Origin of the sequence: Herbaspirillum sp. C7C8 (assembly GCF_022627875.1) — a bacterium.
In the GTDB taxonomy this organism is placed as follows: domain Bacteria; phylum Pseudomonadota; class Gammaproteobacteria; order Burkholderiales; family Burkholderiaceae_D; genus Herbaspirillum.
On the sequence record NZ_JABXGG010000007.1, the window covers coordinates 1 to 207,627 of the forward strand.

Here is a 207,627-nt window from a genome sequence, read left to right on the forward strand (position 1 = left end):
CCATCATCGCGTCTAGGTGTTTCTGGTATCAGCGGCTCCAGAATCGCCCATTGTTCGTCTGTTAGTTCTTCTCTTCGCGCCATACGAAGAAGTTAACACGCACGACAAAAAGTTAACAGACCCTATTTATGAAATGAGTTCTAGAAACAGCCCGAGACAGCCAGCAATAAATTCGGAATCGGTTGTGAGCTTATCCAACGCTACCACTCCTGCAACAGAGATAGGTAACGCAAGCAACTTACCACCTATATCGCCAAAAGCATTCGTCAGCTTGGATGCGTACTCGAGCTCAGAATCCACAATCTTTTTACGCACATCGTCGAAAGCAAAATTTTGAATGTACGCTTGAAAGTTAGTCTGATACTTTCGGCGAATTTCAGGCCATTTTTCACATAAGTAGGTCAAGTCGTTCGAGGAACTATCCCCTTCCGCTAACGTATCAGCGATAGCACTACGCATTATCAACTGACGCTCTTGGACATGCAGCTTGTCAGCGCTGTCCTCAGCTACTAGCACTTCAAGCAAGCTGAGACGATTCAATTCAAACTGCAGCGCACTATCTTCGACCTTTATCTCGGCAAGCGCGGTCTTACGCACCTTAGTGGCGTCAGTAGGAAGAATGAATAGAAGTCTATTTACGGTGCTACTTACATCGACTTTGTCATCTGCGAGCTTAGTCAGCAACCTGATGAACTGAACAACCTTTTCAAGCCGAATTATTTCCGCTGGCTTATCTCCGTCTTCAGAAGAATAGTTGAGCCCTGCAATGTAATAATTTTGCGGGAGGACTCCGAAAGAAACCGTCGGAGAATTCTCGAGAAAATCACTGATACTGTGAAATACGCGCCCCCGGTCATTTGTTGGCAGTTGCACTTCAATTCGGAACGTGCCGTCGCCGCGATTAAGTACGTCAACAGTGCCAAACACAGGCCCAAGCCGCTCGCACCGCTCCACTAACTCTTGTGTCGCAGCGGATATCTTGCCATCGTAGACATACGAATATCCCTCCCCCAATTCTGGGCGATTTAGAGCGCGGTAGAGTGCAACGACATCAGCGAACATTTTCAATCGCCGGCCAGTGTATTGCGTAATTTTTGCATCATCTCGTCGTCCAGATTCTGAATGGTTAGCTTCCGACCATTCTCATCGAAATAAAGCTCCGACTGCTGTTGCTGGCCGAGCATTGCCCTATCAAATTTCAGCGAAATTCGTCCGTTATCCAATGTCACCTTACTGTGGCTCTTTACGACACTCTCTTTCACATGAAAAGACTCTGGCACTTTGAATCGTTCGCCATTCAACACCTGTGCAATATCTTGCACATGCTGCGCCAGGTCATGTGGAACGACACGGTCCAACACTCCCTGGACACCTTCCATCGTTACTTGAGCATTTGCGAGAAGCTGTTGTCGCAAATATTCAGTAAGACTCTCTTTCGCTCTTCGCCTATAACCTCTAAGCGCTTCACTTTCCGAGAACACGCTGTCAACGCCGGCATAGAGTCTGTTGGTTGCAGCTCCAGATGAAACTCCCACAGCACAACCGAGCGCACTTCTGAAGTATTCAGACAAGCCGTCGGTCGCTTTGGCAACGAATGATAAATAATCGATAGCCTCGGGCTCGTCCTGATGCCCTGTCGCTTCAATCTCCAGGAACTGGTCCACACAAATCAGAGCAGCCTGATGAAGCTTGGACATGTCAATTTCGGTGACATTTTGAGGTACGAAATCATTATTCAATTGCAAGCCACTGCGTTCCTTAATCATGGCCACAATGAAACGTGGTTGTTCTGCCTCAGTCTCATAGTGGGCGCAAAGAATGTGGCCGCCGGTTGCTGCTTGTTGAAGGCTAGCCATACGAGCAATCTCATCAACCACAACGCCTGAAAGCGTGAGGAACTCAGCTGCTTCCGACTCACCTGCTGCATATCCTGAAAACTGAAGTGGAAATGGCCCTTCTCGATGGTCATGTGCGAAACGGCCCCATACTTGCCGACTTTCGCGCTTTCCAAAGAGATTGACCATCCCCTCTACAAGAGAAAAAACCGCTGGCAGATTGTTATCCAACAACCGCTCTTTCTTTATGGGAAACGCTTCTCGCTGCCCCGCTTCTTTGTTGAAGCCGTGAATGACGCTGTGCTTAAGCTCAATAGCCATGTGAGTTTTCCCCGCCGAGACCCGCGCCGACAAATATGCTCCGCTGCGCTCCCGCCCCGCCTTATTAGGTTTTAGATAGTTGTAATGACCAATTTGATAACTGGTTAAGCTTACAAGTCTATCTCAAGTTGCTAACCGTATAAGCACAGGGTTCAGTTTGGACGAGGGTTGACTTTCTGTATAGTGCCATGAGTAAGTGCTTACCACTGTATATAAAAACAGTATATCTCGTTTTTCAAAAATCAAGGCTTGGAATGCAAAATGGCCGCCTAAGCGACCATTTCGTTGCGGGCATCAACACATCATTCCTCGGCATCAGGCTTGAATTCTGCCCTCATCTTGGCAATCTTTTTTCGCATCACTTCCCACTTCGCTGCTGCATCACGAGATTTAGCCTGGATGCCTTCACGACCTCTGGATAGCCAGGCTCCAAGTACAAGCCCATCAGGGTGGACAGAAACGCCACTGTCGGGTCAAGTTGCTCAACTGCCTTTTTCGCTGCTACTTTCGTTGCCACTAATAATTCCCCCCAAGCAATTTTTCCATTGTGCCAATTTCTCAAGGAGAATATTTACAACAGTCAATTTAATCCAGCGCCGCCTTGATTGAGGACCTTCTGGATGTCACGCATGCGCCATGCTACGCAACGGCGTCCAAGCCGTACAGGCTCAGGATAGCGTCCATCATTAATGCCGGCGTACCAGGTGGAACGGCCAACTGGGATGAGATTAAGAACGGCCGGGAGCCGGAGGAGAGCGTCTTCGTCGTGTTGTGTGCGAGCAGCCATGCGGATTCAAAGTGAGTTACTACCCGCCTCTCAATGTACGCATCTGGGCGGGAAAAGATGATGAGAGAAACTATATAACCACTCCACAATTCGCGCTAGATACCTAAATTTAGCTCCCTTTTACCCGAAAATGAGAAATGTCTCTTATTTTTGGTGCACTTTTTTGAATGTCGGACGGATTTTAGTTGCAGAAAATAAATAGACTTTATTCGCATATAAAACAAGCTTATTTATTACTTTAATGCGTTTATCGATTTCCGAAATTAAAAGCAGCAATACCTGATTCACTCCGGCAACGTCCATATTCGTCCACCCAAATCCGATGCCATTCGCCCTAAAACTGGCAATATTCTGGCAATGGTCGACGCAAAAGAAAAAGGCTTTCAGCGAAAATATCGCTGAAAGCCTTTCAGGTACTGGTGGCCCCCCCGTGAGTCGAACACGGCACCAACGGATTATGAGACTGGGCAGCAACAAATAGACCAGAAAAGAAAGTGCAGTCAATTCAACGACTTGCAGCGGAAGCCATCCCCTAGACCGGCTGCACTTTCGCCTCTATTTTGCCCGATTCAGTCCTAGTTTGGGCAGGTTTTGGTCATAGCGCGCAACACCGAAGCGATGATCTTCTTTACCTCCCGAAACGCCGATGTCAATCTTCGGATGACGACGATAAATTACGGGAGAAAGTGTATGCGAAAAATTTCGCTAGTGATCATCACTGCTGCCGTCGCAGGGTGCGCCACATGGGGTCAGCTTGATGACGGGCTGAAGGGCTTGCTGGGGCAGCCCATTGACGTGGCCATCAACAAGATCGGGTACCCGAACAGCGAGCAAACCATCGCCGGCCGCAAGCTATACCGTTGGGGATCGTCAAGCCAGCAAATGGCATACATGCCGACAACCACCACAACGAATGGCTATGCTGGTGTGGGCAGCGGGTTCACGCCCTATTCCAGCACCACCACGGGTGGCACGTTCGTTCCGCTGAACTACAACTGCCAGATCACCTTGGAAGTGGATGCAAAGCAGATCATCCAGCGCTACCAGGCCGACGGCAACCTGGGGGGCTGCGAGCCTTACATCAAAGCTCTGAAAAAGTGACCATTGGCGGGAATGTCATGACGAAAGTGAAGGTCTACCAGTTCGAACTCTACGACACTGCATCAAATCAATATCTATCAAATCAAGATATCAGCCTGCGGCGCTGGGGAACGCTTGAAGCTATCTCTACTCTTCGAAGCGCCCGCCCTATCTACTCTTCGGAAATCGAGGTAGACGAAAGCGACTTGAAGAGCGATATTGATGGCATGACAGAGCCCGGTTTCAGCCCTCCGACAGAGGGAGAGCTTCTGCGCGAAGCGAAGGAGTAAAGTCACGATGTTTCTCACTGAGGAAGAGCTTTTGGAGCTAACAGGAAAGCAGCGCCCTCGATCTCAACAGAAAGCACTAAATCAAATGGGTATCCCGTTTCGCGTGCGGGCTGACGGCAAGACGTTGGTACACAGGGAAACGATTCTCCAGCTTTTTTCCGTAAAGCAAACTAGCCGCCCAACCAGGGAGTTCACCATGAATCTGGAGAAGGCAAAGTAATTCGGCGGAAAAATCGCGCATCAGGAGCGGCTTAGCGCAGCGAAATCTGGCTCCGTCCGATGTGTTTCGCTGGCAATCAGACTCCCCCCAAACATCCGAGCATCGTGATATTTTCTCCACACCTGCGGAAAGCCACGGATATTCTCTACGTAGGGCCATTCATTTTTCGTGAGCCACCGCCTCATGCAAGCAAGGCTGTTCGGCCGGCAGCCGATGAGGGCCGATAACTCTTGGGCGGAAAGGTAGTCGCTGCCCATTTCTCAATTCGCTAATGGCTGACCGCGCGTCACAAAATGCACCACCTCGGCGCGAACCCACAGCCTATGCTTCGGCCGACTTGTAGGCGCTTCAGGAGGAAATCCTGGAAGCTTGACGATGACATCTCGCGCATGTCGACGCTCACATTTGTGCATCTCTGCAATGTCATCTAGGGTCATCAGCTCATCGCTCATCCTCTGAATCCTTATTCTTTAGCGGATCATATTGATCCGCTTCGGCCTGATGCCCATCGTTCGGCTAGCTTAGCGCTTGGCTCGGACCAGAGCAGCTCGTATAGCTCGGAGCGACTTATACGCTGGCCTGGCATCTGCAAAGCCCTCTAATTTTGCCACAGCCACAGCCATCCTCAGCCCAAGCAATACATGGTACGGCCCGCTGCGCAGGTGGCATCAATACACATGAAATTGCAATTATGACAATATGCGACATATTGTTGGGAGATAAATTATCCTGCTGTAAAGTACGGAGAAGAACTAGATAAAGATTACTTTGGCCGGGGGGCTAAAATTAAAGCACTTTCCTACGAGACGAAAATATACCTTGATAGACGTTCGAGGCTGCGTCGGCCAGCCCGCCGCAAACGCTATCTGCCCAAAATGAACGGCCAGGATGCACAGCTATCTAGTGATGAGGCAGTGGACGATATTTGGGCTGCTCCTTCGACTTTTACACTCGGCATAGAACCAGAGCGGTCGGAGTTTCTCAAAGCGATGAGTCTATTAAGACACAAGGTCGGAAAACTTGCTGAGAATATAACTCTTGATTTCTCGCATACAGAAAAGCTGTATGCCGATGGCATGTTACTCTTTTGGGCAGAACTAAAACGCCTTATCAAACACGTCCAAGGCAAGGTTGATATTTCGCTAGTTCTGCCCAATAACAGAAAAGTGGCCCAAGTTCTGAAGCAGATTGGAATTCTGGATCTGCTAGGGGTTAAGGCGAACGTTATCCCGGAGGATCATGATGTGATCAACTGGCGTGCTGCCACGGGAAATCTCGTGCAAGGTGACCAATACGAGGTCATTCTCAAAGAATACGATGGCGAAATCGCTGAGTATCTTCAGGACAACTTGTATACTGGGATCACTGAGGCGATGACAAACGTGAGTAACCACGCATATGACCTCCCGCGTGAAGATGGGCTCGGAATTTGCCACCAGAAGACCTGGTGGATGTTTTCCCATCAGAAAGACGGTTATCTATCGGTAGCGTTTTGCGATCTAGGAGCCGGCATTCCTCGGACACTTCCTGTAAAAAGGAAGAGCGTGTGGAACAGAATTATGCGGAAAGGTATTAAGTACGATTCAGACATCATTAAATTTGCCGTAAAAGATAGTGTGTCGCGCACCAGAAAGAAACATCGAGGCAAAGGACTCCGGCAAATTATGGACGTGATACGTGGCCTCCCTGATGCTGAAGCCGTCGTTTATAGCAATAAGGGAAGGTACGGAACGAGCTGGGGTGGCCGTCCTCACCAGCGAGACTATCGTGATAGCATTCTGGGAACTTTAATATTTTGGAAAATTCCCTTGCCCCGCAAGGAGGATGTATGAATAAAACCATCAAAATCGCACAGGAATTTTCCCGTTATCCAGCGGGAAGGTTCCAGAAAGATGGCCCGTATAGCGGTGAGCTCTTTCGTCAGAAATTTCTAGAGCCAGCTCTCAGTGGGGAAAAAACGTCCAAAATTATTATCGAGATGGACGGCGCACGAGGTTATGGATCGTCTTTTTTGGAAGAAGCATTTGGTGGACTAGTTCGCAGAGGTTTTGAAAAAGAGCAACTGAAGAATAGGTTGGAAATTCATGCAACAAACTCAAGTTTGAAGCTTGAAATACTGGACTATATCGACAAAGCGCTCCCTGTTCCTAATTGATTGCCACACAAGACAAGTAATGGACAAGTCGTTCTGGGATGCGATTCCGTGGATCGTTGCGATAATCGGTTGGGCTTGTACTCATTTGTTTAGCGAAGCTAGGGAACGTCGGAAAGAAACTCGTTCCCAGCTCGATAAGGCATATGAACAATTACAAAAATTAGAGCAAGAGAGTAGGACGTTTCATTGCTCGACAAGCTTCGATGACTCTAAATCGGTAGAGCTAATATCTAAAGTCTCCACGCTCGAAAGGACTTTTAGACGCATCAGATTGGTCGATCAGACGACCCTAGATCCGCTTATCGTAGAGCTTCGAAGGAGTATAACTTTAGACAACTTCGAAAAGTCCAGCTTCCACTCCCAGCCAGCGTCCAGCCGCATTCTGATGGATATTTCTTTCGCAGCGCAACAGATCGAAGAATGCTTGGAGACCAAATACGCTGCCAAGTACCCAAATAGTTTTCCGTATTTTGACCTCTCATGACGGAGTTGCCTGCTACTTAGACGCCTTCGGCTGCCAGCCGCACAGCCGCTGCCCGGTCATGTTGTGAGCCAGGATCTGGTCGACAGTGCCCTGGCTCAGCTTGTCGGCCTTGTCGATGAAGATGGGACGGGTCCAGTTGCAGCCATTATCCACGATGGCCGGGCCGCCAGCCACCGGATTAGTTACGCGTCCAGTCATCTCGCAGCCGCTGCTCACGATCAGCAGCAGGCATAGCAGCAATTTCGTTTTCCACATTTCCGCGTTCTCCTGTGGCCTGAGCCGCCTTCTGGGCGGCCGCAGCGTTTCGGTCGGCAACCTCTTGCTTCGTTTCCGCAACTTCTTGCGCGGCCTCGGCTTTGGTGGCCTTGGCCTGCTGGCGCATGAACAGGCCGGCGACGATACCGACCAGGCCGGCCAGCCATGGGCCGATCTTCAGCAGCAGCGCAATCATTGGACCTCCCGGATTTCAATGGTGATCGGCTCGGTGGTCAGGCGAAGTTTGGTGAATAGGCGGTCGAACGCTACCTTGCTCTGGCCCAGCCAGTCCGGCGCTGGTGCATCGCCCACCAGAATGCAGCCGTCGGTGTCCTCGGCCTTGTTGCCGGGATGGATGCGGATACCTTCGAAGCCAGGCACATTCAGCAGCAGCGGCAGCACGCGCTTGAACCGAGGCGACTGCGTGAGCAGCACCTGATAGGTGCCAGCCGGGATAGCCGTCTGGCCGTAGACCTTCACGCCCCGTGCGCGCACGACGTCTTCCAGGGTGTAGCACTCGAACTGGCCATCGATGAAGAGCTTGCCCGCCGTGCTCTTCTTGGTGCTGGGCTCACGCTGCAGGAGGAGTTTCATTGTCCTGTCCTTTCTCAGCCGGCTCCGGCTGCTTGAGGTAGGCGGCGCCGCAGATGCACACCAGGATGAGACCTGCCACCGCCTGAGCCACCCAGATAGGCAACGTGCTGCCCAGGCCGGCCGAGGTGAGTGCGGCCCAGCCCGCCATGACAGCGGCGCCGATCTTGGCCAGGCGCACGCTCCACCGGCGATGAATCACGCCCTTGTCGTCTACCAGTCGAATCTTCATTTGGTCCACTTTCCCAGGCTCTGCGGCGGCTGAATCCGCACGGCCTTCTCCAGGTTCTCGATACGGATATCCTGCCGAGCATCGTTGAGCCTGACCTCGGATACGGCGGTGAGCTGGGCGGCCTTGAACGCCTCATCACGCTGATCGCGCGCCACCATCTGGGCCTTCATCTCGCGCTGCGTCTCCAGTAGCGCATTGATGGTGCTGGCCTGCTGGGATGCCATCCAGACCAAGGTAACCAGGCCACCCACTATCGTGACGCCCAGCGGCGCCAGCCATGCCAGTGCCAGCTTCGTGTCGATGACTTTGGTATCGCTCATTCGCTGCCTTCCGCCGGTGCCACCCAGTAGCCGCCGTCAGCATCGTGGCCATCGAACTGCCAGTCGTCATAGGTCGGGCGGTCCGGGTTGGGCGACCAGGTGTAAGTAGCCTCCGGACGGCGCGGCACCGCCATGTCCTTCCAGTGCATGTGGTCGCCTTCGTAGTACATACCGCGTGGCGGAAATTCTTGCGCTCCGAAAGCAATGTAATAGCCAGACATACGATCCCCCTTATTTCTGAATGCCCCAGCGGCGTTTGACGCGGATGCGATAACTCCAGTTGGCCTGGGTGAAGCCAACAAAACCGGCTGTGGACTTGTTCTGGGTGCTCAAGCCGCCGGCCGTACCAACTGCGAACCCGAGCGCTGAGCGCGTGCGCCAGAATGAAATCGGGGCTTGGTTCGCCTGGCCGATGTTGGTAACGATGTCCCCGACCGAATAGCCGATGTCAGCGGTTTCGCATCGTGCTTCCAGCAAGATGTCAACGTCAGCGCTTCTGACCGCGTTCGATCGCAACAGAACGGTTGACCCAGCAGGAAGTGGCGCCACGAACAATGGCACGTCTTCACCGCTGTAGGCGCGCAGGCGGATGCTGGTGACGGCGCTGCCGCTGGTATCGACCTCGGCTACGATCAGGCGATTGACCTGGCTCGCCGTGGCGCCGTTGCCCAGGTACATCTTCATGCCGACGGTATCGAAGGTATGCTGGTTGTTCGTCACTGGAATGGCGCCGCCCGGTTGGTCGACATCAGCCACCGCGACAAAGCCCGCCGTGCGTGCGACGGTATCCACCCAGATGTAATTTGTGGAACTTGCTGCGAGGTTCGGCACAGGGATATCGGCAGAGGCGAGCCAGTTCAGGTTTTCTGGCGAGCCGTCCGACCGGTTGCCATTCGCCACTGAGAACAGCGTGGCCGCAGTACCGCACTTGAGCGTCACGCCAGTGGCAAGCGTATTGCCGATCTGGCTCTGCGGAATCAGATCGGGCTGCGCAGGCTGGCCGGATGCGGGCGCGGTCATCGGCCCATACTGCACAGCCTGGCGCACCTTGATCGTCGCGCGCGGCACAGCATCGGCCAAGGCATCGGCAACGAATTTGGTGTTGGCCCCTTTGGTGGACGAGTCGCCCAGCGAGGCATTCGGCAGCAGGGGCGATTGGCCGAAGGTCTTCACGCCGGTGATGGTCTCGGCGCCCGCGATGTGCACGATATTGGACGGATCGACCGATGCGGCGGCCGCTTCAGCAGCTGCCGCCGCTTCCTGTGCAGCAATGACATTCTGCGCATCGGTGGTGCTGGTGGTCAGGTTGCCAGCTGCATCGAAGCCGATGAGCGTATTGGCGCGCTGTGCTGCTGATAGCTGCAGGGTCTGATCACCGGCAGTATCGAACGGCAGTTTGACGGACGATTTGATGGACTGCTCCATCTGCTGCAGCGCCAGCCAGGGCCGGTCGAAATCCTTGTTCACGACATCAGCAGGGAATTCCCCATTTTGCTGATAGTCAGTGCTGCGCTCGAATACGATATTCGAGCGCAAGAGAACCTTTTCACCGCCGACCATGGCGGAAGTGAAGGCGACATCACCGCCATCATCGTCGCCAATGCCCGAAATCGAATAATCAATGCCAAGTGTCTTGGTCACACCGTCCACGCTGACCAGTAGATCGCTGTCGCGCAGCACCTTGAATTGATAGGCAAACAGCGTGGCGCCAGGCGCTGCGGTGTAGGTGTTGAAGGGAGTTTGAATGCTGACAGTCACGGCGGCCTCATGGTCTGGCGCGCCGCTGCCGGCGCTCAGGGTTCGAGCGTCACCTCATAGACGCCCGTGGATTGGCGCCAATCTTCACGCCTATCCGGGGTCGGTTTCCCGACTAATTTATTAATTCGCACCGGGGCCTGCTCCACTGCGCCCGCGCCGCTGTCCAGGAAGTCGTCCGGCTGCTCCTTCACCTCTGGCTTCCAATCCTTCATCTGGTCCCACAGCGGGCCGTTGAGGACATCGATATGCGCCCAGAGCACGCCAGACTTCATCGGGCCTTCCAGTGCGCCAAGGATTCGCTCGTTCTTGTTGGTGCCCTCTTGGATCTCGGTCACGCCCACGGCAAGCCCTCGCTGCTTCAGGGCTCGCTGCAGCAGCTTTCCGGCGAAGCTGCCCACGCCGTTGGTTTCCACATAGACATGCAGGATGTTTGCCTTGGCGATGATGTCGCAGGCCTGCAGCACCTGGCCTGACTCGATGACGGTATTGCGGGAATCGTTGAACACAGCAAAGTCACCAGTCAATTCCTGGCAAACATGCCAATAGTGATTGCCCAGGCTATCGTCGTAGACCACCGAGAAGGCCGAGGCATCGCTCTTCTTCTTGCCCAGTGACGGGTCCCAGTAAGCCCTTCCGCTGACGACGTGCGTCTTGCCCAGCATCATGCGTACCGCCCGGTTCGCATGCTCCAAGCGCGGCTGCACGTCGTAGGCCTTGATCAGCTCCGGATCAAGGCGGCTCTCATTGATCGGCTTGGCTTCCAGCATATATTGGCTGTCCCAGTAGTTGATCGTCCGTGTCTTCTTCCGGCGGCGCTCCACGTCGTCCCGGGTGAAACGCTCCGGCCAGGCGCAATGCGCATAGATATCCAGCAGCTTGCCGGGCGGCTTGGTGAAGATGATGTCCTGCCCGTCAACCGAATAATCCTGGTCCTGCACCAGCAGGCGGGCATGCTTATGAATGCCGACGAACACGTAGAGACCGTCGTCACCGGGCTTGAACGGGAAGCGGTAGCGCAGGCGTGAACCGGTATCCTCGTACCGGATGGCCGATTCAAACAGGGGGATTTTCAGCGATGCCGCGCCGTTCTCAATCAGCTCGGGATAGATGGAATTGTGCGTGTGCGGCGTGCCGATGTAGGTTTCCTGGCCGCCGGGCACCAAAATGAAGGTGGCTTCCTGGATCTTGTCGCGCAGGTTCTCGCGGGCCTCTGCCGTCTTGATGTTCTTGGGCACCTCGACGTCGTCATAGTCGATGCTCTTGGCGCGGGCAGAGGTCACGTTCTGATTTACGCCCGTCGCAGTCATGCTAGCGTTTCGGGCATCTTCCGAGTCTTTCACCCAGAACATCTGGGCCCCAGGCTTGGTCGGCAGCATGCCACCACACAATGGGTGCCGACGCAGTACATTGATGGTGTCGCGCGTCAGCTTCGTGGCCAGCTTGCCATCGGCTGCCCAGATCAGCGATACCCAAGTGCGGTCGCGGTACAGCTGCCACGCCTTGTATACCGCGAAGATGGACGACTTGGCCGCGCCACGGAAGACCTGCAGCACGCGCACAGGGTCGTCCGTGAACTCCAGCCAGTGGCAAACCCGGACGTGTAGCGTCGGAACCTTCCATTTCATCACCTTGGCCCACAGCAAGAAGAAGGCTAGGAAGCTGATTGGCTTATTGTCCATGTACCTTCTTGCTAGACGTCTTTCTCACAGTGATCTGGATCTTCTCCAGCATCTTTTGCGCCTCCTTTTCGGCAGATGCTATGTCGCCATCGAGACTAGCATCTTCCTTTCCATCGGGGTCGACAACATCATTCCCAACTGAAGGCGGCTTGATCACTCCAAGCAGATTTGCAGTCTTCATCATCACGGTCAGGGTGGCTGCCGCATTCTTTTTGCACCAGTAGCGATCCCCGCGCGTCTGCTGATCCATGGCCGCCACCTCCATGCCAGCGCCTGGCCACTTGTCGGGATCGGCCTCCTGAATGAAGGCATCGGTCAGTTTCTCGGTGAGCTCCTGCAGTCGCAGGTATTGGTCTTGCCGCATTATCGTCCTCCGATCATCGAAAAGTCAGGCGCACGGTCCGGCGCGCCGGTACCAGGCTTCCACCAATAATCCTGACCCCAGTCCTTGTGCGCGCGCTGCTGCATGCGTGACAGGTAGCCTGGCGACAGATTCTCTTGCAGGGCATGCAGCCCAGCATGATCCAGCGCAGCCTTTGCGTACCAGAGATTAACGTATGGCATGTGATATCTGGCTAACGTCAGGGCCTCCGCACCAGCGTGCGTCTCCTTGCCGGCCGCTGCCTTGTCGATGTTCCCCTTAATGACTTTCAGGCTCAGGTCTGCGGCTGCACCAATGGTCGGGCCGGCCAGGCCGCTGATGGTCTTGGAGGCGTACTGACCAGCCTCCTCGGTGGAATCGGCCAGCAGGATATCGCCCATGATCGAGAGGACGCCGCCCTGCGCAATGGCCTTGACCCAAAACTTGGCGGTGGTCATGTCAGCAGGATCTTTCCCGGAGACGATCTGCTTGGTCTGGTAAGCAATAGCGCCCAACACGCCGAGCGATGCAAAGAGCGCGCCGGCATAGGCCACCCGGTTGGCGGCAACAGGGGCGCCCTCCAGGCCCTGGGGCGTCTCCATCATGCGCCGCCAGTGGCGCGAGACCATGGCGATTGGGAAGGACTTGAACTGCATGACCGACCTGGCCAGCTCGCCGCGCATCGTCCCACGCTGTTCCCCGCCGCCACTGGACAGCGTGCGGGTGGCCAGATCAGGGTTGAGCACTGCAAATTCCGACTCGTCCGTGATCATGCCCAGTACCTTGGCCACCACCTGGTCGGCCTCGGGCGACCCGCTGGCGCGGATTGCCTCAGGCGTCAGGAACTCGGCGCCGCGGTGCGTGGTGAGCTGGGCCTGCTGGATCACCGCCCAGTCGGCATCCGTGATGCCCTTGCTGGTCATGCGCCAGCGGTCATACTCGGATAGCTTGGCCCAGTCAGTTTTGCTCAGCTTGGCCAGGCCGTTCATCATGGTCATGGAGAAGCTGCGGCGCAGGGTATCGGTCCAGGCATTCATGAGCGAAAGCTTCATGGTGCTGTTGGCGATGCGACCGGACCAGTTGTTTTTGATGTTGTCGCCGCTCCAGCGATTCAGATCAGAAACCATGGTCTCCGCGATGATGCCGTGCATGGTCAGGAAGTCGCGGGTCTCGCTGCTGGCCTGCGCTGCGATGTTCTTCAGCGCATCCCAATAGGAAAGCTTGTTGAAGCCCGTGGTCACGAAGTGCGTGCCCAGGTCGGTGATGCTGGTGAGCACGGCGCCCTGCAACTTGCCGAAGGTCTGGATGTTGCGCAGGTCCTGGCCGATCTGGGCGATGTTGCCATTTTCAGCCATGCCGGTCTTGCCGCTGACCACATCCCAATAGCTCTGTGGTTTCAGGCCGAAAGAGCGCTTGATGCCATTGTCAGCCTTCTCGGCCATGTCGAACTGCAGGCGCATCTGCTGCTCAGGGTTAGGGCCGTAGCGCTCCACCAGCCCGATATCGCGCGACATTCCGCCCACGTGCCCGAGCATCGCATCGTACATGCTGCCGCCGCCGTACTGGCTCAGGTAGGTGAGATAGGCATCGGCGTCGCGGAAGTGGATCTGCCGACTTTCTGCACCCGAGTTGGCGCGGGAGCCGGACCCTTTGAATTTCCCCGGCTCAATCTTGTTGATGCCGCCGCTGGCCAGCGTTTCCCACGCGCGAGACAGCAGCGCGGTGACCTGAGCATCGTTCATCAGACTGCCGTCCTCCAGAACATACTGGCGGCGATCGAGCAGCGGCATCGTCTTCTGCACCCAGTCTGCCTGAGCGGCGGTATCGCCCTTCCCGCGCACGCGGCCTTGGTCATGCGGCTGCGGCAGGTAGCCATAATCCAGCTTGCCGACATCACCGCCGGCGGCGTTGAAGCGCTGGCGCATGCTCTCAATAGCATCCAGCCAGGCCCGCGCGCCCTGCTGCGCCAGCTTGTTGCCGGTGGTGCCAGCGGCATTGCCGAAGATTTCTCGGGCCAGGTCACGGCTCATGGTGGGATTCTCGGCATCGAACAGCAGCATGAGGCCCTGACGCCCGATGCCGGCCCCGTCCTTGCTGGTCGCGGCTTCCATCAGATCAACCAGCCGGGCCATGTTCTCGCGCTTGATGCCTTCGATATACAGGCTGGTTTGGTCGAGCTCCTGAACCAGGGCACGGCTGCGGCCGGTGGCATACGTGGCCATCAGGTCGCCCACGCGCGTCTCCATGGCGGCCGTGTGCAGGATCTGCAGCTGGGCGCGCTGCACCTTGAGCGCAGCGGCGGCTTGGATGTCCTGCATGCCGGCAGCGGCAGCCTCCAGCACCCGCTGGTCGGCTGACTTGGCAGCCCAGCCGCTGGGGTCCTGCCGCGCCAGCCGGCGCATGTTGGCGCTCATCGCGTCGTCAATCTTCTGGATTTCGCTGTCGGTCAATGCGCGGCCGGCGGCCTGCTGTACTGCTTGTCTGCATTTCGGGTGCATGGTTTCCTCTTATCAAGAATTGCGCAGGAAGCATTCGGCTGCCACCTGGAGTAGGCCGGCGTCCTTAGCCTCGGCGGCGGCCTCTTCCTTGACCTTGGCCAGCGCCTCGGCCAGCGGCAGCGGTGCATCCATCCCTTCCAGCTGCACCACCATGTCGGGAGAAAGGCGGGCAATCTCGGCGGTCTGGCTATCGAGCACGGCGGCGGCTGTACCGGCCTGGCCGCCAGATGTTCCGGTTTCTGCGGTGGATGTTCCACCCGGAGCCCTTTCTGTTGCAGTTTTCGGGGCTGGTGGTGCAGCTTCTGGGGCTTTTGTTGCAGCAGATGCACCAGGCTCGGCGGTGCCAGATTTGGCACCTTTCGCCGGCGGCTCGGCCAGTGCCTGCTGCACGGCCAATGCCCCACGCTTCGGGGTCGGCGCGTCAATAGCTGCCCGCTGTTGGCGCACCTGCGCAATCTGTTGATCGAGCTGCGCAATCTGCTCATTCGCCCGAGTTGCCAGGGCATTGCGGTCGATTTGCTGCTGCAGGGAGTCGATGCGCTGATTGATTTCGGCGGCCCGGCCATTGAGTTCCTTGGTGGCCGTGGCCAGGGCTTGCTTGTAGCTGCCGCCCTCGGCCTGTATCTCTTTGGCGCGGGCACGCAGCGCAGCGTCATTGGTAGCCGGAATGGACTGCTGCAGGCTGGTGATTTCGTCGCGCATGGCGCGGATGGCACCGGGCTCGGCCACATTGCCAGCGTCCTCCAGCAGCGTTGCACGCACAGCTTCCATCCTGGTGCCGAAGTCATCCAGCATGCGCGCCTGGGCCAGATTGTCCAAGTTCAGGGTATCGCTGACCGCCACCCGCTCGCCCGCGCCCAATTGGTCCGCCGCGCGGCTGAAGGCGGCGAGGTGCTGCTCGGCGCCTGCGATATCGGCCTGATCCTTCAGATTCCAGGAATTGACGGTCTCGCGAATCAAGTTGACGCGTGCGGCGGCCACGGCTTCAGGATCTGCTGCGGCTGCCCGGCCCGCCTCGGTTCCCTGGCGCTCGGCAATGAACTTGTCCGTGCGTTCCAGATAGGCGCGTGTCTCGGCGGCTGGCGGCACCTTCCCGGCCTGCACAGCCTTGCCCGCCAGGGTGCCGCCGTTATAGTGCGCCAGCGCGGCCCGCCAGTCGCCGCCGTACTGCTTGCCCAGGTCGGCCAGATACGCGGCACCGGCGTCGATCGAGGCCACCGGGTCGCGCACGTTGCCCTTGCCGTACTGCTGCCAGGTGGCATCCATGAACTGCATGATGCCCTTGGCGCCCACCGGCGAGGTGGCAGCGCTGCTGCTGGAGCGCTCGCCTGCATTCTTCGCCGCGAGCAGCACCTCGGGCGGCACGCCTACACGCTGGGCAGCGGTCACGGCATAGGCATCCAGTCGAGCATCGTCATAGCGCAGGGCCTGGCGCTCGTTCATGCCCATCTGCACCAGCTCGCGGGAAGCAGCTGCATCCATCGGCGCGGCCACCGGCCGGGCATTGCGCATGCCGCGCGAGGCATAGGCACCGAAGCCTGCAGGTATCAGGGTGGCGACGGCCAGGCCTACCGGGTCGAACGGGTCATACTGCTCCGCGATCTTGTCATACCCGGCGTTCTGGAGGATGGCACGGCTGGCCGCCTGCTGGGCGATGAATGTACCCGGACCACCGGCCGCCACCAAGCCTACCGTCTGGCCGATAGTCTTTCCGGCCACCGGCAGAGCAGTAGCAGCTGCCGCCGCACCGCCGGCAGCAATGGCCGCCTTCGTCCGCGTTTCGAAGTCCACGCCCAGCTCCTGCAGGCGCTGGGCCTCCACGAATGCCTCATCGGTACCGGTGAAGACTGCCCCCGGGATTGGAGTGCCCAGCACTGAATAGGCCACTGCCTTGACGCCGAAGCGGCCCAAGCCAAAGAGGATGTTCTCTGCTGCATTGCTGGTGGTGGGATCCGGCATCATGGTGCGCGCAGTCGCCCGCAGACCAGTGCCGCTCTGGCTGGTGAAGGCGGCGCCAGACTGAACATCCTCGCGGGCCTTCTGGCCTTCGGCACCCGCCACGCGCTGCTGCATGTCACTGTCGAAGAGCATGGCCGGATCGGCCTGCACGCCATAGCCAGCCTGTACAGCACCGAAGGCGCCGAGCATATCGGAGCCGAATGCGGCAGACTCGGTGGCGCCGGTGGCCACACCCTTGGGCAGCGACTTGGTGGTATTCCACAGGCTCAGGCCAAAGGACGGGCGCACTGGCGGCTCTGCTACTGGGCGCGCGACTCGGTCATCAAGAACCTTGTCGGTGCCGTCTTGGAACATGTTCTCAATCATGGGGCGATCCTGATGGTGATGCGCTGGCCCTGGCTGTTCGTCACCAGCGTGCCGCCGGCCTTGACGTTGTATCGGCCCTGGCCAGCGCTGATGAGGGCGGCATTCGGGAGCTGCTTGACGAAATCGGCAACGGGGATGGATTGAGTACCGACATAGACCTTATCTGTGGTCTGGGCGGCGATATCCGCTGGCGTGATGGCCTTCAGGCGCTTGTCGAAATCTCCTTCCTCCATCCCCCGCGGCAACGGTACCTTTACCCCGTTGCGCTCTACGATACTGCCCACGGTCAGGCGCAGGGCCCGTGCTGGATCGGAACTACCGCCGCCAGCAACGATGCCGGCATTGATCAGGTATGCAGAGTCGATCACCTGCTGGCGCACCTCCTGATTCGGGAAGGCATCGCCCACCAGATTGGCGATGCTGCCGCGCCATCCGGTTTCCTTTGCCGTATCCATCATGATGGCCTTGTCCTTGATCGCCCTGTCGCCGCGCAGCAGCAGCTCGCTGCTGTATCGACCCTCCGTGGTACGTTCGCCCGCCAGCATCATGGCCAGGCCCAGCGTGTTGTCCTTGTCGTGCATCTGCTTGGCCAGGGCGGCCAGGCGGTCGCTGTCCGGAACAATCGTCCCGATGCTGGCCAGCGCACTGGATTGCTGGTCCGGCAGCAGCATGCGGACCACGCGGGCAATCTGCTCGGCCTCCTGTGGCTGAAGCGGTGAGACCTTGCGGCCAGCGGCAATCTCTACCTGTCCGATCTGCTGCATGCGCTGCGTAAGTACCTGCTGCGCATCCTGGATGCTGTTCATCTGGATGGTCGGCGCATCCTTGATCACACCGCGTTCCTGGGCGGCCTGCCAGGGGTTGTCCGCATAGGCCTTTTCGCTGGACGACAGGATGCTCTTGAACTGCTCGGTAACCTTTTGGTCTTGCGGCGTCACACCGATGGACGGATCAGACCCTGCCGCATTCATGCGCTCCACCGTGGCGCGCATCTGGGGTAGTGGCAGCGCGGCGAAGCCGGCCACCTTGCCTTGCGACTTCACCAGCTCTTGCATCTGGGAGGCCATCTTGGTGCCGGCCGTCGCGGCAGCGCCCTCGGCGATAGCCTCTGTGGAGAGATACCGCCCCTTTGCCACCAGATCGAACATGCTGTTGTAGACGTCAACGGCGTGGTTCTCGCGCGCATCCTGCTCGCGCTGCGCACGGTCTGCTTCGCGCTGGGTGGCGGCGTCGATGCCGTTGAGGTAGCCGTATGCCTTGGTCACCAGGGCGGTGCGCTTGTTGGGGTCGATCACCTCGCCGTCCGGCCCCTGGATCTTGTCTAGTGCAGCCTGCACCAGGGACTTATCACCCGTCTGCACAGCGCCTTCCAGCGTGGCGTTGGCGAAGTTGAAAGACGCACTTTCCTTGAATCCCTGCTTGGCCTTGGCGATCTGAATTGAGTTCCAGCCGGCTTTCGGCCCCATGGTCTCGGCCAGCGCGTCGTACTGCGCAATGGCAGTGGGCAGGTCGCGCATGGCCTGGCGCTGCAAGGACTCGCCCGTATCAAGGATCTGCGCGCCGATGTCCGATTCGGTCTTCTTGATGGCCACGCTCTGCAAATTGCGGGTGAGGCTGCCCACGGCGGTCGTGATGTGGGAATCAATCGTTTCCTGCTGGAATGGATTCAGGCCATCCGTGCGCGCCTTGCGGGCATCGGCCGCACGCGCATTGAAGGCGTCGAGCGCGTTCTCCGGCTTGATGACGCCGCCGGCCACATCCCGCGCAATGGAATCGTGGATATCGTGAAGATCGTTGTTCAGGTTGGCCAGCGAGGAAACAGCCTGCATGCGCTGCTTCTGCTCATCGATCGCCTGGAAGGTGGTCGCCAGTTGCTGGCCCGCCTGCGCTACATTGGCCAGCCCCTGATTCGCCGCCTGCTGTGGGACAACCTGGGCGGCTTGCTGCGGCTGGGCGATAGCGTTGCCGAAATTGCCGAGTTGGATTTGCATGCTGCCCCCTTATCCGCCAATGCGCAGAGCGCTGGACGGAGCGGAAATGCCAGTGCCGAGGCTGCTAGAAACGCCGCTCGGATTCGTCGTCCAGCCCTTCCCGATCCGTGCCGCGCTGCTCAGTACAGTGGCCCCGGCGGTGAGATACCCTCCCGTCAGCGCATCACCTGCAGCGCTGCTGTAGGACGCCGCAGTGTCGTTGAGCGAGTTGGCCCGACGGCTACCGGTGAGCAATGCAGTCTGCGCATCGTTCTCGGCGTTCAGGTCGATGGTGTCATTGATCTTGACGGCAGTGCCCTCGCCCACGGCCACGCCCGACCCGGCGAGCTGGGCGCGCGCGGCGGACTGCTGCTGGGCAGCCGCCTTGCGGATCTTCTCGGCTTGGGCCACAGCAGCGTCCTTTTCATAGGCGGCCTGGTTGGACTGCTGCTGAGCCTGCGCCTTCAGCTGGCGAGACTGGGCTTGGCCGGACTGAATGGCGGAGTATGCGCCGACTGCCGCGGTAGCGGCCAGGGCAACAGTGGTTGCGGAAATTCCTCCGGACATAGGTCACTCTCCTGTGATGATGGTGGTGTTGAATTCGGGCTCGCGGTGCGACATCAACATGTCGGTGTCGTCGGTGAATTCGGCCTCGGCCTCTTCAACCGTTCTGGCCTGTGTGGGGAAGCACATCACCACGGTGGTGTCGGCGTGCGCGATAAATGCCTGCTTGCGGCCGGCGCTGGCCGGCATGACCGCCGTGCCACGGATACGGACCACATCGCCGGGGCCTCGGAAGACCTCCACATCGCCGCTGATGGTGAGCATGGTGGCGATCTTGATCAACGCGCCGGTCAGCACCACTTCAGCCGGGATAGTGATCATGCGGGTGTAGAGGCCGGCATGCAGGATGTGCACGGTGCGAATTGGAACCTGTGGGAGCGCGAGGGTATGCCGCTCAATCTCTGTCACGGCAGCGATGGCCTGCGGCGACATGGCAGGGATACCGTCCTGGCGGGCGCGGATGTTGTTCATGCCAGTCCCTTGAAGAAGACGTGCGAGGCATCGTGATAGCCCATGCCGGGCAGCACCTGCGCCAACTGACCGCCGTTCGGCGCGCTGACCATGATGCCGACTGCACCAGCGTCCCGCGCCAGGCATTCCGCCGCGCGCAACAGCCGTAGACCAGCGCCAGTACTGCGGTGAGCGGTCGCCACGAAGAAGGATTCGCTCACTGCAACGCGGCGGCCGAAGTGCGGCAGAACCGGAGTCAGCACAAGCATGAAGCCCACCAGTTGGCCGTTTTCCAGGCGCGCGGACAGAGCATGCAGCATGCCGGCCGTCTCCATGGCCAGGTAGGTATCGAACTGCGGATTGACCGGACCGATACCTTCATTGCCGGATTCCGCACCGTATTCGGCCAGCAAGGCCGGCAACTCCGGTGCTGCAACGATGTCAGCGATAGCGCAGCGCTTGATCTCAATTCCCAAAATATGCCTCCAGTCCTACCGCGCAGCGGGTGAAGCCGAAGCCCTCGTACAGCTTCGCGACACGTTCATCATCAACACCGGTAGACGCACCGGCATATGCCCAGGACGCGCCCTGCAGGCGAGCCCACTCCTTGAAGCTATTCACCAGGCGCGCGGCGGCCAGGCTGCCGCGATGTTCGGGGAGCATGTAGAAGCTGACTTCTTCGGCCACCAGGTCGGTGGCGCACCAGGCACGCTGCACCACGGCGGCAATGGCCCCGATGGCCTGGCCGTCACGCTCAGCGATCAGCACCAGGCCCTGCGGCGACTCAATCAGCCCGATGAGCATGGTCTCTACCTGGTGCTCGGAATACTTCAGCCGGCGCCAGCGCGGGCTTTCCGCGTGCATCGCACGGCCCATGGCCAGCAGCACACCCATGTCTCCGATGGTGGCGGGCCTGATCATGGATTCACCGTGAATTTGCGGATGACGGACAGGACATGGAACGGCAGCGGCTCGGACTGCTCCAGCACGATGGGCGAATCACCGTTGTGCCAGTCCGTGATGCCCACGTAATCCAGGCCGGAATAGACTTGCAGCTCCTGATCCAGCAACTCCGATCCGAATGCACGCTGTGTCAGCCTCTGCCCGTTGATCGTGCCGCCGATGCTTTCGTGCAGCAGCACGCTCACCTTGCTGGTGTTCATCTTGTTGGCCTGGGCAGTGCCGGCGCCGGTCTGGATCTCGGGGCGCAGCGGGATGATGCGGGCGGTGTACGGCAGGCCAATCTGGACGGCCTTAGCGCTGCGCGGCAGGGTGATCTTGCCGCCGGCCACCGTGAAGGTGCCGGCAAAGGTGCCGTCGGCACGCACATGCACCTGCTTACCCTCCAGGTGGTCCAAGCCAGTCCATTCGGTCATTCCGGTGGCATCCGCGCCAGTGATCGCGCTATCGGTCAGCAGCGAGTCATCGAAGCGTTCGATGTAGCGGTAGTCCACGCCACCGATGGTGCGCTTGACGCTCACCCACACCTCATCGATGCCACCATTGGGGATGCAGGCCACTGATTCGTAGATGCCATCCGTGGACTGCGGCGACCAGGCCGTGACGCCCTCTTCCCGGTCGATAGTCAGCACGGCCAGTTTGCCATCAGCGCGCACGCACCACAGGCGGCCGTCAGGCTCTTGCTGGTATGCCATGTCAACGATGCCGGGGCTGGTGATGTGCTCGGCCAGCGTGGTGACGTTGGGCGAAGGGAAGCTGTCCGAGGTGTACGAGTAGGACATCGCCCTGACCTTCTTGCCGGTGCGCGTCACGTAGAACAGTTCCTCGCCCACCTGCAGCGGCTTGACCGAGTTGCAGCCGTAGCGTGTGCGCGGCTTCAGCTGGGGGTTGGTGGGCGTCAGCGGCTTCTCCACGCCACCGGTGGCCGTATATTCGCCGCCATAGGTCAGCATGATGAGCACACTGACCGACGACATACGGGTGATCGGATTGATCTTGCCGGTCGATGGCAGCGTGAACGCATAGGCATCATCATCATCGGTGCCCATGGTGAAATCGAAGAATGCGCCAGTCTTGCTGCCCCACAGTGTTTGCGGGTAGCCGGTGGAGCCGGCCACATTGAGCCGCTGCTCGTAGAACTCACCGGTACGCGGGTAGCCATCGAATTCATTCCAGGCTGGCCCGAGCAGCTTCCACGCGCCTGGCGGCGCACCCACCGCAGAGTCCAGCTCTTGAATGATCTTGCAGACGATGGCCTGAGCGTTCGTGACGCCATCGATTTCCAACAGACCGCCGTTGATTTCGATGAACTTGCCCACGTCATTGGCCCGGAAGGTGTCCACTGCGGAGGTGACGTTGATGCCGATGCCGACTGGGCTCTTGTCACCTGGAACGATGGTCGTTTGCGGCGAGTCGTCCAGCACCCACTGATTGGCCGCGATGACCGTGCTGCTGAACTCGGACGTGATCTTTATGGTGACCTGCGTACCGGAGTTCACAGCCGTGATCAGGCCAGCGCCGCCCTCGAAGGTAATGCGCCGGCCAGCATCGCCAGCGATGAATGAGGCGATTGTGGAAGTCGCGGTGCGTCCCGTGCCAATGGTGGTCGCGCTCAGGGTCAGCGTGCCGTTGTAGCGATGACCCACCTCATCAAATGGCAGCGTGGTGAACGGCGCTGCCCCAATCGACCAAGCGCCGCCCGACAGTCGGCGCAGCGTCTGCGGGTACACCGACTGATGAAAAAGCAGCATCGTGTCGGCGCCCTGCGTGAAGTCCATATCCCGCAGCATGTCTTCGCTGTAGGGGGTGACCAGCTCATAAGGCACACCGCCGTTCATCACCTGGCCGCCGCCCTGGTTGTAGATCCGTAGATACAGGTGGCCGAACTCCAGAATGTAGGCCTGGGTGGTGCTGAAGACGAACGGCACCAGGCGCACGAAGCGGCCCAGTGTCTTGGCCGTGGCCTGGTAGCCGCTGGCATACCGGCGGTATGCGCCGCCATGGATCGTGACAAAGCAGTTTTCCAGCGAGGCAGCACCGTTCTGGTACCGGGCAATGTCGACACGCCCATAGCAGCGGGGCGTAATCTCGCCGGAGGTGAAATTGGTCTGATTGAGGTCTACGCGGGGCATTTCGACTCCCTATCAGCTGAAACGGGATTCAACGAAAGAACCCTCTTCGAATTCCTCGGGCGGGTCATCCTGGCCATCCACCGCCTTGGCGATCTTCAGCTTCTGCTGTAGCTCCGCATTCATGCTGTCGCGCAGCGTGGTCGAGGTCATCACTGCATAGCAGACGCGTGCGGCCATGGCGAACTCCATCAGCTCAATCAGGTTCGTGCTCCAGGTTGCCGGCTGATCGTTGCGGAAGATGTAGACCAGCGGCAGCGCGGCAGCATCGGCCAGCAGTACGCGGCCTTCCGACCGGAACGGGATCGAGTTGCCCTTCAATCCCACCTGCACGGTGCGCAACCAATCGCCAGGCAGCGCGAACTGGGCGGTGAAGTCGAAGGCCGGCGCATCCACCAGAGGGGACAGCAGCACGCGCTTGGTGGCGCACTTCCATGGATGCGCGCGCAAAATCGAATCGCGCACAGTGGGGAATAGGTTGCTGCACAGCGTCACGTGGTCGCGGTTCTCGGAGAAGTCGGAAAACGGCTTGGCGCCGAGGCTCAGGAGTGCGTTGGAGCAGATCGAAACAGCAGTGGCCATAGATCACCATGAAAAAAACCGGGAGCAGATGCCCCCGGTTTGTGGAACCCGCACGGGGCGGGTGATGCGCACGACAAGGAAATCAGTCGTTGACGTACTCGATTTCGAACTTCAGCGCCTGGTTGGCGGCCAGCACCGCGCCGGTAACGGTGGCATAGACATCCACCTCTTCCGTGGTGACATACTCGGCGCCGCTGGCGATCAGGGCACCGGTATTGGCGTCCTTCTGGCCAGCGGCATTGGTATTCACCGAGGCGGCCAGGCCATCCGCGTCGATGACGGTGCCGCTGGAGGTAGAGCGGATGCCGATATCGAGGGTCGAGCTGGCAGTACCAGCGGCGCAGCTCACCTTGCTGTTCAGGGTGAAGCGGCTGCCCGCCGGGACACGACCGATGAAGATCGTGTCATTGATCGCCAGCTGGGCGTAGGTTGCCGGCATCTTCGATGCCAGGATGCGCTTGCGGCCGAACGACTCATGCGGCAGCAGCTTCGGGGTGCGGTTCACGATCTTCGCGCCCTGGGTGGTGTTGACTTCAGCCATGGAAGGCTCCTTTCAGATGATCAATGAGGTTGGGCCAGGGCCGAATTACACGAAGTCGAGGGCGACCACGCCGTATTCCCAGACGCGCACGGCGCCCACGGAACCGGCTGCCGACAGCTGCAGCGTGTCCTTCTTGTCACCACGGCGCTGCGCACGGCCTTCGAAGAAGCCGGTACCGAAGTGGATCGAGGACTTGCACCATGCCATGGTGCGCAGCACGCCGGCGGTGTTGAGCACACGCTCGTAGGGCACCCAGCTGAAGCCCATCCACTTGCCCGACACATCGCCGGACTGCAGCATCTTCACGGCCATGTAATCCGCCGAAGTCAGCGTGGTGTCCGAGAGGATGTCCTCCAGCATGTCCGAGGTGTACGCGATGAACAGCTCTTCGGGGATGTCGGCCTGTTCGTCGGCCTCGTTGGCGCGAAACAGCTTCTTGGCGGTGATCAGCTTGGCCTTGGTGAAGCCGGTACCGCCGTTCAGGATGATCTGGCTGGAGGGCAGCGGGACCAGCGTGCCGTCCTTGGTCTGGGCGTTGCCGATACCAGCCGAGAAGATGATCTGGTCCTTGCGACGGTTCCAGGCTGCATTGAGCGAGTCCATGTAGGAACCGCTCGGGTTGGCCAGCACCTTGGGTTCGTCGGCGCGGTCCACCGGCAGAGCCTGGTAGAAGTCGCGCATCAGGGCCACGCGGGTGGTGTGGTTGGCATCCGACCAGACGGTATCACCGTGGCGGGTGGTGTTCTCCGGGGTGTCGGCAATGGCATCCAGGCGGTTCGCAGTGAACGATTCGCCAGTGATGTTGCCGCGATCGGTGACGCGGGGTTCGAAGCGGGCGCGCTTCTGTTGGGCCTGCATGCGGATCGAGGTATCGAACTGCTGCACGAAGGCCTGGGTAATCGACTGGGGCATGTGAATCTCCAAAAAGGTGACTGGGAATTCGCCTTTCAGGGTGTCCGGTCATCCGGGCCTGCCAAACGGTCGCCTTGCGTGCACCGGCTACCGTGCGCAAGGAGGGTATCTGCAGGGTGTCCGCGCACCACCACGGGCCTGTATCTGCCCGCAATGGTCGCGCTGGGTGGGGGTCGGTTTCCCGACTAAATGGAGGGGGTGTTACGCGGCGGCTTCGGTACCGAATTTCTTGGCGAAGTAGTTGCGGACCTTCTCGCTGACGCGGGCGTGGTCTTTGTGGCTGGGGTTGGAATAGGCCTCGGATGCCATGAGGTTCTCGACTTCATCGCCCGAGGTGATATTGCCGCCCTCGTTATTCGGGTTCTTGTCCTCGGCCAGCTCCGGGCCCAGCGCAGCCATGAGCTGCAGGAACTGGGGATTGTTGCCCAGCGGGCCATTCATGATCTGCTGGACATCGATGCCGGCCTTGCTGGACAGCGCGGTAGCCGCCGAGAACGCCAGGCCGACATTCCGATTGAACGTCGCGGGCGTGGCCCAGGCCTTCTCCAGCTCCGCCTTGCAGGTGTTGGCATCGAGAACGCCGGCAGCGGCTACCAGCTGCGGCGCCATTTCGAAGTAGCGATCCATCACCAGGTCCAGCTGCTTCTGGGTCATGCCCGCTTCGAATGCCTTGGTGCGGAAGTCTTGGAAGCCTTGGTCTTCTTCGGGCTTGAATGCGTCCTTGAATGCTTCCGGGACCGTGACCGTATATTCTTCCGCAGCCTTCGGGCGCACATCGCCAGAGCCGATGCGCTTTTCGGCATGGCCATAGGCTTCTGCCAGCTTGCGGCTGGATGCTTCCAGATCCAGGGAGCCATCCTCTTTCTTGACCTGGTATTTCTCGGGGATGAAGGGCTGATCGGCTTCGCCGCCTGCAGCTGCAGCGCCAGCGGCGAGAACGCTGGTCGCTCCTGCACCCGCATCACCTGCAGCGCCAGCCCCTGCGCCCTGGCCTGCACCAGCATCTGCGCCACCTGCTTCGCCGCCCGTGGCCCCGCCGGCACCGCCACCACCATCACCTGCTTCTTGCATGAAGACATACCAGTTTCTCCGGGTGAGTTGCATTTCTTTCTCCTATTCCAAGTAAATTAACTGTTTCCAAAAAGTGCCAGTGCAACCGGCTTTAAGACTGCCTCGTACTGCTGGCAGGCGAACTGCGTTTCGTGGAGATAGTCAGCCGAATATTCACGGCAGTTCAGGTAGACGACTACGCCGCTGACCGCAGTCGCGCAATTCACGGCCAGGCCCGTGACCGCATCAACCAGCGCAATGGTCGACGCGTCCACATACTGAATTCTTGCGATGAGTGCGGCCGCCGATGTGCCGGCACCTGTCACATATGCCGTCTTTCCCGCCATCTCCGCCGTCGCTACTGCCGCACCAAGCGCAACCGAGTTCGAGCCGACAGTCATCGTGCCCGTCGTTGCAACTCCGTTGGCCTTGAACTTTCCGGTCGCGGCATCCGAGACGACTGCCGCATAATCCAGAACTCCGCCCGTATAGATGTCTGCACTCTTCCGCCAGGCGTTCAGGTTCAGGCGTCGCGTATCACCGACAGAAGGCGTCTGCCCGGCAAGGTCGATCATCTGGTTGCTACTCGTTCCCTTGGGCGGCAGCGTGACGCCCCACAGCCGTTTCCCGGCCACATACTTCAGCGATGCGAAGGCAGTGTCCAGCGCCTGCAGGGCTGCATCGCTGGCCGCGCCGTCGATGTCGTTGGTGCCATAGCCGTTGACGATATCCGTGCAGAACTTCATGAACTGATGGCGGCGCGATCCACCCGAAACGGTGAAGTTACCGAGCGAGTCGCCAGATGCCGCCAGATTGATCCATGGTGCGCACTCGCCAAACACCCGTTCGCCCGCGCATTGCTTGAGCGAAGCATCGGACACGTAATCGAAGTTGTACGGTGATGCCGAGTTTTGGCCAGCAAAGCGGGAGTCGCCACAGATCGCAAGCGCTTTGTTCGTCGTGTTGCTCAGGATGCACATCGGCACCACCTGCACGTTGCTTGTGATAGTGCCGTTGTTCGCAAGCGCGGCACGCTGCGCCGAGGTGGTTTGGTTGAATAAATAATTCAGCGCGGTAGTAGCAGAACCCGATTGAATCGCCAAACCGTAGGTGCTGGCGCCGTTCACAAAAGGCTGCGGGCCAGAGTAGCAGCCAGGGATACCGCTGGCAGAGCTATAAATAAAGGGGAACAGCTTGTAGTCCGAGCCTTTGGGGATAACTCGATCAAAGGTCAGCCAGTCGGTGATGGTTTCGCCGCCAGGGCCAGCGGCCCCAAACTCGCTGCCATCCGTGGTGAAAATCTGAAGGTCATCGCGGCCAATCGGATATTCGAGTGCCCAGGCAATCTGAATTGTCCCCGCCCCCTGAACTTCCTGTTGCCCGTAATAATTGACGTAGCCGATGCGAGCCCCGTACATATCTGCGCCGGCCTTATGAATGGACATGCCGAAAAACTGACGTAGGCCAAATAGGATGTTGGGATACCGGCAGTTATTGGATACCTGCCGCAACATCGAAACATCAATCTTCCTGGGGTCCACGATGGGCGCGACGGTCCATCCGTCCGGACCCAATACCGCATTAATGGCCATTCAGCCCTCCTCGTTTTCATGTACGCCGTTGGCGCGGTTGATCTGGGCGACGATGTACTCAAGCACGCGGCGCGAGCCGTCGCGGTGATAGGTCTGCAGCACAGCATCGATGCCACCCTGCACCACGGCTGGCCGCGCGAAGACTTGTGTCAGCTTCTCCAGGATGGCGGCGCCCACCTTGTGGTCCTCGAAAATCAGCTTGAAATCCGCCGGGGTCGGCTCGTAGGGTTCGCGGTCGCTCATCGGGTGGCCTGCTGCATGGCAATGGGTACGGTCTTCTGGGCCAGCTCATGCTGCTGTTGCTGCTGCTGGGCCTGCTGTTGCGCCTGGGCGCGCTGCTCGCGCAGCTGGGTCACGGCCTCGGGCGGGCGAGATATCGAGGCTGGTGCGCCCCGGCCTTCCATGATCTGGCGGGCGGCCTCGTCCATATCCACGGTGTCCAGCACAGTCGGATCCACGGCGGCAATGGCGTTGATCGATGCCAGGGACGACTCAATGGCGGTGACCTCCTCCAGCTTCTGGCTCTTGGCCATGGGCGAGTTGAACACCACGGTGATGGTGCGCTGGGCCAGCGACTGCGGCGGGCGCCCCAGAACACCGGCACGCAAGGCCAGGCCGAAGCAGCGGGCCACCATCGGGCCGTACCACTCCGGCTGCAGGCGGCCGAAGATCGGGCCCAGCACCTGGCGGATCTGCTGCACGCGGAGCTGGAACTCGGTGGCCGAGCGCACCGGGCTATCGATGGGCGGCAGCTGGTCGGCCATCAGGATCTTGCGGATCGAGGCCTGCAGCGCTTCCTTCTTGGTGAACGACAGATTGAAGTTCGCGCCCGAGGACAGCGGCTTGATGCTATCTACAGAGTTCGCGATGATGATCTTGCGAGGACCAAGTTTGACCGTGCGGGGATTAAGCACGCCATCATCCTCGGCAACGAACATCCCGCAGATGGCGATATCGGCGTTCATGTCCTCCAGGTACACCAGGCGGTTGAGCTGCTTCACGTCGGGCATGGCGCGGTACATCGGGCCGACCGGATAGACCGTGCCCGGCAGCTTGGAATAGCGCGGCGCCCAGAACGGGCACTCATGAAAGCCGGACTCCTTGACCACGGCCTTGCTGTCCATCTCTACATGGATAGAGGCGAAGGGCAGATTCTTGGCAGTGATGCCGGCCTGGTCGGCGCTGCTGCGCGGGTAGATCGACCACACAAACTTGAATTTCTCGTCCGGGTTGCCGTTGTCCTCCATGCACTTGCGGATCTTCTCGCTGACGTTGGACTCTCCGAACTTGTTGACCGCCTGTTCAGCGGTCAGGCAGTACTCATGCACCAGGATGTCGGGCGCGCCGCCGGGCTTGGATGCGGCGATGTAGCTGGTAGCCATGGGCAGCAGTTGGAAGTGGTAACCGCCCTCTTCCGGCGAGTCGCAGAACATCACAAACCAGCCGGCCGCGACCAGGTCCAGGCATGCGTCGATGCCCTCGGAATCGTAGTTGGATGCGTGGATGTTGTGCCAGATCAGCTGCGCAGCAGCGTCCAGCCAGCGCTTTTCCTCGTCGGTATCATTGCCGGTGGACAGGCCGACCCAGCGGGAATTGCTGGGCGTGCCACCGGTCATGATCGAGGCGGCGAGGATCTGGCCCGAGTCGGTGGCCGTGGAATCGAACAGGCGGGCGCGCTTGGCGGCCAGGGCGGCGCCGCCACTCTGCTCCCCGTAGAAGCCGTCACCGCGCTCCGGGAACGAATAGTCGTAACCATCCTTCCAGTTCTGCTCATAGATGGAGCGCGCCGACCGCATCGACTCCCGGCGCCGGATGATGGCTGAAGCTCGATCCATGGCTTAGAACGCTCCCAGTTTGCCCTGGCCCGAGGCAAGCACGGACATGGCCGCGCCGCTGCCGGTACTGGCTGCGCCGCTGGTGGTATTGCCGGCACCGCTGGCCAGAACGGTCTGCGCCTGCCGGGCTTTGTAGTTGGCCGCCAGCTTGGCATTGCTGGCCTGGCGCGCCGCATCGGTCGCTGCCTGGCGCTCTGCTGCTGGATCGACCGTTGGTGCCGGGCTGCCGCCCCCTCCGCCGCACATGACTCAGCCCTTGTCGTTCTGGGTGATCTTCTCGGGGACCAGCCAGCCTTCGCGGACCTGGACCGGACGCTTCAGGGTCGCAACGTCGATCTGGCTGGCGCTCACGTGGGTGAAGTCGCTGCGGCCACCGGGGCCAGGACGCAACGGGCCAGGCTTCTTGGCTGCATCGGACTGGGCACCGGACTTGGCCAGCGCTGCCTTGAGCTCGGCCAGCTCGGCATCCTTGGCATCCAGTTGGGCCTGCAGCGCATCGGCGTCAACCACGCCGGCGCGCTCGCTGTTGCCAGCCGCCGGATCGTCAGCCGCCTGGATCTGCTCGCCATCCTGGCCAGCATCATCGCCAGCAGCACCCTGCTCCAGCGCGGTGGATTGGTCATCTGCGGGCGCAGCGGCCTCGCCGGGAACTTGGACTTTGGTGACGTTGGTCTTGGCCATACTGGGCTCCTTGAACGTTGATCGGTGGTGATAACGTCCGGAGTATCCGGCGGCCTGGGGGTCGGAATCCCGACTATCGGCGGGACTGGAATGCAGAGGGCATGCGCCGCTCCACGGGCAGCTGCTCCCGCTTCTGGCCGGTGACATCTGTCCAGAGCTGGATGAGGCGCTCACCGTCGAAGTGCTTGGGCTCGGCGCCATCCTTCCAGCCCAGCAGCGTGGTCTTGGGGATGTGCAGCTGGCTTTCGATGCGGTACATGCTCCAGGCGGCACGCTTCAGGTCAGCGAAAACGTTGAACCAATTGATGCGGACCTCGGGGGCGGGATAGGCTGGCAGCACTCGCTTCGGTCTCGCCAGCCTTGGCGCAGGCGTGGGAATAGCGTCACTGCTGGCCCCGGGGAAATCGAGTGGCAGCTGTGTGATGGGCTTAGGTGGGAGGGGTGCTGTCATGTCCTTTCGTTGTTGAGGTTACAATCGCCAAACGCGCGCGTGCGCGAGGGAATGTGGCTGTTCGAAACGTATTTCAAAGGAGTGACATGAAACGAAATCCGGATCTTCTGGACAAAATCATCATTGCAATGGTCGATTCGCCCAAATACACGCTGGCGACAAACGATATCGCCAAACTGCTTCCCTCCGAACAAATAAAAACGGTCACTTACCATTTACACTTGCTTATGGACATGGGCCACATTGCGTTGCTCGGACCAGACTACCGGGTGACTTCCGCCGGGCAGGACCATTACGACAAGGTGACGAACGGATACGCCTGGTCTTCCAAGTAGCTTCATGCGTGCGCCCTCCTCGGCTCCACGGCCATCGCATCAAGGGTGTTCAGGTCAAAGCCAGACGCGAACGGATCGCCCAGGCGCTGCTCCAAGCACCAGGCCTGCAGGCGGATGAAACCGTTGGCCGCGCACTGTTCGTAGCCAGCACGATGGGCCGCGGCCAGGACCGTGAAGAAATGGACCATTTCCGGGCAGTCGGTGAAGGCGGCGCGCACCTCGGCCTTGTCCTCGGCGTTCCATTCGTAGCGCTTGGCCAAGTACTGCAGGTCGGCGGATAGGCTGGCGGGATAGAGCATGGTCAGAACTCCACCTCAGCGCCCGTGATGCCGGGCTCGATACGATAGGCCTTGGGCCGATCATGGCGCGATTCCAGGTATTGCATGGAGCCAGGATGGAACCATAGGCGATAGGAACCCTCGGTCTCACCGTGCCGTTGTTTCTCCAGTTTCAACAGGCAATCAGGGTCATCAGCGTGCTCGTGATTTCCTTCCCGGAATTCTTCCTCCTTGGCCTTGTTGCGCCAGACGATCCAGACGTTGTCGACCAGGTCCGCAATGGCACCCGAGCCCTTGATGTCGAACTTGCCGGGCACCGCGTGTTCGGATTGGCCTTTCTTCACGTGCAGCACCAGGTGGACATGCACGCCGGTATCCTTGGCCACAGTGCATAGGCTGTTGACGAAGCTTTTTTGAGCGTTGTAATCGTCTTCCCTCTCGACCACCTTGGCCAGGTTGTCGACCACGAAGTGCTGCACACCGAACTTCTCGACCGCGTAGCGGATAACCGCGAGGATCGTGCGCGGATCGGTGGTGCCCACATGGTCGTAGATCCACAGCCGGTTGTCGGTCCAGCGGTGGAAGGTCTTCAGGAAAGGGATGGTCACATCGAGGCGGCCACCGGCCTGCCGCGCCATGCGGGCCATCACCTTAGGCGGCGCCATCTCCAGCGAGGCGACGCAGACGCGCTGATCTTGGTCCATCAGGTCTAGGCTGACCTGCCCCACCACCTGGCTCTTGCCATGGCCGTTGATGCCCGCCCACAGGCTCACCTCGGCAGGCCGGAACTCGAAATCACCATGCGTCTTGCGCCAACCCATCTGGACCTTCGGCGCATCGGCTGGCTTGAAAAAGTGATCGATGACGGCATCCAGCATCGAGCTGGCCGGTACCACGCGGTGCTCCGCCGGCGGCTCGTCCATGTAGGCCGAAAAATCAATGCTGTCGGGGATCAAGTGCATCAGGGGCTCCATGCAAAATTGTCGTTATCGAAATCCGACCATGGTTCAAACTCCATGGACCAACGCCAGCTTGCGCGGGGTTTCTCGATGTCAGCGGGGTTCGGCAGCACGACGACGCGCGCGCCCTTGAACTGGTCCACGTTCCAGGCGTGGAGTTGCGCCGGCGAGTCCTTGCCGATGGCCAGCAGCATGTCGCGCGCCGCCTGGCGCGTCTGCGCGTTGACCATGAGGCACAGTTGCAGCCCGATCACCCAGCGCCAATCGTAGGCACCGTTGGGGTTCACGAACACGGTGTGATTGGCCTCGGCGATGGGGCCGATGAGCGACACGAGGACCAGCTCATCAGGCTTCATGCCGCGCTTGCGAGCATCGATGATGGGCTGTGCCCCCTTGGGGATCGGCGTCATTTCGCACCCCTGAATCGCTGGTCTCCTTGGCTGGCAAGCTGACCCGGGCCCGTGCCATCACCCGCAGCCGCCATGTCGGCAACGTCGTCCAGCCAGCGGCTCTGGTTCAGGAAAACCAGCGGCGACGGCTCGTAGCCGTCCTGCCATTTTTTCGTCATCATTTGGGCCTTGACCGCATTCACGATCACGGCAGCATGCGGCTCCAGGACCTTGGCCTTCCATCGCTTGAGACACTCGGCCTTGGCGACCTTGCGCTCACTCCTCGGCCAGGTCTTCCAAAACTCGGCGAAGCCGGGAGGCATCTCGTCCGGGTCACCGGACAAGGGTTTTAGGTTCTTTGTTTTTACTGAAGATGAAGATGAAGATGAAGGCAAATCACTTTTGGGGGGCATTGGTGCTGCACCCGACAATTCACCCAAGGGGGGCATTGGTGAAGTGTTTTCCTCATCACCAATGGGGGGCATTGGTGAGTAGTTAGGTGAATCTTTGTACAACTCACGGTTAGCTTTTTTCTGACGGATATACTCGTCCCGAACCATGCGCGACGAGAACCAAATCGGCCCTTGGGTGATGGGAATCAGTGTGACTGTCGGGCCGGCCTGGCGACCAGAGCGCGGGGTATATTCGAGTGCTGCGCACTCGCCCTTGTCCGTGCCTTTCAGTACCTTCTTCTCAACGAGCTCTTTCAGCAGCGTCACCGGGCAGCCAATTGCCTGGGCAATTTCCTTCAGGGGCCACCGAAGTATTCCGTACTCGTCCGAATCATGGAGCAGACACATGACGTCGGCCCAGGCGCCACGGGCGGCCCAGGAACAACGACGGAGCTTGGCATTATTACGCCAGTCGGCGGGATAGAACTGGAAGGCCGGGCGCGTCATGCTACCTTCTCGCAGCTATGCGAAGAATTGGCCAGCACCATCGATTTTGCCTTCTGCAATCGACGGCACAGCGCGTCGATATGGCGCGGATCGAGAACGATGATTTCGTCCCGCATGTTGGATGGATTGCCTTGGCGAATCACGATTCCGCCGCAAGTTGTTTTGACCAACAATCGATTATTTTTCAGTTTCATTTGATTCCTCTGCTTGCGGTGGGCTCGTATCACCACATCGCGGCTGCGCAGCCGCTGCCTCGTTTGAAGGGCGGAGCCCACGCCATGGCAGAATTGAGCTTCCACGCGTCAATTTCTTTCATAGGGGGACTCCAATGGACTTAAATGCGCTGTTCGGCGCCGTAGGCGCTGCGAAATCGGCAGTAGATCTGCTCAAGACGTCGGTTGCTGCACGCGACCAGGCCAAAGCAGATGAAGCAATCGCGGATGCGAAAAAGAACCTTGCCATCGCCTATGACAGCCTCCTTTCGGTTTCTCAGCAATCTTTGGAGCTCTATAAGCAGGTGGCTTCTGCGGAACAACGCATCAACGAGTTGCGCCAAGAGAACCAGCGCCTTGCAGCGGAGATCGAGGACCGCAAAAGATACGTACTGACGGACATCGGCGGGGGCATAAAGGCTTACGCGTTCCAGCCCGTTGATGGCGAAGCCGACGCCGCGCATTACCTGTGTCAGCCCTGCATGGCGAAAGGCCATAAATCGGTGCTCCAACCGCACGGACCGCGCCGCAACTTCAAGTGCCATGCTTGCGATTCGGTCTACATTTCCGAGCCGCTTACCATCCCGTCCTCTCCACTGCCGAGAACAACCAATTTTTGGGAATCTTGAGGTCATGGGCCCTCCTCGGCACCGCCGGCCAGTTCAATCTCGGAAAGGTAGTCAGTGACCGGCCGCAATGTTTCAGGCCGCATCCGCAGCAGGCGGTCGCGCTCAATCGCGGCCACCCTCTTCTCTTGATCTTCATTCAAACGCGCTGCCTCTTCTTGGGCACGCTGCTTCGTCATTCCCGTCGATACGACGGTCAGCACTGAGCAACCAGGTGTGGGGTAGCCGACCGCGTAGGATCTGTCCGGCATGGGGCCAATTGGGAGGTGGGGCAGCATTGTCACCTCACGCTTGAGGGAGCCAGATATCAGGCCTGAGCTCATGTAACGTGAGCCGCGGTTCTTCTTCGACTAGGCGTTTCGCCAGGCTGGGCCCGACATTACGCTTTCCCCGCGCTGCCAGATAGAGATAGTTGGCACTGGTCTCGCATCGAGCCGCGAGGGCATCGCGCTCGGCAGGCTTCGTAATTTGGAAGTAGGTTTTGAGGTCCATGCCCAAATATAGCAAATTGATCTATTTAAATCAATCATTTTGCTAGTATATCATTTTGATCTTAACGCCTATTCTTCAAAAAATGAAAACTACCGCCGAAATCCGTTTAATTAATGCCCGCAACCTTGCTTCCCTTTTTGGGACAAGGGCTGACTTCGCCCGCGCGCTTGAAATGAGTGACGCATATATGTGGCAAATCTTGGGCGACAGCCCGAAGCGAAACATCGGAAATTCAATTGCCAGGAGAATGGAAGTAGCGTGCGGAAAGCCAGAGGGATGGTTAGATGTCCCTCACGGGTCCGAAGTCGATGAAAAATCGGAAGCAGCAGAAATTTCAGAAAGAGAATTTTCTCTAGACGCTATGAAGGTGGCTAGGGCCTTTGACGCTCTGACCGAAAAACCGCAGAGGGACGCGATCATGGCGCAATTGCGTGCGTTTGGTGTGTTGCCTGTGAGCAGTAAGTGACCTCGATTTACTAATTTTCGTGTAGAGGAATCCCTTGGGAAAGCTTTTCAATCTCAAAGAATGGCTGACGATACCGGAGGCAGCCAAGCATCTTTCAAATATCTGCGCCGAGGAGGTGAGCGATGCAGACGTTTTAAGGTTGGGTTTAGATGGGCACTTGAAACTATCAGTAAACTTCGTGAATCACGCAAGAGCCAGGCGGGGACGTCCCATTCCGTTCACGATTGCAGATTGCTTTAAAGCTATTTCAAGTGGCGAGTACCCTAAAGACTTGAAATGGCATTTCGGCGACGGCACCTTGGTTAAGGCATTAAATCCGCAACTAAACTTGAGCGACGAAGATGCCAAAAAAGCAGATGTTTATCCACTTTCTCTAAACCTGGACGGAAAACGATTTCTTACACTTGAAGACTCGATAATTATCTTAAAGGGCATCTGGGACTTACCCATGATTGGCGGAGAGCGATTAGATATCGAGCATGAGTATCAATATCTAACAGGGGGGCCCAGAGTCACTCTTTGCCAGTTTGACGGCGGCGCACTCGTTGAGAGCGAGGATGGAACTTATATTTGTCAGCTGCAAGAAAGCTTTGACGACAATGAGTACGAGGCTGGATCCCTTGCCAGACTCGAAATCATTAAAGGCAAAATAGCCAATAAAGATGTGACGAAAGAAGAAGGAAATAAGTTGCTTGATGAACACAAAGAACGACGAAAAGTGTTTCTCGACCGCCAAAAAGAAAATAACGAAGCCGGCAACCAAATCAATAATTATTATCCTGCAGCCGGTCTCCCAAGTGATGGCGTTTTAGTTGTCCGCACGAAGGAAATCAGGGCCTTCGAACGCCGTCTACTTGGTGAAAAAGACGCTGAAAAACCCCTCACAACAAGAGAGCGTAACAACTTACTCACGGTTATCGCAGCGCTGTGCAACTACTCTGATATCAAGCCGCAGGGTCATGGAGCCGCCGCTCAAATTTCCCGACTCACGGACGACATAGGTGCGTCGCTGGGTGCTGCAGCCATCAAAAAATACCTTGACGACATTCCGCAAGCTTTAGAAAGCAAGAAAAAATAATCCCGAAATCGTAATTGCGATTTGAAAATCGTAATTCGAGCACGCCACACATCATTTTGATCATGATTGCTTCCGTTCACTAATCGGAAGAGCCTTTAGCTACATCCGTGGCGAGGCAAACATCTCTCTGACAAAAGAACTAGCAAAATGATTTACTTTATTAGATCATTTTGCTACATTAGTTCTTAATCTCACATCGGCCAGAGGACAATCATGTCTCATCAGGAAAAAGACCACATCATTTCGACAGGCATTGCCGCAGTTTCCGATCTCGGGAACATCCTGCGAGCGATCAGCCGTCTGGCAAAAGCGACCGGTGATTCTGTCATTTCCAACTTGGCCGACATCGGCGTCCGCTCTGCCAACGAAGCTCACAACACCCTCGAAACCGCTGCAGACAGCAGCAAATAGAAAAGCCGCCGAGTGCGTCAACACTTGGCGGCTTGATGAAACTCACCCTGTCAGGAGTTAATTTCATGAGCAGAAATAGTAGCACAGGCGCGCCTAGCGTCAAGGGCGTGGAGTCCGCATCCACGCGCCCCATCCCCAAAGATGCCAGCTATCTGGCCCACCAGGCAGAGCAGCTCCTCGCGCAGCTGGAAATCCTGCATGTCTTCGCAACGCAGAATCCCGAAGCCTGCAAGCCGGCGGTCGCCGGTGCCATCGGCGCCGCATTCGACGCTGCCGCCAATCTGAGCCGCGAGCTCGATGTACTGGAGGCTGCAGAATGAGCGCCGCCATCATTCTCAAGCATCCGTCTTTCAATGGTCCAGAGGTCAGCAATCCAGTATTCCGTGGCAAGAAAAAGGGCTGCGTCAGCCTGGGCACCGTTCGCCGTAGAAAAATTGCTGAAACAACTAACCAGACGCGCTCACAAACCTTGATCGCGGCGGCCAAAAACATCGGCGCCTTCAACCAAAAGCTTCAAAAGTTGAAAAGTCTCTATGAGGCAGCATCGGATGTCGAATGGCTAGAACTCATGATTGATGTCGCAATTCAGGGCGAAATCGAAAATCGAGTGAAAGGTGGTGCCAAATGACCGCTGCCAAAAATTCCCGAGACGCTGCGCTCAAGCAAGTAGGGCAAACCGTCATTGATGCCAGCGACTGCGCAGTAGTGATGCTGAACTCGTTGGGCAGCCTCTTCGCCGGTATCCAATCGCTGGCGGACAGCAACCGTAACGTCCAGCAGTTGGCCATGCTGGGACAGGAACTGATCGACGGTTATGTGGAGACCATGCGCTCCTACAAGGACAATCTGCCCGAGATTGCTGAAGGAGGGGCAAAATGAAAAAAGAAAATCGCCCAAGCGTCACGTCCGGCTCACTCCCGCCGGTGGCTGAACTCACCTCAAACGAAGCCGCCCTGCTGCGGAATTTCCGCAAGGTCGGGGCTGATGATAAGCGTATGATTTTTGCGCTTGTAGAGTGTCGAGCCGAGAGAGCCGCTTCAGAAGAGGCCATCAGGTCCCACTCCCATTTGAGGCTCGTCAAATGAAAAAGACACCTCAAAAAGCCGGCGCTGCCAAGCGCATGCGCGTGGACACGTACCAGGTGCAGAAGACGATGTATGCCTTCGTCGACGGCGAACTCAAGAAGACCATGACGCTGGGTCTCTCTTCGCTCTTCGGCAGCCGCTTCGCGGCGGTGAAGGCACTACGAAAAATTCGTCGTGCACATCCCACGGCGACACTGGTGCATGTGCGTTCTGAGTTCACCGAACAGGAGAAGTGGGCGCGTTTTTGTCTACTTTCGATGGTGATCCGCGCAGGACAGCAAGGGGAGCGACCATGAACGATACGACCCAATTGCGCCAGGCGGTCAAACTGATGCTGGACGTCATGCCGAACTCGCCCATTTTCAGCGCAGTCCAGGTTGATGCTTTGATCTGCGATCTGGATCGCCTTGCTGATAAACCTCAAGCTTCGGAATCCTCCATCGCCGGCCTCGTCGCTGGCGTCGTGCTGACCCAAGAGCAGGTCGACTCAATCCGCCGCCTGGTTGACTCAGCCGCCAACGATGGCGGCCACGAGGGGCGCAACCTGGCGCCGGGAGTTCTTCACTGCGCCAAGTGCGGCTTGCACGCGACTCTCATCGGGAAGGCTTACCAGCAGGCCAAGGAAGAGGGTTGCCCGAACGGCTGCGGCCCGCTCTGGCCGCTCACCTGGGAGCAGCATACCCAGAAGCTGGGGGCGCAAATCAGCGAGTTGGAAGCGAAGCTGGTGGCCTCGACCAAGGGCTGTGGAGACTCATAGGATCGACATGACTCGTCTACCCTGCTGCATCAGATCTGTTGCCGTCATGCTGCCGTACTACTATTCCAGAAGAAATGCGCGCGACAACTTCGGCATATGCTTCACACAGGGCATCATCGCGTGTCGGCTGATAGCTCTCGCAGAGAAGGTCAAGTGGTCTCAAGGAACCCTCATAACCCGGAATTCCAATAAAGATCATATGGCCCCGATAACCATCCTCCCACTGCTCGGCAGCCAGCCGAAAAGTGTAGCCAGCAAATTCGAAATCGGATTGCGGATCTTTGATGGAGGCAAGAAGATTCTCGGCGTCTTGCAAAGCATCGGCTTTACAGGTGCACGATCGTTGGCACGGGACGATTTGTTGAATTACCAGGCCCTCTCCCCTGAAGAGAAGCTGGCCTCGCCACTCTCCGCCGACTTCATAGGCGCTGCTGACGACGTCCCCAACAAACTTGAACCTGATCATGACACTCTCCTTTCGTCTGTTCGAACGATACTAGCACGCCGCCATAAGCGCCAGCGGGAAGCGCGGGTAGTTGAATATCAGGGCTTGGCTCGCACATGAATTCAAACGAAGAAGCCCTGACCTTGCAGGAGGTCGCCGCCCGCCTGAAACTGTCTTACAGCACGGTCTTCGCCATGCGCGAGCAGATCGGATTCCGCCTACCGGGGTCGCGCGTGTGGCGCGTCTGGCCCTCCCGCCTTGCAGAACTCAGCGAGAAACGCAACAATGTGACCCGGCTACCGCTGCGGGTTGCAGGAGAAAACAATTGCCAATCCGCAAAAATCCCTCTTCCGGTATCTGGTGGATTGATATCCGCGCGCCAGGCGTCCCGCGAATTAGACGCTCTTCTGGCACGACGGACAAACAAGCCGCGCAAGAACTCCACGACCGAGTAAAGGCCGACCTGTGGCGTTCCACCAAGCTGGGCGAGGAACCTGATCACACCTTTGACGAAGCCGCTTTGGGCATGCTGAAGCTAGCGGAAGGCCAGAGCGACTATGAATCAAAGGTGAGGCACGTGCAGTATTGGCGTGCCGCGCTAGGGGCATCGACCCCAATCCGCTCTTTAACCGCCGGCAACATCCTTCAGAAGCTGCCAACGCACACCACGCACAAGCATCGCAAGGCTAAACCCGTATCTGCTGCCACGAAGAATAGATACCTGGCCACCATCAAGCGCATCCTGACTCTTGCCACAGAGTGGGGCTGGATCAGCCGGCCGCCGAAACTGAGCAAGTTCCAGGAGCCAGACAAGCGGGTACGCTTCGAATCCAAGCCAGTCATCAAGGCTCTGATCGATGCGATTTCCATTGAATGGATGCGCGACATTGCGCTTGTGGCGGCGACCACCGGCATGCGCGCGGACGAACTACTTTCTTTGGAACCAAAGAGCGTGGATCTGCCGAACCGCAATGCCTGGGTGATCGCTGAAGAGGCCAAGTCCGGATATGCCCGGGCCGTGCCGCTCAATGCCGACGCACTTGCAGTGATTGCGCGCCGGCTGAAAACGGCACAGCAGTATGTTTTCGAGCGGGCAACGAAGGACGGCAAACCCGCCAAAATCAGCCAGATCGATGACAGGTGTTTCAAGCGGGCCTGCTCCGCGGTGCAGATCACGGACTTTCGGTTTCACGATCTTCGCCACACCTGGGCATCGTGGCACGTCCAGGCCGGGACGCCCCTGCTGGCGCTCAAAGAGCTGGGCGGATGGGAGACGTTGGACATGGTGCAGCGCTATGCCCACCTGGCTCCTTCCCACCTGGCGCACCACGCGGAAACGGTCACGTTTTGGTCACAGCAGGAGGCAGAAACAAAAACACCACTCCGAAGAGTGGTGTAAATGCCTGATTTCTCAGTGTTTTTTGGTGGCCCCCCCGTGAGTCGAACACGGCACCAACGGATTATGAGTCCGCTGCTCTAACCAAGCATGAGCTAGGGGGCCAAAAAATCAGCCGGCGATTTTAACATCTCGCCGGCCAATCCTGACTCACCCTTAAGATCAATTCCCTTCAAGGAAGCTCTTGAGCTTGTCCGAACGCGAAGGATGGCGCAGCTTGCGCAATGCCTTGGCTTCGATCTGGCGAATACGCTCACGGGTCACGTCGAACTGCTTGCCCACTTCTTCCAGCGTATGGTCGGTCGACATCTCGATACCGAAACGCATGCGCAGCACCTTCGCTTCGCGCGGGGTCAGGGAATCCAGGATGTCCTTGACCACGTTGCGCATCGACGCGTGCAGCGCCGCATCAGCCGGTGCCAGCGTGTTGTTGTCTTCGATGAAGTCGCCCAGATGCGAATCGTCGTCGTCACCGATCGGCGTTTCCATGGAGATCGGTTCCTTGGCGATCTTCATGATCTTGCGGATCTTGTCTTCCGGCATTTCCATCTTGATCGCCAGGGTCGCGGGATCAGGCTCGGCACCGGTCTCCTGCAAGATCTGACGCGAGATGCGGTTCATCTTGTTGATCGTTTCGATCATGTGCACCGGAATACGGATAGTGCGCGCCTGGTCAGCAATGGAGCGAGTGATGGCCTGACGGATCCACCAGGTCGCATAGGTCGAGAACTTGTAGCCGCGACGATATTCGAACTTGTCCACCGCCTTCATCAGACCGATGTTGCCTTCCTGGATCAGGTCCAGGAACTGCAGGCCACGGTTGGTGTACTTCTTGGCGATCGAGATCACCAGACGCAGGTTGGCCTCGGTCATTTCACGCTTGGCCATGCGCGCCTTCTTCTCGCCGGCGCCCATCTTCTTGTTGATCGCACGCAGATCCGGCAGCGGCAGTACCACGCGCGCCTGCAGGTCGATCAGCTTCTGCTGCAGTTCCTTGATGGCCGGCACGTTGCGGCTCAGCACGGCGCTGTAGTCATGGTTGGCAGCGACTTCGCCATCCACCCAGTCCAGGTTCACTTCATTGCCCGGGAACACCTTGATGAAGTGCGCGCGCGGCATGTTGCACTTGTTGACGGCGACGTCCAGGATCTGGCGTTCCACGGTACGCACTTCGTCCACCTGCGCACGCAAGGTGTCGCACAGCTTCTCGACGATCTTGGCGGTGAAGCGGATGCCCAGCAGCTCATTGGAAATGATTTCCTGCGCCTTGACGTAAGGCTTGGAGTTGTAGCCTTCCTTCTCGAAAGCCTTGCGCATGTTCTCGAACTGGGTGCCGATGACGGCGAACTTGCCCAGCGCGTCGCGCTTCAACTGCTCCAGCTGTTCAGCGGAGAAACCGGCAGCACCCGAGCCGCTGCTCTCGTTTTCTTCTTCCTCTTCGTCTTCTTCCTCTTCTTCCTCTTCCTCGTCGTCCTCATCGGAGTCGGAAGAGGCAGCCTCGACCTGCTGTTCGCTCTCATTCGGATCAACCAGACCATCGACGATTTCGTCGACCTTGATCTCGTCCTTGGAGATGCGGTCCGCCGCAGCCAGGATCTCGGCGATCGTGGTCGGGCAGGCGGAGATGGCCTGGATCATGTCCTTGAGGCCATCTTCGATGCGCTTGGCGATTTCGATTTCGCCTTCGCGGGTCAGCAGTTCGACCGAGCCCATTTCACGCATGTACATGCGCACCGGGTCGGTGGTACGACCGAAGTCGGAATCGACGGTCGACAGCGCGGCTTCGGCTGCGGCTTCGGCGTCGTCATCGCTGGCGACGTTGGCCACGTTGTCCGACAGCAGCAACGTTTCTGCATCAGGAGCGTGCTCGTAGACCGAGATGCCCATGTCGCTGAAGGTGCCGATGATGCCTTCGATGGCTTCCGGGTCGACGATGTTTTCCGGGAGGTGGTCGTTGATTTCCGAGAAGGTCAGGAAACCACGCTCCTTGCCCAGCTTGATCAGGGTCTTCAACTTCTGGCGACGGCGCTCCAGCTCTTCTTCGCTGGCTTCGGTGTCGGAAGAGAAGGCGTCCTTCAACAGGGCCTTTTCCTTGGCCTTGCGATCCTTGGCCTTGGCCTTGTCGGCAGCCTTCAGTTCGGTGCGCTCGATGGTGTTCAGTGCTGCGACTTCATCACTCTCGGGCTGGAATTCCTTGGGCTTGCGACCACGGCGGCCCGGCACCTTGACGCTCGGCAGCACATAGCCGGACGTGTCGATGGCTGCCAGAGCAGCGGCATCAGTGGTTTGGCTTACGCTCGACGCGGCGGTCGCGCTGACGTCTTTGCCTTCGACCTGTGCAGCTTTGGTGGTCTTGGCGGTCTTGGTTTCGGGTTTCTTGGTGGTCACGGAAGTCTTCGTCGCTTTCACAGAAACCGCTTGTTCGGCGGCTTGAGGTAACTTGTTGGCTGGCGTTGCAGTCGCCTTGGGCGCTGCGGCGCGGGCCGGCTTGGCGGCAGCTGTCTTGACTGCCGTCTTTTTCGGCGTCGCTGCTGCTGCAGTCTTTGCCGTGGGTTTTACGGTGGTGACCGCTGCCTTCGCCGTCCCCTTGACGGGCGATGTGGCGGCTACCGCCCTGGAGGTCTTGGCCACGGCGGTGGATTTCACCGCCGTGGCCGTCTTGCTGCTCTTTGCCGACGCTGCTGGAGTTTTCGCGGGTTTCTTCATTGCATTTGCCATAGAATCAACTGCCAATTGAGAATTCACTCATTGCGCCAATCAAGTCATGCTAATGATGCAACTCCGGTACCGGTTGCCCGGTAGACTCCGGCTGCACGCGCAACGTTCCTTTTACCGGCGGGCCATTGATCGCGTGCAGCAGGCAGTCATGCCGCTTGCGATCCGGCAGCGATACCGCTCTCTGCCGTCCTTCCTCCCGATGCGCCGGGCTGAAGGCATGTCGCCGCAGGGTGGGGATGCAAGAGCCATCCGGCGGAACTAAAGCCCTATAGTATAGCACAGATGGGGCCCTTTTCCCGGGGATCAAGGCGGGATATTCGGCCATCCGCCAGCGATCCGGTGCGTAAATCACGACAATTCGCAGCGCTTTACCGTGTTTTCCACATCCGGGCATCTACTGCTCCTGCACACCCGTCAGACCTGGCCCCGCTGAATCTTGCGGGAATCCCTGCCTGCCCATCTCCTTCTTTCCACCTGCCGGTGAAACTGCACTCAACCTGCCGCGACTGCGCCGCCGGTCTGGCGCTTGAGCCATTCCTTGCGCTGCATCAGCTCGCGATAACGATTGCGCTCTTCCTCGGTGCGCAGGTTGGAGGCCACCAGCATCTGCATCTCCTCATCAAGAGCGCGGATCCTGGCCTGGCGGATGGCGCCGGCCATCTCGGCCCGCACCACATCGAATTCGGATTCCGACTCGGCCGCGATTTCCGCGATCATCGAGTCGAACTCGGGACCACCCTCGCGCAGATGCTCGACCAGCGCGGCAAAGTTGGCCTGCTCGCCCATGCTCTGGGCCACGCCGACCAGATGCGCGAGCATCTCGGCCTGGTCCGGCGCGATGCGGGCGATGGCCTCCAGCGCAGCCGCATCCAGATCGGCGGAGAGTTGTGGATGCGCCACAAGCAGTCGCATGATCTGACGCTCCAGCCCGAGCGGAGCGCTGCGCTTGCTGCGCGGCGGGGCACTGCGTACGCGCGCCACCGGTTTCTCCAGCTCGAACAGCACTTCCAGCTCGGCCGGCGTGGTCTGGGTGGCCTGGGCCACGCTGCGCACGATCTGCAGCCGCAATCCGGATGCCGGCAGAGCCTGCAAGAGCGGCTTGGCGGCAAACTGCGCGTGGGCGCGGCCTTCGGGCGTACGCAGGTCGTTTTCGCCGATGATTTCCTTGAGCAGGAACTGCGACAGCGGCAACGCCTCGCGAATCTGCTCTTCAAAGGCGGGCGCGCCCATCTCGCGCACGTAGCTGTCGGGGTCGTGCTCCTTGGGCAGGAACAGGAACTTGATGGTCTTGTTGTCCGAGGCGTGCGGCAGACAGGCTTCCAGTGCGCGGCGGGCGGCGCGGCGGCCGGCATTGTCGCCATCGAAGCTGAAGATCACCTGATCGGTCTGGCGCACCAGCTTCTGCACGTGGATGGGCGTACACGCCGTACCCAGCGTGGCCACGGCCTGCGGGAAACCCAGCTGAGCCAACGCCACCACATCCATGTAGCCTTCGGTGACCAGCACGTAACCGGCTTCGCGGATCGCCTGACGCGCTTCGAACAGACCGTAGAGCTCGCTGCCCTTCTGGAACAGCGGCGTTTCGGGCGAGTTCAGGTACTTGGGTTCGCCACCATCCATCACGCGACCACCAAAGCCGATCACCTGGCCCTTGGTATTGCGGATGGGGAACATGATGCGACCACGGAAACGGTCATAGCGCTTGCGATGACCGCCCCCTTCTTCGCTCTTGTCGATCACCAGGCCGGACTCGACCAGCACCTCGTTCTCGTAATCAGGAAAGACCTGACGCAGGCTGTCCCACTCGTCGGGCGAATAGCCCAGACCGAAGCGAGCGGCGATCTCGCCGGTCAGACCGCGCCCCTTCAGGTAGCCAATGGCAGGCTGGGCGCTACGCAACTGGTGACGATAGAAATCATTGGCGCGCGTCATCACGTCCGACAGCGCCATGCTCCTGGCCTGTTTTTCCTGACGCTGGGCCAGGGGGATGCTGTCCTCGCGCTCAGGGACCACCATGCCGACGTTCTGAGCCAGATCCTTGACCGCTTCCACGAAACCCATGCCGGAATACTCGATCAGGAAACTGATCGCCGTCCCATGGGCACCGCAGCCGAAGCAGTGATAGAACTGCTTGGTCGGGCTGACGGTAAAGCTGGGGGATTTCTCGTTGTGGAAGGGGCACAGGCCCATGAAGTTGGCGCCGCCCTTCTTCAGTTGCACATAGCGACCGACCACGTCGACGATGTCGACGCGGTTCAACAGGTCCTGGATGAACGACTGAGGAATCACCTGGGCAGCAAGCTTGGCAACAACGCGACGAAGACGCTGCTCAAGAAGCCAGCGCGGCCTTGACCATCGCGGACACGGCGGTCATGTCAGCACGTCCGGCCAGCTTGGGCTTCAACACGCCCATGACCTTGCCCATGTCCTGCGGACCGGCAGCGCCGGTGGCGGCCACGGCGGCCTGGACTTCGGCCTTGATCTCGTCATCCGACAGGCTGGCCGGCATGTAGGTCGACAGCACGGCCAGCTCGGCCTTCTCGACGTCGGCCAGATCCTGGCGACCACCCGCTTCGAACTGCGAAATGGAATCCTTGCGCTGCTTGACCATCTTGTCGATGATGGCCAGCACGTGAGCGTCGGTCAGTTCGACGCGTTCATCGACTTCCTTCTGCTTCATCGCGGCGGTCAAGAGGCGGATGGTGCCCAGCTTGCCCATGTCCCTGGCGCGCATGGCGGCCTTCATGTCTTCCGTGATCTGCTCTTTCAAACCCATGGGGTACTCCGAAGATGAGGTGGATGAGTATTCTGCGATCTGGCGCCATCCCGCATCCAGTATGCCGGGCGGCAACAAGGCAGCCCCGGTCTTAGGATCGTAGAACATGGATGGGCTTATCGCCAGCCCGATTTGGTGCTTTTCCTTCCTATTTGGGGGTACCCATAGGAAAAACCAGGCCAGCCGGCCGCCCGGAGAAAACACCACGACAAATCGGGAATAAATGCGAAAACCCGCTGCGGACCAACACCGGAGCGGGTTTACACATCGGCCGCACGAGTGTGCGGCGAGAAATTCTTAGTACAGCTTCTTCGGCAGCTGTTGGCTGCGGATACGCTTGTAGTGACGCTTCACGGCAGCTGCCAGCTTGCGCTTGCGCTCAGCGGTCGGCTTTTCGTAGAACTCGCGTGCGCGCAGTTCGGTCAGCAGACCGGTCTTCTCGATGGTGCGCTTGAAGCGACGCATTGCAACTTCGAACGGCTCGTTCTCTTTAACGCGAATAGTGGTCATGTAAATTCAAACCAAAAAGGTTAGGTTGGATTAGCAAAGAAAGCGATTGTAGCAGGACTGGCACCCGATTGGAAGGCCAAACGTGGCATTTTTTCCACCACCGTGGTAAAAACCGGATAAGAATCAGGCACTTATCACAGTCAAGATGATCCTTCACCTGAAGTCAAGGGCAAATGAAGAAACAAGTCAGACATCGGCCTTCCAGGCCCGGCTCATACCGCCGAACCCGCCGCCACACCTGAGGCCCAGGCCCACTGGAAATTGTAGCCGCCGAGCCAGCCGGTGACGTCCATGGCCTCGCCGATGAAATGCAGTCCCGGCACCTTGCTGGCCATCATGGTCTGCTGCGAGAGTTCACGGGTATCCACCCCGCCCAGCGTGACCTCGGCCTTGCGGTAGCCTTCCGAGCCGCTGGGCAGGATGACCCAGTGGTTCAGCGAACTACCCAGCTTCCTCAGGGATTTGTCGGGCATGTCGGCAATGCGCGCCCCGGCATCGAAGCCGTTGATCTTGAGCCAGCCCTCGGCCAGGCGATGGGGCAGCCATTGCGCCAGCAGATTGCCGAGGTTCTTCTTGAGCGTGCCCTTGCCGTGGATCAGGAACTGGCCCACATCCAGCCCCGGCAAGAGGTTCAGCATCAGCGGCGTGCCGGGCTTCCAGTAACTGGAAATCTGCAGAATGGCCGGCCCCGACAAACCGCGATGGGTGAACAACAGGTCTTCCAGGAAATACCCGTTCTCCTTCTTCACGCCCGTCTCCACCGCCACTTCCAGCGCGATGCCGGCCAGTTCGACAAGCGACTGCCAGGCCTTGCCGTCGAAGGTCAGCGGCACCAGGCCCGGACGGGTCTCGACCAGCTTCAGATCGAACTGACGGGCGATGCGATAAGCGAAGTCGGTCGCACCGATCTTGGGGATGGACAGGCCACCCGTGGCAATGACGAGACTCGCGGCCTGGATCTCGCCGGCGCTGGTGGCCACGCGGAACAGTTCGCCGGTCTTGCCCACCTCCTGCACCGTGCAGGGCATGCGCCAGCTGACGTTGCCCGCGTCGCATTCGGCCTTGAGCATGGCGATGATGTCCTCGGCGGAGTCATCGCAGAAGAGCTGCCCCTTGTGCTTCTCATGAAAACCGATGCGATGGCGCTTGACCAGGCCGATGAAATCCTGCGGCGTATAACGCGACAAGGCGCTGCGACAGAAATGCGGATTCTGCGAGAGATAATGCTGCGGACCCGCGCCCACATTGGTGAAATTGCAGCGGCCACCGCCGGAGATACGGATCTTCTCGGCCAGCTTGGCGGCGTGGTCGATCAGTACCACGCGCCGACCGCGCTGGCCCGCCACGGCGGCACACATCATGCCGGCCGCACCGGCGCCGATGATGGCGACATCAAAATGATTGGGATTGTTCTTGCTCATGCTCGCTCCGGCACGCATCTCGGTGCAGCCCGAGGTCGCTTCAAAGCCGTGATTGTCCGCGATCCTGCCCCGAAAACACAAGCACCGGCACACAACGCCGTTTCCAGATGCCACAAAGACGAAGGACCGGCATCTTTCGATACCGGCCCTTCGCCTTCTTCCTCCCATCATTGCGCACGCTCTGCAAACACACGCAATGCCAGGTGCCTCAACTTTGATGCAATATTATCTTAAGCAATCGTTTATATCGTTTACTGGAAATACGGCGGCGGCTCTACGCCCATCCACAATTCCGAAGACAGGCGCATCATGTCATTGAGCGAACCGCGCTGGGCAAACATCTGGCGCAGCCAGCTGGCGTCGGACAGGCGATCATGTGCGATGCGGCGCAGGCGCGCGAGGGTCTGCTGCTCGGCCTCATTGGCCACATACGGCTCCAGCAGCTGCAACTGCTGCAGCAGATGCTCATAGATGGGCAGCTTGCGCGATTGCGATGGCGTGGCGCCATGCAGGGCGAGCTGGCCATTGAGCCCGAAGCGGCTGGCCTCGAAGCGGTTGTACTGATACAGCAGATAGAAATCATCGCCGATGACGAAGGGTCGCTCGCTCAGGATCCAGCGTGCCAGCAGTTGCGCATACGCGCCCAAATGCGCGGCATGCTCGATGGTCAGCGGGGTATCGCAGACGCGGATTTCCACGGTGCCGTACTCGGGCTTGGGACGGATATCCCAATAAAAGTCCTTCATGCTGGCGATGATGCCCATCTGCAGCAACTCATCGTAATACGTCTCGAACTCGGCCCAGGTGGTATGTACCGGTGCCGTGCCCGACAACGGGAACGCGCGCACCACGTTGCTGCGCGAGGAATCGAACTTGGTATCGGCGCCCTGGTAGAAGGGCGAGGCCGCCGACAGCGCAATGAAGTGCGGTACGTAACGCGAGAAGCCATGCGTGAGGTACAGCGCATCATCGCCGTTCTCCACACCGATGTGGATGTGCTGACCAAAGACGGTGAAGGTCTTGGCCAGGTAGCCGTATTTCTCGTGCAGGTGATGGAAGCGCTCGCTGGGCGTGATGCGCTGCTCGTTCCAGTGCTGGAAGGGATGCGCGCCGCCGCCGGAGACATCGATGTTGAGATACTGCGCGCCCCGGTTCAAGGCGGCACGCAAGCCCTTCAATTCCTCGATCAGTTCATCGACGCGGGTATGGATGCCGGAGTTCAGCTCGATCATCCCCTGCGTCATTTCCAGCTTGATCTGCTTTTGCAGGTCGCGCGGCTCGATCCAGTTGAGCAGGTCGACCGCATCGCTGGCGAGGTTGTAGTTGCGGCGGTTGACCAGTTGCAGTTCCAGCTCGATGCCCATGGTGAAGGGCGTGGAAGAACCGAACGGCAGGATGCCGGCGCTGCCCTGCGGTCCGGCCACGTGGGCGCGGTGGGCAGGGTCGTCGTGTTCGTTGCGGATCAGTGTGTCGGTATTCATTCGCGTCCACTCTCTCCCGATTTGATCAGGGCAAACTGGGTTGCCACCGGTCCCAGGAATTCCAGGACCACCATGCTGCCCGCCAGCAGCGGCAAGACATTGGCCGTGGTGTGCGGATACAGCGACGAGACCGTTTGCATCAGGCCCACGCCCACTTCCGTCATGGGCAAGGTACCCAGCGTGAGCAGGCCGGCCTGACGCCAGTTCATGCGCGCAAAGCGGGCGAACAGGAAGATGCCCAGGCCCATGGCCAGAAAGCGCGCCGCGATCAGGATCAGTACCGAGAAGCCCAACAGGCTCAGGTCCGACAACTTCATGGACGCACCCACGGTGACGAACAGCATCACCACGAACAGTTCATTGGCCACGCCAAACTCCAGCTCCATCAGATCGAACTGGCGATCCAGGTTCTTGGAGAGGATGGCGAAGATCAGCATGGACAGCATCACCGGCAGATGCAGTGCATGCGCCACGCCGATGGCCAGTGCGATCACCGAGATCACCAGCACGAACTGCGAACTGTTCTCGCGACCCAGCAGGCGCGCCAGCGGCATCATCAGCCAGTAGGTGAGATAGGCCAGAATGGCCGAGCCGATGAGGGAATACAGGGTGTGCTGGATCAAGGTCCAGACAGGTGTTCCCGCCTCATGCGCAATCACCGGCAGAAGCGCATAGGCGGCCAGCACGGCAACGAAATTGTTGAGCGCGGTCATGGCCGCCAGACGCCGCGTGACCTGGCCTTCGGCCTTGAGGTCGCGCAACACCACCAGCACCACGGCAGGTGCGGTGGCAATGGCCATCACGCCACCCAAGAGCGCCATCACCGAATCGGTCCCGAACCAGGTCAGGGCGATGCTGACGAAGCCGAAGCACAGCACGGCCGAGACGGCCACCGTGATCATCAGCCATTTTTCGCGACGCAGCCAGCCGATGTCGACATAGCGACCCAGCTGATAGACCACCAGGGCGACAGCGATGTCGGCAAAGATGTTGGTGACCTTGAGGACTTCACCGGAGAGCAGATTGAAACCGCCCTCTCCCAGCAGGAAGCCGACCAGCAAATAACCCGTGATGCGTGGCACCCATGGGGACTTGGAAACTACATAGCCCGCGATCAGCCCGAACAGCAGCAGGCCGCCGAATACCAGCAGGGCATTCCATTGCAGCGTCTGTGCGAGGGTGAACGACGGAAGAGCCCACTCCATATCTCCTCCTGTAACGATTAGGTGTTGAACCGCACTGGCAAGCCATCAGGTGACATGCTCGATGCGGATCGCGTGAGCAACATGCCTGGCATGCGCTTGTCGAACTGCCCGACGAGATCGGGCCCGAGTCCGGAGAGAGGATTTTCCCAAAAAAATCGCCCGCCGGAAAACTCGGAGCACAGAAGATATCACTCTTGCTCTACGCGATGATCTTTTTTTTACCTACAACGGAAATCTTGATTTCCTGATTTGATAGTTATTGAATTTCTGGAAGTTATCCGAAGCGCATTGAGAAGATGAATGTAGTTGGGGGAGCCTCAATGTTCCATCAGTGCGCCATCGGCGGTAATCAGCGCAGACCTGATTCGCTTGTCGGAAAAGACTGACATGAGCGCGCTGCGGTAACGGGCCAGCTGCGCGGCATAATCGGCGCGTTCGCTGTCGAGCAGGCGACGCTTGTAATCGAGCACCCAGACTTCGTCATCGAACATGACCACGCGGTCGAGCCGCATCACCCCCGCAGGCGCGACGATCTCCATCTCATTGCGTGCCCAGTGATGCAACGCCGGATTGAAGAAGCGCTCCAGCTGCGGCTGCGCCAGCACCACGCGCGCCTGCGCATGCACCACCTGTGCCATCTGCGCAGAGATGCCCAGCCAGCGCACCAGCGCGGACGGCGACGGCAGCTGCAGCGGCCATGCACTGCCATGCGTGAGCCGCTCCAGCAGCGCATGCAGGGCCACGCCTTCATCGATGGCCTCGGTGCTGACCAGCGTGCCATCGGCATCGACCTCGGGCAGCGCCTCTTCATCGTCCTGCGCTGCGCCAAACAGCGACATCGGCACCGGTTCGGGATCGAACAGCGCCAGCGAGAATTGCTCCTCGATGGCGGCGGCATCGGCGCCGTGAACGGCCTCCCCGCTGATCTCGCGCACCGGCGCATCGCTGGCGAAAAGACGCTGGTACCAGCTGCCTTCCACCACGCCACCTTCGCCCGCACCGCGCGTGCCGGCCACGCCTGAGACCAGCAGCAACTGCTTGGCGCGCGTGACGGCAACGTAGAGCAGATTCCAGTCTTCCTGTGTCTTCAGGCTTTCCTCTTCCTCAAACAGCGGGGCGCGCGCAGCGCCGCGCTCGCTGCGTCGGCCGAAGGCAGAGAAGTGGGTCGGTGCATCCCGGTCTTGCGGCCAGGCGCAGAGGATGCCGAGATTGTCTTCCATCCCGTCACTGTGATTGGCGTCGAGAATGGCCACCACCGGCGCTTCCAGCCCCTTGGCGCTGTGCACCGTGAGAATGCGCACCGCATCGGCGCTGGCGTCGACGCTGGCCTCGTCGGGCGCATCACCGCCCGAGCTGCGCTGCAGGAGCCGCAAGGCATCGATGAACTTGGGCAGGCTGGGATAGCGTCCGGCATCCATGTTCAGCGACAACTCGACGAAGGCCGCGATATTGCCCAGCGTCTGGTTGCGCGTGAGCGGCGAGGCATGCTGCGCATAGCGCGCCACCAGTTCGCCCTGATGCAGGATCATGTCCAGCAGGTCATGCACCGGCAGGTGCGGCGCTGCCTGCAGCCAGCGCCGCAGCAGGGTCACGGCGCGCACCAGGGCGGCCGGAGCCGCGCCTTCATCCTGCATCTCCTGCAGATGCTGCCACCAGTGGCCACCCTCGGAATGCGCCACCCGGCGGGCGATCTGCACCAGCTCATCGTCAGCGGCCCCGATGATCGGGCTCTTGAGAACATGGGCCAGCGCCCGCGTATCGTTGGGGGTGATGAGGAAGGTCAGCAGCGCAATCAGGTCGGCGATCTCCAGCGATTCGAGCAGGCCGCCGCGCTTGTCGGAAATGAAGGGAATCCCGGCGGCGCGCAAGGCGCTCTCATAGGCGGCCAGGTGCGTACGCTTGCGCACCAGCAGCATGATGTCGCCCCAGCGCATCGGCCGAGTACCCCGGCCGTCGGCCACCGGCACTTCGCGACAGGCTTTGAGCAAGGCCTGCGCCAGCGCCTGTCCTTCCAGCAGGCGGCGGGCATCGTCTTGCTCACCGCGTGGCGTGGTCAGCGGATTGCGCCAGGGGATGATGTCTTCAGCGTTTTCCGTGGCCTCGTGGGAAGCCGATTCGTCGGCGGTTTCAGGCGCATTGACGTTTTCTGCATCATCGTCCTGACGCGCCAGCGGAAGCCGCCACACCTCGCCCCCGGCAAGGCCCAGCGTGGTCTGCTGCGCAAACAGCGGATTGCCACCCATGACGAATGAACGATTCAGTACATCGACCACGGCCGAGGCATTGCGGCGCGTCTGGTTGGCGCGCAGGATGGCTGCGCCCTGCGCCCCCAGCATCTCGCGCGCGGCGACGAACACGCGCGGTTCGGCACGGCGGAAGCGGTAGATGGACTGCTTGGGATCGCCCACCACGAACACGCTGGGCTGAGCCGCATCATCGCCATAGGCATCCAGCCAGCTGCGCACGATGCACCATTGCAGCGGATTGGTATCCTGGAATTCATCCAGCAGGATGTGCTTGTAGCGCGCATCCAGCCGGGTCTGCAGATAGGCCGCGCTGGCCTCGTTGCGCAGCAGGCGGTAGGCCTGCCATTCGAGGTCGGCAAAGTCCAGCGCGCGCTGTTCGGACTTCACTTCCTGGTAGCAGGCCAGGTAGGCGCGGCCTGCCGTGAAGAGGGCGCGGTTGAGTTGCAGTACGGCCTTTTCCTTGCTGCGTCCCTGCAACTTGCACAGTTCGTTGCCAACTGCATTGAACTCCTCTTCAAAGGCCGTCAGCGCAGCCTCCTCGCCGGTGCCGAAGTGCTGCGCCAGTGCGGCCAGCAGGGACTTGGCCTTGCCGTTCTTGCGCGGCTTGTCCTTGTCGTCGACGAACTGGTTGCAGAGCGCATCGAAGTTGTCCAGCGCGGCACCCGCCGTCAAGGCCGATTCGATGGCCACCGCACGGTCCTTGTTGGGCTTGCCGCCCTGCCCCAGCAGGAGGGCGATCTGGCTGGCGCGCGCTACCAGCGCGGGATCATCCCACAGCGACAGGCGCGCATCACGCTGCGCATCGTCGCCGCACAGGGCTTCCAGCCAGCGCAGGGGGGCAGGTATCGCAGCGCCGTCCTCCCCCTCTTCACCGTCGTCCTGGGTAGCGGCCCACCATTCGGCACGCTTGTCGATGAAGGCATCGAGCAACTGGCGTGCATTGAAATCGCCGGCCAGTTCATAGAGTTCCAGCAACGCCGCCTTGATGGGGGCGCCCTCGGGATCGCGCAACTGCTGCATGAAGCGACGGTAGGCTTCGTCCAGCAGTTCGCCATTCTTTTCGGTCAGGGTATAGCCGTGGGGCACCCCCGAGGCCAAAGGTGCAATCTGCAACAAACGCGCGAACCAGCTGTGGAAGGTGTCGATGGACAGGCTCTGTTCTGAGGCGAGGATGCGCTCGTAGAGTCCACGCGCGATCGGCAGCAGCCGCGGCAGATCGGGTTCGGCCACGCCGCGCTCGCGCAACAGGGTAGCGGCCTGCGTGTCATCGGCCAGGGCCAGTTCATGGAGCAGTTCGAGCAGGCGCTCGCGCATTTCCTGGGCGGCCTTGCGGGTGAAGGTGATGGCCAGCAGTTCCGGCGCCTGCGCACCGGAGAGCAGCAAGCGCAACATGCGCGCCACCAGCAGCCAGGTCTTGCCGCTGCCGGCGCAGGCTTCCACCACGACCGAATGGCGCGGATCGCAGGCTGCGCGCGTGAAGACGGCAGCCTCCACCGCCTGACCATTGACCTCGTAGGCGGCGGCTTGCTTGTCGGCGGCGCTCACAGCCACGCTCCCTTGCGGCACAGGCCACGCATCTCGCAATACTGGCAGACCGATTCGATGCCGTTGGCCGGCAGGGCTGCGCCGTGGGCGACGGCGTGCATGGTGGTGGTGATCTGTTGCTGGAGCATCTTCTGTTGGCGTACGAAATCAGGGGCGGCGGCATCGCCGGTTTTCTTGTCGGGGCCGAGTTCAAGGGCGACGTAGTGTGCGTGTTCCACTCTGCCACCGGCGAGCAGGCCGTAGAAGGCCAGCTGATGGTCGTCCTCTTCCTTGACCTTCTGCCGGAGCTGGCCGACGGGACGGGTCTTGTAGTCGAGCACGGCGCGCTCGCCATCGGCATTGCGATCCACACGGTCGAGGCGCCCGACCAATTCGATACCGCCGTCTTCCCACTGCAGGGCGTGTGATTGCGCTTCTTCACCGAAGGCAAAATGCCAGCCCTCGGCTTCGCGCTCATTGGCCCACAGGAGATAGGCCGGCATCACCTTCTGCCAGCGCGCATGGAAGGCCAGCGCCGCCGGATGGCGTTGCATCTCGCGCTGAAACACCTCCTCGGAAAACTGCGCCAGCAGCGGCGCGCGGGCTGGCAGCGGGGTGGCGTTATCGCGCAGGTGGGCGTGATAACGATAAAGAATTTCGTGCAGCCAGCTGCCGTAGTCGCGCTTCTCGGGCATGTCCGACAACTCATCCATCACCGCCACGCGCAGCATGCGTTGCGCGAAGAATTGATAGGGGCACGCCAGAAAACTGCCGAAGCCGCTGGCCGACAAGGACGTCGGCAACAGATCCGGTGCGCTCGGCATGGGCATGGATGAGACTACGGCACGCAATGGCTTCACCGGTGGCGGCAGCGTCACGCGTTCCAGTGCCGCGGCACCCTGCTGCGCCAGCTTCAGTTCGAGGCGCTGGATCCACGGGCTGACCGGATTGGGTTCGCCCTCCTGATGAGTCTGCCAGCACAGCACCACCTCCGGATTCACGCACAGCAATTCGGTGAGATCGCGCAATTGCTGACGCTGGCGCGTGGCCCGCGTGGCCAAGTTCAGCTCGCGCCGTACGGCATTGGAGAAGAACAGGGTTTCCTGCGGAGGTGAAGGTAAATGCGCGGCATCGGCACCGATCACCAGTACCGCCTCGAAACGCCGCAGCCGCGCGCCGTTCAGCGGCAGCATCACGACGCGCCGGTCCTTGATCGGCGGCATGAAGGAAGTGGCATCCAGGCGCAGGTTGAGCAGCGCGCGCCATTCGGCGAAGCTGAACGTATCGCTCAGGCCACCTTGCTCGGCGGCGATCTCGTCGAGCATCAGCAGGCATTGCTCCCCCGCGCCATCGGCGCGCAGCGCGGCGTCCATGCCCAGCGCCTGGCACAGGCCGCGTTGCGTCTCGCACCATTGCGCCAGCGTCTTGCGACCACCGAAGCGCGCGGCCTGCCTGGCCAGCGTCATGATGCAGGCCAGCTCATCCTCACGCCCTGTCTCGGCGAAGGCCGATTGCAGCGCCTGCCAGTCACCGGCGATATTGGTACGGCGCAGGCGCGCCTCGATGCGCATGACGCGGTCGGTGCGGTCGGCATCGTCGGGGAAGACGAAGGGCGATTTCAGCAAGTCCAGCAGTGCATTGGTTTCGCCCCGGGCCGAGACCAGGTCGTTCCAGGCCGCCAGGGCGGCAGCGGCGCGGGTGGTGGAGAGTTTCCAGCCGGTCTCGTCGGCCACGGACACTTCGGCGCGCTCCAGCAGGGCGCGCAGGCGACGTGCGGTGACGCGATCCTGGGCCACGATGGCGATGTCGGTCTTGCCCTGCTGCAGCCAGCGCAACACGATCTGTGCGCTTTGCACGGCGGCGTTCTCCAGGTCCGCGGCGGGGCACAGTCGCGGTAGCGCGATGGACGGAGCAGTGGCCACGGCGGGCGCGCCGGGCTCCGGCGCGATGGTGTCATCGTCCTGCACCAGTTCTTCCCAGGCCGACAGATACAAGGGATGCCGTGGTGCGATGGCTGCGCGACGCCAGTCCAGCGTGACGATGCGCACCGGCTGGCGCTGCGCATAGGCTGCGAGGAAGGCCGCATCCAGCGGCTCCGGCTCGGTCGGGCTGACCCATACCAGTGGCAGGCTGGCCTGCTCGGCCAGGGCCAGCATCGCGTCGAAGCGCTGCACGATGCGGTCCTGGGCATCGAGCTGGGTCTTCCAGACCTGCCACACCAGCGCCGCTTCATCGGAGAGCATGCCGTGCGCCGAAGGCGCCAGCGGTTCCAGCAATTGCGCCAAGGCCTGGGTCCAGCGGCCCACGGCGGCATCTTCGCCATCGGCATTGGCGCGGATCTCCGGCAGCAATGCCAGGGTCAGCTCATCGGACAGGGACAGCAGCGTATGCGCCAGCGGCAGCAGATCGGCGTTGCGACGGGCGGAAAACATTTTCTTGAGCCAGCCATGCTCGCGCAATTGCGCGTAGAGCTGCATGAGTCGCTCGCTCTCGGAGGGCGGCGTACGCTCGCCCGGCGGCTGCATCGCCAACAGGCCCGAGAGCGTATTGATGCGCGGGGCGATATAGGGACGACGTAGTTCGCGGGCCAGGGCCGCCTTGAAATTCTGGGCGTGGGAAAACGCCGGCACCATCAACTGCACGCCCGAGAAATCCAGCGTTCCGGCTGTCTGGGCCTGCAACGCCTGGCCCAGCGGCTGGCCCTCGCGCAGCAGCGCACGCACGGCCTGTTGCCAGAAATCGGGAGTGGGCGGGATCGGTACGGTAGCAAGCAGCATGCGTTCTCTGTTCTCTGTTCTCTGGATTCGGTGAGGGCTGGTGAGGATAGCGCGGACGCCCTGCCAAGGCGCCACGAGAGGTGGCACAAGAGCAGGGATGGCCAGCACGGCCATTGTATTTTTCTCTTGCTCCAACAGATTTTTTCAATCGCCCGCGCGCAGCCGCTGTTGCGCATTGTATGCCAGCCAGCCCCGGAGCGGCCCTTGCGCCGGGCTCGGTGCCTGCGGGCAAAGCCGCGCCGGTACTCGGTTGGCGCCGAAGCAGTCGCAATGAGGACGGGTGACAACAAGCCCTGGCCTGCGCGTCTACACTTTCCCTGAAAATGGGTTATGATTGCCCCTGTACCCCGCCGCTTACCTCTGCCGCGCTTCAATTACAACTTGAATCGGCGCGCAACGACTCCACGTAGACCTAGCAACTCCGGAAGCGTTGATGGCTCACGCCAGGCCTGATGGTATGTGTCCACGGCGCTGATTGACTAATTACACCACTGCCTCATCTCGAGGAAATGCCATGAGCGAACATATCAAACATATTACTGACGCCTCCTTCGAAGCCGATGTGCTGAAGTCCGACAAGCCCGTGCTGGTTGATTTCTGGGCCGAATGGTGCGGTCCCTGCAAGGCCATCGCCCCGATCCTGGAAGAAGTCGCCAAGGAATACGACGGCAAGCTGCAGATCGCCAAGCTGGACGTGGATTCCAACCAGGCCATCCCGGCCAAGTTCGGCATTCGCGGCATCCCGACCCTGATCCTGTTCAAGAACGGCGCAGCCGCTGCCCAGAAGGTCGGCGCACTGGCCAAGGGTCAGCTGGTCTCGTTCATCGACAGCAACATCTGATTCTGATGTAACATCCGACGGCGGCGCGCTCGCGCTGCCGTCCGCCCGGCACAGGACGCCAGGCTTTATCCTAGATCCACACCACGCAATTCCCTCCCCCACCTTTACTTATCCCGTCCCGGGACACTCATATGCACTTATCAGAACTAAAAGCGATGCACGTCTCTGCCTTGCTGGAAATGGCCATCAGCCTGGACATCGAGAATGCTGCGCGCCTGCGCAAACAGGAGCTGATGTTTGCCATCCTGAAGAAGCGCGCAAAATCAGGAGAACAGATTTTTGGCGATGGCGCCCTCGAAGTGTTGCCTGACGGCTTCGGCTTCCTGCGCTCGCCCGACGCCAGCTACATGGCGTCCACCGACGACATCTACATCTCGCCTTCGCAGATCCGCCGTTTCAATCTGCACACCGGCGACTCCATCGAAGGTGAAGTGCGCACGCCCAAGGATGGCGAGCGCTATTTCGCCCTGGTCAAGGTCGACAAGGTCAACGGCGAACCGCCGGAAGCCTCCAAGCACCGCATCCTGTTTGAAAACCTCACGCCCCTGCACCCCAACAAGCTCTTGCAGCTGGAGCGCGACATGCGCGGCGAGGAAAACATCACCGGCCGCATCATCGACCTGATCGCCCCGGTCGGCCGCGGCCAGCGCGGCCTGCTGGTGGCCTCGCCCAAGTCGGGCAAGTCGGTGATGCTGCAACACATCGCCCACGCCATCACCACCAATCATCCGGACACCGTGATGATCGTGCTGTTGATCGACGAACGTCCGGAAGAAGTGACCGAAATGCAGCGCTCGGTGCGCGGCGAAGTGGTCGCCTCCACCTTCGACGAACCGGCCACGCGTCACGTGCAGGTCGCCGAAATGGTGCTGGAAAAGGCCAAGCGCCTGGTGGAAATGAAGAAGGACGTGGTCATCCTGCTGGACTCGATCACCCGTCTGGCACGCGCCTACAACACCGTGATCCCGGCCTCCGGCAAGGTGCTCACCGGCGGTGTGGATGCCAACGCGCTGCAACGCCCGAAGCGTTTCTTCGGCGCGGCCCGTAACGTCGAAGAAGGCGGCTCGCTGACCATCATCGCCACCGCCCTGATCGAAACCGGTTCGCGCATGGATGACGTGATCTACGAAGAATTCAAGGGCACCGGCAACATGGAAGTGCACCTGGAGCGTCGCCTGGCCGAGAAGCGTGTCTACCCCGCCATCAACCTCTCCAAGTCCGGTACCCGCCGCGAAGAGCTGTTGATCAAGCCGGACCAGCTGCAAAAGATCTGGGTGCTGCGCAAGCTCATGTACGACATGGATGAAATCGAGGCGATGGAATTCATCCTCGACAAGATGAAGTCCACCAAGAACAACGCCGAGTTCTTCGACATGATGCGCCGGGGCAACTAAGTTCATCAAAGCAACTAAGTCCCTGGCAGGTTCGGAAAACGGCATGTCCCTCACCGGACATGCCGTTTTTCATTGCCCGATGGGAAACAAGCGGGGCGCGTTTTCATCTGAAATACCACGCCGCACCGGCCCGAGCGCTTGCCCGCCTTGACCCAAGCCCCTGATTCCACTGTATAATTTCGGACTTTTCCAAACCGGCAAGTGATCATCAATCGGGTCAAGAAGCAGGGCGACCGACGAAGTGGCGATTGGCTACCAAACTACTCTTGAGGCAATCATGAAAGAAGGCATCCACCCGGATTACCGCGAAGTCCTGTTCCACGACATGTCGAACGACTTCAAGTTCATCACCCGCTCGACCATCGGCACCCGCGAAACCGCCGAGTTCGAAGGCAAGCAATATCCCCTGGTGAAGATCGAAGTGTCCTCCGAATCGCACCCGTTCTACACCGGCAAGCACAAGATCGTCGACACCGCTGGCCGCGTCGAGAAGTTCCGCCAGAAGTTCGGTTCCGTCGGTTCGAAGACTGCAGTCTCGAAGGCGTAATCTGTACTTCCCTCAAAAAAGGCAGCTCCGGCTGCCTTTTTTGTTTGGATCTTCCGTGGTGCCCAGGCCGCGCCTGCACCACGATGTAGCAGACAGAAACAACTTTTTACCGGGTTTTCCTGCACAATAGGGCCTGCTAAAAAAACACCAGCCGCCGAACACAACGGCGACCGCGCGGCCCAGGCCCTCCGGCCAGCGCATCACCCAACACGCAGCACAGAACAAGAGCAACAAGATCTTGATGAAGCCAGTCCGTCTTCCCGCCGCCGCGACCAATGCGCTTCCGCGCATGGTCCTGCTTGCGCTTGCCCTCCTCTACATCCTGCCCGGCCTGATCGGCCGCGATCCGTGGAAGAACGAGGACGCCACCAGCTTCGGCATCATGTGGACCATGGCCCACGGCACGCTGACCGACTGGCTCACCCCCAACGTGGCCGGCCTGCCGCTGCCGGCCGAAAGCCCGCTAGCCTACTGGTTTGGTGCAATCTGCATCAAACTCTTCGGCTGGCTGCTGGGCGACCCGCTGGCCGCACGCATCTCGGTGGTGGGCTGCTTCCTGGTCGGCTCCATGTCGATCTGGTACACCACCTACCTGCTGGGTCGCCGCGCCGAAGCACAGCCCTTGAAGCTGGCCTTCGGCGGCCAGCCCGAGCCCAAGGACTTCGGCCGTACCCTGGCCGATGGCGCCTTCCTGATCTATCTCGGTTTCCTCGGCCTGCTGCTGCACAGCCACGAGACCAGTCCCAAGACCCTGCAGATCGCGCTGGTGGCCTATGCCATGTTCGGCGCGGCGCGTGTGTTCGATGCCGGCAAGTGGCGTCACGGCATGTGGCTGGGCCTGGCGCTGGGCATGCTGGTGCTGACCTATGGCTGGCTGCTGCCGGCTGGGGTGCTCATCGCGCTGGTGCTGCTGGCGCTCCTGCGCAAGGACGGCCGCGCCATGAGCCGCTTGCTGTTGCTGGCACTGCCGCTGGCCCTGCTCATCAGCGCGGCATGGGTGGTGGCCTTGCAGCACCTTATCCCGGCCGAAGCGGCCAGCCAGTTCGAACTGTGGATGAGCTGGAACATCTACCAGCTCAATCGTCCGACGCTGTCCACCCTGGCCTTCCTCGGCAAGTACGGCGTCTGGTTCGCCTGGCCCGCCTGGCCTTTCGCCGGCTGGGCGCTGTACGCCTGGCGACGTCAGCTGGGTTCGCTGCACATCGCCTTGCCATTGGCCTTCCTGATCCCCATCACGCTGCTGGTGCTCATCAACGTGCATCGTGAAGAAGGCATGCTGCTGCCGCTGCTGCCGGCACTGGCGATCCTGGCCGCCTTCGGCCTGCCGACCATGAAGCGCGGCGCCATCAATGCGGTGGACTGGTTCTCGGTGATGACGCTGACCACCTCGGCCGCCTTCATCTGGATCGGCTGGATCGCCAAGGAAACCGGCTGGCCGGCGCAGATCGCCCGCAATGCCTACAAGCTGGCCCCCGGCTTCAAACCCGGCTTCACCTGGATTTCCCTGGCCATAGCCGTGGCCGCCACTATCGCCTGGATCGTCGTGGTGCACTGGCGCATCTCGCGCCGTCCTTCGGTACTGTGGCGCGCGGTCGTGCTGTCCTCGGGCGGCGTGATCCTGTGCTGGGTACTGCTGATGACGCTGTGGCTGCCCTGGGTCAACTATGGCAAGAGCTATGCAGGCGTGGCCGAACAGATCGAATCGAAACTGGGCTCGGTCAAGCAATGCGTACAGACCAATGTCGGTCCGGCCCAGCGCGCTTCCTTCGCCTACTTCGGCAACGTGCGCTTTGCCGACGAGCGCGACCAGAGCTGCGACTACCTGCTGCTGCAGGATGACATCAGCAACCAGGATGCCTCGCTCATGCTGCGCCAGTACCCTGGCAACTGGCGCATGCTCTGGGAAGGCCGCCGGCCCTCCGACCGCGACGAGCGCTTCCGCCTGTATCGCCGCGCCGGTCGCTGATCGGGGACCATCGCCGCGTGACCACTGAACTGCCCGCCCTCTCCTCCCGCCATCACGTCGGCCGCATCGCGCGGCTGGCCTGGCCACTGCTGATCGGGCAGCTGGCCATCATCGCCAATGGCGTCATCGATACCGCCATGGTCTCGCGCTTTTCGGCCCTGGACCTGGGCGCGCTGGCACTGGGCGTGTCGATCTACGTGAGCGTCTTCGTCGGCCTGTCGGGCGTATTGCAGGCGCTGCAGCCCACCATCGGCCAGCTCTTCGGCGCCGGTCGCACGGGCGAGATCGGCCACGAGGTCAAGCAGGGCCTGTGGCTGGCCGTACTGCTGTCCATCGTGGGCTCCCTGATCCTGATGTTCTCGCCGCTCTTCCTGGCGCTGGCCAAGGCTTCGCCGGAACTGGTGGAAAAGGCCACGCTGTACCTGCGCATCGAAGCGCTGGCGCTGCCGGCCACGCTGTTCTTCCGCGTCTATTCCTCGCTCAATACGGCACTGGCCCGGCCCAAGATGGTGATGGCCCTGCAACTGGGCGGACTGCTGCTGAAGCTCCCGCTCAATGCCCTGCTCATCTTCGGCGGCCTGGGACTGCCGGCCTTCGGCGGCCCAGGCTGCGCCATCGCCACCACCCTCATCGCCTGGCTGATGATGATCGCGGCCTGGATGCTGGTCGCCCGCCTGCCCCTGTATCGTCCGCTCAAGCTGTTTGGCAGCGGTTTCGTCGCGCCCTCCTGGAAAAGCCAGCGCACCCTGCTGCGACTGGGCATTCCGATCGGCATGTCCTATTTCATCGAGGTCACCGCCTTCACCTTGATGGCGGTGTTCATCGCGCGCCTCGGTGCAGTACCGGTGGCCGGACATCAGATCACGGCCAATGTCGGCACGGTGCTCTACATGCTGCCGCTGTCCATTGCCAGCGCCACCGGCACGCTGGTGGCGCAAGCCATCGGCGGCGGCAACATGCCTGAGGCCAGAAAGATCGGCCGTGCCGGCATACGCCTGGCGGTGTCGCTGTCGGTGGTCATCGGCGTGATCGTCTGGTTCCTGCGGGGGCATATCATTCGCGCCTATACGCCGGACCCGGTCATCGTCAGTGCAGCACTGCCGCTGTTCCTCTACATCGCCTTCTACCAGCTGTTCGACTCCATGCAGGTGACCACGGCCTTCGTGCTGCGTGCCTACAAGGTGGCGGTGGTGCCCACCGTCATCTACGCGGTCACGCTGTGGGGGGTGGGTCTGGGCGGCGGTTATCTGCTGGGACTCGATCCGCTGGGCGTGACACCGTCGGCCCTGCGCGGTCCGGCCGGATTCTGGCTGGCCAACAGTGTCAGTCTCGGCCTGGTGGGTGCAGGACTGCTGGCCTATCTGCGGGTCATACAGCGCCGCGCGCAACGCGGCGAACTCAGCGTTTGATCACGCTGCCGGCCGCAAACAGATCGTCATTGCTGGCATTGACCAGTCCGGGCACGCTCAAGGGCTCATCCGGTCGCCCCAGCAGGAAGCCCTGCACCTGATCACAATGCAGCAGCTGCAGTTCGCGCAACTGCCCTTCGGTCTCCACCCCTTCGGCCACCACTTCCATCTGCAGGGCATGTGCCAGCGCGATGATGGCGGCCACGATGGCGCGTCCGGAGTGGTCCTCCAGGTCCAGGCGCGAGGTAAAGAAACGGTCGATCTTGACCTGCCGGCAGTGGAACTGCGCCAGATAGGCCAGGCTGGAATAGCCGGTGCCGAAGTCATCGATGGCAATGTCGAAGCCCAGTGACTGCAGCTCGCGCACCACCCGCGTGGTGCGCTCCACATCCTTCATGGCGGCCGTTTCCGTGATCTCGAACATGAGCCGCTGCGGCGCGATGCCGGCTGCGCTGACCACCTCGACGATGCTGTCCACCAGATCGCTGCGCATCTGCAGCGGCGACAGGTTCATGGCCACCTTGACCGGCTTCATCCCGGCCGCATCCCAGCAGGCGATCTGCCTGCACACCGCCTGCAGCACCCAGTCGCCGATGCTGAGGATCTGGCCCGAACGCTCGGCGATGGGAATGAATTCGGACGGCGCCATCTCGCCCAGTTCAGGATGATGCCAGCGCAGCAGGGCTTCCAGCCCGGTCAGTTCCTTGCCGGCGCCACGATATTTGGGCTGGAAATGCAGGCGGAACTGCTGGCCGTCGATGGCCTGCTGCAGTGCCTGCCGCACCTGCAGATGGCGCATGGCACTGGCGTGCATGGCTGGTTCGAAGAAGCGATAGGTATTGCGACCGCTCTGCTTGGCCTCGTACATGGCGGCGTCAGCGTTCTTCATCAGGGTATCGACCGACTCCCCACTGTTGGGATAGACGGCAATGCCGATGCTGGAGGTCACGCGCAGGGTCGCGTCCTCGATCTGGAAATCCTGGCGCAATACGGCCAGGATGTTTTCCGACAATTGCTCCACCACCTCGGGCGTGGAGAGATTGCTCATCACCACCACGAACTCGTCGCCACCAATGCGCGCCACCATGTCCTCGCCCCGGATGCAGGCGCGGATACGTTGCGCCACGGCCACCAGCAGGCCATCCCCGACGGCATGGCCGAGCGAATCGTTGATGGCCTTGAAGCCATCGAGATCCATGAACAGCACCGCGAACGGCCTGCCATTGCGGCGCGCCACCTCTACCGCATGCTGGATGCGGTCCGCCAGCAAAGCCCGGTTGGGCAGGCCGGTGAGTACATCATGGGTGGCAAAGTGCAGCAGCTTGTCATTGGTGCGACCGACGATCTTCTTCAAGACCTGGTTGCGCTGCACGCCGCTGACCACCAGCGCCAGCGCCATGGCCAGGAAGGCCAGGAACACCAGGCCATTGACCAGATGCTCACGCGTGATGCCTTCTCCGGCCAGGCTCTGCGTCTGCGGGTCGATGCGCAGTGCACGCAGCCCGGCCACCGCCGCCGACACCACTCCGGCACCCACCAGCAGGGCGGCCAGCACGCGACGAGCCTGCTGCGAGTTGAGTGAACCGGTCATGGGCTTGCGTCCGTTGCTGGCCGAAAAGAGCGTGACGATGAACACCGCCAGCACCTCCGATACCACCAGCGCCAGGATCAGCAGGTGCGTGTCGTACAGCACGGGCGGCACCAGCGTCATGGAACGCAGCGCAATGTGGAAGGCGGCATTGAAGGCTGCGCCGATGGCCAGCCCGCCGATCACCAGCCGGGTGGAATGGGGGCGCCGCATGCCCGTCAGGTGCATCAGGTAAAAGGCGCTGGCCAGGCACAGCAACAGGGCCAGCACCACCATGCGCGCATCGAAACCAATGCGCACGGGGGTGTCCAGCGAGGCCACGGTCAGCAGCATGGCGCCCCACACGCCCATGCCGAACACGACCGCCCCTACCGAGAGCCATAGCCGGCGGCGCTGGGCTTCCTGCAGCACGATGCGCTCGGAGACCTCCAAGGCCGCATAGGACGACAGGCTGGCGACCAGCAAGGCGAAGGCCAACAGCAGGAAATGAAAGGAAGCTGACATCGTCGGACCTGGCTCGGGTGCGCACCTTCCACGCGGGCGATCGCTGGGAGCCCGCAGGACAGCACGCCTGCTCGGTATCGCGGCCGTTCCGTCCCGGCGCACCCACGCTGCCGACATGGCGTAGCGGGCTGCAGGACGTCAGTCGATCGCCGTGGCATCTCCACGGGTCGCCGCGTTCCATCCCGCAATGGGGCTGGCCGCATCGCGTGCGGCAGGAAACCATGCCACTGACGCGACGCCACAGGCGTCATTGCGGGAACATCAAAAAGTTACGTAACAAAAACGTACCACAAGGATGCTGCTGACTTCTTTGATTTGTTCGATTAGTTGCAACCAGCTTGCTGCTCGTGTGACTGTCCGGAAAGTTTTCGGACCTTGCTGCCCCCCAAAAAGGATGGGCCGAATTATCTAACAAAATTCCATCCCCGTGGAATGGGAAAGATATCGGCTATTCATTCACCGGATGCCCGGTTCCCCTTTTCTCTGTCCCGCTATTCTAGCGCGCTTCGGGCGCGAAATGCCGCGCCGCGCCAGATCGTAAAGCCCGCATCGCGTACCACGGCGCGTGTCTCGCGGCGGACACAAACCTTAAAAATTTGCGCCCGCCCGATGCACACGCAAGACATCTGGACCGACAATGCAGACATCACAAGACCGGCATCGTCCCTCCTGCGTCAAGCATGCGATGCACCCGGCCGACCCTGCAACGCACTCTCCACGACGTACTTGCAGTGGCCTGATGACCTGACATCTGTGCACGGCGCACCGTGCCAAATGCGACTGCACACTGCACCAAAGATCGCTGTGGAGACTTGCACATGGACGCTTTCCCATCGGCCGGAAATGCTTGCCGGAACTGCTTCGGCGGGGTGGCGTGCGGCCCGTTGCCGGAGCGATGGCGCAGGCGTTCAAGGCAGTGAGTATAAATCACGTTTGCGGCGTAACTCACCTCGGAAGCAAACGTACCCCGGAAAGCGCTACCTCAAAGTACCTTCGAAATCATGGAAACCGCCAATCAAAAATTCGCCAAGCGCCTGCGCGCAGCGATGGAAAAAGCTGGATACGAACCCAAGCCCGCCGTTCTGGAAAGGGAATTCAATCTGCGTTACTGGGGCAAGCCAATGACCCTGCATGGGGTACGCCGCTGGCTGCTGGGGGAGTCAATGCCCAAGCAGGACAAGCTGGAAACCCTGGCCGAGTGGCTCATTGTCACGCCACAGCATCTGCGCTTCGGCGAAGAACTCAGCAAGCGCATCGACAAGCGTCGCGCCCGCTGGGAAGAAGCCATCGGCTACCGCGAACGCGAAGCCTTCGAGGCGTTCATCAATCTGCCCGCGCCGCAGCGCAAGATCGTCAAGGAAGTGATCTTCGCCTTCTCCCAGCTTGCTATCCAGGCGGCCGAGAAGATCATTCCGGCCGCCAAGACCACCCCGCGTCGTCGATCACGCACCTGAAGACGATCTCACGCTTTCACGCTCGTGCGTAGCGTCGGCTGCATGATTTCCTGACGTTTTCTCCCAGTTTCCCACCTCTCCGAATCACGATCCCGCCCCCCCCTGGGATCCTGCTTCTTCGCGTTGTTTTCTTATCGCCGGCCTGTGCAGGATCGGTCCCAAGCCACTGCGCTTGCGCGCGCATCCTGTGAACGTGTCAGCTTCCCGCCTCACGGGATTCTCTGTGGCACATCGTTCACGCGGCAGGCAGGTTGCCTCCCACGCGCGCGGCCACGTCGACACAGTGATCGACCTGCTCGGCGATGGCCTGCGGGACCGGACGGCGGTCTTCCAGCACCTCCATGATCCAGGCTGCGGTCGCAGCGGCGTCCTGTCCATCGGGCAGATCCGGCAGCTCCTCGGCCACGCTCTGTTTCTCCACCAGCACCGTGCGCATGCCGCGACTGAACCAGTCGATGCGCTGGGCCCGCCGCGCATTGGCCACGGTCTCGCCTTCGGTACCGCGCATCAGGAAGGCATCGCCGCGATCATGCGGGGCGGCATGACTGAAGTAGTCGGTCAGCATCTCCAGATATTCCGGATGGGTGTACGACGTCAGACGCAATGCGGGCTGCGCGAACGGCTGCATGATCTTGACCAGTGTGTGGGTGGAATTGCGTACCCCCAGGATGCGACGCAGGTCCAGCAGGCGGGCCACCGCGGGCGCCAGGGCAGCGATCGGGATGAAGGCCGGCAGCCTGGCGGCCATGCGGGCTTCGGCCTCGGCCGCCGACGCCGCATGAGGCACGCCCAGGGCGGTAAAGATCTCGGCGCTGGTCACGCGCTGCGGGTCCTGCGTGACCCCGTGCATGAGCACCGGCACGCCGCGACGCACCAGCAGCAGGCACAGCAACGGGGTCAGGTTGGCCATCTTGCGCGAGCCGTTGTAGCTGGGCAGCACCACCGGTGCATAGGGCCCTGCCGGCGCACGCAAGGGTGTGAAAGAAGCCTCGGCGGCGGCCAGGAAGCCGGCGATCTCGTCGACCGACTCGCCCTTGATGCGCATGGACAAGAGGATGCCGCCGAGTTCGAGATCGCTGACGCGCCCCTCGAGCATGGCGGCGTACAGCAATTGCGCATCCTCGCGCGAGAGACTGCGGGCACCGTCCTTGCCGCGTCCGATTTCCTTGATGAAACGGGCGGCGGCGAAGGGGGGCGCTGACGGCAGCGCAGTGCCGGAGGCAGGCTCGACGGCCGCAGCCGGAGCAGGAATGTGGGCATCGTTTGACATGGGCGAAGGGTACACCAAAAGCGCCGGATGCCCCAGCTGCAGCGCTCGTGCGGCGGCTTTCCTTTACAATAGCGCCTTTGCCGCACGGTCCTCCTGCGCTGGTGCGGCGGCTTCATTGAGTGCATCCCATGTTAGTTCTCGGCGTCGAATCTTCCTGTGACGAAACCGGCCTCGCTCTGTACGACACCGAGCGCGGTCTGCTGGCGCATGCCCTGCATTCGCAGATTGCCATGCACCAGGAATACGGCGGTGTCGTCCCCGAGCTGGCCTCGCGCGACCACATCCGCCGCGCCATTCCGCTGCTCACGCAAACTCTGGCCGATGCCGGAGTGCCCGCCACTGACATAGATGCCATCGCCTACACCCAGGGGCCGGGTCTGGCCGGGGCGCTGCTGGTGGGTGCGTCGGTGGCCTGCGCGCTGGGCCTGGCGCTGGACAAGCCAGTGCTGGGCATCCATCACCTGGAGGGTCATCTGCTCTCGCCCCTGCTGGCGAGCAAGCCGCCGCGCTTTCCCTTCATCGCCTTGCTGGTCTCGGGCGGGCATACGCAGTTGATGCGCGTGGATGGCGTGGGGCGTTATGAACTTCTGGGTGAAACTCTGGATGACGCGGCTGGCGAAGCCTTCGACAAGTCGGCCAAGCTGCTGGGACTGGGCTATCCGGGCGGGCCGGCGATTTCGCGCCTGGCCGAGTTCGGCGATCCGAATGCTTATCAATTGCCGCGTCCGATGCTGCACTCCAAGAATCTCGATTTCAGTTTCTCGGGCTTGAAGACGGCGGTACTCACCGTGGTCAAGCAGCACAGCGCAAACATCTGCGAACAGGACAAGGCCAACATCGCGCGCGGTTTCGTCGATGCCATCGTGGACGTGCTGGTGGCCAAGTGCATGACGGCCCTGAAACAGACCAACCTGAAGCGTCTGGTCATCGCCGGCGGCGTGGGTGCCAATGCGCAGCTGCGCGCGGCCCTCGATGCGGCGGCGGCCAAGCGGCGTTATGAAGTCTTCTACCCGGAACTGCAATTCTGCACCGACAACGGTGCCATGATCGCCTTCGCCGGTGCCATGCGCCTGCGTGAGGAGCCGGGTGCGGCGCGCAAGGAATACGGTTTTGGCGTACGCCCGCGCTGGCCGCTGGATGAGTTGCGGCCGCCGCAGCGACAGGAAGACACCACTACTGCCTGAATCACGTAAATTATTTAAACGATATAAGCAAAAAGGGCCGCAATGCAAATTGCGGCCCTTCTTTCCAATCCAATCGGCAGGCTTGCCTGGCCTTGCCTGGCCTTACTTGGCAGCCTTCTTCTTGTCGCCAATGCGGCTTTCCTTGCCCGCCAGCAGGTTGCCGATGTTCTTGCGATGGCGATAGATCAGCAGGGCCGCCATGGCCACCACGGCCAGCAGAATGCCATCGGTAGTACCGAACAACAGGCCGTAGTAGAACGGCGCAAACAGCGCTGCCACCAGCGCCGCCAGCGACGAATAGCGGAAGGCGAAGGCCACCGCCAGCCAGGTCGCCAGCGTCGCCAGGCCCAGCCACGGATCCAGCGCCAGCAGGATGCCCAGTGCGGTCGCCACGCCCTTGCCGCCGACAAAGCGGAAGAACACCGGCCACAGATGGCCCAGGAAGACGGCCAGAGTCACCAGCGCAATGCCGGTATCGTCCACGCCAAACTGCGGACCGAACTTCTGTGCCAGCCACACTGCCAGCCAACCCTTGAAACCGTCACCCAGCAGGGTCAGCGCAGCCGCCTTCTTGTTGCCGCTGCGCAGAACATTGGTCGCGCCCGGATTCTTCGAACCATAGGTGCGCGGGTCGGACAGGCCAAACAGCTTGGAGACCAGCACCGCAAAGGACAGCGAACCGATCAGGTAGGCCGCGAGGGCAAAGAGGATGTTGTACATGAGGAGGGGCTTTCTGTTGTCTCTGTCATTCGGGGGTGGCGGGCAGGTCGCACAGGCTCAGGCTGCGTCGGCCAGTGCACACTGCACCGCCTTGGCCGGCAGCACCTTCAGGATCACGGCCGGATCGATGCCGACCAGAAATCCCCGGCGTCCGCCGTTGATGTAGATCTTGTCGAGTTCGAGGATGGTCGACTCCACATAAACCGGCATGGTCTTGCGCGTGCCGAAGGGCGAGGTGCCGCCGATCAGGAAACCCGAGTGGCGGTTGGCCACTTCCGGCTTGCACGGCTCGACCGACTTGCAGCCAATCTGGCGCGCCAGGTTCTTGGTGGAGACCTTGCAGTCGCCGTGCATGAGCACCAGCAGCGGCTTGGCGGCCTCGTCCTGCATCACCAGGGTCTTGATGACCGCATGCTCGTCCACGCCCAGTTCGCGCGAGGACACCGAGGTGCCGCCGTGCTCCTCGTAATCGTAGGGATGCTCGGTGAAGACCACGCCCTGCTTGCGCAGGAATTGCGTGGCGGGGGTTTCGGAGATGTGTTCTTTCTTGGCGCTCATCGGTGTCTTCCTGACGGCAGGCTGACCGGCGCACAGGCCGGTTGGGCCGTCATGGGCGCACATTATGCCGCAAGATCAGCCGCGGGGGTGATGTGCGGCATGCAGTTGCTTCAAGCGTTCGCGCGCTACATGCGTGTAGATCTGGGTGGTCGAGATGTCGGCATGGCCCAGCAGCAGCTGCACCACGCGCAGGTCGGCGCCATGGTTGAGCAGGTGCGTGGCAAAGGCATGGCGCAAGGTGTGCGGCGACAGACGGACGGTGATGCCGGCCTGGAGCGCGTATTTCTTGATGAGCGTCCAGAACATCTGGCGCGTCATCGGCCCGCCGCGGGCGGTGACGAAGAGCGCATCATCGATCTGCCCCTGCAGGATCTGGCTGCGCGCCTCGGCCAGATAACGCGCCATCCACGCTCCCGCTTCCTCACCGAACGGCACCAGGCGCGTCTTGCTGCCCTTGCCGGTCACGCGCAAGACGCCCTCATTCATGCCGACCTCGATGCTCTTCAAGCTCACCAGTTCCGACACCCGCAAACCGCTGGCATACATCAGTTCGATCATGGCGCGATCGCGCAGACCCAGCGGCGTGGAGACATCGGGCGCTGCCAGCAGCGCCTCCACCTGAGCTTCGGACATGGTCTTGGGCAGGCGCTGCGGCTGGCGTGCCGAGCGCAGCTTCAGGCAAGGATCGGCGGCCACATGGTGCTGCCGCAAGGCCAGCTGGAAAAAGCGCTTCAGGACAGCGAGGCGGCGATTGGACGAGCTGGGCTTGGTGGCATCATGGCGCGCGGCGAAGTAGGCGTTGAGGTCTTCGGCCTGCGTGTCGTAGAGCGCCTTGGCGCGCTCCTGATAGAGCCAGTGGGCGTACAGGGTCATGTCGCGGCGGTAGGCTTCCAGCGTGTTCTTGGACAGGCCATCTTCCAGCCACAGGGTGTCGCAGAATTCGTCGATGGCCTCGCGGCTCACGGACGGGGCTTCGATCTTTGGTGTGGTGCGTCCCATGCCCGTGCGTCAGTATCCGGTCACGCCTTCGTGGCGCAGCAGCCAGCGCTTGACCTCCAGGTGGAAGCCATCTTCGTCGTCATGATGCGAGAAACCGCCCAGGCCACCTGCGGCCGTCACGCGATGACAGGGAATCACCAGCGGATACCAGTTGGCGCCACAGGCCTGCCCTACCGCGCGCGGTGCGGACTGGATACGCCTGGCAAGCTGCCCATAGGTCAGTACCTGACCGCAGGGGATCTCGGCAATGGCTTGCCAGACACGCTGCTGGAACGCACTGCCGACGGTCTGCAGCGGCAATGCGAAACGATAGCCAGGATCGGCCAGATAATGCGTGATCTGCTGCACCGCCTGCGCGGCCACGGCATCGCTGGCGTCCTGCTCGGCGTAGTGCGGCGGCAGATACACCATCTCCACCAGCGCTCCCGCCCGGGTGCGGATACCCATGCCGCCGAAGGGGGTGTGCACCACGGCAGAGAACAGAGCGGTCAACGGGGAGTCGGCAGGGGTCATCGGAAAACCGGGCAATCGCGGCAAGGGCCTGGGGCGCCTATTGTAAGCAATTCAGGCACGGGCTTGATACCATCGGGCAAAACTTCCTGGAGACCGCATGACCGCTACCCCCTTGCACACCGCCCCCGACCACCTGGTCGTGACCGCATCCACGCTGGAGGCCGGCATGGCCTGGGTGGAGCAGCGCCTGGGCGTTTCCATGGCGCCGCGCATCGGCGGACAGCATGTGCGGCTGGGTACGCACAATGCCCTGCTGTCGCTGGGCGAAGGGTTCTATCTGGAAGTGATCGCCATCGATCCGCAAGCGCAAACGCCGGACCGCCCACGCTGGTTCGGCATGGATGACTTGCCCGCCGATGCCGCACCGCGTCTGGCGCACTGGGTGGCGCGCACCAGCGATATCGCCGCCGCGGTAGCTGCCAGTCCCATCGCACCCGGTGTCATCGAACCCATGCAGCGGGGCACACTGGACTGGCTCATCACCATTGCCGCCGATGGTGCCCCGGCCTGCGCGGGCGTGATGCCCTCCCTGATCCAGTGGCTCAGCGCAGCGCACCCGGCCAGCGCCCTGCCCGAGCGCGGATGCCGCTTGCAGCAACTGGTCCTGGAACATCCCGCCGCGCAGCAATTGCAGGTGGCCTGGCAGAGCATCGGACTGGCCGATGCACGTATCGTCTTGAAGCAAGCAAAGCACGCCAGCCTGCGTGCTGTGGTGTCCACGCCACAGGGAGCGCGCATATTGGACTGATGCGCCGTCGCCCGATGCAAAAAATATAAACCGTATAAACGATTTATACGACCCATCACGACCACGCCACACCAAGAAAAAAGGCGCATCCGTGGATGCGCCTTCAAAATACTCCTGATGCATTCCCGACCGTTTGAACGGTTTCAATCGAATGCACGTCTCCTCAGTTTCCCGGTATCGATACCGTTTGTTATGCACCACCCGCTTTGTATTCGGTGCTGCCTCGCTGCGCCCGTTCCGATGTGTCGGAGGGGTCACCGGTGAGGCAAGTACATCAACAACTCACTAGAAAAACTTGTTTGCAAAAACTCGATTGCCGGGACGGCAAACACCATCTGCCGATTCAGCAAAGCCCGCACTTTAGCAGCACTTCGTGCCGTTTCAAAGCACTTTTTCAGGGCAAAACCAACATACTTTTCAGCAACTTGACAGACATCTGACGAAATCGGCACCGACCTGGTGCACACCCTCGCGGTGCCGATTTCATCGTCTCATGACGGCATCGCCGATCAGTTGTAGATCAGGTTGGGCAGCCACAGCGACAGGGTCGGCCAGTACGTCACCAGCGCCAGGAAACCGAGCATGGTCAGCAGCCACGGCATGACCGCGACGGTCAGTTCGGTGATGCCCATCTTGGTGATGCCCGAGGCCACGTACAGGTTCAGGCCCACCGGCGGGTGGCACATGCCCACTTCCATGTTGACCACGATGAGGATGCCGAAGTGCACCGGGTCGATACCCAGCTTCATCGCCACCGGGAACAGGATCGGCGCCAGGATCAGCACGATGGACGAAGGCTCCATGACGTTACCGGCCAGCAGCAGCAGCACGTTGACCACCAGCAGGAAGGTGATCGGTCCCAGGCCGGAATCGGTGATCCAGGCAGCCATCGTCTGCGGGATGTTCTCGCTGGTCACCAGGAAGGAGAACAGCACGGCGTTGGTGATGATGTAGAGCAGCATGGCCGACATCGAGGCCGAATCCAGCAGCACCTTGGGGACCTGCTTGAGGCTCATGTCCTTGTAGACGAACACGGCGATGAAGAAGGCGTACACCGCCGCCATGGCCGCAGCTTCGGTGGGCGTGAATACGCCGCTGTAGATGCCGCCCATGACGATGACCACCAGGAACAGGCCCCAACCACTTTTGCGGAAGGCGGCGCCGCGCTCGGCCCAGGTCGCCTTCTTCAGGCGCGGGTAGTTGTTCTTGCGCGCCAGGAACCAGGTAGTCAGCCCCAGCAGGAAGGCCAGCAGCAGACCCGGCACCACGCCCGCCATGAACAGCTTGCCCACCGAGGTATTGGTGGAGACCGAATACATCACCATCACGATGGAAGGTGGGATCAGGATGCCCAGTGCGCCGGAGGTGGTGATGACACCCGCGCCGAAGCGTTTGGGGAAGCCCTGATTGACCATCGCCGGCAGGATGATGGAACCGATGGCCACCACGGTCGCCGGCGAGGAACCCGAGACCGCCGCGAACAGCGCGCAGGCCAGCACGCCGGCCAGGGCCAGGCCGCCATGCCAGTGGCCGACCATGGACGTGGCGAAGTTGATCATGCGCCGCGCCACCCCCCCATGGGTGAGGAAGTTGCCGGCCAGGATGAAGAACGGAATCGCCATGATCTCGAACTTCTCGATCCCGGTAAACAGCTTCAGAGCCACCGACTGGATAGGCACGTCGGTCATCGTGAAGAGGAAGGTCAGGACAGTCAGGCCCAGCGAGATCGAGATGGGCATCCCGGTCAGCATCAGGGCAAACAGCAAGACGAAAATGATCAGTGCATTCATGCTTTACCTCCGCTGCTTTCTTCGTCCAGACCTTCCACGTGGGCATGGTCATGCTTGGGCAAGTCGCCAGTGCGGTAGAAATTCCACGCGACCTGGAGGAAGCGGAAACACATCAGGTAGGAACCCAGCGGAACGGCCAGATAGACGATCCACATCGGCACCTCCATCACTTCGGAGGTGCTGTCGTGCTGGGCGATGTCGTAGACGAATTCGGCGCCGAAGGTGCCGACGATACCGGTGAAGAGCGCGCCGGCAAACAGGCCGAAGAGCACGAACTTGTTGCGCCACGGCGTGTTCATGCGGTTGATCAGCACGTCGACGCCGACGTGGATGCCGGTGCGCACGCCATAGGCGGCACCGAACTTGGCCATCCACACGAACATGAAGATGCACAGCTCCTGGGCCCAGCTCATGTTGATCTGGATGAGCCGGTCCTGCAGCCAGGGAATATCCAGGCCGGAGGCGTAGCGGTGTACCACCGCCACGAAAATGATGAAGGTGGCCGCGGCCATGAGGAACGCGATCAGCCACTCTTCCAGATGGTCGAGTAACTTCATTGAAGTCTCCTTGCGCCAGCAGGCCGATACCGTAGTGGTATCAGCCCATGACATTGCTTGTTCGGATTGGTCTTGACAGGGAGGCGCCCGCCTGGCTACGCAGGCGGGCGGCCAATGCAGCCGATGATGCTTACTTCTGACCCAGAGCTGCCGCTTCCTTGTTGACGGCGTCGATCAGGTCCTTGCCGATGCGACCGGCCATCTGCTGCTGTACCGGCAGCAGGGCCTTGCGCCATTCAGCCTTCTCGGCGTCGGTGAGACGATAGACGGTGGTCTTGCCGGACTTTTCGACGGCGGCCAGGGCCGCATCATTTTCCTGCTGGGCGATGGCGTTGGCGTACTTGGTGGCATCCTTCATGGCGCCTTCGAGCTGGGTGCGCACGTCCGAGGGCAGACCGTCCCAGAACTTCTTGTTGACGATGACCGCATAGCCCAGGTAACCGTGGTTGGAGACGGTGACGTCCTTTTGCACTTCGTGCATCTTCTGGGTGTACAGGTTCGAGGGCGGGTTCTCGGTACCGTCGACCACGCCGGTCTGCAGGGCCTGGTAGACCTCGGAGAAGGCCAGCACCTGCGGGTTGGCGCCCAGTGCACGCATCTGTGCATCAAGTACCTTGGAGGACTGGATGCGCATCTTCAGGCCACGGAAATCGGACGGATGATGCAGCGGCTTGTTGGCCGACATCACCTTGAAACCATTGTCCCAGTAAGCCAGACCGGTGATGCCCTTGGGCTCCAGCTTCTTGAAGAGGGACTTGCCGATGGGGCCTTCGGTGACGCGATAGAGCACGTCCTTGCTGGGGAAGATGTAGGGCAGGTCGAAGACCTCGAACTCCTTGACGCCCAGCGGACCGAACTTGGCCAGCGACGGCGCCAGCATCTGCACCGCGCCCAGTTGCAGGGCTTCCAGTTCTTCCTTGTCCTTGTACAGGGTGCTGTTGGGATAGACCTCGACCTTCACGCGGCCATGGGTGGCCTTCTCGGCCAGTTCCTTGAAACGCTCGGCAGCCTTGCCCTTGGGCGTGTCGTTGGCCACCACGTGGCTGAACTTGATGATGATGGGCTGCTGCGCGAAGGCGCTGGCAGCCAGGCCGACATTGACGACGGTGGCCGCAGCCAGCGCAAAGACGATGGACTTCAGTTTCATGCTTGTCTCCCCAGTGAGGTTTGAATGATTGTTCGTTCTTCTCGGATATGGCCGGTCTTGATGAGAACCGGATTGTGCCCGCGAATTTTCGCGGGCTCACCAAAGCAGGGCAACTGTGGAAAACCACAATGTCCCGCTGCCTGACCTTCCCGCTGCGCGGGAGGCTGGCGCCGGGCCTGGGGGGCGGCTACACTGGCGGCGTCATGAAAACCGTCCCGCCACCGCCGATCGCTCACCAGCCCGATGCCGCCTCGCAGTTGCAGGCCTCAGGCCGCAAGACGACCATGCGCTGGCTGATCCCCTTCCTGCTGATGTGCCTGTTTCTGGTCACGCTGATCTGGCTGCCGCGCCAGGCCCAGCAGATGGAAGCCAGCGAACGGCTGGAACAGTTGATCGCCGATTCGCTGTGGGTGGAACAGGCGATCCGCTTCCAGTTGAGTCGCGATGACGAGAGCATGCGCATCATCGGCCGCGAGATCATCAATGGCCGCCTGCACCGGGATCATTTCCGCAGCCGCTTGAATGCCCTGCTGCGCAACAACCGCGAGTTCTATCGCGTCACCTGGTTCAATGCCGAGGGGCGAGCGGTGGCCTCCACCGACGATTTCCCTATCGGTCGCAACGATCTCTCACCCCCTTCGCTGATGACGTCCGACCGCGCGCAGCAGATGCACCGCCCGCTCTACAGCCCGCCGGCCGTGCCGCCCGGCATCGCCGAGCCGATGCTCATGGATTATCACGTGCCGCTGTTTCGCGACAACCATTACATCGGCAGCCTCGTGGCCAGCTACGCAGTGGCGCGCATCCTCAACGAGATGGTGCCGTGGTGGTTCGCGCAGGACAATGAAATCTCGCTCACCGATACCGACGACAATGTCGTGGCCCGCCGCACCTCGGGTGGACCGGGCCTGAACGTCTATACCCACCGGCGCGAACTGGAGCTGCCGGGCCTGACCCTGGTGCTGCATACCAACAGCACCAAGAGCGCCCCCAAGCTTCTGCCCAATCTGCTGGTGGGCTCGGTGATGGTGCTTTCGCTGGGCCTGCTGTGGAGCCTGTGGGCCTTGTGGCGCGACATCAACCGGCGCACCAAGGCCGAGAAGGCCCTGCTCAATGAAGCCGTATTTCGCGCGGCGATGGAAAATTCACTGGTCACCGGCATGCGCGCACGCGACCTGGAGGGCCGCATCACCTACGTCAATCCGGCCTTCTGCAAGATGGTCGGCTTCGCCCCCGAGGAGCTGGTAGGCAAGATCCCGCCCATGCCCTACTGGGCTCCGGAGGCCATGGATGAATACCAGGAGCGCTTCTCCAACGTGCTGGCCGGGCGCGCCACGCCGCAGTTCGAGACCATCTTCCAGCGCCGCGATGGCGAGCGCTTTCCGGTGCTGATCTTCGAGTCGCCGCTGGTGGACCAGGATGGCCGGCAGACCGGCTGGATGGGTTCCATTCTCGACATCTCCGAACGCAAGCGCGCCGAAGACCTCAACCGCACCCAGGAAGAAAAGCTGCAGGCCAGCGCCCGCCTGGCCAGCATGGGCGAGATCGCCTCGACCCTGGCCCACGAGCTGAACCAGCCGCTGGCGGCCATCTCCAGCTATACCACCGGGGCGCTGAACATGATGCAGCAGGGCCAGGCCGATCCCAAGGCGCTGCAACCTGCGCTGGAGAAGATCCATGCCCAGGCCCAGCGGGCCGGCCATGTGATCCGCAGCGTGCACCAGTTCGTCAAGAAGCGCGAACCGGCGCGCCAGCGACTGCAGATCCGGCAACTGGTGGAGAACGTGGCGCCGCTGGTCGAACTGCAGGCGCAACAGTTCTTCGTGGTGCTGCAGTGGCAGGTCCCCAAATCGTTGCCGCCCGTGCTGGGCGACCAGGTGCTGCTGGAACAGGTGCTCCTGAACCTGACCCGCAACGGCATCCAGGCCATGGCCGCCGTGCCGTCGGCGCGCCGCATCCTGCGCGTGAGCGCCGAGCTGACTCGCAATGACGATGGTGCAGAATCGGTCACGGTGTCGGTGATCGACCAGGGGCACGGGATTGCCGAGGACGTAGCGGCGCGCCTGTTCTCGCCCTTCTTCTCGACCAAGGCCGAGGGCATGGGCATGGGTCTGAACATCTGCCGCACCACCATCGAATTCCACGGCGGCACGCTCACTTACACCGATAACCCGGCAGGCGGTACAATCTTCCGGTTTTCGCTGCCTGCCCAACGCACGCAGCCACAATAACGAGACGCCTTCCCCACTCTGGAATCCCCGCCCGCATACCGATGCTGCACATAGTCGACGACGAAGAAATCATCCGCGATTCGCTGACCTGGCTGGCGCGCTCGCGCAACATCGCTGCCGTCGGCTACGAGAGCGGCACTGCCGTATTGGCCGCGCTGACCCATGCCACCGGGATCGATGCCGAGGGCGAATGCCTGCTGCTGGACGTGCGCATGCCCGGCACCAGCGGCGTGGCGCTGTTCAACGAACTCAAGACCAAGGGGCTGCTGCACCGGCGCCCGGTGATCTTCCTGACCGGTCATGGCGATGTGCCCATGGCGGTCGATATGCTCAAGAACGGCGCCTTCGATTTCTTCGAGAAGCCCTTCAATGACAACCAGCTGATGGATCGCGTGCTGGAAGCCCTGGAAAGCTCGCGCGCCGGTGGTGCCGAAGATGCCGTGCAGAGCCGCCTGGCGGCGCTTTCGGCGCGTGAACGCGAAGTGCTGGACCTGATCCTGGCCGGCAAGATGAACAAGGTCATTGCCGATGAACTGGGCATCAGCATGCGTACCGTGGAAGTCCATCGCGCCCACATCTTCGACAAGATGAACGTCAAGACCGCCGTCGAACTGGCGCGGCTGCTGAAGTAAGCGCTGTGGAAATCCTCAACCTTCTGCTGCCCGACTTCAGCCTCATCGTGCTGGGCGTACTGGTCTATCGTCTCTCCAACTGGGGCGACGAATTCTGGGCAGGCATGGAAAAGCTGGTCTACTTCATCCTCTTCCCTGCCCTGCTGTTCTATTCCACGGCGCGCCTGAAGGTCGACCTCTCGGTCACCGGCGGCATGGTGCAGACCGGCGTGAGCTCGCTGCTGGTGGGCATCGCGCTGACCTGGCTGGGCAAACCCCTGTTGCGTGCCACGCCCATGACCTACGAGTCGGGCATGCAGTGCGCCTATCGCTTCAACTCCTATATCGCCCTGGCACTGGCCACCCGCATGGCCGGCGAGGAAGGTGCGGGCCTGATGGCCATCCTGCTGGGCTTTGGCGTGCCCCTTTGCAATATCGCCGCAGTGCATGCGCTGGCCGCGAAAAACAGCAACCTGCTGCGCGAGCTGGCCCGCAATCCCTTGCTGGTGGCGACCGCTGGCGGCCTGACGTTTTCTGCACTGGGCCTGCATCTGCCGGAAGCGGCCAGCGTGGTGCTCTCGCGCCTGGGTGCCGCCTCCATTGCCCTGGGTCTGCTGATGGTCGGAGCCGGGCTGCGCCTGTCGGGATTGAAGGAGAGCAAACCGGTGGTGGCCTGGTTCATCGTGATCAAGCTCTTCGCCGTGCCGTTGACCGCCTATGTGGTCGGCATGCTGTTGCACCTGCCGCCGTTGCAGTGGCGCATCGTGGTGCTGTTCTGCAGCCTGCCCACCGCCTCCAGCGCCTACATCCTGGCTGCGCGCATGGGCGGCAACGGTCCCTTCACGGCCTTCCTCATTTCACTCGGAACCATGCTCTCGGCGCTGACCATCCCGATCTGGCTGGCGCTGGTGCACTGATAGGCCGACGCGCGCTAGGTGATACCGTGGCGTGCCAACGCCCAGGCCACATGCTCGGCCACCAGCGCCGAGGGATGCCCCTGGCGGGCACGCAAGGCCGCCACGATGGCGGCATCCCCCCGATGCGAAGCGACCGCGGCGGCATTGCCCAGGCCCACGGCCAGGTTGCGCAGCCAGCGTTCGTGACCAATGCGGCGAATGGCGCTGCCTTCGGTATTTTTCAGGAATTCTGCTTCGCTCCAGCCGAACAGGTCGACCAGGCTGGCGCTATCGAGTCCGTGGCGCGGGTCGAAGTCTGGCAGGCTGGCGCGCTGGGCGAACTTGTTCCAGGGACAGTAGAGCTGGCAGTCGTCGCAGCCGTAGATGCGATTGCCGATCAGCGGGCGCAGCGCTTCCGGGATGCTGCCCTTGAGTTCGATGGTGAGGTAGGAAATGCAGCGTCGCGCATCCAGTTCGTAAGGGGCGACGATGGCGCCCGTCGGACAGGCCGTGATGCAGGCGCTGCATTGGCCGCAATGCGACGTGACCGGATCATCCACCGGCAGCGGCAGGTCGGTCAGCATCTCGCCCAGGAAGAACATCGAACCGGCCTCCCGGTGCAGCAAGAGCGTGTGCTTGCCGCGCCAGCCCAGCCCGGCCTTCTCGGCCAGGGCCACTTCCATGACCGGGGCCGAATCGGTGAAGACGCGATACCCGAAGGTACCGATGCGCCCCTCGATGCGGGTCGCCAACTGCTGCAGGCGCGCGCGCAGGACCTTGTGGTAGTCGCGTCCGCGCGCATAGATCGAGACCTGGGCCGCCGCAGGATCGGCACTGCGCGCCTCTTCGCGGGCGCGCCAGTCGGGCTGTTCGGACCGGGCGGGGTCGACGGCGGCCGGCAGATAGGGCATGCGCACGCTGACCACGCGCACCGTACCGGGCACCAGTTCGGCCGGCCGCGCGCGTTTCATGCCGTGGCTTGCCATATAATCCATCTCGCCGTGATACCCCTTGTCCAGCCAGGCCTGGAAGCCCGCTTCGCGGTGTGACAGATCGACGTCGGCAATGCGCACGTCGGCAAACCCCAGCTCGCGGCCCCAGCGCTTGATGGTCGCGGCCAGCGCCGCCAGGAAGGCGGGATCAGCAAGATCGACGGGTGTAGAGTCGGACGACATGCGGCATTGAACCTTGAAACCAGTATCTTGTAACTTGTAACGAACCATCCCGGATGACCCAGAACAGCATGACGATGCAGCGACTCCATCTCCACCTGCCCGACGAAACCGCCACCGCACGGCTGGGCGCCGACCTGGCGCAGGTGCTGGTGCCGGGCCTGGCCATCTACCTGCACGGCGACCTGGGCGCGGGCAAGACCGCGCTCACGCGGGCCCTGCTGCATGCGGCGGGCTATCAGGGACGCGTCAAGAGCCCGACCTACACGCTGGCGGAGCCCTATGAAGTTTCCTTCGCAGGCCGCATGGTAACAGTCATCCACTTCGATCTGTACCGCATGGCCAGCCCGGAGGAATTTCTCGATGCCGGTTTTCGTGAACATTTCAGCGAAAACTCCGTCTGTATCGTCGAATGGCCTGAAAAGGGCGATCCGGTGTTGCCGCCACCGGACATACACGTCAACCTGTCGCTTGCAGGGGACGGTCGTGATGTAGAATTGCGTGCGTTGTCCGACAAGGGTCATCAATGCCTCGCTCGACTGAAATTCGCTCCCAACCTGTGAAGTCCAAAACCCGCCGCACCATCATCAAAGCCGGCGGCGCCCTGTTCGTCTCCGTCGTCACTCCCCTGCCCGCCCTGGCCTCGCAGATCCTGGCCGTGCGCGTCTGGCCGTCCGAGGATTACACCCGGGTCACGCTGGAAAACGACAGCAATCTCAAGGTCACCCACTTCGTGGTCAAGAACCCGGAGCGCCTGGTGGTGGACATCGAGGGCATCGACTTGAACAGCACCCTGAAGGACCTGGTTGCCAAGATCCAGCCCAACGATCCTTACATCAGGCAGGTACGCGTCGGCCAGAACCGCCCCAGCGTGGTGCGGCTGGTGTTCGACCTGAAGGACGAGATCAAGCCGCAGGTCTTCACCCTGGCCCCGGTGGGCGAGTACAAATATCGTTTCGTCATCGACCTGTATCCGGCCAACCCGCCCGATCCGATTGCCGCCCTGATCCAGAAGGGCGACTGGAACAAGGAAACCCCGGCCACTCCGCCCCTGGCACAAGGCCCGGCGACGCCGCAAAAACCCGATCCGGCCCCGCTGGCCGAGCTCAAGCCGCCGCCGGAAGACAAGAACGAGCGCAACCCCAAGGTGGTGCAGGACGAGCCGCGCATGCAGCTTACCCGCATGATCACCATCGCACTGGACCCCGGCCACGGCGGCGAAGACCCCGGCGCCACCGGCGCGCGCGGCAACCGCGAGAAGGATGTGGTGCTCTCCATCGCCAAGCGCTTGAAGCGCAAGATCGAGCAATATCCCAACATGCGCGTCATGCTCACCCGCGACGCCGACTTCTTCGTGCCGCTGGGTCAGCGCGTGGTCAAGGCCCGCAAGGTACAGGCTGACCTGTTCGTCTCCATCCATGCGGATGCCTTCGTGCAACCGACCGCGCGCGGCTCCTCGGTGTTCGCCCTGTCGGAAAAGGGCGCCAGCTCCACGGCGGCGCGCTGGCTGGCCAACAAGGAAAACTCCGCCGACCTCATTGGCGGCGTCAACATCAAGACCCACGACCGCCAGTTGGCCAGCGTGCTGCTGGACCTGTCGACCACCGCCCAGATCAACGACAGCCTGCGTGTGGGCAATGCGGTGTTGAAGGAAATCGGCGGCATCAACAAGCTGCACAAGGGAATGGTGGAACAGGCCGGCTTTGCCGTGCTCAAGGCACCGGACATCCCCAGCATCCTGATCGAGACCGCCTTCATCTCCAATCCGGAAGAAGAAGCCAAGCTCACCGACGAGCACTACCAGGACAAGATGGCCGACGCCATCCTGACCGGTATCCGCAACTACTTCGCCAGGAACCCGCCGCTGGCCAAGAACCGGATGACCTGAGTCTTGGCCCTTGCCGGCAGGCCATGAAAAAACCCGGCGCTGCCAGCAGGCCGGGTTTTTCTTTGGGTGTCGCAGGCTCTGCGGGCTGGCGTAACAGTCCCTCGGGACATCAGGCGTTGCTGACCTTGCGCTTGCCGCGCAGCTTGCGCCAGAGCTGCCACAACGCCCCCAGCACGATGGGGAAAATCGCAGCGACCATGCCGATGAGGACCAGCGTATTGAGGTTCTCCTGTACCAGCGGGATATTGCCGAACAGGTAGCCCAGCACCACCAGACTGACCACCCAGAGGAAGGCGCCAAGTACGTTGAAGAGCTGGAAGCGGCCAAAGTGCATGGCCGACACGCCGGCGATGAAGGGCGCGAAAGTACGCACGATGGGGGTGAACCGGGCGATCACGATGGTCTTGCCACCGTGCTTTTCGTAGAAGGCGTGGGTCTTGCGCAGGGCGTCGGGATTGAGCCAGCGGTAGTTGTGGGTATAGACGCGTTGTCCGACCCAGCCGCCGATCCAGTAATTGAGCGTATTGCCGGACACCGCCGCGGCCACCAGCAGCCCCATGAGCAGCCAGATATCCATGGCCCCCAGGGCACAGAAGGTGCCGGCAATGAACAGCAGCGAATCACCCGGCAGGAAAGGCAGCACCACCAAACCGGTCTCACAGAACACGATCAGGAACAACACGGCATAAATGAGCGGGCCGTACTGCTCGATCAGGACGCCCAGATATTTGTCCACGTGCAACAGCACGTCCAGCCACTGCAGATAATCCATAAAGCCCAATCGTTGGTGATTCATCAAGGCCGGGACTCCCCATCGCCACGCGGCCGGATATTCCCCGCAAGCAGTGTCCGCCGGGGCTCTATCGCGCAGGCGAAGCGATCATCCACGCCTGCGCAGGCATCATACAGCACTCGCCCCGGCCAGACTCAAGAAGCTGGCCGCGCTGTCGATAAAATCCTTGAAGGAAACTTCTCCCGCACCAATCCTCACGCAAGATCGCAGGCCTGTTGCACTGCGCCTGCGGTGGATGCACGAGAACGCACAAGGGGAAGGATTTGGCATATGATCAAGTCAGATTCCTTCAGATTTCATATGCACTATATGCACCAGGAAACATAACTTGCCTGTTCCGGAGCCGGGGCTCCCGGCTGCGCGGCAGACAGGACGGGGCTGACGGACGAGGTCCATCGCGCCCGCCGGGAGCAGGCGAAAAGCCGGAGGAACCGGGACAATGCAACTCCGCACTGCATGAGGCAAGACGCACCAGGCGTCATTACCGGCCAGAGGGGGCGCTGTATGGGGAGCCAGAGGTCATTGGTGGGCCAGTTCGAGCAGCCGTCGCAGTCGCTGGGAGACCACCAGCGCCTGCGCGAGGATGAACGCGAAGCGCTGCTGGGCGCCTTGTGGCGTTCCATGGCCATTCTCGAATTTGCGGCTGATGGCACCATCCTGGATGCCAACGACAATTTCCTGTCCATGCTGGGCTACCAGCGTCATGAAGTCATCGGCCAGCCGCACCGCATGCTGTGCGATCCCGCCTATGCCGACAGCGACGGATACCAGCATTTCTGGCAGCACCTGCGCCAGGGTGAAGTGATTGCCGGCACCCTGCAACGCCGCCGCATCGACGGGACCCTGGTCTGGCTGGAAGCCTTGTGCAGTCCCATCCTGGATGCCAGCGGCCAGTTGCTGAAGGTGATCTCGGCGGCCTCCGACATCAGTTCCCACATCGATGACTCGCACCACAGCAACAACGTCCTCAGCGCCCTGAACCGCTCGCTGGGCGTCATCGAGCTCTCCCCCGAAGGCAGGATCCTGGCGGCCAATCGCAACTATCTCAAGACCATGGAATACCTGGCCGAGGATCTCATCGGCCAGCCGCACAGCCTGCTCTGCCCGTCCGATTACGCCGCCGGCGAGCAATATACCGCCTTCTGGCACGATGTCAGCAACGGCCGCTTCTTCTCGGGCCGCTTCCCGCGCCGCACCCGCAGCGGACGCACGATCTGGTGGGAAGCCACCTATTCGCCCCTGCTCGATCCGCAAGGGCAGCTCGAACGGGTGATCTGCATCGGCAACGACGTGACCTATCGCGTCACCCGCGAAAAGAGCGACCGCGAACACCTGCACCTGCTCTCGCTGGGCATCAACGAGACCGACAACGCGGTGCTCATCACCGACGAGCAGAACCGCATCGTCTTCCACAACACCGGCTTTACCCGCATGCTGGGCTTCCAGAGCCAGCAGACCATCGGCAAGCTGCCGCGCGAGCTGTTTGCCGACCATCCGACCTTCGTCAAGTCGATCGAACGCTGTCACGGCGAACTGCTGCAGGGACACAGCTTCCACACCGAGGAACTGATCCACGATTTCCACGAACAGCCGGTATGGATCTCGGCCGTGGTCAATCCCATCCTGGATGGAGAGGGCAAGCTCATCAATGCCGTCTGCGTGATGACCGACATCACCAATACCAAGGTCCACGAAGTCCTGCAGTACCGGGTGCTCAACGCCATGGCGCGGGATTGCTCCTTGCCCGAGCAGATGAACCTGCTGTGCGAGGAAGTGGAGCGGGTCGCGCCCGAGGTGATCGCCTCGGTGCTGCGCGTGGACGAACAGGGCCGCCTGCACACCCTGGCCGCCCCCAGCCTGCCGGAGGGCTACACGCGCGCCATCGAAGGCATCCAGATCGGTCCACTGGTGGGGTCCTGCGGCAGCGCCGCCTATACCGGTGAGAGCGTGGTCTCGGAAGACATCGCCACCGATGCGCACTGGACCGACTACAAGGAGCTGGCACTGGGCCATGGCCTGCATGCCTGCTGGTCGACACCGATCAAGTCGGCCGATGGCAAGGTCATCGGCACCTTCGGCTTCTACTATCGTCAGCCACGCCAGCCCACGGCCTTCCATCACCTGCTGGTCGATGCCGGCCTGCACCTGTGCGCGCTGGCCATCGAGCGCGAAGCCTCGCGCGCGCGCATTCATCAACTGGCTTTCTACGATTCGCTGACCAGTCTGCCCAATCGCAGTCTGCTGCTGGTGCAGGCCGGCCAGGCAATTGCGGCAGCCGAACGCAACCGCAGCACGGTGGCGGTGATGTTCATCGATCTGGACCGCTTCAAGCAGGTCAATGATTCACTGGGCCACCAGGCCGGCGACGAACTGCTGCGCACGGTAGCGACCCGCCTGCAGTCGCAGGCACGGCGCTCGGACATCGTGGGCCGGCTCTCGGGCGACGAGTTCGTGGTGGTACTGACCCAATACGACACCGACCACCTCACCGAGGTGGTCAAGCGCATCCAGGAACGCCTGGCCATGCCCTGCCACATCAACGGCACCCCCTTGAATCCTTCGGCCAGCATCGGCGTGGCGATCTACCCCGACAACGGCCACGACATCGAGACCCTGCTGCATCGCGCCGACATCGCCATGTACCAGGCCAAGGCCGTCAACCGGGGGCGCTTCAGTTTCTTCAGCGAGGAGATGAACAGCCTCGCCCAGGAACGCCTGGCCTTGGAAAGCGCACTGCGGGACGCCCTGCGCGGCGGCCGCTTCGAACTGCACTTCCAGCCCCAGATCAAGCTGCACGACCTGAGCCTGCATGGCGTGGAAGCCCTGGCGCGCTGGCACGATCCGCAACTGGGGCAGATTTCCCCGGGGCGTTTCATCCCGATTGCCGAGGAATGCGGGCTCATCGGCGAACTGGGCAAGTGGGCGCTCGAAGAAGCCTGCTTCCAGCTCTCCGACTGGCGGCGGCGCGGCATCCAGGTGCCGTCGGTCTCGGTAAACCTCTCGGCCACCAATTTCCACGACCTCGACCTGCCGCAATTTCTCACCGGCCTGCTGCGCCGCTACAGCCTGGCACCTACCGACCTGACCCTGGAAATCACCGAAACCGTGCTCATGGATACCAACCCCAGCACCAACCAGACCATCGCCGCCGTGCATGCGCTGGGTATTCCGCTGGCCATGGATGACTTCGGCACCGGCTATTCCAGCCTGGGCTACCTGCGCAAGCTGCCGGTCTGCGAACTCAAGCTGGACCAGAGCTTCGTGCGCGACATGGCCAAGGACGAAGCGGTCAGTGCCCTGACCAATGCCGTCATCCGCATCGGCGAAAGCCTCAAGCTCATCGTGGTGGCCGAAGGTGTGGAAGACGCCGAGCAGTACCGCCTGCTGGTCAGCCAGGGATGCGACGTGGCGCAGGGCTATTATTTTTCGCGGCCGATGTCGGCCGATCAACTGGAGCACTGGGTGCGCGACTACCGCAGCAGCCCGGTACCGACGGAACATGGAAGCACACCTGTGAAGGGAATCTGAGCGCCAGGGAAAGCGGCAAGGGCAAGGGAGACCGGGAATCTCATGCCAAAAAAGCACTTTCCCGCTGGAAAAACAACAGCATAGTTACATGTGGGCGCAAACATTCGAAGTATTTTGATCTGCCGCAAAAAGCTGACGATATACTGACGGCCTCCCCCGCAAGTACCGTGATTTCAGCATGAACGTTGGACCTCCACCAAGGTGGCTCATGACGTTTTCGACCCAGTGGCATTGCCGTTTCGGCAATCCGATACAGCAAGTCAGTCCGTTGGCCTGACTCTCATCGGTTCGCAGGCACAGTGCTGCAGGACGTTCCGTACGACGGAAACAAGGAGGGCTGACGCTGGCGAGATGAACACGCAGGCAGTTGTCGTCATCGCTCCCCGGATGGTTTCTGGTTCGGTATTTGTTTTTCCATATTCTTTGACTTCAAGAACAACAACACCCATGGCCAATGCAATGTCTGGTGCGCGCGGCGCATCCCTTTTCCTCCGTTCGGTCGGTGCAAAACTGACTGCCATGACGGTGGCCCTGGTGGGCATCGTCTTCGTGATCGCCCTGATACTGATCACCTATTCCGCCTCGCGCATGGTGGAAAGTCGCTCCATCGAACAGATGGGCAACGATGCGCGCGGCGTGGCCAACATGGTCGGCATCTTCGACCGCTCCGTGAACAGCCAGGTGGACCGCTTCTCCACCATGTTCGACAAGGAATTCGGCAAGCTGACGCTGGACGAAAGTCGCACCGTACAGATTGGCGACCGTGCCACGCCGGTGCTGTCCAACGATGGTCGTGATCTGAACCTGGACTTCTCCATCCCCGACCGCTTCACCGCCAACACCGGCGTCACCGCCACCATCTTCGCCAAGACCGGTGACGACTTCGTGCGCATCTCCACCTCGGTGAAGAAGGAAAACGGCGACCGCGCCGTCGGCACCCTGCTCGACCGCGCCCATCCCGGCTATGCGGCGCTGAAGGCCGACAAGACCTACAGCGGTCTGGCCACGTTGTTCGGCAAGCAGTACATCACCAAGTACGTGCCCATCAAGAACGAGGCCGGCCAGATCATCGGCGTGCTCTACGTGGGCATCGACATCTCGGCCGACGTGAAGGCCCTGAAGGATCAGATCAAGTCCCTCAAGATCGGCGAGACCGGCAACTTCTACGCCCTCAATGGCCGCCAGGGCAAGGATCAGGGCGTGATGATTGCCGGTGCCCCGCGCGAGGGCAAGGAAGAAGGCGGCAACCTGATCGAGGCCAAGGATGCCGGCGGCGATACCTACATCAAGACCATGGTGCAGCAGAAGGAAGGGCAGCTGCGCTATACCGGCAGCGATGGCCGCAAGAAGATCGCCGTCTTCACCCACTATGCGCCGTGGAACTGGGTCATCGTCGGTGAAGCGGCGGTCGATGAGATCACCCACGAAGTCAACTCCATGCGCAATCTCTATATCGGCCTGGGTCTGCTGTTCCTGGCGGTGCTGGGGGCGATCCTGACGGTGGTGATCAACCGCATGATCACGCGCCCGCTGGATGCGGTGTGCGATGCCGCTGATCGCATCGCCGGTGGCGACCTGACCACCCGCCTGCACGTGCACAGCAGCGACGAGATCGGTCGCCTGATGGGCGCCTTCAACGGCATCAGCATGGGCCTGTCGGAAGTGGTTTCCAGCGTGCGCGCCGGTACCGAAGAGATCAACACCGCCGCCAGCGAGATCGCCGCCGGCAACCTCAATCTGTCCTCGCGCACCGAGCAGCAGGCCGGCGCCCTGGAAGAAACCGCCTCGGCCATGGAAGAACTGACCTCGACCGTGAAGCAGAATGCGGCCAACGCGGTTCAGGCTGATGAGCTGGCCGGTTCCGCCTCGGACGTGGCCAGCCACGGTGGCGAAGTGGTCGGCCAGGTGGTGCAGACCATGGATGCCATCAACAGCTCTTCGCAACGCATCGTCGACATCATCAGCGTGATTGATGGCATCGCCTTCCAGACCAATATCCTGGCCTTGAATGCCGCCGTGGAAGCGGCGCGCGCCGGTGAACAGGGCCGCGGCTTCGCCGTGGTGGCCACCGAAGTGCGTACGCTGGCCCAACGCAGCGCATCGGCCGCCAAGGAAATCAAGGAACTGATCGACGCCTCGGTACAGACCGTGGCCGGTGGCGGACAGCTGGTGGCCCAGGCCGGCAACACCATGAACGACGTGGTGGCCAGCGTGCAACGCGTCTCCACCGTCATCAGCGAGATCACCACCGCCAGCCGCGAGCAGAGCGAAGGCATTGACCAGATCAACCGCGCCATCGCCCAGATGGATGAGAGCACCCAGCAGAACGCGGCCCTGGTGGAACAGGCTGCGGCCGCAGCCCAATCGCTGCAGCAGCAGGCTGAACGCCTGGCCGCAGCGGTGAGCACCTTCCGCGTGTAAATCATTTATATCGTTTTCAGCGTGGTGACTGACTGATTGCCGCGCAGAAAAAACGCATGGCACAACCACCCTCGAAGCCGCCTCCGGGCGGCTTCGTCACATCCGGCCTGCGGCGTCGGCAGGTATAATCGCGCAATGAACGTACCGCACTCCTCCCCTGCCTCCGAACCGGCTGCCGCCCCGTCCCATCGCCCCATCCAGGCCCTGCCCGATCAGTTGATCTCGCAGATTGCCGCCGGCGAGGTGATCGAACGTCCCTCTGCGGTCGTCAAGGAATTGCTGGAGAACGCGCTCGATGCCGGCTCCACGCAGATCACCGTGCGCCTGGAGCAAGGCGGTGTCAAACGCATCGCCATCACCGACAACGGACGCGGCATACCACCGGAGCAATTACCGCTGGCACTGGCGCGCCACGCAACCTCCAAGATCGCTTCACTGACTGATCTGGAGAACGTCTCCACGCTCGGCTTCCGTGGCGAGGCGCTGGCCTCGATCGCCTCGGTCGCCCAACTGACCGTGACCAGCCGCACCGCCGATGCCCCCCATGCGTGGGAAATCACCGGCTCCCAGTTTGGTACCGTGGCCCCGGCGTCAGGCGCACAGGGCACCACCATCGATGTGCAGGACCTGTATTTCAACACCCCGGCGCGACGCAAATTCCTCAAGTCCGAGCAGACCGAATACGGCCATTGCGCCGAGGTCGTGCGGCGCATTGCGCTGGCGCGTCCGGATGTGAGCTTTTCACTCTCGCACAACGGCAAGACAGTCGATCACTGGAACGTCGGTGAATTCGCCAAACGTAGTGCCCACATCCTTGGCGACGAATTCGCCAATGCCCGCCTGCCGCTCGACGAAAGCGCCGGCCCCTTGCGCCTGCATGGTTTCGTCGGTCTGCCGACGGCCTCGAAGGCGCGCGCCGACGGTCAGTATTTCTACGTCAATGGCCGCTTCGTCCGTGACAAGCTGCTCACCCACGCCGTGCGTGCGGCTTATCAGGATGTGCTGCATGGCGACCGTTATCCGGCCTATGCACTCTCGCTCACGCTGGACCCGGCGCTGGTGGATGTGAACGTGCACCCCTCCAAGATCGAAGTGCGCTTTCGCGACAGCCGCGCGGTGCACCAGTTCGTCTTTCATGCGGTCTGGCGCGCGTTGGCGCAGACCTCGGCAGTCTCCTTCGGCAATCTGCCGCAACAGCAGCCGGACAATAGCGACGGCAGCACCGCGCCCGCGAGCGGACCGAATGCCCCGCTGCCCTGGATGCGTGAACAGAAACAGCAGAGCTTCTCCGCCCAGTTCGCCGAACAGCCGCGCCCCTTCTCCTTTGCCGGCAACGGTGCGCAAGGGAGTGGCGGCTTTGGCGTGCGCCAGGATCGCGCCGCTTACGGCAACATGTTCCGCAGCGAGCCTGCTGCCCAGGGCGGCGACGGCAGCGCTTTCCAGACCGCTGCAGAGCCCGCTGCACCGCTGCCCGAGGGCGACTTCCCGCTCGGTTTCGCGCTGGCGCAACTGCATGGCATCTACGTGCTGGCGCAGAACCGGGCCGGTCTGGTAGTGGTCGACATGCACGCGGCGCATGAACGCATCCTCTACGAACAACTGAAGACGGCGCTGGATGGCAACGAGATGTTCGTGCAGCCCTTGCTGATCCCGGTCACCTTTTATGCGGATCCGGTGGAAGTCGGCACGGTGGAAGAACACCATGAGACGCTGTCGGCCCTGGGCTTCGACATCGCAGTGATGTCACCGACGACACTGGCCGTGCGTGCCGTCCCGGCACTGCTGAAGAATGCCGATGCCCAGACCCTGGCGCGCGATGTGCTGCGCGATGTCCGTGAATATGGCGGCTCGCGTGTCCTGCTGGAACGTCGCAACGAACTGCTCGGCACCCTGGCCTGCCACACGGCGGTGCGCGCCAATCGCAGCCTGACGTTGCCGGAGATGAATGCGCTGCTGCGCCAGATGGAGGCCACCGAGCGTTCCGACCAGTGCAACCATGGCCGCCCCACCTGGACGCAGATGGGCCTGTCGGATCTGGACAAGCTCTTCCTGCGTGGCCAGTAAGGACGGTGCGATGACCCAGCGCCTCCCACTGGCCGTGGCCATCATGGGCCCCACCGCGTCCGGCAAGACGGCGGCCGCGCTGGAGATTGCCCGGCACCTGCCCTGCGAAATCATTTCCGTCGATTCGGCCCTGGTCTATCGCGAGATGGACATCGGCACCGCCAAGCCCAGCCCGGAAGAACTGGCTGCCGTGCCGCACCACCTCATCGACATCCTCGACCCCACCGAGGCTTACTCGGCCATGCAGTTCCGCCAGGATGCGCTGCGCCTGACGCAGGAGATTGCCGGGCGCGGCAAGCTGCCCTTGCTGGTGGGTGGCACGATGCTGTATTTCAAGGTATTGCGGGATGGTCTGGATGAGCTGCCGCAGGCTGATCCTGTGCTGCGTGCGCAACTGGATGAAGAAGCGGCGCGCATCGGCATGCCGGCCATGCACGCGCGCCTGGCCACGCTGGACCCGGTGACGGCCGCGCGTCTGAAGCCGACCGACAGCCAGCGCATTCAGCGCGCGCTGGAGATCAGCTTGCTGACGGGGCAGCCGATGTCGTCGTTGCTGTCGCAGAAGCCACCTGAGCCCTTGCCTTTCGCGCTATTGCCGCTGGCGTTGGAGCCTGCTGATCGTGCGGTGCTGCATGAGCGGATTGCACTGCGCTTTGACCTGATGCTGCGCGGTGGCGCATTGGAGCGCGAAGTCGCCGCCCTGCGCGCGCGTGGCGACCTGCACCTGGGCCTGCCCTCGATGCGTTGCGTGGGATACCGGCAGATGTGGGAATACCTGGATGGCAGCATCGATGCGGCCGAGCTGCGCGAGAAGGGCATTGCGGCCACGCGCCAACTGGCCAAGCGTCAGTTGACCTGGCTGCGTTCCATGCCAGAGCGCATCAGCATCGACTGCAACCGGCCACACGCCACGGCCGAGGTACTGGCGCGGGTGCAACAGGCGGTGGCGGAACATCACGGCGGATGAACTGCTGCGGCTGTGGATAAAAATAATCAGGAAATACGGAAAAAGTATTGACAGACAGCGACGAGACCTCTATAGTCTCGGGCTTGCCTCCTGGTGATATAGCTCAGCTGGTTAGAGCACAGCACTCATAATGCTGGGGTCGGTGGTTCAAGTCCACCTATCACCACCAGATACCCGTCGCTGCATGTGCAATCATGCGTATGCGGCGCCGTCCGAAAAACCCGCCTCTTCGAAAGAAGGGCGGGTTTTTTGTTTTGTCTTCAACACCCATTTCTTCACCTACCGTTCTATTCAAAAATAGGAATCTCTCCCCCTAAAGCCCTAAAACTCGAATATTCTCGAGAAAAACGGGAAAACACGAGGGAAGAATTGAATTTTTTCTGGGTCAATATCGGTAAATCGCACAAAGAGGCGATTGAAGGGCATTTTCTCTGGGCGCCGCTGCATAGCGAGAAACCTAAGGCCAGCGGTGGAGTACGCACGACTTACTTTAGCCACTGGAATTCGGTCGCTACCGTGCGCGCTGGGGACATCATCTTTTGCAATGTAGATCGCAAGATTGCGTATATCGCTGTCGCAAAATTAAACGCCTACGAGGCCGCTCCACCGACCACCCGGATCTTCAATGAATGGGATCCGAATGGGCGACGCGTCGATGTTGATTTTTTCGAGCTCGAACCACCCATCAGTATCGAAGGCTACATTCTCGATTCGTTTAAAGAGCGGTATAACGAACGTTGCACGCCGCGTGTTGTGACAAAGACTGGAAGCATATTCCAGGGATACATGGCATCGCTCCCAATGGATGCAGGGATCGATTTGTTACGCTTAGCAGGAGATCAGGAAGAAGCCATCGCCACAACCTCGCTCAACCTAAGTGCACCGATGGTCACGCCCAAAAGAGTCTCTTCCTCAACCACCAAACAAGCTTTGCGAGAAGCCCGGATCGGCCAAGGCCGCTTCCGGAGAGACTTACTCAATTTTTGGCAGCGCTGCCCGATCACCGGCATTACAAATCCTGATCTGCTGATCGCGAGCCATGCCAAACCATGGGCTATTTCTTCGGATGAAGAAAAGCTCGATCCTTATAACGGCTTCCTCTTTGCCGTTCATATCGATCGACTTTTCGATAAGGGTTTAATCAGTTTTAATCAAGACGGGAAAATTCTGATCAGCAAACACCTCTCCGAGCGCGATGCGCGTGTATTGAATATTCATCGCGAAATCGCTCTTCCAATCCAGCAAAATCATAAGAAGTATCTTGAAGCCCATAGGAACATTTTTGGTCTAAGCGAATGACGTAAGAGAATTAAGGCCGCCCCTGAGCACCATCCTCACTCACCCAACCCACCCGCCTCCATCACATCCCAACAAGCCCCCATGGTGTGATAGTCCACCTTCCCAGCCGGCGACTTGGTGTCTTCCAGCTTGCTGCCATCGGCAGCCAGAATACGAAACCAGCCCCCATGATGGTGATCGATCATGTGCGCCCAGCTCCACGCCCAGATGGCGTGATACTGCTGGCGGAAACGGTCTTCCCCGGTCACGCGCCAAAGCCGCCACGCGCTGGCGAAAGACTCGGCCTGGACCCAGAAATATTTGTCCGTGTCATAGGGCTGCATGTCCGGATCGAAACCATAGATCAGCCCGCCATGCTGCACATCCCAACCATGCCGCCAGGCGGCATCCTGCAATTGCGCAGCGCGCATCACATAGGCCGGACGCGGCTCCTGCGCATGGGCGATCAGCAAGAGCTTGGCCCACTCGGTCTGGTGCCCGGTCTGGAAACCCCAGGGCTTGAAAATGTTCTCGCGGTTGCCCCGGTTGTAGTCGTGATCCAATGACCAATCCTGTCGGTAATGCTCCCACACCAGATCCTGCGATTGCCGCGCCAGACCGAAGACGAAGCGTTCGATCAGCAATTGTGCGCGCTCCAGATAGAGAGCTCGTCCGGTGGCGACGTGGGCAGCCAGGCAGGCTTCGCACATGTGCATGTTGGCGTTCTGGCCGCGATAGGCGATCAGTTCACCAGCGGCTGTGATTTCATCGGCATACGCCTGATGCGCCGACTCGAAGAAGGCACTCTCCATGCGCTCATACGCCAGCGCTACCTGCTGCGCATCGCACAAACCAATACGATGCGCATGCGCCATCGCCAGCAGCACGAAAGCCTGACCATAAGCCATCACGGTGCCGTCTTCGATCTGCCCGTCACGCAAGGTCCACGCATACAGACCGGCCAGCGGCCCCGCTACATGACGGAAGCGCTCCAGGTGCGCCAGTGCATGGCGCGCCTGCTCCAGGTAGCGCGGCTGCGCCGTATGCAGGTAGGCCATCGATTGCGTGAAGACCAGGCGCGTCGCACTGACCAGATGACGATGACTGCGCTCGTAGACGCTGCCATCGTCCTTCAGGTAATGAAAAAATCCGCCCTCGGGATCGATGGCATGACGATCATAGAAGGCCAGCGTATCGGCCACGTGCGCCTGCAGAAAGGCGCGGCTTTCGACATCGGGAAGAGGCATGGGGACTCCGGGGTGAGAAGAGCGTGTCATTGGGTCGCATCCTTCTGGCGCCATTTGTCGAGGATCACGGCCAGTACGATCACCGCCCCCTTGGCCACGTATTGCCAGAACGAGGACAGACCGAGAATGGTAAGGCCGTTGTTCATCACGCCGATGATGAGCGCCCCCACCACCGTGCCCCAGATCGTGCCCACGCCACCCATGAGGCTGGTGCCGCCCAGCACCACGGCGGCAATCGCATCGAGTTCATAGCCACTGCCCCAGTTACCGTTGGCGCCATACAGGCGGCTGGCCGACATGGCCCCCGCCAGTCCGGAGAACAGGCCGCTGATCGAGTACACGAACAGCAGCACCAGCCCCACGCGGATACCTGTCAGGCGCGCCGCCTGCAGGTTGCCGCCGATGGCGTAGATGTGCATGCCCAGCACCGTCTTGCGCAGGATCAGCCAGGACAGCAGCACCACTGCCACGGCCATCCAGATCAGCCAGGGCACGTGCAGGAAGTCGCCATTGCCGATCCATTCAAAACTGGGAATGTCATTGTTCAGGACCGTGGTGCCATCGGCCAGCAGGTAGGCCGCACCGCGAAAGGCCGTCATCGTGCCCAGCGTCACCACGAAGGCATTGATGTTGAGGAAGGCCACCATACCACCATTGATCATCCCCATCAGCAGACCCGAGACGATGAACATGGGAATCGACCAGCCCGGTGCCGCGCTCAGCGATACCTGCATGCCCAGTACCGCCGACACCGCCAGGACCGAGCCGACCGACAGATCAATGCCGGCCGTGAGGATGACGAAGGTCATGCCGGCCGCCAGTACCAGATTGATGGCGACCTGGCGCAGAATGTTCATGGTGTTTTCCGCGCTGGCGAAGTTGGAGCTGCCGTCGCCGCTCAGATAAACCGTCAGGGCATAGAACAACAGGTATAGCACCACCAGCACCGGCAGCATGCCCAGCCGGTGCAGCAGCCATTGCGAAACAGTGGAAGAGACGCGCGTGGGAGCGCCGTTGTTATGTACAGGAGCAGAATGAGCCATGACTAGGAGGAATGAGAAGAGGAAGAAGACGGCAAGCCCGCGCGCGGCATGCCGGAAGCCAGTTCGCCTTGGCCATGCGCAGCAGGCATGCCACCGGCATCCGTGGCCAGGTGCATGATGGCTTCCTGGGTGATGGCCGCACCGGCCAGTTCGCCGCTGATGCGGCCCTCACGCATGACCAGTACGCGATCACAGATGCCAATGACTTCCGGCAGCTCGCTGGAGATGACCACCACCGCCACGCCCTGTTCGGCCAGCTTGTGGACCAGTTGATAGATCTCGCTCTTGGCATAGATATCCACACCCCGCGTGGGTTCGTCCAAGATCAGGACCTTGGGCGCAATCTCCAGCCAGCGCGCCAGCAAGACCTTCTGCTGGTTGCCCCCGGAAAGCTTGCCCACGGTCACCTCGGGATGCGCGACCTTGACATTGAGGCGAGCGATGGCATCGCGCGCCACGCCCGCCAGCGCACGGCTGCGCAACAGTCCCATCGTGCTGTGACGCGCAGCCACGTTCATGGTGGCGTTGGCGCCTACAGCCATCTGCAGAAACAGGCCCTGGCCCTTGCGGTCTTCCGGCACATAGGCGATACCGGCCCGCATCGCCGCACGCGGCCCGTCGATCCGCAGCCCCCGTCCTTCCAGCAGGACATGACCGCCACTGCGGGCATCGGCACCGAAGAGCAGGCGCGCCAGCTCGGTACGTCCGGCACCGACCAGTCCGGCAAAGCCCAGCACCTCGCCGGCGCGCACCGAGAAGCTGGCGGGCCTGACCTTGCCACCGGCCAGGTCCTGCACCTGCAAGACCACCGGCAGCGCCGCCGCGCGTTCCGGGGGCATGCGCTGGTGCTGATAGAACTCGCCCAGCGAGCGGCCCACCATCATCTGCACGATGCGCTCGGAATCGATCTGCTCGCGCGCCAGTTCGCCTACGAAACTGCCGTCGCGCAGCACCGTCACGCGGTCGGCCAGGGCGTAGACCTCGGCCATGCGATGGCTGATGTAGATGATGGCCAGGCCTTCGTCACGCAGCCGCCGTACCACGCCGAAGAGATGTTCGGTCTCGCGTTCGGAGAGCGCAGCCGTCGGCTCATCCATGATGACGATGCGGCTGCGATGCACCAGGGCGCGGGCGATCTCGACCTGCTGCTGTTCGGCGATGGAGAGTCGTCCGGCCTGGTCGGAGGCACGGAAGGCCGCGCCCAGTTGCCTGAGGACGGCATCGGTGCGCTGGCGCATGGCGGCATGGTCGATCAGGCCCCAGCGGCTGCGCAGCTCGCTGCCCATGAAGACATTGGCGGCCACGCTGATGTTGGGCGCCACCGCCAGTTCCTGGTAGATCAGGTTGATGCCGGCGGCGCGGCTGGCACCGGGGTCGCGCAGCGACACCGGTTTGCCGTCCAGCAGGATCTGTCCGCCGTCCGGTGCATGCACGCCTGAGAGCACTTTCATGAGGGTGCTCTTGCCGGCGCCGTTCTCGCCCATGAGCGCATGGATCTCGCCGGGGCGAATGGTGAGCTGCATATCCGACAGCGCGCGCGTGGCCCCGAAGGACTTGCTGATGCCGGTCATCTGCAAAATGGGAGTGGAAGTCATGGCATTCGAAGAAAGCTGCCGCCTGGTGGCAGGAACGTCCCGAAACAGGGGCGTGTCCCGGCCGCAGGGACGGCGGATCCGGCTCGCCCGCCTGCGCGGCAAGCCGGTGCAGCGGCGGCCTCAGTTGGCCGGGACCCAGCCCTTGTAGTCGGCCACGTTGTCACGCGTGATCAGCTTGACCGGCAGCAGCTTGACGGCCTTCTCCGGGGTGTGGCCATTCATGACCTGATAGCCGATGGCCACGCTCTCGGCGGCCATGCCATAGGGGTCCTGCGCTGGCGAGGCAGCAAAGAGCGACTTGCTGTCCTTGAGCGCGCGCTCGGCATCGGGCGCACCATCCACGCCGGTGATGAGCTTGATGTCGCTGCGCTTGGCCTGGCGGATGGCCAGTTCGGCACCGATGGCGGTGGGATCGTTGATGGCGAAGACACCATCGATCTTGCCGTGCGCTGCCAGCAGGTTGGACATGGTGGTCATGCCGCCATCGCGACTGCCGCCGGCGTTCTGGTTGTCGGAGAGGATCTTGATGCCGGGCGACTTCTTGAACTCGGCCTTGCAGCCGGTGACGCGATCCATCACCGCCGATACCGGCGGCCCATTGACGATGACCACGTTGCCCTTGCCCTGCAGCTTGTCGACGATGAACTTGCAGGACTCGGCACCGGCCATGGTGTTGTCCGACATGACGGTCACGTCCGCGCCCTCTGCGGCCACGTCCACCGCCACTACGACGATGCCGGCTTTCTTCGCCTTCTTCACGGCCGGGCCGATGCCCTTGGAATCGGCCGCGTTGAGCACGATCATGTCGACCTTGTTGGCGATGAAGTTCTCGATCTGCCCCACCTGGGTGTTGAGGTCGTACTTGGAGGAGACCACGGTGACCTTGGCGGCCGGATTGATCTTGTGCGCGCCGCTCTCGGCCCCCTTGGCAATGGCCACGAAGAAGGGGTTGGCGAGGTCGCCGAGGGTGACGCCAACGGATCTCAGGGGCTTGTCCGCTGCCTGCGACGGCATTGTGACGGCAGCCAGCCAGACAGTGGCGCAGGCAATGGCGAGGGTTTTCTTGATCATGCTTGTCTCCGTTCTTGTTGGAAGTGCGAGGGGGATGGCCGGGCCCGTTGCGGCCCCATTTCTTCTTGCTGCTTGCTGCTTGCTGCTTGCATGTGCGCCGGGCAGCTCAGTCCCGGCGGAAAATCTGGTCTGCGCGAGTCCGCGTGGTCTCGATCAGCGCTGCATTGACTTCGTCGCTGTTCATGACCCAGGCCGCGGCCTGCTCGGCAGTGCGACCGAATTGCACGTGGCGGGCGATCAGGCGCTGCCGACGCAGTGCCGGGTCAATATCGACATACCACACCTCATCGAGCAAAGGCCGCACGTGCGCCCAGTGACCGCGGTCGAGCAGCAGGTAATTGCCTTCGGTGATGATGAGCCGTGTCTCGGGAGCAATGGCGATGCTGCCGGCAATGGCTTCCTCGATCTCGCGCAAGAATTGCGGGGCGTAGATGACTTCATCGGCACCCTGCTGCCGTAAACGTGACAGCAGCCGGACATAGCCCGCACTGTCGAAGGTATCTTCCGCGCCCTTGCGTGAGGCGCGGCCCAGCCGTGCCAGCTCGGCATTGGCCAGGTGGTAGCCATCCATGGGCAAGATCACGGCCTGCCTCAGGCCCTGGTTATGAACATGCGCCAGCAGCGCCTGGGCCAGGGTGGACTTGCCGCTGCCGGGTGGGCCGGCAATGCCGAGTAGGGTGCGCTGGCCACGGGCCAGCAGCGCCGCAAGCCGGTCGCTGAAGACTGCCGGAATCATGGTCGACTCATTCCTTTTTCTAAGGACCGCACCGAGGGCAGTCCGTACGCGCCAGGCGCATTCCTTATTGAAATACAGCACAACAGCAAGGCCTTCTGCCGTGCTTTCCTCTCCCGTTGTCCAGGCTGCTGGCGGCTGTCGTGCCAGCCGGATGGCAGCATCAGAAAATTTCGGAAAGCCGATAAACTAAGCGATTCCGTCTCTCAAATCTCAGCGCTCCTGAATATTCATACGTAATTTCTAATTATTGCTAGTTCCGCGTCGTCAAGGCGATGAAATTTTCCTCGAATATTTTCAATATCGATCTGCTTATGAGTAAGTCAGAGACATGAAAAAAGGACGCTACCGGAGGGGGAGCGTCCTTGCTTGTTTGCTTAATGCGCCGGGCGGCGCAAGGAAGATTGCCGAACCCTTTCAGGCCGTGGCCAGCGCTGCCGCGTCGGCCACGACGGTGGCATAGCGGTCGGCCAGCTCGGTCAGCGCCACGCGCTGCACCTCGGCTGCTTGCACCGGTGCACCGCCCAGCGGATCCGGCAGGTCGCGGGTGGCGCAGGCGGCGGCCACCACGGTCGAGGCATAGCCGTGGTCCAGCGCCGAACGTACGGTGGCGCTTACGCACATGTGGGTAGCGAATCCGGCCACGATCAGGGACTTGCGCCCGGTCTTGCCAAGGGCCGCATCCAGGGTGGTCCCGGCGAAGGCATTGGGCAGGCCCTTGGGCAGGACCAGCTCGTCACCCTGCGGCCCCACGCCATCGATGATGGCCACATGCGGCCCTTGCGGATCGAACATGGCCCCGCCCGGCTTGCCATGGTGGACGACGTGAATCACCGGCGCACCGGCGGCACGAGCCTGGCGCAACAGCTCGGCGATCTGGCCGACGGCAGCATCGATGCCGGCCAGGGGCGCACGCCCGGTGGTGTATTCGGTCTGATGGTCAATGATGAGCAGGACGGCCTCTTGCCAGGTGGCGGCACGCGCGCTGCCACCGGCAATCTGGATCAGGGTCTGAGGTGTGGACATGGCAGTTCCTTGTGAAAAAAAGTTCGAGAAAATTGAAAAAAACGCAGCAGCTGTTCGGAAATGCACAGGGACGGATCATCTTAGTCCGATAAAATTCGCACTGCCATTCACCGAAATCGCCACCCACCTGTGAAAAAATTAACAGCCTCCTCGAAGAGCGTGCGCGTACCTGCGCACCAGACCGTGCATGCAGCCCTGGATGCCGACTGGGAGAGCCTGCGCAGTTTCGCCGCCTTCATCGAGGCCGGTAGCCTCTCCGGTGCGGCGCGTGCGCTGGGCGTCACGCATGCCACCATCGGCCGTCGTCTGCAGCAACTGGAAGACGCCCTGCAAGCCCCGCTGTTCCTGCGTCGCGCCGAGGATGTGGAACTGACGCGCCTGGGCGAGAGTGTCCTCACTGCCGCGCGCGCCATGCAGGAACAGACGCGCCAGCTGGCGCGCACTCTGGCAGGGGAGGACCTGCGCCTGGAAGGCAAGCTGCGCCTGGCCTGCACCGATGCCATCGGCACGATGTTCCTGGCCCCGCGCCTGCCGCAGCTGTTGCAGCAATGGCCGGCGCTGGATGTGGAACTGGCCATGGGGCACCAGACCCTGAGCCTGGCCCGGCGTGAGGCCGACCTGGCATTGCGTTTCGGCAAGCCGCAGGATGGCGAGCTGATCGCCAGGCCACTGGGTGCGGTGCGCTTCTACCTCTGTGGCACGGCCGAGAAGATTGCGCACTGGCGGCGCGCGCCCAGGTCGACGCCCTTCGTGGCCTATGACGATGGCGTGCCCGACATTCCGGAGACGCACTGGATCGCCGCCCATGCGGCCGGCAACCCGGTACGTTTTCGCAGCACCAGTCTGGTGGCGCAGTGCATGGCGGCGCGCGCCGGGGTCGGGATGGCCCTGCTGCCGAGCTATCTGCTGGCCCCGGAACTGCAGACTGTGGAGTCCACGCCACAGCTGCAGCGCGAGCTGTGGGCGGTGTTCCATCGCGATCTGAAAGCCCTGCCGCGGCTACGGGCGGTGCTGGCCTGGCTGCAGGACTGCTGCGCGCAACTGTGATATCTGCCTTGCAGACAAGCCCGGCGCGCCCTCGCGGGCGCTGGCCGCGACGCTCGGTGCTATAATCGCGAACCTCCGGGGATGGGCTCCTCCACCGCTGCAGCAACCGATTCCAGCGGCCCGCCGCCCTCCTCCTCGCCGGCGCGCGCATGTTCCATGCGTCCTTCCTGCGCTCTTGCCCTGATAACGATTTATGCAGAAAAAAGTATTCATCAAAACCTTCGGCTGCCAGATGAACGAGTACGACTCGGACAAGATGGCCGACGTGCTCCATGTCGCCGAAGGCCTCGTCAAGACCGACCGTCCGGAAGAGGCCGACGTGATCCTGCTCAACACCTGCTCCATTCGCGAGAAGGCGCAGGAGAAGGTGTTCTCCGACCTGGGCCGCCTGCGCGCGCTGAAGAAGGACAATCCTGATCTGTTGATCGGCGTGGGCGGCTGCGTGGCCTCGCAGGAGGGCGACGCCATCATCAAGCGCGCGCCCTTCGTGGACATGGTGTTCGGCCCGCAGACCCTGCATCGCCTGCCGCAGATGATTTCCGAGCGGCGCTACAGCGGCCGCCCGCAGGTGGACATCAGCTTCCCCGAGATCGAGAAGTTCGACCACCTGCCGCCGGCGCGAGTGGAAGGTGCCACCGCTTACGTCTCCATCATGGAAGGCTGCAGCAAGTATTGCAGCTACTGCGTAGTGCCCTACACGCGCGGCGAGGAAGTCTCGCGCCGCTTCGAGGATGTGCTCACCGAAGTGGCCGGACTGGCCGACCAGGGCGTCAAGGAAATCATGCTGCTGGGCCAGAACGTCAACGCCTATCGCGGCGTGATGGAAGATGGCGAGATCGCCGACTTCGCTCTGCTCATCGAATACATCGCCGAGCTGCCGGGCATCGAGCGCATCCGCTTCGTGACCAGTCATCCCAAGGAATTCTCGCAACGCCTGATCGACACCTACGCCAAGGTGCCCAAGCTCTGCAATCACCTCTACCTGCCGGCGCAACATGGCTCGGACCGCACGCTGGCCGCGATGAAGCGCGGCTATACGGCGCTGGAATACAAGTCGGTGATCCGCCGCATGCGCAAGGTGCGCCCGGATATCACGGTGCAGTCGGACTTCATCGTCGGTTTCCCCGGCGAGACCGAGGAAGATTTTGAAGCGCTCATGAAACTGGTGGCCGATGTGGGCTTCGACAACAGCTTCTCCTTCATCTTCAGCCCGCGTCCCGGTACACCTGCGGCCAACCTGGCCGACGACACCCCGCAGGAGGTCAAGCTGGCGCGCCTGCAACGCCTGCAGGCCGCGCTCAATGACAACGCGGCAAAGATCAGTGCGGCGCAGGTCGGCACGGTGCAAAAGGTGCTGGTGGAAGGCGTTTCCAAGCGCCGCGAGCATGAACTACAAGGCCGTACCGAGAGCAATCGCGTGGTCAACTTCGACGGTGGCCCGAACGGTCAGCGCCTGATCGGCGAGATCATCGAGGTCCGCGTTACCGAAGCCTTCCCTTTCTCGCTGCGTGGCGAGATCGTGCCCCGTCATTGATGATTCAATCCCCCTAACCGGAATCGTGCGTTGAAAAAAATCCCCAACCAGCCCCATCACTTCACGCCCCAGCCGTTGGACAACAGGCGCCTGGCCAACCTGTGCGGTGCGCTCGATGAAAACCTGCGCCAGATTTCGGCCGCGCTGGACGTGACCATCTTCCGCCGTGGTGACCGCTTCGTGGTCACCGGCACCAATGCCGAGCGTGCGGTGGAAGTACTGGAACGCTTCTACGAGAAAGCCGACCGCCCCGTGGCGGTGGACGATATCCAGCTGGCCCTGGTCGAGCAGCGCGCCAACGCCGCCGCCGATGAAGAAGCGGGCCTGCCGCCGCTGCCCGCGCGGCGCGGCAGGGCAGCCGCCGCTGCCGCCGCTGCCGCCACCGAAGACAAGGACAGCCAGGACCCGCTGCCCGAGAGTCCCATCCTGAAGACCCGCAAGCATGACCTGCGCGGACGCACGCCGCACCAGAGCCAGTATCTGAACGCCATCCTGGAACACGACATTACCTTCGGCGTCGGCCCGGCCGGCACCGGCAAGACCTACCTGGCCGTGGCCTGCGCGGTCGATGCGCTGGAGCGCGACGCCGTGCAGCGCATCGTGCTCACCCGTCCGGCGGTGGAAGCCGGCGAGCGTCTGGGCTTCCTGCCGGGCGACCTGGCTCAGAAAGTCGATCCCTATCTGCGCCCGCTGTATGACGCGCTGTATGACCTGCTCGGTTTTGATCGTACGCAGAAGCTCTTCGAAAAGCAGGCCATCGAGATCGCACCACTGGCCTACATGCGCGGCCGCACGCTGAACCACGCCTTCATCATTCTCGACGAGGCGCAGAACACCACGCCGGAACAGATGAAGATGTTCCTGACCCGCATCGGCTTCGGCAGCAAGGCCGTCATCACCGGTGACGTGACACAGGTCGACCTGCATCACGGCCAGAAGAGCGGCCTGGTCGATGCACTGTCGGTGCTGCACGATGTGCGCGGCATCGCCTTCTCGCGCTTCACCAGTGCCGACGTGGTACGCCATCCGCTGGTGGCGCGCATCGTCGATGCCTATGATGCTGCCGGCAACGCCAAACCCGATACCGCGCGCGCCACTGCCCGCACTGCCACCAATCTCCTGACCAAATCCGCCAAGCCGCGCCATGCCAAAACATAAACTCACGCTGTCGGTGCAATATGCCGACGACCGCCTCAAGGACAGCATCACCCGCCCTCTCCTGCGCCGCTGGGTGCAGGCGGCCCTGTTTGCGCCGGCCGAACTGACGCTGCGCTTCGTCGGTTCGGAAGAAGGCCGCGACCTCAACCGCGACTATCGCGGCAAGGACTACGCCACCAACGTGCTGACCTTCGCCTATACCGAGGATGAGGACAGCGAAGTCACCGAAGCCGACATCATCTTCTGCACCGATGTGCTGGAGAAGGAAGCGGCCGAGCAGAAGAAGACCGTGGAAGAACATACCGCCCATCTGGTCGTGCATGGCGTGCTGCATGCGCAAGGGTATGACCACGAGGACGACGAGGAAGCCAACGAAATGGAAGCCCTGGAAACCGAGATCCTGGCGACCCTGGGTTATGACAATCCCTACAAGTCACGCTGAACGCGGCAGCGCTCTTGCCGTTGAGGCAAGAGCCGGCTGGTTGCTCCGGACGGTCTGCTGATGCAGGCCGTTTTTTTTCGGAGGCATTTCCGCCGACTTTCATTTTTGTTGCTTTGCCTCACGTTATTGCTGATTTATCCATCAAAAAAGTAATCGGTTTTCCCGATGCGATCATCGAATTTTTCGTTTCATATCGGAGCAACAATCGAACCGTGATTTTCTCTTGATATTTAACTCGACATTTCAGGAAAATCCCGATGGGAAGCGCGTTCTGGCTGAACGAGAATGCTTGCATACCAATTCCTATCGGGGGGATGTCATGAGGAACTTGAAGATCGGCCAGCGACTTGGCCTTGGTTTTGCCGCCGTACTGGTCCTGCTGGTGGCGGTGGCCGCCTTCGGCCTGCAGCAGGTGTCGCGTCTGAATGATCGTATCGTCTTCCTGACCTCCGTCGATGAGGGCAAGCTGGAAGCCCTTTCCAAGGTGCAATTCGCCATCGGCCTGCGCGCCATTGCCGCACGCAATCTTGCGCTGGTGCAAGGGACGGCCGAGCAGAAGGGGGATCTGAACCTGGTTGGCAGCTCGCAGAAGGATATCGATGCCGGCATGAGCCAGTTGTCCCAGCTGATGCAGCATCCGGTCACCACACCGCAAGAGCGCGAGATGCTGGAGCAGTTGCGCAAGCTGGAAGCGCAATATCTGCCGATCGCCGTCAACATTGTCAATCTGGCGACCTCGCAGCAACAGGAGGCGGCACGCGCCTCTCTGGTCAAGGACTGCATGCCCATTCTCAACCGCGTGATTGCGCACGTGGAACAGTTCAAGAAGGAGCTGCGCAAGAATTCCGAAAACAACGTGCAACAGGCCGAAGCCGCCTACAACATGGCCAAGTGGACCATGATCGTGGCCTGCCTGGCAGCCCTGACGCTGGGGGGGCTGGTCGCCTGGCTGCTGACCCGCTCGATCTCCCGCCCGCTGGCCCAGGCCGTGAGCGTGGCGCAGAGCGTGCAGTCGGGTGATCTGGGCAGCCACATCGAAGTCACCAGCAAGGATGAGATGGGTCAGTTGATGGCAGCATTGAAGGGCATGAATGACAGTCTGGTACAGATCGTCGGTGAAGTGCGCCAGGGCACCGACACCATCGCCGTGGCCTCCGATGAAATCAAGCGCGGCAACATGGACCTGTCCCACCGTACCGAGCAGCAAGCCGGTTCCCTGCAGGAAACCGCCTCGGCGATGGAACAGCTGACGGCCACCGTCAAGCAGACTTCCGACAATGCCCGCGAGGCCAAGCGCCTGGCCGACAACGCATCCGATGTGGCGACCCGGGGCGGGGCCGCGGTGGGCCGTGTGGTCGAGACCATGCACGCCATCAGCACCTCGTCGCACAAGATCGTGGACATCATCAGCGTGATTGACGGCATCGCCTTCCAGACCAACATCCTGGCTCTGAACGCGGCCGTGGAAGCCGCCCGTGCCGGCGAGCAGGGTCGCGGTTTCGCGGTGGTCGCCTCCGAAGTACGCTCCCTGGCCCAGCGCTCGGCCGTGGCCGCCAAGGAAATCGAGGCCCTCATCAATGAGTCGGTCGCCAAGGTCGTCGCGGGTGAAAAGCAGGTCAGCGAAGCAGGCTCGACCATGGATGAGGTCGTCAAGAGCATCCAGAGCGTGACCCACATCGTGCAGGACATCAGCGCCGCCAGCGCCGAGCAGACCGCCGGCCTGGAACAGATCAACAATGCAGTGGCCCAGATCGACGAAACCACCCAGCAGAACGCCGCCCTGGTGGAAGAGGCCGCCGCTGCCGCTGCCTCGATGCAGCAGCAGAGCGTGTCCCTGACCGAACTGGTGAGCGTGTTCAAGCTGGCACCGGCCCAGGCCACGGCCATTCCGGTCCGGCACCTGGAACAGGCACCGGCGCAGGCGCTGAGCGGCCGCGGGCTGCAAGAACTGGGCTACGCCTGAAGACCACACTGACGATTTTTCCCTGAGGACGTATTTGCCGGCATCGCGGATGCCGGTTTTTTTTTTGCAGCCTGCAGCGAGATGAAGACGTCACCATTGCCAAGATGCAAGCAGGGCCGCAGCCCGCTGTGGCGGGGCCTTTAGTGGACTTGTCACATAATTGTTGTATCCTATGGCTCTTCGAAACTACGTCGGGCTCGCGCCTAACGCCATGCAAGATCACCCTAGTAGCGTCAAATCTGACGCTAAACCTCATCGTTCCCTGTTTGAACGACTCACCGCACTGATTTCCCCCGAGCCCGAGAACCGGGCAGAACTGCTCGAAGTGTTGCACGACGCCCACGAGCGCAATCTCATCGATGCCGACGCGCTGTCGATGATCGAAGGCGTGTTCCAGGTCTCCGACCTGGCCGTGCGCGACATCATGGTGCCGCGCTCGCAGATGGACACCATCGATATTTCCAAGCCGATCGAAACCTGGATGCCCGAAGTGCTGGCCACGTCCCACTCGCGCTTCCCCGCCGTGGATGGCGAGCGCGACAAGGTGATCGGCATCCTGCTGGCCAAGGACCTGCTGCGCTACTACGCCGAGGACTCCTTCGACGTGCGCGACATGCTGCGCCCGGCCATCTTCATTCCCGAATCCAAGCGTCTCAATGTGCTGCTGCGCGACTTTCGCGCCAACCGCAATCACATGGCCGTGGTGGTGGACGAATACGGCGGCGTGGCCGGCTTGATCACCATCGAGGACGTGCTGGAACAGATCGTCGGCGACATCGAGGATGAATACGATTTCGATGAAGCCGAAGACAATGTGCTGGCCCTCAAAGATGGCCCGCACGGCCCGCGCTGGCGCGTCAAGGCGCTGACCGAGATCGAACAGTTCAATGAAGAAGTGGGCAGCCGCTTCTCCGATGACGATGCCGACACCATCGGTGGCCTGGTGGCCAACCATGTGGGCCGCGTGCCGCGCAAGGGTGATGAATTCGACATCGATGGCCTGCACTTCGAAGTGCTGCGCGCCGATGCGCGCCAGGTGCATGTGCTGCTGGTGTCCAGGCTGCCTGCGGCGCCGCTGGACCAAGAATGATCGCCTGACCTGCCTGCCGTAGCCACTGTGACTTCCCCCTCTTCCCAAAACCTGCCGCTGCCACGCGGCGCCACTGCTGCGCGCGGTCGCCTCGGCACGGCGCTGGCGCTGTTGCTGCCGGTACTGGCTGGTGCCGTCAACGTCTTCGCCTTTGCCCCCTTCAAACTGTGGCCCCTGCAGATCCTGGCCCTGGCCTGGCTGTTCCATGGCGTGCTGGCACAGCCGCAGGCGTCCACCGGCCGACAATTCCTGCGCGGCTGGTTGTACGGATTCGGCTGGGCGGCGGCGGGCGTGCACTGGCTCTACATCAGCATGCACGACTACGGTGGCATGCCGGGCTGGATGGCGGCGCTGGCGGTGGGTCTGCTGGCACTCTACCTGGGCTTGTATGCCGGTGTGGCCACGGCACTGGCGGGCTGGCTGCGCCATCGCTGGTCGTCTTCTCCGCTGCTGCTGGCGCTGTTCATGCTGCCGGCACTATGGGCCTTGTCGGAATGGATGCGCGGCTGGGTGTTGACGGGCTTTCCCTGGCTGGTCTCGGGCTATGCCCACACGGTGGGTCCGCTGGCCGGTTTCGCGCCGTTGGGCGGGGTTTATTTCATCGGCTGGATCGCGGCGCTGATCGCGGGCAGCCTGGCACTGCTGTGGATGGGCCTGTCGCGCAAGGGCGTGGCCGGTACCGGCCAGCGCATCATCCTTCCATTGTGTGTCGCCGCCCTGCTGTGCGCCGGCGGCGTGGCGCTGCGACTGGTGCAGTGGACCACGCCGCAAGGCCAGCCGATCACGGTGCGCCTGTTGCAGGGAAATATTGCGCAGGAAATGAAATTCTCCAGCGATGCCCTGGTCGCTACCCTGGGCATGTATGAACAGATGATCAGCGCCGCCCCGGCCGACCTGATCGCCACCCCCGAAACCGCCATCCCGCTGCTGCCACAACAGTTGCCGCCGGATTACCTGGAGCGACTGGCCCGTTTCGCGCAGAACAGCGGCAGTCACCTGGCGCTGGGCATCCCCTTGTCCGACGGCCCGCAGCTCTATGCCAATTCGGTGCTGGGTTTCGGTCCGGGCGTGGGTTCTGCCTTGATGCCGTATCGCTACGACAAGCATCACCTGGTGCCCTTTGGTGAATTCATTCCGACGGGCTTTCGCTGGTTCGTCGACCTGATGCACATCCCGCTGGGCGACATGACGCGCGGAGCGCCGGTGCAGTCGCCCTTCGGCGTGAAGGACCAGTGGGTGCTGCCCAACATCTGCTACGAAGACTTGTTCGGCGAAGAAATCGCCCAACAGCTGCGCGCTGCCTATCGCGCCGGCCAGCCGCAGGCCAGCCTGTTGCTGAACCTGTCCAACATCGCCTGGTTCGGCAATTCGATTGCCCTGCCCCAGCACCTGCAGATCTCGCAGATGCGCACCCTGGAAACGGGCCGTCCGATGCTGCGCGCTACCAACACGGGCGCCACGGCCGTGATCCTGCCGGGTGGTGCCACCAGCGAACTGGCCCCCTACACGCGCGGGGTGCTCTCCGGGCGGGTACAGGGCTATGCCGGCCAGACGCCCTACATTCTGCTGGGCAACAAGCTCGTCGTCGGGCTGGCCCTGCTGATGCTGCTGCTGGCCTGGGGCCGCAACAAGGCCGCGCGCATCCGTCACTGAAATCCTCCCCGAGGGCCGGCCGGCGCCGCGCCCCGGCAAAACCGGGTCAAACGCCCCAAAAGGCGCTAAAATTCAAGGTTTTCGCAATTCCTCCGCCGGTTCGCCAGGCCACCACACACGATGCTGACATTTCAACAAATCATCCTCAAGTTGCAAGAATATTGGGACGCCCAGGGCTGCGCACTGCTGCAACCCTACGACATGGAAGTCGGCGCGGGGACCTCGCACACCGCGACCTTCCTGCGCGCCATCGGCCCGGAACCCTGGCGTGCCGCCTACGTCCAGCCCTCGCGCCGTCCCAAGGATGGCCGCTATGGCGAGAACCCCAACCGCATGCAGCATTACTACCAGTACCAGGTAGTCTTGAAGCCGGCCCCGGAAAACATCCTGGACCTGTACCTGGGCTCGCTGGAGGCGCTGGGGCTGGATCTGAAGAAAAATGACGTGCGTTTCGTCGAGGATGACTGGGAAAACCCCACCCTGGGCGCCTGGGGCCTGGGTTGGGAAGTCTGGCTCAATGGCATGGAAGTGACTCAATTTACCTATTTCCAGCAGGTCGGCGGGCTCGACTGCAAGCCGGTGCTGGGCGAAATCACCTACGGCATCGAGCGTCTGGCGATGTACCTGCAGGGCGTGGAAAACGTCTATGACCTGGTCTGGACCGAGTGGACCGAGAACGGCGTCAAGAAGCACCTGACCTATGGCGACGTGTTCCACCAGAATGAAGTGGAACAATCCACCTTCAACTTCGAGTATTCCAACACCGAGTTCCTGTTCTCGCTGTTTTCCAACTACGAAGCCGAAGCCAAGCGCCTCATGGAAGTGCCGCTGGCGCTGCCGGCCTACGAGCAGGTCCTCAAAGCCGCCCACACCTTCAACATGCTCGATGCCCGTGGCGCCATTTCGGTCACCGAGCGCGCGGCCTACATCGGCCGCATCCGCAATCTCTCGCGGGCGGTGGCGCAGGCCTATTTCGAATCGCGCGAGCGCCTGGGCTTCCCCATGCTGGGCGCAGGTCCGGCCAAGGCTGCGGCCTGAAGCGCAACGCCATGACATGATGCGGCGCCGGTCCGGTTTTCGCCGGACCGGCGTCCCGAGCAAGACAGCAAGACAGACAACATGAACCAGACACTCCTCGTAGAACTCGTCACCGAAGAACTCCCGCCCAAGGCGCTGGCCAAGCTGGGCGATGCCTTCGCCACCGGCATCTTCAATGGCCTGCAAAGCCGCGGCTATCTCGATGCCGGCGCCACTGCCACCGCTTACGCGACGCCGCGCCGCCTGGCCGTCTCCATCACGCAAGTGCGCGCCGCCTCACCGGACAAATCGATCCGCGAAAAAGTGCTGCCGGTAGCCGTCGCATTGGACGCCGAAGGCCGCCCGTCGGCACCGCTGGTCAAGAAGCTGGCCGCACTGGCCGCCTCCACCGGTGCCACCGTCATCACCCCGGACCAGCTGGAACGCGCCCAGGATGGCAAGGCCGAGAGCTTCTTCTACACCTATACCGCCAAGGGTTCGGCCCTGGCCGTGGGCCTGCAGGCGGCGCTCGACGAGAGCCTGTCCAAGCTGCCCATCCCCAAGGTGATGAGCTACCAGCGCCAGTTCGGCCGCGCCGCCGGTGAGACCGTGCACTTCGTGCGTCCGGCCCACTACCTGGTGGCACTGCTGGGCAACGACGTGGTGCCGATCAATACGCTGGGCCTGGATGCCGGCCGTACCACGCTGGGCCATCGCTTCCTGTCCTCGGGCGCGCTGCAGATCGCCTCGCCGGACGCCTATGTCGAGGCACTGGCCACGCAAGGCAAGGTCATCGCCAGCTTCACCGAGCGCCGCGAAAAAATCCGCACCGCACTGCTGGCCAAGGCCGGTGGCGATCAAGTGCTGATGCCGGAAGCGCTGCTCGATGAAGTGACCGCCCTGGTGGAATGGCCGGTAGTCTATGAATGCAGGTTCGAGGATGAATTCCTGGCCGTGCCGCAGGAATGCCTGATCCTGACCATGCAGACCAACCAGAAATATTTTGCGCTGACCGACGCCAATGGCCGTCTGCGTTCGCGCTTCCTGATCGTCTCCAACCTGGAGACCGATCGCCCCGAACACATCATCGGCGGCAACGAGCGCGTGGTGCGCCCGCGTCTGTCGGATGCCAAGTTCTTCTTCGAGCAGGACAAGAAAAAATCCCTGGCCGATCGCGTGCCGCAACTGGCCAACGTGGTCTACCACAACAAGCTGGGCAACCAGCTGCAACGCAGCGAGCGCGTGCAGGCACTGGCCGGCAAGATCGCCAGCCTGCTGGGCGGCGACGTCAAGCTGGCCGAGCGCGGCGCACTGCTGGCCAAGGCCGACCTGCTCACCGACATGGTCGGTGAATTCCCCGAGCTGCAAGGCATCATGGGGACCTACTACGCCCGTCACGATGGCGAAGCCGACGAGGTGGCACTGGCCGCCTCCGAGCACTACCAGCCACGCTTTGCCGGCGATGCGTTGCCGACCACCGCCACCGGTACCGCCGTGGCCCTGGCCGACAAGCTGGAAACCCTGGTCGGCATCTGGGGCATCGGCCTGCAGCCCACCGGCGACAAGGACCCGTTCGCCCTGCGCCGCCATGCCCTGGGCGTGCTGCGCATGCTGGTCGAGAAGCGTCTGCCGCTGTCGCTGAGTGCCTTGCTGGATGCGGCGGTGGGGCTGTTTGCCGGCAACGCCAACTTCAAGGATCCGCGTGCCGATGTGCAGGCCTTCATCTACGACCGTCTGCGCGGCCTGCTGCGCGAGCGCGGCTTTGCGCAGAACGAAGTGGAAGCCGTGGTGGCGCAGCAGCCCGACGTGCTGGACAACGTGGTGGAACGCCTGCAAGCCGTGCAAGCCTTCGCCGCCTTGCCGGAAGCCGAGGCCCTGGCCGCCGCCAACAAGCGCATCACCAACATCCTGAAGAAGATTGAAGGCGTGGCCATCGACGCCCACGGTGCCGTGCAGGAAAGCCTGTTGCAGGAAGCCGCCGAGCAGGGCCTGTTCGCGGCCATGCAGACCACGCGCCCGCAGGTGCAGGCGGCCTATGCAGCGGGTGACTTCGCCGGCGCACTCAAGGCCCTGGCGCAGCTGCGCCAGAACGTCGACGCCTTCTTCAACGACGTGATGGTCAATGCCGAGGATGAGCAGCTGCGCAAGAATCGCCAGGCCCTGCTGGCATCGCTGCATGGCATGCTCAACCAGGTGGCCGACATTTCCAAGCTGGCGGCGTAATCCATCCCGCTACCGGCTGTCGCACACGCAACACCGAACCGCCGCGCACGGGCTTGTCCTGGCGCGGCGGTGTTCATGAAGGAAAGCAGGAATGAAACTGATCATTCTCGACCGCGATGGCGTCATCAATCATGATTCCGACGCCTTCATCAAGTCGCCCGACGAGTGGATCCCCATCAAGGGTTCGCTGGAAGCCATCGCGCGCCTGAACCAGGCCGGCTATCGCGTGGTGGTGGCCACCAACCAGTCCGGCGTGGCGCGCGGCCTGTTCGACATCCAGACCCTCAACGCCATCCACCAGAAGATGCACAATGCGGCCCAGCAGGCCGGCGCCGATATCGACGCAGTGTTCTTCTGCCCGCACTCGGCCGATGACAACTGTGATTGCCGCAAGCCCAAGCCGGGCATGTTCCACGAGATCGCCAGGCGCTTCAACATCAGCCTGCGCGGTGGCGTGGCCACCGTCGGCGATTCGCTGCGTGACCTGCAGGCCGGCTACGTGGCCGGTTGCGCACCCTATCTGGTACTGACCGGCAAGGGCGAGAAGACCCAGGCCAAGGGTGGCTTGCCGCCGGGCACGCTGGTTTTCCCGGATTTATCGGCGGTGGTTGATTTCATTCTGAAGTCGCCCGTCGGGGTCTCGGTATAGTGCCGTCACTGCGACCGCGCAGCCAACCCCATTCATTACAACAACATGCTCCGGCATGGGAGAAACGATTTTGCGCCTTGTCCTGATTCTGCGTTCGGTGGTCTTCATGGTCCTGATGGCCGTGGCCACCATCATCTGGTCCTTCGCCTGCCTGCTGTCGGCCCCCTTCCCTTACGCCCAGCGCTACTGGTGGACGTCACGCTGGAACGTGTTCGTGATCTGGACCGCGCGCGTCATCTGCGGCATCCGCTACGAAATGCGCGGCACCGAGAACCTGCCTGATGCGCCGGTGATCCTGCTCTCCAAGCACCAGTCAGCCTGGGAGACCATCTTCTACGTCATCAACATGCCGCGTCCGCTGGTGTTCGTATTCAAGAAGGAACTGACCTACATCCCCTTCTTCGGCTGGGGCATCGGACTGTTGCGCATGATCCCCATCGATCGCAAGAAGGGCCGCGATGCCTTTGCGCAAGTGCTGGAACATGGCCGCCGCCGTCTGCGCGATGGCCAGTGGATCGTCATGTTCCCGGAAGGTACGCGTACCCCGGTCGGCTCGCAAGGCAAGTACAAGGCCGGCGGTTCGCGCCTGGCGGTGGAAACCAACACGCTGGTGGTGCCCGTGGCGGTGAACTCGGGCGAGTGCTGGCCCAAGGGCAGCTTCGTAAAGAAGCCGGGCGTCATCACGGTCTCGATCGGCAAGCCGATTTCGCCGGAAGGATTGAATCCCCAGGAGTTGAACGAGCGCGTCGAAAATTGGATAGAATCCGAGATGCGCGTGATTTCGCCGGACGTCTACAAGAACAGCGCGCCCCGGCCGGCCGCCTCGACTGCATCGCAGTAATGCCGCGCGGCCAACTCCTTAGCCAACAGCAACACAGGACGCCGCGACTGCCTTGATACTGCTCCGCAAACCCAAGACCAATCCCGACCAGCTCTCGCTGCAACTGGATTTGTTTGGCGCGCCCGCCGCTGCTCCGGCCGCCGCGCCAGTTGATCCGGGTCCGGCGCTGCCATCGCCGACGGTGCAACCTCCGCTCATCGTGACACCGCATCCAGTGGTCCACGCGGCACCGCTGCCACCACCGCTCATTGCCGAACCGCCTGCGCCCCCCGGCCCGCTGCTGTCCCCACCGACCACGGCCCGTCCGGCCGATGGCAAGCGCCGCATCCAGCTGGGCGAACACACCATCGATTTTGCGCTGTTGCGCTCCAAGCGCCGTACCATCGGCTTCCTGGTCAGTGACGAAGGCCTGCGCGTGACCGCGCCCAAGTGGGTCACGTTAGCCGAGATCGACAACGCCATCCGCGAAAAGCAGCGCTGGATACTGAGCAAACTCAACGAGCGCCGCGAGCGTTCGGCGCGCCGCCTGCAACCGCAGATGCAGTGGCGCGATGGCGCCACCCTGCCCTACCTGGGTGCCGACATCACGCTGCGCATCCGTACCGGCCAGCGCCAGGCGGTGTTGCTCGACGAGCTCACGCGCGAACTCAACATCAGCCTGCCGGCCGATGCCGGTGAGCAGCAGCTGAAGGATCGCGTGCAAGGGTGGATGCAGGCACGGGCTGAAGAGCTGTTCGGCAAGCGCCTGATGATCTATGCAGAAAAACTGGGTGTACGCTATCGCTCCTATGCTCTGTCCTCGGCCACGACGCAATGGGGTTCCTGCACCTCGGACGCGCGCATCCGCCTGAACTGGCGGCTCATACACTTCGCCCTGCCACTGATTGATTACGTGATTGCCCACGAACTGGCACACCTGCGCGAGATGAACCACAGCCCGCGTTTCTGGGCCACGGTGCAATCGATCTTCCCCGAATTCGAATCGGCCAAGAAAGCCCTGCGCGACAGCGCACCGGAGACCCTGCCGATCTTCTGACCGGCCCGGTCCCGGCCATTGCGGCTCAGAACCGCACGTTGACGCCCACATCCAGCGAGCGCCCGTAGCCCGGCAAGGCTTGCAGGCTACCGCTTCTGGACTTGGCCAATCCCGACAGATAAACCCCGCCCAACGCATCCGCATAGTTGCGGTTGAACAGGTTGCTGATGCCTGCGCTCACGCTGATGGCCGCATTGAACTGATAGCTGCTGCGCAGATTGAACACCGTGTAGCTGGCCGTGACCGGTTCCAGACGATTGCTGTCCACCAGCGTCTTGCGGGCGACGTAACTGACTTCGGCACGATGGGTCCAGGGCCCCTGCTGCTGTTCCAGCGCGGCCAGTACGTTCAAGGGCATCATGTGATACAGGTTGCCGCCATCGACACGCTTGCCACGCGTGAGGCCGGCCTTGCCGGTGAAGGCGATGTCCCCCAGACCGGCCGAGCGCCACAGTGGCCACTTCCACGACGCATTGATGCCAAACAGGCGCGCATCGTGGTTGGCAAATTGCAGCAGTGCGCCGGAGGCCGTGCTGACGCTGTAAGGCTTGAAGGTGCCGATGACATCGGCATCGATGTAGTTCTCCACATAGCTGAAATACGGTGTCAGCTTGAAGAACCAGCGCGGCTCGCTGCCCTGCTTGTCTGCCGCATGCCAGTCGGCGGTGGCCGAGAGCGTATGCGCCACTTCGGGCTTGAGGTCGATGTTGCCGACGTAACCGTTGCCATCACCGAACCAGTTGGTCATGGTCATGGCCATGGTGCCTCGTCCCCAGGTATAACGCTCGTACAGATTGGGGGAGCGCGTCTTGCGAGCGTATCCGAATTCCCAGGTCTGCCCGTCATCGGGCGTGAAGCGCGCCAGCGCGGTGAGGTCGATGTTGTTGTCGGTCTTCGCATGGCCGCGTGCGTTGAAGGCGTTGGCGGCCGTCAGATCAGCCATGTTCATCATGTTGGTGCCGTAGGACTGCACGTTGCCGGCGTCGGTCCTGACCAGCTCATCGCGCAGTCCCACGATTGTGCGCCAACGTTCACTCAACTTGCCCTCCCATTCGGCGAAAAGAGCGTAACGATCGCGTTTTCCGTCGTTGATGTTCACATAGGTGCGCGGGCCCATCATCATCGAACCCGGCACGGCGGGCCAGTCGTCATCCAGATGGAAGCTGTGGTACTCGTTGCCCAGGCGCAGCACGCTGCTGCCATCAGGCGCCAGGTCGATGTCGGCCCGCAAGCTGTAGCCCAGGTCGCGGCCTCGCGTCTGCATGGGCATGGTGCCGGTGCGCTCGGCACTGAAGAAGCCCATCTCGTGCTCGGTACGCTGCCAGTAGAGACGGCCCATCAGCTTGCCCCAGTCGAAGCGGCGCTCATAGCCCAGGTTGGCGAAGGTGGAGCGGTTGCCGGTCATGTCCATGTACTGATTGGGGAAGCCCTGGTAGGGGATGTATTGCTGCCCGGCCTTGAACACCAGTTGCTGCCCGTCGCCGCGCGCGGCCACCGTCACTGCGTGGTTGTTGCTCTGGAACTGGCTGCCCAGCACCTTGTCGCCGCGGCCGTTGACGTAGCTCTCGGCACGCGACTGGCTGGCCACGTAATGGACCGAGAGACGGTCGCTGGCCACCGTGGCATCGACCGAGGCCGATACTTCCGAATTGACGCTGCGTGCAGCCACCGAGAAGCCGCCCTTGGTCAAGAGTTCACCGGCTTGCGCGGCAAACTGCGGAGCCGGGGACGCCAGTTCGATGGTGCCGCCGATACTGTCGCCGCCCACGCTGACCGGTGTGAGACCGGCCATCACCCGCACCATCCCGACCTGCGCCGGCGGCATATAGGACATGGGGGCGTTCATCTGGTTGCCGCAGGCGGCCGTGACCTCCATGCCATCCAGGCGGATCTTGAGGCGGTCGGCGGCAAAGCCGTTCAAGACCGGCAGTGCCGAGACACCACCGGCCGCCGCACTGGAATAGGCCGCTTCATCGGCGAGCAGCGCATTGCTGTCGGCCTTGAGCGGCGTCGTCACGGCAGGCTTGTCGCCGCGCACGGTCACGGTGGGCAAGGATGCACTGTCGGATTCTGAAGTGGTTTCGGCCAGGACGTGGCCGCAAGCGCTGAAGGCCAGCGCGATGGCGCAGGCGCAAGGAGTAAGCTGCATGGAAATCCCCAGGTTGTCGTTATCGAACTGCCCGTCTGCGCGGGCAGGTAGAGCGCGCGATTATGGGCGAGCAAAACGACGAGGGACTGCGACATATTGTCGCGTGCAGCACGACAATATGACGAAGGGGGCGGGCAGGTGCGTGGAGAGCGGGTATTGGCGGCTGCGTCAAATTGACGCAGCCTGTGAAGCAACGCCGGGGTCAGTGCTTGATGTAGCGTTCCGCGAGGGTTTCGTAGAGCGGCGGGGCGAACAGCTTGGACACGGCCGAGGCAATGAGCGCCGTGGCCATGAGCGAAATCACCAGCGCATGGCCGTCAACCATTTCCATCACGATCACGAAGGCGGTGATGGGCGATTGCGTCACGGCCGCCAGGTAACCCACCATGGCCAGCGCCACCAGCATCGGCAGCGAGGTGCCGCCGAAGAGCAGGTGCAGCAGGTTGCCAAAGCCGGCACCGATGGACAGCGAGGGCGCGAAGATGCCGCCCGGCAGGCCCGGCAGGTAGGAACCGACCATGGAGGCGAACTTGAGGAAGGGATAGAACACCGACAGTTCCTGGCCATCATTGAGCAAGCCATGCGCCTGCTCGTAGCCGCTGCCGAAGGTGGCGCCGCCGGCCGCCACACCGATGACCGCGACGATGAAACCGCACAGCGCAGCGAAGGCGACGGGACGTTCGGCACGCAGGGTCACGATCGTGGCGGGAATCCAGCGCGTCGGATTGAGAATGCACCAGCAGAACAATCCACCGGCCACGCCCATGAGCACCGCCGTGACGATCACGGCCAGGATCAGGCGGCCGCTGGTTTCTCCAGGGAAGGAAATGGAGCCGAAATAGGTATAGTTGCCATTGAGTGACAGGGCCACCAGGCCGGCGAAGATGATGGTGGTGATGACCACGCCACTGGCCTTCTGCTCGAAGCTGCGCGAGAGTTCCTCGATGGCGAACACGATACCCGCCAGCGGCGTGTTGAAGGCGGCCGCCAGGCCGGCAGCGGCACCGGCCAGGATCAGACGGCGCTCCATGTGCTCGTATCCGGCCGGATACAGTCGGCGCAGGTTGTACATGATGGCCGCGCCGATCTGCACCGTCGGACCTTCACGACCGATGGTCATGCCACCGGCGATGGCCACGATCGACAGCACGATCTTGCCGACCATCACGCGCAGGGACAGCAGCACGCTGCCGCGTTCGGCGGTGTCGCCATGCAGGGTGGCGATGGCCTGCGGAATGCCGCTGCCTTCGGAGCCCTCGAAGTAGCGGCGCGTGAGCCAGACGCAGGCGGCGCAGACTGCTGGCGTGAGCAGCAGCGGCAGCCAGGGGGATTTGTGCTCGATGCTGCGGAAGACACCGAAACCGATTTCGATGGCCTGGGCATACAGCACCGCGACCAGGCCAACGATGATGGCGCCGCTCCAGAGGATGCCGTATTCGACCCACAGGCGGCGCAGATGACTTTTGGAGAGTTGGTAGAGGCTCAATTGGCGTTCCTGTTGTTGTTCTGTTGATGCACGGATGCACGGGCATCCACGATGGACCGGACACGTGTCGCATCAATCCCGCGGCGCGTCCATGCCATGAAAAAAGCCCGCATGAGCGGGCTGGCAGGCTGACAGCAAGGCGCCTCAATCGGCGGCACTGTACTGTTCCTTCTTCTGGATGAACTCGATCTTGTAACCATCCGGATCGGCGACGAAGGCGATCACGGTCTTGCCGTGTTTCATCGGACCGGCTTCGCGGGTCACCGTCCCGCCCTTGGCCTTGACTGCGTCACAGGCGGCATAGGCATCATCGACCTCGATGGCGATGTGACCGTAGCCGGTGCCCAGATCATACGATTCGGTATCCCAGTTGTGGGTCAGTTCGAGCACGGTGTGATCGCGTTCTTCGCCGTAACCGACGAAGGCCAGCGTGAACTTGCCCTCGGGATAGTCATGCTTGCGCAGCAGTTTCATGCCCAGCACCTGGGTATAGAACTCGATGGAACGATCCAGATTTCCGACGCGCAGCATCGTATGCAGCATTCTCACTTGGCGACTCCTTTTCATGGCTAACGTGAAGCAAGCCGCTATTATCCCTGATTTGGCGAGCTCCCGCCGAGTCCGCTCCCCGGACTCAGTCCCGGTCGCTGCCGCGCAGGCGCCGGATCTGCTCTTCCAGGGCGCTGATGCGGTATTGCAGGCGGCGCTCCGTACTGATGTCGACGATCAGTCCATACCAGCGCTGGATGCGTCCCTCGCTATCGCTGTGGGGTGAGGCGCGGCTGCGCATCCAGCGCCACTGGCCATCGGGCCAGAGCACACGGAACTCGGTACGGAAGGGTCGCCCGCTGGGCAGGTTGGCCAGCCATTCCTGACGTACCCGTACACGGTCTTCCTCCGGCATGCGCGCCAGCCACTGCTGGTGGCGCTGCGCCGTGGTCAGCTCGGGGAGCCATTCGAAGGTCGGCCCGATGTAGTCGATCACGCCCTGTGCATCGGCGGCCCAGGGGATATTGGGACTCAGGTCGATGGCCCGATGGAAATGTTCTTCACTGTCACGCACCGTCCGTTCGGCAGACACCCGGGCGGTGATATCCACGGCCGATCCCGAGATGCCCAACAGTTCACCCAGGTCGCTGCGCACTACCTGGAAGGCCAGCAACGAGGTGCGACCGGTACGTGAATTGAAGAATTCGATGGGGGCAGGCAAGACGCCATCGACCACCTCGGCCACCCTCTGCAGCAAGGGGCGGTGTTCGCTGCGGTCCAGCAGGTCGATCACGGGGCAGCCCTCCAGCTCGCTGCCGGCGTTGCCACCGAGCAGGTCGATCATCATGGCATTGGCGCTGACCACGCGCAGCAAGGGATCGAGGAAGCACAGCCCCACCGGGGCGCTGCGATAGAGCGAATCGAGCTGGTGCCAGCGCTGGAAGGGTGAGGTGTCGATGCCCGCACTGTGACGCTGCCACACGCCGCGCTCGTCGATCAGGCGAGCCGCGTCGGTCAGCGGCAGCGGTCGGCCCAGATGGTAACCCTGACCGAATTCACAGCCCATGCGCTTCAAAAGATGGGCGTGATGCTCGGTCTCGATGCCTTCCGCGACCACGTGCATCTTCAGGCTCTGCCCCAGCCCGGCCACTGCCAGCACGATGCGGAAGTTGTCCGGATCCTGGTCCATGGTGCGCACGAAACTGGCGTCGATCTTGATTTCGTCAAAGGGGTAGGACTGCAGCCGGGTCAGGCTGGAATAACCGGTGCCGAAATCATCCAGCGACAGGCTGGCACCGGCCTGGCGCGCGGCCAGAATGGTCTGCAGGGTGCGTTCGTGATCCTGTACCAGCACGGTCTCGGTGATCTCCAGCTGCAGGCGCGACAGCGACAGCCCGTGCGCAGACATGACTGCCGCCAGGCGCTCCAGCAGGCTGGTGTCGAGGAACTGGCCGGGCGACAGATTGATCGCCAGCCGCAGCTCGGGCGGCCAGTGGCGCAGGCTGGCGGCCACGGTATCGAGCAGTTTGAGCAGCAGCCCATCCAGCACCCCGCCGCGTTCGGCGACGTCGATGAAATCGATCGGCGCCACCACCCCGCGCTGCGGGCAGCTCCAGCGCGCCAGCATCTCGAAGCCCGCAATGCGCCCGGTACGCAGATGCACCAAGGGCTGCAGCGCCGGCCAGAGATGGCCAGCGTCAAGGGCAGTCCTGATGTCATCGGCGGCGATGGGAGCCATCATCGAGGATACGTCTCCTTGCTGGGTGGCAATGTGCGCGGCGTCGTCATTCTGACGAGACTTCACTCGGCATTATGCTGACAAAGTGACGACCGCTTCGTCATTATGTCGCGTTTTACTGACGTCTTGCTTGCTGGATTGCGCTCCCGGACACCGACAAAGCAAAACGGGCAACCTGCAAGGGTTGCCCGTTTTCCTCAAGATGGCTTGCGCCGGGATGTCCTGCCGCCAGGACCGCCGTCCTCCACGCCCCTCAGCGGCCGTAGTAGGAATAGTAATCCGGTCGGTCATCGTAGCGGTAGGTACGCACCTCGGTGCGCTCCACGTAACGCACCGGACGCGGCGGCGGCGCGTAGTAGCGCGGCTGCTCATAGACCACCTGTTGCGGCGGCTGGTAGTACACCGGCTGCGGGGCCTGGTAATAGACCGGTTGCGGCGGCGCCTGGTAGACCGGCGCCGGAGCGGAATTGGCGATGAGCGATCCGATGGCGACCGCGCCGATGATGCCGGCAGCAATCGCCACGCCGTTGCCGCCCCGGTCATGCGCCATCGCAGGCGTGCTGACGACGGCGGCCGAAGCCAGAAGAGTGGTGGCGATCAATACCGATGCGATTTTTTTGCTGGCCATGATTGGCTCCTGTCAAAGAAGTCCGCGATCTGTCGCGGCACGATTCCAATATAAGACAGGTTCAGCTTTAAACCACGGGATATGAAACTTCGTTACAGTTCTTACGGGTGGCGGCGCGCCTGTAATAAAGTGCAACAGCGGCGCGCCGTCAGGCCTGGCGCACCGCCAGCAAGTTGGCCAGGGCCACGAATTGCTCGACCGGCACGGCTTCCGGACGCGCTTGCGGATCGACGCCCGCCTGACGCAATTCGTCCTCGGTGAAGAGGCCCGCCACGCAGTTGCGGATCACCTTGCGGCGCTGCGAGAAGGCCTTGGTGACCACCTGTTCCAGCAACGCCTGTGGGCAATCCATGGGCTGCGCCAGCGGAGTCATGCGCACGATGGCCGAATCGACCTGCGGGGGCGGGTCGAAGGCGGTCGGCGGGACCACGAACAGCAGTTCCATGTGATAGCGCCACTGCAGCATCACCGACAGGCGGCCATAGGCCTTGCCGCCCGGCTCGGCGACCATGCGCTCGACCACTTCCTTCTGCAGCATGAAGTGCTGGTCCTGCACGTTCGGCGCGATCTCGGCCAGGTGGAACAGCAAGGGGCTGGAGATGTTGTAGGGCAGGTTGCCGACCACGCGCAGCTTGCGGCCTTGCGGCACCGGGATGCTGGCAAAGTCGAACTTGAGGGCATCGGCCGAATGCACGGTCAGGCGCTCGGCGCTGAAACGCTTCTTGAGGCGCTCGACCAGGTCGCGGTCCAGCTCGACCACGTGCAGGTGGCGCAATTGTTCCAGCAGCAGTGCGGTCATCGCGGCCAGGCCCGGGCCGATCTCGACCATGGCGTCGTCGGCAGCGGGTGCGATGGCGCCGATGATGTCGTGCAGCACCACGTCGTCGGTGAGGAAGTTCTGGCCGAAGCGTTTGCGCGGGATGTGTTTCATGGGGATTCCAGTAAGTTCGTGCGATCTCAGGCGGTACAGCGGCGGCGTGCCATGTCGGCAGCGGCGCGGATGGCTACGCACAGGCTGCCATGGTCGGCGCGGCCAAGGCCGGCGGCGGCCAGGTCCAGGGCCGTGCCATGGTCGACCGACGTGCGGATCAGGGGCAGCCCGAGGGTGATGTTGATGCCATGGCCGAAGCTGGCGAACTTCAGGACCGGCAGGCCCTGGTCGTGATACATGGCCAGGACGCAGTCGGCTTCTTCCAGGTACTTGGGCTGGAACAGGGTATCGGCCGGATAGGGGCCGCGTGCGTCGATGCCGCGCGCCCGGGCGGCTTCCAGAGCCGGCGTGATGACCTCGATCTCTTCGCGCCCCAGATAGCCGTTTTCACCGGCGTGGGGGTTCAGGCCGGTGACCAGGATGCGCGGATGGGCGATACCGAACTTGCCGCGCAGGTCGGCTTGCAGGATATCCAGCGTGCGCGCCAGGCTCGACGCGGTGATCGCGGCCGGGACATCCTTCAAGGCCAGATGCGTGGTCGCCAGCGCCACGCGCAGGTGCGGGTTCTCACCACCGGCCAGCATCATCACCACCTGCGGCGTGCCGGTGACCTCGGCCAGATATTCGGTATGACCGGTGAAGGCCACACCGGCATCATTGATGGTGCTTTTCTGCAAGGGCGCGGTCACGATGGCGGCAAAGGCGCCATCCAGTGCGCCCTGCACCGCCAGGTCCAGAGTCTGCAACACGGCGCGGCCATTGCGCGCATCCAGCACGCCGGCACGCACCGGTTCGGCCACCGGACAATCGATGACGGTGAGGCAGTCGATCGGGAAATGCGGCAGGCCGCCGTTGCGCCAGGCCTGGATGGAGAGTGCCGCCACGCGCATCTGCGGATCGATCTCGTAAGCCGTCTGCGCCAGCAGGGCGGCATCGCCCAGCAGGATGCAGCGCGCTTGGTGGCGCAGTTCCCAGGCGGCACGCAGGGAAATTTCCGGGCCGATGCCGGCCGGTTCGCCGCAGGTCAGCGCGAGGATGGGGCGGTTCATGGTGATGTCACTCATGGCCTGTGAGGGCAAAAACGGGCTTCAAAAAGCAAGGGCCGGCGACATGGCCGGCCTCTTGCGCGCAATGGGGAAACCTGCGGCCTCCCCTGCCGGATGGACGATCAGTCGTCGTTGCGATATTCGACGTAGGCGCGGTCACGGATCTGGCGCATCCAGTCCTCGGTGGCTTCCTCGATCTTGCGCTCGCGGATGGCCTGACGGGCAGCCTGGCGGGCACGTTCCTTGGAGGCGTCGTCAGTCTTGCGCTCGACCACCTGGATCAGGTGATAGCCGAACGGGGTTTCGATGGGCTCGCTGACTTCACCCGGCTTCAACTTGTCCATGGCGCGCTCGAACTCGGGGACGGTATCGCCCGGGTAGATCCAGCCGAGGTCGCCCCCCTTGGAGGCGGACAGGTCGTTGGAATACAGCTTGGCCAGTTCTTCGAAGGTGGCCGAACCGTGGTCCAGACGTTCCTTCAGTTCGGTCAGCTTGCGCTTGGCTTCGGCAGCCGTCACCACCTGGTTGACCTTGATGAGGATATGACGCACATGGGTCTTCTGCACTGCCGGGGCGGCAGCCTGGGTGGCGCCGGCAGCGCGACGGCCGACCAGCTTGAGGATGTGGAAACCGTTACCGCTCTTGAGCAGGCCGCTGACCTGGCCATCCTGCAACTTGGACACGCCATCCAGGAACAGCTGGGGCAGGCGGTCGGCCGGACGCCAGCCAAGGTCACCACCGGAAAGGGCATCGGACGCATCGGAATAGGCGGCCGCGGTCTTGGCGAAGTCGGCGCCGGTCTTCAACTGGCGCAGCACGTCTTCGGCGCGTTCGCGGCGGGCGGACAACTGCTCGGGGGTGGCGTTCTCTGGCACACGGATCAGGATCTGGGCGATGTCCAGTTCCTGGCGTTGACCGCCGGCATTGGCTTCGGCGGCGAGGTAGTTGTCGATCTCGGATTCGGTGACCACCACCTTGTTGTCCACCTCACGCTCGCGCAGGCGCTGGCTCAGGATTTCACGGCGGATCTCTTCACGGAAGCTGGCGTAGTTCATGCCCTCGGCTTCCAGGCGGGTGCGGAATTCCGGCATGGACAACTTGTTCTGCTCGGCGATGCGCTGCATGGCGCGGTCCAGCATGGCGTCGTCGACCACGATGCCGCTTTCCTTGGCCATCTGCGCCTGGGCGCGTTCGACGATCATGCGTTCGACCAGCTGGCGCACCAGCTGCGCTCGCGGCGGCAATTGCACGTTCTGCGCAGCCATGCGCTTTTCCACGCTGGCCAGGCGCTCGGCGACTTCCTGGCGGGTGATGACTTCGTTGTTGACCACCACCAGGATGGAATCCACCGGACGCGGTTCCACACGTGCCCGGGTCGCCGCCGGCGCCGGGGCCGGGGCAGCGGGCGCGGCCACCGGGGTGGCCGGCTTGCTGGCGGCAGCCTTGGGCGCGCTCTTGGCCGGTGCTGCCGGTGCGCTGCCGGTGGTTTCGGTCGGCGTCACCGGGATGATGGTGGTGGCGAACTGCGCATGCGCATTGCTGATCACGCCCAGCATGCACAGCAGCACGGTCACTGTTTTGGTTGTTGCGAGGAGTGGTGTACGCATATTACGCATGGACTAATCGTTGGTTCGGAAAAGGTTAGAAGTTGTTGCCGGTCATGGTGTCCGGCAGGTTCACGTTCTGGTAACCGGGCACGCTGCTCTTGATGGCCTCCATCGGGTTGGAACCGATCTTGGAGAAGCCGTTCAGTTCAAGCTGGATGAAGAAGCCCGTCGACGCCTTGGTGGACGAGGTCGGGATGCGTTGCGCCACCACCCGGAAGACCCAGCAATCGGCCTTGTATTCGAAGCCTGCCAGACCTTCTGCCACGGTGCGGTCGGGGATCGAATAGTTCAGGCGACCCACGGCATAGATACGCTGGGTGATCGGCCACTGTCCGGACACATCGACCTGCTTGAGCGGATCGAGCACGCCCGTGTAGGGGTTGATGTAGGTGCGGTCCAGCCGGTATTGCAGGTTCAGCACGCGCTTGGGCGCCGGCTGCCAGCGGATGCCGAAGGTCGAACGCACCATCTGGCGCAGCGTCTCGCTGTACTGCACCGTGTTGTCGGTGGAGAACTCGCGCGTGATCTGGCCGCCCAGCGACAGCAGCAGATCGGACTTGCTGCCCAGCGTGGTAGTGGTGGTCCCGGTGATATCGACCTTGGGGTCGACAAAGTAATAGCGTTGTCCCACGGCTGCGCGCAGGCGTTCCAGGCCATTTTCCTCGATCAGGCGCGAGGTCACGGCGGCCGTGAGCTGGTTGGCGTCGCTGATGCGGTCGTGGCCGACGAAGCGGTTCTCGGTGAAGATCTGCGCGAAGTTGAAATCGGACAGGCCGGAATCGAACACCGGGAACTGCGACTGGTCGCGATAAGGCGTGCGCACGTAGAACAGGCGCGGCTCCAGCGTCTGGGTCATGCTGCGACCGAGCAGGTTGGACTCACGTTCGAAGATCATGCCCGAGTCCAGCGACAGGGTCGGCAAGGTCCGGCTGAAACTGGTCGGCTGGCCCGCCGTGACGTTGGTGAGGTTGTAGCTGGTGGCATCCAGGATCACCTTGGGGGTGATGAAGTAACCCGGCCGGATGATGGGATAGGACACCGTCTGCGTGACGTAGGCACGGTCACCGCCCACCAGGTCGCCACTGGCGAAGCGGGTGAAGTCAGCGGTGGTGCTGAAGTCGAAGCCGCCGATATCGTAACGGTTGCCGTTGAAGGTGATCTGCGGCACGCGATCGTAGGGCTTGGTGATCGGTGCGTCGACGTCCTGCAGCAACTGGTACTTGGACACCAGCCCGGTCACGCTCCAGTAGGTGCTGCTGTAGCTGAGGCTGACGTTGCGCGCCAGCAGGCGCTGCGTACTGCCGGTGATCGAATGCGAGAAGTCCGAGGGATAGTCGTTGTCGGAGGCCTTGTTCAGGTTCCAGGCCAGTTGCAGGCCGGGTGCCAGGGTCTGGTTGTGGATCGAGGACAGCGAATAACGGCCCGTGCCGGTGACGCGGTCCTGGATGCCTTCCACGTTGGTCGAACCGCTGTAGGTTTCGCCCATGTAACGGGTCTCGGCGCCCAGTTGCAGGCCCCGCCGCGCAATGAGCTTGGGCACCAGCGTCAGATCGTAGTTGGGCGCCAGGTTGAAGTAGTACGGTACCGCGATCTCGGCGCCACCGTTGGTGGTCATGCCGATGGTCGGCGGCAGCACGCCCGACTTGCGCTCGCCCGAGAGCGGGAACGACATCCAGGGCGAACCCAGGATGGGGACATCCTTGAAATACAGCAGTCCGCCGTGCATGGTGCCGACGTCACGGCCGCTGTCGAGGTCCATGGTGCTGGCGCGCAGATACCAGTCGGGATCGGGGGCCTCGCAGGTACTGTAGGTACCCTGGGTGACCTTGGCCTCGTCATCGGAGAGGAAATCGATGCGCTCGGCCTTGCCCCGCCCGCCGCTCTTGCCCAGCAGATAAGTCGGGCTGGTAACGTAGCCGGAGCCGGTACCCATGTTCATCTCGGCGCGGTCGCCAGTGTACTGGTCCTGCAGACGACGCATCCAGACGTGGCCGGTGGCCTCGACTTCATCCTGGATGATGCGGTATTCGGCCTTGTCGGCCTTGATGGTGGTCGCCCCCTTGACCAGTTCCACGTCGCGGTCAAGGTTGACCTGGCGGTCGGGACGGCCGGTCATCTGCTCGGCGCTGACGTTGACCGGCGCATCCGCGTCCTGCGCCGGGACCGGCGTGGCCGCAGGCAGCGACATCTGGGCGTGCACCGACAAGGGCAACAGGGCAGAGGCCGAGGCCACCACCATTGCCGAAGAGAACAGACGCGCCAGCCGCCAGTTGACAGTACGTTCAGTGAAAGACTTGGAAAACCGGATCATGAAAAGAGAGGCTAGATACCGTGCAGGCGGATTTTTTGGGTTGAATCCCTTATTATATGGGAACTCAACCACGTCAAACGATTTCCTCAGATAGTTCATGTCTTCACCTGGTTCCACCCCCGATCTCCGCCTGTCCGAACTGCAAGCCTGGCTGGCCACCCTGGCCGATACCCCGGTGCTGTCCGCCACCCTGCGCCCGGCCTCGGCCGACGCCAGCTTCCGCCGCTATTTCCGGGTGGATACACCCGAGGGCGGCAGCGCCATCGTGATGGATGCCCCGCCGCCGCAGGAGGACGTGCGCCCCTTCGTGAAAGTCGCCGGCCTCTTCGGCGAGACCGGGGTGACCGTGCCGAAGGTACTGGCGCAGGATACCGAGCGCGGTTTCCTGCTGCTCTCGGACCTGGGTTCCACGACCTACCTCTCGCAGCTCTCGGCCGACAGCGCGCACGCACTATACATGGATGCGATCGAGGCCCTGGTACTTTTACAAGCGCAAAGCAAGCCCGAAGCCCTGCCCGAATACGACCGTGCCCTGCTGCTGCGGGAGCTGGAGCTGTTTCGCGAGTGGTACATCGGCAAGCACCTGGGCGTGACGCTCACCGACGAGCAGAACGCCGTGCTGGACAAGACCTTCGACGCCATCCTGGCCAACAACCTGGCCCAGCCGCAGGTCTACGTGCACCGCGACTACCATTCGCGCAACCTGATGGTGCTGCCCAAGGGCAACCCCGGCATTCTCGATTTCCAGGATGCGGTCTATGGCCCCATCACCTACGATCTGGTCTCGCTACTGCGCGATGCCTACATCCAGTGGGATGAAGAGATGGTGCTGGACTGGGCCATCCGCTACTGGGAAAAGGCGCGCCGCGCCGGCCTGCCGGTCACGCCCGACATCGATACCTTCTACCGCGACTTCGAATGGATGGGCCTGCAGCGCCACCTGAAGGTGCTGGGCATCTTCGCCCGCCTGTGGCACCGCGACGGCAAGGATGGCTACCTGAAGGACATCCCGCTGGTGATGGAATACACCCTCAAGACCGCGCGCCGCTACGTGGCCTTCACGCCCCTGGTGCGCCTGATCGAGAAGCTGGAGCAGGAACACGCGCCCAAGTTCGGCTACACCTTCTGAGGCGCCGACCATGAAAGCCATGATCTTCGCAGCCGGGCGCGGCGAGCGCATGCGTCCGCTGACCGATACCTGTCCCAAGCCGCTGCTCAAAGTCCGTGGCCGCCCATTGATCGTCTGGCAGATCCTCTCGCTGGTACGCGCCGGCATCACCGAGATCGTCATCAATCACGCCCACCTGGGCCAGATGATCGAAGACACCCTCGGCGACGGCAGCCGCTTCGGCGCCAGACTCTTTTATTCACCGGAAACCACGGCCCTGGAAACGGCAGGCGGTATCGCCCAGGCGCGCCACCTGCTGGGTGAAGAAGCTTTCATAGCGGTCTCCGGCGACATCTGGTGCCCGCATTTCGACTACAGCGAACTGCTGACCGTGCTGGAAGACGAAGACCCCTGGGGCAATCCGCTGCCGGAAGACCAGCGCGACATGGCCTGGCTGTACCTGGTCAAGAATCCGCCCTTCCATCCCGAAGGTGACTTTGCACTGAACAACTTCGCCATTGCCAACGAAGGCCAGCCCAAGCTGACCTTTGCCAACATCGGCGTGTATCGCCCGCAGATGTTCGATGGCATCGCCCCCGGTACCCATGCCAAGCTGGGACCGCTGCTGCGCCAGTATGCCGACAAGGGCCGCATCGGCGGCGACGTCTACCGGGGCCAATGGCACAACGTCGGCACCATCGAACAACTGGAAGCACTGAACCTGCCACCGCAAGGAAACCGACCATGAGCTTCGACGCCTCCCCCTTCGCCGCCCGCCGCGCCCGCCTGTTGGCCAGCCTGCAACAAGCCGGGGGGGGCGTGGCCATCATCCCGACCGCGCCCGAGGTGATGCGCAATCGCGATGCCGATTATCCGTATCGCCATGACAGCTATTTCTACTACCTGACCGGCTTTACCGAACCCGAAGCAGTACTGGTGCTGGTGGCCGGCCAGGAAAACCGCAGCATCCTGTTCTGCCGCGACAAGAACCTGGAACGCGAGATCTGGGATGGCTACCGCCACGGCCCGCAGGCCGCGCAGCAAATGTTCGCGCTGGATGCAGCCCACCCCATTGAGGAGCTGGACAAGAACATGCCCGCCCTGCTCTCCGACGCCCGCGCCGTCTATTACGCGCTGGGCCAGGATGAGAAGCGCGATGCCCAGTTGCAGCGCTGGCTGCAAGGCGTGCGCGCCCTGGCACGCAGCGGCGTGTCCGCACCCGGCGCGGTGGTCGACGTGAGCGTGCTGCTGGACGATATGCGCCTGTTCAAGGATCCCTACGAGATCGACGTCATGAAGCGCGCCGGCATCATCTCCGCCGAAGCCCATTGCCGCGCCATGCGCATCTGCCGCCCCGGCCTGCGCGAATACCATCTCGAAGCCGAACTGCTGCACGAATTCCGTCGCAACGGTTCGCAATATCCGGCCTACGGTTCCATCGTCGCCACCGGTGCCAACAGCTGCGTGCTGCACTATCGCGCGGGCGATGCCGAAATCAAGGACGGTGACCTGGTCCTGATCGATGCCGGCTGCGAACTGGACAGCTACGCCTCCGACATCACCCGCACCTTCCCCGCCAATGGCAAGTTCAGCGGACCGCAGAAGGCGCTCTACGAGATCGTGCTGGCCGCACAAGCCGCCGCCGTCGCCGAGACCGCTCCCGGCAAGCGCTTCATGGATGGCCATGACGCCGCCGTGCGGATGCTGGCGCAAGGGATGCTCGACACCGGTCTGCTGGACAAATCCAAGGTCGGCTCGCTGGACGACGTCATCGAAAAAGGCGACTACCGCCAGTTCTACATGCACCGCACCGGCCACTGGCTGGGCATGGACGTGCATGACGTGGGAGATTACCGCGACCCGGCCACGGCCGACGGCAACAAGCCATGGCGCACGCTGCAACCGGGCATGGTGCTGACCATCGAGCCGGGCATCTACGTGCGTCCGGGCGAAGGGGTGCCGGAGCAGTTCTGGAACATCGGCATCCGCATCGAGGATGACGCCCACGTCACGCCATCGGGCTGCGAACTCTTGACCACGGGCGTGCCCAGCAAGGTCGAGGACATTGAAGCGCTGATGCGCCAGGGCTGAAGCGAGCGCCTGTGCAGACCGCGCATGCGCCGGATCAAGCCCGGCCGGCGCGGCTCCGCTACAATGACGCCTTCTTGAATCTTCTGTAGAAGGCATCTCCCGGCATCATGGAATCCGTCGATTTCGACCTGATCATCTGCGGCGGCGGCCCGGTCGGCCAGAGCGTGGCCGGCCTGCTGGCCCGGCGCCAATTGCCTGCCGAGCGCATCGCGCTGGTAGACATGAAGTCGCCCGAGCAAGCCGCCGCCGACCCGCGCACCATCGCCCTCTCCTACGGCAGCCGCCAGATCCTCGACGAACTGGGCGCCTGGAACGATATCGGCCGCAGCGCCACTGCCATCGAACAGATCCACGTCTCACGCCGAGGCCACTTCGGACGCACCCTGCTGGACCGCAAGGATTACCAGCTGCCCGCGCTGGGCTATGTGGCGCGCTATGGCCAGGTCAACCGCGCCCTGGCCTCAGCCATCACGCCGCTGGGACTGAGCCTGATGCGCCCGGCCGAAGCGCAAGACATCGCGGAAGACGACGATCACGTCGCCGTCACCCTGAAGGATGGCCGCGTGCTGCGCGCGCAATTGCTGATCCAGGCCGAGGGCGGTGTCTTCGGCGAGCAACAGCAAAAGACTTTGCAGCGCGATTACCAGCAGTTGGGCATCATCGCCCACGTGCTGGCCGATGGCGTCATCGCCCATCGCGCCTTCGAACGCTTCACCGATGAAGGCCCGCTGGCCCTGCTGCCGCAGGACGACGGCTATGCGCTGGTCTGGTGTGTGCGCCCGGCCACCGGCGAGCAATTGATGGCGCTGGACGATGCGGCTTTCCTGGCGGCCTTGCAGCGCACCTTCGGCCAACGGGTCGGCCGCTTCACCCACATCAGCGCGCGCCATGCCTTCCCGCTTGGCTTGAATGCCCGTCCCGGCCAGAGCCGGCGCGTGGTGGCCATCGGCAATGCCGCGCAAACCCTTCATCCGGTAGCGGGCCAGGGCTTGAACCTGGGCCTGCGCGATGCCCGCGTGCTGGCCGACGTGCTGGCGCACGAGATTTCTCCCCACGCCTTGCAGGCCTTCGAGCGCCAACGCGGCCAGGATCGCGGCCTGACCATCCGCCTGACCGACCTGATGGCCCGCATCTTTGCCGGATCGCCCCAGGGCTCGCCTCTGCAGGCCGCCCTGGGCTTGTCCCTGGGCGCCATCGACCTGCTCCCGGCAGCACGCGGGCTGCTGGCGGAACAGATGATGTTCGGTCGCCGATGAGGTGAACAATGCTGCATATGCGCGACGTCCTGTCGTCGCGCAGGCGGTCAGGAAATGCGACAATGCTGACTTGCGGCGCCCGCCGCTCCACTGAGCACTCCATCCAGCAGACACGCATTTGCCATGAAACAAGACCCGCGCTTCAAGAATCTCTTCATCCTCGACCACCCGCTGATCCAGCACAAGCTCTCGCACATGCGCGACAAGCGCACCTCCACCCGCACCTTCCGCGACCTGCTGCGCGAGATCACGCTGCTGATGGGCTATGAAATCACGCGCGAGCTGCCGCTGACCACCGAGACCATCGAAACCCCGCTGGTAACCTATGAAGCCCCGGTGATCGCCGGCAAGAAGCTGGCCGTAGTGCCGGTGCTGCGCGCGGGCGTGGGCATGAGCGATGGCCTGCTGGAACTGATCCCCTCGGCGCGCGTGGGCCATATCGGCGTCTACCGCGACGAGAACCACAAGCCGGTGGAATACCTGGTGCGGCTGCCGGACCTGCAAGACCGCATCATGATCCTGTGCGACCCGATGGTGGCCACGGGCAACTCGGCCGTCTATGCCGTGGATGCGCTCAAGAAGCGTGGTGTGCCGGCTTCGCACATCGTTTTCGTGGCGCTGGTGGCGGCCCCGGAAGGCGTACAGGTGTTCGCTGATGCGCATCCGGATGTGAAGCTTTACGTCGCTTCCCTGGATTCCCACCTGGATGAGGATGCCTACATCGTCCCAGGACTGGGCGATGCGGGGGATCGCATTTTCGGTACCAAGTAAGCGGCATTCTCCGCCTGGGCGGAAGCAAAGAAAAACGGGCTGCGCAATCACTGCGCAGCCCGTTTTTATTTCTGCTGGAGCAGACCAGACTCAGTCCACCGCCTTGACCATATCCTCGATGACCTTCTTGGCATCGCCAAAGACCATCATGGTCTTGTCCATGTAGAACAGTTCATTGTCCAGGCCGGCATAACCGGCGGCCATGGAGCGCTTGTTCACGATCACGGTCTTGGCCTTGTAGGCTTCCAGGATGGGCATGCCGGCAATGGGTGACTTGGGATCCTTGGCCGCCGGGTTGACCACATCGTTGGCGCCCAGCACCAGTACCACGTCGGCCTGGGCGAATTCGCTGTTGATGTCTTCCATCTCGAACACTTGGTCATACGGCACTTCGGCTTCAGCCAGCAGCACGTTCATATGGCCGGGCATGCGACCCGCCACCGGGTGGATCGCGTATTTCACGGTCACGCCGTTGTGGGTCAGCTTTTCGGTCAATTCCTTCAGTGCGTGCTGCGCACGTGCGACGGCAAGCCCGTAACCTGGCACGATGATGACGGTTTCTGCATTTCCCATCAGGAACGCCGCATCATCGGCCGATCCCGACTTGACGCTGCGCTGCTGCTGCGCCCCGCCACCAGCGGCGGCTGCTTCGCCGCCAAACCCGCCCAGGATCACGTTGAAGAAGGAGCGGTTCATCGCCTTGCACATGATGTAGGAGAGGATCGCGCCGGACGAACCCACCAGCGAACCCGCGATGATGAGCATGGAGTTGTTCAGCGAGAAGCCGATGCCCGCCGCCGCCCAGCCGGAATAGCTGTTCAACATCGAGACCACCACTGGCATGTCGGCCCCGCCGATGGGGATGATGATGAGCACACCCAGTGCAAAGGCAATGGCCGCCATGATGATGAAGGGCAGCCAGTTTTGCGTGAGTACGAAGATGATGCCGAAGCCGATCATGGCCACCGCCAGCAGCAGGTTCAGGAAATGCTGGCCGGCGAAGTTGACCGGCGCACCCTGGAACAGGCGGAACTTGTACTTGCCCGAGAGCTTGCCGAAGGCGATCACCGAACCCGAGAAGGTGATGGCCCCCACGAAGGTACCGATGAACAGTTCCACCCGGTTGCCCACCGGGATCAGCTGCCCGTGCGCGGAAATGCCCAGCGCCCACGGCTCGGCCACCGCCGCCACCGCGATACAGACCGCCGCCAGACCGATGAGCGAGTGCATCGCCGCCACCAGTTCGGGCATCTTGGTCATCTCCACACTGCGCGCCAGATAGGCGCCGATGCCGCCACCGACGATCACGCCACCGGCCACCAGCAGGTAGCCGATGTCGCCGGACGGATTGCCGCCCTCGCCCTTGAGCTTGACGATCAGCGCCAACGTGGTCAGCACCGCGATGACCATGCCGGCAATGCCGAAGCTGTTGCCACGACGCGCCGTGGCCGGGTGCGAGAGGCCCTTCAGGGCCTGGATGAAACAGATCGATGCGATCAGGTACAGCAGGGTCACCAGGTTCATGCTCATGCTTGTTCTCCCGACTTGGCCTTGGGCTCTTTCTTCTTGAACATTTCCAGCATGCGCTGGGTCACCATGAAGCCGCCAAACACGTTCACCGCCGCCAGCGCCACGGCCAGCGTACCGGCGATGCGGCCGACCGTGCCTTCAGTGAGGCCCGCCGCCAGCATGGCGCCGATGATGATGATGGCCGAGATGGCATTGGTCACCGCCATCAGGGGCGTGTGCAAGGCCGGGGTCACCGTCCAGACCACGTGGTAGCCAACGTAGATGGCCAGCACGAAGATGATCAGGTTGATGATGGTGTGGCTGACTTCCATGGTGTTCCTCCTTGTGAGGCAGCCCGCCGGTGAAACGGGCCGCATGGTTCTTGTCGAGGGTCAGATTGCCTTGAGGCTGGTGATGCGGTTCTTGTCGTCCACGAAGACCACCTTGGGCTTGTAGGTGGCGACTTCTTCATCGCTCATCGGGGCATAGGTACAGATGATGAGCAGGTCGCCCAGGTGCGCCAGGCGGGCAGCCGCGCCATTGAGTGAAATCTCGCCGCTGCCGCGCTTGCCGCGAATGGCATAGGTGGAGAAACGTTCACCATTGTTGACGTTGTAGAGTTCGATCTTCTCGAACTCGCGGATGTCGGCCGCTTCCAGCAGGTCTTCGTCGATCCCGCAGGAACCTTCATAGTTCAGGTCGCACTGGGTGACCGAGGCGCGATGGATCTTGGCGCGCAGCATGATGCGTTGCATGGACTTCTTCCTTCTTGATTCTGAATGTAATGGACTTGAGGGGGGCTAAACGCCCGGGTTTTCTGCCGACCCGGGCCGGCAGATTCATTTGCGCAGGATCTCGCCGCCCTGGCAGAGCAGCGTGGCCGCGACGATATCGTCTTCCTTGTTGATGACCAGCTTGCCCTCGGCGTCGATGATCAGCTTGAGGAAATCCAGCACGTTGCGCGCATACAGCGCCGAGGCGTCGGCCGCCACCAGGGCCGCCAGATTGCCTTCGCCGATGATGTGCACGCCGTGCTTGATGACGGTCTTGCCGGGTTCCGACAGGGGACAGTTGCCGCCCTGGTCGACTGCCATGTCCAGGATCACTGAACCGGGCTTCATGGCCTTGACCGTGTCTTCGCTGATGAGCACCGGTGCCTTGCGGCCGGGGATCAGGGCGGTGGTGATGATGATGTCGGCCTGCTTGGCGCGTTCGTGGACCAGCTCGGCCTGGCGCTTCATCCAGTCCGCAGGCATGGGGCGGGCATAGCCGCCCACGCCCTGGGCAATCTCTTTTTCTTCCTCGGTCAGGAAGGGCACGTCAAGGAATTTGGCGCCCAGCGATTCGATCTGTTCCTTGACCGCCGGACGCACGTCGGAAGCCTCGATCACCGCCCCCAGGCGCTTGGCCGTCGCAATGGCCTGCAGGCCCGCCACCCCGGCGCCCATGATCAACATGCGCGCAGCCTTCACGGTGCCAGCTGCTGTCATCAGCATGGGCATGAAACGCTGATAGGTGTTGGCGGCCATCAGCACGGCCTTGTAGCCGGCAATGTTGGCCTGCGAGGACAGCACGTCCAGCGATTGCGCGCGGGTGGTGCGGGGTGCGGCTTCGAGAGCGAAAGCGGTGAGGCCGGCGGCGGCCATGGCGGCGATGTTGTCGGCATCGAAGGGATTCAACATGCCGATGACCACGGTGCCCGGCTTGAGGCGAGCCCGTTCGGCCTCATTGGGGGCGCGCACCTTGAGCAGGATCTCGGCGGTGTAGACGGCTTCGGCGCTGCCGATGCTGGCACCGACGGCCACATAGGCCTCGTCGGGAATGCTGGACTTCACCCCGGCGCCGGACTCCACCATCACTTCGTGCCGGGCCGCCACCAGTTTCTTGACGGTTTCGGGGGTGGCGGCGACACGGGTTTCTCCGTCCCGGCTTTCGGCGGGGATCGCTATCCTCATTCCTGACTCCTTTTTTTGTGGATTCTTGGCCCAATCTTACACGACTCGCCTTGCCGGGCGAGAAATTGTCCAGCCTGCAAGAAAGCCTCGCGATGCCGCGCCACAGCGGCGCTGGCGCTGAAGAATGGGCCTCGACAGGGTAAAATGAGGGATTCACGAGGTCATCAATGTCTGAAGTCTGGAAACCCTCTGTCACCGTAGCCGCCATCATCGAGCGCGACGGGCGCTTTCTGATGGTGGAGGAACATAGCGCCGGCGGGCTGCGCATCAACCAGCCGGCCGGCCATCTGGAACCGGGCGAATCCCTGATCGAGGCGGCTGTCCGCGAGGCGCTGGAAGAATCGGCGCATGTCTTCACACCCACGGCGTTGGTGGGGACTTATCTTTCGCGCAACGTGTCGTCCTCGCGCGGTGGCCTGTCGGTCACCTACCTGCGCTTTGCCTTTGCGGGGACGGTCGGCGAGGCCCTGGACCGGCCGCTGGACGAGGGCATCGTGCGTGCCGTCTGGATGACACGCGACGAACTGGCGGCTTGCGCCGGACGACATCGCAGCCCATTGGTGTTGCGTTGCGTGGACGATTACCTGGCCGGCCAGCGCGCAGCGCTGGAACTGGTGCATACGGATCCCAGCGCCATCGGCACCCTGCCCGCCTGACGCGGGCGCATCACCTGGCGGACTTCTTTACGGGAGGCCGCATTGAACGGAAACAACATGAGCAAGAAAAGAGTAGTCATCGGCATGTCGGGCGGCGTGGATTCGTCGGTATCGGCATGGCTGCTGAAGGAACAGGGCTATGAAGTCATCGGCCTGTTCATGAAGAACTGGGAAGATGACGACGATTCGGAATACTGCTCCACCCGCGAAGACTGGATCGACGCGGTCAGCGTGGCCGATGTGGTCGGGGTGGATATCGAGGCAGTCAATTTTGCTTCCGAATACAAGGATCGCGTCTTCGCCGAATTCCTGCGCGAATACCAGGCTGGCCGCACGCCCAATCCGGATGTGCTGTGCAATGCCGAGATCAAGTTCAAGGCTTTCCTCGATCACGCCATGAAGCTGGGCGCCGACCTGATCGCCACCGGCCACTACGCGCGAGTGCGCCAGGGGCCGCAGGGTGACTTCCAGCTGCTCAAGGCGCTCGACGCCAGCAAGGATCAGAGTTATTTCCTGCATCGCCTGAATCAGGAGCAACTCTCGCGCACGGTCTTCCCCTTGGGCGAGATCCACAAGACCGAAGTGCGCAAGATCGCCGAGCAGTTGCAACTGCCCAATGCGAAGAAGAAGGACTCGACCGGCATCTGCTTCATCGGCGAGCGGCCTTTCCGTGAATTCCTGAACCGTTATCTTTCCTACAAGCCCGGCCCCATCAAGACCGCCGATGGCAAGACGGTGGGTGAACACGTGGGCCTGTCCTTCTATACGCTGGGCCAGCGCAAGGGCATCGGCATCGGCGGCCTGAAGGCGCACCAGAACGCCGATGGCCATGGCGATGCCTGGTACGTGGCGCGCAAGGATGTGGACAACAACACCCTCTATATCGTCCAGGGACATGAGCATCCCTGGCTGCTCTCGCCGACGCTGTCGGCCGGACAGATCAGCTGGGTGGCAGGCCACGCGCCGCAACTGCCGGCACTGTCGGCCAAGACGCGCTACCGCCAGGCTGACGTACCCTGTGGCTTTGCCGATGCCGGCAGCAGCTTCTCGCTGGCCTTCGACACGCCGCAATGGGCGGTCACCCCGGGACAGTCGGCAGTACTGTACGACGGCGACGTCTGTCTGGGTGGCGGCATCATCGAAAGCGCTGCCCTGCCGGACTGATCTTTCATCAAGGCAATTCTTGAACGCCCCGTGCGCGAACTTCGCGGCGGGGCGTTTTCTTTTGGGCAAGCTTGACAGCCTTGTTAGCCTTGAAGTGTTTCCCGCAAGACCCTAAGTGATAAAAATTATCAATCAGGGCGATAAAAGGACTTGCAATCCCGCCGCAAATCGCAAATAATCTAAATAAGAATTGTTCGCATTTAATAGGAGGTGATTGTAATGAGCCAACTGAACGACAACAGCATGGACCGTCGCAACAAGCCGGGCACGACCGCCAACGGGACTCCGATCACACGCATCAAGAGCACGGACCTGTTCCGTCAGATGCGCGAACTGGAGATCGATCATGGCGGCCGCATCTACAAGCTGCGGCTGACGCAGTTGAACAAGCTGATCCTGACGGCGTAAGCCGGCAGCATCAAGACCAGGTGGATCCATAAACAGGCCAGCCAGTGTCGTCCGTCATGACGCACCGCCAGCCAAGCTAGCCCAGCGAGGAGAGTTTGATGGTCAACGAGAACATGACGTCCACATTCGTGGAACCGAGCAACGCACCGGCCCAGCCTGAACTTCTGGTGTCCGCCGTGCTGCATCTGATGTCGCACTACACCGCCAACAACAGCCAGGAAACGCAGAGCTGCGTGAAGCTGGCTTCGGTGATCGAAAGACACCTGAAGGCGCTGGCGGATTTGCCCAATCTGGCACCGGTGCTGCGGGCGACCTGCCAGCAGTTGTCGGAACAGTGGGCGCATGTGGTGGAACGGACGATGCCGCCGCAGGAAAAATTCAACTTCTTCTCGCGCATGGTTGCAGGAGCGAGATCCTAGCCATCGTCAAGACAAGAGCCTGATGAAGCAGGCAGCAAGGCGTAAAATGATCGTATGTGTTTGTAACAACATCTCTGAAGGCAAGATCCATCAGGCGGTCGACGCAGGCATGACCTCCATGGCCGAGCTGCGCAAGCAGCTTGGCGTGGGGACTTGCTGCGGCAAATGCCATTCCTGCGCCAAGAACGTCCTGCGCGAATGCCTCAGCAGTTCCCGTCAAACACAGCAAGGTGCGCGTCCGATGGTGTTCCATCCCTCGCTGGTCGCCGCCTGATTAAGATCAATGAACGCCATTTCACCGTCTCTCATGAGTATCAGCCCACCCAGCGCCCTGATGCGCCAGGCACGCAAGATCGGCCCCCTGGGCCTGATCATCCTGTTGCACATCGCCTTTTTCTGGGCGCTGCAAAGCGGCCTGGTCCACCAGGTTGCCAGCGCCGTTCCCAAGGAAGTGATCGCCACCTTCATCGTCCCCGAGAAGGCGCCCGAACCCGCGCCGCCCAAGGCCGAGCCGGCCCCTCCCAAACCGGTGAAGATCGTCAAGAAGGTCGTGACCCCGCCCAAACCGATCCCGGTGACCGAAACCCCGGCCCCGACCGCCATCACCGCACCGCCCCAGCCGCCGCAACCGGCTGCGCCCGCGCCGCAGGTGGCCGCCGAACCGACCCCGGCCCCGGCCGCCCCACCCGGCCCGGTACTGCCCAAGCAGATCACCTCCGGCATCGAATACATCGAGAAGCCCAACCCGACCTATCCCAGCGTCTCGCGCCGCATGGGTGAAGAAGGCGTGGTGGAGTTCCGCGTGACGGTCAACACCAGCGGTCGTGCCGAAAAGGTCGAGATCACCAAGTCTTCCGGTTATTCGCGCCTGGATGATGCTGCCCGCAACGCCATCATGCGTGCCGTCTTCAAGCCGTACATCGAAAACGGCCGTGCGATCACCGTCAGCACGGTCGGCAGCCTGGCCTTCCGCCTGAACTGAGCAAAGCATCTGGCCTGGCCGGGGTTTTCCCGGCCATGCAGTCATTTCGTTTCATCATTCCCCATCTGATAGCCAAAAATAGAAGGAAACATCATGGAAGTTAGTCCGTACGGATTGGAAAGCCTCTGGGCCCAAGGCGATTTCGTTACCAAGGGCGTCGCCGTCCTGTTGCTGGCCATGTCGATTGCGTCCTGGTACGTGATCTTCACCAAGGCCTTCCAGCTGCTGCGTTTCCGCAAGGCCTCGGCCGCTGCCGGTCACCAGTTCTGGGATACCACCAGCCTGCCGGAAGGCGTAGCCACCTTGGGTCATGACAATCCCTTCGCCGAAGTGGCCAAGGCCGGTGTTACCGCCATGAGCCACCACACCGCCCACAAGGGTCACCTGCATGACCAGCTGTCAGTGAGCGACTGGGTCACCCTGTCGCTGCGCCAGGCCATCGACGAAGCCTCCGGCAAGCTGCAGACCGGCATGGCCGTGCTGGCCTCGGTCGGCTCGACCGCACCCTTCGTTGGCCTGTTCGGTACCGTCTGGGGCATCTACCACGCGCTGGTGTCCATCGGCACCACCGGCCAGGCCAGCATCGACAAGGTCGCCGGTCCCGTGGGCGAAGCCCTGATCATGACCGCCCTGGGTCTGGCCGTGGCCATTCCCGCCACCTTCGGCTACAACGCTCTGGTGCGCGGCAACAAGACCACCATCGCCAAGCTCAACAAGTTCGGCTTCGACCTGCATGCCCTGTTCGTCACCGGTGCCCGCGCGGCCGGTGAAGATGGCCAGCCCAATGGCGGCAAGGCCAAGCTGACCGCCGTCGGGAGGGCATGATGGGCATGGGTTCCCTGTCCGATTCGGACGACGATTTCAATCCCGAGATCAACACCACGCCGCTGGTGGATGTGATGCTGGTCTTGCTGATCATCTTCATCATCACCATCCCGGTGATGAACCATGCGGTCAAGATCGATCTGCCCAAGGCCAGCAGCCAGCCGGACCAGGTCAAGCCGGAAAGCATCAATCTTTCCATCGACGCGGCCGGCAACGTGTTCTGGAATGAGGAAAAGATCGACAGCAGCGCATTGAGCGTGCGCATCGCCACAGCGGCACAAAAGCAGCCGCAACCCGAAATCCACCTGCGCGCCGAGCGCACCACCCAGTATGAAAAGGTGGCGCAGGTGATGTCGGCCGTGCAATCCGGGGGACTCACCAAGATCGGTTTCGTGACCGATCCTGACAAGAAGTAATCCCCCGTCGCAAGCCCACCAGGGACTGCTGCCCGGCAAGGCGCATCCCCGCATGCGCCTGCCAGGCGGGCCTGCTCCCGGAAAACCTCCCTCGCGTCGCGAGGGAGGTTTTTTTTGATTTTCAGTCAACGAGACAATCAAGGTAAGAATGATTACTGCTAATTCTTGATGAACAATCAAACCAACTCGACTATCATCCGACCGTCCGCGGTCCGGCAGCTATACGTCACCCATAATTAACGCGGTTTTCCTCTCACATCATTTTTAAAGGTAATCCCCATGAAAGGCGATCCCGCAGTCATCAAGTTGCTCAATGCTCAACTGACCAATGAGCTCACCGCCATCAACCAGTACTTCCTGCATGCGCGCATGTACAAGCACTGGGGCCTGGACAAGATCGGCGCCAAGGAATACGCCGAATCCATCGGCGAAATGAAGCACGCTGACAAACTGATCGACCGTATCCTGATGCTCGATGGCCTGCCCAATCTGCAAGCGCTGCACAAGCTGATGATCGGCGAAAACACCCAGGAAATGCTGCAATGCGACCTGAAGCTGGAACAGGCGGCCCACAAGACCGTCAAGGAAGGCATCGCCACCTGCGAGCAGCATGGCGATTACGTCTCGCGCGAACTGTTCCAGATGATCCTGGACGACACCGAAGAACACATCGACTGGCTGGAAACCCAACTGGATCTGATCGACAAGGTCGGCATCCAGAATTACCTGCAAAGCCAGATGTCCCCGGCCAGCGAGTAATCGCCAGCCCCGGGCAAACAAAAAGCGCGCTCATCCGGGCGCGCTTTTTTCATGGGTCCATCACCAGGACGGCAATGTTGCATTGCCTCACAGATGCGGCACGGTTTCCTTGAAGCTGGCCCGTTCCGACACCTTGTCAAACAGGCGTGCCAGCTGGGGATGATCCTCGCGCCACGCCAGGTCCGGGAAACGGAATGCCAGCCAGCCCAGTGCACAACCCACGGCCACGTCGGCCAGGGTGTAGTGGTTGCCCACGCAGAAGGGCTTTTCCCCCAGGCCGTCGGCCATCGCCTTCAACGACGCCTCGACCTTGCTCCATTGGCGCTTGATCCATTCCGGACTCTGCTGCTTGGTTGGACGCAAGGTCTTTTCCAGACGTACCAGCACGGCCGCATCCAGCGCGCCGTCGGCCAGCGCTTCCCAACACTTGATCTCGGCGCGTTCGCGACCGTTCGGCGGCAGCAGCTTGCCTACCGGCGTGAGAGTATCGAGGTATTCGACGATCACCCGCGAATCGAACATGGCACCGCCATCATCCATCAACAGGCAGGGCACCTTGCCCAGCGGATTGCTTTCCTGGATGGTGGTCGATGCACTCCAGACATCTTCCAGGAGGAATTCGTAATCGATCTTTTTTTCGGCCATCACGACGCGCACCTTGCGCACGAACGGACTGGCATTGGAGCCGATGAGTTTTAGCATAGCGTGTGGAGTAATGATCTCGTTCGATTATAACATTCGCATTTCCTGACAAATTTATGAAGAATCAAGCCAGGAACGGAAAGCAACGGTCCCTGCGGACCGCGCCGGACGGGAAAATTGGGCCGTCCGGCGTGCCGATGGTAAAATGCTTGGCTCGGGCGGTTCGGGTTTTGGCACAAAAGCCTGCCAAAACTCGCCAATCTTCAGTCAACGCATCTCATCCGTTTTCATCTTTTCCATCATGTCCCTCTCTGCTCTCTCGGCCCTGTCCCCGCTGGATGGCCGCTACGCCTCCAAGACCGATCAACTGCGTCCGCTGCTGTCTGAAGCGGGCTTCATGCACCATCGCGTGAAGGTCGAGATTGCCTGGCTGCAAGCGCTGTCCGAAGCCGGTTTTGCCGAGATCAAGCCGTTCTCGGCCCAGGCGCGCGCGCTGCTGGACAAGCTGGCCGCCGACTTCACCGAAGCCGACGCCGCCCGCATCAAGGAAATCGAAGCCGTCACCAACCACGACGTGAAGGCGGTCGAATATTGGCTCAAGGAAAAAGTGAAGGATGTGCCCGAACTGGTGGCCGCTTCCGAATTCATCCACTTCGCCTGCACCTCCGAAGACATCAACAACACCTCGCACGGCATGATGTTGAAGGCCGCGCGTGACACCGTGCTGCTGCCCTCGCTGCAAGCCGTCATCGCCAAGCTCACCGCGCTGGCCCACGAACACGCCGCCGTGCCGATGCTCTCGCGTACCCACGGCCAGCCGGCCAGCCCGACCACCCTGGGCAAGGAAGTGGCCAACGTCGTGGCGCGCCTGCAACGCGCAGCCAAGCGCATCGCCGCCGTCGAGATCCTGGGCAAGATGAACGGTGCCGTGGGCAACTACAACGCCCACCTGTCGGCCTACCCGCAGACCGACTGGGCCGCCTTCTCCAAGGATGTCGTGGAAAAGCGCCTGGGCCTGACCTTCAACCCCTACACCATCCAGATCGAGCCGCACGACTACATGGCCGAGCTGTTCGATGCCGTGGCCCGCACCAACACCATCCTCTTGGACCTGAACCGCGACATCTGGGGCTACATCTCCCTGGGCTACTTCAAGCAGCGCACCAAGGCCGGCGAAATCGGCTCCTCGACCATGCCGCACAAGGTCAATCCGATCGACTTCGAAAACTCCGAAGGCAACCTGGGCATGGCCAATGCGGTCCTGAAGCACCTGGCCGAAAAGCTGCCGGTCTCGCGCTGGCAGCGTGACCTGACCGATTCCACCGTGCTGCGCAACATCGGCGTGGGCTTCGGCTACACCCTGCTGGCCTACGACAGCTGCCTGCGCGGCCTGAACAAGCTGGAAGTGAATCCGCAGCGCCTGGCCGACGACCTCGACGCCACCTGGGAAGTGCTGGCCGAGCCGGTGCAGACCGTCATGCGCCGCTATGGCATCGAGAATCCGTATGAGCAACTCAAGGAGCTGACCCGCGGCAAAGGCATCTCCAAGGACGCCCTGCGCGACTTCATCAATGGCCTGGCCATCCCGCAAGAGGCCAAGGATCATCTGCTGGCCATGACCCCGGCCAATTACATCGGCACCGCCGTGGAACTGGCCAAGCAAATCTGATCGTTCCTCTTCAAGATCCACAAACTGAACGAATGGCGCACAGCAATGTGCGCCATTTTTCATTTATGCCATCAAAATCGTGAAGCATTCTGAGGATTACTCGCAAAACCGGACGGCTGAAGTGCCATTTCAGCGAGTAATGCGAGCAGCCAAAGCTCTTTATACTCGGCAAGGTCAAAAAAAGTGGCATGATCGCTTGCCGCCAGGAATCTTTCGGGATTTCTCGACGCCAGCCCGGCCCGCCCGCCTGCAGAACCATTGCAGAGCCAGCCGCTCCAACTGCCACCTACGCTCGCCACATCCTATGGAACGCTATACCAAACCCGCCGTGCTGCTGCACTGGCTGATTGCCTTGTTGATCATCTCCGCCTTCGGTCTGGGACTGACCATGGTCAACATTCCCGGCCTGACGCCGACCAAGCTGAAGTATTTTTCCTGGCACAAGTGGCTGGGCGTGACCGTGCTGGCCCTGGTCTGCGTGCGACTGCTGTGGCGTCTCACGCACAAGGCTCCGGCCTATCCGGCCAACATGCCGGGCTGGCAGCAATCGGCCGCGCATGGTCTGCACCTGGGGCTGTATGTGCTGATGTTCGCCATTCCGGTCTCGGGCTATTTCTACAGCCTCTCTGCGGGCGTTCCGGTGGTGTATCTCGGTGTGTTGCCGCTGCCGGTGCTCATGGCCCCCAGCCCTGAGCTCAAGCCGCTGCTCAAGGAGCTGCACTACTGGCTCAACATGACCCTGCTGGCCGCCTTTGCCCTGCACGTGCTGGCTGCGCTGAAGCATCAGTTCATCGATCGCGACAATATCTTCAAGCGCATGCTGCCCTGATGCCCTGCAAGCCGCTTGTTACGCAAGAACATTCATATTGCTCGTTTTTTTTTACGGAACCCGCCATGACCACCTCCCGCTTCTTCAAACCCACCCTGCTGGCCCTCGCCACGGCCTGCCTCACCCTCTCCGCCCAGGCGGCCCCGCTCAAGGTGGATGCCGCCAAGAGCACCGTCGTCGCCACCTTCAAGCAACTGAACGTGCCGGTCGATGCCAAGTTCAAGAAGATCAACGCCGCCATCGACTTCGACGCCGCCAAGCCGGAACAGGGCAAGGCCTCGGTGGACATCGACGTCTCCAGCTTCGACCTGGGTGAAGCCGAGTACAACAAGGAAGTGCAGAAGAAGGAATGGTTCAACGCCGCCCAGTTCCCCAAGGCCAGCTTCGTGAGCAGCAGCATCAAGGCCGCCGGGGCAGGCAAGTATGACGTGGCCGGCAAGCTGACCATCAAGGGCAAGACCACCGATGTCAGCTTCCCGCTGACCGTCAAGAAGGACGGTGCTGCGCAAGTCTTCGACGGTGTGCTCCCCATCAAGCGCCTGACCTACAACATCGGCGAAGGTGAATGGAAGGATACCGGCATGGTGGCCGATGAGGTGAGCATCAAGTTCCACATCGTCGCCCAGTAATTCGACCCGACAACATCACAAGAAGTCGTTCCGCGCCATGACGCACCGCCCTGCAAGGGGCGGGCTCCCCAGCGGTTTTTCTCACTCAAGGAATCAATACACATGAAACTGAATCACCTCCTGCTCGCTCTGCTCACGGCCACTGCCGCCGTCTCCGCCAACGCGGCTGACACCTACAGCATCGACCCCAGCCACACCTATCCCAGCTTTGAAGCGGACCACATGGGCGTGTCCATCTGGCGCGGCAAGTTCGACAAGACCAGCGGTACCGTCACGCTGGATCGCGCCGCCAAGACCGGCACCGTGGACATCATTGTCGACACCGCCTCGATCGACTTCGGCATGGCCAAGATGAACGATCACGCCAAGAGCGCCGACATGTTCGACGTCGCCAAGTACCCCACCGCCGAATACAAGGGCACGATCAAGTTCAACGGCGACAAGCCGGCCACGGTCGAAGGCAAGCTGACCCTGCACGGCGTGACCAAGCCGGTCACCCTGACCCTGAACAAGTTCACCTGCATCCAGCATCCCATGCTCAAGCGCGAAGTCTGTGGCGGCGATGCCTCGGCATCCTTCAACCGCGCCGACTTCGGTATCGACTACGGTGCCAAATATGGCTTCTCGATGGAGACCAAGCTGGCCATCCAGGTCGAAGCCATCAAGACCAACTGATCTTTCCCGGTACGGGCGGGACCTGGTTCCGCCCAGGCCAGGCGTGAAAGCCGATGCGATAATGCATCGGCTTTTTTATTGGCGCGCCTTGCTTGCGATCATGGAGCAATCGGCTGCCAGGCCGCACAATGGCTCGCATTCGCCGTTTTGCTGCTCTGCAAAACATTTTGAAACGCGCTAATCTAGCGCTACTCCCCAAGGAGCAAGAAGCATGTCGTTAGCAGACCTACGTAAAGACTACAGCCGCGCCAGCCTGTCCGAAGTCGACACGGCCGCCGACCCGATTGACCAGTTTGCCGTCTGGTTCGAGGAAGCGACCAAGGCCCAGGTCCCCGAGCCCAACGCCATGAGCGTGGCCACCGTCGGGGCCGATGGGCGGCCTTCTTCGCGCATCGTGCTGATCAAGCAGTTCGATGCGCAGGGCTTTACCTGGTTTACCAACTACGACAGCCGCAAGGGCGTCGATGTAGCGGAAAATCCCTACGTGGCGCTGCTGTTCCACTGGGTAGAACTTGAACGCCAGGTCCGCATCGAAGGAAAGATCGAGCGCGTGAGCATGGAAGAAAGCGACGCGTACTTCTACAGTCGCCCGCTGGCCAGCCAGCTCGGCGCGATCGCCTCGCAGCAGAGCCGGACCGTGGCCAGCCGCGAGGCACTGGAGCAGCAATACGAAACGACCAAGCAACAGTTCGGGGAGCATCCGACCCGTCCGCAGCACTGGGGCGGTTACCGCGTGATTCCCGATCGCATTGAATTCTGGCAAGGCCGCCCCTCCCGCATGCACGACCGCGTGCTCTATACGCGTTCCGATGCGGGCCAGTGGCAACGGCAGCGCCTGCAGCCCTGACGACATCCCCATGCCAGGCAGGGCCGTACAGCATTCATCACTGACGCGGAGGACATCGTGTTTTGGGAAAAGAAGCTAGACGCCTGGGTAGAAAACATTCGCAACGTGTCGGCCCTGCCACTGCGGCTGGAGCTATGGAACGGACAGCATTACGACTTCAGCAGCGGCACGCCCGAAGTCACGCTCAAGGTTCCGCATGCCTCAGCCATCACTTCACTGCTCACGCCCTCGCTGGCCAACCTGGGCGAGGCCTACGTCGAGGGCAAGATCGAGGTCGAGGGCAAGGTCAAGAGCATCATTCAGGTCGCCAACGGCCTGGCTTCCAACACCCTCAAGGCCGAGGGCCGGCTGGGCCGCATGGTGCGCAACGTGACGCACACCAAGAAGCGCGACGCCGAAGCCATCCAGTATCACTACGATGTCTCCAACGACTTCTACAAGCTGTTCCTGGATGAGAACATGGTGTATTCCTGCGCCTACTTCGAGAACGGCGACGAGGACCTCGCCACGGCCCAGCTCAAGAAGATCGACCACATCCTGCAGAAGATCCAGTTGAAGCCCGGCCAGACCCTGCTCGACATCGGTTGCGGCTGGGGCGCACTGGTATTGCGGGCGGCGCAGAAATTTGGCGCGCGCTGCGTGGGGGTGACGCTCTCCAGGAACCAGTACGCCCTGGCACGTGAGCGGGTGGAAGCGGCCGGTCTCAGCGACCGCATCGAAATCCGCCTGCAGGACTACCGCGACGTCACCGGCACCTTCGACCGCATCACCTCCGTGGGCATGTTCGAGCATGTGGGCATCAAGAATTTGCCGACGTATTTTGCCCAGATCAGGAAGCTGCTGGCCGATGGCGGCATGGCCATGAACCACGGCATCACCAGCACCGACATCGAGAATGGCGAGTCGCCCTATGGCGCCGGTGAGTTCATCGACAAGTACGTCTTCCCCGCCGGCGAACTGCCGCACATCAGCACGGTACTACGGACCATGCAGGAAGGCGGACTGGAAGCCTTTGACGTGGAAAACCTGCGGCGCCACTATGCCCGCACCTGCGGTATCTGGGCCGACAATTTCGAAGCCAATGCCGAGGCCATCCATCGCGTGACCGACGAGAAGCGCTACCGCATCTGGCGCGTCTACCTGGCCGGCAGTGCTTACGGTTTCGAACGTGACTGGATTTCGCTGTATCAGGTCATCTGCACCAAGGCCGGCCGCAGCGCACAGCAGCTGCCCTGGTCGCGCAAGTACATCTACGCACAACAATAAGCATTCGCCAGCTCCATAAAGCAACGGGCCTGCCCTCTTCCGGGGGCAGGCCCGTTGTACGTCATACGTGGTAAGTAGTGATGCGCAGCGAGGCTTTATTCAGGCTTGCTCTTCTCGGCAAACACCTCCCGCAGCTTGGCCACCTTGGGCGCCACCACGAAGGCGCAGTAGCCCTGGAAGGGATGCTGCACGAAGTAGTTCTGATGGTAGTCCTCGGCACGGTAATAGGTTTGCGGCGGCGAGAGTTCGGTCACGATGGGGGCGTCCCATACCAGCGCCATCTCGGCGATGATGTGTCTGGCCGTGTCGTGCTGGATGTCGTCCTGATAGTAAATAACTGAACGATATTGCGTGCCCACGTCATTGCCCTGTCTGTTGAGCGTGGTCGGATCATGGATGGTGAAGAAAATTTCCAGAATCTCGCGGAAGCTGATCTGCTGCGGATCGAAGGCCAGCTTGACCACTTCCGCATGCCCGGTCTGACCGCCACACACCTGTTCATAACTGGGATTGGCGACGCTGCCGCCGGTATAGCCGGACTCCACCGACTGCACGCCCTTGACCTGCTGGTAGACCGCTTCCAGGCACCAGAAGCAGCCGCCGCCGAGTACTGCAATTTCCGTGGCCATGATGTTCTCCCGTTAAGTTGCTTGTTGCCAAACTTTACCCCAATTCAGTGCTTCAGGTACGGTCGATGTGAAGCAGTGTCAAGCTGCCAGGCAACCGTGACCGGCCGGCACGGCAAGACTGCGCGCGATCCGCTATCATGTGCATCTCTGCGCATTGACCGGCTGTCCGCAAGGCAAATACCGGGCGCTTCGACCTCCAACCAGACTCCCGATGCACACACGTTTCCCCCGCGCCGAAGCGCGTCAGTTCGACGCGGCGCACTTTCGCCAGGCCCTGTCGCAGTTCGCCACGGGCGTCACCGTCATCACCACCCGGCTGGCCGATGGCAGCCTGCTGGGACTGACCGCCAGCTCCTTCAACTCGGTCTCGCTGGACCCGCCTCTCGTGCTGTGGAGCCTGGGTACGCGCGCCAACAGCCTGCCGGTGTTCTCCGGCAATTCGCATTACGTCATCAACATCCTCGGCGCCGACCAGGCACATCTGGCGCAGCAGTTCGCCAGCAAGATGGAAAACCGCTTCGAAGGCGTGCCCTACTCCCTCTCGCGCACCGGACAGCCCGTGCTGGATGGCGCCTCGGCCTGGTTCGAATGCCACAACCGCAGCCAGTATCCGGAAGGCGACCACGTCATCTTCGTCGGTGAAGTCGAACACTGCGAAGTCGATCCGAAGGCTGCCCTGGTCTTCCACAATGGCCGCTTCGTCAAGACCGAAACATTCTGAACACCAGGGCCGGCGCTGTTGCCGGTCGCATCAATGAAAATGGCGCCCGGATTGCTCCGGGCGCCATTTTTTCAGCCGTGTTGCCGACTTAGAACTTGTAGCCGATCGACAGGAAGGTCACGATCGGATCCAGCGTGATGGTTGTCTTGTAACGCTGTGCACCCAGTGCCGCCAGGGAGCCCGCCGGTTGGGCGGTGATGTCCGCGTCGGTCTTGAGCGGGATGTAGGAAACCGACAGGCTGGCAGACCAGCGATCGTTGAAGGCATAGGTCGCACCACCCGTGAGCACCGGCGCCCACGAGGAGCTCAGGCTGGCCGTGGCCGTGCCGCCGCTGTTGAGCGAAGCGGAATTCTGGAAGCTGCGCGACAGCGACACATCCGAATACCACACATAGGTCACACCCGCGCCCACGAAGGGACGGAAGGCATCATTGGCACCACCGAAGTAGTACTTGGCGACGATCGCCGGGCTCCACTGCTTGGCCTTGCCCAGTTCACCCAGCGCTTGCAGGTCGCCTGTGCCCTTGAGCTTGAATTCCGGGGGAATCCCCAGGTCTGCGGTCAAGGCAAAGTTGTCGGTGAAGAAGTGCGTGAAGGCGATGCCGACCGTATCGGCATCGCTGACCGAAGAGGTGCGGTTCGGGAAGCTGCCGGCGCTGGGGCCATTGAGCTTGGTCAGGCCACCACTGGAATCCTGCGGCGCCAGATGGAACCAGCCCAGGTTGACGATATTGCTGCCCGCCGTCTGCGCCATGGCCGGTACAGCGCACGCCGCCATCACGGACAGGGCGGCGATTTTGGGCAGGAAGGAAAATTGTTTTTGCATTGCTGTCTCCAAGAGTTGCGGGCAGTGCCCGGATTTTTTATTCCCGACGTCTGGCGTCTGACGGGATTGGGTTCACGGCTGGTTACCGTTTTTTCATTATTCTGCGTAAGTTCACGTAACTGATGGATACGCGTTTTTACGCTGACGAAACAAAAAGAACGCACGTGCTATTTCGTGGAGATACTATGCCAGCTTTGTCACAGTTTGTATAGAAGATGTGAAGAGCACGACCGTGCTTGTCTTCTTTTGGCAACCGAGTACTGACCCGAAAGTCAGTACCAGAGCGGCAGACCGGGATAGGGCCGGACAAGGGAGGGACGGCAGCGACCAGACCGGAGGCTTTGCAAGCACGACTTGAGCGCCGTTGCGCCAGTGGCGCGCAATGGCGTGTGCGCTGCTGTGGTGTTGAGGTTCAGCGCTCCAGCAGGCGCGCCAGCACACCCTGCGAATCAAAAGCGGCGCGCCGCAGGCGGTCATTGACGCCCTGCCATTCTGCAGCCAGCGGCAAGGACTCCACCACGATCAGGTCAGCCCCGGCATGATCCATGTCACGCAGCGCGGCGTAGAGGTCATGGGCATAGGCATCGGCGCTCTGGGGCATGGTACGGGTGGCCATCACTGCGGGCAGCTCTTCGCCACGGAATTGGCGTTGAATCAGGGCGAGCTTCTGGCCGATGCCAGCCAGCCTGTGCAACAGTTCAGGGAGCTCGCTCACCGCCGTCTGCACCACCGGCGTATGCGGCGCGTAATGAGCATCGAGCGTCCCCGAAGCACGCGGTGCAGTGGCATCGGGCGTGGCCAGGGGAACGCCCAGTACCGCAGCGATACGGTCGGCGCTGATCTGGCCAGGACGCAGCAGCACCGGACCATGCGTGTCGATGCGGGACAGATCGACGATGGTGGACTCGATGCCCACTTCACTCTGCCCACCATCGAGCACGTAATCCACCAGGCTGTGGGCATCGTTGCCGAATTCCTCGCGCACATGCTCGGCGGTAGTCGGGCTGACATGTCCGAACTTGTTGGCCGAGGGGCCGGCGATACCGCCCTTGCCGCCGCGGAATTCCCGCAGCAGCGCCTGCGCCACCGGATGCGAAGGGCAACGCAGCCCCACCGAATCCTGGCCACCGGCCACGGCATCGGGAATGTGCGCCGCACGCTTGAGAATGAGCGTGAGCGGACCCGGCCAGAACGAGGCAATCAGTCGACGCGCTTCCACCGGTACCGAGGCGGCCCAGTAAGCGATATCAGCTTCGGGCGACACGTGCACGATCACCGGATGATTGGCCGGTCGTCCCTTGGCCGCATAGATGGCGGCAATCGCGGCCGGGTTCTCGGCATCGCCACCGAGGCCGTAGACGGTCTCGGTCGGGAACGCCACCAGGCCACCCTGCTCCAGCTTGCGGGCGGCATACATGATGGCTGCCGCATCGATGGCCGGTGTGGAAGAAGCGCGCTTGTCGTTCATCACCCGCCTCGCTTACAACGTGATGCCAAGGATGGCGCAGGCTGCCGCCAGCTGGCGCTGCGCATCAGCCAAGGTAGCAGCGGTGAAGGTGACATGGCCCATCTTGCGGCCACGGCGCGCTTCGGCCTTGCCGTACAGGTGCAGGTGCGCACCGGGCAGCGCCAGCACCTGATCCCAGGCAGGCTCGCGCTGCTGATCGCCCTCGCCTTCGTACCAGACATCACCCAGGATGTTGAGCATCACCGAAGGCGAATGCTGGCGCGTATCGCCCAGCGGCAGGCGCGCCATGGCGCGGGCCTGTTGTTCGAACTGGCTGGTGACGCAGGCATCGATGGTGTAATGACCGCTGTTGTGCGGACGCGGGGCCATCTCGTTGACCACCAGCGCGCCGTCTTCCAGCACGAAGAATTCGATGCACAGCACGCCCACGTACTGCATCGCACCGATGATCTGCAAAGCCGCCTGCTGCGCACGCTCGGCGGCATCGGCCTTGATGTTGGGGCCGGGTACGGTGGTGGTGAAGAGGATGCCATCGCGATGTACGTTCTCGGCAATCGGATAGACCACGGCCTGACCATCATGCCCGCGCGCCACCAGCACCGAAACTTCATAGGCCAGCGGCAGCATCTTCTCCAGCACGCAGGTCACGCCCTTCATGGCGGCGAAGGCGCTGCGCACTTCCTCCACCGAACGCACGCGCACCTGGCCCTTGCCGTCGTAACCCATGCGGGCCGTCTTGAGGATGCCCGGCAGCAGGTTGGCATCGAGGCCATCGATGTCGGCCTCGCTGTTGATCACCAGGTGCGGTGCCGGCAGCACGCCGGACTGCGATCCGCATTCGGTGAAGAAAGCCTTCTCGGCCGTGCGGTCCTGCGCAATCGACACACCAGACGCAGCCGGTGCCACGAAGGTCTGCGCCGCCAGCGTGGCCAGGCTCCTGGCCGAGACATTTTCAAACTCGGTCGTCACCGCTGCACACAGCGCACCCAACTCCGCCAGCGCCGCACCATCGTCGTAGGCGGCGTTGATGAGGCGGTCCGCCACCTGCCCGGCCGGGCAGTCGGCATCGGCTTCCAGCACGGCGACCTTGAAGCCCATGCTCTGCGCCGCGTGGGCGAACATGCGGCCGAGCTGGCCACCGCCCATCACGCCCAGCCAGGTGGCCGGGGTGGTCGAGGGAACGGCGGGACGAAGGGTGGAGGCGGACTGCTGGGTCATACAGGCAACTTCATGTCGAGGGCGACTTGCGTCTGGGTCTTGCGGAAGGCTTCCAGCTTTTCAGCCAGGGCCGCGTCGGTGGTAGCCAGCATGGCGATGGCGGAGAGCGCCGCATTGGCGGCACCGGCTTCACCGATGGCATAGGTGGCCACCGGAATGCCCTTGGGCATCTGCACGATGGACAGCAGCGAATCCTCGCCACGCAGGTACTTGGAGGGCACGGGCACACCCAGCACCGGTACGATGGTCTTGGCGGCGATCATGCCAGGCAGGTGCGCAGCACCGCCGGCACCGGCGATGATGGCGCGCAGCCCGCGCGCGCGGGCGCTCTCGGCGTAGGCGAACATCTGGTCCGGCATGCGGTGCGCAGAAATCACCTGGGCTTCGAAGGGCACGCCGAAGTCCTTCAGGATGGCGACCGCATTCTGCATCACCTCCCAGTCGGAGGACGAGCCCATGACCACGCCGATCAGCGGTTTGACAGTATCGTTCATGTCCGGTCCTCGTCAGTCCTTGAGCTTCTCGCCGGTCAGGCGTTCCAGCGCCTCGCGGTACTTGGCGCCGGTCTTTTCGATCACATCGGCCGGAAGCGCCGGTGCAGGCGGGGTCTTCTGCCAGCCGTCGACGGTTTCCAGGTAATCGCGCACGAATTGCTTGTCGAAGGACGGCGGCGAGATGCCGACCTGGTAGCTGTCTGCCGGCCAGAAACGCGAAGAGTCCGCAGTCAGCACTTCATCCATCAGGTGCAGCACGCCGTTGTCGTCCAGGCCGAATTCGAACTTGGTGTCGGCGATGATGATGCCACGCGTGGCCGCATAGTCAGCGGCTTCCTTGTAGAGCTGGATGGCGACGTCGCGGATCTTGTGGGCCAGCTCGGAGCCGATGCGCTTTTCGGTTTCTTCAAAGCTGATGTTCTCGTCGTGTTCGCCCAGGTCCGCCTTGGCGGCCGGGGTGAAGATCGGCTGCTCCAGCTTGGAAGCCTGTTGCAGACCGGCCGGCAGCTCGATGCCGCAGATCGCACCGGTGGCCTGGTAATCCTTCCAACCGGAACCGATGATGTAGCCGCGCACCACGGCTTCCACCAGGATGGGCTTCAAGCGCTTGGCCACCACCGCGCGTCCGCGCACTTGCTCCACTTCGGCCGGGCTCACCACGGACTCGGGATCGACGCCGGTCAGGTGATTGGGCACGATATGGCCCAGCTTGTCGAACCAGAAATCGCTCATCTGGTTCAGGACCTTGCCCTTGCCGGGGATCGGTTCATTCATGATGACGTCGAAGGCCGACAGGCGATCGGTAGTCACGATCAACAGCTTGTCGTCGCCGACGGCATAGTTTTCGCGGACCTTGCCTGTGCCCAACAGCGGCAGGGAAGTGATCGAGGATTTGTAGAGACTGCTCATGGTGGTCTTCTCGTAAAGTCAAAAACCGGAATCGCCATTTTCAGGGCGATTCCGGTCGGTGGGGCCTTGCGTCCGGCGTAGGCCGATGAACGCTTGTGCGCTTACTGGACGATCTGTGCCAGTTCGCCGCTCTTGTACTTCTCGGCGATCTTTTCCAGCGAGACCGGCTTGATCTTGCCAGCCTGGCCTTCGCAACCGAAGGACAGGAAACGCGCCTTGCAGACCAGCTTGGCGGCTTCGCGGGCGGGCTTGAGGTAGTCGCGCGGGTCGAACTTGGACGGGTTCTCGAACAGGTAGCGGCGGATCGCACCGGTCATGGCCAGACGGATGTCGGTGTCGATGTTGATCTTGCGCACGCCGTGCTTGATACCTTCCTGGATTTCTTCGACGGGCACGCCGTAGGTTTCCTTCATGTCACCGCCGAATTCGCGGATCTCGGCCAGCAGTTCCTGCGGCACCGAAGACGAACCGTGCATCACCAGGTGGGTGTTGGGGATGCGGGCGTGGATTTCCTTGATGCGATCAATCGCCAGGATGTCGCCGGTGGGCTTGCGCGAGAACTTGTAGGCACCGTGCGAAGTACCGATGGCAATGGCCAGCGCATCGCACTGGGTGGCCTTGACGAAGTCGGCAGCCTGGTTCACGTCGGTGAGCAGCTGTTCGCGGGTCATGGTGCCGTCGGCGCCGTGACCGTCTTCCTTGTCACCCTTCATGGTTTCCAGCGAACCCAGCACGCCCAGTTCGGCTTCCACGGTCACGCCGATGGCGTGCGAGAACTCCACCACCTTGCGCGAGACTTCGACGTTGTACTCGTAGCTGGCCACGGTCTTGCCGTCGGCTTCCAGCGAACCATCCATCATGACCGAAGAGAAACCGGACTTGATGGCGGCCATGCAGACTGCCGGTGACTGGCCGTGATCCTGGTGCATCACCACGGGGATGTGCGGATAGGCTTCCACGGCCGCCGAGATCAGGTGGCGCAGGAAGGCTTCACCGGCATATTTGCGGGCACCGGCGGAGGCCTGCATGATCACGGGCGCGCCGACTTCGTTGGCGGCTTCCATGATGGCGGTGACCTGCTCCAGGTTGTTGACGTTGAAAGCCGGCAGGCCATAACCGTTTTCAGCGGCGTGGTCCAGCAATTGACGCATGGATACGAGAGGCATGATGAAACTCCAGAACGATGAAAAAATCAGTACTCGCCAACGCGCAGGATCTTCAGCGCATTGGTGCCGCCGACCTGACCGATGGGCTCGCCCCAGGTCACGACGATGAGATCACCCTTCTGCACCACGCCTTGGGCCAGCAGCAGATCCTGGGCGCCCTTCAACATGGCTTCGGTGTCGGGCGCCTGGGCCAGCTCCAGCGTGTGCACGTTGCGGAACAGGGCCGCCTTGCGGCGCGTGGCGACATTGGGGGTGATCGCGAAGATCGGGATATCGATGTTGTGACGGCTCATCCACAGCGCCGTCGAACCGGATTCGGTGAGCGCGGCAATCGCCTTCACGCGCAGGTGGTGCGCGGTGAACAGCGCGCCGTAGGCAATGGACTGGTCCACGCGGGTAAAGCGCAGGTTCAGGAAGTCCGCATCCAGCTGCACATTCTCGGAGCGCTCGGCTTCCAGGCAGATGGCCGACATGGCTTCCACGGTTTCTACCGGATACTTGCCGGAGGCGGTCTCGGCCGAGGTCATGACGGCATCGGTGCCATCGAGCACGGCGTTGGCCACGTCGGAGACTTCGGCGCGGGTCGGCACGGCGTTGACGATCATGGACTCCATCATCTGGGTCGCGGTGATGGTCAGCTTGTTGGAGGCGCGCGCCATCTTGATCATGCGCTTCTGCAAGCCCGGCACGGCGGCATTGCCCACTTCCACGGCCAGGTCGCCACGGGCCACCATGATGCCGTCGGAGGCATCCAGGATTTCCTGCAGCAGGGGGATGGCTTCGGCGCGCTCGATCTTGGCGATCATCATCGGCTTGTGGCCGAAGGGCTCACCGGCCACGTTGGAGAGCTGACGCGCCATTTCCATGTCGGTGGCGTTCTTGGGGAAGGACACGGCCACGTAATCAGCCTGGAAGCTCATGGCGGTCTTGATGTCGTCCATGTCCTTGGCCGTCAGCGCCGGTGCGGACAGGCCGCCACCCTGGCGGTTGATGCCCTTGTTGTTGGACAGCTCGCCGCCGATCTTGACCACGGTGTGAATCTCGTTGCCGATCACGCGCTCGACCTTGAGCACGATCAGGCCATCGTTCAACAGCAGGATGTCGTTGCCCTTCAGGTCACGCGGCAGAGCCTTGTAGTCCAGGCCCACGCGTTCCTGATTGCCCATCTGGCAATCGGAATCGAGGATGAACTTGTCGCCGTTGGCCAGCATGATCTTGCCATTCTCGAACTTGCCCACGCGGATCTTGGGACCTTGCAGGTCGGCCATGATGGCGACCTTCTTGCCGCATTCGTCGGCCACTTCGCGCACCAGGGTAGCGCGGTCGATGTGGTCCTGCGGCTTGCCGTGCGAGAAATTGAGGCGCACGACGTCAACGCCGGCGCGGATCATGCGGGTCAGGGTCTCACGGTCGCTGGATGCGGGACCGATGGTGGCGACGATTTTTGTTGCTCTGGACATGAATACCTTCTGGTTGCGACTTGGTGATAGAAGCCCGCTGCCCGGCCCGATGCAGGGCCGATCAGGCGGAGAGCTTCCGCCCCGAACGCGCGTCTCGGACGCGTTCATCATTGGTGGTGCTACAGACTCAGAATCCGGATGGAACAGCCGGGCGCCGCGCCCGGCAACAGGGCGCAGCGCCGGTCATGCTTACTGCGCGCGTTGCAGCAGGATCTCGACAGCCGGCAGGGTCTTGCCTTCCAGGAATTCCAGGAAAGCGCCACCACCGGTGGAGATGTAGCCGACCTTGTCGGCGATGTCGTACTTGGCAATGGCGGCCAGGGTGTCGCCACCACCGGCAATCGAGAAGCCCGGGGAAGCCGCGATGGCGCGGGCCAGGGTCTCGGTGCCACGGCCGAACTGGTCAAACTCGAACACGCCCACCGGACCGTTCCAGACGATGGTACCGGCGCGTCCCAGCTGCTCGGCCAGGGCGGCCGCAGTTTCGGGGCCGATGTCGAAGATCATGTCGTCGTCGGCCACGTCGGCAGCCGCCTTCACGGTGGCCGCTGCGGTCGGAGAGAATTCCTTGCCCACCACGACGTCGGTGGGGATGGGCACCGAAGCGCCGCGCTTGGCCATCAACTCGATGATGGCCTTGGCGTCATCCACCAGGTCAGGCTCGGCCAGCGACTTGCCGATCTTCAAACCGGCAGCCAGCATGAAGGTGTTGGCGATGCCGCCACCGACGATGAGGTTGTCGACCTTCTCGGCCAGGGTCTTCAGGATGGTCAGCTTGGTGGAGACCTTGGAACCGGCCACGATGGCCACCAGCGGACGGGCCGGCTGATTCAGTGCCTGGCCCAGGGCATCGAGCTCGGCGGCCAGCAGCGGGCCGGCGCAGGCGATGGGGGCAAACCTGGCTACACCATAGGTGGTGGCTTCGGCACGGTGTGCGGTACCGAAAGCATCGTTGACGTAGATATCGCAGAGCTTGGCGATCTTTTGTGCCAGCTCGTCGCTGTTCTTCTTTTCGCCCTTGTTCAGGCGGCAATTTTCCAGCAACACGACCTGGCCCGGCTGCACATCCACGCCATCAACCCAGTTGGCGATCAGCTTGACTTCACTGCCCAGCAGTTCGGAGAGACGCCGGGCCACCGGGGCCAGCGAATCCTCGGGCTTGAACTCGCCTTCGGTGGGACGGCCCAGGTGGGAGGTCACCATCACTGCAGCACCTGCCTGCTGGGCCTCGCGAATGGCCGGGACCGACGCGCGGATACGCGTATCTTCGGTGATATTGCCGGCATCATCCTGCGGGACGTTCAGATCAGCACGGATGAAGACGCGTTTGCCTTGCAATTGGCCAGCGGAAATCAGATCGCTCAGTCGGTTGAATTTCATAGGTAGGAATTCGAAGAAGGGGGCGAAAAACGTCGTATTTTACTCCAGCCTGACCCGCTCCTGACGGCTTTTTGGCAGCCTGAACAACATCCGGAGCGGCGCCTGCGGGTCGCGCAAAACTTCACAAGAACCAGCGCAGCAGTGTAAAGAGTGACATTCCTGCCACAATAGTTCCCAAAAGATGACGTGTTGCCAAAAAGAAAGCGCCGGCACCGATGCCGGCCAGCAACTTGGGATTGGCCAGGCTGATCTCGACGGCACCGCCCGTGGTCACCAGATCGGGGAAGATGATGGCCGCCATGGCGGCCGCCGGCGCATAGCTCAGCGCATGCTTGAGCCGAGGTGGCAGCTTGACCGCATGGCCGAACAGGAAGAAACCGCTGCGGGTGATGACGGTGGAAACGGTCATCAGCACGATGGCACCCCAGACATACCACTCATTCATGCTGCCGCCTCCACATCGCCATCATTACCGGGAAGCAATTTGTCGACCAGCATTGCCGTGGCCATGCCCAGCACCATGGCCAGCAACAGGCCCAGTCGGTAGGGCAGCCCCAGCGCCAGCACCGCCACCGTGCCCGACACCACCACGCCGGCCAGGGCCGGCAGACTGCTGGTCATCGGAATCATCACCGCAATCAGGGCCAGGGTGCCGGCAAAGCCGATGTTCCAGCTTTCCGGAATCTGGCTGCCCAGCAGGATGCCGATGGTCGCCCCCAATTGCCAGGCAAGCCAGCCGGGGTAACAGATCGCCGCAAAATAACCGACTTTGCCAGCGGGTTGATGAAACGTAGACGGAGGATAGCGCTGCGGAAAGAAGGCCATCGAGATATCGCCATTGAAGAAGCCGTACCAGACCCGGCGATACCAGGGCAGATGCTCGAAGTGCGGCGCCACCGCAGCCGAGAAGATCACGAAGCGCAGGTTGACGATCATGGCCGTGAAGAACACCACCAAGAGCGGCACCCCGGCCGCCAGCAGCGGCAGCGCGGCAAACTGGGCCGAACCGGCGTAGACCAGGAGGCTCATGCCCAGCGACTGGTAGATCGTCAGTCCCGACTTGACCATGGCCATGCCCGAGACCATGCCCCAGGCCAGCACGGCCGGAATGGTCGAGGCACTGGCGCGCCAGCCTTCCTGGAAAGCTTCCTTCTCGATGCGGCGGGCGGCTTCGGAATCGGGCGCGTGGGTGCGCGGCGCTGCTCCTGAATCGTCCTCGCCTGTCTCCTTCTGCATGCTTGTTCCGTGACGGGATGGATGACGCGACCGGCGTCGGGGCGCGCGGTGATGTGTGCATTTTCGCTCAGTACTTTCATTCTACAGATGAAAGTTTTTACTCGCGTGAATCCGCTAGAATGGAGCTCTTTGCTCAGTTCTTCATGACCGAACTGAGGTCCATTTCAGGAAATCTGCAATCACTGCACAGAGGGAGACCACCATGTCCATGGCTGACCGCGACGGCAAGATCTGGAAGGATGGCGCGCTGATCGACTGGCGAGACGCCACCATCCACGTACTGACCCACACCCTGCACTACGGCATGGGTGTCTTCGAGGGCGTGCGCGCCTACAAGACCCCGGAAGGCACGGCCATCTTCCGCCTCAAGGAGCATACCCAGCGCCTGTTCAACTCGGCCAAGATCTTCCAGATGGAAGTTCCGTTCGACCAGGCCACCCTGGCCGAGGCGCAATGCCAGGTGGTGCGCGAGAACAAGCTGGAATCCTGCTACATCCGCCCCTTGATCTGGATCGGCTCGGAAAAGCTGGGCGTGTCCGCCAAGGGCAACCAGATCCACGTGGCCATCGCCGCCTGGCCGTGGGGCGCCTACCTGGGCGAGGATGGCATCAACAAGGGCATCCGCGTGAAGACCTCTTCCTTCACCCGCCATCATGTCAATGTCTCGCTGGTGCGCGCCAAGGCCAGCGGCTACTACATCAATTCCATCCTGGCCAACCAGGAAGCGCTGGCCGACGGCTACGATGAAGCCCTGCTGCTGGATACCGACGGCTATGTCTCGGAAGGTTCGGGTGAAAATGTCTTCATCGTCAAGAACGGCAAGATCTATACTCCCGACCTGGCCTCCTGCCTGGATGGCATCACCCGCGACGCCGTGCTGACCATGGCGCGCGACCTGGGCATCGAGGTCATCGAGAAACGCATCACCCGCGACGAAATGTATTGCGCCGATGAAGCTTTCTTCACCGGCACCGCCGCCGAGGTCACGCCGATCCGCGAACTGGATCGCCGCGTCATCGGCAATGGCGCCCGCGGCCCCATCACCGAGAAGCTGCAGACCCTGTTCTTCGACGTGGTCTCGGGCCGGGCACCGCAGTACAAGCACTGGCTCACGCTGGTGTAAGCGCGGCCGATCAGCGCGGGTTTTCACGTATCAACTTCAGTCAATTGCAAGCAACGGAGAACAACATGAGCCAAGCTCAAGCATCGCAGGGCGTGATCCTGCTCGAAGGCAAGGACCTCCCGGCCCATTGCCCCAACCCCAGCATGTCGGCCTGGAACTCGCACCCGCGCGTGTTCCTGGAACTGGACGCGCACGGCGCGGCCAAATGTCCTTACTGCGGAACCCAGTACCAGCTCAAACCGGGCACCGTGGTCAAAGGCCATTAAGATTCAGGTTTCGCACCAGACACGAGAGGGCCCACAAGGCCCTCTTTTCATCTGATCCGGAGATTCTCATGTCCCGCAACAAACTGATCCATGGTTCGCCCGATGAAATCGAAGCTGCCTACTACGACGCCCTGGCCCGCGCCGATCTGGACGCGCTGATGGACCTGTGGGCCGATGATGAGGAAATCGTCTGCATCCATCCCGGCGCACAACGCCTGGTCGGCCATGCGGACATCCGCGCCGTGTGGGAAGACATCCTCTCCAACGGCGGCCTGCATATCCGCCCGCGCCAGCTGCACGCCACCCAGAACATGATGACCGCCGTGCACAGCGTGGTGGAAGACATCGACCACGGCGGCGAGCCGCAACCCGACGTGCACGTCATCGCCACCAATGTCTACCTCAAGACTGCCCTGGGCTGGCGCCTGGTGATGCACCACGCGTCGGTAGCCCCCGGTGCGGCACCGGTGGAGCCGGTGATCAGCGGGGCCATGCTGCATTGACGGCGGCCTGATTTATCCACAGGCGCTTGCGCCATCCGATTCCGAGCAAGGCTGCATCATGCTTTACGTCCCGCCCCGCTGGCTTCCCGGCGGCCATCTCCAGACCATCTATCCGTCCACCTTCCTGCCCAAGCCGCAGGTGGCCTACCGGCGCGAGCGCTGGGAAGCCCCGGATGGCGACTTCATCGACATCGATTTCGTCGATGGTCAGCCGGGACGACCGCTGCTGCTGCTGTTCCACGGGCTGGAAGGCTCGTCCGACAGCCACTACAGCCGCGCACTCATGGCAGAGGTAGAGCGGCGTGGCTGGCATGGGGCAATTCCGCATTTTCGCGGTTGCTCGGGTGAAATCAACCTGGCACCGCGCTTCTATCACTCGGGCGATAGCGCCGAGCTGGACTGGATCATCCGTCGCCTCAAGCTGCGCCAGCAAGACCTGGCCGCCACCCACCTGTACGCCTGCGGTGTGTCGCTCGGTGCCAATGCGCTGCTGCGCTGGCTGGGCGAATCGCAGCACGAGGCCGAGATCGTCGATGCCGCCTGCGCGGTATCGGCCCCGCTGGATCTGGCCGGTGGCGGCGCGGCCCTGGCCAGCGGCTTCAACCGGCTCTATACCTGGGTCTTCCTGCGCACCATGCGGCCCAAGTGCCTGGCCAAGCTGGAGCAGTTCCCGGGCCTGTTCGACCGCGATGCCCTGCTGTCGGCGCGCGATCTGTATGCCTTCGACAACGCGGTCACCGCGCCCCTGCACGGCTATCGCAATACCGACGATTACTGGGACCGCGCCAGCGCCAAGCACATCCTGCACGACATCAGCGTGCCCACGCTGGTATTGAATGCGCAGAACGATCCCTTCCTGCCGGCCCGCCATCTGCCACGCTCGGCGGCGCCGGAAGTGGTGCTGGAATATCCCGAACAGGGCGGACATGTCGGCTTTGCCGCAGGGGGGCCGCCGGGCAGCCTGGCGTGGCTGCCGCAGCGACTACTTCATTTCCTCGAAGGCCGGGCCGAGAGTGCCTTCGACGTCCGCCCGGAGCTGGCCCATGGATGAGATCGTCCACCAGGCCATGGCCCGCTGGCCCAACGTACCGCACTGCTTCGGCTGGCTGCGGCTGGACGCGCGCGGCCAGTGGCGCATGCGCGATGAACGGGCACAGCAACTGAAGCTGGCCGGCGATCCGATTCGCCACCCTGCCCTGCTGGCCTTCATCGAACGCAACTATGCCGCCGACGACACGGGACGCTGGTATTTCCAGAACGGGCCGCAGCGGGTCTATGTCGATCTGGAATGGATGCCGCATCTGCTGCGCACCCAGCCCGGCGCGGACCAGAATGCCCCCGCCCTGCTGCTGCATACGCAGGGCGCGGTGGAGCAGGTCGATGCCGCCTGGATGGATGAGCGCGGACGGCTCTATCTGCGCAGTGACCAGATCGTTGCCGGGGTCGATGACCGTGACCTGGCGAGCTTGCTGCCCTGTCTGCATCCGGCCGATCATGCCGACGAAGACGCCCTGCTGCGGTGGCTGGAGGGCAGCGACGATTTGACACTTTCCTTCATCTGGAAGGGACAGGAACTGGCCCTGCAACGCATCGCCAGCGACCACCTGGAAGAAACCTTCAGATTCGTCGCCAACCCCCGCCAGTACTGACTTTCCGGCCGGTGCTCAGCCGCGCTCTTTCAGATCTTTCTGCTCATCCTTCCAGCGCGCCTTCCATTCGCGCTCGAGGGCGTCGACCTGCGACTGGTCGTAGAAGGTCGCATCCGGTGCCTTGCGTGCAATTCCCAGCTGATCGATGGCGGCCAGCAGGCTGCCGTTGAGTGCATAGGATTGCGCCAGTGCCAGGTGCTGCAAGGCCTGCTTCCCCTGGGCGGCGTAGACCTTGGCCAGCAACTCCTGCACCTGGGCGTCCGAGCGATACAGCTGTGCCTGGTCGCGCAGGTAAGCCACGGCCTGGTCATAGCGCCTGGCGGCGATCAGGGCATCGGCATACTGGCGCGCGATAGCGCGCGAGATGGGAAACTGCTGGCGCAAGGTCTCCGCCACCTGCAGAGCCTGCTGGGTCTGCTTGCGGGCGATCTTGATATCGATGTCCAGACTGCCGAAGAAGATGCCGGTCTTCATCGGAACGGCTGCCTCCTGCGCCTCCTTCAAGGCCGTCTCGGCCTGCTCGAAACGGTTCTGGCGATAGTAGGCGTAGGCCAGTCCGTACTTGGCGGCGGCCGTCATGAGCTTGGTATTGCCTTTGGCCTGGTCGGTGAACTTGGCGACGTTGTCGCGCAATCCCTGTACGCCGTCATTCTGCAAGACCTGGGTACGGGCGCGCGCCAGCTGGAATTCAGGGCTGTCCACCCGCTGCTTGTAGCGCTGCTCGCGGATGCGGGCCTGGATGTCGGCGATGCGTTCGGTGGTCAGCGGGTGCGTCATCAGGTAGGGCGGCACGGCATCGCTGTAGTTGCGCGAGGCCGCTTGCAGTCGACCGAAGAAGGTCACCATGCCGGACGGATCAAAACCGCCGTCGCGCATGATCTGCAGGCCGATGCGATCGGCTTCGCGTTCGGCGTCGCGGCTGAAGTTGAGCTGGCGCTGCACGGCCAGCCCGGTGCCCCCCATCATGGTCGCCATGGCGGCATCGCCCCCGGCCTTGGACACGCCGGCCAGTGCGCCCAGCACGATGGCGGCCAGCTGGATCATCGAATTCTGCTTCTGCTGGCCCAGCATGCGGGCGATGTGGCGTTGGGCCACGTGGCCGATTTCGTGCGACATCACACCGGCCAGTTCGGACTCCGACTGCGCCGCCAGCAGCAGCCCGCTGTTGACGCCGATGAAGCCGCCCGGCAGCGCGAAGGCGTTGAGCATGGGATCACGCACCATGAAGAACTGGAAGTCGAACCCCGCCTCGCCACGCACTTCAGGATGAATCGAGACCAGGTGCTGGCCGAAATTGTTGAGGTATTCCGAGACCGGACCATCGTCGACGTAATCACGATCGGTGCGGATGTCGCGCATGATCTCTTCGCCCAGCTTGCGCTCCATCAGTGGCGAGAGCCCTTCCCGTTCGGTATCGCCCAGCGTCGGCAAACCCTGGGCCACGCCGGGATGCGGCAGCAGCGTCAACGGGGCAGCGGGCAGCAAGAAACAGGCGGCACTCACGGCAGGCATGAGCAGGCGACGCAAGGGTCGGCGGGAAGGATCAGTCACGGTTCGCTGCATGGACCAGTCATCAATGTCGGACAGGAAAAAGGAGAGGCAGCGTGCGCTGCGGGCTGCCTGCTATGATACCCGCTCCTTTCCCTTCATTTCATCTTCAGTACATCACCATGAGCACATCCGGCGAACCCGCGCCCAACGGCGGCCTCACTCACTTCGACCAGGGCGGACAAGCGCACATGGTCGATGTCGGCGGCAAGAACGAGACTCACCGCGTGGCCCTGGCCACGGGCGTGATCCGCATGCAGCCGGCCACGCTGGCCATCATCGAAGCCGGCACCGCCAAGAAGGGAGACGTCCTGGGCATCGCCCGCATCGCCGCCATCATGGCGGCCAAGCGTACCGGTGAACTGATCCCGCTGTGCCATCCGCTGGCGTTGACGCATGTGTCGGTGGAGTTCGAGACTGATGCGGCCAGCTCATCGGTGCGCTGTACCGCGCGCGTGGAAACCTTCGGCAAGACCGGGGTGGAGATGGAAGCGCTGACGGCCGTCCAGGTAGGACTGTTGACGGTCTATGACATGAGCAAGGCGGTCGACAAGAGCATGGTCATGACCGATATCTGCGTGACCGAAAAGCGCGGCGGCAAGAGTGACATCAGCATGGCGCGGCCCTGAGCCAGGGCTGCGGTCCGATGCTCCCGTGGATAAGACAAACGCGCCCGAGGGCGCGTTTTTTTCTTGCCGGAATCCGCAGCGTGCACCTGCGAATCAACCTCGGCAGTTGGCCGGTGCAAATTTGGCCGGCAGGGTACCGGCGACGAAACCGGTGTTGGGCGTGGCGCCTTCCGGAGTGGGGGCTTGCTTGACATCCTTGGCTGCGCATTGCCACTGAATCGTGCCGGAGGTGATGGTGGGCGTCAGCGTCAGGGTGCCGCCGTCACCCACGCGCGGGCCGTAGGTGATGGTGATGACGCCGCCCACGCCACGCTTTTCCATGGGAGAGACCTCGATCTTGCTGACGTTGTCGGTCGCCGTGAAGGCCGGCAGGCCCAGTTGCGCCACGGTGAAGACACCATTGTTGGAGCTGATCTGCTCGGTCACGGCCAGCTTGTAGGGCTCGGCCAGGTTGAAGCCTTCCGAAACGCGCGCACGGGCGATGTAGTCCTGATATTGCGAGGCGCCCAGCATCGCAAGAATGCCGATGATGGCCAGCGTGACCATCAGTTCGAGCAAAGTAAAGCCTTGTTGGGGGCGACGGGTGACGACGGGTTTCATGGGATCCTCGTAAAAAAGAAAAGGGCGTTGCCAGTATCGGCAGCGCCGGTCATGCGCACTAGCGAAAAAATTGCAAAGCTATCAGGTTTGTGGGGCCATGGCGCTGATATGGCTCAAGCAGGGAGAGCGGGCTTGGGCGGATCAGAGGGCAGGCCCCTGCCGCTCCTGCTTCCTGCGCTTGAGCGTGAAGCCGGTCAGCACCACCCCCAGCGCGCCGACCAGGCCCGGCAGACTCAGGTGGACGGCTGCCCCCGGCAGCACGAATTCGGTGTCGGCGATGAGGCCCTTGAGCCAGCCCTGCACGGCCACGTCGCTGAAGATCATGCCACCTGCGATGTAGCCCAGCAAGGCCGCGCCGAGGGTGACGATGACCGGGAATTTCTCCATCAGCTTCAATACCAGGGTGCTGCCCCAGACGATGATGGGGATACTGACCACAATGCCGAACACCACCAGCAGCAACTGGTGCTCGCCCGCCGCTTGCTCGGCTGCACTGGCGATGGCAATCACGTTGTCCAGGCTCATCACCAGGTCCGCCACGATCACCGTCTTGACCGCACCCCACAGGCGGTCACTGCCGTTGATGTCGGCGTGATCGTCGTCTTCATTGAGCAGCTTGATGCCGATCCACAGCAACAGGACGCCGCCGACCAGCTTCAGGAAAGGCAATTGCAGCATCGTCACGGCAAAGGCGATGAGCGCAATGCGGATGCCGATGGCGCCCACGGTACCCCAGACGATCCCCTTCATGCGCAGCTGGTCGGGCAGGTTGCGACAGGCCAGCGCAATGACGATGGCATTGTCGCCGCCGAGCAGGATGTCGATCAGGATGATCTGCGCCACTGCCACCCAGTTCAGGTTGGTCAGGAATTCCATGTATGTCCTCTTGGAAAAACAGCGCCTCGGATCGGGCACATGGCTGGATGACCGCGCCGTGCGCGATGAGTGCCCGCCCTTTAGGGCAGCTCTCCAAAAATGACATGGGGAGCCGGAGCTCCCCATGCTGGTCTTGCGGGTACTGATCTTGCTGCTGTGGCTGGTTCAGCCAGACGCCGATTACAGCACGGACTTCAGCAGACGGCCCATTTCGGACGGGTTGCGGGTGACCTTGATGCCGCACTCTTCCATGATGGCCAGCTTGGCTTCGGCGGTGTCGGCACCACCGGAGATCAGGGCACCTGCGTGGCCCATGCGCTTGCCCGGGGGCGCGGTCACGCCGGCGATGAAGCCAACCACCGGCTTCTTCATGTTGTCCTTGATCCAACGCGCAGCGTTGGCTTCGTCAGGACCACCGATTTCACCGATCATGATGACGGCATCGGTGTCCGGATCGTCGTTGAAGGCCTTCATGACGTCGATGTGCTTCAGACCGTTGATCGGGTCGCCACCGATACCGACGGCGGAGGACTGGCCCAGACCCAGGGCGGTCAGCTGACCCACGGCTTCATAGGTCAGGGTGCCCGAGCGGGAAACCACGCCGATGCGGCCCTTCTTGTGGATGTGGCCGGGCATGATGCCGATCTTGATTTCGTCCGGGGTGATCAGGCCGGGGCAGTTCGGGCCCAGCAGCAGGGTCTTGGAACCGGCCTTGGCCATGCGGTCCTTCAGGGCCAGCATGTCGCGCACGGGGATGCCTTCGGTGATACAGATGGCCAGGTCCAGCTCGGCTTCAACGGCTTCCCAGATGGCAGCAGCAGCGCCGGCGGGCGGCACGTAGATCACGGAAACGGTTGCGCCGGTGGCGTTCTTGGCTTCGGTGACGTTGGCATAGATGGGGATGCCTTCGAAGTCTTCACCGGCCTTCTTCGGGTTCACGCCTGCGACGAAGGCATTCTTGCCGTTCGCGTAGTCGCGGCACATGCGGGTGTGGAACTGGCCGGTCTTGCCGGTGATACCTTGGGTGATGACCTTGGTGTCTTTGTTGATGAGGATCGACATTTCTCTTCCTTGACTGTGATGCCTGCGCCGCGGGCGGCGCCTGGGCTGCAATGGCTTGCAGCCGGCGGCTCGCGCCGCGCAGGCTGGCGTGTTGGGTTACTTACTTGGCAGCTGCCACGACCTTTTGGGCGGCTTCTTCCATGGAATCGGCCGAGATGATCGGCAGACCGGAATCGGCCAACAGCTTCTTGCCCAGGTCTTCGTTGGTGCCCTTCATGCGGACCACCAGGGGCACCTTCAGCGAAACGGCCTTGGAAGCCGCGATCACGCCTTCGGCGATCACGTCACAGCGCATGATGCCGCCGAAGATGTTGACCAGGATGGCCTTCAGTTCGGGGTTCTTCAGCATGATCTTGAAGGCTTCGGTGACCTTCTCGGTGGTGGCACCGCCGCCCACGTCCAGGAAGTTGGCCGGCTCGCCGCCGAACAGCTTGATGGTATCCATGGTGGCCATGGCCAGGCCGGCGCCGTTGACCAGGCAGCCGATGTTGCCGTCCAGGGAGATGTAGGCCAGATCGAACTTGGAGGCTTCGACTTCAGCCGGATCTTCTTCGTCCAGGTCGCGGTAGGCGACGATTTCCGGGTGGCGGAACAGGGCGTTGGAGTCGAAGTTGAACTTGGCGTCCAGGGCGATGACCTTGCCGTCGCCGGTCAGGATCAGGGGGTTGATTTCAGCCAGGGAAGCGTCGGTTTCCCAGTAGGCCTTGTACAGACCTTGCAGGTTCTGGCGGGCAGCCGGGATCGATTCGGCAGGCACGCCGATCTTGGCGGCCACGTCGTCGGCTTGCGCGTCGGTGAGGCCATCGATCGGATCGATGATGACGTTGTGGATCTTTTCCGGGTTGCTGTGGGCGACTTCTTCAATGTCCATGCCGCCTTCGCTGGAGGCCATCAGCACGACCTTTTGCGAAACGCGGTCGGTCACCAGGGAAACGTACAGTTCCTTCTTGATGTCAGCGCCTTCTTCGATCAGCAGGCGACGGACCTTCTGGCCTTCAGGGCCAGTCTGGTGGGTGATCAGCTGCATGCCCATGATCTGGTTGGCGTATTCCTTGACCTGCTCGATGGACTTGGCCACCTTCACGCCACCGCCCTTGCCGCGACCGCCTGCATGGATCTGGGCCTTGACGACCCACACCGGGCCGCCGAGCTTCTGGGCTGCCGCTTCGACTTCGTCGACCGACATGCAAGGAATGCCGCGCGGCACGGTTACGCCGAACTGGCGCAGGATTTCTTTACCCTGATACTCATGGATTTTCATGGGAGCTTCCCTTTAGACACTGAATGAATGAAACTTGCCGGATTGAAATTCGGTAGCCGGCATCGAGCCGGCCGACCAGAAAGCAGACTGCAACCCGCAGGCGGGTGTCGCATCCGTTGCCGGATGGAGTCGGGCGCAGGCGTGAGCTGCGCGGGTTGCGAGTGAATTCGTAGAATTGGGCATGTTCATGCCGTCTGCTTTAGTTGGTCTGATATTCGAAACACGCCAGCTTGCGCCGAAGCGTTCGCATTATCCATTCCTGCTCCTGACGTGGGCCTTGCACCGTTGCGCCGTTTTAACGAACCGGCAACATGCAGTATCTCCTCAGGCTTGCGCGCCGCAGCAAAAACTTCCGAATTCTAGCACACGCCACGCAGCCTGTTGGCTGGTAGCGCTATCAGCAACTGCAAAGCCGCTGGATTACCATGTGACGGGATCAGGACGGGCTGTCCTGGCGGATTTTGTGAGAACAACGGGAAAGCTGTACCGAGCAGGTCTATCCTGCTATTGGAGCTGTCAGAGGGCGTCTTCATCATCCGCCCAGGCCTTCTGGAAGGCTTCGCGGATGCTGCGATGGGAAAAGCCGCGCTGCTGCAAGAAACGCATCTGTTTCGCCCGGGTTTCGGCATCCGCTGGGGGGGCGTCATACTTGCGGCGCAACACCTGCGCGGCACGCTCGCCCTCGCCTGCCGCCAGATCAGCCTTCAATTCGGCAATGGCTTCACCTTCGATGCCGTGACCATGAAGCTCGGAAAAGATGCGCTGATTGCCGTAACGCGCCGAGCGACGATGCACCAGCGATTCGGAAAAACGTTCCTGGGAGAGAAAACGGGATTGCTCCAGCCATTGCAGGAGGGCTTCGATGTCATCGCCCTCTTGCGCGTAAGGGGCAAGCTTACGCGCAAGTTCCAGGCGACTATGCTCACGTGAAGAGAGATATTTGAGCGCCCGTGCTTTCAGGCTGATCGGGGGTCTTGGCATGTTGCGAACTTGCAGTACTGCGGTATTGCCTCTCTCCGAGACCGCCAACACGGCGCGGCACAGAGAGATCAACAAGCACCATCACGGCCTCCAAGGCTCAGGCAAACCCTGTCGCCGCGATAGCGCTTGAATCCTTTAGGCGGGGACTCAGGAAGCCTTGGCTTCCGCTTCGCCACCGGCCAGTTCCGGCACGCCCAGGGCGACGCGGACCTTGTTCTCGATCTCGCGGGCCAGTTCCGGATGTTCCTTGAGATAGTTGCGGGCGTTGTCCTTGCCCTGGCCGATACGTTCGCCGTTATAGCTGTACCAGGCGCCGGACTTCTCGACTACCTTGTGCTCGGAACCCAGGTCCAGAATTTCGCCTTCGCGGGAAGTGCCTTCGCCATACAGGATGTCGAAGTGGGCTTCGCGGAACGGCGGCGCGACCTTGTTCTTGACGACCTTGACCTTGGTTTCGCTGCCGATGACTTCGTCACCCGACTTGATCGACCCGGTGCGGCGGATATCCAGGCGCACGGAGGCGTAGAACTTCAGCGCATTGCCGCCGGTGGTGGTTTCCGGGTTGCCGAACATGACGCCAATCTTCATGCGGATCTGGTTGATGAAGATGACAGTGGTGTTGGTACGGTTGATGCTACCGGTCAGCTTGCGCAGCGCCTGCGACATCAGGCGGGCCTGCAGGCCGGGCAGGGAATCGCCCATGTCGCCTTCGATTTCAGCCTTGGGGGTCAGCGCGGCCACGGAGTCGACCACGATCAGATCCACGGCACCCGAACGCACCAGGGCGTCGCAGATTTCCAGGGCCTGTTCGCCGGTATCTGGCTGCGAAATCAGCAGGTCGTTCAGGTTCACGCCCAGCTTCTGGGCGTAGGTGACGTCGAGGGCGTGCTCGGCGTCGATGAAGGCGCAGGTACCGCCCAGCTTCTGCATCTCGGCGATCGACTGCAGGGTCAGGGTGGTCTTGCCGGAGGATTCCGGACCGTAGATCTCGATGACCCGGCCACGCGGCAGGCCACCGATGCCCAGGGCGATGTCCAGGCCCAGGGAGCCGGTGGAAACGGCCTGGATTTCCTCGGCGATGACGCCGTCTTCCATGCGCATCACCGAGCCCTTGCCAAACTGCTTTTCAATCTGTGCCAACGCGGCGGCCAGCGCCTTGCTCTTTTCAGAGTTGTTCGCAGCTTTTTTGTCGTCCATAAATCTCTCTCGGCAAAATGTCGTGAAGACGGGTGTCAGGGGGAGGTCTTGCTGATAGGTCTTGCTGATGTTGCTCGGCGGCAGTGGATGACCGCCCCGATAGAGCGATACTGTATAAAAAAACAGTGCCCGGTGCAAGCCTTTTTCTCGGCTCTCGATTCATCCCGAGGCGAAAACCACAATTATACGAGAGCCCGCCCAGCCAAAAACTTCATAAATCGCAGAGGAATGATGCGTGGAAGGAAAAAAAGCGGCACACTCGCGCATTGGTAGGAATAATTGGTCAGCCGAGGTCAACTGGCATGCAATCGTCGTCATCGTGCACGATATTGCGCTGCGGCAATCATGCTGCCCCGGCTTTCCGCAATCCCGAACAGATCGTCTCACAGATCGCTTTACAGAACGTTCTCATGAGTTTAGTGCCTTTCAGCCATATCAGCGCCCTGCGCTGCCTGGTCATCGACGACATGCCGACGATGCGCCAGAACATCCGCATGCACCTCGGGCAGCTTGGCGTGACCAAGGTCGACCAGGCCGCCACGCCCGACGAAGCGATCCGCTTCGTGCAATCCGGTACCTATGACCTGATCATCTGCGACTACAACCTCAACAAGGAAAGCAACGGCCAGCAGTTGCTGGAGTTCTTCCGTACGCAGAACATGCTCTCGCCGACCTGCATGTTCATCATGGTGACCGCCGAGAGCGGCTACAACCTGGTAGCCAGCGCAGCCGAGTTCCAGCCCGACGCCTACATGTTGAAGCCGCTGACGGCCAGCCGCATCGCCGAGCGCGTGGACCGCCTGCTGGAAAAGCAGCACGCCATGCTGCCGGTGACCGAGAAGATGAAGCGCAAGGACTTCGCCGGTGCCATCCTCGAATGCGACAGCGTGCTCAAGGCTGCGCCCAAGTGGATCGTGGAAATCATGAAGACCAAGGGCACGCTCTTGATCGAGCAGCGCCGCATCGACGAGGCGCGCGAGGTCTACAAGCAGGCCCTGGCCATGCGCGACGACCTGGTGTGGGCCAAGATCGGACTGGCCCGCTGCAATATCGTGGCCGGCCAGATGGATGATGCGCGCGTGATCGTGGAGGACGTGCTGGCGCAGAACAAGCAGTTCATCGCCGCCTACGACCTGCTGGCGCAGATCGACGAAGCCCAGGGCAACCAGGAAGGCGCGCTGGAGGCGCTGACCAAGTCCTCCGAGATCATTCCCTCGGCGCGCCGCAGTCGGCTGGTAGGCGACGTGGCCTACCGCAGCGGCCACCTGGATCAGGCGCGCGAAGCCTATGACCGCGTCCTCAAGCACACCAAGGGTTCGCTCACGGCACAGCCGACCGACCTGCTCTCGCTGGCCCAGGTCCACATCGACAGCGGCGATCCCGATGCCGCCCTGCGTCTGCTGGAAAGCGCGCCACGTCGCTACGAGGAATCCAACATCTTCGTCTCCGCCCAGGCCGCAGTGCAAGCCCAGGCCTACGTTCAGTTGGGGGATACCATTTCGGCCCAGCAGGCCTTCGAGACGGCCCGCCAGGCCGCCGGCAAGGAAGCCTCGGATACCGCCACCCTGGCCCTGGCCAAGGCCGCCTTCTCGATGGGCAAGGACGAGGAAGGCGCCAAGCTGATCGCCGAGGCAGTCAAGTCCGACCACGAGAACAAGACCCTGCAGATGCTGGCGCGCAAGGTGCTGGCCGATACCGGTCGCGCCAACCTGGCCGAGGAACTCATCGACGGTGCCGTCAAGCAGTGCATGAGCATCATCGCCGAAGCCAATGCCTTGATGCGCAGCGCCAAGCCCGACGAGTCGCTGGCCAAGCTGGAGGAAGCGCTGGCCAGCATGCCCGAGAACACCGGCGTGCTGCTGGCCTCGGCCCAGTTGCACCTGCTCTGGATGAGCCAGCGCGGCTGGAACGAAGACTATGTCAAGCGCGTGCGCCGCTACCTGGCCACCCTGGACCGTCTGATTCCCGGCAACGATAGAGTCGCCAAGATGCACAAGTTCCTGCGCGACACCCTGACCAAAGTAGCCCCGAAGAGCTGACCATGGATCCCAAGCTTGCCGCGATCATCATTCACGACATCAAAAACTCCCTGGGCGTGCTGGAGGGGGAATTGCGCCGCCTGTCCGACGACGTGCCGCGCGTCCAGCAGGCCCATGTCACCTGTCTGGCCCTGCAGGAAAAGCTGATCGCCTTCCTGACCCTCTACAAGGCCGACTCCCAGGGCCTGCGCGCGCAGGTCGAGGCGGTCTCGCCGCTGGACTTCCTCGATGCGCTGGTGCGCGAGCACGGCGTGGCCCGCAGCAGTGACATCCTGCTGCAGGTGGACGAAACCGACATGCCGCTCATCGGCTTCTTCGATGAACACCTGGTGGCACTGGCGCTGGAAGCGGCACTCCAGAATGCCAGCCGCTTTGCGCGTTCGCAGATCGCGCTGGGCTGCCGCAAGCATCCGGAGGGTGGGGTGATCTTCACGGTACGCGACGACGGCCCCGGCATCGGCACCCAGGAAAAGAAGCCCTCCACCGGACTGGGCATGGACTTGTGCAATGCGATTGCCACCGCCCACAACAAGGAGACCCGGCACGGGGAAGCGCGGCTATCCAATCATCCCGAGGGCGGTGCGCTGTTCGAGTTGTGCCTGCCGTAAGTCCATGGGAAGTCCCCGGGCACCAGCACCACAAGCACCGCCAAGGCGGTGCTTTTTTATTGGCGAGCAGCAACAGGAAGGAAAAGGACGGGAGCGCAGAGGAAAGCCGCGCCATCTGGGCGGTTCCGGGCCGAAATGAAGAGAAATTCAGGCGCGCAATGACAAACGAAGTGAACAAAAAAAACCGCCGGCAAAAGCCGGCGGTAAAACGGACTGGCGACGCTCATCCACTAACCGCCGCCTTCCGCGCCAAACAAATACGTACTACGTGAACGTTCTTGCCAATTCTTGCAGGCTACTGGCCCAGAGCTCAGGCCTGGACTGCATCGAGCTGCTGGATACCTGCCAGCACCCAGCCGCCCTGACCGGCAGCCGGCTTGGACAGGTTCCAGATCTCGGCGAACTGGACTGGCGAGGCGGTCGGGTCTTCCTTGATGAAGCCGAAGAACTTCACGCTGGCAAGGTAATCATTGCCCACCGTTTCCACGCCCAGCACTTCCGCATCCAGCGAGACCACATCGGTCTGATTGGCGACCGCACCGCGTTCCTGGATCTGCAGGCGCAGCTCGGCAAACATCTCGGGGGTGGTGAATTCGCGGATGTCGTTGATGTCAGCCTTGTCCCATGCCGCTTGCAGGCGGATGAAGTAGGTCTTGGCATTGCGCACGAAGCCCACGGTGTCGAAACCGGCCGGGATGCCGTAGGCAGGGGCTGCCTCGGCGTTGCCGAAACCGCCACCAAAACCGCTCTGGGTGGTCGCTGCGGCGGACTGGTCGGTCTTGAGCATGGAGCCGATCTGCGGCGTGGCCGATTGGGTATCAGCTGCTTGCGGTGCGGCGCTGGCCCAGGCCGGTGCCGGTTGCGAGGCTTGTGCCGACTCCGACTTGCGGCGGAACATGCGGATGACGAACATGATTGCCAGGGCGATCAGGGCCACGGTCAGGATGGTGCTGATCATGCTGGCCAGTGCGCCACCCAGGCCGAAGTGCGACAGCAGCGCGCCCAGACCCAGGCCCAGCAGGGCGCCACCCAGCAGGCCCTTCCACATGCTCGGTTTGGCGGCTGCGGCAGCCGGAGCCGCAGCAGGAGCGGCCGGCTTGGCAGCGGCGGCCTGGTTCTGCTGCATCGGGGCAGGGCTCTGCGCCTGACGGCTGGCGCTGGAAGACTGTTTGCCGATCGAACCGCCACCGCCAAGACGCTTGGCTTCGACGGCCGACATGCCAACAGACAGCGTCATGACCGCCACTATCAGCGCGACAAATGCTTTTTTCATGCTATCTCCTAGAGGATTCTGATGATGTGATGCGGTCACATCGGCCGTGATTCTGGAATGTCTGGAACAGGTGTGCCCGGCGGGATCAGCAGCGGCGCGGGCAGGCCGGCGCTGGTCGCACACGCGCAGGATCCTGCTGTCGCACGACGCGAAGCCTCAGGCAATCAGGGGCAGTTCAGCGGGCGCAGCAAGTCCTGTCGCGCGTGGCGACGGGATCAGGCCCGGGGGGGACGTCCTGCGCGCGGCAGGAACGGGGGTTGCAGGGCGGCATCGCTACGCAGAGCGGGCGCCAGGCGGGAGGTTTGCGGCACCATGGCCAGGGATTGCATCAGCACGGGCTCGTCACCGATGCCGGCGTGCGTGGAGAAGTCTTCACCGTTGTCGGCATAGCCGGTGCTGTCGTCGTCGTTGCCAGCCACGTCGGAGAGCGCGGCATGGGACTGGTCCTCACCCACGGCGGGGGCCTGGTCGGACAGGGAAACGGTCTTGAAAACCAGATGCTGGGTCGCCACGGCGGCTTGCACCGGGGCCGGTACCGAGAAGTCGGTGGCGGCCATCGAGCTGGCGTACGTCAGCACCGCTGCAAAAACTTGCACCGGTAACAGACAGATCAGCAGGAGGACCCACAAACGTTTCATCAGATTTTTCCAGCAATGGATGCGAGAAATTATATCAACAAAAATTGCGCCGTCAGCAAGTAAATCTTGCTGACGCTCACTACTATAAGGCCTAAGCGCCCAACTTCAATGACCCGCCTTCAATTGTTACACTTAAAGGCAACAAGATGACCTCCGTCAAGGACAGGCTGCCTCAGGATATCCCTGATTTGCATTGAGATTGCAATTAGTGGAATATGAATGAAAAGCCAGCACAATAATTCAACCATCCGAGACATTTCAGCCGGGCCGCCCCGCTGACCGATTCCTATGCGCATCCTCCTTGCTGAAGACGACAGCGTACTGGCCGACGGCCTGACCCGTTCCCTGCGCCATTCCGGCTATGCAGCCGACTGTGTCAAGAACGGGGTGGAAGCTGATTCGGCCCTGTCCACCCAGGATTTCGACCTGCTGATCCTGGACCTGGGCCTGCCCAAGATGTCCGGTCTGGAAGTACTGCGCCGCCTGCGCGCGCGCAATTCGCGCCTGCCGGTGCTGATCCTGACGGCGGCGGACTCGGTCGAACAGCGCGTCCAGGGACTCGATCTCGGTGCCGATGATTACATGGCCAAGCCCTTCGCCCTCTCCGAACTGGAAGCGCGGGTGCGCGCCCTGACCCGGCGCGGTGCCGGTGGTGGTCCGACCGTCATCCGGCATGGACCGCTGTCCTTCGACCAGGTCGGCCGCATCGCCTACATCGGCGAGCAGATGCTGGAGCTGTCGGCACGGGAACTGGGCCTGCTGGAAGTATTATTGCAACGTACGGGTCGCCTGGTCTCCAAGGAACAGCTGGTGGACCACCTGTGCGAATGGGGAGAGGAAGTCAGCAACAATGCCATCGAGGTCTATGTCCATCGTCTGCGCAAGAAAATCGAGGTCGGCGGCGTACGTATCGCCACCGTGCGCGGACTCGGCTATTGCCTGGAAAAGCTGCCCGAGACCGGTGCCGCACCGCTGGCAGTCTCCAGCGGCGCGGCTTGACGGCGCGCCCTCCGCGGCACTGGCCCCGACAGCCGCGCGCTGAGAACCGATGACCGCGCGCGATCCCTCCCCTGCGGCTGCCTCACCTGCCGAGCCGGCACAGGAGGCGCCTGCCGCCCCAGCCCCCCGCAAGAAACGCCGCGCCGCCCTGGCCACGCAGCCGGTCGAACGCATCCAGCGTTCGCTCTTCGGCGAGATCCTCGACTGGATGCTGGCGCCGCTGCTGCTGCTGTGGCCGATGAGCATCGCCATCACCTATCTGATTGCACAGTCGATCGCCAACCAGCCCTTCGACCGCGCCCTGGAAGACAGCGTGACCGTGCTCGCGCAGCAGGTCTCGGAAGTCAATGGCAAGGTGGTGGCGAGATTGCCGGTGTCGGCGCGCGACCTGCTGCGGGCCGATGACATCGACAACATCTACTACAAGGTCACCGGCCCCAACGGCGAATATGTGGAGGGCGACGTCGACATGCCCCAGCCACCTGGAGAAGATGAGCGCGCCACGCTGGGCACGGTGCAGTTCCGCAATGACATCCTGCACGGCAGCGACGTGCGCATCGCCACCCTGCAAGTAGACCTGCGCCGCAGCCCGGCCCAGCGCGCTGCCCAGCACGAGCCGCGCCTGGCCACGGTGCAGGTCGGCGAGACGCTGGAAAAGCGCGCCCAGCTGGCCAATGAAATCATCAAGGGCGTGATCCTGCCGCAGTTCGTGATCCTGCCGGTGGCGCTGGCGCTGGTGTGGTTCGCGCTCTCGCGCGGGCTGTCTCCGCTGTCGGAATTGCAGCAACGCATCCGCGCACGCCGCCCCGATGATCTCTCGCCCATCGATTCCGGCCAGGTACCCGAAGAAATCTCGCCCCTGGTGCGCTCACTCAACGACATGCTGGCGCGGCTGTCGCAGACCATCGCCATCCAGAAGCGCTTCATCGCCGATGCTGCGCACCAGATGAAAACCCCACTGGCCGGTATGCGCATGCAGTCCGAACTGGCGCTGCGCCAGGAGGACCAGGACGACGTGCGCCGCTCGCTGGAGCAACTGGCCAAGAGTTCGGAAACCGCCACCCGCCTGGTCAATCAGTTGCTCTCCCTGGCACGTGCCGAAAACCAGCAATCACAATCCGGTGGCATGTTGCCGCTGGAACTCAACGAACTGGCGCGCAGCGTGGTGCAGGACTGGGTGCCGATGTCCTTCACCCAGCGCATCGATCTGGGTTTCGAGCAGCCCGATCACCCCATCCTCATCACCGGCAATGCGGTGATGCTGCGCGAACTATTGTCCAACCTGCTGGACAATGCCCTGCATTACACACCGCACGATGGCAATGGCCGGGTCACGGTGCGCGCCCGTACCGACGAGGGCGGTGGCCTGGCCATCCTCGAAGTGGAAGACAACGGTCCCGGCATCCCGGCCGCCGAACGCACCAACGTCTTCGAGCGCTTCTATCGCATCCTCGGCACACCCAGCACCGGCAGCGGCCTGGGTCTGGCCATCGTGCGCGAGATTGCGCAGCAGCACGAGGCCGCAGTCGAGGTCACGCACAATCCGCGCAGTACCGATCCTCGCTACCCGGGCAGCCTGTTTCGCGTGAGCTTTCGCATGATGCCGCACACGCCCTTCTTCGACGACATCACCTGACATGGACCACGGCGCCCCTCCCCACGACCCCGGCAACCAATGGCACCGCACTCGCCGCATGACGGCCTGGCTGCTGGCACTGTGGTTCCTGGCCACGTTCTTCTTCATCTATTTCGCGCGCGAGCTGGATCAGGTACACCTGTTCGGCTGGCCGATCTCCTTCTACATGGCCGCGCAGGGCATGATGCTGGTCTACCTGGCCATCGTGGTGATCTACCTGCGCCGCATGCGCCGCATCGAACAACTGGTCAGACGTGAACAAGGTGAGCCCTGGCATGGAGAGTAACAAGGATTTCTTCCGGCGCCTGTGCCGTTACTACGGCCTCTACACGCTGGGCTTCATCATCTTCCTGTGCGTACTGGCCATCCTGGAGCACGAAGGCATGCCGCGCTCATGGATCGGCTATCTGTTCCTGTTCGTCACCATCGGCCTGTATGCCGGCATCGGTGTGGTCTGCCGCACCTCCGACGTGCCCGAATACTATGTCGCCGGACGACGCGTGCCGCCGCTGTTCAACGGCATGGCCACCGCCGCCGACTGGATCTCGGCGGCGACCTTCATCAGCCTGGCCGGCGGCCTCTACCTGCAGGGCTTCGACGGCCTGGCCTACATCATCGGCTGGACCGGCGGCTACTGCCTGGTGGCCTTGCTGATCGCACCCTACCTGCGCAAGTTCGGGCAATACACCATCGCCGATTTCCTCGCCGCGCGCTATCCGGGCAAACCCGGCAGCCACGGTGTGAACGTGATCCGCATCCTGGCGGTGGCAGCAACCATCCTGATCTCCTTCACCTATGTGGTCGCGCAGATCTATGGCGTGGGCCTGATCACCTCGCGCTTTACCGGCATCGACTTTTCCATCGGCATCTTCCTCGGACTGGCCAGCATCCTGGTGTGCTCCTTCCTCGGTGGCATGCGCGCCATCACCTGGACCCAGGTGGCGCAATACATCATCATCCTGTTGGCCTACCTGATCCCGGTAATCTGGCTGTCGGCCAAGCATGCCACCGTACCGGTACCGCCGGTGGCCTATGGCGCGGTGCTGCCCAAGCTCTCGGCGCTGGAACACCGGCTGGAGAGTGATCCCAAGGAACAGGAAGTGCGTCAGATCTTCCAGGCGCAGGCCGATGACTACGACCGCCGCCTGAAGCACCTGCCGCAGTCCTGGCTTGACGGCCGCGTGGAAGCGCAGAACCACGTCGACCAGGTGCGTCGCAATACGCACGCCTCGCTGGCCGACATCAAGGCCGCCAGCCGGGCGCTGTCGGCCTATCCCAAGTCGCCCGAGGAAGCCGAACGCAAATGGACCGAGGCGCGTGCGGCCAATCTGGCGCGAGCGCAACCACCGGTGTCGCAGACCGAACCCTTCCCCGGGCGCGACCAGCAAAGCTCGGACATCAAGCGCAACAACTTCCTGGCGCTGGTGTTCTGCCTGATGCTGGGCACCGCCGCCTTGCCGCACATCCTCATGCGCTACTACACCACGCCCACCGTGGCGGGGGCGCGCAGTTCGGTATTCTGGACGCTGTTCTTCATCATGCTGATCTACCTCACCGTGCCGGCGCTGACGGTACTGGTGAAATACGACATCTACACCTCGCTGGTGGGCAGCAGCTACAGCCATTTGCCGGACTGGGTGTATTACTGGGCCAACATGGACAAGCTCAATCCGCTGGTCTCCATCCATGATCTCAACCACGACGGACTGGTGCAGCTGGGCGAGATTTCCATGGATGGCGACATCATCGTACTGGCCATGCCGGAGATCGCCGGGCTGCCGTATTTCGTTTCCGGACTGGTGGCCGCAGGTGGCCTGGCCGCGGCGCTGTCGACGGCGGACGGACTGCTGCTGACCATCTCCAATGCCCTCTCGCACGACGTCTATTACAAGGTGGTCGACCCGAGCGCCTCCACACAGAAGCGCGTGACCATCTCCAAGCTGCTCTTGCTGGTGGTGGCCTTGCTGGCGGCCTATGCGGCCTCGCTCAAACCGGGCGACATCCTCTCCATGGTCGGCGCAGCCTTTTCGCTGGCAGCCTCCACGCTGTTCCCGGCACTGGTGCTGGGGGTCTTCTGGAAACGCGCCAACCAGCCCGGAGCGATTGCCGGCATCGTCTGCGGCTTCCTCATGTGCGTGTATTACATGCTGCATACCAATCCCTCCTTCGGCGGCAGCGTGGCCGGGCAGTGGTTCCATATCGCACCGATCTCGGCAGGCATCTTCGGCGTGCCGGTCGGCATCGCCGCCATGGTCATCGTCAGCCTGCTCACACCGCCGCCGGATGAAGCCACCATCGCGCTGATCGATCATATCCGCACGCCCTGAGCAGAACCGGCTGAGGCCGGCGCGCATGCTGCGCTCCGGTTTTGGACAATTTCCTTCATCCAAGCTTCTCCCCCTGCCTGCCGCGGTCCGGCCGACGGGGGCCTTTGTGCTTTCCTTCACAAAACACGATTTTGTTCGCCTACCGCACAGATGCGCAATGACCGAACACATTCGTTCGGCATTGTTTTATACTTTTCGCACAAAAAAACAAAACAGCCGTACCCCCCAACAATCAGAAGAGAGAGACATGAGACCGCAAACCCCTGCCCTGGACGTCCAGGCTTTCATCAACCGCGAGCCCTTCTCGCGTTATCAATGGCTGATCTTTGCGCTGTGCTTCTTCGTCGTCCTGCTGGACGGCTTCGACACGGCTGCCATCGGCTTCATCGCCCCGTCGCTGCTCAAGGACTGGGGCATCGCCAAGCCGGACCTGGCGCCGGTACTCAGTGCCGCCCTGTTCGGTCTGGCCGCCGGTGCGCTGACCTCAGGTCCCTTGGCCGACCGCTATGGCCGTCGCAAGATCTTGCTGCTGTCGGTACTGGTGATGGGCACCGCCTGCATGGGCTCGGCCTTCGCCGGCAACCTGCAGGAGCTGACCATCCTGCGCTTCCTGACCGGCCTCGGCCTGGGCGCGGCCATGCCCAATGCCGTCACGCTCACCAGTGAGTACAGCCCGGCGGCCCGCCGCGCCATGCTGACCAATGCCATGTTCTGCGGCTTCCCGCTGGGAGCGGCGCTGGGCGGCTTCCTGGCCGCGTGGATGATCCCGCTATGGGGCTGGCGCAGCGTGTTGATGCTGGGTGGTGCCGCTCCCCTGCTGCTGTTGCTGGTGATGCTGCCCAGCCTGCCGGAGTCGGTGCGCCACATGGTGGCCAAGGGTTACCCGGCCGGGCGCATCGCTGCGGTCCTGCGTCGCATCTCCTCCTCGGCGGCCAATGTCAGTCGTTTCACCCTGACCGAGACCGGCCCGCAGGGCGACGTCGCCAATGGCAAGAGCGGCATCGCCATGCTGTTCGAACCGCGTTACCTGATCGGCACCTGCATGCTGTGGCTGGCTTACTTCATGGGGCTGGTGATCTTCTATGCGCTGGTGAACTGGATGCCGGTGCTGTTCAAGGATGCCGGCCTGGCACCCAGGACGGCCACGCTCATTGCTGCACTGTTCCCGCTGGGCGGCGTGGGGGCCATCCTGGCCGGCTGGCTGATGGACCGCTACAACGCCAACCGGGTCATCGCCATCGGCTTTGCCGCCACCGCCGTGGCCGTGTTTGCCATCGGCCAGGCGGCGGGCAATGTGGGTGTACTGACGGTGGTAGTCTTCGTCGCCGGCAGTCTGATGAATACCGCGCAATCGTCCCTGCCGGCGCTGGCCGCCGCTTACTACCCGACCCGTGGTCGTGCCACCGGCGTGGCGTGGATGCTGGGCGTGGGCCGCTTTGGCGGCATCGCCGGTTCCTTCCTGGTGGCCGAACTGACGCGCCGTCAACTGGGCTTTGGCGAAGTGTTCGCGGTGGTGGCCACGGCTGCATTGGTCTCGACCGTGGCGCTGCTGGTCAAGCAGGCTTCGGACCGCAACCGTCCTGACGGCGGCAAGCCGCTGATGGTCGCCGATGCCGGAGCGCACTGAACTGCCAGCCTGAAATGAAATGGCCACTGATCTCGCGATCAGTGGCCATTCTTTTTGCGTACTCATGTGACACCATAACCGTTCTACCGCGGGCTGGCACCAAGAGGAGGAAGTCATCCTGGCGGTGAATATTGCGATGATGTCAGGCTGGAAGAAGAGCGTTTCTGCGTGCCGAGCATAGCCCACACGTAACTTGCCTGCTATTGACTTGCCTGGCTCATGCGCGGCATTTGCATCGTATCCTGCATCTGTTTGATGCGAGCGGCATTGGCATCGTCTTGCTTGCGGGTTTCATCTTCTTCCTTGGCATCGGTCACGCCGAAGGCATCGGTCGCACGCGTCTGGAAATAAAGCGTCGAAGACAGCAAGTGATCGTGCCAACTGGTCAACATCGTGTCGTGCACCAGCAGATCGAACAGCGCCATGACATCGTCCGGCAGTGTTGTCTTGCCGCTGGAGGCTGCGATCCAGGCGTCACCCAATAGGAACTCTTCGGGGCTCATCAGGGGGCGGGCGGGGCGGTAAGTCGGCGGCATTCCAGGCGGACTCATTCCCTTTGCCCGCCAGGGGGCTTCACGTTCATCCATCAATTTTTGCCATTGGCTCTTGCGGCGTGGCTCATCATCGATCCGCTTTTGCTCTTGTGCGCGCATCTCGACGATTTTTTTGGACTCGGAATCAAGCCGTTCCCACACGCTGACGAAAGGACGATGCGCTTCATAAATCGTCTTTTGCATCGTACTCTGATCGTCCTGTTGCGCCTTGAATAAGGCACCTGTGGCTCGCCCGTAGCGCTCCTGATCGAATGGCTTTGCGGCTCGTGCTGCCTCGAACTCCGCCTGCGCGATCTCGACGCGTTTCTGTTTGGCGCGTTGCGCCGCCTTCACTTCATCGGCGTGACTGGTCACCGAAGCGCGAAACTCCGGCGATTGATATCGCACCGCCAGCCATTGAATAAACACCTTCATGTGCGCGGCAAAATCAAGACCTTGCGTACGCGGAACGATCTTCCGGTACGCGGCTATCAGGTCCATCATCTGGTAATTGGATTTGCCGTCGTTGATGGGGGCCGCCAGCGAAAACTTCAAGAAAGTTTCTCGTTTATATTTCACAAGATCTTCCATCCTGTCGAGCATCACGCCCGCCATCAGTGCTTCGTTGAGCATATCGCGCAAAGCTACCCGCTGCAGTTCTGCGCGAAATCCCATCGAGCCATCAGGCGCACCACCCGTGATGTCTTCGCTGGTACCCGGATAGAGAAACTGCTCGCCACGGGTTTTCTCGAGACTGTCGAGCCGCTGATAAAAACGCAGTTCATGGGCGGCGGCAAAATGCACACATTTCTTGACGGCTGGCGGCACGCCTAGCGGACGGTCGCCGAAATTTTGCTTGACCATGCCCACCAAGGGCAGAAAACCGATCAGCTTGTTTTCTTGGATCAGTGACGATACAGCATCGAACATACCGAGAAACTTGATGTCGATGGCGTCGCCCTCGATGGCCAGATCTTCTGCATTGGCGCGCTTGTATTTGCGCGCCAGTTCATTGACGAACGCGCGTGCGATGACTGCGCCGCGATCCGCCCCAAATACGGAAACCTGAATCCGTTGCACCTTTGGGATCTGCGCCTTGGCATCCTTCCAGGCAGCCTCGAACTGATCAAGTGCGGCAGTCAGCCTGGCATCCACCCCTGTTCCAAACACGGTTGAGGCGGCTCTGCTGTCTCTCACCAAGGGAATGGAGTCCACGATCAGATCGGAAAAGACCGTTTTTGCCGCAGCCCAGCCTGCCTTCAACGGATTTTTCCTGGCGTCATACAGCAGGCCGCGCACCGATGCCTTGCCGCGCGTCACCCACTCGTTTCCCTCGGCCAGGCGCAAGACATTGCGAATGTTTTCGGGTGCTTCCTTGATATCCTTGATGATGTCCTTGTAGGCTTTTACGACAGGCCTGAACGACATTTCCGACAATGAATCCTTCAAGGCCTTGGTTCCGATCTTGGTCGGAGAAGCCAGCTTTGCGACACCATCCAGCTTGTCTACGCCTGTTGCCTCCTTGGCGGTCGACTTTGCTTTGTCCATCACCGCCTTGCCGGCGTTTGTCGCGACCTTCAATGCGCCGGAGATAATGGCGTTGCTTGCGGCGTCATCATTGAGGGGCGTACCTAACCCGGAGTAGTAAAACGGATACCAGAATTCATTCGGCGTGTCTTTTCTTCGATCATCCTTGTTATCACGATAAGCCTCCCATAAGCGGCAAATGTTGGAGTAGCGGGAGCTGGCCGGATCATCCAAATCTCTGGAGCGCCCGAAACCGTCAAAGAAAAAACCTATGTGTATGTCACACTGGCATGCAAGCTTTTCCGCATTTTTTGTTGCAGCAATATGGCTGGCCATTCCAAGAACGACATTGGGCGGCGTCTTATCCGCAGGACTCAAGGCTGAAGCATTTGCAGTGTTTGCGTTAGCCATTGCTTGCCTCGGTTTTTACATGTTCAAACTTGCCAGCCTTTATTTCGCTTCGCGTCGCCTCAGGGAGGGCTTTTAGTTCTCGTGCGAATTCACCGGGTTTTCCTCTCGTGGAGCTAATGATTTTTTTTACCAAAGGATGTTGATCAAAATCCTTGTTTACCAACAAGGTGTAATAGACATATTGTTCAAGATCATCCGAATTTTCTAAGTGATACTTCACCCAACCCTCGGCTGCTATTTTTGCGACTCTCCGAAAATCGGTCCACCGTCCCTCTTCGCCGCCTGGATTGATCTGACTAGGATATTTCTTTTTCAGTCGATAATTTACTTCTGAGAAATCAATACGAGAACCTCTCAAGTCCGTTCGAAACTCAAATTCGATGTGATCGTCCGGATAAAAATGCAGACCTAGTATTCTGGTGCCAGGTCCTCCTTTGACTTCAGTGGGAGGTAGATGCACCTCTGTTCTTTTCTCTATGTATTTAATCGGAGCATATACACTCTCACCCTCATCGACGTCATACACCCGCCAGTCAACGGTAAATTCTGTTCCTTTCAACGAGTAACAACAGCTAAGACGGCCCTCTCCGGAACCGGGCGGCAAATCTCCACCGCCGCTGGCCCTGTTGCCGTATTTGTCCGTGACGACAAAACGGCTCAAGTTATATGGCGTGTAATTAAACCCCTCAACACTCAAGCCCTTATAGGTCGGTTCCGATGAAAAGGCATCACAGCCGGCCAATGAGACCAGCAGCGCGAGACACAGCGAGACGAGACCTGCTTTTTTCATGCTTTTTCCTTGAAACCAAGTTGGTGTGCCGTTCAGCTCGTGCCGCCGACGGCGATCCCTGGAGGACGTATATTTTTTCTGATGTTGCCCGAGATTGAACATGTCGATGCGCCTTGACGGGCGTTTTGACGATGCGTGATGCGGATTGTTCCCGCAGTGCAGGAATTCATGGTGCGCGGCATGAAGGCTGCGCGAGGCGCGCAAGGCTGGCTTGAGAGCGGGAACGCGAGAGAATCTAATGAAGTGCAAGGCCTGCGGCAAATGCGATACCGTCTCCCCCAGAAGAGCAGAGAGGTATTCCACGGAAATCCGTGACGGGCCATTTTTCTTGGGTTCGAAAAGAACGACGCGGCTCAGATCGACAGCTGCAAACCCTGCGCTTCCTCCCCCGGCAACACCGTCACGGCCACCTGCATGCTCTGCTGCCCCCCACCGATGAGCACGCCGCGCAAGGGCGAGATGTCGAGGAAATCGCGTCCCCAGCCCAGCGTGATGTGACTGGTATCGGGGAAGACGCCATTGGTCGGGTCGGCATCGATCCACGTCCCTTCGCCACCGTCCGCACCGGGGCAATACACCGAGACCCACGCATGCGAGGCATCGGCACCGATCAGGCGCGGCTGCCCGGGCGGCGGTTCGGTCAGCAGATAACCGCTGACGTAGCGCGCGGCCAGTCCCATGGAACGCAGGCAGGACAGCATCAGATGCGCAAAATCCTGGCACACGCCACGGCGATTGACGAAGACTTCGGTCACCGGTGTGGAGACGGTGGTCGCTGCCGGATCGAAAGCGAATTCCTCATGGATGCGCATCATCAATGCGCGCACCCCCTCCACCACCGACAGGCCGGGACTGAAGCACTCGGCCGCATAGCGGATGAACTCGCGCTTGATGCGCACGTGCGAGGATTCGAACAGGAAATTGGAAGCCTCCAGCATGCCCGGCGCCATCAGGCGCCCGCCGTGATAGGCCATCACCGTGACGGCTTCTTCCCACGGCATACCCGGCTGCGGCTGGGCACGCGGCGTGAGCGCAACCCAGGAATCGGCCTGCACATCCAGGCTGGTGTGATCGGTATCGAGCGAGAAAGCCTTGATGACATTGCCGAAATTGTCCTCGTAGCTGCGCACCAGTTGCGGCCCCGGCAGGATGTTGACGGTGTGCGAGAGACACTGCTGCCACGGCAGTTCGCGCGGCGTCAGGTGCAGTACCTGATGCGACAGCCGCACCGGCAGCGAATACTGGTAAGTGGTCTGGTGATGGATGCGGTAGACGTAGCGTTGGTGCCGGGCAGTCATCTCATACCCCCTGGCTGACCGGTGCGGTCAGCGGCGTGAAGTAATGGCGCGAGAGATCGTCGGAGAGCATGTAGCCACCGCTGACGGCATCGCGCATCAATTGCGTCAGGCGTGCATTGGCCTGCGCGACATGGGGATGATCGTGCGCAAACTCGTTGAGGTTCATCGCTTCGAGCTGGGTGGACAGATGCGAGGGAATGGTCATGCTCAGCAAACCCAGCTGCTGCGCAATCTCGCGCATGTATTGCTGCAGCATGCGGAACTGGTAGGCCATGCCATGCGGATTGCTCGCGTCGAACACCAGCAGGTGCAGCACCGGCAGCCACTCCGGCGTGCGCCGATAACGCACGCGATAGGTGACGATGCTGCTGGCCGCCTCCAGCAACCACGAGAGCGCGGCGGTCTGGCGCTGCGGCGGCAGGCGCAGGAAGTTGTCCAACAGCGCAGCCATGTTGGCCATGCGTTCGATGTGACGGCCCACCATCAGGAACTGCCAGCCGGCATCGCGCGTCATGTCGTCCAGCGCATGACCGGCCAGGCCCGAGCAGGCATCGATCACGTTGCCCAGCACGTGCTGCGCCGCGGCGGGCGTATTGATGCGTTCCTGCACCATGGCCGGCATCTTGGTCAGCGCGTGCCAGTTGTCCAGAGAAAGATGTTCGCGCACCTGATAGGCGGCATTGGCTAGCTGGCGCAATTGCGTGGCCACGCTCACCGGTGCGGACGGATCGACCACCGCAGCCTGCAGACTCTGCTGCAAGCCGGTGATGGTCGGGCGCGGTTCGGATTTGGGCATCTGCACACCCAACTGACTGCAGATCCACGACACGCTGCCTAGCATGCCGCGACTCTCGGTCTGGCCATCCATCGTGTATTGCAGCGTGGTGCGCAAGAGGCGCGAGAGATTCTTCACGCGCTCCGAATAGCGCCCCATCCAGAACAGGTTCTCGCCCGAGTGTGAGGAGACGTCGACCGTGCCCCTGATGACCGTGACGTTTTCTGCACCATGACGCTCATCGGCCATGGAGGCGTCGGGCCGCTCCTCTTCGCGCAGTACCCACACATCCTTGCTGGTGCCGCCCTGCTGCATCGAGACCACATCGCGCCGCTGGCGCGGGGCCACGCGCGTGAGACCGCCCGGCATGACCTGATACCCCCCCTGACCATCGGCTACCGCAAAGACGCGCAGACTGATGGTGCGGTTCATCAGGCGATAGTCACCACTGCGCGACATCACCGGTGCCTGCGACAGCCGTACCCATTCCTGGGCGGCATAGGCATGAGGCTGCAATTGCAGGCTTTCGATCAGACGACGACGCGCCGCCCCCGTGACGGTATGCCCGAAGACCGGCTGCATGCGCATCGAAGAAAATGCCGGCACGATCACCAGCTCATCGAGATGCGCCAGTGTGTAATCGAGCGCCGGTTTCTCGCCACACCACCACGACGCCACCGAGGGCAACAGCAGCGATTCGCCATACAGGCGTTCGTTGATGGCCGGCAGGAAGCCGTGCAGTGCCGTCGACTCCAGCACGCCACTGCCCAGCGAATTGGCGATGACCACATTGCCCAGCCGTGCGGCCTGCGTCAGGCCCGGCACACCGAGAGCGGAATCGGCGCGCAGTTCCAGCGGATCACAATAGTCATCGTCCATGCGGCGCAGGATGGCGTGCACACGGCGCAAACCGTTGAGCGTCTTCAGGAACACCTGGTCGCTGCGCACCGTCAGGTCCACCCCTTCCACCAGCGGAAAGCCCAGCGTATGGGCCAGGAAGGCGTGTTCGGAATAGGTTTCGTTGTAGGGGCCCGGCGTGAGCAGCACGATCAGCGGCACCTCGCCCTGGGCCGGTGCCAGGCGCGTCAACATCGCGCGCAGGGTATGGAAGTAGCGGTGCGGCGACTCCACGTGCATGTCGCGCAGCGCCTCGGGCATGGCGCGCGCCATGATCTGGCGGTTCTGCAGCGCATAGCCGGTACCGGACGGACCCTGCGTGCGGTCCGACACTACCCACCAAGTACCATCGGCCGACCGTGCCAGGTCGATCGCATAGGCATGCAGATGCACGCCGCCCGGTGGCTGCCAGCCGTGGCAGGGCATCAGGTAGCCGTGCTGGCCGAACACCAGCGCGGGCGGCAACAGACCTTCGGCGATCAGGGTCTGGGGGCCGTAGATGTCGGCGAGCAGGCCATTCATCAGACGCGCCCGCTGGGCCACGGCGCGCTCCAGGAAATCCCATTCCTCGGAGGACACCAGGTGCGGCAGCAGATCCAGCTCCCAGGGGCGGTTGGCGCCCTTGGGGTCGGCATAGACGTTGTAGGTCACGCCATCGGAGGCGATGGCGTCGCGCACCTCGTTGGCGCGCCGGCGCAGCATCTCCGGCGAGAGGTTTTCAAGCTGGTCGATCAGCGTTCGCCAGTGCGGGCGCAGGCGGCCGTCGGCGGCCAGCATCTCGTCGTAACGATCGCTGGCGACCGGATAGCTTTCCAGTAGACGCTGGGGCATAAGTCAGTGAGTGGCCGGGCTGCGCGCCGCGCCTGCAACGGCGCCCGGCTCAGTTTTAGAAGTAGCGTAAGTCTAACGTAAAAGGAAACTCGATAGACGCCCGCGCCGGGGTGAGCTGCCATTTTCCCGGGGTATGGTTCATGCGGAAATAGCGCGCCAGGCGGCGGCTTTCCGCCTCGAAGGCATTGACCGGGAAGGTTTCGTAATTGCGGCCGCCCGGATGCACCACATGATATTGACAACCGCCCAGGCTGCGGCCATTCCACGTATCGATCAGGTCGAAGGTCAGCGGCGAATCCACCGGGATGGTCGGATGCAGCGCCGACGGCGGCTGCCAGGCCCGATAACGTACACCGGAGACGAACTGCCCGACGGTACCGGTCGGCTGCAGCGGCACCGCAACGCCGTTGCAGGTCAGCACGTAACGGTCGGAGGCCATGCCGGTGATCTTGACCTGCAGGCGTTCCAGCGAGGAATCCACATAGCGCGCCGTGCCGCCGCCACTGTTTTCCTCGCCCAGCACGTGCCAGGGTTCGAGCGCAGTGCGCAATTCGACCTGCATGCCCTTGACGGCATAGTCGCCGATCTTGGGGCAGCGGAATTCCATGTGCGGCGCGAACCATTCGGCCCGCATGGGATAGCCGGCCTCGTTCATGTCGGCCATCACGTCGGCAAAATCCTGCTCGATGAAGTGCGGCAGCAGGAAGCGGTCATGCAGTTCCGTGCCCCAGCGCACCAGGCGCGCCGGCTTGTAGGGCTCTTTCCAGAAGCGCGCCACCAGACCACGCAGCAGCAGTTGCTGGGTCAGGCTCATGCGCGCATGCGGCGGCATTTCGAAGGCGCGCAGTTCCAGGAGGCCCAGGCGGCCGGTGGCGCTGTCGGGGGAATACATCTTGTCGATGCAGAACTCGGCGCGGTGGGTGTTGCCGGTCACGTCGATCAAGAGATTGCGCAGCAGGCGGTCCACCAGCCAGGGCGGGCATTCCCCTTTGGCGACCTGCTTGTCCATCTCGCTGAAGGCCAGTTCGATTTCCACCGTCGAATCGTTGCGCGCCTCATCGATGCGCGGCGCCTGCGAGGTCGGACCGATGAACATGCCCGAGAACAGGTAGGACAACGAAGGATGATTGTGCCAGTAGGAGATCAGGCTGCGCAGCAGATCGGGGCGTCGCAGGAAAGGTGAATCACTGGTCGTGATGCCGCCCAGGACCATGTGATTGCCGCCCCCGGTGCCGGAATGATGGCCATCGAGCATGAACTTTTCTGTCGTCAGGCGCGAGGCCCGTGCGGCCTCATACAGGTGGGTGGTCTGCTCGACCAGTTCGCTCCAGTTGTTGGCCGGCTGGATGTTGACCTCGATCACGCCCGGGTCGGGCGTGACGCTGAACTTGCGCAGACGCGGATCGTGCGGCGGCTCGTAGCCTTCCAGCAGGACCGGCTGCTTGAGCTCCTCGGCCACGGCCTCGATGGCGGCCACCAGTTCCAGATAATGCTCCAGCTGCGCCAGCGGCGGCATGAACAGGTAGAACACGCCATTGCGTACCTCGGCACACAGCGCGGTGCGGGTCAGCCAGTTGGCTGATTCGAAGGGGGCGGGCACGGTCTGGGTAGCGGTGCTGGCCGCCGTAGTGGCTGCACTCCTGCGGCCTTCGCCAGTGATGGCAGCGGCCGCGCTGGCAGCCTTGTCCGGGCGCGCCGCCGGTTCCTGCGGACTGCCCAGCTGGCGGCGGATCTCGGCGCTGCTGGGCAAGGGGCGGAAGTTCTGGGTGGGATCGGCCGGATGGACGGCGGGATACTCGCCCTCCTTGACCCAGGGCAGCGAATCCAGCGGCAGGCGATAACCCAGGGGAGAGTCGCCCGGATACAGGTAGCAGCGCTCACTGCGCAGGAACCACGCACCGCTCTGCCAGCCGAGTCCATCGTCGCGACGCGCCAGCGGCAGCACATGGCCGACCGCACTTTGCAGGCCCTGCGTGAAGACCTTCATCAGGCGCTCGCGCTCCTGCTTGTCATCCACGCGCGAATCGAATGGATCGACGTTGCCCGGCAGGCGGCGCTCGCGCCACATGTAGTAGAACACGTCTTCATAAGCCGGGAAGACGTTCTTGCCATCCACCTGCAAACGCTGCGCCACGCGATGCAGGAAATGGCTGGTGACGATCTTGTCGATCACGTTCGGCCGGGTCTCGTCGCCGATCAGGGCGGGATTGAGCCAGATCGGTTCACCGTCGCGGCGCCAGTAGCAATTGAGCGCCCAGCGCGGCAACTGCTCGCCCGGATACCACTTGCCCTGGCCGAAATGCGGCAGACCCTGCGCGGCGTACTTGTTGCGCATGCGGTGATACAGCTCGGCCGCCAGCGGCTTCTTGGTCGGGCCCATGGCGGCGGTGTTCCACTCCGGCTCGTCCGGGTGGTCCAGCGAGACGAAGGTCGGTTCGCCGCCCATGGTCAGGCGCACGTCATTGGCCTTCAGGTCAGCATCGATGGCATGGCCCAGTTTCTCGATGGCGGCCCATTGTTCTTCGGTGTAGGGCTTGGTCACGCGCGGCGCTTCCCAGATGCGCCTGACCGACATCAGGTGCTCGAACTCCACCTCACAGGGATCGACCAGGCCGCTGACCGGCGCAGCCGAGGCCGGCTCGGGCGTGCAGGACAAGGGGATGTGGCCTTCCCCGGCGAACAGGCCCGAAGTCGGGTCCAGCCCGACCCAGCCGGCACCGGGCAGATAGACCTCGCACCAGGCGTGCAGGTCGGTGAAGTCGGCCTCGGGACCGGAGGGACCATCCAGCGATTTCTGGTCGGCGGTCAGCTGGATCAGGTAGCCGGAGACGAAGCGCGCGGCCAGGCCCAGGTGGCGCAGCAACTGCACCAGCAACCAGGAGGAATCACGGCAGGAGCCGGACTTCAGGGTCAGCGTTTCTTCCGGCGTCTGCACGCCGGGTTCCATGCGGATGGTGTAGCCGATGTGATTGGCCAGCTTCTGGTTCAAGGCCACCAGGAAATTTGCGCTGCCCACCTTCTCGCGTGGAACGCTCTTGAGGAATTGCTCGAACAACGGCGACAACGGCAGTTTCTGGCGATAGGGCAACAGCTCGTTCTGCAGGTCCTCGGCATACTCGAAAGGGAACTGCTCGGCGTAAGGTTCTAGGAAGAAATCGAAGGGATTGATGACCGACATCTCGGCCACCAGATCCACCTCGATCTTGAATTCGGTGGTCTTCTCGGGGAACACCAGGCGTGCCAGGTAGTTCGATTCCGGGTCCTGCTGCCAGTTGATGAAATGCGGCTCGGGCAGCACGCGCAGCGAATAGCTCAGGATGCGGGTACGGCTGTGCGGGGCGGGACGCAAGCGGACGACTTGCGGACCCAGGTTGATGGCACGGTCGTACTTGTAAGAGGTGACATGGTTCAGGGCCACGTGGATCGACATGGAATTCCTTTACGACAAGCAAATGGTCAAGCGCGGGGCTTGGTTGTTGGCGATATGCGGAGCAGTTCTCCTGCATACCTTGTTTTTCTTACCGCCTGATTACTTTCCTGATGACTATCCTGTTGGAGCTACCTCGTTGTGAGTGTATGTGAGAGTGTTAGTGCCGGGCGAAGAAAAACTTAAACTTTCGATCCTGAAGACTAAGTTTTTCACTCGCGTCGGTGAGCACGCCGCAAGCTCACCGGTGATTCATGTTAATGAAATCCCGCAGCCGCGGATAGATCTCGTTGTCCCAACGTCGTCCGTTGAAGACACCGTAATGCCCCACCGCCGTCTGAACATGGTGCAGACGCCTGTAGGGCCGGATGCTGCTGCACATTTCCTGTGCGGCCACGGTCTGGCCGACCGCACAGATATCGTCCTTCTCGCCCTCGATGGTGAAGAGCGCGGTGCGACGGATGGCGCGCGGGTCGACCACGCGTTCGCGGTAGGTCAGCTTGCCCAGCGGCAGCGCATGTTCCTGGAACACCGTGCGAACCGTTTCCAGGTAGAACTCCGCCGGCAGGTCGGCCATGGCGAAATACTCTTCGTAGAAATCCCTGATCTGTGCCGCCTGCGCCTGCTCGCCCTCGACCAGATGATGATAGAGCTTGCGGAAAGCCTCGATGTGGCGGTTCAGGTTCATGTTCATGAAGGCGCCCAGCTGCACGAAGCCCGGATAGACACGCCGCCCGGCCCCGACATGGCGCGCCGGAACGGTGCTGATCATGTTCTTTTCGAACCAGCTGATCGGCTTGCTCTTGGCCAGCGCGTTGACCGCGGTCGGATTGACCCGGGTATCGAGCGGCCCGGCCATCAGGGTCAGGGTGCGCGGCTGCGCGGGGTGATTGTCCTCGGCCATGATCGAGGTGGCAGTCAGTGCGGCCACCGTGGGCTGGCACACGGCCAGCAGATGCGCGCCGGGACCGAGCACCGCGAGAAAATCGATGACATGGGAAACGTATTCATCCAGACCAAAGCGACCATACTCCAGGGCAACATCGCGCGCATTGCGCCAGTCGGTGATGTAGACATCATGGTCACGCAGGAGCGTCCTGACGGTCCCGCGCAGCAGCGTGGCGAAGTGGCCCGACATCGGCGCCACCACCAGCACCTTGGGTTGGGCATCCGAGGTTTCCTTGCGGAAACGCAGCAGGCCACAGAAGGGCGTGGCGCTGATTTCCTCCTCGTGCACCGCAATTGTGCGCCCACCATCGACCACCTCGACGATGTCGAAGGGCGGGCGTGCATGGGTCAACTGGGTGCGCGCAAAGACCTCGCAGGCCGAGGCCATCTTGCGCAGGGCCGGATTGACCGGCATGCCGGGCCAGGTCGCTCCCAGCAGGGGCGCCATCATGCGGGCACAGGCCCGCAGCGGATCGGTGGCGTCGGCGTAGTTCTGGTAGAGCTGATAGGTATTGATCATGAAGCGCCGCCCTCGGTTGTCTCTTTTTGGTGTCCGCTCGCCCCGCCATCGATGCAATTGTCGTGCCATTGATGGTGACGCAAGCCCCGCGCGGACGGCATTTGTGCAATGCCGGATGCGCCAGATGGCTGCGCACATCACCTCGCGCACGCTCGATCGACTTTTCCCGCGAGCTGGCACAAGCCTTGCAAGTAGCGGTAGGCGGTCCGCTCCGGCGGCCCGTGTCCGCCCCGAGCGCAGACGGTGCGGACGATGAAGATGATGAACAAGACACCGCCGCTCACGCGGCCGCGTGCCCAAAGTCAACCTGCACAAAACAGATAAGGGACTGACATGCCTAAGACGACTTTGCGCATCACCAGCAAGAACTACTCCTCGTGGTCCCTGCGCGGCTGGCTCATGGCCAGGTTCGCCGGGCTCTCTTTCGAGGAAGACATCGTACCGCCGGACGATCCGTCGGCACGGGCAGAGATCCTGCTGCTGTCTTCCTCCATCCTGGTACCCAGCCTGCACCATGGCGACGTACTGGTATGGGATACGCTGGCCATTGCCGAATATCTCAACGAAATCCGCCCCGGTGCAAAGCTGCTGCCGGCCGACCTCGCCGCCCGTGCGCATTGCCGCTCGGTATGCGGTGAAATGCACTCGGGCTTCTCGGCCCTGCGCGCAGCGCTGCCGATGAATCTCAAGGGCCACTTCCCCAACTTCAAGGTGTGGTCCCGCGCCGAAGCCGACATCGTGCGCATCACCACCATCTGGAAGGAATGCCTGGCCAAGTATGGCGGCCCCTTCCTGTTCGGCGAACAGCGCACCATGGCCGATGCCATGTACGCGCCCGTGGTGACGCGCTTCATGACCTATGACGTCAAGCTCGATCCGATCTGCACCGCCTATGCCAAGCGCATCATGGCCATGCCGGAGATGCAGGAATGGATCGCGGCAGCCAAAAAGGAACCGGAGGATATCGACGAACTGGACGTGGAATTCTAGGGCGCAGAAGCATCAGCACCAATGAGCAAAGGCAGCAAAGTCGCGCCCGTTTTTTGTCGCAGGCCCATGGCGGGAGACCGCAGAAAGGATGGATGTGATGAATACCGCAGCTGATCCAAGCGTACTGGCGCAAAACACCTTCTCGCATGTGAGCGAGGGCGACACGCCCTATGAAACCGGCGGTCTGCGCGACTTCTTCCTGTATCGCGACCTGGGCATTGCCGCCGCTACCGGCGGCCAGGTGGTGGCCCAGCTGGTCAAGGCCAACATGGCGCCCCAGACGGGTACCGGGTGGCACCGACACGAAGCCAACTTCCATATCGTCATCATGTTGAAAGGCTGGGCGCGCTTCATGTATGAAACCGAGGTCACGCTGGTCAAGGCGGGCGATTGCGTGCACCAGCGACCGGGCATCGTGCACTTCCTGTTCGACTATTCGCCCGACATGGAATATCTCGAAATCGTTAGTCCGGCCGACTTCAAGACCATCGATATGCCGGCCCCCTGTGCGGTTCCCGCAGCCACGCCGTGGAATAACTGAAGCCGCTGCGGGTCTGCGTTTGATGGCAGCAGCCCCGCGCCTTCGAGGAGCAAAAGCATGCAATTTTCCTCTGTCAAAAATTTCAAGCCTCTGTTAGTCTTTCTTCATGCACGCTGGCTCTGGCGTGCAGGTGCAGTTCCCTAGCGCCATCGCTTCATGCCGTACCCACGCTGTAGTTTTGCCGTACCCACCGCCTCTGTTTTCGTTACAACCCACTTAGAAAGATTCCCGCTCCCCACGGGAACACGAAGCAAATCTATGGCACATTTTTTTGATGAGATGTATTCAGGAGGCGCCGGCAGCGAAGCAGGTCAAGTGCGTCAGCACTATGCAGAATTCGCCAGCTGGCTTTCCGCGCAATCGCCGGAAATCATCGCCCGCAAACGTGCCGAATCCGACCTGATCTTCCGCCGCGTCGGCATTACCTTTGCCGTCTATGGAAACGATGCCGGCACCGAGCGCCTGATCCCCTTCGACATCATCCCGCGCATCATCCACAAGGCCGAATGGGCCAAACTGGAAGCGGGACTGGTCCAGCGCGTCAAGGCGCTCAACATGTTCATCCACGACATCTACCACGAGCAGAAGATCGTCAAGGCCGGCATCATCCCGCCCGAGCAGATCTTCCAGAACGCCCAGTACCGGCGCGAGATGCAGGATGTGAACGTGGTCAACGACATCTACGCCCACATCGCGGGTGTCGATATCGTGCGCGCGGGCGAAGGTGAATTCTACGTCCTGGAAGACAATCTGCGCGTGCCGTCCGGGGTCTCCTACATGCTGGAGAACCGCAAGATGATGATGCGGCTCTTCCCCGACCTCTTCAAGCGCCACAAGATCGCGCCGGTCGATCACTATCCCGACCTGCTGCTGGACAACCTGCGTTCGGTGGCCCCGGCCGGGGTGACCGATCCGACCGTGGTGGTGATGACTCCCGGCATGTACAACTCGGCCTACTTCGAGCATGCCTTCCTGGCCCAGCAGATGGGGGTGGAACTGGTGGAGGGGCAGGATCTGTTCGTCAAGGACAACGTGGTCTACATGCGCACCACGCGCGGCCCCAAGCGGGTCGACGTGATCTATCGCCGCATCGACGACGACTTCCTCGATCCGCTGGCCTTCCGTCCCGATTCGGCCCTCGGTGTGCCGGGCCTGCTGCAGGCCTATCGCGCCGGCAAGGTGACGCTGACCAATGCCATCGGTACCGGCGTGGCCGACGACAAGTCGATCTATCCGTATGTGCCGGACATGGTGCGCTTCTATCTGACCGAAGAACCCATCCTCAACAACGTACCGACTTACCAGTGCCGCAAGAAGGAAGATCTCTCCTACACCCTGGCCAATCTGGAAAAGCTGGTGGTCAAGGAAGTGCACGGTGCTGGTGGCTACGGGATGCTGGTCGGCCCGGCCTCGACCAAACAGGAAATCGAGGATTTCCGCGCGCGCATCATCGCCAAACCCGATGGCTACATCGCCCAGCCCACGCTGGCCCTGTCGGTGTGCCCGACCTATGTGGAGTCCGGCATCGCGCCGCGCCACCTGGATCTGCGTCCCTTCGTCTTGTCGGGCAAGCAGATCACCATGGTCAAGGGCGGCTTGACGCGCGTGGCCTTGAAGGAAGGCTCGCTGGTGGTGAATTCGTCGCAAGGCGGCGGCACCAAGGACACCTGGATTCTGGAGAAATAAGATGCTCAGCCGTACCGCCGATCACCTCTTCTGGATGGCCCGCTACACCGAGCGCGCCGAGAACACCGCCCGCATGCTGGACGTGCACGTACAGACCGCGCTGCTGCCGCAATCGGTGGATGACGCCGAGCAGGGCTGGCGTGCCGTGCTGGGCATCTCGGAACTGCTCTATGGCTACAACCAGAAATACGACAAGCTCACGCAGAAGGATGTCATCGACTTCATGGTGCGTGACCCCAACAATCCGTCCTCGATCGCCTCCTGCCTGCGCCAGGCGCGCGAGAATGCGCGCGCCGTGCGCGGCGCGCTGACCACCGAAGCCTGGGAGATCCAGAACGCCACCTGGATCAAGATGCAGTCCTACCTGCAAACCAATGCGCTGGAACAGAACCCCAGCGACTTCTTCGAATGGGTCAAGCATCGTTCGCATCTCTCGCGCGGTGTCACCATCGGCACCATGCTGGAGGACGAGGCCTTCCACTTCATCCGCCTGGGCACCTTCCTGGAACGTGCCGACAATACGGCGCGCATCATCGATGTCAAGTTCCACGGCACCAAGGAAGCGCAGTCGCAGAAGCTCAATGGCCAGTCGCAGTCGCAAAGCCAGGCCGCCCGCGATGAAGCAGGACAGCTGGACTTCTACTACTGGGCGGCGATCCTGCGTTCGGTGTCGGGCTTCGAGATCTACCGCAAGGTCTACCGCGACGTCATCACGCCTGAACGGGTGGCCGAGCTGCTGATCCTGCGCGCGGACATGCCGCGTTCGCTCTTGGCCTGCATGGGCAACGTGATCTCCAACCTGCACCATGTGCGCAACGATGTCTCGGCCGATACCGAGCGCTTTGCCGGCAAGCTGCATGCCGACCTGAAGTTCGCCCGCATCGAGGAAATCCTGGAGGCCGGATTGCACGATACGCTCACCGAGTTCCTGGAGCGCATCTTCGAGCTGGGCAATCGCATCAGCCGCGATTTTCTTGTTCCTTTGGCAGCGTAAGCCGCTCCGGCTGTGCCTGGCGCGCAAGAAAGAAGCACAGCCGCTGTCATCTTTTCGGGAAACAGGCCGTTACTGTAGGTACGTCACGACAGATGCCCCCGGCGCGCACGCTCTGGCGCCGGGCCTTACGGTAAAATCCGGCTTTCCGTTTCCACGTATCACGTTGCCATCATGACCTACTGCGTAGCCATGCGCCTCAACAGCGGCCTGGTGTTCCTGTCCGATTCGCGCACCAATGCGGGAGTGGACCACATCGGGACCTTCCGCAAGATGAGTGTTTACGAAAATCCGGGCGACCGCGTGATGGTCTTGATGACCGCCGGCAACCTGTCGATTTCGCAATCCATCCGCCAGATGCTCACCGAGCGCACCAATGCCGAGGGACGCAGCATCTGGACCGCCACCACCATGTACGAAGCCGCGCAGATCCTGGGCGACGCCATTCGCGCCGTGCATGACCGCGAAGCCGCCGAGCTGAGCAAGTTCGGTATCGATTTCAACGTCAGCATCATCTTTGGCGGACAGATCCGTGGCGAGCGTTGCCGCCTGTTCCAGATGTATTCCGCAGGCAACTTCATCGAATCGCACGATGAGAACACCTACTTCCAGATCGGCGAATCCAAGTACGGCAAGCCCATCATCGACCGCGTAGTCACCCCCCAGACCTCGCTGGACGAGGCGGCCAAGTGTGCGCTCATCTCCATGGATTCGACCTTGAAGTCCAACATCTCGGTGGGCCTGCCGCTGGACCTGCTGGTCTATGAAAGCGAAGACCTGGCCGTGACCCGCTTCGTCACCATCGATGAGCAGAACCAGTATTTCCAGATGATCCGGCGCAGCTGGGGTTCGCAATTGAAGCGCGTCTTCGAGGCCATCGACGATCCGGTCTGGGATGCCCCACCGGAAGACACCCTCAATGTGCTCTCGACGGCCACCGACATCAGCGAGCCGGTGCGCGTGCCGCCGCCCAATGGCGTGGCGAGGGGACTGCAGGCGGTACCGCGGCAGATCCTGGCCGAACAGGATGGGGATGTCGGGCAGGCGAGCTGAACTGTTAGATTTTTCTTTTTGGAAACTTAGTTTTTGTTTTGATAAAACTAAGTTAAAACCAAGTTTTCATTTGGCGGGAAATGTTCTGCCGGAAATAAAAAAAGGCTGCATTCCGAAGAATGCAGCCTTTTAAACTTTGTAAATCCTTAAAAGGATTTACATGATTTGCATGGCTTTGCCTGTCCGGCTTAGCGCACGATGGTCTGTGCTTCGCCTTCGGCGCGGGCGCGGATGGTACCGATGCGGTAGACGGTTTCACCAGCGGCCTTCAAGTGAGCTTCAGCAGCGTCGGCGTTTTCCCGGGAGACGATCACGGTCATGCCGATGCCACAGTTGAAGACGCGGTGCATTTCCGCATCGGCCACGCCACCGTGCTGCTGCAGCCAGGTGAACAGCGGCGGCATGGTCCAGGACTTGGCATCCAGTTCAGCGGTCAGGTGATCCTGCAGCACGCGCGGGATGTTCTCGACCAGGCCGCCACCGGTGATGTGGACCATGCCCTTGACTTCCAGCTTCTCCATCAGCGACAGCAGCGGCTTGACGTAGATGCGGGTCGGGGCCATCAGTACATCGGCCAGCTTGCGGCCGTGGAAATCGGCGTCCAGGTCCGGCTTGGCCACCTCCAGGATCTTGCGCACCAGCGAATAACCGTTGGAATGCGCACCCGACGAGGCCAGGCCCAGCACCACGTCGCCCGGGGCAATCTTGGTGCCGTCGATGATCTTGGACTTTTCCACCGCGCCCACGGCAAATCCTGCCAGATCGTATTCACCATCGGGGTACATGCTGGGCATTTCAGCGGTTTCACCGCCGATCAGGGCGCAGCCGGCCTGTTCGCAACCGGCGGCGATGCCCTTGATGACATCGGTGGCCGAGGGCACGTCCAGCTTGCCGCAGGCAAAGTAATCCAGGAAGAACAGCGGCTCGGCGCCCTGCACCAGGATGTCGTTGACGCTCATGGCCACCAGGTCGATACCGACCGTATCGTGACGATTGAGGTGGAAGGCCAGCTTGAGCTTGGTGCCCACGCCGTCGGTACCGGAGACCAGCACCGGCTCCTTGTACTTCTTGCTGATCTCGAACAGGGCACCGAACCCGCCAATGCCGCCCAGCACGCCTTCGCGGGTAGTGCGCTTGGCGAACGGCTTGATCGCTTCGACCAGGGCGTCACCGGCATCGATATCGACGCCAGCGTCACGGTAGGAGAGGGAGACATTGGAAGGTGAAGTCATGATGAAATATTGCCAGTGAAGACGGTAAAATAGGGGATTCAGGGGCGAAGCCGCCCTGCCAAGCCGTGATTTTAACAAAACCGACACTCCCGAACTCCGAATCCATGCCTTTTTCTTTATCCGAAGAGCAAAAACAGAACCTGGCGTGGCTCATTGTCGGCATTTTGCTATTGACGCTGCTGGTGGCACTGGGGCCGATGCTGTCCCCCTTTGTTGCCGCCGGCATCATCGGTTATGCGCTCAACCCCGGCGTGGACTGGATCGCCAGCCGTCGCATCGGTCCGGTCCGCGTCCCGCGTTTCGTGGGCGTGACGATCATGGTGTTGCTGCTGATCCTGGCTGGCCTGGCCCTGGTGCTGATCGTGGTACCGCTGGTGCTGCGCCAGATCCCGCTGCTGCAGGCCCAGATACCGCCGCTGCTGGACAAGTTGAATGCCTTCCTCTCGCCGCGCCTGCACCAGCTGGGTATCGACGTGCGACTGGACCTGGCCGGCATCAAGGCCTTGCTCACGCAGCAGATCAGCACCAGCGGCGACGAGCTGTGGAGTTCGGTGCTGGCCTCGGCCAAGGTAGGCGGCACGGCGCTGCTGGCCTGGCTGGCCAATCTGCTGTTCGTGCCGATGGTGCTGTTTTACCTGCTGCAGGACTGGCATCCCTTCCAGAAACGCCTGCAAATCCTGATCCCGCGCCGCTGGGCCGGTCGCGTCAACACCATGGCGACCGAGGTCGACAGTCTGCTGGGACAGTACCTGCGTGGACAATTGCTGGTGATGCTGGTGCTGGCGGTCTATTATTCGGTTGCGCTCAGCGTCGCCGGATTCGACAGCGCCCTTCCCGTGGGCGTGTTGACGGGCCTGCTGGTGTTCATCCCCTACGTGGGTTTTGGTCTCGGGCTGGTGCTGGCGATACTGGCGGCCATCCTGCAATTCGATGGTGCCATCGGCCTGTTGTGGGTGGCCCTGATTTATGGCGTGGGACAGGTGCTGGAAAGCTTCATCCTCACGCCCAAGCTGGTGGGCGAGCGTATCGGCCTGCATCCGCTGGTGGTGATTTTCGCCTTGCTGGCCTTCGGCCAGTTGTTCGGATTCGTCGGCGTGCTGCTGGCGCTGCCGGCCTCGGCCATTGTCTCGGTGATCGCCATCCATGTGCGGCGCGAGTATCTGGCCAGCAATTTTTACAACCGTTGAAGAGTCTATGATTGATCACAGCCCCCCTGCCCTTGCAGGACGCTGCGCAGGCCCGGGCGCTTGGCGCCGTCCTGCATTAACTGGCTGCCATACCCTGACAGCCGCCGTAGCTGATACACGCCGATGAAACAGATTCCGCTCGATTTGAGCGCGGACCAGCCGCAAAGCTTCGACAGCTTCGTGACCGGCCGCAATGCAGAACTGCTGGAGCGCTTGAAGCTGCTGGCCACGGCCGGCGCGGAGCAATCCGCCCAGCGCGGCAGCGCCAGCACCGACCGCTTCATCTACCTCTGGGCCGAAGCCGGTGCCGGCAAGACCCACCTGCTGCATGCTCTGGCCACCAAAGCCGGACAGGAAGGCCAGCGCGCACGCCTGATCGGTGCCGACTCTCCCGACGCCGCCTTCGACTATCACCCGCAGACCAGCCACTACCTGCTCGACGATGTCGATCAGTTGTTCGAGGAACAGCAGATCGCTGCCTTCAACCTGTTCAACCAGATCCGCGAACAGGGCGGCTGCATGGTCTGCACCGGCACCCTGCCCCCGACCCGCCTGGAGTTGCGCGAAGACCTGCGCACCCGGCTCGGCTGGGGCCTGATCTACCAGGTGCATGACCTGTCGGACGACGAAAAGATCGCCGCCCTGCTGCAGATCACCCTGGACCGCGGCCTGGAGATCCCTCCCGCCGTGATGATGTACATGCTCACCCACTACCGGCGCGACATGCCCTCGCTGTCGCGCATGCTCGACGCGCTGGACCGCTACTCGCTGGCCACCAAGCGCGCCATCACCCTGCCCTTGCTACGCGAACTGTTACAACAGGAATCCGGAGAACAATGAACCTCGCCCTTTTCGATCTCGACCATACCCTGCTGCCGCTCGACTCCGACCACGAGTGGGGCGAATTCATGGCGCGCATCGGCGCCGTGGATGCCGACAGCTTCCGCAAGGCCAATGACGAATGGTTCGCCCATTACCAGAACGGCACGCTCGATCCGGTGGCTTACCTGGAGTTCGCGCTGGGCAACCTGTCGCGCTTCACGCGCACACAGCTCGACGAGATGCACCTGCAATTCATGGACGAAGTGGTCAAGCCCGCCATCCTGCCGCAAGCCGTAGCCCTGGTGAAGAAGCATCTCGACGCCGGTGACCTGGTGGCCATCGTCACCGCCACCAACCACTTCGTGACCAAGCCCATCGCCTCGCACTTCGGCGTGGAACACCTGATCGCCGCCCTGCCCATGCTCGATGAAAAGGGCAACCTCACCGGCAAGCTCGACGGTACGCCTACCTTCGGCCCGGGCAAGATCGTGCATACCGAAGCCTGGCTGGAACGCCTGGGCTTCAAGCTGGCCCAGTTCGAGCGCAGCTACTTCTACAGCGATTCGCAGAACGACATTCCGCTGCTCGAACGCGTGACCGATCCCATCGCCACCAACCCCAACGACAAGCTGCTGGCGCATGCCCAGGCGCGCGGCTGGCCGGTGCTGAACCTCTTCGCCGACGGCCACGCGCAATGATCAAGAAACTGATTCGCTCCATTCTGGGCCGGGGCAAGACCGCCGCTGCCGAGGGCACCGAGCCGCCCAAGAAATCGCGCGCCAAGGCGGGTGCCAACGGGGGGAAGATCGAGCCCGACGTGCTCGGCCCCAAGCAGCACGGCATCGATCCGGCACTGGTTTCGCCCAATGCGGTGCGCGTGACGCAGACCCTGCAGGAAGCCGGCTACAAGGCCTTCATCGTCGGCGGTGCGGTACGTGACCTGCTCCTGGGCATCAAGCCCAAGGACTTTGATGTGGCCACCAATGCCACGCCGGAACAGGTCAAGCAACTGTTTCGCCGCGCCTTCATCATCGGCCGCCGCTTCCAGATCGTGCATGTGATGTTCGGTCAGGAACTGATCGAAGTCACCACCTTCCGTGGTGCCTCGGCCGAAGCGGCGCCCAAGGATGAGCACGGCCGCGTACTGCGCGACAACACCTTCGGCGAGCAGCATGAGGATGCCACCCGGCGCGATTTCACCATCAACGCGATGTACTACGATCCGGCCAGCCAGGCGGTGCTGGATTATCACGGCGGCATCGCCGACATCCGCGACAAGAAACTGCGCATCATCGGCGAACCGGAAGCGCGCTACCGCGAAGACCCGGTGCGCATGTTGCGCGTGGTGCGCTTCGCGGCCAAGCTCAAGTTCACCATCGACCCGGCCAGCAGCGCGCCAATCCGCGTGATGGCCCCGCTGATCGACAACGTACCCGCAGCCCGTGTCTTCGATGAAATGTTGAAGCTGCTCATGAGCGGCCATGCCCTGGCCTGCCTGCAGCAGTTGCGCAAGGAGGGTCTGCATCACGGCCTGCTGCCGCTCTTGGATGTGGTTCTGGAACAGCCGCTGGGGGAGAAGTTCGTCAGCCTGGCGCTGGCCAATACCGATGCCCGCGTCAAGGAAGGCAAGGGGGTCTCGCCGGGCTTCCTGTTCGCTTCGCTGCTGTGGCATCAGGTGCTGGAGAAATGGCGTGCCTACCAGGCTGCCGGTGAGTATCCGATCCCCGCGCTGCATCTGGCCGCCGATGACGTGCTCGATGCGCAAACCGAGAAGCTGGCACTGCAACGCAAGATCGCCTCCGACATGCGCGACATCTGGGCCATGCAGCCGCGCTTTGAACGTCGCGTCGGCAAGGCGCCCTACAAGCTGTTGGAACATCTGCGCCTGCGCGCCGGTTTCGATTTCCTGCTGCTGCGCTGCCAGTCCGGTGAACTCGATGCCGAACTCGGCGAATGGTGGGAAGCCTTCATCGCCGGCAACGGTGCCGAGCGTGAAGAACTGATCGCCCGCAAGCCGGCCGATGCCGCCAGCGGCGGTGCCGGCCCCAAGAAGCGCAAGCGCCGAGGCGGACGTAGCCGCAGCAAGTCTGGCGCCGACATGGGCGGCAACGACAGCGGTATCGAGCAGGAGAGCACGCTGCCCGCAGAGACCCGCACACCCGCCCTCAAGGAAGCGGCCGAGAGCGCCGCTGAACCGGCCGACGCCGGGACCGCAGAAGCTCCCAAGCGCCGTCGCCGTCGTCGCAGCAGTAGTGGCGCTGGTGGTAGCGGCGCGGGTGGTGACAGTGCGCCTGCGGGCGACGACTGAGCCGCGTGGCATCCTCTTTCACGCGGGCCTGGATCGGTATCGGTGGCAACCTGGGCGATGCCCGCGCCACCGTCGAAGAGGCGCTCGCCCACCTGGCCCGGCTGCCGCAGTCGCAACTGCTGCGCAGCTCCTCGCTCTATCGCACCGCCCCCATCGATTCCAGCGGCGATGACTACGTCAACGCCGTGGCGTTGCTCAGTACCTCACTCACGGCGCTGGATCTGCTGCACGCCCTGCAGGCCATCGAACTGCAGCACGGACGCGAACGCCCCTATCGCAATGCCCCCCGCACGCTGGATCTGGATGTGTTGATGTACGGGGATGCACGCCTGCAGGAAGAGGCACTGATCGTCCCGCATCCGCGTATGACGCAGCGCGCCTTCGTGCTGGTGCCCATGCTGGAGATCGATGCGGACGTGGTGATCCCGGGACAGGGACCGGCCCGCGATTTTCTCGATGCGATCAAGAACCAGGCCATCAGCCGGCTATGACTTGCTTGCCGCGACAGGAAAATTTCATTCCTGCCCGATGGGCTCCCCTCCTGCGCTGACGTACAAGCAAGCCCAACAGGCCGGGAAAGCCTGGTCGTCATCGATTCACAATCGATAGGCATCTCATCAAAATCATCTTGCAGCTTCGCAATGAATTGATATTCGAAAGCGATCGAATTGCTTGAAACCTGGGTTCTTTAGTTTCCAGCAAATGAGACATTTCTGATTTTTAGCGCCGATACAAAAAAATAGACTGCTGCTCCGATCGTCTTGCCCTTTCGCAAGGCGGGTATCACGGAGGAGAGTCCTTTGAACCGGCTGCGCTACAAACTGATCTTCAACCGTCATCGCGGCATGGTGATGGCAGTGGCAGAAACCGCGTCTGTCATCAGTGCCAAGAGGAGAGGAACGGCCCGAGCCGCAATGGTGCCGCTCACGCTGCTGCCATGGCGCACCGCGCGCATTGCACTGTGCGTTGCCCTGGCATGGCAGAGCCTGTCGCATGCGCAGATCCTGGTCGACCGCAACGCCCCGCGCGAACAGCAGCCGTTGGTGGTCAGGGGCGCCAATGGCGTGCCGGTAGTCAACATCCGGCAGCCCAACGCAAGAGGACTCTCGGTCAACAGCTATCGGCGCTTCGATGTCGATGAGCGGGGCGCCATCCTCAACAACGCAGGCGGATCGAGCAAGACCGAACTGGGCGGCTACATCGCCGGCAATCCCTGGATTCCCCAGGGTGGCGCGCAGGTCATTCTCAACCAGATCAACTCATCGGACCCGAGCTACCTGCGTGGCTTCATCGAGGTCGCCGGCAACCGGGCGCAGGTGATCATTGCCAATCCCTCCGGCATCACCTGTGCCGGTTGCGGCTTCATCAATGCGCAGCGCGCCACCATGACCACGGGGACGCCGGTCATCCGACAGGGCAACCTGGAGAGCTATCGTGTTGGCGGCGGCGT

At 61.9% G+C, this 207,627-nt stretch carries 197 protein-coding genes and 2 tRNA genes; 94 read left to right on the top strand and 105 right to left on the bottom strand.

Translation table 11 applies throughout. The features are described from left to right. Positions 1-126 precede the first annotated feature (126 nt). From HWE01_RS10225 to HWE01_RS10235, 3 genes are all read right to left on the bottom strand, one after another. Positions 127-1,062, bottom strand: coding sequence for a hypothetical protein (locus HWE01_RS10225; RefSeq protein WP_241821740.1), 936 nt, complete (start codon positions 1,060-1,062; stop codon positions 127-129). Between the two features lie 2 nt (positions 1,063-1,064). Further along, complete coding sequence (locus tag HWE01_RS10230) at positions 1,065-2,156, bottom strand: nucleoid-associated protein (RefSeq protein WP_241821741.1); 1,092 nt, start codon at positions 2,154-2,156, stop codon at positions 1,065-1,067. Positions 2,157-2,736: 580 nt separating this feature from the next. Beyond that, positions 2,737-2,943 (bottom strand): helix-turn-helix transcriptional regulator, encoded by a 207-nt coding sequence (locus HWE01_RS10235; protein ID WP_241821742.1) that lies wholly within the window; start codon positions 2,941-2,943, stop codon positions 2,737-2,739. Between the two features lie 690 nt (positions 2,944-3,633). Between HWE01_RS10235 and HWE01_RS10240 the strand changes: the two genes are divergently transcribed. The 3 genes from HWE01_RS10240 to HWE01_RS22965 are packed head-to-tail and all read left to right on the top strand — an operon-like array spanning position 3,634 to position 4,533. Continuing rightward, positions 3,634-4,044: a hypothetical protein gene (locus HWE01_RS10240; protein WP_241821743.1), complete on the top strand. Its 411-nt coding sequence runs from the start codon at positions 3,634-3,636 to the stop codon at positions 4,042-4,044. A 17-nt stretch (positions 4,045-4,061) separates the two neighbouring features. Beyond that, entirely contained in the window at positions 4,062-4,313 is a 252-nt protein-coding gene (locus HWE01_RS10245) for a hypothetical protein (RefSeq protein WP_241821744.1), read from the top strand. A 7-nt stretch (positions 4,314-4,320) separates the two neighbouring features. After that, entirely contained in the window at positions 4,321-4,533 is a 213-nt protein-coding gene (locus HWE01_RS22965; protein ID WP_502798432.1) for a DUF4224 domain-containing protein, read from the top strand. A gap of 20 nt (positions 4,534-4,553) precedes the next feature. Here HWE01_RS22965 and HWE01_RS22970 read toward each other — a convergent pair whose 3' ends face one another. Continuing rightward, positions 4,554-4,790: a DUF4224 domain-containing protein gene (locus HWE01_RS22970; protein ID WP_502798433.1), complete on the bottom strand. Its 237-nt coding sequence runs from the start codon at positions 4,788-4,790 to the stop codon at positions 4,554-4,556. Positions 4,791-5,408: 618 nt separating this feature from the next. Here HWE01_RS22970 and HWE01_RS10250 point away from each other — a divergent pair. Beyond that, positions 5,409-6,365 carry a hypothetical protein gene (locus tag HWE01_RS10250; protein WP_241821745.1) on the top strand — a complete coding sequence of 319 codons (957 nt, stop codon included), beginning with the start codon at positions 5,409-5,411 and terminating at the stop codon, positions 6,363-6,365. Beyond that, positions 6,362-6,688, top strand: coding sequence for an STAS-like domain-containing protein (locus HWE01_RS10255; protein WP_241821746.1), 327 nt, complete (start codon positions 6,362-6,364; stop codon positions 6,686-6,688). The genes HWE01_RS10250 and HWE01_RS10255 overlap by 4 nt, the downstream gene beginning before the upstream one ends. 496 nt (positions 6,689-7,184) lie before the next feature. Here HWE01_RS10255 and HWE01_RS10260 read toward each other — a convergent pair whose 3' ends face one another. The 27 genes from HWE01_RS10260 to HWE01_RS10390 form a co-directional block, all read right to left on the bottom strand. Beyond that, positions 7,185-7,370, bottom strand: coding sequence for a hypothetical protein (locus HWE01_RS10260; RefSeq protein ID WP_241821747.1), 186 nt, complete (start codon positions 7,368-7,370; stop codon positions 7,185-7,187). Then, positions 7,351-7,623: a hypothetical protein gene (locus HWE01_RS10265; RefSeq protein ID WP_241821748.1), complete on the bottom strand. Its 273-nt coding sequence runs from the start codon at positions 7,621-7,623 to the stop codon at positions 7,351-7,353. Before HWE01_RS10265 ends, HWE01_RS10260 begins: the two co-directional genes overlap by 20 nt. Beyond that, positions 7,620-8,021, bottom strand: a complete 402-nt coding sequence (locus tag HWE01_RS10270) for a DUF5675 family protein (RefSeq protein ID WP_241821749.1) — start codon at positions 8,019-8,021, stop codon at positions 7,620-7,622. Before HWE01_RS10270 ends, HWE01_RS10265 begins: the two co-directional genes overlap by 4 nt. Next, a complete protein-coding gene (locus HWE01_RS10275) occupies positions 7,999-8,250 on the bottom strand; it encodes a DUF7940 domain-containing protein (RefSeq protein WP_241821750.1) in 252 nt (83 codons plus the stop codon). Before HWE01_RS10275 ends, HWE01_RS10270 begins: the two co-directional genes overlap by 23 nt. Further along, a complete protein-coding gene (locus HWE01_RS10280; protein ID WP_241821751.1) occupies positions 8,247-8,570 on the bottom strand; it encodes a hypothetical protein in 324 nt (107 codons plus the stop codon). The genes HWE01_RS10275 and HWE01_RS10280 overlap by 4 nt, the downstream gene beginning before the upstream one ends. Further along, positions 8,567-8,791, bottom strand: coding sequence for a hypothetical protein (locus HWE01_RS10285; protein ID WP_241821752.1), 225 nt, complete (start codon positions 8,789-8,791; stop codon positions 8,567-8,569). The genes HWE01_RS10280 and HWE01_RS10285 overlap by 4 nt, the downstream gene beginning before the upstream one ends. Positions 8,792-8,801: 10 nt before the next feature. Continuing rightward, entirely contained in the window at positions 8,802-10,328 is a 1,527-nt protein-coding gene (locus tag HWE01_RS10290; RefSeq protein WP_241821753.1) for a hypothetical protein, read from the bottom strand. 35 nt (positions 10,329-10,363) lie between these two features. Next, a complete protein-coding gene (gene terL, locus HWE01_RS10295; protein WP_241821754.1) occupies positions 10,364-12,007 on the bottom strand; it encodes a phage terminase large subunit in 1,644 nt (547 codons plus the stop codon). Further along, on the bottom strand, positions 11,997-12,371 hold the full coding sequence (locus HWE01_RS10300) for a hypothetical protein (RefSeq protein WP_241821755.1): 375 nt from the start codon (positions 12,369-12,371) through the stop codon (positions 11,997-11,999). The genes terL and HWE01_RS10300 overlap by 11 nt, the downstream gene beginning before the upstream one ends. Then, complete coding sequence (locus HWE01_RS10305; RefSeq protein WP_241821756.1) at positions 12,371-14,866, bottom strand: hypothetical protein; 2,496 nt, start codon at positions 14,864-14,866, stop codon at positions 12,371-12,373. The genes HWE01_RS10300 and HWE01_RS10305 overlap by 1 nt, the downstream gene beginning before the upstream one ends. Before the next feature lie 12 nt (positions 14,867-14,878). Further along, positions 14,879-17,191 carry a lytic transglycosylase domain-containing protein gene (locus HWE01_RS10310; protein WP_241821757.1) on the bottom strand — a complete coding sequence of 771 codons (2,313 nt, stop codon included), beginning with the start codon at positions 17,189-17,191 and terminating at the stop codon, positions 14,879-14,881. Continuing rightward, positions 17,188-19,182 carry a hypothetical protein gene (locus HWE01_RS10315; protein WP_241821758.1) on the bottom strand — a complete coding sequence of 665 codons (1,995 nt, stop codon included), beginning with the start codon at positions 19,180-19,182 and terminating at the stop codon, positions 17,188-17,190. Before HWE01_RS10315 ends, HWE01_RS10310 begins: the two co-directional genes overlap by 4 nt. Positions 19,183-19,191: 9 nt before the next feature. Continuing rightward, positions 19,192-19,728: a hypothetical protein gene (locus HWE01_RS10320; RefSeq protein ID WP_241821759.1), complete on the bottom strand. Its 537-nt coding sequence runs from the start codon at positions 19,726-19,728 to the stop codon at positions 19,192-19,194. A gap of 3 nt (positions 19,729-19,731) precedes the next feature. Further along, positions 19,732-20,196: a hypothetical protein gene (locus HWE01_RS10325; protein WP_241821760.1), complete on the bottom strand. Its 465-nt coding sequence runs from the start codon at positions 20,194-20,196 to the stop codon at positions 19,732-19,734. Next, on the bottom strand, positions 20,193-20,651 hold the full coding sequence (locus HWE01_RS10330) for a GNAT family N-acetyltransferase (RefSeq protein WP_241821761.1): 459 nt from the start codon (positions 20,649-20,651) through the stop codon (positions 20,193-20,195). The genes HWE01_RS10325 and HWE01_RS10330 overlap by 4 nt, the downstream gene beginning before the upstream one ends. Then, positions 20,641-21,096, bottom strand: a complete 456-nt coding sequence (locus HWE01_RS10335; protein WP_241821762.1) for a GNAT family N-acetyltransferase — start codon at positions 21,094-21,096, stop codon at positions 20,641-20,643. Before HWE01_RS10335 ends, HWE01_RS10330 begins: the two co-directional genes overlap by 11 nt. After that, on the bottom strand, positions 21,093-23,267 hold the full coding sequence (locus HWE01_RS10340; protein ID WP_241821763.1) for a phage tail protein: 2,175 nt from the start codon (positions 23,265-23,267) through the stop codon (positions 21,093-21,095). The genes HWE01_RS10335 and HWE01_RS10340 overlap by 4 nt, the downstream gene beginning before the upstream one ends. A 12-nt stretch (positions 23,268-23,279) precedes the next feature. Beyond that, on the bottom strand, positions 23,280-23,846 hold the full coding sequence (locus HWE01_RS10345) for a phage connector family protein (RefSeq protein ID WP_241821764.1): 567 nt from the start codon (positions 23,844-23,846) through the stop codon (positions 23,280-23,282). Positions 23,847-23,928: 82 nt separating this feature from the next. Further along, a complete protein-coding gene (locus HWE01_RS10350; protein WP_241821765.1) occupies positions 23,929-24,387 on the bottom strand; it encodes a hypothetical protein in 459 nt (152 codons plus the stop codon). Positions 24,388-24,432: 45 nt separating this feature from the next. Continuing rightward, positions 24,433-25,299, bottom strand: a complete 867-nt coding sequence (locus HWE01_RS10355; protein ID WP_241821766.1) for a phage capsid protein — start codon at positions 25,297-25,299, stop codon at positions 24,433-24,435. Positions 25,300-25,500: 201 nt separating this feature from the next. After that, positions 25,501-26,370 (bottom strand): hypothetical protein, encoded by an 870-nt coding sequence (locus HWE01_RS10360; protein WP_241821767.1) that lies wholly within the window; start codon positions 26,368-26,370, stop codon positions 25,501-25,503. A 56-nt stretch (positions 26,371-26,426) separates the two neighbouring features. After that, positions 26,427-27,941, bottom strand: coding sequence for a hypothetical protein (locus tag HWE01_RS10365; protein ID WP_241821768.1), 1,515 nt, complete (start codon positions 27,939-27,941; stop codon positions 26,427-26,429). Further along, complete coding sequence (locus HWE01_RS10370; RefSeq protein ID WP_241821769.1) at positions 27,942-28,184, bottom strand: hypothetical protein; 243 nt, start codon at positions 28,182-28,184, stop codon at positions 27,942-27,944. After that, complete coding sequence (locus HWE01_RS10375) at positions 28,181-29,776, bottom strand: portal protein (RefSeq protein ID WP_241821770.1); 1,596 nt, start codon at positions 29,774-29,776, stop codon at positions 28,181-28,183. The genes HWE01_RS10370 and HWE01_RS10375 overlap by 4 nt, the downstream gene beginning before the upstream one ends. 3 nt (positions 29,777-29,779) lie before the next feature. After that, entirely contained in the window at positions 29,780-30,022 is a 243-nt protein-coding gene (locus tag HWE01_RS10380) for a hypothetical protein (RefSeq protein WP_241821771.1), read from the bottom strand. 3 nt (positions 30,023-30,025) lie between these two features. Next, the gene (locus HWE01_RS10385; RefSeq protein ID WP_241821772.1) at positions 30,026-30,457 is read right to left on the bottom strand and encodes a hypothetical protein; all 432 of its coding nucleotides are present in this window, start codon (positions 30,455-30,457) and stop codon (positions 30,026-30,028) included. Between the two features lie 73 nt (positions 30,458-30,530). Further along, entirely contained in the window at positions 30,531-30,797 is a 267-nt protein-coding gene (locus HWE01_RS10390) for a hypothetical protein (RefSeq protein WP_241821773.1), read from the bottom strand. A gap of 197 nt (positions 30,798-30,994) precedes the next feature. Here HWE01_RS10390 and HWE01_RS10395 point away from each other — a divergent pair, with 197 nt between their 5' ends. Next, positions 30,995-31,243: a hypothetical protein gene (locus HWE01_RS10395; protein ID WP_241821774.1), complete on the top strand. Its 249-nt coding sequence runs from the start codon at positions 30,995-30,997 to the stop codon at positions 31,241-31,243. A gap of 2 nt (positions 31,244-31,245) precedes the next feature. Here the strand turns inward: HWE01_RS10395 and HWE01_RS10400 are convergent, their stop codons facing one another. From HWE01_RS10400 to HWE01_RS10420, 5 genes are read right to left on the bottom strand one after another with little or no spacing between them, the layout of a single operon-like run. Next, positions 31,246-31,542 (bottom strand): hypothetical protein, encoded by a 297-nt coding sequence (locus tag HWE01_RS10400; RefSeq protein WP_241821775.1) that lies wholly within the window; start codon positions 31,540-31,542, stop codon positions 31,246-31,248. Between the two features lie 2 nt (positions 31,543-31,544). Beyond that, entirely contained in the window at positions 31,545-32,483 is a 939-nt protein-coding gene (locus HWE01_RS10405) for a DnaB-like helicase C-terminal domain-containing protein (RefSeq protein ID WP_241821776.1), read from the bottom strand. Beyond that, entirely contained in the window at positions 32,483-32,890 is a 408-nt protein-coding gene (locus HWE01_RS10410) for a hypothetical protein (RefSeq protein WP_241821777.1), read from the bottom strand. The genes HWE01_RS10405 and HWE01_RS10410 overlap by 1 nt, the downstream gene beginning before the upstream one ends. Beyond that, positions 32,887-33,768, bottom strand: a complete 882-nt coding sequence (locus HWE01_RS10415) for a hypothetical protein (RefSeq protein ID WP_241821778.1) — start codon at positions 33,766-33,768, stop codon at positions 32,887-32,889. The genes HWE01_RS10410 and HWE01_RS10415 overlap by 4 nt, the downstream gene beginning before the upstream one ends. After that, a complete protein-coding gene (locus HWE01_RS10420; protein WP_241821779.1) occupies positions 33,765-34,067 on the bottom strand; it encodes a hypothetical protein in 303 nt (100 codons plus the stop codon). Before HWE01_RS10420 ends, HWE01_RS10415 begins: the two co-directional genes overlap by 4 nt. Before the next feature lie 29 nt (positions 34,068-34,096). Here HWE01_RS10420 and HWE01_RS10425 point away from each other — a divergent pair, with 29 nt between their 5' ends. After that, positions 34,097-34,609: a DUF4164 domain-containing protein gene (locus tag HWE01_RS10425; protein ID WP_241821780.1), complete on the top strand. Its 513-nt coding sequence runs from the start codon at positions 34,097-34,099 to the stop codon at positions 34,607-34,609. A gap of 2 nt (positions 34,610-34,611) precedes the next feature. Here HWE01_RS10425 and HWE01_RS10430 read toward each other — a convergent pair whose 3' ends face one another. Beyond that, positions 34,612-34,809 (bottom strand): hypothetical protein, encoded by a 198-nt coding sequence (locus HWE01_RS10430; RefSeq protein ID WP_241821781.1) that lies wholly within the window; start codon positions 34,807-34,809, stop codon positions 34,612-34,614. A gap of 371 nt (positions 34,810-35,180) precedes the next feature. On the opposite strand from HWE01_RS10430, the gene HWE01_RS10435 reads away from it, so the two are divergent. The 10 genes from HWE01_RS10435 (at position 35,181) to HWE01_RS10480 (ending at position 40,739) form a co-directional block, all read left to right on the top strand. Beyond that, positions 35,181-35,564 (top strand): hypothetical protein, encoded by a 384-nt coding sequence (locus tag HWE01_RS10435; RefSeq protein ID WP_241821782.1) that lies wholly within the window; start codon positions 35,181-35,183, stop codon positions 35,562-35,564. A 34-nt stretch (positions 35,565-35,598) separates the two neighbouring features. Further along, the gene (locus tag HWE01_RS10440) at positions 35,599-36,642 is read left to right on the top strand and encodes a hypothetical protein (protein WP_241821783.1); all 1,044 of its coding nucleotides are present in this window, start codon (positions 35,599-35,601) and stop codon (positions 36,640-36,642) included. A 213-nt stretch (positions 36,643-36,855) separates the two neighbouring features. After that, positions 36,856-37,053 carry a hypothetical protein gene (locus HWE01_RS10445; RefSeq protein WP_241821784.1) on the top strand — a complete coding sequence of 66 codons (198 nt, stop codon included), beginning with the start codon at positions 36,856-36,858 and terminating at the stop codon, positions 37,051-37,053. A gap of 65 nt (positions 37,054-37,118) precedes the next feature. Then, positions 37,119-37,373, top strand: a complete 255-nt coding sequence (locus HWE01_RS10450) for a hypothetical protein (protein WP_241821785.1) — start codon at positions 37,119-37,121, stop codon at positions 37,371-37,373. Continuing rightward, a complete protein-coding gene (locus HWE01_RS10455) occupies positions 37,370-37,681 on the top strand; it encodes a hypothetical protein (RefSeq protein WP_241821786.1) in 312 nt (103 codons plus the stop codon). Before HWE01_RS10450 ends, HWE01_RS10455 begins: the two co-directional genes overlap by 4 nt. Then, positions 37,678-37,932 carry a hypothetical protein gene (locus HWE01_RS10460; RefSeq protein WP_241821787.1) on the top strand — a complete coding sequence of 85 codons (255 nt, stop codon included), beginning with the start codon at positions 37,678-37,680 and terminating at the stop codon, positions 37,930-37,932. Before HWE01_RS10455 ends, HWE01_RS10460 begins: the two co-directional genes overlap by 4 nt. A gap of 202 nt (positions 37,933-38,134) precedes the next feature. Next, positions 38,135-38,434: a hypothetical protein gene (locus tag HWE01_RS10465; protein ID WP_241821788.1), complete on the top strand. Its 300-nt coding sequence runs from the start codon at positions 38,135-38,137 to the stop codon at positions 38,432-38,434. Beyond that, on the top strand, positions 38,431-38,895 hold the full coding sequence (locus tag HWE01_RS10470; protein ID WP_241821789.1) for a hypothetical protein: 465 nt from the start codon (positions 38,431-38,433) through the stop codon (positions 38,893-38,895). The genes HWE01_RS10465 and HWE01_RS10470 overlap by 4 nt, the downstream gene beginning before the upstream one ends. A gap of 7 nt (positions 38,896-38,902) precedes the next feature. Next, positions 38,903-39,460: a hypothetical protein gene (locus HWE01_RS10475; protein WP_241821790.1), complete on the top strand. Its 558-nt coding sequence runs from the start codon at positions 38,903-38,905 to the stop codon at positions 39,458-39,460. Between the two features lie 205 nt (positions 39,461-39,665). Then, a complete protein-coding gene (locus tag HWE01_RS10480) occupies positions 39,666-40,739 on the top strand; it encodes a tyrosine-type recombinase/integrase (RefSeq protein ID WP_241821791.1) in 1,074 nt (357 codons plus the stop codon). A 23-nt stretch (positions 40,740-40,762) separates the two neighbouring features. On the opposite strand, the gene HWE01_RS10485 is transcribed toward HWE01_RS10480, so the two are convergent. Beyond that, positions 40,763-40,841, bottom strand: a tRNA-Ile gene (locus tag HWE01_RS10485). A gap of 57 nt (positions 40,842-40,898) precedes the next feature. Continuing rightward, positions 40,899-43,124, bottom strand: coding sequence for an RNA polymerase sigma factor RpoD (gene rpoD / locus HWE01_RS10490; protein WP_008325811.1), 2,226 nt, complete (start codon positions 43,122-43,124; stop codon positions 40,899-40,901). A gap of 115 nt (positions 43,125-43,239) precedes the next feature. On the opposite strand from rpoD, the gene HWE01_RS22925 reads away from it, so the two are divergent. Then, positions 43,240-43,473: a hypothetical protein gene (locus HWE01_RS22925; protein ID WP_241821792.1), complete on the top strand. Its 234-nt coding sequence runs from the start codon at positions 43,240-43,242 to the stop codon at positions 43,471-43,473. Between the two features lie 473 nt (positions 43,474-43,946). On the opposite strand, the gene dnaG is transcribed toward HWE01_RS22925, so the two are convergent. The 8 genes from dnaG to HWE01_RS10535 form a co-directional block, all read right to left on the bottom strand. Further along, positions 43,947-45,743 carry a DNA primase gene (gene dnaG / locus HWE01_RS10500; protein ID WP_008325809.1) on the bottom strand — a complete coding sequence of 599 codons (1,797 nt, stop codon included), beginning with the start codon at positions 45,741-45,743 and terminating at the stop codon, positions 43,947-43,949. Between the two features lie 40 nt (positions 45,744-45,783). Next, complete coding sequence (locus tag HWE01_RS10505) at positions 45,784-46,230, bottom strand: GatB/YqeY domain-containing protein (protein WP_241821845.1); 447 nt, start codon at positions 46,228-46,230, stop codon at positions 45,784-45,786. 297 nt (positions 46,231-46,527) lie between these two features. Beyond that, positions 46,528-46,740 carry a 30S ribosomal protein S21 gene (gene rpsU / locus HWE01_RS10510; protein WP_006462949.1) on the bottom strand — a complete coding sequence of 71 codons (213 nt, stop codon included), beginning with the start codon at positions 46,738-46,740 and terminating at the stop codon, positions 46,528-46,530. A gap of 212 nt (positions 46,741-46,952) precedes the next feature. Next, on the bottom strand, positions 46,953-48,161 hold the full coding sequence (locus HWE01_RS10515; RefSeq protein ID WP_241821793.1) for a BaiN/RdsA family NAD(P)/FAD-dependent oxidoreductase: 1,209 nt from the start codon (positions 48,159-48,161) through the stop codon (positions 46,953-46,955). A gap of 251 nt (positions 48,162-48,412) precedes the next feature. Further along, positions 48,413-49,642, bottom strand: a complete 1,230-nt coding sequence (locus tag HWE01_RS10520) for a YbdK family carboxylate-amine ligase (RefSeq protein ID WP_008325791.1) — start codon at positions 49,640-49,642, stop codon at positions 48,413-48,415. Then, a complete protein-coding gene (locus HWE01_RS10525; RefSeq protein ID WP_008325789.1) occupies positions 49,639-50,847 on the bottom strand; it encodes a cation:proton antiporter in 1,209 nt (402 codons plus the stop codon). Before HWE01_RS10525 ends, HWE01_RS10520 begins: the two co-directional genes overlap by 4 nt. A gap of 317 nt (positions 50,848-51,164) precedes the next feature. Beyond that, positions 51,165-54,638 carry a UvrD-helicase domain-containing protein gene (locus HWE01_RS10530; protein ID WP_241821794.1) on the bottom strand — a complete coding sequence of 1,158 codons (3,474 nt, stop codon included), beginning with the start codon at positions 54,636-54,638 and terminating at the stop codon, positions 51,165-51,167. Then, positions 54,635-57,394, bottom strand: a complete 2,760-nt coding sequence (locus HWE01_RS10535) for a PD-(D/E)XK nuclease family protein (RefSeq protein ID WP_008325787.1) — start codon at positions 57,392-57,394, stop codon at positions 54,635-54,637. The genes HWE01_RS10530 and HWE01_RS10535 overlap by 4 nt, the downstream gene beginning before the upstream one ends. 514 nt (positions 57,395-57,908) lie before the next feature. Here HWE01_RS10535 and trxA point away from each other — a divergent pair. From trxA to HWE01_RS10560, 5 genes are all read left to right on the top strand, one after another. Next, positions 57,909-58,235, top strand: coding sequence for a thioredoxin TrxA (gene trxA, locus HWE01_RS10540; protein ID WP_006462943.1), 327 nt, complete (start codon positions 57,909-57,911; stop codon positions 58,233-58,235). Positions 58,236-58,366: 131 nt separating this feature from the next. Next, positions 58,367-59,629, top strand: a complete 1,263-nt coding sequence (rho, locus tag HWE01_RS10545; protein WP_008325783.1) for a transcription termination factor Rho — start codon at positions 58,367-58,369, stop codon at positions 59,627-59,629. A 277-nt stretch (positions 59,630-59,906) separates the two neighbouring features. Then, positions 59,907-60,176, top strand: coding sequence for a type B 50S ribosomal protein L31 (locus HWE01_RS10550; protein ID WP_008325780.1), 270 nt, complete (start codon positions 59,907-59,909; stop codon positions 60,174-60,176). Between the two features lie 241 nt (positions 60,177-60,417). Then, the gene (locus tag HWE01_RS10555; RefSeq protein WP_034349695.1) at positions 60,418-62,142 is read left to right on the top strand and encodes an ArnT family glycosyltransferase; all 1,725 of its coding nucleotides are present in this window, start codon (positions 60,418-60,420) and stop codon (positions 62,140-62,142) included. A 17-nt stretch (positions 62,143-62,159) separates the two neighbouring features. Next, complete coding sequence (locus tag HWE01_RS10560) at positions 62,160-63,551, top strand: MATE family efflux transporter (RefSeq protein ID WP_008325776.1); 1,392 nt, start codon at positions 62,160-62,162, stop codon at positions 63,549-63,551. Here the strand turns inward: HWE01_RS10560 and HWE01_RS10565 are convergent. Further along, complete coding sequence (locus HWE01_RS10565; protein WP_241821795.1) at positions 63,541-65,643, bottom strand: putative bifunctional diguanylate cyclase/phosphodiesterase; 2,103 nt, start codon at positions 65,641-65,643, stop codon at positions 63,541-63,543. The genes HWE01_RS10560 and HWE01_RS10565 overlap by 11 nt on opposite strands. A gap of 1,001 nt (positions 65,644-66,644) precedes the next feature. Here HWE01_RS10565 and HWE01_RS10570 point away from each other — a divergent pair. Beyond that, positions 66,645-67,097, top strand: a complete 453-nt coding sequence (locus tag HWE01_RS10570; RefSeq protein ID WP_008325773.1) for a hypothetical protein — start codon at positions 66,645-66,647, stop codon at positions 67,095-67,097. Positions 67,098-67,332: 235 nt separating this feature from the next. Here the strand turns inward: HWE01_RS10570 and ybiB are convergent, their stop codons facing one another. Then, complete coding sequence (gene ybiB / locus HWE01_RS10575; protein WP_008325772.1) at positions 67,333-68,367, bottom strand: DNA-binding protein YbiB; 1,035 nt, start codon at positions 68,365-68,367, stop codon at positions 67,333-67,335. Positions 68,368-68,495: 128 nt separating this feature from the next. On the opposite strand from ybiB, the gene tsaD reads away from it, so the two are divergent. After that, on the top strand, positions 68,496-69,551 hold the full coding sequence (gene tsaD / locus HWE01_RS10580) for a tRNA (adenosine(37)-N6)-threonylcarbamoyltransferase complex transferase subunit TsaD (RefSeq protein WP_008325771.1): 1,056 nt from the start codon (positions 68,496-68,498) through the stop codon (positions 69,549-69,551). Between the two features lie 102 nt (positions 69,552-69,653). Here tsaD and plsY read toward each other — a convergent pair whose 3' ends face one another. The 4 genes from plsY to HWE01_RS10600 form a co-directional block, all read right to left on the bottom strand. Continuing rightward, positions 69,654-70,271, bottom strand: a complete 618-nt coding sequence (gene plsY, locus HWE01_RS10585; RefSeq protein ID WP_008325770.1) for a glycerol-3-phosphate 1-O-acyltransferase PlsY — start codon at positions 70,269-70,271, stop codon at positions 69,654-69,656. Positions 70,272-70,328: 57 nt separating this feature from the next. After that, positions 70,329-70,829, bottom strand: coding sequence for an aminoacyl-tRNA deacylase (locus tag HWE01_RS10590; protein WP_175342694.1), 501 nt, complete (start codon positions 70,827-70,829; stop codon positions 70,329-70,331). A 75-nt stretch (positions 70,830-70,904) separates the two neighbouring features. After that, positions 70,905-71,828 carry a site-specific tyrosine recombinase XerD gene (xerD, locus tag HWE01_RS10595; RefSeq protein WP_175342693.1) on the bottom strand — a complete coding sequence of 308 codons (924 nt, stop codon included), beginning with the start codon at positions 71,826-71,828 and terminating at the stop codon, positions 70,905-70,907. Between the two features lie 9 nt (positions 71,829-71,837). Further along, the gene (locus HWE01_RS10600; RefSeq protein WP_034349693.1) at positions 71,838-72,341 is read right to left on the bottom strand and encodes a methylated-DNA--[protein]-cysteine S-methyltransferase; all 504 of its coding nucleotides are present in this window, start codon (positions 72,339-72,341) and stop codon (positions 71,838-71,840) included. 97 nt (positions 72,342-72,438) lie between these two features. On the opposite strand from HWE01_RS10600, the gene HWE01_RS10605 reads away from it, so the two are divergent. Then, entirely contained in the window at positions 72,439-73,089 is a 651-nt protein-coding gene (locus tag HWE01_RS10605) for a VOC family protein (protein WP_241821796.1), read from the top strand. A gap of 509 nt (positions 73,090-73,598) precedes the next feature. Here HWE01_RS10605 and HWE01_RS10610 read toward each other — a convergent pair. The 3 genes from HWE01_RS10610 to HWE01_RS10620 all read right to left on the bottom strand — a co-directional run bounded on the left by HWE01_RS10610 (position 73,599) and on the right by HWE01_RS10620 (position 76,583). Beyond that, positions 73,599-74,879: a TRAP transporter large permease gene (locus HWE01_RS10610; protein WP_008325761.1), complete on the bottom strand. Its 1,281-nt coding sequence runs from the start codon at positions 74,877-74,879 to the stop codon at positions 73,599-73,601. Continuing rightward, positions 74,876-75,436, bottom strand: a complete 561-nt coding sequence (locus tag HWE01_RS10615; protein WP_008325756.1) for a TRAP transporter small permease — start codon at positions 75,434-75,436, stop codon at positions 74,876-74,878. Before HWE01_RS10615 ends, HWE01_RS10610 begins: the two co-directional genes overlap by 4 nt. Positions 75,437-75,566: 130 nt before the next feature. Then, positions 75,567-76,583, bottom strand: coding sequence for a TRAP transporter substrate-binding protein (locus HWE01_RS10620; protein ID WP_008325752.1), 1,017 nt, complete (start codon positions 76,581-76,583; stop codon positions 75,567-75,569). A gap of 203 nt (positions 76,584-76,786) precedes the next feature. Here HWE01_RS10620 and HWE01_RS10625 point away from each other — a divergent pair, with 203 nt between their 5' ends. Genes HWE01_RS10625 through HWE01_RS10635 form a run of 3 tightly spaced genes read left to right on the top strand, consistent with a single transcriptional unit; the run spans position 76,787 to position 80,342 of the window. Next, complete coding sequence (locus HWE01_RS10625) at positions 76,787-78,814, top strand: two-component system sensor histidine kinase NtrB (RefSeq protein ID WP_034349758.1); 2,028 nt, start codon at positions 76,787-76,789, stop codon at positions 78,812-78,814. 41 nt (positions 78,815-78,855) lie between these two features. Next, positions 78,856-79,446: a response regulator transcription factor gene (locus HWE01_RS10630; protein ID WP_008325747.1), complete on the top strand. Its 591-nt coding sequence runs from the start codon at positions 78,856-78,858 to the stop codon at positions 79,444-79,446. Between the two features lie 5 nt (positions 79,447-79,451). Next, entirely contained in the window at positions 79,452-80,342 is an 891-nt protein-coding gene (locus HWE01_RS10635; protein ID WP_008325746.1) for an AEC family transporter, read from the top strand. Between the two features lie 14 nt (positions 80,343-80,356). Here the strand turns inward: HWE01_RS10635 and queG are convergent, their stop codons facing one another. After that, the gene (queG, locus tag HWE01_RS10640) at positions 80,357-81,496 is read right to left on the bottom strand and encodes a tRNA epoxyqueuosine(34) reductase QueG (protein WP_241821797.1); all 1,140 of its coding nucleotides are present in this window, start codon (positions 81,494-81,496) and stop codon (positions 80,357-80,359) included. Positions 81,497-81,570: 74 nt separating this feature from the next. On the opposite strand from queG, the gene tsaE reads away from it, so the two are divergent. Beyond that, the gene (gene tsaE, locus HWE01_RS10645) at positions 81,571-82,056 is read left to right on the top strand and encodes a tRNA (adenosine(37)-N6)-threonylcarbamoyltransferase complex ATPase subunit type 1 TsaE (RefSeq protein WP_034349755.1); all 486 of its coding nucleotides are present in this window, start codon (positions 81,571-81,573) and stop codon (positions 82,054-82,056) included. Continuing rightward, positions 82,020-83,381 carry an N-acetylmuramoyl-L-alanine amidase gene (locus HWE01_RS10650; RefSeq protein ID WP_241821798.1) on the top strand — a complete coding sequence of 454 codons (1,362 nt, stop codon included), beginning with the start codon at positions 82,020-82,022 and terminating at the stop codon, positions 83,379-83,381. Before tsaE ends, HWE01_RS10650 begins: the two co-directional genes overlap by 37 nt. A gap of 109 nt (positions 83,382-83,490) precedes the next feature. Here the strand turns inward: HWE01_RS10650 and HWE01_RS10655 are convergent, their stop codons facing one another. Then, positions 83,491-84,153: a VTT domain-containing protein gene (locus tag HWE01_RS10655; RefSeq protein ID WP_008325737.1), complete on the bottom strand. Its 663-nt coding sequence runs from the start codon at positions 84,151-84,153 to the stop codon at positions 83,491-83,493. A 525-nt stretch (positions 84,154-84,678) separates the two neighbouring features. Here HWE01_RS10655 and HWE01_RS10660 point away from each other — a divergent pair. From HWE01_RS10660 to HWE01_RS10685, 6 genes are all read left to right on the top strand, one after another. Then, on the top strand, positions 84,679-87,702 hold the full coding sequence (locus HWE01_RS10660; RefSeq protein ID WP_241821799.1) for a sensor domain-containing protein: 3,024 nt from the start codon (positions 84,679-84,681) through the stop codon (positions 87,700-87,702). Between the two features lie 447 nt (positions 87,703-88,149). Continuing rightward, positions 88,150-90,123 (top strand): methyl-accepting chemotaxis protein, encoded by a 1,974-nt coding sequence (locus HWE01_RS10665; RefSeq protein ID WP_241821800.1) that lies wholly within the window; start codon positions 88,150-88,152, stop codon positions 90,121-90,123. Positions 90,124-90,258: 135 nt separating this feature from the next. Continuing rightward, positions 90,259-92,187 (top strand): DNA mismatch repair endonuclease MutL, encoded by a 1,929-nt coding sequence (gene mutL, locus HWE01_RS10670; protein WP_241821801.1) that lies wholly within the window; start codon positions 90,259-90,261, stop codon positions 92,185-92,187. A 10-nt stretch (positions 92,188-92,197) separates the two neighbouring features. Further along, positions 92,198-93,154 (top strand): tRNA (adenosine(37)-N6)-dimethylallyltransferase MiaA, encoded by a 957-nt coding sequence (gene miaA / locus HWE01_RS10675; RefSeq protein ID WP_241821802.1) that lies wholly within the window; start codon positions 92,198-92,200, stop codon positions 93,152-93,154. A 92-nt stretch (positions 93,155-93,246) separates the two neighbouring features. Further along, a tRNA-Met gene (locus tag HWE01_RS10680) sits at positions 93,247-93,323 on the top strand. 200 nt (positions 93,324-93,523) lie between these two features. Then, positions 93,524-94,453: an HNH endonuclease gene (locus HWE01_RS10685; RefSeq protein ID WP_241821803.1), complete on the top strand. Its 930-nt coding sequence runs from the start codon at positions 93,524-93,526 to the stop codon at positions 94,451-94,453. A 35-nt stretch (positions 94,454-94,488) separates the two neighbouring features. Here HWE01_RS10685 and HWE01_RS10690 read toward each other — a convergent pair whose 3' ends face one another. From HWE01_RS10690 to HWE01_RS10715, 6 genes are all read right to left on the bottom strand, one after another. Then, positions 94,489-95,679 carry an AGE family epimerase/isomerase gene (locus HWE01_RS10690; protein WP_241821804.1) on the bottom strand — a complete coding sequence of 397 codons (1,191 nt, stop codon included), beginning with the start codon at positions 95,677-95,679 and terminating at the stop codon, positions 94,489-94,491. A gap of 26 nt (positions 95,680-95,705) precedes the next feature. Then, the gene (locus HWE01_RS10695; protein WP_241821805.1) at positions 95,706-96,722 is read right to left on the bottom strand and encodes an ABC transporter permease subunit; all 1,017 of its coding nucleotides are present in this window, start codon (positions 96,720-96,722) and stop codon (positions 95,706-95,708) included. 2 nt (positions 96,723-96,724) lie between these two features. Continuing rightward, positions 96,725-98,317: a sugar ABC transporter ATP-binding protein gene (locus tag HWE01_RS10700; RefSeq protein ID WP_241821806.1), complete on the bottom strand. Its 1,593-nt coding sequence runs from the start codon at positions 98,315-98,317 to the stop codon at positions 96,725-96,727. Positions 98,318-98,437: 120 nt separating this feature from the next. Further along, positions 98,438-99,388, bottom strand: coding sequence for an ABC transporter substrate-binding protein (locus HWE01_RS10705; RefSeq protein WP_241821807.1), 951 nt, complete (start codon positions 99,386-99,388; stop codon positions 98,438-98,440). Between the two features lie 106 nt (positions 99,389-99,494). Continuing rightward, positions 99,495-100,124: a nucleoside/nucleotide kinase family protein gene (locus HWE01_RS10710; RefSeq protein WP_241821808.1), complete on the bottom strand. Its 630-nt coding sequence runs from the start codon at positions 100,122-100,124 to the stop codon at positions 99,495-99,497. Between the two features lie 414 nt (positions 100,125-100,538). Next, positions 100,539-101,147, bottom strand: a complete 609-nt coding sequence (locus HWE01_RS10715; RefSeq protein WP_241821809.1) for a cysteine hydrolase family protein — start codon at positions 101,145-101,147, stop codon at positions 100,539-100,541. A 195-nt stretch (positions 101,148-101,342) separates the two neighbouring features. Here HWE01_RS10715 and HWE01_RS10720 point away from each other — a divergent pair, with 195 nt between their 5' ends. The 12 genes from HWE01_RS10720 to HWE01_RS10775 all read left to right on the top strand — a co-directional run bounded on the left by HWE01_RS10720 (position 101,343) and on the right by HWE01_RS10775 (position 115,800). Continuing rightward, positions 101,343-102,194 carry a LysR family transcriptional regulator gene (locus tag HWE01_RS10720; protein WP_175342819.1) on the top strand — a complete coding sequence of 284 codons (852 nt, stop codon included), beginning with the start codon at positions 101,343-101,345 and terminating at the stop codon, positions 102,192-102,194. 193 nt (positions 102,195-102,387) lie between these two features. Continuing rightward, complete coding sequence (gene miaB, locus HWE01_RS10725) at positions 102,388-103,728, top strand: tRNA (N6-isopentenyl adenosine(37)-C2)-methylthiotransferase MiaB (protein WP_008325709.1); 1,341 nt, start codon at positions 102,388-102,390, stop codon at positions 103,726-103,728. 30 nt (positions 103,729-103,758) lie between these two features. Further along, positions 103,759-104,886 (top strand): PhoH family protein, encoded by a 1,128-nt coding sequence (locus tag HWE01_RS10730; RefSeq protein ID WP_241821811.1) that lies wholly within the window; start codon positions 103,759-103,761, stop codon positions 104,884-104,886. Further along, positions 104,873-105,328: an rRNA maturation RNase YbeY gene (gene ybeY / locus HWE01_RS10735; protein WP_008325707.1), complete on the top strand. Its 456-nt coding sequence runs from the start codon at positions 104,873-104,875 to the stop codon at positions 105,326-105,328. Before HWE01_RS10730 ends, ybeY begins: the two co-directional genes overlap by 14 nt. Positions 105,329-105,647: 319 nt before the next feature. Then, positions 105,648-107,291 carry a methyl-accepting chemotaxis protein gene (locus tag HWE01_RS10740; RefSeq protein WP_241821812.1) on the top strand — a complete coding sequence of 548 codons (1,644 nt, stop codon included), beginning with the start codon at positions 105,648-105,650 and terminating at the stop codon, positions 107,289-107,291. Between the two features lie 211 nt (positions 107,292-107,502). Further along, positions 107,503-108,381, top strand: coding sequence for a CorC family transporter (locus HWE01_RS10745; protein WP_034349678.1), 879 nt, complete (start codon positions 107,503-107,505; stop codon positions 108,379-108,381). Between the two features lie 27 nt (positions 108,382-108,408). Then, positions 108,409-110,034: an apolipoprotein N-acyltransferase gene (gene lnt / locus HWE01_RS10750; protein ID WP_241821813.1), complete on the top strand. Its 1,626-nt coding sequence runs from the start codon at positions 108,409-108,411 to the stop codon at positions 110,032-110,034. A gap of 120 nt (positions 110,035-110,154) precedes the next feature. After that, positions 110,155-111,072, top strand: coding sequence for a glycine--tRNA ligase subunit alpha (gene glyQ / locus HWE01_RS10755; RefSeq protein ID WP_175342665.1), 918 nt, complete (start codon positions 110,155-110,157; stop codon positions 111,070-111,072). A gap of 81 nt (positions 111,073-111,153) precedes the next feature. Further along, positions 111,154-113,274 (top strand): glycine--tRNA ligase subunit beta, encoded by a 2,121-nt coding sequence (gene glyS / locus HWE01_RS10760; RefSeq protein ID WP_241821814.1) that lies wholly within the window; start codon positions 111,154-111,156, stop codon positions 113,272-113,274. Between the two features lie 91 nt (positions 113,275-113,365). Further along, positions 113,366-113,923 (top strand): D-glycero-beta-D-manno-heptose 1,7-bisphosphate 7-phosphatase, encoded by a 558-nt coding sequence (gene gmhB, locus HWE01_RS10765; RefSeq protein WP_175342663.1) that lies wholly within the window; start codon positions 113,366-113,368, stop codon positions 113,921-113,923. A 55-nt stretch (positions 113,924-113,978) separates the two neighbouring features. Continuing rightward, positions 113,979-114,764: a lysophospholipid acyltransferase family protein gene (locus HWE01_RS10770; protein WP_008325691.1), complete on the top strand. Its 786-nt coding sequence runs from the start codon at positions 113,979-113,981 to the stop codon at positions 114,762-114,764. A 52-nt stretch (positions 114,765-114,816) separates the two neighbouring features. Continuing rightward, positions 114,817-115,800 carry a M48 family metallopeptidase gene (locus HWE01_RS10775; protein WP_008325689.1) on the top strand — a complete coding sequence of 328 codons (984 nt, stop codon included), beginning with the start codon at positions 114,817-114,819 and terminating at the stop codon, positions 115,798-115,800. A 25-nt stretch (positions 115,801-115,825) separates the two neighbouring features. Here the strand turns inward: HWE01_RS10775 and HWE01_RS10780 are convergent, their stop codons facing one another. The 9 genes from HWE01_RS10780 to HWE01_RS10820 form a co-directional block, all read right to left on the bottom strand. Next, positions 115,826-117,949, bottom strand: coding sequence for a TonB-dependent receptor (locus tag HWE01_RS10780; protein WP_008325688.1), 2,124 nt, complete (start codon positions 117,947-117,949; stop codon positions 115,826-115,828). 202 nt (positions 117,950-118,151) lie between these two features. Next, entirely contained in the window at positions 118,152-119,435 is a 1,284-nt protein-coding gene (locus HWE01_RS10785; protein WP_008325685.1) for a chloride channel protein, read from the bottom strand. Between the two features lie 144 nt (positions 119,436-119,579). Then, positions 119,580-119,984 (bottom strand): lactoylglutathione lyase, encoded by a 405-nt coding sequence (gloA, locus tag HWE01_RS10790; RefSeq protein WP_034349675.1) that lies wholly within the window; start codon positions 119,982-119,984, stop codon positions 119,580-119,582. An 85-nt stretch (positions 119,985-120,069) separates the two neighbouring features. Beyond that, on the bottom strand, positions 120,070-121,665 hold the full coding sequence (locus HWE01_RS10795; protein ID WP_008325681.1) for a sensor domain-containing phosphodiesterase: 1,596 nt from the start codon (positions 121,663-121,665) through the stop codon (positions 120,070-120,072). A gap of 250 nt (positions 121,666-121,915) precedes the next feature. Then, positions 121,916-122,290: a hypothetical protein gene (locus HWE01_RS10800; protein WP_008325678.1), complete on the bottom strand. Its 375-nt coding sequence runs from the start codon at positions 122,288-122,290 to the stop codon at positions 121,916-121,918. Between the two features lie 148 nt (positions 122,291-122,438). Next, complete coding sequence (gene rsmA, locus HWE01_RS10805) at positions 122,439-123,221, bottom strand: 16S rRNA (adenine(1518)-N(6)/adenine(1519)-N(6))-dimethyltransferase RsmA (RefSeq protein ID WP_241821815.1); 783 nt, start codon at positions 123,219-123,221, stop codon at positions 122,439-122,441. A gap of 26 nt (positions 123,222-123,247) precedes the next feature. Then, a complete protein-coding gene (gene pdxA / locus HWE01_RS10810; RefSeq protein WP_241821846.1) occupies positions 123,248-124,270 on the bottom strand; it encodes a 4-hydroxythreonine-4-phosphate dehydrogenase PdxA in 1,023 nt (340 codons plus the stop codon). 119 nt (positions 124,271-124,389) lie between these two features. Next, positions 124,390-125,883: a peptidylprolyl isomerase gene (locus HWE01_RS10815; protein ID WP_175342656.1), complete on the bottom strand. Its 1,494-nt coding sequence runs from the start codon at positions 125,881-125,883 to the stop codon at positions 124,390-124,392. A 25-nt stretch (positions 125,884-125,908) separates the two neighbouring features. Then, a complete protein-coding gene (locus HWE01_RS10820; RefSeq protein WP_241821816.1) occupies positions 125,909-128,185 on the bottom strand; it encodes an LPS-assembly protein LptD in 2,277 nt (758 codons plus the stop codon). A gap of 97 nt (positions 128,186-128,282) precedes the next feature. Between HWE01_RS10820 and HWE01_RS10825 the strand changes: the two genes are divergently transcribed. The 5 genes from HWE01_RS10825 to upp all read left to right on the top strand — a co-directional run bounded on the left by HWE01_RS10825 (position 128,283) and on the right by upp (position 133,411). Continuing rightward, positions 128,283-129,314: an aminoglycoside phosphotransferase family protein gene (locus HWE01_RS10825; RefSeq protein ID WP_008325660.1), complete on the top strand. Its 1,032-nt coding sequence runs from the start codon at positions 128,283-128,285 to the stop codon at positions 129,312-129,314. A 10-nt stretch (positions 129,315-129,324) separates the two neighbouring features. Continuing rightward, complete coding sequence (murU, locus tag HWE01_RS10830) at positions 129,325-130,041, top strand: N-acetylmuramate alpha-1-phosphate uridylyltransferase MurU (protein ID WP_241821817.1); 717 nt, start codon at positions 129,325-129,327, stop codon at positions 130,039-130,041. Further along, a complete protein-coding gene (gene pepP, locus HWE01_RS10835) occupies positions 130,038-131,384 on the top strand; it encodes a Xaa-Pro aminopeptidase (protein ID WP_241821818.1) in 1,347 nt (448 codons plus the stop codon). The genes murU and pepP overlap by 4 nt, the downstream gene beginning before the upstream one ends. A gap of 107 nt (positions 131,385-131,491) precedes the next feature. Further along, entirely contained in the window at positions 131,492-132,640 is a 1,149-nt protein-coding gene (locus HWE01_RS10840) for an FAD-dependent monooxygenase (RefSeq protein ID WP_241821819.1), read from the top strand. Positions 132,641-132,763: 123 nt separating this feature from the next. Beyond that, entirely contained in the window at positions 132,764-133,411 is a 648-nt protein-coding gene (upp, locus tag HWE01_RS10845) for a uracil phosphoribosyltransferase (RefSeq protein ID WP_241821820.1), read from the top strand. A 90-nt stretch (positions 133,412-133,501) separates the two neighbouring features. On the opposite strand, the gene HWE01_RS10850 is transcribed toward upp, so the two are convergent. From HWE01_RS10850 to HWE01_RS10865, 4 genes are all read right to left on the bottom strand, one after another. Next, positions 133,502-134,941, bottom strand: coding sequence for an NAD(P)(+) transhydrogenase (Re/Si-specific) subunit beta (locus tag HWE01_RS10850; protein ID WP_008325655.1), 1,440 nt, complete (start codon positions 134,939-134,941; stop codon positions 133,502-133,504). Beyond that, positions 134,938-135,252, bottom strand: a complete 315-nt coding sequence (locus HWE01_RS10855; protein WP_006461707.1) for an NAD(P) transhydrogenase subunit alpha part 2 — start codon at positions 135,250-135,252, stop codon at positions 134,938-134,940. The genes HWE01_RS10850 and HWE01_RS10855 overlap by 4 nt, the downstream gene beginning before the upstream one ends. Positions 135,253-135,312: 60 nt before the next feature. Continuing rightward, complete coding sequence (gene panD, locus HWE01_RS10860; RefSeq protein ID WP_006461708.1) at positions 135,313-135,675, bottom strand: aspartate 1-decarboxylase; 363 nt, start codon at positions 135,673-135,675, stop codon at positions 135,313-135,315. 84 nt (positions 135,676-135,759) lie between these two features. Next, a complete protein-coding gene (locus HWE01_RS10865) occupies positions 135,760-136,875 on the bottom strand; it encodes a Re/Si-specific NAD(P)(+) transhydrogenase subunit alpha (protein WP_008325649.1) in 1,116 nt (371 codons plus the stop codon). A 167-nt stretch (positions 136,876-137,042) separates the two neighbouring features. On the opposite strand from HWE01_RS10865, the gene HWE01_RS10870 reads away from it, so the two are divergent. The 9 genes from HWE01_RS10870 (at position 137,043) to bfr (ending at position 142,504) form a co-directional block, all read left to right on the top strand. Then, the gene (locus HWE01_RS10870; RefSeq protein ID WP_008325648.1) at positions 137,043-137,531 is read left to right on the top strand and encodes an NUDIX hydrolase; all 489 of its coding nucleotides are present in this window, start codon (positions 137,043-137,045) and stop codon (positions 137,529-137,531) included. A gap of 57 nt (positions 137,532-137,588) precedes the next feature. Then, a complete protein-coding gene (gene mnmA / locus HWE01_RS10875; RefSeq protein WP_008325643.1) occupies positions 137,589-138,695 on the top strand; it encodes a tRNA 2-thiouridine(34) synthase MnmA in 1,107 nt (368 codons plus the stop codon). A gap of 219 nt (positions 138,696-138,914) precedes the next feature. Continuing rightward, entirely contained in the window at positions 138,915-139,103 is a 189-nt protein-coding gene (gene hemP, locus HWE01_RS10880) for a hemin uptake protein HemP (protein WP_008325641.1), read from the top strand. A gap of 98 nt (positions 139,104-139,201) precedes the next feature. Next, complete coding sequence (locus HWE01_RS10885; protein WP_008325640.1) at positions 139,202-139,522, top strand: hypothetical protein; 321 nt, start codon at positions 139,202-139,204, stop codon at positions 139,520-139,522. Between the two features lie 46 nt (positions 139,523-139,568). Continuing rightward, a complete protein-coding gene (locus tag HWE01_RS10890) occupies positions 139,569-139,796 on the top strand; it encodes a (2Fe-2S)-binding protein (RefSeq protein ID WP_008325638.1) in 228 nt (75 codons plus the stop codon). 9 nt (positions 139,797-139,805) lie between these two features. Further along, positions 139,806-140,504: an energy transducer TonB gene (locus HWE01_RS10895; RefSeq protein WP_008325637.1), complete on the top strand. Its 699-nt coding sequence runs from the start codon at positions 139,806-139,808 to the stop codon at positions 140,502-140,504. Between the two features lie 93 nt (positions 140,505-140,597). Next, positions 140,598-141,329: a MotA/TolQ/ExbB proton channel family protein gene (locus HWE01_RS10900; protein WP_039786252.1), complete on the top strand. Its 732-nt coding sequence runs from the start codon at positions 140,598-140,600 to the stop codon at positions 141,327-141,329. After that, positions 141,329-141,745 (top strand): ExbD/TolR family protein, encoded by a 417-nt coding sequence (locus HWE01_RS10905; RefSeq protein WP_008325633.1) that lies wholly within the window; start codon positions 141,329-141,331, stop codon positions 141,743-141,745. Before HWE01_RS10900 ends, HWE01_RS10905 begins: the two co-directional genes overlap by 1 nt. A 279-nt stretch (positions 141,746-142,024) precedes the next feature. Continuing rightward, positions 142,025-142,504 (top strand): bacterioferritin, encoded by a 480-nt coding sequence (gene bfr, locus HWE01_RS10910; RefSeq protein ID WP_008325625.1) that lies wholly within the window; start codon positions 142,025-142,027, stop codon positions 142,502-142,504. An 87-nt stretch (positions 142,505-142,591) separates the two neighbouring features. On the opposite strand, the gene HWE01_RS10915 is transcribed toward bfr, so the two are convergent. Next, on the bottom strand, positions 142,592-143,206 hold the full coding sequence (locus HWE01_RS10915) for a glutathione S-transferase family protein (protein WP_008325623.1): 615 nt from the start codon (positions 143,204-143,206) through the stop codon (positions 142,592-142,594). A gap of 241 nt (positions 143,207-143,447) precedes the next feature. On the opposite strand from HWE01_RS10915, the gene purB reads away from it, so the two are divergent. The 6 genes from purB (at position 143,448) to HWE01_RS10945 (ending at position 149,061) form a co-directional block, all read left to right on the top strand. Next, positions 143,448-144,815, top strand: coding sequence for an adenylosuccinate lyase (gene purB, locus HWE01_RS10920; RefSeq protein ID WP_034349750.1), 1,368 nt, complete (start codon positions 143,448-143,450; stop codon positions 144,813-144,815). Between the two features lie 304 nt (positions 144,816-145,119). Beyond that, positions 145,120-145,644, top strand: a complete 525-nt coding sequence (locus HWE01_RS10925) for a cytochrome b (RefSeq protein WP_241821821.1) — start codon at positions 145,120-145,122, stop codon at positions 145,642-145,644. Between the two features lie 65 nt (positions 145,645-145,709). Then, the gene (locus HWE01_RS10930) at positions 145,710-146,273 is read left to right on the top strand and encodes a YceI family protein (protein WP_241821822.1); all 564 of its coding nucleotides are present in this window, start codon (positions 145,710-145,712) and stop codon (positions 146,271-146,273) included. A gap of 102 nt (positions 146,274-146,375) precedes the next feature. Next, the gene (locus HWE01_RS10935; protein WP_008325614.1) at positions 146,376-146,948 is read left to right on the top strand and encodes a YceI family protein; all 573 of its coding nucleotides are present in this window, start codon (positions 146,376-146,378) and stop codon (positions 146,946-146,948) included. A 211-nt stretch (positions 146,949-147,159) separates the two neighbouring features. Continuing rightward, the gene (gene pdxH / locus HWE01_RS10940; RefSeq protein WP_008325612.1) at positions 147,160-147,795 is read left to right on the top strand and encodes a pyridoxamine 5'-phosphate oxidase; all 636 of its coding nucleotides are present in this window, start codon (positions 147,160-147,162) and stop codon (positions 147,793-147,795) included. A gap of 57 nt (positions 147,796-147,852) precedes the next feature. After that, positions 147,853-149,061: a class I SAM-dependent methyltransferase gene (locus HWE01_RS10945; protein ID WP_241821823.1), complete on the top strand. Its 1,209-nt coding sequence runs from the start codon at positions 147,853-147,855 to the stop codon at positions 149,059-149,061. Positions 149,062-149,156: 95 nt separating this feature from the next. Here the strand turns inward: HWE01_RS10945 and msrA are convergent, their stop codons facing one another. Next, positions 149,157-149,690, bottom strand: coding sequence for a peptide-methionine (S)-S-oxide reductase MsrA (gene msrA / locus HWE01_RS10950; protein WP_008325606.1), 534 nt, complete (start codon positions 149,688-149,690; stop codon positions 149,157-149,159). A 211-nt stretch (positions 149,691-149,901) separates the two neighbouring features. Between msrA and HWE01_RS10955 the strand changes: the two genes are divergently transcribed. Next, positions 149,902-150,411, top strand: a complete 510-nt coding sequence (locus HWE01_RS10955; protein WP_008325604.1) for a flavin reductase family protein — start codon at positions 149,902-149,904, stop codon at positions 150,409-150,411. 88 nt (positions 150,412-150,499) lie between these two features. On the opposite strand, the gene HWE01_RS10960 is transcribed toward HWE01_RS10955, so the two are convergent. The 10 genes from HWE01_RS10960 to HWE01_RS11005 all read right to left on the bottom strand — a co-directional run bounded on the left by HWE01_RS10960 (position 150,500) and on the right by HWE01_RS11005 (position 160,568). Continuing rightward, positions 150,500-151,237: an OmpW/AlkL family protein gene (locus HWE01_RS10960; RefSeq protein ID WP_241821824.1), complete on the bottom strand. Its 738-nt coding sequence runs from the start codon at positions 151,235-151,237 to the stop codon at positions 150,500-150,502. Positions 151,238-151,649: 412 nt separating this feature from the next. Continuing rightward, on the bottom strand, positions 151,650-152,705 hold the full coding sequence (locus HWE01_RS10965; protein ID WP_241821825.1) for an L-threonylcarbamoyladenylate synthase: 1,056 nt from the start codon (positions 152,703-152,705) through the stop codon (positions 151,650-151,652). A gap of 12 nt (positions 152,706-152,717) precedes the next feature. Next, positions 152,718-153,923 carry a 5-(carboxyamino)imidazole ribonucleotide synthase gene (locus HWE01_RS10970; RefSeq protein ID WP_175342643.1) on the bottom strand — a complete coding sequence of 402 codons (1,206 nt, stop codon included), beginning with the start codon at positions 153,921-153,923 and terminating at the stop codon, positions 152,718-152,720. Further along, entirely contained in the window at positions 153,920-154,417 is a 498-nt protein-coding gene (gene purE, locus HWE01_RS10975; protein WP_008325593.1) for a 5-(carboxyamino)imidazole ribonucleotide mutase, read from the bottom strand. The genes HWE01_RS10970 and purE overlap by 4 nt, the downstream gene beginning before the upstream one ends. 12 nt (positions 154,418-154,429) lie before the next feature. After that, a complete protein-coding gene (locus HWE01_RS10980) occupies positions 154,430-155,326 on the bottom strand; it encodes a phosphoribosylaminoimidazolesuccinocarboxamide synthase (protein ID WP_241821826.1) in 897 nt (298 codons plus the stop codon). A 101-nt stretch (positions 155,327-155,427) separates the two neighbouring features. Further along, the gene (gene fba / locus HWE01_RS10985) at positions 155,428-156,492 is read right to left on the bottom strand and encodes a class II fructose-bisphosphate aldolase (protein ID WP_006461735.1); all 1,065 of its coding nucleotides are present in this window, start codon (positions 156,490-156,492) and stop codon (positions 155,428-155,430) included. A gap of 26 nt (positions 156,493-156,518) precedes the next feature. Further along, positions 156,519-157,952, bottom strand: coding sequence for a pyruvate kinase (pyk, locus tag HWE01_RS10990; RefSeq protein ID WP_008325578.1), 1,434 nt, complete (start codon positions 157,950-157,952; stop codon positions 156,519-156,521). Positions 157,953-158,141: 189 nt separating this feature from the next. Further along, positions 158,142-159,332 (bottom strand): phosphoglycerate kinase, encoded by a 1,191-nt coding sequence (locus HWE01_RS10995; RefSeq protein WP_241821827.1) that lies wholly within the window; start codon positions 159,330-159,332, stop codon positions 158,142-158,144. A gap of 121 nt (positions 159,333-159,453) precedes the next feature. Next, on the bottom strand, positions 159,454-159,777 hold the full coding sequence (locus tag HWE01_RS11000) for an AzlD domain-containing protein (RefSeq protein WP_008325574.1): 324 nt from the start codon (positions 159,775-159,777) through the stop codon (positions 159,454-159,456). Then, the gene (locus HWE01_RS11005; RefSeq protein WP_241821828.1) at positions 159,774-160,568 is read right to left on the bottom strand and encodes an AzlC family ABC transporter permease; all 795 of its coding nucleotides are present in this window, start codon (positions 160,566-160,568) and stop codon (positions 159,774-159,776) included. The genes HWE01_RS11000 and HWE01_RS11005 overlap by 4 nt, the downstream gene beginning before the upstream one ends. A 202-nt stretch (positions 160,569-160,770) precedes the next feature. Here HWE01_RS11005 and HWE01_RS11010 point away from each other — a divergent pair, with 202 nt between their 5' ends. From HWE01_RS11010 to HWE01_RS11030, 5 genes are all read left to right on the top strand, one after another. Beyond that, the gene (locus HWE01_RS11010) at positions 160,771-161,691 is read left to right on the top strand and encodes a branched-chain amino acid transaminase (protein WP_241821829.1); all 921 of its coding nucleotides are present in this window, start codon (positions 160,771-160,773) and stop codon (positions 161,689-161,691) included. A gap of 65 nt (positions 161,692-161,756) precedes the next feature. Beyond that, positions 161,757-161,957 carry a zinc-finger domain-containing protein gene (locus HWE01_RS11015; RefSeq protein WP_008325571.1) on the top strand — a complete coding sequence of 67 codons (201 nt, stop codon included), beginning with the start codon at positions 161,757-161,759 and terminating at the stop codon, positions 161,955-161,957. A 68-nt stretch (positions 161,958-162,025) separates the two neighbouring features. Further along, positions 162,026-162,460: a YybH family protein gene (locus HWE01_RS11020; RefSeq protein WP_241821830.1), complete on the top strand. Its 435-nt coding sequence runs from the start codon at positions 162,026-162,028 to the stop codon at positions 162,458-162,460. Positions 162,461-162,518: 58 nt separating this feature from the next. Further along, the gene (locus tag HWE01_RS11025) at positions 162,519-163,511 is read left to right on the top strand and encodes a YheT family hydrolase (protein WP_241821831.1); all 993 of its coding nucleotides are present in this window, start codon (positions 162,519-162,521) and stop codon (positions 163,509-163,511) included. After that, positions 163,504-164,109 (top strand): DUF2946 family protein, encoded by a 606-nt coding sequence (locus HWE01_RS11030; RefSeq protein WP_241821832.1) that lies wholly within the window; start codon positions 163,504-163,506, stop codon positions 164,107-164,109. The genes HWE01_RS11025 and HWE01_RS11030 overlap by 8 nt, the downstream gene beginning before the upstream one ends. A 15-nt stretch (positions 164,110-164,124) precedes the next feature. On the opposite strand, the gene HWE01_RS11035 is transcribed toward HWE01_RS11030, so the two are convergent. Then, positions 164,125-165,672: a M48 family metalloprotease gene (locus tag HWE01_RS11035; protein WP_008325562.1), complete on the bottom strand. Its 1,548-nt coding sequence runs from the start codon at positions 165,670-165,672 to the stop codon at positions 164,125-164,127. Positions 165,673-165,779: 107 nt separating this feature from the next. Here HWE01_RS11035 and moaC point away from each other — a divergent pair, with 107 nt between their 5' ends. Further along, complete coding sequence (gene moaC, locus HWE01_RS11040) at positions 165,780-166,286, top strand: cyclic pyranopterin monophosphate synthase MoaC (RefSeq protein ID WP_034349663.1); 507 nt, start codon at positions 165,780-165,782, stop codon at positions 166,284-166,286. A 93-nt stretch (positions 166,287-166,379) separates the two neighbouring features. Here moaC and HWE01_RS11045 read toward each other — a convergent pair whose 3' ends face one another. The 6 genes from HWE01_RS11045 to recA form a co-directional block, all read right to left on the bottom strand. Beyond that, on the bottom strand, positions 166,380-166,886 hold the full coding sequence (locus tag HWE01_RS11045) for a pilin (RefSeq protein ID WP_008325560.1): 507 nt from the start codon (positions 166,884-166,886) through the stop codon (positions 166,380-166,382). A gap of 141 nt (positions 166,887-167,027) precedes the next feature. Then, a complete protein-coding gene (locus HWE01_RS11050) occupies positions 167,028-167,762 on the bottom strand; it encodes a TerC family protein (RefSeq protein WP_008325559.1) in 735 nt (244 codons plus the stop codon). A 180-nt stretch (positions 167,763-167,942) separates the two neighbouring features. Next, on the bottom strand, positions 167,943-168,824 hold the full coding sequence (gene sucD, locus HWE01_RS11055; RefSeq protein WP_013232695.1) for a succinate--CoA ligase subunit alpha: 882 nt from the start codon (positions 168,822-168,824) through the stop codon (positions 167,943-167,945). Between the two features lie 100 nt (positions 168,825-168,924). Beyond that, positions 168,925-170,085, bottom strand: coding sequence for an ADP-forming succinate--CoA ligase subunit beta (gene sucC, locus HWE01_RS11060; RefSeq protein ID WP_008325557.1), 1,161 nt, complete (start codon positions 170,083-170,085; stop codon positions 168,925-168,927). A gap of 516 nt (positions 170,086-170,601) precedes the next feature. Continuing rightward, positions 170,602-171,066 (bottom strand): recombination regulator RecX, encoded by a 465-nt coding sequence (recX, locus tag HWE01_RS11065; RefSeq protein ID WP_008325556.1) that lies wholly within the window; start codon positions 171,064-171,066, stop codon positions 170,602-170,604. Positions 171,067-171,213: 147 nt separating this feature from the next. Further along, entirely contained in the window at positions 171,214-172,263 is a 1,050-nt protein-coding gene (gene recA / locus HWE01_RS11070; protein WP_008325554.1) for a recombinase RecA, read from the bottom strand. Positions 172,264-172,673: 410 nt separating this feature from the next. Here recA and HWE01_RS11075 point away from each other — a divergent pair, with 410 nt between their 5' ends. Next, entirely contained in the window at positions 172,674-174,302 is a 1,629-nt protein-coding gene (locus HWE01_RS11075) for a tetratricopeptide repeat-containing response regulator (protein WP_034349748.1), read from the top strand. Between the two features lie 2 nt (positions 174,303-174,304). Next, complete coding sequence (locus tag HWE01_RS11080) at positions 174,305-174,910, top strand: sensor histidine kinase (protein WP_008325551.1); 606 nt, start codon at positions 174,305-174,307, stop codon at positions 174,908-174,910. A gap of 310 nt (positions 174,911-175,220) precedes the next feature. On the opposite strand, the gene HWE01_RS11085 is transcribed toward HWE01_RS11080, so the two are convergent. Both HWE01_RS11085 and HWE01_RS11090 read right to left on the bottom strand, forming a co-directional pair. Beyond that, positions 175,221-176,183: a Tim44 domain-containing protein gene (locus tag HWE01_RS11085; RefSeq protein ID WP_008325550.1), complete on the bottom strand. Its 963-nt coding sequence runs from the start codon at positions 176,181-176,183 to the stop codon at positions 175,221-175,223. 215 nt (positions 176,184-176,398) lie between these two features. Continuing rightward, a complete protein-coding gene (locus HWE01_RS11090) occupies positions 176,399-176,821 on the bottom strand; it encodes a hypothetical protein (protein ID WP_241821833.1) in 423 nt (140 codons plus the stop codon). A 288-nt stretch (positions 176,822-177,109) separates the two neighbouring features. Between HWE01_RS11090 and HWE01_RS11095 the strand changes: the two genes are divergently transcribed. The 5 genes from HWE01_RS11095 to HWE01_RS11115 all read left to right on the top strand — a co-directional run bounded on the left by HWE01_RS11095 (position 177,110) and on the right by HWE01_RS11115 (position 183,410). After that, on the top strand, positions 177,110-177,820 hold the full coding sequence (locus HWE01_RS11095; RefSeq protein WP_008325548.1) for a response regulator: 711 nt from the start codon (positions 177,110-177,112) through the stop codon (positions 177,818-177,820). Positions 177,821-177,869: 49 nt separating this feature from the next. Beyond that, entirely contained in the window at positions 177,870-179,456 is a 1,587-nt protein-coding gene (locus HWE01_RS11100; RefSeq protein ID WP_241821834.1) for a sensor histidine kinase, read from the top strand. A gap of 1 nt (position 179,457) precedes the next feature. Then, positions 179,458-179,742, top strand: a complete 285-nt coding sequence (locus HWE01_RS11105) for a DUF4212 domain-containing protein (protein ID WP_241821835.1) — start codon at positions 179,458-179,460, stop codon at positions 179,740-179,742. Next, complete coding sequence (locus HWE01_RS11110) at positions 179,732-181,783, top strand: sodium:solute symporter family protein (protein WP_241821836.1); 2,052 nt, start codon at positions 179,732-179,734, stop codon at positions 181,781-181,783. Before HWE01_RS11105 ends, HWE01_RS11110 begins: the two co-directional genes overlap by 11 nt. 247 nt (positions 181,784-182,030) lie before the next feature. Beyond that, positions 182,031-183,410 carry an MFS transporter gene (locus HWE01_RS11115; RefSeq protein WP_175342630.1) on the top strand — a complete coding sequence of 460 codons (1,380 nt, stop codon included), beginning with the start codon at positions 182,031-182,033 and terminating at the stop codon, positions 183,408-183,410. Positions 183,411-183,610: 200 nt separating this feature from the next. On the opposite strand, the gene HWE01_RS11120 is transcribed toward HWE01_RS11115, so the two are convergent. The 6 genes from HWE01_RS11120 to HWE01_RS11145 all read right to left on the bottom strand — a co-directional run bounded on the left by HWE01_RS11120 (position 183,611) and on the right by HWE01_RS11145 (position 195,367). Beyond that, the gene (locus HWE01_RS11120; RefSeq protein ID WP_241821837.1) at positions 183,611-185,881 is read right to left on the bottom strand and encodes a phospholipase effector Tle1 domain-containing protein; all 2,271 of its coding nucleotides are present in this window, start codon (positions 185,879-185,881) and stop codon (positions 183,611-183,613) included. Further along, complete coding sequence (locus tag HWE01_RS11125; RefSeq protein ID WP_349641002.1) at positions 185,874-186,974, bottom strand: hypothetical protein; 1,101 nt, start codon at positions 186,972-186,974, stop codon at positions 185,874-185,876. The genes HWE01_RS11120 and HWE01_RS11125 overlap by 8 nt, the downstream gene beginning before the upstream one ends. A 50-nt stretch (positions 186,975-187,024) precedes the next feature. Continuing rightward, on the bottom strand, positions 187,025-187,969 hold the full coding sequence (locus tag HWE01_RS11130) for a transglutaminase family protein (RefSeq protein ID WP_175342629.1): 945 nt from the start codon (positions 187,967-187,969) through the stop codon (positions 187,025-187,027). Between the two features lies 1 nt (position 187,970). Further along, positions 187,971-190,472 (bottom strand): circularly permuted type 2 ATP-grasp protein, encoded by a 2,502-nt coding sequence (locus HWE01_RS11135; RefSeq protein WP_241821838.1) that lies wholly within the window; start codon positions 190,470-190,472, stop codon positions 187,971-187,973. A gap of 55 nt (positions 190,473-190,527) precedes the next feature. Then, entirely contained in the window at positions 190,528-193,902 is a 3,375-nt protein-coding gene (locus HWE01_RS11140; protein WP_241821839.1) for a transglutaminase family protein, read from the bottom strand. A gap of 238 nt (positions 193,903-194,140) precedes the next feature. Then, positions 194,141-195,367, bottom strand: coding sequence for a polyhydroxyalkanoate depolymerase (locus HWE01_RS11145; RefSeq protein WP_241821840.1), 1,227 nt, complete (start codon positions 195,365-195,367; stop codon positions 194,141-194,143). A gap of 333 nt (positions 195,368-195,700) precedes the next feature. Between HWE01_RS11145 and HWE01_RS11150 the strand changes: the two genes are divergently transcribed. From HWE01_RS11150 to HWE01_RS11170, 5 genes are all read left to right on the top strand, one after another. Further along, on the top strand, positions 195,701-196,357 hold the full coding sequence (locus tag HWE01_RS11150) for a glutathione S-transferase family protein (RefSeq protein WP_008325524.1): 657 nt from the start codon (positions 195,701-195,703) through the stop codon (positions 196,355-196,357). Positions 196,358-196,454: 97 nt separating this feature from the next. Then, on the top strand, positions 196,455-196,898 hold the full coding sequence (locus HWE01_RS11155; RefSeq protein WP_241821841.1) for a cupin domain-containing protein: 444 nt from the start codon (positions 196,455-196,457) through the stop codon (positions 196,896-196,898). A gap of 258 nt (positions 196,899-197,156) precedes the next feature. Beyond that, positions 197,157-198,584 (top strand): circularly permuted type 2 ATP-grasp protein, encoded by a 1,428-nt coding sequence (locus HWE01_RS11160; RefSeq protein WP_008325520.1) that lies wholly within the window; start codon positions 197,157-197,159, stop codon positions 198,582-198,584. A 1-nt stretch (position 198,585) separates the two neighbouring features. Continuing rightward, entirely contained in the window at positions 198,586-199,578 is a 993-nt protein-coding gene (locus HWE01_RS11165) for an alpha-E domain-containing protein (protein ID WP_008325514.1), read from the top strand. 171 nt (positions 199,579-199,749) lie between these two features. Next, positions 199,750-200,628, top strand: a complete 879-nt coding sequence (locus HWE01_RS11170; RefSeq protein WP_034349656.1) for a proteasome-type protease — start codon at positions 199,750-199,752, stop codon at positions 200,626-200,628. A gap of 188 nt (positions 200,629-200,816) precedes the next feature. On the opposite strand, the gene purM is transcribed toward HWE01_RS11170, so the two are convergent. Then, positions 200,817-201,860 (bottom strand): phosphoribosylformylglycinamidine cyclo-ligase, encoded by a 1,044-nt coding sequence (gene purM / locus HWE01_RS11175; protein WP_008325512.1) that lies wholly within the window; start codon positions 201,858-201,860, stop codon positions 200,817-200,819. A gap of 104 nt (positions 201,861-201,964) precedes the next feature. Here purM and HWE01_RS11180 point away from each other — a divergent pair, with 104 nt between their 5' ends. The 6 genes from HWE01_RS11180 to HWE01_RS11205 form a co-directional block, all read left to right on the top strand. After that, the gene (locus HWE01_RS11180) at positions 201,965-203,047 is read left to right on the top strand and encodes an AI-2E family transporter (protein WP_241821842.1); all 1,083 of its coding nucleotides are present in this window, start codon (positions 201,965-201,967) and stop codon (positions 203,045-203,047) included. A 123-nt stretch (positions 203,048-203,170) separates the two neighbouring features. Then, positions 203,171-203,887, top strand: a complete 717-nt coding sequence (gene hda, locus HWE01_RS11185) for a DnaA regulatory inactivator Hda (RefSeq protein ID WP_008325510.1) — start codon at positions 203,171-203,173, stop codon at positions 203,885-203,887. Further along, positions 203,884-204,567 (top strand): histidinol-phosphatase, encoded by a 684-nt coding sequence (locus tag HWE01_RS11190; RefSeq protein ID WP_008325509.1) that lies wholly within the window; start codon positions 203,884-203,886, stop codon positions 204,565-204,567. Before hda ends, HWE01_RS11190 begins: the two co-directional genes overlap by 4 nt. Beyond that, a complete protein-coding gene (pcnB, locus tag HWE01_RS11195) occupies positions 204,564-206,177 on the top strand; it encodes a polynucleotide adenylyltransferase PcnB (protein ID WP_241821843.1) in 1,614 nt (537 codons plus the stop codon). Before HWE01_RS11190 ends, pcnB begins: the two co-directional genes overlap by 4 nt. A 5-nt stretch (positions 206,178-206,182) precedes the next feature. Then, positions 206,183-206,668: a 2-amino-4-hydroxy-6-hydroxymethyldihydropteridine diphosphokinase gene (gene folK / locus HWE01_RS11200; RefSeq protein WP_008325507.1), complete on the top strand. Its 486-nt coding sequence runs from the start codon at positions 206,183-206,185 to the stop codon at positions 206,666-206,668. Positions 206,669-206,977: 309 nt separating this feature from the next. Beyond that, the coding region (locus tag HWE01_RS11205) for a two-partner secretion domain-containing protein (RefSeq protein ID WP_241821844.1) at positions 206,978-207,627 on the top strand (650 nt) is incomplete at its 3' end.

Bases quoted from the DNA above. Each gene is read 5' to 3' on its own strand.
- HWE01_RS10225 (WP_241821740.1), bottom strand. From the start codon at position 1,062: ATGTTCGCTGATGTCGTTGCACTCTACCGCGCTCTAAATCGCCCAGAA.
- HWE01_RS10230 (WP_241821741.1), bottom strand. From the start codon at position 2,156: ATGGCTATTGAGCTTAAGCACAGCGTCATTCACGGCTTCAACAAAGAA.
- HWE01_RS10235 (WP_241821742.1), bottom strand. From the start codon at position 2,943: ATGGCTGCTCGCACACAACACGACGAAGACGCTCTCCTCCGGCTCCCG.
- HWE01_RS10240 (WP_241821743.1), top strand. From the start codon at position 3,634: ATGCGAAAAATTTCGCTAGTGATCATCACTGCTGCCGTCGCAGGGTGC.
- HWE01_RS10245 (WP_241821744.1), top strand. From the start codon at position 4,062: ATGACGAAAGTGAAGGTCTACCAGTTCGAACTCTACGACACTGCATCA.
- HWE01_RS22965 (WP_502798432.1), top strand. From the start codon at position 4,321: ATGTTTCTCACTGAGGAAGAGCTTTTGGAGCTAACAGGAAAGCAGCGC.
- HWE01_RS22970 (WP_502798433.1), bottom strand. From the start codon at position 4,790: ATGGGCAGCGACTACCTTTCCGCCCAAGAGTTATCGGCCCTCATCGGC.
- HWE01_RS10250 (WP_241821745.1), top strand. From the start codon at position 5,409: ATGAACGGCCAGGATGCACAGCTATCTAGTGATGAGGCAGTGGACGAT.
- HWE01_RS10255 (WP_241821746.1), top strand. From the start codon at position 6,362: ATGAATAAAACCATCAAAATCGCACAGGAATTTTCCCGTTATCCAGCG.
- HWE01_RS10260 (WP_241821747.1), bottom strand. From the start codon at position 7,370: ATGACTGGACGCGTAACTAATCCGGTGGCTGGCGGCCCGGCCATCGTG.
- HWE01_RS10265 (WP_241821748.1), bottom strand. From the start codon at position 7,623: ATGATTGCGCTGCTGCTGAAGATCGGCCCATGGCTGGCCGGCCTGGTC.
- HWE01_RS10270 (WP_241821749.1), bottom strand. From the start codon at position 8,021: ATGAAACTCCTCCTGCAGCGTGAGCCCAGCACCAAGAAGAGCACGGCG.
- HWE01_RS10275 (WP_241821750.1), bottom strand. From the start codon at position 8,250: ATGAAGATTCGACTGGTAGACGACAAGGGCGTGATTCATCGCCGGTGG.
- HWE01_RS10280 (WP_241821751.1), bottom strand. From the start codon at position 8,570: ATGAGCGATACCAAAGTCATCGACACGAAGCTGGCACTGGCATGGCTG.
- HWE01_RS10285 (WP_241821752.1), bottom strand. From the start codon at position 8,791: ATGTCTGGCTATTACATTGCTTTCGGAGCGCAAGAATTTCCGCCACGC.
- terL (WP_241821754.1), bottom strand. From the start codon at position 12,007: ATGGACAATAAGCCAATCAGCTTCCTAGCCTTCTTCTTGCTGTGGGCC.
- HWE01_RS10300 (WP_241821755.1), bottom strand. From the start codon at position 12,371: ATGCGGCAAGACCAATACCTGCGACTGCAGGAGCTCACCGAGAAACTG.
- HWE01_RS10305 (WP_241821756.1), bottom strand. From the start codon at position 14,866: ATGCACCCGAAATGCAGACAAGCAGTACAGCAGGCCGCCGGCCGCGCA.
- HWE01_RS10310 (WP_241821757.1), bottom strand. From the start codon at position 17,191: ATGATTGAGAACATGTTCCAAGACGGCACCGACAAGGTTCTTGATGAC.
- HWE01_RS10315 (WP_241821758.1), bottom strand. From the start codon at position 19,182: ATGCAAATCCAACTCGGCAATTTCGGCAACGCTATCGCCCAGCCGCAG.
- HWE01_RS10320 (WP_241821759.1), bottom strand. From the start codon at position 19,728: ATGTCCGGAGGAATTTCCGCAACCACTGTTGCCCTGGCCGCTACCGCG.
- HWE01_RS10325 (WP_241821760.1), bottom strand. From the start codon at position 20,196: ATGAACAACATCCGCGCCCGCCAGGACGGTATCCCTGCCATGTCGCCG.
- HWE01_RS10335 (WP_241821762.1), bottom strand. From the start codon at position 21,096: ATGATCAGGCCCGCCACCATCGGAGACATGGGTGTGCTGCTGGCCATG.
- HWE01_RS10340 (WP_241821763.1), bottom strand. From the start codon at position 23,267: ATGCCCCGCGTAGACCTCAATCAGACCAATTTCACCTCCGGCGAGATT.
- HWE01_RS10345 (WP_241821764.1), bottom strand. From the start codon at position 23,846: ATGGCCACTGCTGTTTCGATCTGCTCCAACGCACTCCTGAGCCTCGGC.
- HWE01_RS10350 (WP_241821765.1), bottom strand. From the start codon at position 24,387: ATGGCTGAAGTCAACACCACCCAGGGCGCGAAGATCGTGAACCGCACC.
- HWE01_RS10355 (WP_241821766.1), bottom strand. From the start codon at position 25,299: ATGCCCCAGTCGATTACCCAGGCCTTCGTGCAGCAGTTCGATACCTCG.
- HWE01_RS10360 (WP_241821767.1), bottom strand. From the start codon at position 26,370: ATGCAAGAAGCAGGTGATGGTGGTGGCGGTGCCGGCGGGGCCACGGGC.
- HWE01_RS10365 (WP_241821768.1), bottom strand. From the start codon at position 27,941: ATGGCCATTAATGCGGTATTGGGTCCGGACGGATGGACCGTCGCGCCC.
- HWE01_RS10370 (WP_241821769.1), bottom strand. From the start codon at position 28,184: ATGAGCGACCGCGAACCCTACGAGCCGACCCCGGCGGATTTCAAGCTG.
- HWE01_RS10375 (WP_241821770.1), bottom strand. From the start codon at position 29,776: ATGGATCGAGCTTCAGCCATCATCCGGCGCCGGGAGTCGATGCGGTCG.
- HWE01_RS10380 (WP_241821771.1), bottom strand. From the start codon at position 30,022: ATGTGCGGCGGAGGGGGCGGCAGCCCGGCACCAACGGTCGATCCAGCA.
- HWE01_RS10385 (WP_241821772.1), bottom strand. From the start codon at position 30,457: ATGGCCAAGACCAACGTCACCAAAGTCCAAGTTCCCGGCGAGGCCGCT.
- HWE01_RS10395 (WP_241821774.1), top strand. From the start codon at position 30,995: ATGAAACGAAATCCGGATCTTCTGGACAAAATCATCATTGCAATGGTC.
- HWE01_RS10400 (WP_241821775.1), bottom strand. From the start codon at position 31,542: ATGCTCTATCCCGCCAGCCTATCCGCCGACCTGCAGTACTTGGCCAAG.
- HWE01_RS10405 (WP_241821776.1), bottom strand. From the start codon at position 32,483: ATGCACTTGATCCCCGACAGCATTGATTTTTCGGCCTACATGGACGAG.
- HWE01_RS10410 (WP_241821777.1), bottom strand. From the start codon at position 32,890: ATGACGCCGATCCCCAAGGGGGCACAGCCCATCATCGATGCTCGCAAG.
- HWE01_RS10415 (WP_241821778.1), bottom strand. From the start codon at position 33,768: ATGACGCGCCCGGCCTTCCAGTTCTATCCCGCCGACTGGCGTAATAAT.
- HWE01_RS10425 (WP_241821780.1), top strand. From the start codon at position 34,097: ATGGACTTAAATGCGCTGTTCGGCGCCGTAGGCGCTGCGAAATCGGCA.
- HWE01_RS10435 (WP_241821782.1), top strand. From the start codon at position 35,181: ATGAAAACTACCGCCGAAATCCGTTTAATTAATGCCCGCAACCTTGCT.
- HWE01_RS10445 (WP_241821784.1), top strand. From the start codon at position 36,856: ATGTCTCATCAGGAAAAAGACCACATCATTTCGACAGGCATTGCCGCA.
- HWE01_RS10450 (WP_241821785.1), top strand. From the start codon at position 37,119: ATGAGCAGAAATAGTAGCACAGGCGCGCCTAGCGTCAAGGGCGTGGAG.
- HWE01_RS10455 (WP_241821786.1), top strand. From the start codon at position 37,370: ATGAGCGCCGCCATCATTCTCAAGCATCCGTCTTTCAATGGTCCAGAG.
- HWE01_RS10460 (WP_241821787.1), top strand. From the start codon at position 37,678: ATGACCGCTGCCAAAAATTCCCGAGACGCTGCGCTCAAGCAAGTAGGG.
- HWE01_RS10465 (WP_241821788.1), top strand. From the start codon at position 38,135: ATGAAAAAGACACCTCAAAAAGCCGGCGCTGCCAAGCGCATGCGCGTG.
- HWE01_RS10470 (WP_241821789.1), top strand. From the start codon at position 38,431: ATGAACGATACGACCCAATTGCGCCAGGCGGTCAAACTGATGCTGGAC.
- HWE01_RS10475 (WP_241821790.1), top strand. From the start codon at position 38,903: ATGACTCGTCTACCCTGCTGCATCAGATCTGTTGCCGTCATGCTGCCG.
- HWE01_RS10505 (WP_241821845.1), bottom strand. From the start codon at position 46,230: ATGGGTTTGAAAGAGCAGATCACGGAAGACATGAAGGCCGCCATGCGC.
- rpsU (WP_006462949.1), bottom strand. From the start codon at position 46,740: ATGACCACTATTCGCGTTAAAGAGAACGAGCCGTTCGAAGTTGCAATG.
- HWE01_RS10515 (WP_241821793.1), bottom strand. From the start codon at position 48,161: ATGAGCAAGAACAATCCCAATCATTTTGATGTCGCCATCATCGGCGCC.
- HWE01_RS10520 (WP_008325791.1), bottom strand. From the start codon at position 49,642: ATGAATACCGACACACTGATCCGCAACGAACACGACGACCCTGCCCAC.
- HWE01_RS10525 (WP_008325789.1), bottom strand. From the start codon at position 50,847: ATGGAGTGGGCTCTTCCGTCGTTCACCCTCGCACAGACGCTGCAATGG.
- HWE01_RS10535 (WP_008325787.1), bottom strand. From the start codon at position 57,394: ATGCTGCTTGCTACCGTACCGATCCCGCCCACTCCCGATTTCTGGCAA.
- trxA (WP_006462943.1), top strand. From the start codon at position 57,909: ATGAGCGAACATATCAAACATATTACTGACGCCTCCTTCGAAGCCGAT.
- rho (WP_008325783.1), top strand. From the start codon at position 58,367: ATGCACTTATCAGAACTAAAAGCGATGCACGTCTCTGCCTTGCTGGAA.
- HWE01_RS10550 (WP_008325780.1), top strand. From the start codon at position 59,907: ATGAAAGAAGGCATCCACCCGGATTACCGCGAAGTCCTGTTCCACGAC.
- HWE01_RS10555 (WP_034349695.1), top strand. From the start codon at position 60,418: ATGAAGCCAGTCCGTCTTCCCGCCGCCGCGACCAATGCGCTTCCGCGC.
- HWE01_RS10565 (WP_241821795.1), bottom strand. From the start codon at position 65,643: ATGTCAGCTTCCTTTCATTTCCTGCTGTTGGCCTTCGCCTTGCTGGTC.
- HWE01_RS10570 (WP_008325773.1), top strand. From the start codon at position 66,645: ATGGAAACCGCCAATCAAAAATTCGCCAAGCGCCTGCGCGCAGCGATG.
- ybiB (WP_008325772.1), bottom strand. From the start codon at position 68,367: ATGTCAAACGATGCCCACATTCCTGCTCCGGCTGCGGCCGTCGAGCCT.
- tsaD (WP_008325771.1), top strand. From the start codon at position 68,496: ATGTTAGTTCTCGGCGTCGAATCTTCCTGTGACGAAACCGGCCTCGCT.
- plsY (WP_008325770.1), bottom strand. From the start codon at position 70,271: ATGTACAACATCCTCTTTGCCCTCGCGGCCTACCTGATCGGTTCGCTG.
- HWE01_RS10590 (WP_175342694.1), bottom strand. From the start codon at position 70,829: ATGAGCGCCAAGAAAGAACACATCTCCGAAACCCCCGCCACGCAATTC.
- xerD (WP_175342693.1), bottom strand. From the start codon at position 71,828: ATGGGACGCACCACACCAAAGATCGAAGCCCCGTCCGTGAGCCGCGAG.
- HWE01_RS10600 (WP_034349693.1), bottom strand. From the start codon at position 72,341: ATGACCCCTGCCGACTCCCCGTTGACCGCTCTGTTCTCTGCCGTGGTG.
- HWE01_RS10605 (WP_241821796.1), top strand. From the start codon at position 72,439: ATGACCGCTACCCCCTTGCACACCGCCCCCGACCACCTGGTCGTGACC.
- HWE01_RS10610 (WP_008325761.1), bottom strand. From the start codon at position 74,879: ATGAATGCACTGATCATTTTCGTCTTGCTGTTTGCCCTGATGCTGACC.
- HWE01_RS10615 (WP_008325756.1), bottom strand. From the start codon at position 75,436: ATGAAGTTACTCGACCATCTGGAAGAGTGGCTGATCGCGTTCCTCATG.
- HWE01_RS10620 (WP_008325752.1), bottom strand. From the start codon at position 76,583: ATGAAACTGAAGTCCATCGTCTTTGCGCTGGCTGCGGCCACCGTCGTC.
- HWE01_RS10625 (WP_034349758.1), top strand. From the start codon at position 76,787: ATGAAAACCGTCCCGCCACCGCCGATCGCTCACCAGCCCGATGCCGCC.
- HWE01_RS10630 (WP_008325747.1), top strand. From the start codon at position 78,856: ATGCTGCACATAGTCGACGACGAAGAAATCATCCGCGATTCGCTGACC.
- queG (WP_241821797.1), bottom strand. From the start codon at position 81,496: ATGTCGTCCGACTCTACACCCGTCGATCTTGCTGATCCCGCCTTCCTG.
- tsaE (WP_034349755.1), top strand. From the start codon at position 81,571: ATGCAGCGACTCCATCTCCACCTGCCCGACGAAACCGCCACCGCACGG.
- HWE01_RS10650 (WP_241821798.1), top strand. From the start codon at position 82,020: ATGCCTCGCTCGACTGAAATTCGCTCCCAACCTGTGAAGTCCAAAACC.
- HWE01_RS10655 (WP_008325737.1), bottom strand. From the start codon at position 84,153: ATGGATTATCTGCAGTGGCTGGACGTGCTGTTGCACGTGGACAAATAT.
- HWE01_RS10660 (WP_241821799.1), top strand. From the start codon at position 84,679: ATGGGGAGCCAGAGGTCATTGGTGGGCCAGTTCGAGCAGCCGTCGCAG.
- HWE01_RS10665 (WP_241821800.1), top strand. From the start codon at position 88,150: ATGGCCAATGCAATGTCTGGTGCGCGCGGCGCATCCCTTTTCCTCCGT.
- mutL (WP_241821801.1), top strand. From the start codon at position 90,259: ATGAACGTACCGCACTCCTCCCCTGCCTCCGAACCGGCTGCCGCCCCG.
- miaA (WP_241821802.1), top strand. From the start codon at position 92,198: ATGACCCAGCGCCTCCCACTGGCCGTGGCCATCATGGGCCCCACCGCG.
- HWE01_RS10690 (WP_241821804.1), bottom strand. From the start codon at position 95,679: ATGCCTCTTCCCGATGTCGAAAGCCGCGCCTTTCTGCAGGCGCACGTG.
- HWE01_RS10695 (WP_241821805.1), bottom strand. From the start codon at position 96,722: ATGGCTCATTCTGCTCCTGTACATAACAACGGCGCTCCCACGCGCGTC.
- HWE01_RS10700 (WP_241821806.1), bottom strand. From the start codon at position 98,317: ATGACTTCCACTCCCATTTTGCAGATGACCGGCATCAGCAAGTCCTTC.
- HWE01_RS10705 (WP_241821807.1), bottom strand. From the start codon at position 99,388: ATGATCAAGAAAACCCTCGCCATTGCCTGCGCCACTGTCTGGCTGGCT.
- HWE01_RS10710 (WP_241821808.1), bottom strand. From the start codon at position 100,124: ATGATTCCGGCAGTCTTCAGCGACCGGCTTGCGGCGCTGCTGGCCCGT.
- HWE01_RS10715 (WP_241821809.1), bottom strand. From the start codon at position 101,147: ATGTCCACACCTCAGACCCTGATCCAGATTGCCGGTGGCAGCGCGCGT.
- miaB (WP_008325709.1), top strand. From the start codon at position 102,388: ATGCAGAAAAAAGTATTCATCAAAACCTTCGGCTGCCAGATGAACGAG.
- ybeY (WP_008325707.1), top strand. From the start codon at position 104,873: ATGCCAAAACATAAACTCACGCTGTCGGTGCAATATGCCGACGACCGC.
- HWE01_RS10740 (WP_241821812.1), top strand. From the start codon at position 105,648: ATGAGGAACTTGAAGATCGGCCAGCGACTTGGCCTTGGTTTTGCCGCC.
- HWE01_RS10745 (WP_034349678.1), top strand. From the start codon at position 107,503: ATGCAAGATCACCCTAGTAGCGTCAAATCTGACGCTAAACCTCATCGT.
- glyQ (WP_175342665.1), top strand. From the start codon at position 110,155: ATGCTGACATTTCAACAAATCATCCTCAAGTTGCAAGAATATTGGGAC.
- glyS (WP_241821814.1), top strand. From the start codon at position 111,154: ATGAACCAGACACTCCTCGTAGAACTCGTCACCGAAGAACTCCCGCCC.
- gmhB (WP_175342663.1), top strand. From the start codon at position 113,366: ATGAAACTGATCATTCTCGACCGCGATGGCGTCATCAATCATGATTCC.
- HWE01_RS10770 (WP_008325691.1), top strand. From the start codon at position 113,979: ATGGGAGAAACGATTTTGCGCCTTGTCCTGATTCTGCGTTCGGTGGTC.
- HWE01_RS10780 (WP_008325688.1), bottom strand. From the start codon at position 117,949: ATGCAGCTTACTCCTTGCGCCTGCGCCATCGCGCTGGCCTTCAGCGCT.
- HWE01_RS10795 (WP_008325681.1), bottom strand. From the start codon at position 121,665: ATGATGGCTCCCATCGCCGCCGATGACATCAGGACTGCCCTTGACGCT.
- HWE01_RS10800 (WP_008325678.1), bottom strand. From the start codon at position 122,290: ATGGCCAGCAAAAAAATCGCATCGGTATTGATCGCCACCACTCTTCTG.
- rsmA (WP_241821815.1), bottom strand. From the start codon at position 123,221: ATGAAACACATCCCGCGCAAACGCTTCGGCCAGAACTTCCTCACCGAC.
- pdxA (WP_241821846.1), bottom strand. From the start codon at position 124,270: ATGAACCGCCCCATCCTCGCGCTGACCTGCGGCGAACCGGCCGGCATC.
- HWE01_RS10815 (WP_175342656.1), bottom strand. From the start codon at position 125,883: ATGCGTAATATGCGTACACCACTCCTCGCAACAACCAAAACAGTGACC.
- HWE01_RS10820 (WP_241821816.1), bottom strand. From the start codon at position 128,185: ATGATCCGGTTTTCCAAGTCTTTCACTGAACGTACTGTCAACTGGCGG.
- HWE01_RS10825 (WP_008325660.1), top strand. From the start codon at position 128,283: ATGTCTTCACCTGGTTCCACCCCCGATCTCCGCCTGTCCGAACTGCAA.
- murU (WP_241821817.1), top strand. From the start codon at position 129,325: ATGAAAGCCATGATCTTCGCAGCCGGGCGCGGCGAGCGCATGCGTCCG.
- pepP (WP_241821818.1), top strand. From the start codon at position 130,038: ATGAGCTTCGACGCCTCCCCCTTCGCCGCCCGCCGCGCCCGCCTGTTG.
- HWE01_RS10840 (WP_241821819.1), top strand. From the start codon at position 131,492: ATGGAATCCGTCGATTTCGACCTGATCATCTGCGGCGGCGGCCCGGTC.
- upp (WP_241821820.1), top strand. From the start codon at position 132,764: ATGAAACAAGACCCGCGCTTCAAGAATCTCTTCATCCTCGACCACCCG.
- HWE01_RS10850 (WP_008325655.1), bottom strand. From the start codon at position 134,941: ATGAGCATGAACCTGGTGACCCTGCTGTACCTGATCGCATCGATCTGT.
- HWE01_RS10855 (WP_006461707.1), bottom strand. From the start codon at position 135,252: ATGGAAGTCAGCCACACCATCATCAACCTGATCATCTTCGTGCTGGCC.
- panD (WP_006461708.1), bottom strand. From the start codon at position 135,675: ATGCAACGCATCATGCTGCGCGCCAAGATCCATCGCGCCTCGGTCACC.
- HWE01_RS10865 (WP_008325649.1), bottom strand. From the start codon at position 136,875: ATGAGGATAGCGATCCCCGCCGAAAGCCGGGACGGAGAAACCCGTGTC.
- HWE01_RS10870 (WP_008325648.1), top strand. From the start codon at position 137,043: ATGTCTGAAGTCTGGAAACCCTCTGTCACCGTAGCCGCCATCATCGAG.
- mnmA (WP_008325643.1), top strand. From the start codon at position 137,589: ATGAGCAAGAAAAGAGTAGTCATCGGCATGTCGGGCGGCGTGGATTCG.
- hemP (WP_008325641.1), top strand. From the start codon at position 138,915: ATGAGCCAACTGAACGACAACAGCATGGACCGTCGCAACAAGCCGGGC.
- HWE01_RS10885 (WP_008325640.1), top strand. From the start codon at position 139,202: ATGGTCAACGAGAACATGACGTCCACATTCGTGGAACCGAGCAACGCA.
- HWE01_RS10890 (WP_008325638.1), top strand. From the start codon at position 139,569: ATGATCGTATGTGTTTGTAACAACATCTCTGAAGGCAAGATCCATCAG.
- HWE01_RS10895 (WP_008325637.1), top strand. From the start codon at position 139,806: ATGAACGCCATTTCACCGTCTCTCATGAGTATCAGCCCACCCAGCGCC.
- HWE01_RS10900 (WP_039786252.1), top strand. From the start codon at position 140,598: ATGGAAGTTAGTCCGTACGGATTGGAAAGCCTCTGGGCCCAAGGCGAT.
- HWE01_RS10905 (WP_008325633.1), top strand. From the start codon at position 141,329: ATGGGCATGGGTTCCCTGTCCGATTCGGACGACGATTTCAATCCCGAG.
- bfr (WP_008325625.1), top strand. From the start codon at position 142,025: ATGAAAGGCGATCCCGCAGTCATCAAGTTGCTCAATGCTCAACTGACC.
- HWE01_RS10915 (WP_008325623.1), bottom strand. From the start codon at position 143,206: ATGCTAAAACTCATCGGCTCCAATGCCAGTCCGTTCGTGCGCAAGGTG.
- purB (WP_034349750.1), top strand. From the start codon at position 143,448: ATGTCCCTCTCTGCTCTCTCGGCCCTGTCCCCGCTGGATGGCCGCTAC.
- HWE01_RS10925 (WP_241821821.1), top strand. From the start codon at position 145,120: ATGGAACGCTATACCAAACCCGCCGTGCTGCTGCACTGGCTGATTGCC.
- HWE01_RS10930 (WP_241821822.1), top strand. From the start codon at position 145,710: ATGACCACCTCCCGCTTCTTCAAACCCACCCTGCTGGCCCTCGCCACG.
- HWE01_RS10935 (WP_008325614.1), top strand. From the start codon at position 146,376: ATGAAACTGAATCACCTCCTGCTCGCTCTGCTCACGGCCACTGCCGCC.
- pdxH (WP_008325612.1), top strand. From the start codon at position 147,160: ATGTCGTTAGCAGACCTACGTAAAGACTACAGCCGCGCCAGCCTGTCC.
- msrA (WP_008325606.1), bottom strand. From the start codon at position 149,690: ATGGCCACGGAAATTGCAGTACTCGGCGGCGGCTGCTTCTGGTGCCTG.
- HWE01_RS10955 (WP_008325604.1), top strand. From the start codon at position 149,902: ATGCACACACGTTTCCCCCGCGCCGAAGCGCGTCAGTTCGACGCGGCG.
- HWE01_RS10960 (WP_241821824.1), bottom strand. From the start codon at position 151,237: ATGCAAAAACAATTTTCCTTCCTGCCCAAAATCGCCGCCCTGTCCGTG.
- HWE01_RS10965 (WP_241821825.1), bottom strand. From the start codon at position 152,705: ATGAACGACAAGCGCGCTTCTTCCACACCGGCCATCGATGCGGCAGCC.
- HWE01_RS10970 (WP_175342643.1), bottom strand. From the start codon at position 153,923: ATGACCCAGCAGTCCGCCTCCACCCTTCGTCCCGCCGTTCCCTCGACC.
- purE (WP_008325593.1), bottom strand. From the start codon at position 154,417: ATGAACGATACTGTCAAACCGCTGATCGGCGTGGTCATGGGCTCGTCC.
- HWE01_RS10980 (WP_241821826.1), bottom strand. From the start codon at position 155,326: ATGAGCAGTCTCTACAAATCCTCGATCACTTCCCTGCCGCTGTTGGGC.
- fba (WP_006461735.1), bottom strand. From the start codon at position 156,492: ATGCCTCTCGTATCCATGCGTCAATTGCTGGACCACGCCGCTGAAAAC.
- pyk (WP_008325578.1), bottom strand. From the start codon at position 157,952: ATGTCCAGAGCAACAAAAATCGTCGCCACCATCGGTCCCGCATCCAGC.
- HWE01_RS10995 (WP_241821827.1), bottom strand. From the start codon at position 159,332: ATGAAATTCAACCGACTGAGCGATCTGATTTCCGCTGGCCAATTGCAA.
- HWE01_RS11000 (WP_008325574.1), bottom strand. From the start codon at position 159,777: ATGAATGAGTGGTATGTCTGGGGTGCCATCGTGCTGATGACCGTTTCC.
- HWE01_RS11005 (WP_241821828.1), bottom strand. From the start codon at position 160,568: ATGCAGAAGGAGACAGGCGAGGACGATTCAGGAGCAGCGCCGCGCACC.
- HWE01_RS11010 (WP_241821829.1), top strand. From the start codon at position 160,771: ATGTCCATGGCTGACCGCGACGGCAAGATCTGGAAGGATGGCGCGCTG.
- HWE01_RS11015 (WP_008325571.1), top strand. From the start codon at position 161,757: ATGAGCCAAGCTCAAGCATCGCAGGGCGTGATCCTGCTCGAAGGCAAG.
- HWE01_RS11020 (WP_241821830.1), top strand. From the start codon at position 162,026: ATGTCCCGCAACAAACTGATCCATGGTTCGCCCGATGAAATCGAAGCT.
- HWE01_RS11025 (WP_241821831.1), top strand. From the start codon at position 162,519: ATGCTTTACGTCCCGCCCCGCTGGCTTCCCGGCGGCCATCTCCAGACC.
- HWE01_RS11030 (WP_241821832.1), top strand. From the start codon at position 163,504: ATGGATGAGATCGTCCACCAGGCCATGGCCCGCTGGCCCAACGTACCG.
- HWE01_RS11035 (WP_008325562.1), bottom strand. From the start codon at position 165,672: ATGCAGCGAACCGTGACTGATCCTTCCCGCCGACCCTTGCGTCGCCTG.
- moaC (WP_034349663.1), top strand. From the start codon at position 165,780: ATGAGCACATCCGGCGAACCCGCGCCCAACGGCGGCCTCACTCACTTC.
- HWE01_RS11045 (WP_008325560.1), bottom strand. From the start codon at position 166,886: ATGAAACCCGTCGTCACCCGTCGCCCCCAACAAGGCTTTACTTTGCTC.
- HWE01_RS11050 (WP_008325559.1), bottom strand. From the start codon at position 167,762: ATGGAATTCCTGACCAACCTGAACTGGGTGGCAGTGGCGCAGATCATC.
- sucD (WP_013232695.1), bottom strand. From the start codon at position 168,824: ATGTCGATCCTCATCAACAAAGACACCAAGGTCATCACCCAAGGTATC.
- sucC (WP_008325557.1), bottom strand. From the start codon at position 170,085: ATGAAAATCCATGAGTATCAGGGTAAAGAAATCCTGCGCCAGTTCGGC.
- recX (WP_008325556.1), bottom strand. From the start codon at position 171,066: ATGCCAAGACCCCCGATCAGCCTGAAAGCACGGGCGCTCAAATATCTC.
- recA (WP_008325554.1), bottom strand. From the start codon at position 172,263: ATGGACGACAAAAAAGCTGCGAACAACTCTGAAAAGAGCAAGGCGCTG.
- HWE01_RS11075 (WP_034349748.1), top strand. From the start codon at position 172,674: ATGAGTTTAGTGCCTTTCAGCCATATCAGCGCCCTGCGCTGCCTGGTC.
- HWE01_RS11080 (WP_008325551.1), top strand. From the start codon at position 174,305: ATGGATCCCAAGCTTGCCGCGATCATCATTCACGACATCAAAAACTCC.
- HWE01_RS11085 (WP_008325550.1), bottom strand. From the start codon at position 176,183: ATGAAAAAAGCATTTGTCGCGCTGATAGTGGCGGTCATGACGCTGTCT.
- HWE01_RS11090 (WP_241821833.1), bottom strand. From the start codon at position 176,821: ATGAAACGTTTGTGGGTCCTCCTGCTGATCTGTCTGTTACCGGTGCAA.
- HWE01_RS11095 (WP_008325548.1), top strand. From the start codon at position 177,110: ATGCGCATCCTCCTTGCTGAAGACGACAGCGTACTGGCCGACGGCCTG.
- HWE01_RS11100 (WP_241821834.1), top strand. From the start codon at position 177,870: ATGACCGCGCGCGATCCCTCCCCTGCGGCTGCCTCACCTGCCGAGCCG.
- HWE01_RS11105 (WP_241821835.1), top strand. From the start codon at position 179,458: ATGGACCACGGCGCCCCTCCCCACGACCCCGGCAACCAATGGCACCGC.
- HWE01_RS11110 (WP_241821836.1), top strand. From the start codon at position 179,732: ATGGAGAGTAACAAGGATTTCTTCCGGCGCCTGTGCCGTTACTACGGC.
- HWE01_RS11115 (WP_175342630.1), top strand. From the start codon at position 182,031: ATGAGACCGCAAACCCCTGCCCTGGACGTCCAGGCTTTCATCAACCGC.
- HWE01_RS11120 (WP_241821837.1), bottom strand. From the start codon at position 185,881: ATGGCTAACGCAAACACTGCAAATGCTTCAGCCTTGAGTCCTGCGGAT.
- HWE01_RS11130 (WP_175342629.1), bottom strand. From the start codon at position 187,969: ATGACTGCCCGGCACCAACGCTACGTCTACCGCATCCATCACCAGACC.
- HWE01_RS11135 (WP_241821838.1), bottom strand. From the start codon at position 190,472: ATGCCCCAGCGTCTACTGGAAAGCTATCCGGTCGCCAGCGATCGTTAC.
- HWE01_RS11140 (WP_241821839.1), bottom strand. From the start codon at position 193,902: ATGTCGATCCACGTGGCCCTGAACCATGTCACCTCTTACAAGTACGAC.
- HWE01_RS11145 (WP_241821840.1), bottom strand. From the start codon at position 195,367: ATGATCAATACCTATCAGCTCTACCAGAACTACGCCGACGCCACCGAT.
- HWE01_RS11150 (WP_008325524.1), top strand. From the start codon at position 195,701: ATGCCTAAGACGACTTTGCGCATCACCAGCAAGAACTACTCCTCGTGG.
- HWE01_RS11155 (WP_241821841.1), top strand. From the start codon at position 196,455: ATGAATACCGCAGCTGATCCAAGCGTACTGGCGCAAAACACCTTCTCG.
- HWE01_RS11160 (WP_008325520.1), top strand. From the start codon at position 197,157: ATGGCACATTTTTTTGATGAGATGTATTCAGGAGGCGCCGGCAGCGAA.
- HWE01_RS11165 (WP_008325514.1), top strand. From the start codon at position 198,586: ATGCTCAGCCGTACCGCCGATCACCTCTTCTGGATGGCCCGCTACACC.
- HWE01_RS11170 (WP_034349656.1), top strand. From the start codon at position 199,750: ATGACCTACTGCGTAGCCATGCGCCTCAACAGCGGCCTGGTGTTCCTG.
- purM (WP_008325512.1), bottom strand. From the start codon at position 201,860: ATGACTTCACCTTCCAATGTCTCCCTCTCCTACCGTGACGCTGGCGTC.
- HWE01_RS11180 (WP_241821842.1), top strand. From the start codon at position 201,965: ATGCCTTTTTCTTTATCCGAAGAGCAAAAACAGAACCTGGCGTGGCTC.
- hda (WP_008325510.1), top strand. From the start codon at position 203,171: ATGAAACAGATTCCGCTCGATTTGAGCGCGGACCAGCCGCAAAGCTTC.
- HWE01_RS11190 (WP_008325509.1), top strand. From the start codon at position 203,884: ATGAACCTCGCCCTTTTCGATCTCGACCATACCCTGCTGCCGCTCGAC.
- pcnB (WP_241821843.1), top strand. From the start codon at position 204,564: ATGATCAAGAAACTGATTCGCTCCATTCTGGGCCGGGGCAAGACCGCC.